Source organism: Desulfoprunum benzoelyticum (assembly GCF_014201505.1).
Taxonomy (GTDB): Bacteria; Desulfobacterota; Desulfobulbia; order Desulfobulbales; family Desulfocapsaceae; genus Desulfoprunum; species Desulfoprunum benzoelyticum.
Map to the genome: position 1 here is coordinate 287,451 of NZ_JACHEO010000001.1, position 229,397 is coordinate 516,847.

Genomic DNA, 229,397 nt, shown 5'->3' on the forward strand with positions numbered 1-229,397 from the left:
CACCAGGTCGGTCCCTTCCTTGACGACATCGGTCAGCATGAGCAGGACGGAGTGCCGTCCATCGGCCTTGACCTCGGCCATAGCCTTGAGGAGATCGTCACGGATAGCGGCGACCTGATCGAGGGTGGCAAGTTCGAGCTGACCAACGCCAACCTTGTTGCCCTTCATATCGAAATCCTTGTAATCACGGAACAGCAGGTCCTTGGCCGGAATGCCGGCCACGGAGGATTTGGCCTTCAGCATTTCCATGAACAGATCGTCGGTGTTGGCAACGCCGGCAACACCCTTGAGATCGGCGACAGCGGCCTTGTCCTCATCGGTGCAGGTCGGCGACTTGAAGTTGACGGTGTCGCTGAGGATCGCTGCCAGCATGCCGCAGGCGATATTTTTCGGGATGGCGACTCCGGCGTCCTTGAACATCTTGTTGAGAACGGTGCCGGTGCAGCCGACAGGCTCGGCGCGGAACAGGATCGGGTTGTTGGTGGTGACATCACCGATCTTGTGGTGGTCGACGATCATGACCACATTGGCGGAGGCCAGGTTGGCAGGACCCTGGGCGAGATCGCTGAAATCGACGAGCGCGATGTCCTTGCCGGCGGCGTCGTTCAGCAGTTCGGGGGCGGCGAGATCGAACTGGCCCAGCAACATCTTGGATTCCGGGTTCAGCGCATCGGCGGTGGTCTGCATGCAGGCTTTGGCATCCTTGCCCTGGGCTTTCAGCAGAGCGGCCAGAGCGATTGACGACATTACAGAATCGGTATCCGGGTTTGAATGTCCAACCACACAAATTGTCATCGTAAATCCTCCATTAAAAAAGTGTATGATGTAAAATGGTTAACTCCTGGAAAACCAGTTTGTCCCGCTCATCTTTTTCGTTCGAAAATTAACGAGGTAGCATAGTGTCTTCACTACTCCGCGTCAAGCAGAAAAAGCTGTTCTCCCTATCCGGCTCCGATCCCGGGGAATCGCGCCGTCTTCCTCCAAGGTACTTCAACCGTGACAATACGCTGACCCTGCGGTATATTTCGACAATCTACAGTTCGATCGATCTCCATCCGTGCCGCCGCCCTCATTTACCCCAAGGCAAAGACTATGGATTATAGCGAAAATGATCCCGCCCCCCGCCCTCGTCGCAGAAAGCGATCACCGTGGAAATTTTTCCTTCTCCTCCTCCTGATCCTTGCCCTCCTGGTCGGCGCCTTCGCCTTCGTGACCCGCAACGATCCGCGTTTTTCCCTTAATCGATTGATCGACAGATCAGACCGGCACACCGCATCGCCGACCGTTCAGCCGCCATCTGCCGATACAGCGAAAACCGTCGTCATGCCGGGACAGACGCCGCCGGCACAGGACGAGCCGGCCACCGCCGAACCTGGCACGGCACCAGGCGAGGACAACAAGCCGGCTGTCGCCGAAGCCGACGATGGCGCCGGCGAAGACAGCGGGTTGACCGAGGAAGAGCTGTGTTCCCGGGAAAGCGCGAAGCTCGAGGCCTTCTACACCCATCTCGATCAGCAGCCGTACATCAAATCATTCAAGCTCACGCAACCGAGCAGGGAGCATTTCTCCGGCCTGTTCCGGAAACTGGCCGCCCAACCGCCGATCGTCAGCCGCGAAACCGACGACCTGTATACGATCCTCAAGAACACCGCCCACTTCTTCAGAGTCATCGGCAAGGATAACATCCTCCTGATCAAGGGGATACTCGATCAGGAGAAGGAATCCTATGAGGACATTGTCGCCTCCCTCTATCGCCTGACAGGCCATCCGGACTGCCTGCAGAGCCGATTGGGCCTGCAGATTCCGGAGTCGGTCTATTACGATTATTCCGGGTTCTTTCTCAACACCATGGGAGGGAGGCTGTATCTCTTCCGGCGCGATTCGAAATCGCGGATGATCGTCAACTACTATGCCATTCTTGTTGTCGACCGTGCCAATCAAAACGGCACCAACAGCCATGGCATAGACATCAGGCCGGCCATATCGTCGTTGATCTCTGACATCGAGAGCGGCGGCGCCCAGCTCAAACTGCGGGAAACTTATCTGGACCAGCTGTATGCCCTGAAGGAAAAGTATCCGGAACCGGTTCAGTAAACCTCACTTCATCCATACGATTATAAGGGTATCCCTATGGACATCTGGTATGTGGCGATCAACGGCCAGCAGCAAGGTCCGTTTTCCCGGGAACATCTGCGGCAGTCACTGGCGGTCGGTTCCTGCTCGCCGGACACCCTGGTCTGGCGCCAGGGTTTTGATGCCTGGCGACCGATAGCCCAGGTCCCGGAGCTGCTCGCACCCGCGACATCACTCACACCACCGCTCCCTTACGCCGCCGGCGCCATGGCTCACGATATCGATTACCAGATCTTCGGCAATGAAATGCAGTTTGTCGAGATCGAACTTGACAGTCAGGAAAGTGCGGTGGCCGAGGCCGGTTCGATGATGTACATGTCGAACTTCATCAGAATGGAGACGATCTTCGGTGACGGCAGTTCCTCCGACGCGACGGGGGGATTGCTGGACAAGATGCTCGGGGCCGGCAAGCGCCTGATCACCGGGGAAAGCCTGTTCACGACTGTTTTTACCAACGTCGGCAGCGACAAAGGCAAGGTGGCCTTCGCCTCACCCTATCCCGGCAAGATCATCCCTCTCGACTTGAACCAGTGCGGCCGAAAACTCGTGTGTCAGAAAGATGCGTTCCTCTGCGCCGCCAAAGGGGTGGCCATCGGCGTTGAATTTCAGAAAAAGATCGGCGTTGCCCTGTTCGGCGGTGAAGGTTTCATCATGCAGAAACTCGAAGGCGCCGGGATGGTGTTCATCCATGCCGGAGGAACCATCGTCGAGAAAGAACTGCAGGCGGGAGAGACCCTGCGGGTCGACACCGGCTGCCTCGTCGCCCTGACCCAGACGGTGCACTACGACATCGAATTCGTCGGTGGGGTCAAGTCGGCGCTGTTCGGCGGCGAGGGTTTCTTTTTCGCCACCCTGCAGGGACCGGGGCACGTGTGGCTGCAGTCTCTGCCCTTCTCGAGACTCGCCGGGCGCATCCACGAAACGGCGCCGCAAAACAACGCCGGTTTTTCGACCAGCGGCGAGGGCTCGATTCTCGGGGGGCTGGGCAATCTTTTCGAGCGCTGATCGGAACCGATCATTTATTTTTTCGGGCAGCCGGGGCGACACGCCGAGGCTGGACATCCGCCGGGATCCAAATGTCCAACGATGCCGATTCTCGCGGTATTCCCGGGTTGCCGCCACTTGCCATCCTCAATCAACACACCTGATCCGATGAACGAAAACCTGCTGAACACTTCCCTGTTTCAATTCCTGGGCGCCGCAACCTCGTCGTACCATGCCGTCGCCGCAATCGCCGGCCTGCTGGAGAAGGCCGGGTTCATCAGGTTGCGGGAAGATCAGTACTGGTCCGTGGCGGCCGGTCATTCCTATTTTACGGTACGCGATGATGCCGGTCTGATCGCCTTCAGGCTTGGGGAAGGCAATACCCCCGAAGACGGTTTCAGAATGCTGGCGACCCACAGCGACAGTCCCGGCCTGCAGATCAAGCCGCGGGCCGACAGGCAGACCGGGAAATACCTGCAACTGGGGGTGGAGATTTATGGCGGCCCGCTCCTCAATCCCTGGTTCGACCGGGACCTGACGCTGGCCGGCCGGGCCTGCTGCACCATGACGGACGGCGGGCTCCAGACCCTGCTGGTGAATTTTGCCCGCCCGCTGCTGGTCATCCCCAGTCTGGCGCTGCATTTCGACCGGTCTGCCAACGACAACAGGAGCATCAACGCCCAGATGCACATGGCTCCGATCATCGCTCAGAGCCTGACCGATCAGCTCCCCGCCTTCCGCGACATCCTGCTCGACCAGCTCTGCCGCCAGCACCCCGACCTGCCGATCGCCGATGTTTCCGGCTTCGACCTGTTCTGCTGCGACACCCAGGGGCCGGCCTGTACCGGAGTGAAAGGCGAGTTCATCAGCGCCGGCCGGCTTGACAACCTCCTCAGCTGCCACGTGGCGACCATGGCCCTCACCGCCGCCGATCTTGCCCACAACAGCCTGCTGTTCTGCGCCAACCACGAGGAAAACGGCTCGGTCTCGTCATCCGGGGCACGGGGGGCGTTTCTCGATGCCACCCTGGAACGGCTCATTCCGAATCCGCAGTCCCGACGGATCGCCCTTGCCCGCTCGTTTTTGCTGTCGATCGACAACGCCCATGCGGTCCACCCCAATTTCAAGGACCTCTCTGAGCCGCAGCACGAGGTCGTGCTCAACGGCGGCCCGGTGATCAAGATCAACGCCAACCAGCGGTATGCCACGAACTGCGTCAGTGCCTCGATCCTCAAACGCTTTGCCGGCGAGGCCGGGGTCCCGCTGCAGGAATTCGTCATGCGCTCCGACCTGCCCTGCGGCTCGACCATCGGTCCCCTGACCGCCGCCAGGCTGGGTGTGCCGACCGTGGACATCGGCGCCGCCACCCTGGCGATGCACAGCATTCGCGAACTGGCCGGAAGCAGGGACCCGTATCTGCTCTATCGGATGATCCACCGGTTCCTGGTCTCAGCCACGGCGGTGACGGCGACCGGCTGAAGCGGCCGGCATCAACCCGGCGAAGATCCAGCGGGAACACGGTATGTCCGACCTCCCGCCCACGATATCATCAACCACAAGGATACTATGAGCACCGATGACAAGAAGATCATCTATTCGATGATCAGGGTGAGCAAATACTACGATACCAAACCGGTTCTGAAGGACATTTCCCTGTCGTACTTCTATGGCGCCAAGATCGGGGTGCTCGGCCTCAACGGCTCGGGCAAGAGCACGCTGCTGCGGATTCTGGCCGGAATCGACAAGGAGTTCAACGGTGAGACCATCCTGGCACCCGGCCTGACGATCGAATATCTTGACCAGGAACCACGGCTCGATCCCGAGAAGACCGTACGCCAGATCGTCGAGGAGGGGGTTCAGGAGACGGTCGATCTGCTCGCCGAATTCAACCGGATCAACGAGAGCTTTGCCGAACCGATGAGCGACGATGCGATGCAGAATCTGATCGATCGCCAGGCGGCGGTGCAGGACAAACTCGATCACCTGTCGGCCTGGGACCTCGACAGCCGACTGGAGATGGCGATGGATGCGCTGCGCTGCCCGCCGTCGGACACCAGATGCGGGATCCTCTCCGGTGGCGAGCAGCGCCGGGTCGCCCTCTGCCGGATCCTCCTCAAGCAGCCGGATATCCTGTTGCTCGACGAACCCACCAACCACCTCGACGCCGAATCCGTCGCCTGGCTCGAGCACCACCTGCAGGGCTATGCCGGGACGGTCATCGCCGTCACCCACGACCGCTACTTCCTCGACAACGTCGCCGGCTGGATCCTCGAACTCGACCGCGGCCTCGGCATCCCGTGGAAGGGCAACTATTCTTCGTGGCTGGAGCAGAAGGAAAAACGGCTGGCGACGGAGGAGAAAAAAGAGAGCGAGCGGCGCAAGACCCTGCAGCGCGAGCTCGAATGGATCAGGATGTCGCCCAAGGGGCGGCGCAGCAAATCGAAGGCCCGGATCAGCTCCTACGAGCAGCTGATGGCGCAGGAAACCGAGAATCTGGCCCGTGACCTCGAGATCTTCATCCCCCCCGGGCCCCGTCTCGGCAAGGTCGTCATCGAAGCCGACCAGGTCCGCAAATGCTTCGGCGATCGGATCCTGATCGACGACATGAGTTTCTCGCTTCCCCCCGGCGGCATCGTCGGCGTCATCGGCCCCAACGGCGCCGGTAAGACGACGCTGTTTAAGATGATCACCGGCCAGGAGCAGCCGGACAGCGGCACGATCCGCGTCGGCGAGACGGTCAAGCTCTGCTATGTCGACCAGAGCCGTGACGCCCTTGATCCGGAACAGACGATCTGGCAGGCGATTGCCGACAACCAGGAGACAATCTGGCTCGGCACCAGGGAAATCAACAGCCGGGCCTACGTCGGCAAGTTCAATTTTTCCGGTCAGGATCAGCAGAAAAAGGTCGGCCTGCTCTCCGGCGGCCAGCGCAACCGGGTTCACCTGGCGAAGATGCTGAAAGAAGGCGGCAACGTCCTGCTGCTCGACGAGCCGACCAACGATCTCGATGTCAACACCCTTCGGGCGCTGGAAGAGGCGCTGGAGAATTTCGGCGGCTGTGCCGTCGTCATCAGCCATGATCGCTGGTTCCTCGACCGGATCGCCACCCATATCCTCGCCTTCGAGGGTGATTCCCAGGTCGTGTGGTTCGAGGGCAATTATTCCGATTACGAAAAAGACCGCAAGGCCAGACTGGGAACGGACGCCGACCAGCCACACCGCATCCGCTACCGGCAGATGACCCGGGCCTGAAGGAACTCAGCCGGCGGCAGGATCGATATCGACGGCGCCGGAACGGATCTGGTGCAACACCCCGGCCCGTTCGCCGATGATGGTCGAGCATCGGCCGCCCGGGGTCGTGCCGCCATCGATGATCAAATCTATCGCCCCGCCGAGATGGGCCCGGACCTCGGCGGCGGTGCGAGCCGGCTGCTGTTCGGAGAGATTGGCGCTGGTCGCGGTGATCGCCCGGCCGAAGGCCTTGCCCAGCGCCTGGGCGATCGGATGGGGCGAGATCCTGACCCCGATGGTCCCGGTCCCCCCGGTCAGCAGGAGCGGCAGACCGGCACGGGCCGGAAAGATCAGGGTGAGGGGACCCGGCCAGTAGCGGGCGATGAGCGGCGCATAGACATCGGGTACGGCGGTAACGAGCGAATACAGCAGCGCCTGGGCATGGATCAGCAGCAGCACCGGTTTGTCGGCCGGTCGGTGCTTGACCGCAAACAACCGCTGCAGGGCCCGTTCGTTGTAGGGATCGACGGCCAGGCCGTAGCAGGTCTCGGTGGGAAAGGCGACGACGCCCCCCCCCTCAAGAACGGTGACGGCCCGGTCGATCACCGCGGCATCGATCAGGTTGTTGCCCTCAGCGAAGGATGCGGCTGGCCTTTTCTTCAACCTCTTGCACCATCTCCTGGCGGAAGGCGACCAGTCCGGCGGCCAGACCGCGATCGTTCAGGGCCAGAATCCGCACCGCCAGAACGGCGGCATTCTTCGATCCGGCCTTGCCGATGGCCATGGTCGCGACCGGGATCCCCGGCGGCATCTGGACGGTCGACAGCAGCGCATCCATCCCCTGCAGCGGCGAGGCATCGAGCGGCACGCCGATGACCGGCAGATCGGTATGGGCGGCGATCACCCCGGCCAGATGCGCCGCCATGCCAGCGCCGGCAATGATGATCCGCAACCCCCGCTCCTGAGCCGTTTTCGCCCACTGGGCCGCCCGCTCCGGGGTCCGGTGGGCCGAGGCGACGGTCATCTCCCAGGGGACCCCCATCGTATCGAGAAAATCGGCGGCGGCCTTCATGACCGGCAGATCCGAGTCGCTGCCCATGACGATCCCGACCATCGCCCGGCGGTCCGGAGCGGCCAAACGTTTGAGGGCCTTTCCGCCGATGTCCCGGCGGAAATAGCACCCGGGGAATTGAATTCTATCCACCCCGTGGTAGGCCCGCTCGATCGCCTCGGCCAAATCGGCGCCGATGGCGGTCACTCCCAGGACCCGACCGCCGCTGGTAACGACCCTGCCGCCAACGCGTCTGGTGCCGGCATGAAAGACCTCGACCCCCTCAATCTGCGACGCCTTCTTCAGTCCCTTGATGACCTTGCCGGTGGCGTAGGCGCCGGGGTAACCGGCCGAGGCCATCACCACGCAGACGGTCGGCCTCGGGTCGACCCGGATCTCGATCTGGTCGAGGGTGCCGTCGATACAGGCCTCGAAGACCTCGACGATGTCGGATTCAATCCGCATCAGCAGCGGCTGGGCCTCGGGATCGCCGAAGCGGCAGTTGAACTCGAGGACATTGATCTTATCGCCGTCGATCATCAGCCCGGCATAGAGAATCCCCTTGTACGGCCGACCTTCCGCCGCCATTCCCTCGACCGTCGGTTGCAATATGTTGTCGATGACAAAATCCGTCATTGCCGGAGTGACGACCGGGGCGGGAGAATAGGCCCCCATCCCCCCGGTGTTCGGCCCCTTGTCGCCATCGAAAATCGCCTTGTGGTCCTGAGATGTCGGAAGCGCCCTGATCGTCTTGCCATCGGTAAAGGCGAGAAACGAGGCCTCCTCGCCGACCAGACAGTCCTCGATGATGATGGTATCGCCGGCAACGCCAAAGGCATTGTCCTTCATGATGAGGTCAACCGCATCCATGGCCTCCTCAATCGTTGCGGCGACAATGACCCCCTTGCCCGCCGCCAGGCCATCGGCCTTGACGACCAGCGGCAGACTGCAGCTTTGAAGGTATTTTTTCGCCTCTTTTATTTTCCTGAAGGCCTTGAACGAGGCCGTCGGAATCCCGTATTTGGTCAGGAATTCCTTGGTGAACACCTTGCTTCCCTCGAGGATGGCCGCTCTTTGCGAGGGGCCGAAGATCCGCAGCTTCCTGGCTTCGAAGGCATCGACGATTCCCTCCACCAGAGACGATTCAGGCCCCACGACCGTCAGATCAATCTTCTCGGCCAGAGCGAAGGCCAGCAGACCATCGATATCGGTAGCCGAGATATCGACACATTCGGCGATTCCCTGCATGCCTGCATTTCCCGGGGCGCAAAAAATCTTTTCGACTTTTGCACTTCGGCCAATTTTCCAGACCAGTGCATGCTCCCGTCCTCCCGAACCGACAACGAGTATTTTCATTCTTCTTCTCCGGTAAATAAACGATTCGAAGTACTTCTCATTTTCTTCAAGGGAAAAAGGATACGGTAATTGATCACGTTATCCTGTTGACAATGTCAAAAAAGAACATACACTGTAACTGAATGAATGACCATTCATCGTATTATTTCACCCTTTCCCTTTTAAATTATTAGGTTTTTTTACCAACAAGATGAAAGATTTGAACAAACGTTCCAAGATTATTGCGGCGGCGACGAAGGTCTTTGCCAAAAAAGGATTTTTCACCGCAAGAATATCCGATATAGCCAAAGAAGCCAAGGTCGCTGATGGTACCATCTATCTTTACTTCAACAATAAATACGACATCCTGATCTCTGTTTTCGAGGAAGAGATAGGGAAAATCATCGAGCAGATCAAGAAGATACTGGCGACGGAGACAGATCCGAAGAGAATGCTGGAAATGTATGTCACCCGTCATCTCCAGACGATGAAAAAGAACCGCAACCTGGCCGAGGTCATTCAGATAGAGCTTCGGCAGACCAACAAATTGATCAAGGAATACCGCAACACCAAGTTCATTGAATATACGGACATGATGGCCGATATTGTTCGTCTCGGCCAGAGTCAGGGGGTATTTCGTGACGATATCGAACCGGATATCGCCAAACGTTTCTTTTTCGGAGCCCTCGACGAAGTGTCACGCATCTGGACCACCTCTGCCGAAGGCCGGTATTCGGTGGAGGAGATCGCCGGCCAGCTGCTGCAGATCATCCTCACCGGCATTTCGGCGCCAAACGGCAGGTTGGCCGATCCTGACGGCTGTTCTGCAACCTAGCCGGCCTGAAACAGAGGTCTTGCGGTCCGGAGATACACTTCATCCAGGCCTGGACCAGGGACCTGTCGTATTGCGCAGAAATACGGATCGTGACCGCGTCCCGCTTCCGGTTGAAGGTCAGGAAAATGTTGATGGCTGGATGTCGATGATCTCGAACTCTCGCGTCCCCCCCGGGGTCTTGGCCAGCACCTCTTCGCCAACCGCCTTGCCGAGCATGCTCCGGCCGAGGGGAGAAAGGACGGAGATCGAGCCTTTTTTGACATCGGCCTCCTCCGGACCAAGCAGTTGATAGGACACATGATCGTCGGTATCGAGATCGAGCAGCTTGACCACGGTGCCGAACACCGCTGACTTCGTCGAAACTTTCAGGCAATCGATAACTTCCGCACGCGCCAGTTTGTCCTTGAGTTCGAGAATCCGCCCTTCGATATGCCCCTGCCGCTCTTTGGCGGCGTGGTATTCGGCATTTTCCTTCAGGTCTCCATGCTCCCGGGCGGTCTCGATCGCCTTCACGACTTCGACTCTGTCCACCCGTTCCAGACGCGCCAATTCTTCTCTCAACTTCTGGTTGCCGGTCTTCGACATGGGAATACGTACGACCATCCTGTCCTCCGTAAAATAAAAAAAATTCCTGTCAGGATTTCTCGAAAACAGAATCCTGACAGGAAATGATGTTGAAAATTACCAGCGATACATCAGTGAAACGAGGGCACCCTTCTGTTCGTATTCATCTGAGGTCGCAAACGACAGATTACCTTTTAATAGAAAATGCGGACTCATTTCAAGTAAAATCTCGAATCCGATCTTATGGGTGAAGTTTTCTCCCGACTCGAAACCCATCGAATAATCGAGTGAGTAGTAGCTCGGCGTCCCCCGGGTGAGACTGAACTCCTTCAGCAGGTGCTGGAAGCTGATGGTGCCGAGATGCTCCCAATACTCGTCCGGACTCCAGTACAGCGGGGTTTCCGCAAACCCTTCGTCCGATACCGTGGGAAAAACGACAGAGCTTGCTTCACTGTTGTCAATAATCCGGTAATCATATTGAAACTTGAACGTCGTCGCCTCAGCGTAGATCGCATAGCCGGACCACAGGTGAAACTGGTTCTGTGAGTTGTCGTCACTGTAACGGCGACGGCGGTAGTCGGCACCGAGGGCGATTCCCTTCGGCGTTTCGACGATCAGTCCAGTTTCATAATCCTGGAGATATATCCCCTGTTGCAGAGCGGCCAGAGTGTCGTAAACCGCATTCTGATCGAAGAGGAGGTAGCCTTTGACATATTGATCAAACCGGCTGTTCAGCCGGGCTCCAGCGATGGCGGTCGTATCGAAGTCGTCAAGATCTTCTGCCCCGGCCCGCAGTTGCAGATCAAAATTGCCCGGGAGTTCCCGGGAATACAGCCCTTCCACCCGGTGGCCGCGAATCGTGTCGATATCCTTACTGTCCGTATAGCTGTTTCGCCGATATTCCAGAGAGATCTCCGAATCGAAATCCGGCATCATCCACAGCGTCCCTCCCTGGCTGGTCCGCAGGGTGTCGATATACCCGTTCCGTCCTTCTTTTTCGACGGTCTCCGCATCGGCGGAGAGTCGAGGTTTCCTCAGCACCTCGTTGCGCCTGATCGCCTCCTTCAGTTCCGGATACGCCGGACCATACCTCCGGATGACCTGGTACAGTTCCGCCTCCTTGCCATACTCGCCAAGCCGCCCATATATCCGCGCCAGATCGTACAGACCTTCTGCCGATACATCCTGCTCGAGAAGTTGTTTGTACTGACGTTCGGCTGCCAGGATATCCTTTCTCTTTTCGGCCTTTCGCGCCTGATATTCATTCTGGATTAACCGCTGCCAACGATATTTTTCATACATCCGGGCAGTTATGCTATCGACCGGTTGCCCGAAATGATGACTGACATACTCCGGCGCCATGTAATGGGCGAGTGGGTCGGTTTTCTGGGGCGAATCAAGGGAAAGCATCTGCCAGATGCTCTTCTTCAACGGCGGGTGGAATACCGCGATTTTTTCAGCCGCCATCGCCGATCGGAAATCCTGTTCCACCGGATCATCGAGAAGATGCTCATACACCTTTATAGCCTCATCCCATTGCCTGTCCGTCCACAATGCCCTCGCCAGCAGCAACCGCCGCCAGTAATCGGGAATCGGTCTCTTTCCGGGCGTACCATTCTCTTCCTTCTCCTGCGGCGCGACGTCCTCTTCAGATTCCTTCACGACCTTGTCGAGGTTGCCGAGCTTTAATTGCAGTTCGAGGATCCGGTTTCGGACCAGCTGCTGCTCCCCGACCTCGCCAACCAGAGCCTGATACCACTGCAGGGATTCGGCGAAATCTCCGTTCATCAGCAGCAATTCGGCCTTGAGGGCCCGGGCCCGCACCGAATGGGGAAGCATTTGCAGGATGAGATCGAGATGATGCAGGCCGGCCTCGAACTCCCCGTATTCTCTTTCGACCTCGACGGCCTCGAACAGTCGCACCGGAGACAACCTGCCGGCCTGTTTCAGCATCTGGTCGATTTCCCTGAAGGCCGTTGCTGATTTGCCTTTACGCTTGGTAATCTGGAACCAGAGTACCGCCGTTTCGATGGAGTCTTTCCGGTGCTCCCGCAACAGTCCGAGAATCTTAAGGCATGTATCATATTCGCCGAGTTGATACAGCGCCCGACACTCCTCGATCTCCATTTCCAGTTGAAAATCGGCAACTTCCTGATTGCCGGAGTTTCCCTGCAGCCGCACCCGCAGATTGTGGAGATCGGCGACGGCCTGTTCAAACCGGCCTTCCGCCAGCAAAATTGCGATATGCAATCGATACAGATTGCGTCCATGCCGATCTGCACAGGCCCGCCAGTCATTATTTTTCTGCCGTTTTTTGAGGACGGCGAACCACTCCCTGGCCGCTTTCGTATCCTTGACCTTGAGGGCCAGGTAGCCGAGTTGCAGAACAATCGTGTCCAAGGCCTCGTTTCTGACCAGCAGTTCCCTCAACACCTGCTCCGCCAGAAAATCCTGACGGGAGGCCAGCAAGGCCTCGGCCTTGTGCAGCAGGATTTTCCTTTCCAGCTCAGTTTTCTCTCCATGCAGCCGCAGCAACAGGTCGTAGAGGTCCCATGCCTCGTCAAAGAGCAGATTCTCTCGCAAGCCATGAAGGTAGCGCAGCGACAGGTCGAGGTCCATGGCGTCCGCACGATCTCCGCCACTCTGCAGGTACAGTTTTTTCAGGTCGTCGACCAGACCGAGCCGGCCCGCCAGCTGAACCGCCCTGGATCGTACCACCGCATCCCCGGGGGTCTTGTGAAGGATTGCCGAATAATGGTGCAGCGCCTCGATATCCCTGCCGAGTTTTTCCTCTGTTCTGGCTCTGAGAAGAAGATACTGGTAGCCGGCGGTCGGACCGCCTGTCATTTTCCGCTGGTAATCCAGAGACGCCTGATAATCCCCCAACCTGAAGTAGATTCTGGCGATCCTGAACATATTCTCCTGATCGAGGGGATGATTCTGATGGATAACCAGAAGGATCTTCAGAAGATCTTTCCATTTTTTCTTGTGCTCGAGTTTCTCGGCTATCTTGAGGTAAATCGCCTCACGGTTGGGGGTTATCTTGACGAGATCATCCCACAGCATCCGGACGCCATCGTTCTCGACTATGGATATGAAATCTTCGGCGAGCAGCGCTCTGATCTTCTGAATTTCAAAGCCCGTGGCGATATCCTCCGGATGTTTTTCAACATATTGTTCGAGGTACTGGAGCGCCTTGTCGGGTCTGGCCTGATCGTGAAGCAGAATCCTGCCTGCAACCAGCAGAAGCTCGTCGTCTTCCACGCCCTGCTCAATCATGTACAGGATGTGGGGAAGAGCTGACCCGGATTTACCGATCAGCATGTAATAATCAGCAATTTTCTTATGAAAAGGGATGTAGCCGGGCGACCTTTCAAGATATTTTTCCCAGATCGCCAGGGCATCCTTGTCGGCCCCCGACTTTTCAAACGCCGATGATGCCCGCATCAGGGTCGATTCATCGGTGGTGAACTGATTGACCAGGGCTGCATAGTAATCCTTGGCCTTCGGCAAATCCCCCAGGTCCTGGGCGGTTCCGGCCAATTTCTGCAGTAATTCCTTGTCGTTCGGCGTTCTCTGATACAGCCGTTCCATCAACGGGAACGCTGCGTTTTTTTTTCCCTGCCCCTCGAGTCCGTTTATCAGACCCTTGAGCGCACCGACTGACGAGGGTCCGGACGGATCATCATCATACACCCGGCCATAGTACTCGACCGCCCGCTTATACTCCTTGTTCTCGACGGCGATTCTTCCGGCCAGGAGCAGGTAGTCATGGCGGCTGTCATCGGTTTCCAGCAGATTTTCGATGAGCTCCGCGGCCGATAGCCAATCGTTCAGCTCGACCAGAACGTTGCAGTATTCCCAGCGGATCTCCATGACCTGAGGCTTCAGTTTGATCAGGTCGGCGTACGTTCTGGCGGCGAGAATGTAATCCCGGCGCTGGACGAATTCCCGCGCCTCATCCCACAGGGTCTTCCAGGCAGGGAGCGAAGGGGTGTCAAGGATGATGATGCTGTCGCGCGACGGAGCCGTCGCGGCACAGAGCGATGCGGTCGGAAAAGGAATCGTGCCGCAGAGCACCGCGCTCCATAAAAGGGCTCGCGCCGCCTGCCGGCACCATCTGCACAGGAACATGATCGAGCTATAATCAGCTGAGGTGGTAGGCAATGATGCCGTACGAGAGAAGGCGGCGGTATTGAGTTCGCACGCCTTCTCTCATTCAGGTGTTCATGCTACCTGTTCATATAGAATTGCGCAATGGTTGAGACGACGTATTCCTGCATCTCCACCGTCAATTCCGGATAAATGGGGAGGGCGAGAGTTTCGTCGGCAGCCTTTTCGGCGATGGGCAGGGAGATGTCGTCATAGCCAGTGCCCAGGCACTTCTGCCGGTGCAGGGCGACAGGGTAGTAGATCTCGCAGCCGATGTCCCTGGCAAGCAGCCAGTCCCGCAGATCATCACGACGATGAGCGCGAATGACATACTGGTTGTAGATGTGGTAGTTGTCGGCGCCGCTGTCACTGCCGCCGTCCCTGTAGACCGCGGTCGGGGTGACGACCGCTCCCTGCCCCACCAGCCCCGCCGCCTGGAACAGCGTGTTGTATACCCTGGCGTTGTCGCTCCGTTTTTTATGCCAGCCGTCGAGGTAGGGTAATTTTACCCGCAGGGCCGCCGCCTGGATCGGATCGAGGCGGAAATTCCCCCCGACCATGGAGTGGTAATATTTCGGGTAGGCCCCGTGATTCCGCAGCAGATTGACCTTGTCGGCAAACTCCTTGTTGTGGCTGACAACCATGCCGCCATCGCCGATACCGCCCAGATTTTTGCTGGGAAAAAAGGAAAAACAACCGCTTATTCCCATCGATCCGGCCCGCAGAATCCGGGTTCCCTGCGCCGTTGCCAGCGGATATTCCGCCCCGATCGCCTGGGCGGCATCCTCGATCACCGGCAGGCCGTAGCGCTCGGCGAGAGCCAGGATAGCCGCCATGTCGGCGCACTGGCCGTAGAGATGAACGGGGATGATCGCCTTGATCCGCCGCTCCTTGTCGGCGTCAAGGATCTCCTCCATCCGCCGCGGATCGATGTTGTAGCTGACCGGATCGATATCGGCGAAAACCGGCCGGGCGCCCAGCCGAAGCACGACTCCCATCGTCGCAAAGAACGAGTACGGCGTCGTCAGCACGAGGTCGCCGTGGCCGATGTCGAGGGCCATCAGAGAGACCAGCAGGGCGTCGGTGCCGGACGATACCCCGATGCCGTACGGGACGCCCGAGTATTCGGCCACCTCTTTTTCAAGGGCCTCGACCTCCGGTCCCTGGATATAGCGGGTTGAATCAAGGACCTTGAGAACCGCGGCCTGCAGCTCGTCCTTGAGATATGCCAGTTGCGCCTGCAGATCAAGCAAAGGTACGTTCATGATTTCCTGTATAGAGGGAATGAATTGAGACGGGACCGAGCGGCTGCGTGGTCGATCAGTCCCTGGAGTTGGAATGGACGGCGATTTTTTCGCCGTCGAAGAAGTCGACGATATCGGGCATCTCTTCCTCGAGATACTTCCGCATCTTCTTGAGCAGATTGACCTCGATCTGGCGGACCCTCTCCCGGGAGATGACGAACATGTCGGCGATATTCTGCAGCGTCATCGGTTCATCGGTCAGGAGTCTCTTCTCCAGAATCATCTTTTCCTTGTCATTGAGCTTGTCCTTCAGCTGTTCGAGCAATTCGTGCAGCCGCAGCCGCATCTCCTTGCCGGCGACCATCGACTCGATTCCCGGCCCGTTGCTGGGGATAAAGCTTTTCTGTTCGTCCTCTGAATCGGAGCGAACCGGACTCTCCAGCGACACATCCCAGTTGTCCATGCGCTGGCTCATCTCGATGACTTCCCGCTCCTTGACGTTGAGACGATCCGCAAGCAGCTTGGTTTCAGCGGCAAAACCCTGTGATTCGAGGAGCTTCCGTTCTTTATTGAGACTGAAGAAGAGCTTCCTCTGCGCCTGAGTCGTACCGATCTTCACCAGCCGCCAGTTGTCCATGATGAATTTGAGGACATAGGCGCGGATCCAGTAGGCGGCATAGTAGGAAAACTTGACGCCCCGGTACGGATCAAATTTCTTCGTGGCCTGGACGAGGCCGACATTTCCCTCCTGGATCAGGTCCATGAAATTCTGCATCCAGTATTTCTGGAAGTCCATCGCCACCTTGACCACCAGGCGCAGATTGGCTGACACCAGGCGGTAGGCAGCGTCCTGGTCGCCCGTTTCCCGGAAGCGGGTGGCCAGTTCGTCGGTTTCCTCTCTCGACAGGAGCTCGTACTGGCTGATCTCCTGGAGATATCTGTGCAGGGCTGGATTGCTGAGAACCGGCAGATTTTCATCTTCCGGTACGGCGATCAGGGGTTGATCCGGTATTTCCTCTTCGAAATACTCCTCCCCGAGATCGGTGTCCACATCGGTATCGTCCTTATTCATGCACTTCAGTCTCCCGGCTGAACGTTCGTTTCGATTCGAAAGATTAAAGATTTTACAGCACTTCAATGAAAGTGCAATCGCAAAGTGGTCCCACCAAAGTGGCATTTGCCCGTCATTGCACGACTATTCTATAATATCACAGTCTTCACCGGGTGGAAAATTGTATTTAATTTATCTTTGCTTTATGCTACATATCAGGGTTCTCCTACATCTCGCCGGCTCGAACCGGTTCCCTCTCGCCCGAATCTCAACATTCTCTCCTGAAAATGAAACATATACGTAATTTCAGCATCATAGCTCATATTGATCATGGGAAATCGACCCTTGCCGACCGGATGATCCAGAAATGCAAGCTCATCTCCGATCGCGAATTCAAGGATCAGCTTCTCGACAATATGGACATCGAGCGCGAGCGCGGCATCACCATCAAGAGCCAGACGATCTGCCTGCCGTACCAGGCCAGGGATGGCCAGACCTATGATCTTAATCTCGTCGACACCCCCGGCCACGTCGATTTCAGCTATGAAGTCTCGCGGGCCCTGACCTCCTGCGAGGGGGCCCTGCTGCTGATCGATGCCGCCCAGGGCGTTGAGGCCCAGACCCTGGCCAATCTCTACCTGGCGATGGAAAACGATCTCGAGATCATCCCGGTGATCAACAAGATCGATCTGCCCTCCGCCGAACCGGAAAAGGTCGCCCTGCAGATCGAGGAGGATCTCGGCCTTGACGGCAGCCTGATCCAGTACTGTTCGGCGAAAACCGGCAAGGGTGTCGAGGACATCCTCGAGGCCATCGTCAAGCATCTGCCGCCGCCCGAGGGCGACCCGGACAAGGAACTCCAGGCCCTGATCTTTGACGCCCATTACGATGCCTTCCGCGGCACGATCATCTCGGTGCGCATCATCAACGGCACGATCAAGGCCGGCGATGTCATCCGATTCATGTCGAACGGCACCGAATACCGGGTCGAGGAAGTCGGTCTTTTCAAGTTCCGCCGCGAGGCGGAGAAAAAGCTGTCCGCCGGCCAGATCGGCTATATCCTCGCCGGCGTCAAAACCGTCAGGGACACCAGGCCGGGCGACACCATCACCCTCAGGGACAGACCCTGTGCCAAGGCCCTGCCCGGCTTCAAGGAGGTCCAGCAGGTCGTCTTCTCCTCCCTCTACCCGATCAGCACCGACGATTACGAGGACCTCGCCGCCGCCCTCGAAAAACTGCAGCTCAACGACGCCGCCCTCAGCTTCCAGAAAGACTCGTCGGCCGCCCTCGGCTTCGGTTTCCGCTGCGGCTTTCTCGGCCTGCTCCACCTCGAAGTCGTACAGGAACGGCTGGAACGGGAGTTCGACGTCTCGCTGATCCTCACCGTCCCTTCCGTCAAATATAATTTTTATCTCTCCGACGGAACGAAAATTGAGGTCGACAACCCGGCCCATTTCCCCGACCCGGCCAAGATCCAGCGGGTCGAGGAGCCGTTTATCCGCGCCACCATCCTTATCCCCGAACGCTACATGGGGGCGGTAATGACCTTGTGCATGGAGCGCCGCGGCGAGAATACCAGCTACCATTACCCGATGCCGGGCCGGATCGAGTTCACCTGCGAACTGCCGCTGGCCGAGGTCATCTATGACTTCTACGACCGGCTCAAATCGATCACCCAGGGCTACGGCTCCTTCGACTACGAAATGCTCGACTACCGTCTCAGTGACCTGGTCAAACTCGACATCCTCGTCAACGGCGAGATCGTCGACGCCCTTTCGCAACTGGTGCATCGCAACAATTCCCGGGCCCGTGGCCTGCACGCCTGTGAGATGCTGAAAGAAGAAATTCCCCGCCAGATGTTCAAGATCGCGATCCAGGCGGCAATCGGCGGCAACATCATCGCCCGCACCAATGTCTCGGCGCTGCGCAAGGACGTCACCGCCAAATGCTACGGCGGCGATATCAGCCGTAAGCGGAAGCTGCTGGAAAAACAGAAGGAAGGGAAAAAACGGATGAAAACGGTCGGCAACGTCGATATCCCCCAGACCGCCTTCCTCGCGGTGCTGCGGTCCGAGCAGAAATAAGCCGACGCCTCGCCTCTGTCGATGAAGACCACGCGGACAGGAAACGACGACAAGATCGTCAGGTTGACCGATATTCCCAACATCGGCCCGGCGATGGCCCGCGATCTCAACCTCCTTGGGATAAAGCAGCCGGAACAGCTGCGCGGTCGCGATCCCTACCTGCTGTACGGGGATCTCTGCCGCATCACCGGCAAACACCAGGACCCCTGCGTCCTCGACGTGTTCATCGCCGCCGTCCGGTTTCTGGCCGGTGAACCGGCCAGGCCGTGGTATCATTACACCGCCGAGCGTAAGGCGACGCTGCGGCGGAAAAAAGCGGCGGACGGTTCCCGCTGATCGTCACCGCTGCGCCGGCGGCCAGCCCCACTGCCCCTTCCTCCCCAGCCCCCCTTCTCTGCCTCAAGACCGTAGTCCGCCGTCCTCCCGACCGCTCCTTCCCTGCAGCACCAGACCGATGACGATGAAGAGCAGGCCGATATAGGTCGCCGGCAGGATCTGTTCACCAACCAGGAAATGGATGAAGATCAGGGACAGGAACGGGCAGATGAAGATGAGGTTGGCGATCCGCGCGGTATCGGTCGACAGTTTCATCGCCTTGAGCCAGAAAACATAGGCGATCCCCATCTCGAACACGCCGATATAGGCGGCACCGAGCAGACCGGCGCTCTCCACCGGCCGCAATCCGTGCACCAGCACCACATAGCCGCCGGTCAGCGGCAGCGAACAGCAGAAATTCAGGAACAGCCCGACCACCGGTTCCCGGCGGTCCCGGGTCGAAAACACCCAGTACAGCGACCAGATGACGGTGGAAAACAGCGCCAGCCCGACCCCGGTCGGGCTGGCGAAATGCAGGGACCAGATCTTGCCCTGGGTCGAGATGATCAGGACGCCGAGGTAGCTGACGGCGATCGCCACGATCTGCCGGCCAGTGATCTTCTGCCGCAGCAACGGGATCGACAGCAGGGTCAGGGTGATCGCCCAGGTATGGTTGATGGGCTGGGCCTGCTGGGCCGGCAGCAGTTCATAGGCCTTGAACAGAACGAGATAGTAGAGAAAGGGGTTGAGGGCCCCGAACCCGAGCGAGGCCAGCCAGTCCTGCCGTTGCAGCCGCCGCAGTTCGCCCCCCTTCCCCTGCCACAGGATCACCGCCAGCAGGACGATGCAGGAAACGATGGAGGCATAGAACAGCAGCTCAGCCGGCTGCAGGTAGCGCAGCGACAGCTTGAAGGCGCTGGCGACAGTCGACCACAGGCCGACGGTCAGCAGGGCGAAGACGTAGGCGAGGCGCTGGTTCTTCGGCGCCGTCACCGTCGCCTGCCCTCCACCCGATCGGGAACGATCAGCAGCACCAGCGCCGAGAGGATCAGCACCAGCCCGAGCGACGAAACCACATTGATCCGCTCGCCGACGACGACGATGCCGAGAATCGCCGCCGTCAGGGGTTCGGCCAGCGACAGCGTCACCGCCGTCGAGGCGGCGACGGTCTTCAGACCACTGGCGAAGAACCAGTACGACAGGGCGGTGGCGACGAGCCCGAGGTGGAGCATCAGCAGCCAGCCGTTGACCTGCCCCAGCCAGGTCAGATCAGCCGTCACCAGCAGCGGCGACAGGAAGATCGCCCCGAGGCAGAAGATCACCGCCGTGACATCCTCGGGCGACCGGCCCGGCAGCAGCAGCTTGATCGCCAGAGCATAGGCGGCATAGGAGAAACCGGCGGCGAGGGCCAGGACAACCCCGCCGATGTCTATCCGGATGTCCCCGGACTGCAGCACCAGCAGCAGGCAGCCGAAAACGGCGACAGCGGTGGAGAAATACCAGCGCCGGCCTGGTCGACGCTGCCGGACGAGATATTCGAGGATGCCGGCGAACACCGGGGCCGAGCCGATGCCGACGATCGTCCCCACCGCCACTCCGGTCTTCAGCACCGCCGAAAAGAAGGTGACCTGATACAGGGCGACGAAGGCCCCGGCGGCTACCGTCAGCAGCGGCGGCCAGGAGCGGAGCCGCAACCCGCCGCGGAGCCAGGCCGAGAGGGCGAGGGCTGAACCGCCGAGCGCCAGCCGGAGGGCGCCGATGGCCTGGGGTGAGCTGCCCGCCGGGGCCAGGGCCTGCACCGTTCCCGTCGTCCCCCAGAGGATCGCTGCGGCCAGGACCAGCCAGACCCCCTTGTTCCCCAATATTTCCGTGCTGCCGCCTGATTCAGACATGATGTCGCATCGCCGATGTGCCGATTGAGATCGGCGTCAGATGTTCCGTGGATTCGATAACGAGTGAACAACGGTGAAAACGAGGGAGAATACCCTCTCCGCGCAAACTTTGCCAGCTGGAATACCGACCTGGTACAGCCCGGATCGGGGCCGTCGAGAAAGCGGGTGAATACCGTGGATTATTTCCGGGCCATCATCGCCAGCCGCAGGCCGAGACCGATAAAGAGAGCGGCGGCGGCGATCCGGCACAATCGGACCAGGACGGCGGATTGCCGGAAGCGATCGGCGAGATGCGAGGCGAGGAGGGCAAAGGCGACGTTGACGATCGTGCCGTTGAAATTGAACAGTGCACCAAGAAACAGGAAGGCGAGGGCCGGGTGGCTCGTTGCCGGAGACACGAACTGCGGCAGCAGGGCCAAGAAGAACAGTGCGACCTTGGGGTTGAGGGCGTTGATCAGCATCGCCTGACGAAAGATCCTGGCGGGGGTGAGAGGCGCTGGATCGTCGGGCGTCGCCCGCCGACCGGCGCCGATGGTCAGCAGCGATGCGATCCCAAGATAGACCAGGTAGAGGGCCCCGGCATATTTGACAGCGGTGAAGGCCAGAGCCGAGGTCGCCAGCACCACCGACAGGCCGAGGCCGGCACAGAGTATATGCAAAAGGCAGCCGGCCCCGATCCCCAGCGCCGCGATCATCCCGGCCCGTGGTCCCTGGGCGGCGCTGCGGCTGGCGATGAACAGCATGTCGGCGCCCGGGGTGACGTTGAGGAGCAACCCGGCAGCGACAAACACCCCGAGATTTTCCGTGCCCAGTATCGACATGTTCAGCTCCCGCTCCGCTTGACCTTCCAGCCCCGTCTCGTCAACTCCGTCAGCAGCAGGTCGCGATGGTCGCCCTGGATTTCCAGCCGGTCGCCCTTGACGGTACCGCCGGAACCGCAGCGTCGTTTCAGTTCTCTGGCAAGATCAACCAGGCCGGCCTGATGAAGGGGGATACCGGTGATGATCGTCACCCCCGCTCCCTTGCGCCCCTTTGTCTCCCGACTCACGCGCACAACCCCGTCCCCCGGCCCAGGCTGCTGTTGCCGGTGGCGGCAGCTGCATTCTTTCACCGGCCTGGCACAGGCAGGGCACATCTTGCCATGTTCGGTCGAGTAGACCGGTGATTGCGGCTGCAATTTGCGTAAAGCCATAGGTGTTGCAGGTCCTGGTGCCGGCCCCGCCGTCGGGATGCGGTCGGCGTTAAAGTTCGTGGTTGATCCGGCGGCTGAAACTCGACGCGTTGATATCGACGATCTGGACCGCTATGGTGGCCTGAAGTTCCTCCAGCATCCGCGGGAAATGACTGACCAGGATCTTCAGGCAACTCTCGGAGATGCTCTTCTTCAAGCCGTCGCTTCTCCCGGCGAGGATCTGGACGGTCAGCAGGACGAAGGCCTGGTCGGGATGACCGTTGCCGACGCAGTAATTCGTCAGCTTCACCGCCTTGCTCTTGATTTCGGCGCTGTGCCACTCGCCGGTGGCGATCAGGACCGCGTGAATCTCCCGGTACAGTTCATTCCAACTCGGCTCGTCTGCAATATTGTCGGTATATTCAAAATGGCATTGCGGCATGGACTGCTCCGGCGAACAGCGAATTAATCTTGAAAGCCCTTTCCTCCGGGCCGCATGATGACACAAAGCGGTTATCCCGGCAATCCCTTACCGATATTTTTTGATTTCTCCTCCGCGATACGGCCCCCGATTCCGGGACTGGCCGGCAGGCGCCAAGGCACTGCCTTGACTCCGGTCGCCGCCTTCCTCCCATGGCACTGGCGTCGACATTTGCAACCAGGGTGTTTCCCGACAGCGATTGGAGATTGTCATTTTCCGGTGAAATCGCGGTTCCATTATTTTCCCATGCACGTTAAAGTCGTCATTCAACCATTGTCTTACATTGTATGATGCATATGATTTTTCTGACAACTATGTCCATATCCGCTTTATGACCATCGGCTCGCCAGGATGCAGGGCCGCTTTTCCACTCCCCGACGACCACTACCCCCAGGAAAAACCATGCCACTCGATACTTCAGTGAAGCAAGCCGCCGTTGACCTTCCGTTCATCCGTGTCCCCGATCTGCCGCAATGGCCGGTGCTGTCACCGGCCGAACAGGAACGGCTGAAGCAGGATATCAAAACGATGCTGCGCCGGCAGAACGCCGTTCTGGTCGCCCATTACTACACCGACGGCGCCCTGCAGGACCTGGCGGAAGAGACCGGCGGCTGTGTCGCCGATTCGCTGGAGATGGCCCGGTTCGGCACCGAGCATCCGGCCACGACCCTGGTGGTCGCCGGCGTCCGGTTCATGGGGGAAACGTCGAAGATACTGAACAATGAGAAACGGGTCCTGATGCCGGATCTGGCGGCGACCTGCTCGCTCGACGAAGGCTGCCCTGCCGGTCTCTTTTCAGCCTACTGTGACGAGCACCCCGACTACACGGTCGTCGTCTACGCCAACACCAGCGCCGAGGTCAAGGCGCGTTCCGACTGGGTGGTGACCTCGGGAATCGCCCTTCCCATCATCCGCCACCTGGCCCGATCGGGTGAAAAGGTGCTGTGGGCCCCCGACCGCCATCTCGGCCAGTATGTGCAGAAACAGACCGGCGCCGAGATGATCTACTGGCCGGGATCGTGCATCGTCCATGAACGCTTCCGTGCCGAAGCGCTGGCCGAGATGCGTTCCCGCCATCCGCAGGCCGCGGTCCTGGTGCACCCGGAATCGCCGGAGGAGGTCGTTGCCCTGGCCGATGTCGTCGGCTCGACCACGGCGCTGATTCAGGCGGTCGTCACCCTCCCCAACCCGGAATTCATTGTCGCCACCGATGCCGGGATCATGCACAAGATGCAGCAACTGGCCCCCGGCAAAGTACTGATCGAGGCGCCGACGCTGGGCGAAGGGGCAACGTGTCAGAGTTGCGCCCGTTGCCCCTGGATGGGGATGAATTCCCTGCAGAACCTTGCCGAGGTGTTGAAAACCGGCAAAAACGAGATCGTCGTTTCGGCCGACCTGGCCCGCAAGGCGGCGATCCCGATCCGGAGAATGCTCGATTTCGCCCGCGATATGCGCAAATAACCCCGGAACACCGACACCTTCCCTGTCGGCCTTGGCACCGGTGAGGTGCAGGGCTGGCTGCGGCAACGGAAATTTACTTAAGCCATGCTCATACAGAACATAAGCAATTCTTAAGCATCGGATTTTTTCCGTTGTCGCCGCCCCTATTCCGCGGTACATTGCCAATAATTGTATTATGCATCCTCAAATCAAGACGATACAGTATTGGAGAGCGTATGTGGAAATCGAAAGATGTCTACTATATTTCCGGCAATACCGGCATTCTTGCCAAAGACATGGGCAAGGCGCTTCTCTGCCAGTTTCCCGAGATCAGCTTCAACGAGGAACTGATACCCTTCATCCGCAGTGAAAGTCAGGCGCGCAGAGCGCTCGACAAGATCCTTCAGCAATCGAACGGCCGCTATCCGCTGGTGTTCTCCACCCTCCTCAGCATCAAACTCAATCAGATCTTCGATACCCCCGAGGTTGAATTTCTCAATATCATAGATCACTTCCTGGTAACCCTGGAGGATCTACTGGAAGCCAAAGCAATCCGCGAGCCCGGGACATCGAGGCATCTCGACGACAACACCATGACCCGGCGAGTCAACGCCATCCACTATTCAATCGCCCATGACGACGGCACCGGGACCAAGGATTACGACGAGGCCGACCTGATCATTGTCGGCGTCTCCCGTTCCGGCAAGACCCCGGTCTCGGTGTTCATCGCCACCCAGATGGGGCTCAAGGCCGCCAACTATCCGCTCGTCCAGGATGACCTGACCTCGGCCCGCCTCCCCTCCGAGATCGTCCGCAACAAGAAGCGCGTCGTCGGTCTTTCCACCTCGCCGCAGATGCTGCACGCCTTCAGGGAAAAACGCTATCCCGGCAGCACCTACGCCAATCTCGAGACCTGTGAGCAGGAACTGCAGCAATCCGACCAGATCTTTCTCAAGTACCAGATTCCGGTGGTCTTTTCCAATGGCCGATCGATCGAGGAAACCGCAACCCAGGTTGCCCAGGAACTCGATCTCAAACGACAGCCGGGGTTCTGAGTGCCGGCCCACTGCCTCTCTCAGTCGCCACCGCTCTTGTCCCGGCGTTTGCCGAGCAAGTCGACAACCCGGTCCCAGATCATGTCGGCCGTCTGCTCTTTGCCGGTCATCGGCAGGAGGACGTCCCGTTCCCGATCGATCAGCAATATCTGATTGGTATCACACTCGAATCCGGTAGTATCAGAGTTGATATTGTTGACGGCGATCAGATCGAGATTCTTGGTCGCCAGTTTTTTGCGGCCTTCGGCCTGCAGGTTGGAGCTCTCGGCGGCAAAGCCGACCAGGACCTGCCCCTCTTTCCTGTTCCGGCCGAGTTCGTAGAGGATGTCCGGATTCCGGCTCAACTGCAGACTGAGTCCGGCCTTGTCCTTCTTGACCTTTTCCCTCTCCTCGACTGCCGGTCGGAAATCGGCGACCGCCGCCGCCTTGACAATGATCGAAGCCTTCTCGGCCAGTTGGAACACCGCCGCATGCATCTCCCTGGCGGTCTGGACGGAAACGCGCTCCACCCCGGGCGGACAGGGCAGCGCCACCGGGCCGCTGATCAGGTGCACCTCGGCGCCGCGGCGGTAGGCGGTGCGGGCCAGGGCATAGCCCATCTTGCCGGACGAGCGGTTGCTGAGAAAACGGGCGGGATCGAGCGGCTCCCGCGTCGGCCCGGCTGTGATCAGCACCCGCTCACCGGCGAGATCCTGCCCCGTCAGGGCCCTGAGAAAGATCTCCTGGACATCCTCCCACTCCGGCAGTCTGCCCGGGCCTTCCTCGCGGCAGGCCATCATCCCTGCCGGCGGGGTCAGGACCCGGTAGCCGAATTTTTTCAACCGTGCGATATTGTCCTGGGTGGCGGGATGGAGGTACATCCGGCTGTTCATCGCCGGACAGACGATCACCGGCGCCCGGGCGGCGAGGACCGTCGTCGTCAGCAGGTCATCGGCCTGGCCGCCGGCGAGCCGGGCAATGGTGTCGGCGGTCGCCGGCGCGACCACCACAAGGTCGGCCTCCCGGCCGAGGGCGATGTGATCCATCCGCTCGGCCCGGGCCGGATCGAACATCTCGCCATGGACCGGATTGCCGGACAGGGCGGCGAAGGTCAGCGGCGCAACGAATTCCCGTGCCGACCGGGTCATGATGACGGAGACCTGGGCCTCTTCCTTGGCCATCGTGCTGACCCAGCCCGCGACCTTGAAGGCGGCGATACTGCCGGTGACCCCGAGAACGATATTTTTCCCGGCAAATGACGATCTCATCTCCTCTCCCCTGCAGTCGTTCGCTGCTCCCAAATAGAAAAAGCACGCCCTGGAGGGCATGCTTTTCCGTTATCGGCCACGTGCTTCAAGACCCGATCAATCCCGACTGCCGCCAAAGAACCTGAGCAGCATCAGGAACAGGTTGATGAAATCGAGATAGAGTGCCAGGGCGCCGATGATCGAGCCCTTCTTGACCGCCGCCTCGCCCTGCTCCAGGATCCCCTCTTCGCCCATCGTTTTGATCTTCTGGACGTCATAGGCGGTGAGACCGGTGAAGATGAAGACGCCGAGCACGGAGATCATCCAGCCGAGGCCACTGTTACCCAGGAAGATGTTGACGACCGAGGCGATGATGATGCCGATCAGCCCCATGAACAGGAACGATCCGAGTCCGGACAGATCGCGTTTGGTCACCATGCCGTAGAGGGCCATCGCCCCGAACATCCCGGCCGTAATGAAAAAGGTGCCGGCAATGGAGGAACTGGTATAGGCAAGGAAGACCGCCGACAGGGTCACGCCGTTCATGACCGCATAGCCGATGAACAGGGCGGCGGCCGTCGATGCCTGGATCTTGGCGATCCGGGCCGAAAGATAGAAGACCAGACCGAGTTCGGCAAAGAGCAGGATCATGAACAGCGGACTGCCGACGATTGCCCGGGCCAGGCCGCTGCTCGCGGTCATATAGGCGATGACGCCGGTCAATCCGAGTCCCATGGCCATCCAGTTGAAGACCTTGGCAAGGAAGATGCTCGAGGCCTCCTGACGCGCCTGAGTAATGGTGATCTGCCTGGTGTTTTCGTACATTGCATGCTCCTGAAGTGGTGGTAATCGATACGGTTTGTGGTTGTTCAGGGCAAAGATTAATCATTGCCGCCGGGTATGCAAGCAAAACCGTGATCCCGCTGCCGAATCGGCTCAGTACGCGCCGTTGCCCCTGATCATCGACACGATCGTCTTGCCGATGATCTTGATGTCGTTCCATAACGAGTAGTTGAGGATGTACCAGTCGTCCATTTCGACCCGTTCGGTGTAATCATCGACGTCGGACCGCCGGCCGACCTGCCAGGGCCCGGTGATTCCCGGCTTCATCGAACAGTAGCGGCCGGCGCTCTCCTTGTAGAAATCCTTCAGTTCCCGGCCGACGATCGGTCTCGCCCCGACGACGCTCATATCTCCCTTGAGGACATTGAGAAACTGCGGAAACTCATCGAGGCTGGTGCGGCGGAGAAAACGGCCGATCCGGGTCACCCGGGGGTCGTTCTTCAGTTTGAAGTGGGCATCCCACTCCTTCTTCAGTTCCGGGTTCTCGGCCAGCAGGCGATGCAGCTCCTGGTCGGCGCCGACCCGCATCGTCCTGAACTTGAGGCAATCAAACTCCTTGCCGGTGGCGGTGATCCTCCTGTGGCGGTAGAAGATCGGGCCGCCGTCGTCGAGTTTCACCAGCAGGGCGACGAGGAGCGACAGGGGCAGGGTACAGATCAGGACACAGAGCGAGAAAATGATGTCAAAGCCCCTCTTCCACTCCGTATGGGGATTGAAATTGAGGATCAGAAGTTTGCCCAGGGACTGGATCTCGGCATGGTGCAGGCCGTAGACGTAGAGGTCGGGGATGAGGTATATCCGCGCCCCCAGTGACCGGCATTCCCGGAGGATGGTGAAGATCTTTTTCTCGGCCCGCATCGGCAGGGCGATATAGACGTAATCGATGTCGTTCTTGCTGAGATAGGGCTGGATACTGTTGATGTTGCCGAGAATCGGCTTGCCCATGACCTGATCGAGATTTTCCTCGTCGACCTTGTCATCGAAGAAACCGAGGATCTCGATCCCCGCCCAGGGCATCGACTCGATTTCCCGGACGACGTTCATCCCGAGGTCGCCGGCCCCGACGATGACGGCCCGCCGGACATTGCGGCCCCGCGCCCGGATGATGCTGAGCAGCCTGCGTGCGGCGACATGGACCGCAAACAGCAGCAGCGGCGTGGTCGTCGACCAGATCATGAAGACCACCCGGGAATAGGCATGGGAAATCTTGAAGATGAAGAAATAGAAGAGCAGCAGACCGACCACGGTTATCCAGGCCCGCAGGATATACAGGAACTCGATATAGAACCGCCACCCCCGCCACGACCGGTAGAGCTGAAACGACTGGAAGGCGACCAGACAGAGAACGAAGGTGATGATCTCCAGCCGGGTGTAGTACGGACTCCAGGGGACCCGGTACCAGACGACGAGCAGCCACAGGTAGCCAACGACCAGCAGACAGTCAAGGAGATGGAAACATCTGACGATAAAGGAACTCTGCTCACGCAGATTGGTAGAAAGCATTTTCCGGCCGATATTTGAAATGAGGCAGGCGGTTCAGGTGCCGGCGGGGGAGGATGGATCGGTTGCGGATCTTCCCTGCCACCAGGTCCTGTGCATGCTCAGAGAAGGAACGTACTGGGCGGGGATCTTCCTGAACGATCGCCCGAGGCGGTAACCGCAGTATTTCAGGACCGACCTGACAACCACGTCGGCCATCAGGGCCACCCGTCGCCGGCGGCCAAGTTCGGTCAACTGCCGGCGGACCATTGTGAGCCCGATTCCTTCGGCATGGCCATAGGTCTCCAGCAGCCAGTGTTCGGTGGCATGGAGGACACCGATATCGAACGAGCGCCGGAATTCTTCCGCCAGCGAGTAGTTATGGCTATGGTAGACCCTGGCCTCGCCGACATAGGCGATCCGGTAGCCCCGCTGCAGCAGTCGTCCTACAGTACAGGTATCCTCGCCAAAAATCAAACCGTTCTTGAAGTAGCCGACCTCGGCCAGGGCCTGCCTGCGGTAAGCGGCAAACGAGTTGGAGACGAAGATCGTTCGCAGACCATAGCGCTTGCGATCGTTGAAATCACGCAGACATGACTGCGGCGGATAGTTGAAGGCGCGCAGCGAGGCGGCGCTCCAGGTCGCGTCGCGGTGGGGCAGCTGCCGGCCGTAACTTACCGCGACCTCCGGGTGAGCGGCGAAGGGCCGGATCAGCTGCGCCAGCGCCTCCCTTGTCGCCGGAATCGCATCCTGGGTCAGAAAGAGCAGCAGCTCGCCCCGGGCCGTCCCGGCGAGCTGGGTCCGGGTGCCGCCGTGATCGAATGACTCCCGGGCAATGATCGTGACCTTCGCCCCGTAGTGCCGGGCGATTGCGACGGTCTCGTCCTCCGACGATGAATCGACGACCAGGATCTCATCCGGCTGGATCGTCTGGCGGGCCAGGACCGCCAGCAACTCACCCAGGGTCGCCGCCCCGTTGCAGGTAGGAATGATGACCGAGAGCGTCGGGGTTTGGCGCTGACCATCTTGCATGGGGGAGAAATCCTGTGCCTCAACCATCAGCAGTGACACCATCGCACCAGGAGATACTTGGCAAGCGCCCAGAGCATATAGGGCGAAGGATGCTTGCGGTACAGCAGCACCTCGCTTCTCGCCGCCGCCAGACGCAGGGCCGACGGCACCTCCCGGCGCCTGCCGCCCCAGCCGCGGCAATGGTAGGCCCGGACCTTCGGCTCGTACCTCAGCGTCCAGCCTTTTTTTCGCAGGCGCAATGACAGTTCGATATCCTCCTTGTAAAGGAAAAAATCCTCATCGAAAACCCGCCCGGTCGTCACTGCCGGCAAGGCCTCGAGACGGCAGGCCATCAACGCCCCACAGATCGCCGGCACCGACGCGGCGGCGCCGTACTGGCCGCTGTCCCGCTCCCCTTGGCCGCGATCGTACCAGCGCCCATACCAGGTGCGGAAGATCCCGGTGGAATCGAGCCGGCCGGTAGCCGTGCCGGCGACGGGATCATAGCCATAAAGCCGGCCGCCGACGACGGCGACGTCGGCGTGCTGTTCCAGCACAACGGCGGCCGTGGCCAGGGCGTCGGGGAACAGGAAGGCATCGGGATTGACAAAGACGACCATTGCCGCAGCGGTGGGCGGCAGGCTGCGCACGCCGATATTGTTGGCCCGGGAAAAGCCGATATTGTCGTGAATCAACAAGGTCGTATCTGTTCGTCCCGCCAGGGACTGAAGATAGGCGCGGTCGGTCGAGCCGCTGTCGACGATGACGAGCCGATCCGGACGGCGGGTCTGACCATCGAGGGCAGCAAGGCATTGCGGCAGCACCGGGGCCGAATCGTGGGTGACGACTATGACGAAGATCGGCCAGGCCATCGATGGGCTAGCGGAGAAAAAGCCGGCAGTAGAACCGGAGCAACCCATTGCCTTTGCCCTCGGCCCGGCGGCGGGCCATGATCGACTTCACGGCGTCCTGCTCCCCCCGGCGGAGGATGGCATCAAACTCGGCCATCGTGATCTGCGGGCCGACCACCGTCGCCCGCTTGGCCCGCATGCTCGAAAAACAGCGGCCGGCAGCGACGACCCCCTGGAGATAGGGGCGCAGCAGCCGCTTTTTGACGCAGAAACAGAACCAGGCCAGCTGGTAGATGGCGATGACCGGCAGATAGCGGAGCAGCAGCGCCGGGGGATAGTTTTTCACCAGGACATTGATGCTGTTGCGGGTCGAGAGGCGAATGGTCAGCGGGTTGAACTTCGACCCGGAGGTGGCGCTGCCGATATGGTAGACCCTGGCGCCGGCAAGGAAGCGGCAGCGACAGCCGAGCCGCCGTGCCCGCAGGTTGAGGTCGACGTCTTCGAGGTAGGCGAAGAAATCGCCGTCGAACAGGCCGACCCGGTGAAACAGCTCGCGCCGATAGAGGGCGGCGCCGGCGCAGGCCCCGAAGACCTCGCGATCCTGGTCGTAGGGGGGGCCGTCCGCCTCCATCGTTCCCAGGCGATAACCGGCCCCGCCCCGCAGGAAGCCGTCGCCGGCGCCGTCGATAAAGTTGCGCTGATGAAAGTTCATCATCTTCAGGGCGAAGAAATCGTAATCGCGGTCGCTGGCGATCGCCTGGTGCAGGGCGGCAAGGCAGTCGGCCTGCACCTCCATGTCGTTGTTGAGCAGGAGAATCCACGGCGCCGCCGACTGGGTGATCCCGGCATTGACCGCGGCACTGAAGCCCCGGTTGTCCGGCAGGGCGATACACCGCACCTGCGGATAGTTCCCGGCGATGAATGCAACGGAGCCGTCGGTCGACCCGTTATCGATGACGGTGACGACAAAATCGTCAACGGTTTGACGGTGCAGCGAATCGAGACAGTCTTTGAGCAGGTGCCTGCCGTTCCAGTTCGGGATCAGGATCTCGATAACCGGCTCATTGCGGGGCATCGTCACCCTTGGCTGGATCCTGGCCCCCGACCGGTTCCTTCCTGTACACCGATCGTACGTAGTAGACGGCCTTGTTCTGCGATTCGTGATAGGTGCGGGCCTGCAGTTCGGCGATCAGACCCAGCGACACGAACTGGAAACCGATAAAGATCAGCATGATGGCAAGAAACAGCAAGGGCCGGTCGGCCAACGGCACGCCGAAGAACTGGCGCTGCAGGGTCATGATCAGGGCAAGCAGGAAGCCGATGCCGCCGGAGACGACGCCCATCAGGCCGAACACCTGGATCGGCCGGGTCGAATAGCTGAGCAGAAACTTGACGGTCAGGAGATCGAGGATGACGCGGATCGTCCTCGATATCCCGTACTTGGATGAACCGAAGCGCCGGGGTCGATGGTTGACCTTGACCTCGGTGAAATCGATCCCCATACCGCTGGCGATGGCCGGGATGAAGCGGTGCATCTCGCCATAGAGCTTGACGTTCTTGATCACGTCGTGACGGAAGGCCTTGAGGGTGCAGCCGTAGTCATGGAGATTGACACCGGTGGTAAACGAGATCAGCTTGTTGGCGATGATCGACGGCAGGCGACGGTTGATGAAGGTGTCCTTGCGGTTGAAGCGCCAGCCGGTGACGACATCGTTGCCGGCGCGGATCTGGTCGAGCAGCAGCGGGATATCGTGCGGATCGTTCTGGAGATCGGCGTCCATCGTGATGATGACGTCGCCGCGGGCATAATCGAATCCCGCCGCCATCGCCGCCGTCTGGCCGAAGTTGCGGCGGAAGCTGACGACGACGACCTTGTCGTCGCTGCGCTGGAGCCCCTGCAGGATCGACAGGCTGCGGTCCTTGCTGCCGTCATCGATAAAGATGATCTCGTGGTCGTCCTCAAGAGTGATGAGGACGCCTTTGAGTTCATCGTAGAGGAAGCCGATATTTTCTTCTTCATTGAGAAGGGGAATAACTACGGATACTAGCAAGGGACGATCTCCGTTGGTTCAAATTACTTCTGGTGGACGCTGTTTTCGGGCAACCCGGCATGTTGTGGCCGCAGATTGACCGCCAGCCACAATCTTACTCTTTTGATATCCGCGTCAGGTACAGCCGGTCCATATCATGAAATTCGTGTACATAGTCATACAGATCGATCATGTTCCACCGTGCCTTGTCATAATAGGTCGTCCAATCCTGACCGGTATCCTGGTCTCGTACCTGGATGTAGCCATCCCTCTCGATGTGGCCGATGAATTTCTTGCCGTATTTCTGCGCCGAGGAAGTCGTGATCACCAGATTGGCGCCATCCTGCTCGACAGTCGCCGTCACGTCCTCCTTGAAGCCGCTGTCGACCAGAATCAGCCGGCCGTACCAGTTGTCGCCGGCGAGATTCGCCCCCACCGGGTTCTTCTTCGGTTCTTCCGGTACTTCCTCTTCCTCTGAACTCGATCCTCCACCCCCCGAACCGGCCGCCAGGGCCACCGCACCGACGACCGCGGCGGCGGCGATGCCGCCGTAGAGCAGGGTTTTGCCACCCGAACGAGTGACGACCGGCGGCGGCAACTCGGCCTTGGCCTGCCGGGTGATGTTTTCAGCCTGGTACTCCGCCGCCACGTCCTTGGCGCCTAGAGTCTCTTTGGTCTCCGGCTTCCCCGAGGCCGAAGCCTCCGGCCCTGCAGCCGCTATCGCCGTCAACCGGGGATTGAAAACGAGCATGCCGACAATCAGCAGCGCAATCCCTATTGAGTGTACATATCGCCGTAACATCCTTCTTCCCTCCTGTATCTCGGTACTATATTGTTCGCAAGGCCTTGATGGGATCAAGCCGGGCCGCCTGCAACGCAGGATAGAGGCCGAAAAAGACCCCGGTCATGACCGCTAGAGTAAACGGAATGAGCATCGCTCCGACCGTGATCCTGATCGACCAGCCGGTCAACAGCTCCATGGCCACCACGAAGACGAAACCACTGACAATGCCAAGGATCCCTCCGGTCACCGTCAGCAGAATCGACTCGGTCAGAAACTGGACGACGATGTCTCTGCGGGTGGCGCCGACCGCCCGCCGGATACCGATCTCCCGCTTGCGCTCCGACACCGTCGCAAGCATGATATTCATAATACCAATTCCCCCAACAAGCAAAGAAATTCCACCAATTACAGCAAGAACGATATTGAATATGCGTTGGGTCTGCAAAGACTGCTGGAGCAACTCGAGCGGGACGACAACCTGGTAATCCCGGACCGAATTGTGGCTGATGTCCATGATCCGGCCGATCAGCCGGGCAGCGGCGAACACATGCGCCTGAGAATCAATTTCAACAATGATCCTGGTTAGATGAGACCGCGTTATCTCCTCGGCGGCAAGGGTCTCGATACCGGTTTGGGAAAAAGGCAGGAAGATCATTTCGTTGAGATTGTCCCGCGAAACTTTGACCTTTTCCGCGCCGCCGAGGTCCTGCTCGGAAAGGATGCCCACCACCGTGTAGAGGGCGTCGCCGATCCGCAGGGTACTGCCGGTCCGCCCTTCTCTGCCGAGGGCCCGGGCGATCCGGGCGCCGAGCACACAGACCATCGCTCGGGCGGTCATGTCCCGATCGTGGAGGAACCGTCCCTCCGCCAGGGTCAGCCCCATGACCTTTGCATAGCTGGCGGTACAGAGGACGATCTTCGGCAGGATCGTCCGTCCGGTGCCGAGCGGCGTCGCCGTCACCTCCCGCAGAGCGGCGACCTCCTTGAAAAACAGGCCGCCCTCCCGCAACCGGCCGACGTCATGCCAGGACAGGCCATACGATCGTTTCTCCCGGGCCGATTGCAGCTGTTCCTTTGTCAGCGCCAACCGGTTGATGTAGATATTGGTGATCCCCATCTCCTCGATCTGCTGCAGCACCTCTTCCTTGGCCCCTTCACCGGTCGAGATCATCGACATGACGGCCATGACGCCGCAGACGACGCCGAGAACGCTGAGAAAGGACCGCAACTTATGGACGAAGAGCGACCGCCGGGCGACAGCGATGAGCAGCAGGATTTTCGTCATTTCAGGAGACCGACAGGAGGCCGTCCTCCATAATCATGATCTTTTTCGAGTACGAGGCAACCTGGTGATCATGGGTCACCATCACGATCGTGGTCCCGGTATCGTTGAGTTCCTTGAAAAGATGGAGTATTTCATTGCTGTTGCGGGTATCGAGATTGCCGGTCGGTTCATCGGCGAGGATCAGTTTGGGGGCGATGACCAGGGCCCGGGCGATGGCGACGCGCTGCATCTCGCCGCCGGACAGTTCCATCGGCCGATGCCGCTGGCGGTGGCCAAGGCCGACCCGGTCGATGGCCGCGTCGACCCGCCGCTCGCGATCATCCGGCAGGGCGTGGTGATACAGGAACGGCAGGGCGACATTGTCGCGGACATCGAGTTCGGCCAGCAGGTCGAAGGTCTGGAAGACGAAACCGACCCAATGGGCCCTGACCCACGACAACTCGTCGTCGGAAAGGGTCAGCATATCCTTGGCGCCAAGGAGATAGGAACCGCTGTCAGGTCGGGCCAGGCCGCCGAGGATATGGAGCAGGGTCGATTTCCCGGAACCGGAGGTCCCCATGATGGAGACGAAATCCCCAGCCGACACGTCGAGATCGATCCCGCGGACGACCTCGATCTCCCCTCCCCCGAGCACATAGTTCTTCCTGATCTTCCTGGCCTGCAGCAGCATCGTCTTCATCTTTTGCCGGTCCTGCGCGGTCAATCAGCCTGGGGCGGGACCAGGCTGACTCTTTCCCCCGGCTCGAGGCCGGCGACCACCTGCACGACATCCTCGTTGTGGGCCCCGGTCGTGATGCCCCTCTTCGCATAGGCGCCCCAGCCGGTGCGGACATAACAGAATTCGCCGCCCTCGCCGCTGAAGACCGCCGGCGTCGGAACTACCACCGCCTGCTTCACCGCCTGGGCGATGATCGATACCCGGCAGGTCATGCCGGGACGCAGCCGGGGGTCACCGCCGGCGACGGTGAAGATCACCTGGAAATATTTTTCCTGCCCCGAGCCCGGGGCCTCGGAGGTGGCGAGGGCGCCGATGAAGGTCAGGTCACCGTTGAAGGTCGTGTCGGGGTAGGCATCGACCCGCACCACCCCTTTCTGCCCCAGGGAGAGCTTGAACAGATCGACCTCGCGCACTCTGGTCTTGACGATCATTTTTGAAATATCGGGGAGATAGAGGATCGGCTGGCCCATGAACACCGAATCACCCTCCCGCGGCTTGCGCTTCTCGCCGTCGCGGAACGTCTCGTAATGGATGACGATCCCGTCGAGCGGCGCCTTGATCTCCGTTTTTTCCAGTTCGACCCTGGCCTGATCGAGACCGGCTTCCTTGGCCGCGACCTTGCCGGCGATCTGGCCCAGCGTCGCCTGGGCCTTGGCGACCTTGTGGACCCCGCCCTGGCGGGTCTGCTCGAGCATCAGCAGGGCGTTCTGCTTCTTCGCCCTGGCGCTCTCCAGCAGGGCCGGATAGACGTGCTTGCGGTAGCTCTCGAAACGGCTGTTCGCCTCCTTGTGCTGTTCCCGCAGCACCGCCACCTTTTCCTCGGCGGCCGAGATCTCCGATTTGTTGTCGAACCCCTCCTTCTTCAACTGCAGCAGATCGTTGTAGAAGGCCTCATAGCGCTGCAGTTCGAGTTTCGCCTTCTGCCGCTCTTCCTGGAGCATAGAGATCTTCAGCGGCCCATCCCCCTCCTCGAACTGCCTGAGCTCCAGGGTGGCGACATTGAGGTTGTATTCGGCATTGGCGATCTCCTGCTCGACCTGGTTCTCCTCGAAGGCCATCATCTGCCGCGCCGCCTCGACCGCCGCCTTCAGTTCCGCGACCTCGGCCTGCAGTCCTTCGACCTGTGTCTGGTACGGCAGCGGATCGAGCCTGACCAGGGTGTCGCCCTTCTTGACCCTGGTCCCGTCTTCGATCAGGTAGATGATCTTGCCGTCGGTACCCTGAATCTCGGACGAAAGCATGTGCGACTGGGCGGCGTCGAGTTCGCCGACGACGTTGATTTCGACCTGGAAATCTCGGCGCAGAACCTCGACATCGACGGGGGCATCGGGTCGTGCTTTGTCCCTCCCGTCGACATAGGCAACAACGAGGGCCAGGCAGACAAGGGCCAGGACAATGACTGCAGCTTTCTTCATCTCTTCGCCGTCGCCGGGCTTTTCAGGTCAATGAGCGTTCCCAGCGACGAACGCAGACGATAGGTGCCGACAATGTAATTGATGGTTTCCACCATATGGTCGGTCCGGGCCTGCTGCATCTCGGTCTGGGCCTCGAGCAGGTCGAAGTTGTTGGCCAGACTGTGCCGGAACTTGCTCTCGGCCAGGCGCAGTTTGCCCAGCGCCTGCCGGGCCTGCTCTTCGCGGATGCGGATCCGCTCCTCCAGTTTTTCCAGGCTGTTCAGCCGGAACCGGACATCCTGGATAATCCGCTCCTCCTCGCCCTCCTGATTGAGCTGGACCTGCTGCAGCTCAATCCTGCTCTGGGCATAGTCGTTGCGCTCGGCGGTGCGGAAGAGATCGGTATCGCTCGACAGGGCCACCGTCCAGCGCTCTTCGGACAGGGCGTCATAATCGTCCTCCCGGTAATTGTTGTAGCCCAGGCGCAGATCGAGCTCCGGCAGCAGCCGGTTCTTCGCCACCGCCACCCGTCTCTCCGTCTCCCGCACCTGCATGGCGCTCAGGACGAGCTCGATCCGGTTGGCGACGGCGACCTGCTGCGCCTCCTGAAGGTCGATCTCGACCGGGCTGTAGGCGACCGGAGCGGTGACGATGATCGGCTGCTGCTGCGACACGGCGAGCAGGTCTTTGACCTCGTCGGCGTTGTTGGCCAGCTGCTCCCGGGTCGATGTCAGTTCCTCCTCGACGCTCTGGATCCTGATTTCGGCCCGATACAGATCCATCGCGTCGATGATACCGCTCTTTTCCTTGATCCGGGCAAGCGACAGATGGCGGCTCAGGTCGGCCAGCTGCTTTTCGAGAAAGGTGATCTGCTGCTGGGTCTGGATGCAGCCGTAGACCGCCGCCACCGTTCTCAGGACCGTGTCGGTCTGCTGCTGGACGAAGGAGAGTTTCTCCCGCTTGTTCGCGTAGAGGCTGCTGTACAGGCCATCCAGGGCATAGGCGGAGCCGGCCCCCTGCAGCAGCGGTATCGTCAGCGCCACATCGACCTCGCTGTTGCCGCTCCCCCCGGATTCGCCGAACAGCGGGGTCACCGACAGTGTCGGCCCCGGGGACAGCTTTTTCGACACCGTGGCCCCGACCTGCCAGTAGCTGTCATCGGTGGAGGAATATCGGGTCGACCCCTGCGGGGTGATCTTGACATCGAACTCGGATTCCGTGGTCTGCAGCGACAGGTCGCTCGAGGTCACGGCAAGGGCTGCATTCCGCAGGGAACGGTTGTGCTCCAGGGCGATCTTGATCGCCTGCTCGAGGGAGATCGTCAACGGCGCCGGGGCAGGCTGCCCCCTCTTCCCGTCTTCAGCCGCTGCCGACAGACCGCCGGGCAGCATCCAGGACAGGGCGACGACACTCAGCAGGATCACCAGTATCCACCGGACGCCCACCGGCCGGCGCCGCGACAAGACACGCTCTTTGCGGACGAAGCACTCAGGCATGATAATCGATCAGGATCTTTTTCCTCAACGTGTTGACTCTATAGGCGACAACACCGAGAGGGGAAAACAGCAACTTCAGGACCAGGGTGCGGAAATACCGGTGCCTGATCCGTTGAAACAGCTTGAACCACCGGACCTGCCGCCTCTGCCTGGGCGACGGCACGGGGATCGCAAAGTGGTAGTCAGGATAGGATCTGCCGCCGGCCATCGCCGCGTGGAGACCGACATAGGCCCTGGTCTTTTTTCCCTGGGCCATCCGCAGAATCCTCTTCGAGTTGCGGGAGTGCGGCACGGTGTGGACGACGAATTCGCCGCACCGCTGCACCTCCTCCATCAGTTGGCGGCCGACCGCGGTGCGCTGGGAGATCAGGGTGCAGCGCTCGTGAATCGCCAGATCCTCGGCGAAATCGAAGGCCCAGAAATCGCCGAAACTGAGATCGGCATATTCCGCCAGGGCATCGACGCAGAGCAGGCAGCGCTGGGGTCCGTAGAGCCTGAACATGACATTCATCACGTCCTTGATCAAAATCTTTTGATGCAGAGGGACTTCGGTCCCATCCTTCTTGACGACAAAAAAACCTCCCGGCCAGCCGCCGCCGCGAAACTGGAAGGCAGCAACCTCCGCCAGCGGGATGCCGAAGGCCTCGATCGCCTCCTCGTGGCCGTTGACCTCCATCGTGCAGTGGCAGTAGAGTCCGAGGATGTATTTGATTTTGCCGGCCAGACCGCGATCGACCTGTTGCAGCTTGCGCAGGGCATGGACCTGGCACGGGAGGGCGACGACGGCATAGCGGCCCTGGAGCCGGCGGAGCTGCCGCAGCACCGCCAGCGAGGGGGTGACGCAGTATTTCGATTGGGAACAGGCCTGGATCTCGGGGCCGGTTGTCGCCAGCACGCCCCTGGTCTTGTACGGCAGCAGACTATCGGTGCCGACGACGACCGCGCCGTCGATCTCCCCTATGGCCAGGAGATGGTCGAGGATGCCGGTGACCATCCCGCCGCTGGCGCCGGCGTGACGGATCTGCCGATTCTTCGGGTGGGCGACATAGAGCTGCTCGACATGGCCCTGGAGATCGGCCGGATCGTAGGATTCATCGAAGACCTGGCGGGACAGCGCCGGGTAATCGACATCGAGGCCGGGGCAGCAAGCGGTGCAGAACCCGCAGCTGACGCATGTACCGGTGAGCACGGGATAGGCGGTGGCGGCGATATCAATGACCCCGGGCGGGCAGACGCCGACGCACATCCCGCAGCGGGTGCACATTCCCGGGCCGATGACGTTGTCGACCAGAAAGGCGAAGGGTTCTTTCCGAAGTTGCAGCTTTTCACTCATGGATACAGGGGTTGAGCGGCGGCCGACCGTCAACCTTCATTATTGTCGGGTAAAATTTTCAAGGCCGGCGAATTCTTCTTTCCGCTTGTGGGTGTAGAACAGATAGACAATATACCCTATAACCCCCATGGTCAGCATCTTCAATCGCAGCAGAATCCCCATGGCCAGGGTCTCCGCCCCGGGAATGCCGATCAGCAGGAAATAAAAGACGAAGACCGACTCGAAATAACCGAGGTTGCCGAGCAGGGTCACCGGCACATGGGCGGCGAAGAGGATAGCCGGCACCAGGGCGCAGACATGGAGAAAATCGGGGGTGACGCCAAAGGCGCGAAACGAGATATAGACGTTGACCCAGGTCAGAAAGTAGAACAGCACGGTCAACAGGACCACCCGCAGCAGATAGACCCGGTCCTGGCGGAAGGCGCTCATCGCGTTGTCCAGCTCGGTTCGAACCCGCTGCAGCTTCTGCAGAATGAAACCGCACCCCCCTTCCAGCACTCCGACCGCTTTGGCGACAAGGGCCGATCCCGTCCAGGTGCTGAAGGCGTGGAGCAGGGAAAAGGTCAGCTCGAGGAATTTTTTCGGCAAGGCCAGCGGGTCCCTGAGACGCAACAGGCACCAGGTGATGGCGAGGAGGACGAGCCCGGCGCCGGCCGGGACCAGGATATACGGGGTCCTGTACAGCTCCGGGGCCAGCAGGGGGGCGAAGGCGACCAGGAAAAACAGGAGCAGGATGCCGGTAAACCGCTCGACGAAGATGCTGACGGCGGCCAGGGCCTGATTGTTGAGGAGCCGCCCGGAATAGTAGGACCGGACCACATCGCCACCGACCGTCGACGGCAGGAGGTTGGAAAAGAAATAGCCGACCGCATAGATCCGCAGCAACTGGACGAAGGAGATATGGCGCCCCTTGTCGCCGAGGATGACCTTCCACTTCAGGCAGCTCGCCGACAGCATGACCGGGAGCAGCGCAAACGACAGGGTGAAGTACAGCCAGTCGATCCGCCGGAACATCGCCATCAGCTCCTTGCCCTGCACAAAGGAAAAGAGGACGATGAAAAAGGCGACGCTGATGACGACCTTGAGGGCCCTGACATACTGTTTGCGGGTGAATTTCATAGCTGAACGTTCCGGACTCCGATCCCTTCCCGGCAACCGTCTACAGCTGCCAACTCTTTGATTTTCCTGCCTGACCGTACTGCCAGGCGTGGAACAGGTCCTTGATGTTTTCCTTCATCTCCACCGGGCTGCGGTCGCCGAAGTTGATCCGGTACCAGATCTCGACGTTGATCAGCCCCCAGATCCGCGTGCCGTTGTTGAACTGCTGCGACGCGTGCTGGTGCAGCAGCGTCTGGATATAGTCCTGGCGGAACAGTCCGTCCTTCACCAGCTTCGAGTTGTGCAGCAGTCCTTCGGCCAGGCCCCGCAGATCGCCGCGCAGCCAGGTATTGATCGGCGAACCGAAGCCCTGCTTGGGCAGGCCGACAATCTTTGGCGGCAGGTATCGCTTCGCCAGCTGCTTGATCAGATGCTTGCGCCGCAGGTGCCGGATCTTGATGGAGGTGGGGATCGTCGCCGCAAACTCGACCAGCTTGTGGTCGAGGAACGGGCAGCGCGCCTCCAACCCGTGCATCATCGTGATCCGGTCGATCTTGATGTTCGAGTATTCCGGCACCCGGATCATCAGGTCGGAAAAGGTCATCTTGTTGACCGGGTCGTGGACGCGGTCATCGGCGAAGCGCGACAGGATGCCGTCAAGGGAGTTGTGGCCCCTGACCATCGCCTTGAAGGCGTCGGTATAGAGCAGTTCCTTGTCCTCGTTCTGGAAATGGAAGAAGCTGATGCCCCGGGCATAGCACTCGTTGTCCGGCAGCATCGACATGGTGTTGAACCAGCGCCATGACTGCCGCCAGCTCTTGCGTTCGGTCTTCTCCTTGAAGAGATTGAGAACGGCCGGCACGATCTTCTCCCGGATGAGACCGGGAAGCCAGGAGCGGTACTTCGCCAGCAGCAGATTGGCGATATAGCGATCATATCCGGCAAACGATTCGTCGCCGCCGTCGCCGGTCAGGACGACCTTGACGTGCTCGCGGGCCAGCTTGGCGACATAGTACATCGGCAGCGCCGGCACGTCGGCGTAGGGCCCGTCGAGATGCCAGATCAGATCGGGAAGGATCTTCACCGCATCGGGATGGACCACCAGTTCGTTGTGGTTGGTGCGGCACTGTTCGGCGATCAGCCGGGCGTTGGGCAGCTCGTTGTAGCCCTGGGTCTGGTCGCCGATCGAAAAGGTGTTGACCGGGTCGGGGGACATGCGGCTCATCAGGGCGACGATCATCCCCGAATCGAGGCCGCTGCTGAGGAAGGCGCCGATCGGGACATCGCTGATCATCCGCAGGCGGACGGACTCGCTCAGGATCTGTTCGGTGCCGGCGAGGGCCTCCTCCTCCGTCATGCTTGTGTTGGTGGCATACTGCAGCTGCCAGTAGCGCCGAATCGTGGCCTCGCCGTTGCGGTAGATCATGTACGAGGCGGGGGGCAGCTTATGGACCCCGGCGATCAGGTCGTCCTGGCGAGGGATGAACTTGAACGACAGAAAATCGTGGACGGCGAGCGGATTGAGGTGTCGGCCGAGACGGTCGTCGACGAGCAGCGACTTGACCTCCGAGGAAAAGATCAGTGACTGCGGCAGCTGTGCGTAAAACACCGGTTTCTTGCCAAGCCGGTCCCGGGCCAGCAGCAGGGTTTTTTCCTTCTCATCCCACAGGGCGATAGCGAACATCCCCCGCAGCCTGTTGAGGCAGTCAACCCCCTCCTCCTCATACAGGTGAACGATGACCTCGGTGTCGGAATTGGTCGAAAACCGATGCCCCGCCTGCAGCAGCTGCTCCCGCAGCGCCTGAAAATTGTAGATCTCGCCGTTGAGAACGACCCATATCGTCTGGTCCTCGTTGGCGATCGGCTGATGGCCGGTCGACAGGTCGATGATGCTCAGCCGCCGCTGTCCCAGGCCGACCATCTCGTGCACATGGTAGCCGTCATCATCGGGACCGCGATGCGACAGGGCATCGGTCATCCTGCCAATCAACGCCCTTTCGACCCGGTAACCGTAAGCCCTGCCGACTTCACCGCAAATACCGCACATAGTTCACTCTTTGAACGCAGAAGTACTTTTGCATAAAAATGCTGCCATTGCCGGCAGATGGTCCTCTATATACTCGAATTGTCGGCGCGATGCACCCTGTCATCTCGACATATTCGGTGTTGTCCCTACCTACTCCCAACCTGTCATCATAACAGATTTCCTGCCATCTCGACCTTCCCCCGCTGTCATCTCGACCGAAGATACAAAGGAGAGATCCTGTCTGAACAACAAGATTTCTCGCTTCGCGTCGAAATGACAACAGGGGCGGCTTCACATCCTTCGCCCTGCCGGGAACAACGAAATTTCTCGCTGGCGCGCTATATGACAGGCAAAGTCAACAGGAATTTATCCGATGGAGGCAAGTTGTGTCAGATCCGGAGCAGACGCGGGATTTCCAGCAGCCCGAGGCAGACAAAGGAATAACTGGAGAGCAGAAACATGCACAGTGTAAAGAAGGTCATGATCCTGGCGCTCAGATACTCCTTGCCCTGGACGCACAGCACTCCCAGCATCGGCAGGATCGGAATCAGATACCGCCCCTGCGGCTGGAAGTCCTTGGTCCACGAGTGGTACAGGGCGACCGCGATCAGCGCCGCCGCCAGCCCGACCGCCGCCAGGGTCTGCAGATTGACATAGATCCCGGCCCGGACAAGCAGGGAAACAAGGACCAGGGCAAGAAAGGTCAAACCGGTCCAGCGGACGAGATCGTAGTACACGAAGCCGGCCGAAATCGTCGAATAGCCATAGACGCCGAAGGCGCTGCGGAAGGTCTTTTCGAACCACCGGTCCTGATGGATGATCCGCGCCAGGGTGATCCCCCGCTCTTTCATGTAGAGATTGGCATGCTGCTTTTCCAGCGGCGTATGCCGGTTATAAAGAGGATGAGCCAGTTTGTCGCGCATCTCCAGAATCTTCTCCCGGCGGTCGAGTCCGTTGACTTGATAATCGGCCGCAATTTTCACCGCCAGCAAGGACAGGCCGACGAGACAGACGGCGACCATCCGCCGCACCCGGGCCAGCCGTTCTTCCTTGTCGGTCTGGCGCCAGATTGTCACCAGGATGACCCACAACAGGAAGACGGTATAGACGAGGAAATTCTTCTTCAACAGGAACAGCAGGCCGAAGACCACGGCGGCGACGAGCAGATACCCCCACCGCCGCGCTCCCTGCCGCATCAGCAGGAAGCGGTTGAGGGCACTGGTGCGGACGACGACCTGACAGCCGGCAAAAAATGCCACAGTCAGGGCGAAGGCGTCGGAATTGCAGTAACTGAACAGGTACCACACCTGGGGACTCAGCAGCAAAGGCAAGGCGACCAGACGGGAATCAGGCACCCGCAGGGTGAAGAGCAGGATCAGGCCGAGCAGCAGAAGGTTGAGGACCCGCGAGGCCAGGTGTTCGGGGAGCTGGAAGGGAGCGACGATCTTCGCGATCCTGCCGCAGAACAGATAGGAAATCTCGTTGGAGTTCAGCCGGGAAACCCCGTAGATGCTATAGGTCTCGACCACCGCCGGATCGCCGATCGCCGGCGGCAGCCAGTGCTCCTGATAATAACGCGCCGCGGCAATATGGACATACTCATCCGGGTGAACGTTGCGCTCGCTGATCAGCGCCATGGTGGCGGCGTACAGCAGTACCGCCATCAGCAGGACCGGGACATAGCGGAAGGCAAAACCGAGGTGGTGCGTGGCGCCGTAGACCAGGAGGATGATCGTGCCGATAAAGACCCAGCCGACGACGACACTGCCCCAGTCGAACGGTTCGGCGACGGCACGAACTTCGAGGGAGAAATTGGGATCCCTGCCGCTGGAAACGGTCACCAGCGTATCCTGGGCGGTCGAATGGCCCTCGATCTGATCAAGCGGTTTGAGGCGAGCGAAATCCTCGCTCGAGGTCAAAACGATGTCCTGAAGGCCATTCTGCTCGATCCGGATCTCCTCGATCGTGCTCCGGCCGACGTATTCCTGGGGATCGATGCGAAGCGAGGCAATATTCTTGAGATCGGTCAGGAAGAAACTGTATTTCTGGCGCTCGGGCTTGACCAGGACCTGGGCCATCTTCTTTTCGGAAAAATGTTCGCCGGCCTCGGCCCAGTAGATCTTGAAGGTCGTCCGTTTGTCGACGTTGATTATCAGGTCGACATGGGCCCTGTTGATGAAGAAGGCGTAGAAGGCGGCACAGGCGGCGAGACAGACGACGACAATGAACCAGTGCCGCCGGAATTGGCCGAAAAGGTTTCCCATTAACGTCTGTTTTTCAGTTTTTTCATAAACATATAGAGCGAATGCAGGCGGTGTTCGTAATGGATCAACAACCTGAAGATGGGCCGGCCGAGCAGATGGAGAATCGCCAGCACCACCAGACACCGCACCCCTCCCCCGCCGCCGAAATTGCCGATGGGGATGATCCGGTTGAGCATCAGCAGCCTCGCCACTCGGAGGCATTCAAACCCGCCAAGGTCGAAATTTCTCGACATCACCGGTGTGTCGTTATTCTTTGATGCGCTCACGCAGATGCCTCAGAAAGTATCGCAACCGTAGCAAAGGGTCGAGCGACAATCGCCACAGGGAGGAATCCCAGAGATGACGGCTCCCTTTGACATGTACCTTTTTTGGCACATGACGGCCATAGAAATCATCGAGGTGGTGCCGCTGCCGGATCCTCGTCACCTCCCGGCAACGCGGAAAGGCGAGTTTGCCGGCCAGCAGGCAGTTGAGCCAGGGCTTGTAATCCGGCAACGAGTAGCCGAGCAGGGCCGAGGCCGCGCCATAGCGGGCGGCGCCATCGAACACCCCCTGCTGCAGCGGCGAAAAATACCGGTCCTGCTGCAGTTCGGCCTGGCCGGTATTGTCGTCGGTGCCGCGAAACTGCAACTCATACCCTTCCGCGGTCAGCTTGTAGCCGTTGAGCGTCGGATGGGGGGCGCGGCAGGCCTCCTCGAACAGATCACGGGCGTAGAGGATGGTGCTGCCGGCCATGTCGAAGCGGTCGCGGTCGTAGATCACCCCCTCGACCGAGTTGCCCGCCGTGGTCGGATAGGGGATGCCGCGGGTGGCGGCGAAGAGGAAGCCATGGCAGACCGGGCAGTCGTCCCGATGCTGCACCGCCTCGTAGAGAAAGCGCTGGATGGTGCCGAGCCAGCCGATATCGACCAGCGCCACCCGGCGGTGGGCGAAGAAGCCGGCACCGGCCAGATAGCGGTGCAGGGCTTCCCCGGGTTCGGCGACCTGGCGCTTGATCTCGTCCTGGAAGGCCTGATCCTCCAGCAGTTCGTAGAACCGCACCTTGTCCCAGGGGACATAGCCCTCATGGAGGTGGCTGAGGCAGGTGTCGACCGCCAGCTCATGGCGCTGCAGATGCGGCGCCAGCGCGGCGACATCGAGGTTGAAGATCCGGCAGAGGTCGCGGAAATCGCGGTTGCCGGGGGGGAGGAAGGCGATGTCGGCATTGGCCCGGGTCAGACCCTGATGAGCGCAGCTGGCCCCGGCCAGGGCCATCCGGCTGACATAGAGATACTCGATCTCCGGCAATCGGCCGTCGGGGAAAAGATACGGTATCGATTGTTCCCAGAAACGCTTGAAGGTCCAGCCCTCGCGCGACAGGAAGAAGACCTTGCCGATGCCGCGGGCCCGGCACTGCTCGGCGATATGCTGGACAAAGCCGCCCAGCAGCGGGGCGAGAAAGTTGAACCCCTCGACATAGAGTTCGGACCGGTGCAGATTTTCCCCCTCGAGCGGCTGCATCAGCTGCTGCAGCGCCCGTCCCCGCCAGAACGGACGGCCGCCACTGTAATTGACATAGCGTTTGACGACCGCCTTGCGATGCTTTTCGGTGGCGTCATGGAGCACCAGGGCGGTGATCCCGGCCTCGGCCGGCCGGAGACCGTCGGAAACCGGATTGTCGCCGACATGCAGCCACTTCAGTCCGGCGAGGGCGAACCGGTCCCGAACCAGCGCGTAGCCCTTGCCCGAGGCCTTGGCGAGAAAGGTATCGGCAGAGGAGATCACCGCCTCGACCTGATCGAGGAATCCGGCATGGTCGACCAGGACCTCGAGATGGCTCGCCGGCAGGTAGATGTCGGAGAGGATGAAGATCCGCTTGCCCGCGGCGGCGAGATCCCGCAGCCAGGCGACCATCTCCCGGCGGGGGACGAGCATGCTGTTCTCCATCCGCAGCTCGTAATCCGTCACCTCCGGCAGCAGGGCGCCCCCCTTCTCGGCGCCGAAGATCTGCACCAGGGCTTCGAGCATGACCCGCGGGTAGCAGGCCTCGTGATCGACGAAGGTCTTCGCGGTCTCCCGGCGATGCTGCTTTTCGATGTCGTCGCGGAGCTTCTGGACCTTCTGCCACGGCCAGGGCTGCCCGGCCTCAACGGTCCGGGCAGCGATGAACCGGGCCACCGGGAGCTTGACCAGATCAGGATCATGGATCCGCCGCACCAGCAGGGTGTCGAAGAGATCGAAGGAGACGACGTCCATCCCGGCCGCCACCTCCCGTCCGCGTCTGATCAGCGCCTCAATGGCATGGAATTTCTCGAAGCTCATTGCATCCCGGCCTGCTGTTGGAGGTGGTCGGTGGACATCATCCCAGCTTCTTGCGCAGCCAGGCCTTCAGGCTGCGCTGGAGTTGCCGAACGGCCGGCCGCACCCCCTGTTCGCCAGCCGGCTGCAGGGCGGCCCGCACCGCCTGCAGTTCCTGCTCAAGCTCGACGAGCCGATCGGTCCCGGCCGCGACATAGCCGCGCTGCGCCGCCGGGATGACCTCCAGCAGGTATTTGCGGATCAGATCCTGATCCTGCAGTCGCCCGGCAATCGCCGCCTCGCCGAGGGTGTTGCCGGCATGAATGCGGTAATACAGCAACTTCTCGTCCTGAAGGTACCGCACCTGGCCCGGGTTGGCCAGCAGCATCCGGAAGATATAGTCGTAGTCGTGGAGGTAGCGGAGCGAGCAGAACTTCCCCACCGCCCGGACCGCCCGGGTGGTCATGAACAGGTTCGAGGTCGTAACCATGAAATTGCCCTTCAGGAAGGCGGTGTAGAGATCGCCGCACTGCCGGTAGAAGGCCCGGTTCTTCTGGTGCCACAGGTTCCAGCCGAAGGCCGGGTCGGTGAACTCCTCGCCCTCGTCGGAGATCGGGATGACATCGGTGAACAGGCACTCGGCGCCGGTCTCATTGCGGTATTCGACCAGGCGCTGGAGCCGGTCCAAGGCGTAGACGTCATCGGAATTGAGGATGGCGGTGTACTCGCCGCGGGCCAGGCCCAGCCCCCGATTGATGGTGTTGAAGGCATCCTGGTTTTCCTGGTGGTAATAGGACAGACGGAGGTCGGTGTAGCTCTGCACCACTTCGCCGGTGCGGTCGCGGGAGCCGTCATCGATGACGATCAGCTCGAGGTCGGCGCAGGTCTGGCCCAGGACACTCTCAACGGCGGCGCCGATGAACCGTTCGTGGTTGTAGGCCGGGATGATGACGGAAACAAGGGGTGTGGACATAATTCACAACTATCGCTCTGGCTGGGAAAAGGTCAACAAGGAGAAGGAACGCCCCTGAATCTGGGACACCTTCTCACAACGTCGGTGGAGGCATGGCTTGGAATGGATTCTTCGTAATGAAATCCAGCCGGAAAGTCAAGCTATTCTTGGGAGAACAGCCCAGGTTACGCCCCATCATACTGTCAGGAATCAGCCCCGGCGAACCAGCCCACAAACCTCCTCATGTCAATTCCGGCCTCTTGCACTCTTCCCCGATTGTAGTACGGGTCACCCTGCGCCAGTTCCGCCCGCCATTTGCCCTGGAAAATTTCCTGCTCCCTTTTCCACGACTCGGCCGTGCCCGTCGAAGCGTTGCGCCTGTCGCCGTGAAGACGCAGACGGCAATACGGGGTAGAGTAGGATTTGAAGCCGGCGGCCAGACACTTGAAACCAAGATCATGCATGGCGAAGAGATCGGGGAAACGGGCGGCGTCGAAGCCGTTGCAGGCATCGAACAGATCGCGGTTGACGGCACAGCAGTCCCAGGATGGGGCCCAGACATTCTGCGGACAGTGCAGGCCGTTAAGGAGGACGGAGGCCTGCTGGAGAAACCGGGCGTAATACCGGGGGGAATCGTTGTCGATGTCGGGGATCGGGGTGACCTCCGGGACATCGGCATCATCGCCGTCGACCCGCCCGGCGACGATCCCGGTATCCGGCCGCTGGCAGTATTCCACCAGGGCCGAGAGCCAATAGCCGTCGTTTATGGCGAGATCGTCACGGACAAAAACGACATAATCGCCGTCGCAATGCGCCAGGGCGTCATTGTAGTGGGCGGCAAGCCCACCCTGCCGGTCGGCGACAATCAGCCGCACCGGCTGGTCGAGGGTCAACAGCTGCTCTTCCAGCCCCGGATCGATGATGTCCTGGTCGACGACGAGGACCATCTCGTAGTTGGAGTACTCCGTTCGCCGTACCAGGTTGCCGATCCATTCCCTGAGCCCGTCCCGATCGCCGGTCCAGCGGACCACCAGCGACAGCAGCGGCAGCAGGTACAGCTCCCGTTTCACCCGATAATAGTATTTGAACTCGGTGGGCAGGACCTCTCCCTCGATCTCCCGCCGCTGCAGGGCGTCGACCACCGAGCGGCGACCGGCCTCGGCGGCGTACTCCTTCCGGCTGTGGTCGATGCTGGTGGAGGTCTCTGACGCCCGCCAGTGATACAGGATTTCGGGAAGGTGGACGATCTGCCGCGCCTTTTCGCTCAGGCGGAGAAAGAGATCGTAATCCTGGGCCCCGGACTTATCGTCGGCGCAGCCGCCGACCTCGTGCCACAGCTTTCTGGCGGTGGCAACAAAGTGGGTGACGTAGTTATGGCAAAGTAGCAATTCCGGGTTGTAGTCGGGCTTGTGGAAGACGCTGAAACGGCGGCCGTCGTCGCCGATCAGGTCCTCGTCGGTATAGAGCAGATCGGCGCCGGTGTCTGCTGCTGCCTGCACGATTCGGAACAGGCACTCGGGCGCAAGTTCGTCGTCGCTGCCGAGGAAACTCAGATAGTCGCCCTCGGCCAGCGCCGCAGCGGCATTGGTGGCGCCGGCAATGCCGCGATTGGTCTCCAGAAAGATTATCCTGATCCGTTGGTCCCGCGCCGCCCACTCCTCCAGCAACGGCCGGACATGGGCCTGGGTGCTGCCGTCGTCGGCGAGACAGAGCTGCCAGTGGGGATAGCTCTGGTGCAGGACGGAGCGGATGCAGTTGTTGAGATGATGGGCGGCAGCATTGCACACCGGAACGATCACCGAGATCGTCGGTTTCTGCGGCAGTTCGGCGATCTTCCGATTCGGGTACAGCCCCTGGCTCACCCCCTCAGCCAGATAATGTCCCAATGAAGAGACCGACCCGTCGCCAAGGTAGCGTTCCCGATAGTAGACGGGATCGAACCAGGGGCAGGGCCGCCGCCCCTCCTTCTCTCCGCTCCGAAGATAATGGGCGAGCGGGTCCTCCGCTTCACCGATCTCCCCCTCCAGACTGGCCCGGTAAAACAGCGGATCGAACACCGGGATCGGGCTCTTGCCTTCACGAATACCGTATTCGTCGTAATGAAGAAGGATGTCTTCAGCCGAGTCGGCCAGGACCGGGGTCCTGTCGATATACCATGCCGGATCAAAATACAGCGATGTCCGCCGTGATTCCCCCCTGCCGATCTGGAGGTAATGGCTCAGAGGATCCAGGCCGCCGGCTGCGACATCTTGATACTGCTGGAGATAATACAGGGGATCGAAGTAGGGACGCGGTTGCCGCCCCTCTCGCCAGCCTTTGCTGATGAAATGCGAGAGAGGATCAATCCCGGTGAAATCGAGGTCGCCGTTTTCCCTGGCGTAGAAGAGAGGATCGAACAAGGGGTTGGGCTTTTTCCCCCTTCGCCATCCTTTGGAGATAAAATGCTGTACCGGCTCGGAGGCGCCGGCCTCCTCCTCTGTCGGTTGACCATTGTAATATCCGATGTCGAACAATGGCCCCGGGCACCGCCCTTCCCGCCAGCCGCCCCGAATATAGTGCACCAGCGGATCTCCCCCCTGGGAGGCCACATCAGGATTGGTCAGGAGGTAAAATTTTTCATCAAAGATACCGGAACTTTTCAGTTTCCGATAACCAGGACTGACACATGCGAAGAGTGCGGAATAACCTTTGCGAAAAATGTTGTTGCTCATCGATGAATGTGCCTGAAGGATGTGCCCTGTGACGGGAGTACGCGCCGACACCTGAGACGAATGGAACCCGAACGGGACTTTAGTTGCCTAACAGCAACAGGTTGATTGCGGGACAGGCTGGGCAGGAAGCCCTGGTTGTGAAGTTCCAACATGAACTCCACGGCCCCCATAAACCGACGCTGTTTTGCCCCCTAACCTGCCAATAGTACATGTTGTCTGGTTCAAAATCGGTCAGTGCGTACTGCAGTGACGGAGTCTGATACAACGTCCCTGTGGTGCAGGAACTGCCCAATTGTACCTGGTAATTCACGGCATAGGCGGCAGCATTCCATTGCAGCACCGTTTCCCGGGAATCGGTGACGGCCCCTATCGGCGGCGAAACCAACGTCGGGGCAGGAGGTATGGGGTGAGGGTCGGACCGGGTTATATCGACGACGTTGAGTTTTTTGTAGTAGGGCGGGTCGATGAAATCCATGATCTGGATGCGTGTCGATGTGGCATTCACCCAATACGTTGTCCACAACTCGTCATCACAGTAGTCGTAAATATGGATAAATCCAGATGTATCCATATCCCCTTTGCCATAATAATCCCGGCCCGGGCACTTCCCGGTTGAAATCGCGATGCTTACGCCACCGTTTCCGTCATGATAGACAGTCGCCGTCAACGGACTTTTACCACTGAGAAGATTGCCATTATTATCGACGACATAAAAATACCCGGACCAGTCGGAGCCATTGATATCCGGATAGGTTGCCAGCACGACTTCCTGCTCGAGCAGGACCTGGACCTCGGATGATACGACGGCGACAAAAGACTGGTATCCCAGGGTCGGAGAGAGATACTGGGCGTTCAGGCCCAATACCAATCCACCAAACAACCCATAACGATACCCGGGCTCCTGGGTCGAATCATAAATCCCGGCCCGGGCTCCATACTGTTTGTTCGCAGCCACGATCGAATACACCGGCTGGTCGGTTTGCGCAAAAGCGGTTGCGGTTTGGTATGAGATCGGGAACTCGGATTTCACAGGCACTATCCCCTGCTGCATCACCACGGGAGGTGTGGCGGAAACCTTTGGTAGCCCCGTTATCGAAGCATAAAAGACTCGCGACCGCACGGTCTGCGAGAACGAATCCACCGCCACGAAGACATACTCGACACGATCGACATGGCTCGCAGGAACCGGCAGCCAGCACTCGAATCCCTGTTCCGTTTGTTTCATTTTGACAAACAGATAGGGATTTGCCGCTTCGTATTTGAAATAGCATCGCACCTCGGTCAATCTTTCCGAACCGGCAATACGGGCATCGAGGTGGATCCGCTGGCCCTGCGATACTGTCGCCGGCGGTGTGTGCTCTATTCTAACATCGGGAATAAACTTCGAGTTCGCAGTGCCGAGCGAGAAAAGAATAATGAAGACAGGAAATAACCAGATAATATAAGTATACTTCGCGGGTAAGAGAAAAAATAAACGCATTCAACATATTCCTTTTGCATTGTGTTCTTGATGCGAAACTTCATCGTACAATTGCCAAGACCACCTAACGAGAAATGAAAATAAATCAATGATACCGGTCGACAATGGCGGCCCCGTAAGCACAGACGCGATCGGCTGTCAGGATTTAACCCCAAGCGTCAAACCGGGCAAAGTTTACCTAGCAACCGCATTTGTAGAGTTGTGAATTGGTGCAGTTTGAGGAGATTTTACAGGATCGACTAATTAAAGTCTGACAAATTCAGGCTCAAATCGACTATTTGATGCTGCTTATGAAACTCATTGTTATTTTTTATTGGAACAAATCCCTCCCTTGATGTCTGAAAGCGCTCATCACCTATAACAATCAATCGATTCGCTGAGCATTTTTCGAACATAGAGCACCCAATCATCATGTTTGAGAAATTTTTTATTCCAAGAAAATCCAAGAGTGTGGGCATAAATGCTATTGAAGTTGCACCTTCAGCATCAAAAATATTGTGTTTTATCCCATTCCCATATATCAAAAACGGTATTTTATCTACAAAAAAATGCGGCATTCGCGGGTCGGCGCTTCTGGCATGACGATCTGGGAAAGTTGAGTGATCTGAGGTGAAGATCAAAACTGTATTTTCCGATAACCTGCTTTTTTTAAATTCCTGTAAAAAGTCACCAAATATAGAATCAAATTTTTTTAATCTATTAAGCACTTCGTTGTTTAAACCACGATATGAAATCTCAGCATTTAAATTATTATGGGTATCGAAGTTATAAAGCGCCGCAAAAAATTTCTCACCTTTTTCATTTTTTTCGATAAGAGATTTTAGCATTGATTCAAACAACTGTTTGTCGGTCAAAACTTTAGAGTCAATCTTACCATCTAGATATAGTTCAGAGAGTTTAGTGCGTCCATACACCTCATCAAATTTTAATGTTTCCAACATCTTATTTAAAACATTTTCCTGAGAAAGGTAAAAATACGATTTATATCCTTCATCTTTAAGTGCTTCTACAGGATAAGTCCAGTTAAACTTCGATTTTATCGAATCTTGTCGCTGCATTAATCCTGTTTTTTCGACATTAGAACCACCAATTCTTTGGAAGGATGAGAGCAATTGACCTCGCAGACCTCTGAAAGTTGCAGCTGTGTGGTTATAATAATTATCAATAACGAAAGATTCACCATATAGTTTGTTTAAATTAGGAGTGAGATCGCTATAAATTCCACCGTAGGGAGCGATCCATCTCGAAGAAATCCCCTCAGAAAATATGACCACAATATTTTTATCAGAAACATTAATATATTTATTTCGATATTCGTATACTTGTCGTTTTCTCAAAGAACCTATTTGTAGAAAATTAATGTCTGATTTTTTATTTGGGTTAAAATACGCTGCATAGGCGGAGAGGGCGAATGACCGAATAGGGGACTCCAGTACATTAACACTAAAGTTATTAGCCAATGGAGCAATTGGAATCGACAAAAGATACAGCGGAACAATTATAGCAGCAGTTGTGTTCTTATTCTGCTTCTGTGGCCTTACCATCTCAACTAAATATACTAAAGCAAATATTAACAATACCCATATTAAAAGCGTATATTTAATATCTGTAGTATATGCAGTTTGAGCATTTTGAATTGCTAATGGAGAGAGATACCCACCTACCGCATACACGCTATATAGTTGTACTATATATATAATTCCAAGAACTAGAGGCACCACCGCTAATAATTTATTACTCCAATTCTTAGTGACCTTAAAAATTAAATATATTACATAAACATCTACGATGCAGCCTATATAAATCAGAAAAAAATTCTGATTTAAGGTGAAAAAAACTCCAGCCAGTAGCAGAAGGTAGATAAATATCAGCATTGAAACTAGATCTGTTGAGTGATTTGCGCCAAATCGGCTTAAAACTATTTTTTTACAAACGGGGTGGTATCCATTTAACTTAAGCGACCCATAGATGTTGTTTTGTCGAGTAACGATCCAGCGATACAACGACGGAGCGGTCATTACGATTTGTTCAGTAAGTATCCACCGGCAAAGCCGGTGGATACTTACTGAAATCAATTACTCTGTGTATAAACTTGACGCAAGGTACTCCATTCGCTCATGCCAGGCACTTTCGGTACCAAAAGCAATTTCATCCCAGCAACTTGCGCAGTAAGTGCGGTTGCCAACATCGCGTTACCATTTGACGGGTCACTACTATCAAAAAAAAACCACCTTGGTATATTAGGTGGCCATGTACCACAATCGGTTCTAGTATGAATACCTAACATTACCTTTGCGTCCGTATGAGCTCCAGCACTAATGACCTTGACTCCAGAACAATAAGCGCCATCAGCTTCAGCAAAAGATATACTCACACAACTCAACAATAATGTGCTCACCAATAGCATTTCTTTCATCGATTTTTTACAAAGCATTAAAAAACCCTCCATCAATTGGAATTGATCAAGACAATTCTCATCATAAAACTAGTTTTAGTTTGTATTTATTTTTTTTAATTCTTCATAAGTTTTTTGTTCGAATTTTCTTAATGTTTCCATCTCCATTAAAGTCATTCCAGTTACAGGATCAATTGAATTTGGGTTACTCGCCCATTCTTCATACGCCTTCTGTTCCGAGTGTTTGATCGATTCCATTTTTCCTAACGTCATTCCAGTTATGGGGTCATATGAAGCCGGGTTATTAGCCCATTTTTCATACAGCATCTGCTCATATTTTCGACGTTCATTCATCTCTTCGATCTCTAGATCCGTGAGCGGATGAGTTATCGCTGATCTATGCATGTCTTCTTTATGATGTATTTTATTATCCACTTCACTTATCGATAAGTTAGCATAATCACCATTGCCATTATTAATAGATAGGCCATATGCGCAAACTTTAATTACTTTTATTTTGTAATCATACAATATTGCAATATTTTTTTCATTTAGGATCTTTTTGAAAAATGTTCTGAGCGGCTCATCTATATATTTTCCAGAAAAATTTTTTGATTTCAACCTATCACTTAATACCACATCCCATCCATATTTTTCTTTTATATATTCAATTGCTTTATAAATTTTAATATTTTCAGCATTAATACTAACAGTGAATTCATCACTATTAGAGTTTTTAGCAAAACTTACATCACTAAAAAATATCAAAAAAAATAAAGATAAAATTATTTTTAATAGAAATTGAGCCGCTTTTTTTATCATTTTATCATTAAAAATAGATAGATATCTAAAAAATTTTTTTTATTGCTTAAAAGTAATTTTATTTCATCACTGATGATATCTAAAAATATATGCAGGTCGAATCAATTAAAAGATTTTTTTTCATCCTCTTGCGGCAGAAGAATTGAAACCGAAACTGGTTCAATCAAGGTCGCATCTTTCAAAATCGATAACCAGCGTTCCCAGGATAATCGTTCCATTGATCTCAGTTCTCTGATTCTCTTTCCTTTTCCCGCTTCTTCCAGACAGCTGTCAGCAAACAGTTGTCTTAGCGCGGCCAACCATTGTTCACCAGTGTTTTCCACGACCCTACCTGTACGCAGGTCTGTTTCGCGATAGGCCCGAATGGCGCTGTATACCCCGGCAATGCCCTGCCCGCCAAATTCAGCCATTCTGTTATCCGTGAGGAGGAAGGAAGGGTTATCACTCTCCTCCTCGATACGCACCGGAGCAATGCCGATAAGCGGCCCTCGCTCCTGCAGGAGGGAATGAAGAGTATCATCACCTGAACAGGGCAGCAAAACATGGTTTTTCAACTTCCCAAGCAGTTTTCCATTCAACTCTCCTTCACAATACACCGGCAGCTGATGCTGCATCGAAAATTCATTCACCACCTGGAGCAGTTCATCTATGTTAGAGGGTAAGATATTGACGCTGTCAAGTCTCCAGAATATCCCACACGGTCTTTTAGATACGGCCGATGTTGCAGGACAGGCCATCCCGTCCGGAATGGTCTGACCGCAAAACATCAGATCAAGTTGCGCGGTGAGTTCTAGCCAACGCAGGAGTTCCGCACTGTTTACAGAAATCGCAGTTGCATGCACCAGAGACTGGTAGCTATCTTCCGTCAATTTTCCCCCTCCCGGCAACGTACCAGACGGCGGGACCACCCAGTCGACAAGGTAGGGGAGCCGTGCTCGCACGTTGCGTTGAAACCAAGGGAAATCTGAGGCATCCCCATCCACGCAAATACAGTTGATCCACCCCGGTGCACCCGGTGAACTCTGAACCACCCCGTGTTGATCTGCAGCGATATACGATCCAAGCAGATCCTGATGCAGCAGGGATTCAGCAATGGCCAGCAGCCGGTGGGGCCGTGCCTGACTTTTTCGGTCCACGGCTACCAGTACGTGCAATTTTTCATCGGCCGGCGGCCGAACCAATGACTTTGGCAAGGCCTGAGGCTGACAACGTGCGACAAGAGTCAATCGCGGCCGCCGCGCTAATGAAAAATCAATTTTATCTAAGGTCAGATTCGGATTATACGCAGGATCATGAAAATAGCTATTGGGCCAGCGTTTTTTAATTATCGATTGTTCACTCCAAAAACGATACTTCTTTTCCGGTGTATCTTCAATCCCTCGGGAAATCGATTCATGGTGAAGCAATTCAGCAAAGGGAGTCCAGACATTCCAGTATCCCTGCTTTCGTAGTTTGAGGCAGAAATCAACATCATTGTATCCGACCTTCAGCCCATCTTCATCAAGCCCACCAACCTCTTCAAAGACCGTTTTTCGTACAGCCATACATGCAGCTGTAACCGCCGTATACATCTGCAGCAGATGTGCCCGACCAAAATACCCACCGGATTTTTTTGAAAATCTCGTATGCGCATGGGACGCACATCCCCCTACACCCATGACGACACCTGCATGTTGTAAGGTTTGGTCAGGGTAAAGAAGTTTGGCGCCAACCGCGCCGATTTTCGGTAACACGGTGATAGAAACCATTTCGGCCAGCCATTCCGGCGAGATCACTTCTGTATCGTTATTCAGCAACACCAGAACATCGCCCTTGGCTTCCCGTGCAGCTTTATTGTTCAACCGGGAAAAATTGAACGGTCCATCGTCTCGCAGCACCCGGGCCTTCCCCTTGCTTGAAAGATCGGCAAAAAAGGCCAGCGCGGCAGGATCGTCGGATCCATTATCCACAAGAATGATCTCGTAGTTTGGATAGGAGGTCTTCGCAAAGATGCTTTCGATGCACTGCCGTACCAGATTTTCACCGTTGCGTGTCGGGATAATGATGGAGACCAGGGGAGGATCTGCCGGCAAATCAACGATTACCCGGTGCATAGCCCCAAGTGCCCTGTTCATTTCCACCCTGCCAGGAATATTCATTCGTTGCAGGTGCTCGTTGATCGCCTTCTCGCTGGCGATCTGGGCATAAGGTTTTTCTCCGATACCGGCAGAGGTGCTTCCCGGCAGAATCCGCCAGTGATACAGTACCCTGGGAATATGGACAATCTGCTGAAGTTCCAGCCTCTCAACAATCCGAGCGGCGAGATCATAATCCTGCGATCCCTCATATCCGACCCGGAACCCCCCTGCCTCCCTGACCAGCATAGTCCTATACACCCCGAGGTGACTGATCATGTTGTGTCCCAGGAAGAGAAACGGATTCCAGTCACTCTTGAAATAGGGATCCATCCGGTTCCCCTGCACGTCAATCTTATCCTCATCGGAATAGATCAATCCGGCATCCACCTGCCGTTGCAGAGCCTCAACCACCCAAAACAACGCATCCTCCGAAAGAAGATCATCATGATCGAGCAAGGCGACAAATTCACCAGTAGCCAGTTCCAAGGCAGAATTCGAGGATTTTGAAATATGACCGTTTTCGCTTCGGTAGACGACTTTTATCCGTCCATCGGAATTCATATGTTTATGAATGATTCGCACGATTTCAGGATCCGTCGAAGCATCATCGGCAATGCACAATTCCCAGTGCGGATACAACTGATTCTTGACAGAGAGGATAGCCTCATCAAGAAATTGCGGCGGCGGATTATACACCGGCATCAGTACGGAAATGATCGGTTTATATTTGAAATCATGAATATGGCCTGCAATTAAATTCCGGTCCTCATCCTCGAGGGTGTGAAATTTTCTAAGCCACTTGCAGTAATCACTCTGGTAGGTCCAAGTGTCGTAGTCCGGATGAGGTTGCCTGTTCTCCTTCATTCCCACCTGAAGATAATGTTGAAAAGGACTCATCCCACTTTCGAGGATATCCGGATTCTGGAGCAGATACCAGCGGGTGTCGAAATAAGGGTTGGGATCATGCCCCTCTTTCACCCCATGCCTGATGAAATGCAACAGGGGATCGCCGCCGCTCTCGCCGACATCGGGATATTGCTGCAAATACCAGAGGGTATCGAAGTGCGGGCTAGGGTTTCGCTTTTCGCGAACACCATAGAGAATATAATGCAACAGGGGGTCCAACCCATTGGTGGCAATGTCCGGATAATTTCGCAGATACCATCCTGTGTCAAAATAGGGATTGGGGTTCGTCTCCCCCACTGGCCCATGTTGCAGATAATGAACAAAGGGGTGAATACCGCTTTCAGCGATCTCGGGATATTGTCGTAGATACCAAAGGGTATCGAAGTAGGGATTGGGGTTTCTGCCTTCTTGAACCCCATTTTGGATATAATGAAGCAGGGGATTTATGCCACAACGAGCTACATCTGGATACTCGTCCAGATACCATTCCGTGTGAAAATGGGGATTGGGATTTTTTCCCTCATGGACGCCGCACGCCAGATAGTGGACAAGAGGCTCCATACCTTTTTGCGCGACCTCCGGATAACGCTCAAGATACCAACGAGTATGAAAAAACGGATTCGGATTTCTCCCCTCCGCTGCACCAAATTTGATATAGTGCAGCAATGGATTGATCCCGCTTTTTGCAACATCAGGATATTCATTCAGATACCAGCGGATGTCAAAGTAAGGAGATGGATTTCTAGCTTCCGCAACCCCATGTTTCATATAATGGAGAAGCGGATTCCTTCCGCTTTCAGCCACATCAGGATACTGATTCAAATACCAGCGAGTATCAAAGTAGGGGTTAGGATCCCTCCCCTCCTCAACTCCAAAATAATAATAATGACGAAGGGGAAAATCTTTGGATGTTTCCACATCAGGATATCGAGTTAAATACCATTCCGAATCAAATAAAGGCTGTGCCTCTATTTCTTTTTTCAATCTCAGATACTCACTCCATCTTCGAAAACTGAATTTATTCAATACAGAACCGAACTTAAAAATTGGGTTATTAACAATATCATGATGTATTAGTAAAATTTTATTATCTTGCTCTTTCTGAAAATTTTTATATATCTCAAACCGCTCGTCACAAACATTAAGCACATCATTAAGATCGTTGATCTTCTCTCTTTTCCCTGCTATCTCCAAGTTATTATTTTTAAATTGTGACGCAATTTCCGTCTCTCGTGCTTCAACCGTTTTCTCGAGATTGGAACTATGTTGTTTGAGAAGGGCTAGCTCAGAATCTCGTGCTTCAACCACTTGCTCGAGATTGGAACTATGTTGTTTGAGAAGGGCTAGCTCAGAATCTCGTGCTTCAACCACTTGCTCGAGATTGGAACTATGTTGTTCCAGCGCGGTGCTATGTCGTCTCAATTCAGTTAAATCATAAACTTGAAGCTGTCGATTACCTAGCGAAGCAAAATATTTTACAATCTTATGACTTTCAGTTGAGCATTGACTTAACCATTCCAATCTCTTGTCATCTGGCGCGTCGTTCAACTGCAGGACTCCAAGACCATGTGAATGGAGAAATTCGAGATAACAAGGATATTCAATTTTCAATTCTTCCCAGAGTTTCCAAACGCCAAAATCCCTCTCGCGGACATTGATGTCGTGAAACATAACAACCGCTCCGGGAGAAAGTTTAGGCAACCATGATTCGAAATCATGAAGAACTGCCTCGTAGGTATGCAACCCATCAATATGCAAAAGACCTATGGATTTATTTGAAAAATAATTTACCGCATCGTCGAAGGTTGTGCGCAGTAACTGGGAAAATCCACCAAAATGTTCTTGATTATACACATTCACATTTTTAAATATATCATCACTATATCGTCCGGCATGTTCGTCTCCTTGCCAGGTATCAACAGCATAACATTTGGTAGCAATGCCGGACTCTGCTACTGACTGGCAAAATGCAAAATAGGAATTCCCGGAATGGGTTCCGAGCTCGACAAACATTTTTGGTCGCACCTCTTGGATCACCCAGGCAGCGAATGGTATATGACCCACCCAACCACCAGGAAATTGTAGCGATCCGGGAGTAAATGAAGCTATTTCAAGAAGACTGATATTGTTCATATTCTGCTCAAATTAATTTTTTGCATGGGGACTCCGATCAACCCAGTGCTGACACTGCTACTATGCGATTTAAACAAGAGCGCATCATACAGCCAATGATGTTGAATGTGATCTTGCTGGGTCCCTTCTGCTAAGGCAACTGTAACTGAATAGTCACCTGTAGGTAGAATCGGCATTACAAATTCGAAAACAGCTTTAAATTTAGTTTTAGAAAAAACTACTAATGGATCATTTATTGAAAAGTTGTAAGTATTATCACCAAATAAATTTTGCCCTAACTTATCATTCACAAAAAAACCAATAATCGGACTGAACAAATCAACATGAGCTTGGCATACTATCGCCAGCCTAATTGTTTCTCCACCCACAATCCAGGAAATCGGACTATCATTTGTGTCAAGAAACTGGACGGAGATAATACTTCCACCGCCTTTACCGAATCCATCAGCGTCAGGGACAAACTTAAACAACTCGATATCATTTCGACAATTGGTTGAATTTATATAATCAAGCCTCATATCCCTAATATGAGCTTCGACATTCTGTTTTTCCCAGTCGCAATTTTCATCAACAACCAAAGAGCTTTCACCTTGGTCGGACTCATACAGTTTTTTCAAATACAGTTGAGCAATTTCCTTGGGTTCTCCCTGACATTTGGCATACCCTTGCTCCAACCAGATGGCACTCTTGCAGAGGTTGATGACCGCCCCGGTATCATGACTGACAAAAAGAACCGTCCCATCTTCCATAAATCTTCGCAGAAAGCGCATACATTTCTGTGTAAAAAACGCATCCCCCACAGACAGGGCTTCGTCAATTACCAGAATATCGGCATCGACATGGGCGATGACTGCAAAGGCCAAACGCACATACATACCCGAAGAATATGTCTTTACCGGTTGCTCAATGAAATCACCGATATCGGCGAACGCTGCAATTTTATCAAAACGTGCATCAATTTCTTCACGATTCAATCCCAGTACAGAAGCATTCATATATACGTTTTCACGCCCTGTGAACTCAGGGTTGAACCCGGAACCAAGCTCCAACAGAGCTGCCACACGCCCTTTTGTTTCAACGGCACCACTGGTCGGGTTGAGGGTGTTGCAGATCATCTGTAGCAGAGTGGACTTGCCGCTGCCGTTCCGACCGATAATACCAACTGTTTCCCCCCGCTTGACTTCGAAAGAAACGTCTCTCAGCGCCCAGAACTCTCGATAGTACTGGCGATGGCCACGAAACAGCATCTGCAGCAAACGGTCCCGCGGCTTGTCATAGATCTGATAGCATTTACTCAGATGCTCGACTTTTATCGCAATATCAGAGGACATCGGCAAATCCTTTTCGCGTCTTTTGGAACCAGGCGAAACCCAGGTAGGCGACAACCATCGAAACAGCATAGCACACAGCGAGTACAGGCAAATCGGGAAGTTTGTTCCAGAACAAAATATTCCTGGTTTGCTCAATGATCGGAGTCAATGGGTTGAGATTCATGAAGACCTGAAACTTCTCGGGAAGACTGGCGATTGAGTAAAAAATCGGGGAGAGGAACATGAGCGCGGTGGTAACGATATTGATGACTTGCGATACATCACGCAGATACACGCCGATAGAAGCCAGCCACCAGGAGATGCCGGCGGTGAACAGGATGAGCGGCAGAAGTATTACCGGAAACAGCAGAATGGTGAGGTGTGGCGTGCCGAATAGGAACAAAAAAGCCAGGAGCCACACAACAAAACTGATACAAAGATGAAAAAGCGCTCCGCCGATATTGACCAGGGGAAGAATTTCCAGCGGAAAGACCACCTTCTTGACATAACTGGTATTAGCGAGAATAAGACCCGGCGCCCTGTTGACGCATTCCGCAAAAACATTGAACACCATCAATCCGGCAAAGAGAATAAGGGCAAACTGTGTTTTTGAATCGCTGCCGGCATGCCAACGAGCCTTAAAAACCACGCTGAAAACGAAAGTATAAACTGCCAGCATGAATATTGGATTGAAGAATGACCACAGGATGCCCATGAAAGAGCCGCGATATCGGCCGACGACTTCCCGCTGGATCGAGGTCTTGATCAGATAGCGGTTACGCCAAAGGCTGGCAACCATTTCACTCGGGGCCATAGAAAATTGCTGCATCAGGACATCTCCTCCTGCGATTGGCCATCCACCGTAACGACATTGATTGCCCCAGATACTTCGCAAAGATGACCGAAAATTTCTAAAACCAATTTTTTCATAACAGAATTTTGTCACTCTTTCGCTAAGTGACGGGTATCACTTCGAAGTCATGGGCTCGATGGGATAGTCCTTGCTCTATTGAGAGCATGGGATATTCGCGTTACCTGCCGGGCGTTGAGGATTACATCATAAGGACATATTTTACAACCGCATGAGCATGATTTTCGCTGAGACATCGAAAATCATTATTCAACCGATGCCATGACACCACAATAGTCACCCCTCCTCGATCCGCTTCACCGTCTTCAGCAGTTCCTTGCATTCCTTCTTCACCTCCGGCGGCGTCGCCCCGTCCCTGAGCGCATCACCAAAGCTCTTGCGGGCCAGTTCCAGCTTGCCGTCGTAGAGGTAGTGCTTGCCGAGGTAGGCGGCAGCGACGCCGTTTTTCCTCTGGTTGGCGGCGATCTGGCCCAGTTCGAAGTAGACCTGGGGGTATTCCGGCTGCTCGACCACCAGTTCCTGCAGGTACCGTTCCGCCTCCTGCTGCTGCCCCTGCTGCAGCAGGGCCTTGGCCATGGTGAAGACGGCATACATATTCGACCGATCCCGCTTCAGCACCGTCTCGAGGGTCCGTTGCGCCTGTCCCGCCTGTCCGGCAGCCAGTTCGATCACCGCCTTGTCCACCAGCAATTGCGGGTGCTGCGGCATGGCGGCGATGACCTCATCGATCAGGCTCAGGCTGCTGTCGAAGTTGTTTTCCAGCCGGTCGACCTGGGACAGCCCGTACTTGGCCATGTTGATCGCAAACGCCGTCGACCGCGGGTTGGTGATGACACTCGTCAGGTGGGTTCGGAACGATGCCTGGTCCTTGGTCTGGGCCATCACCCGGTACTTGAAGCGGAAAAACTCGAACTCGTCGAGCGGCGTCGCCGTCGTCTCCCCTCGCTCGTTTTCGAGCAGCGACTGGACATAGCTGAGTCGGGCCTCGGAATCGGGATGGGTCAGCAGGTACTGGGGCAGCCTCTCGCTGCGGTAGCGGGCGACCCGACGCATCGTCTGCAGCATCTTCTCCTGACCCTCGGGGTTGCGCCCCATCTTCTTCAGCCAGCCATAGGCGAGCAGGTCGGCCTCCTCCTCGTCCTGGCGGCTGAAATGGAGGGAGGCGCTCTGGCCGGCGGCCAGCGACCCCATCATCAAGGTCGGCGCCGCCGTGCCGCTGCCGAAGGCCAGGGCCGCCAGGGCCATGCCGATCGAGGCCATGCCGACGATCTTGCCCTTCTCCATCCGCGAGGCCAGATGCCGCTTCGAGATATGGCCGATCTCGTGGGCCATGACCGACAGCAGCTCGTCCTCCGAGTTCATCATCGAGATCAGCCCGGCATAGAAGAAGATCAACCCCGACGGGGCGGCAAAGGCATTGAACTCGTTGTCGTTGATGACGAAAAAGCGGTAGTCGAAGAACTGGATGCCGGTGACCTTGAGGGCCTGGCGGCCGAGCTCGTTGATGTACTGGGTCACATCCGGGTCGTCCACCAGATCGAAGGCCGAGCGGACGGTATAGAGGAGCTTCTCCCCCACCTCCCGCTCCTCGCCGATGGTGAAGGCGGCGGCTCGCGGCACCGGCGCCAGGCCGACCAGGGTGACGATGATCACCAGGGCGATGATGCGCTCAAGATATCTTTTCATGGGCCTGTATCCAGGAGACGAGATGGTCGAGCCCCGCCGCCGTCGAGACGATCGGGGCGTAACCAAGATCTTTTTTTGCCTGCTCGATCGAAAAATAATGCGATTTGGCCAATTGTTCAGCAAGAAAACGGGTCATCCGCGGTTCCACCGCCGGCCGCACCAGCTTGTGCAGGATCTCGAGGCCGGCGCCGACGGCGTAGGCCAGCGGCAACGGCACCGATGCGGTCACCTTGGCAATGCCGAGTCGGGCGAACAGCGAGTTTATCCACTGCCAAAGCACCACCGGCTCGCCCTGGCTGATGAAATAGGCCCGGCCGGCGGCCGAGCCCTCCCCTTCCAGGTTGGCCGCCGCCAGCAGGTGGGCGTGGGCGACGTTGTCGACATAGGAGATATCGACCAGGTTGGCGCCGTCACCGACCCGCTTCAGCAGCCCCTGCCGGCCGCTGGCGACCAGCCGCGGGATCAGGTGCGGGTCGCCGGGGCCCCAGATCAGGTGCGGCCGCAGGGCGCAGGTCGTAAGCGTCGCGCCGTTGGCCGCCAGCACCAGCCGCTCCGCCGTTGCCTTGGTTCGGGCATAGTGGCAGAGGAACCGGGTCGCATAGGGCAGGGCCTCGGTGCCGCCGGCGATGTCACGGCGAGCGAACACCACCGACGGGGTCGAGGTGTAGACCAGCCGGGGCACACCGTGGTCGCGGCAGGCCTGGACGACGTTGAGGGTGCCATCGACGTTGATCGAGTGGTACTCCTCCTCCCGGCCCCAGATCCCGGCCAGGGAGGCGGTGTGGAACACCGTGTCGACATCGCGGAAGGCGGAGCCCAACTTCTCGCGGTCGCGGATGTCGCAGGGGATTGATTCGGCCCCCAGCGCCTCGACCTCGGGGTAGCGGTGGCGGCCGACGACCCGGCATGCTATCCCCCGCTGCGTCAGCATCCGGACGATGACCTGGCCGACAAATCCGCCGCCGCCGGTAACCAGGGCCCTGTTCATGCCGTCTTCACCCGGGTGGCGGCCCAGACCGCCAGTTTTTCCCTGAAGATCTTGGCATTATGGCGGATATCGACCGGAAAGTCACGGTGGATCAGAAAATGGCGGATATCCCGGGTCAGCGGGTGCCGCCCGGCCAGTTCGCGGACCTCGGCCAGGAGCTCGGCCTCGGGGCGGGATGTCTCGTGCGGCTGAACGATCAGCACTGCCTCCTGTACCGCCGGCTCGGCGGCGCTGGGGATGCCGACCAGGGCGGAGCGATAGACATCCGGGTGCTCGTTGACGATTGCCTCACAGGGGATGGTGTACAGCGTCTCCTGCAAGGTCACGACCCGGTGGGCCTTGCGGCCGCAGAACCACAGCCGGCCCTCGGCATCGCGGTAGCCGGTATCGCCCATCCGGTGCCACAGAGTCTCGCCGTCACGGATCTTGGCCAGCCGCGTCTCCGCCTCGTTATGGTCGTAGGCCCGGGTGACGACGTCGCCGCGGACGATGATCTCGCCGATCTTCCCCGGCGGCAGCTCTTCGACCCCACTGATATCGGCGATGACCCCGTCGACCAGGCGGATGACCTTGATCTCGATCCCCGGCAGCGCCCGGCCGACGCAGGTCCCCCGGCCCTGGCGGCTCAGCGGCCAGGTGGCGGTCAGGATCTCGTCGCCTGTCATCGACACGATCGGCAGGCTCTCCGTCGCCCCGTAGGGCGTGTGGATGACCGCTCCGGCCGGCAGGATGGCCCGGACCCGCTCCAGCAGCTCCCCCGGCACCGGCGCCCCGGCCATCAGGACCTTGTGCAGCGACGGCAGGACGATCTTGTTGTGCAGGCAGTAGCGGCTGACGACGTTCCACAGCGCCGGCGAACCGAACGAATAGGTGACCTGATGGCGGTTGATCGAGGCGATGAATCGGGCCGGGTTCACCTGGACCGGCCGGGTCGGGTCCATGTCGGGGATGATCGCCCGGGCCCCGAGGGCGGTGGAGAACAGGGCGAACAGCGGAAACGCCGGTTGATCGACGTCGGCGGCGGTAATCCCGTAATATTCGCGGATCAGCCGCAGCTGGGCGGCAAAGATCGCATGCTCGAACCGCACCCCTTTCGGCGGCCCGGTCGAGCCGGTGGTGAAGATGATCGCCGCCAGGTCGTCCGCCGCCGGGACGTGACAGGGAAAATCACCCTCGTCGCGCGCGATCGCCCGGCTGATATCCGGCCCGAAAATTCCGCCCGAGAAGCCGCAGCAGAAGGAATGGCGGACGGTGGCGAAGGCTTTTCTGAACAGCCGGGCGAAGACCAGGGCCTGGGGGATGCCGATCAGGACCCAGGGGCTGACCCCGGCGATGCAGCGCCGCAGGTTGGCATAGCCCATCCCCGGATCGATCAGGATGACCGGGGCGCCGAGCTTGAACAGGGCGAAGGTCAGGCAGATGAAGTCGGCCGAGGGCCGCACCATCAGCATGGTGCGGTCGCCGGGACGCACCCCCCGCTGCTGGAGATAGCGGGCGTAGGCCGAGGAGCGCCGGCTCAGCTCGGCAAAGCTCACCTCCCGGCCGCTCCGGACTTCGACCAGGCCGATGGCCGGGCCGTGATCGCGGGCCACCGCATCGAGGGTCTCGGCGATATTGGTCGTCATCGTCGCCCCTCCGCCCCGGCCGTGGCCTCGCCGGCGAAAAACTGCCGCAGCAACGGAGCGATGGCGGTGAACTTGTCCTCGAGGACATAGTGGCCGCCATCGGTGAAAAAATATTTCTGCGCTTCGGGAAACCGCTCGCACCACTCCTGATAAAAGACGCCGTCGAAGCAGAAATCCCGCCCGCCCCACAGCAGCAGCAGCGGCACCTGCAGCCGCCGCAGGACCGCGAGGCCGTTTTCGACCTCCACCAGGGTGGAATAACTGCGATCGCCCGGGCCGAGCGGGATGTCGCGGACGAATTCATGGACCGCGACCCGGTTGCGCCAGGAGTTGTAGGGGGCGAGATAGGCCCGGGCCACGTCGTCCGGCAGTCTGGTCGCCACCGCCATCGTCGGCGCCGCCCCGGCGAAGCCGTTCAGCCCCCGGACGAGCAATCGGCCGACGATCGGCCAGCGGCAGACCCGGATCCGCAATGGGATCCGGGTCGAGCGGAAGGCGGCGGTATTCATCATCACCAGGCGCTCGATCCGCTCGGGATGACGGCCGGCGCAGCCCATGGCGATCGCCCCGCCCCAGTCGTGGCCGACCAGCGAATAGCGGTTTATCCGCAGATGATCGAGGAGCTGCTGGAGATTGGCGATATGCTGCGCCAGGGTGTAGCTGTAGTCCTGCGGTTTGTCCGACAGGCCGCAACCGATGTGATCGAGGGCGATGACCCGGTGGTCCGGGGCCAGCAGGCTGATGACCTTGCGGTAATAGTAGGACCAGGTCGGGTTGCCGTGGACCAGCACGACGACCGGCCCCTCCCCTTCGTCGACATAATGGAGACGGTGCCCCGAGATCTGAAGAAACCGGGAAGTGAAGGGATAGTCTGGATACACTGCGACGTTCTCGCCAGGGGATTGGAGCCGGTCTCTCGCCGGCCTGCAGATGGTCATGTTTTTTTAAAGCAGCTCCAAATGATACCCGGAATGCACCGGCTGTCAATCCTTTTGCCCCGTCCCCGGCGATCATTGGCTGCCGGGATTGGCCGGCACAGCGAATTCAGGCCGCTTCTCCAAATCGAAGACCTGAAGAAATATGTTGCTTTTCCCCCAATAAATGATAATTTTAAGCGTTGCTGTCGTGTTTCAGGGCTGGCGGATATTTTCAGTAAACAGCGCCGGCACCGCACCTGTTCGAATTTCCGATAGTGCAATCGCAGACGCGACAAGCTGAAATCCGGCCGTCCAAAGCCGGGAAACATCATACGGTTCCAGTTGGGAACTGAGTTCAAAAGGAGTAGTAGCATGGCTGAAGGTACTGTAAAGTGGTTTAATGACGCGAAAGGTTTTGGCTTTATCGAGCAGGATGGCGGACAGGATGTGTTCGTCCATTACTCCGCCATCAAAACTGAAGGCTTCAAGTCCCTTGAAGAAGGGGCTCGGGTAAGCTTCCAGATTGTCGATGGCCCGAAGGGACCTGCTGCCGATAATGTCGTCAAGATATGATCATTGAGTAATCAGCAGCACCAAAGGACCCTGCTCCGGCAGGGTCCTTTTTTTTTTATCTTTTTTTGCCACCGACCATGGAAGACTGGCAGAAGCTCCTGCATGCGAGCGCCACCACCGGTTCCGCCCTGCAGGCCCATTTCCCCATCGATACGACGGTGCTCGAACGGGTGACGGCGGTCTACCCGATGCGGATCAACCCCTATTACCTCGGCCTGATCCGGGACCAGGACGATCCCCTGGGAAAACAGGCGATCCCCGATATCCGGGAACTGACCGACACGGTCTGCGTTGCCGATCCGCTCGCCGAGGAACGCCTCAGCCCGACCCCCCTGATCGTCCACAAATATCCCGACCGTGTCCTCTTTCTGGTCTCGAACCAGTGCGCGATGTACTGCCGCTTCTGCACCCGCAAGCGCCTGGTCGGCACGGCGGCGATGCGCATCACCGACGACCTGCTCCACCAGGGCCTCGACTACATCCGCCGCCACCCGACGATCCGCGAGGTCCTCGTCTCCGGCGGCGACCCGCTGCTGCTGCCGGACGACCGGATCGACGCCCTGCTCGCCGCGCTGCGGGCAATCCCGACGGTGGAGATCATCCGCATCGGCAGCCGGGTCCCCTGCACCCTGCCGATGCGCATCACCGACCGCCTGGCCGCGATCCTGAAAAAATACCATCCCCTCTACCTCAACACCCATTTCAACCATCCCGCCGAAATCACCGCCGAGGCCGCGGCGGCCTGCACCCGCCTCGCCGACGCCGGCATCCCGCTCGGCTCGCAGACCGTGCTGCTGCGCGGGGTGAACGACGACCTTGCCACGATCCGGACCCTGATGCGGGCCCTGCTGCGGATCCGGGTCAAGCCCTACTACCTCTTCCAGGCCGACCTGACCCGCGGCACCGATCATTTCCGCACCCCGGTGCGCGCCGGGATCGCGATCATGCGCGGCCTGTACGGCCATCTCTCGGGGATGGCGGTGCCGACCTTCGCCCTCGACGCCCCCGGCGGCAAGGGCAAGATCCCCCTGACGCCGCAGTACATCCTTCAGCACGGCGACGGCCTCGTCTTTGCCAACTATCGCGGCGAAACCTGCACCTACCCCGAGTCCGGCGACCCCTGCTGACAGCTATTGCCGTCGCCCCGCTTGCCTGCCTGCCGGCCTTGCCGCTATAATGGCGCAACACCTTTGTTTTCCCGCTCGAAGGGGAAGGCGCTGCAGAGACCACAACCGCCCAAGGATCCGCGTATGCAACGGCTGGACAAGACCTTTAGCTACAATTTCCTGTTCCCGGACGGGGGGCAGAAGCTCTTTCGCATCACCCTCGACGCCGGCGCCCATTACCGCAACAGCAGCCGGGAGCCCCGGCCGGAATGGACGCGGCTGCCGCATCACCAGTGCCCGCACTGCCTGCTGACGCCGGCCGACACCAGCCATTGCCCGATAGCCGTCAACCTCGCCGAGCTCGTCGCCGCCTTCCAGGACACCGCTTCCTACCGCGACTGCACCGTTTCCTGTATCGGCGCCGGGCGGACGGTGACGAAAAAGACCTACGTCCAGGACGGGCTGAGTTCGATCATGGGGATCATCATGGCCACCAGCGGCTGCCCCACCCTCGATCTGCTGCGGCCGATGGCCTGGTTTCACCTCCCCTTCGCCGCTGTCGACGAAGCGCTGTTCCGCTCCGCCTCGACCTATCTGCTGCGCCAGTATTTCGAGGTGCAGCAGGGGGACCAGCCCGATTTTTCCCTGGACCGGATCAAGGCGCACTACGCCAATATCGAACGGGTCAACCACGGCATCCTGGAGCGGATCCGCCACGCCACCGTGCTCGATGCCGACCGCAACGCCATCGTCATCCTCAACAGCCTCGCCCAGATCCTCGGTCTCGAGGTCGACGACAGCCTCGAGTCCCTGCGGCCGCTGTTCCGCTAGCCTGCTGCCTCGCGAGCGGGAGACTACATCATGTTTTCGGGATCGACATCGATGAGCAGCCGGCAGCTCGCGGCCACCAGCTCCGGCCGGTGCTCCCGTACCTGTCGGCACAGCATGTGCAATTGGTCGAGATCGGCGGCCTTGAGCAGGAGCTGCCAGCGGTAGTTGCGGTTGATCCGCTCGAGCGGCGCCGGCGCCGGGCCGAGGATCTCCACCCCCGCCTGCAGCCGTTTCTTCTCGTCGCGGCAGAATCCGGCCAGGCGCTGCGCTCCCTGCCGCACCTCCTCCTCCTTCTCCCCCTGGATATGGAAGGCCACCAGGCGGACAAAGGGCGGAAAGGCCGGGTTGCGCCGCAGCTCCAGCTCCTGCCGGTACAGTTCCTCGTACTGGTGCTGCTGGGCCAGGCGGATCGAATAGTGGTCGGGGCGCATGGTCTGGATGATGACCCGGCCCGGTGATTCGCCCCGGCCGGCCCGGCCGGTGACCTGGGTGATGAGCTGGAAGGTCTTCTCCGCCGCCCGGAAATCGGGCATGTTGAGACCGCCGTCGGCCCACACCACCCCGACCAGGGTGACATGGGGGAAGTGGTGGCCCTTGGCGATCATCTGGGTGCCGACCAGGACATCGATCTCGCGGTCGTGCATCGCCCGTAAGAGCTTCAGGAAGACCTTGCGGTCGGCGGCGGTATCGGAGTCGAGGCGGGCGATCCGGGCCGCCGGCAGCAGCAGCCGCGCCTCCTCCTCGACCCGCTCGGTGCCGAACCCGACCGGCACCATCGCCCCGGTCGACCGGCAGTGACTGCAGATCACCCGCTGGTCGAGGCTGTAGCCGCAGTAGTGGCAGACCAGGCGCCCCTGGGCCCTGTGCAGCGTCAGGGCGACATGGCAGTGCAGGCATTCGACCGGGGCGCCGCAGTCCTGGCACAGCAGGACCGGGGCAAAGCCGCGACGGTTGAGCAGCAGCAGACTCTGCTGGCCCGCCGCAAGATTGTCCAGCAGCGCCTGGCGCAGCTCCCGGCGGAACAGACCCTTTTCCCCACCCCGGCCTTTCCGGCTGAGATCGACGACCGTCACCGCCGGCAGGCTTCTGTCCCCCACCCGTTCCTTCATCTGCAGCAGCGTATATTTGCCGCTGCCGGCATGGTAATAGCTCGTCACCGACGGCGTCGCCGAGCCGAGCAGGACCACGGCGTCGTGGCAGCGGCCGCGCAGCACCGCCAGATCGCGGCCGTTGTAACGGAAGGCGTCATCCTGCTTGAAGCCGCTGTCATGCTCCTCGTCGACGACGATCAGGCCGGGGTCGGCCAGCGGTGCAAACAGCGCCGAGCGGGCGCCGATGACAACTTTGGCCCGGCCGCTCAGCGCCAGATGCCACTGGTCGAACCGCTCCGCCCCGGTCAGCCCGGAATGGAGCAGCACCACGGTCTCGCCGAAACGGGCCAGGAACTGGGCCTCGATCTGGGTGGCGAGGGCGATCTCCGGCACCAGGACCAGGACATCCCGGCCCAGGGCCAGGGTTGTCTCCGCCGCCCGCAGATAGACCTCGGTCTTGCCGCAGCCGGTGATCCCATGGAGCAGGAAGGTCCGGTACGACCGGGCCGCCAGCGCCGGTTCGATCTGCGCCAGGACCTGCTGCTGCCCCGGCGTCAGCGCCTCCGGCCGCGGCGTCGGCGGCAGCGGCTCGCCGAAGGGGGTGCGATAGACCCGGCACGTCTGCTGTTCGATCAGTCCCTTCGCCACCAGCGCGATGGTTGCCTTGCGGGCGCCGCCATAGCGCCCGAACAGCTCCCGCGCCGGGACCTTCGCCGCCCCGGATGCGGCCATCAATGCGGTCAGGGCCGCCAGGGTCTGGCGTTCGCTGCGTTTGAGATCGCCCGGAAGTACCTGGCTCCAGCCGGCATCATCCGGCCCCGTTTCCGTTCCATGATGCTCAAGACCCGCCCGGAGCCCCGGCGCCAGCGTGAACAGGGTCTCGATCTTTTCCCGGACCGCATCCGCCTCGACGATGTCCTGCAGTTGCAGCACGCCCTGCTCGACCAGCGCCTCGATCTGCGGCCGCGTCGCCTTCGCCCCCAACAGCTTGCGGCTGGCCGCCGCCGGCAGCCGCCGACTCGTCAGCAGTTCACCCACCCAAGGTGGCGGTTCAGCTCCAAAAAAACCACGCAACTCCTGGTCCCGGCCTGGGACCAGGGCGATCGCCCGCGCCGAGCGCGGGGCCATCCCGGCCGGCAGGGCCGCCTTGATCACCAGCCCCAGCGGGTAATGGTAGTAGGATGATGCCCAGCGGAAAAAGGGCAGCATATTGGCAGGGAAGAGAGGACTGCGATCGAGGACCTTTGTGACCCGCCGGACGGTATAGGCCACGTCCTCCATCGCCACGACCGCCAGGACGTAGCCGGTGACGCCGCGGCCGCCGAGCGGCACCAGCACCCGCAGGCCGACCGGATCGCCGGCGGTTCCGGGGGGCGCCGGCAGCAGCGCGTCCTCGAGGTCATAGGTCAGGGGCTGGTCAAGGGGGGCGGCAACGGCGACTTCGACACGGATCATGGTACTGGCATTTCCTGCTGCGTTGACTTCAATCTTTCAACTATAATGCCGCCAATCCGTGCTTTGGCGGTGGCGGCAGGGATCCGGATGTGGTATGACATGCCGGTCCCGGCCTCACCACAGATACCACAAATCCACGACCACAGCCATTCTTTCCATGCAGATCCACTACCCGGAAAATCTTCCGGTCACCGCCCATCGTCAGGAGATCATCAACCTGCTGGCCGCGCACCAGGTCATCATCGTCGAAGGCGACACCGGCAGCGGCAAGACGACCCAGATCCCCAAATTCTGCCTTGAATTTGCCGGGCCTAAAGGGCGGCTGATCGGCTGCACCCAGCCGCGCCGGATCGCCGCGATCACCGTCGCCGCCCGGGTGAGTGAGGAGCTCGGCAGCCACGGCCGCCTCGTCGGCTACAAGATCCGTTTCCATGACGAGACCAGCCGCGACACCCGGATCAAGTTCATGACCGACGGCGTCCTGCTCGCCGAATCGCGCACCGACCCGCAGCTGCGCCGCTACCAGACGATCATCATCGACGAGGCCCACGAGCGCAGCCTCAACATCGATTTTCTCCTTGGCTACGTCAAGCAGCTGCTGCCGTCGCGTCCCGACCTCCGGGTCATCGTCACCTCGGCGACGATCGATGCCGCCGCCTTCTCCCGCCATTTCGACGGGGCGCCGATCGTCCGCATCGCCGGCCGCACCTACCCGGTGACCGTACGCTACCAGCCGCCCGAGGACGACCTGAGCGAGGACAAGGACGGCTACATCGAACAGGCGGTGCGGGCGATCACCGACCTCCACCACAGCGAGGGTCCGGGCGACATCCTCGCCTTCCTGCCGACCGAAAAGGACATCCGCCTGTGCTGCGGCCTCCTCGGCGAACAGCTGCGGCAGGCGGTCGTGCTGCCGATCTTCGGCCGCCTCCAGGCCGCCGACCAGAAAAAGATCTTCCAGAACTTTCCGCAGCGCAAGATCGTCGTCGCCACCAATGTCGCCGAGACCTCCATCACCGTCCCCGGCATCCGCTTCGTCGTCGACACCGGCCTCGCCCGGATCGCCACCTACAACCCCCGGGCCAAGACCATCGGCCTGCCGGTCAGCAGGATTTCGAAGGCGGCCTGCGACCAGCGCAAGGGCCGCTGCGGCCGGATCGGACCCGGGGTCTGTGTCCGCCTCTACGCCGAGGACGACTATCTCGGCCGGCCGGAATACACCCTGCCCGAGATCCAGCGCTCCAACCTCGCCGAGGTCATCCTGCAGATGATTGCCCTGGGGCTGGGCGACCCGGCGACCTTTCCCTTCATCGACCCGCCGCACCGGAGCGCCATCCGCGACGGCTACGCCCTGCTGCGGGAACTGGGGGCGATCAGCGACCGCCACCACCTCACCGCCCACGGCCGGATCATGGCCGACCTGCCGATCGATCCCTGCATCTCGCGGATCATCCTCGAGGCCAGGGACAACAACTGCCTGCGCGAGATCAAGGTCATCGCCACCGCCCTGGCGATCCAGGACCCGCGGATCCGCCCGGCGGAGAAGGAAAAGGACGCCGATGCGGCGCACAAGCTGTTTGCCCACCCCCACTCCGATTTCCTCGCCCTGCTCAATATCTGGAACCTCTTCCACCAGGTCCAGGACCAGGTCAAATCCTGGTCGCGGCTGAAGAAATTCTGCGCCGCCCATTATCTCTCGTTCCAGCGGATGCGGGAATGGCTCGATCTGCACGAGCAGCTCAGCCGCATCCTGCACCAGCACGGCGGTTTTGTCGACAACCAGGACGAGGCTGCCTACGACAGCATCCATCGCTCGATCGTCGCCGGTTTCCTCCGCAACATCGCGATGAAGAAACAGGAGCGGCTGTACCAGGGGGCCGGCAACCGCGAGCTGATGATCTTCCCCGGCTCGCACCAGTTCCTCAAGGGCGGGGCGTGGATCGTCGCCGCCTCGTTCCTCGAGACCGGCCGCCTCTACGCCCTGACCGTCGCCACCATCGAACCGCAATGGCTGGAGGCCATCGCCGGCCCGCTCTGCACCTATTCCTGGAGCAACCCCCACTGGCAGAAGCGCAGCGGCCGGGTCATGGCCGAGGAGCGGGTGTCGCTGTTCGGCCTGCCGATCCTGGCCGGCCGCCGGGTCGATTTTGGCCGCCGCAGCCCGAAGAACCAGGCCGAGGCCCAGGCGATCTTCATCGAGGCCGCCCTGCTGACCGGCGAGATCATCGGCAACTACCCCTTTCTCCATCACAACCTGGAGATGATACAGGACTGGCGCGACGCCGAGGACCGCCTGCGCCGCCGCGACCTTCTCTGCGACGAGACGACGCTGCGGCAGTTCTACGCGGCGCGACTGCCGGCCGATGTCTTCGACCGCAGTTCGCTGAACCGGCTGCTGCAAGCGCGCCGCGATCAGGGCTTTCTGATGATGACGGAGGAGGACATCGTCCGCCGCCGCCCGGAGGACCGGGAACTCGCCGATTTCCCGCCGACCCTGACGGTCGGCTCGTACACGCTGCCGCTGGCCTACCATTTCGAACCCGGGGCCGACTGCGACGGCATGACAATCTCCGTGCCGGTCGATCTCGCCGCCGGCATCCCCCTCCAGACCTTCGACTGGCTGGTGCCGGGACTGCTGAAGGAGAAGACCGCCTTCCTCCTCAAGGGCCTGCCGAAAAACCTGCGCAAACGCCTGGTGCCGCTCAACACCGCCATCGACGCGATCCTCGACGACCTTTCCCGGCGGCAGGGGCCCTATCTCCCGGCCCTCGAATCCTCGATCCTCAAGCTTTTCCGCTTCACCGTCCGCCGCTCGGACTGGCCGTCACCGCTGCCCATCCATCTTCAGCCCCGGTTCTCGATCGTCGACGCGAGCGGCCGCGAGATCGCCGCCGGCCGCGATTTCGCGGCCCTGCTCGCCGCCCCTCCCGCCGATGCCGGCAGCCGTTCCGCTCCCCCCGCCCTGGCGCCGGCCGCTCGGGAGCTCATGGACCGCTGGCAGCAGAAGACATGCACGGTCTGGGATTTTGACGGCCTCCCGGAATCGCTGACCCTGCAGACCCCGGGGCATATGGTTGCCGGCCACCTCTACCCCGCCCTCGTGCCCGCCGGCAACGCTGCGGTCACCATCACCTTCGAGGCCAATGCGGCGCAGGTCAGGCAGCTCAACGACACGGGCATCCTCCTTCTCTACCGCCTGCAGTTCGCCGATCACTACCGGTCGTTGAAGAGCGCCTGCACGTCGACCCTGTCAGGACCTTCGGCCCTGTGGCTGCTCGCGAGCTACACGACTCGCAAGGAGGCGGTCGACGGCCTGCTGACCTTCATCCTCCGACAGATCTTCGGCCCCCTGAACGGCACGATCCCGAACCGGGAACAGTTCGCCGCGGTCATCGCCCGGGTCAGGCAGGAGGGGCTGTACGCCCGCGGCCAGGAGCTGTGCGACCGGATCATGGCCCTGTTGCGGCGGCGACGGGAGGTCCAGGAACAGCTGCAGCGTCTGATCGCCCTCGACAAGGGCCGGGCGATCTTCACCCCGGAGAAGCGGAATGAGTTGGAGGGGATGCTGGCCTCGATCCTGCCCGCCGATTTTCTCCGCACCATGGAGGTCCGGCAGCTCGATGACTGCGACCGCTACCTGCGAAGCCTGACGGTCCGGCTTCAACGGCTGCATGCCAACCCGGCCAAGGACGAGGCCAAGGCGGCGCAGATCCGGCCACACCTCCATAACCTGGCCGAACTGGCCCAACGGCTGCCGGACCCGCTGCCGGACGAACTGCGGCCGTTGGTCGCGACCTATCGGACGATGCTGCAGGAATTCAGGATCTCGCTGTTTTCCCCCGAGATCAAGACGAAGACCGTGGTGTCGGCGAAAAAACTGCAGCAGCAGTGGCAGGCCATCCGCCAGCTGTGCTGAACGGCGGCCGCGGCGCCCCGCCTCCGCTCAGCGGCACCGTTGCTGGAGGCCGGGCCGGGATTGGCCCGACTCCCCGGCGAACACCGCCTCGCGGAAAAAGGCGATGATGTTCTTCCGCCTCCCGACCATCTTCTGCTGCTCCGGGATCAGGTCGGACTGGCGGATCTTCATGATCGTCATCTTGTACTCGATATGGCTGGCGAGGCGGTTGTCGAGGTACCAGGCATACATCAGGCCCATGAACAGACCGGGGGGAGTGAAGCCCTCGCGGCCGTTGATGAGGCGGGTGAAATGGCAGGGGTCGGCGGTGGCCTCCATCCGGGCCAGGGCCAGGTAGCGGCGCAGGTCTTCGGGGCTGAACAGGCAGGTGCGCTCACCCTCCGGCCGCAGGCGGAGATGGTAAACCTTGCCCAGCCGCAAGCCGTCGCTGACCACATCCTCGACCCGTTTCTCGGCGGCGTAATCGCCGAGGAGCGATTCGCCGAGGGCGATCAGGAAGGCGACCTCCAAACGCCTGGGATCGGCGAACTGGTCACGGCGGATCATGATCGTCCGGCTGGGCGGGTCGAAAAACGAATAGACATTGTCCCAGCGCTGATCCCGACGCCATTCCTCTTCATGAACACAGCGGACCGCGGCGAAGAAGCGGAGATGCTGCAGGGGGATGTCACAGTGCCGCCAGATGATGTCGCCGATCGCGGCCCTGATCTTCAGCGGGTCGAGCTCGCAATCGCAGATCCCGTAACGCTGAACTTCAATCTTCTCGAGTATGTCGTTGATCATGCGATATTTTACGCATGGGACAAGCGGCTCGCGGCCATAGCTGAAATTCTCGGCCTGGTCTTCTTCCCTCGGCCTGGGGTTGCCGTTTTCCCTCTCCCCGACAAAGGTCCGCGCCAGATGCACGGTCTTGATCGCCTGGGCCAGGATGGCCGGATCGTGCTGGATGACGCCATGCTCGATCAGGGCCTCCTTCGAGAACAGGCCGCACTCCAGCGGCACGAATCCCTGCTCCTTGACGACCCGGCGGTCGAGATAGATCGGGACCTTGCCCTCGACCGCATAGCGCTGCAGCACCGAGGCCGGGACATCGCGCAGCGACAGGCACAGGACCTCGTGGAACAGACCGGCGATGCCGCCGGGGATGTTGCGCTCATAGGCCCGGATCATATCCGAGACGTGGAACTTCCGCTCGGGATCGGCAATGCTGAAATCGGTCTCGCCGGCCTGGACCCAGAGGTTCGACACCAGGACCTTCAACGCCCGGCGGTTGTCGCGGACGCAGTCGGCCAGGCCGGGGACGCTGAAGATCGGGATGATCGAACTGTAGAGGCTGCCGGGGGCCAGGACCACAATATCGGCCTCAGAAATCGCATCAAGTATTTCGTTATAGGTCCTTGGTTCACCGTGAAAATCGACAAACACCCGGTCGACCGGCACGCCCCTTCTGGCGAGGCTCGATTTATTCTCGCCCCGGATCTCAACCCCGTTGGTATAGATCAGCCGGAGCTGGGCCGGCGTCGAGGTGCAGGGCAGAACCGCCTGGTCGGCGGCCCCGAGATGCGATGACAGAGACTGCAGTCCGGCAAGCAGGGCCTGATGCAGCAGGTCCGGGCGGGCGCTCAGCTGAACGTTGTCGAAAGACGGATCGATCTGTCGATAGACCGCCGCGGCGAGCAGCAGGTTGCCGAGACAGTGGGGCCGCTCGAGGACCCGATTGAAACGGCGGTCCACGAACAGATGATTGACCAGTTCCTGGACAAAAAAACCGAGCGGCGGCGGCAGGCGCGACAAGGCGTCTCCGCATCCGCCCAGCAGTTCGACGGCATCGGCGGGACGGGCGGCGAAACGGTAATTGAAGATCGCGGCCAGGGCCATGGCGGTCGCACAGGCGGCTTGCCCGGACAGCGCATACAGCCGTTGCAGCCGTTCGAGCTGGATCGACGAGAGGAGGACATGGCGGAGGTCGCCGAGGGCGACCAGGGGCAGATCCTTCATCAGCTCGCCGGTCGAACCGCCGTCATCGGTAACGCAGACGACCGAGCGGGTCAACGGAAAAATCTCTTTCAGGCCGCTGAACGGTCGCCGCGTCCAGGTATCGCGGCGGCTGTCGCCGCCGATGAGATTCGACAGGCCGGTGCCGCCGCCGAAGACGACGACCTTCGTCTCGTCGACCGAATGCTCGACGAGTGATTTCCGCAGCTGACTGAACAGGGCCGCGGTCTGCTGGTCGCAGCCCGGCGGCTGGCCGTTGAGAACGAGGTCGACCAGCTTTTCACGCAGGTCCTCATGGGGCAGCAGCTCGAGGGGGGAGATCCGCCGCATCGAGAGATCGGTCAGGTTCCGGTCCAGGTCCCCGCCCTCGCCTGCCGCTGTGGTTCTGTGCATTGCCATCGTCGCCCGTCAGTCCGGAAGCCGGGCCTTCAGCCGTTACCGCCGGCCAGGTAGGCCTCGACCCGGCGCAGATCGTCGGGGGTATCGACCTCGATCGAATCATGCTCCGTCAGCACGACCCTGATCCGGTAGCCGTATTCGAGGGCGCGCAGCTGTTCGAGCTTCTCGAAGCGCTCCCACTCGCCTTCCGGCAGGGCGACGAAGGTCAGCAGGAAGCCCTTGCGGTAGGCGTAGAAGCCGAGGTGCTTGTAGTAGGTCGGGGTGATGCCCTCCTCAGGGTTGCGCTGGAAAGGGATCGGCGACCGGGAAAAATAAAGGGCGTTGCGATTGCGGTCGAACACCGTCTTGACGTGATTGGGGTCGTTGATCTCCTCCGGCCGGACGATCTTGTAGATCAGGGTCGACATCGGCAGCGACGGGTCGTCGAGCAGCGGCCGGGCCACCTGTTCCACGACCTCCGCCGCGAACAGCGGCTGATCGCCCTGGATGTTGACGACGACATCGTGCTCGGAGATCCCCAGCAGTTCCGCCGCCTCCGCCAGGCGGTCCGATCCCGAGACATGGTCGTTGCGGGTCAGCACATATTCGCCGCCGAAGGATTGAACGCAGTCGCCGATTCGTTTATCATCAGTGGCGACGATGACCCGGGACAGCAGCGCGACCCGCTGCGCCCGCTCGACGACGTGCTGGATCATCGGTTTGCCGGCGATGGGGGCCAGCGGCTTGCCTCGGAACCGGTTCGATTCATAACGCGCCGGAATAATGGCGATGACTTCGGTTTTCTGATTGTCCATACCCCAGATCCATTGATAGAAATTGACGCAGCCCGGCATCCTCCCGGTCCATACCCCCGATAGCTGCAGGCGCCCATGGCACACGCACCGACCCTTCCGCTCTCATGTACCGCAAGCTCCCCCGCTTTGCACCAAAAAGCCGAGATCCTGGCCAAAAAGCTGGGTCTCCCCTGCACCCCGGGACCGGCGGCAGCGCCGCAGCTGGTCTACACCGAACGGGGACTGGAACTGCGGCTGCGGCTGGGCGGCCCCGATACGGTCGGGGCCAGCGTCCTCCATATCGATTTCAGCGGCGGCCGCTCCGGCTACCGCCACGCCCGCAACTGCACGATCAAGCAGCCGTTGGCCCGGGCGATCGGCATCAGGCCGGGGGTGCGGCCGACCGTGTTCGACGCTACCGCCGGGATGGGCGCCGACGCCTTCGTCCTCGCCTGCCTCGGCTGCCGCGTCACCATGAACGAGCGATCGCCGGTGGTCGGCGCCCTGCTGGCCGACGCCATCGAACGGGCGATGCAGGCCCCGGAGATCGCGGCGATCTTTTGCGACCGGATCGACCTGATCGTCGGCGACGCCCGCTCGACACTGCAGACGCTGAGCGATCCGCCCGAGACGATCTATCTCGACCCGATGTACCCCCACGGCCCCAACTCCGCCCTCAACAGCAAGGAGATGCGGATGATCCGGGCCATCGTCGGCGATGACGTCGACGGCCCGGAACTGCTGGCCCAGGCCCTGCTGACGGCAGCGCAGCGGGTCGTCGTCAAACGCCCCAAGGGGGCGCCGCTGCTTCATCAGCGGCCGCCCAGCCACCAGGTGCTGATGAAGAACAGCCGCTTCGACGTCTACCTCCGCCGTCACTTGTGATATTTTTCCCCGGCCTTGATGGTGTAGGCGCGGTACAGCTGCTCGAGCAGGAGCAGCCGCACCATGTCGTGGGTGAAGGTCATCGGCGACAGCGACAGCCGCAGATCGGCCCGCCCCAGGACTTCGCCCGAGTGGCCGCAGGGGCCGCCGATCAGGTAGCAGACCTGCCTGATCCCCCGCTGTTCCCAGCCGCTGATGAGGGCGGCAAATTGCTCCGAGGTGTACTGGCCGCCGCCGGCATCGAGGGCGACGACGAAGGCGCCGGGAGGGACGGTCTTCAGCAGCAGCCGGCCTTCGCTCTCCATCAGGTCTTCCGCCCGGCCCCGGGTTTTGCCCGGGTCCTTCAACACCCGCACCGACAGGGTGGTGTAGTGACGCAGCCGCCGGCAGTAGTCGTCGATCCCCGCCCCCAGCGCGGCGTCCTTGGTCCTGCCGAGCAGCGGCAACTCATGAATCATGCGGTCTTCTCCGGACGATGTGATCGGCGTCGACGCCGGCCGCCGGCTGTCGCCAGGCCGGCGGATACCGGCATATATCCGCGGCCATAGCGGGAAATATCACTTTGGAATTGCACCCGAGTGGTGTATTACTAGTCGCGAATTTGCGCGCCCGCTCCCGGCCCCCGGCGGCCGACCAATTTTAGCATCAAAGTCCCACATGACAAACAAGGAAATTCTGCTCAGGATCTATGCGGTCATCCGCCCCTACCAGTCACGGCTCTTCATCGCCATGGCCGGGATGATCTTCGTCGCCGCCCTGACCGGGGCCCAGGCCTACCTGGTGAAGGATCTGCTCGACAAGATCTTCATGGAAAAGAACGTCTTCTTCCTCAACGTCCTGCCGCTGGTCATCGTCCTGATCTTCTTCCTCAAAAGCGTCTGCTACTATCTCTACTACTTTCTCCTCGAGAAGGTCGGCCAGTCGGTGATCCGCGACCTGCGGGTCCAGGTCTTCGAGCACATCCACAGCCAGCCGCTGTCGTTCTTCCACCACATGCCGACCGGGACCCTGATCTCGCGCATCATCTCCGACATCACCCTGATGCAGCAGGCGGTCTCCAACGCCCTGGTCGGCACCCTGCGCGACTTCTTCCAGGTCATCATCCTCCTCGGGGTCGTCTTCTACATGAACTGGAAGCTGGCGATGTTCTCCTTCATCATCCTGCCGATCGCCGCCTACCCGATCGTCAAGTTCGGCCGGATCTTCCGCAGGCTGAGCACCAGGACCCAGGAGGAGACCGCCCACGTCACCAACATCCTCTACGAGACCATCACCGGCAACCGCATCGTCAAGGCCTTCGGCCGCGAACAGTACGAGGGCCGGCGTTTCCGCGACCAGATCGGCACCCTCTTCGCGGTCATCATCCAGGACGCCCGCTTCCGCAGCATGCAGCACCCGCTGATGGAGTTCATCGGCGGCGTCGCCATCGCCATGATCATCTGGTTCGGCGGCAACGAGGTCATCCACGGCGACGCCACCCCCGGCACCTTCTTCGCCTTTCTCACCGCCCTGATCTCCGCCTACGAGCCGGTCAAGGGGGTGAGCCGGATCAACTCCACGATCCAGCAGGGGATGGCGGCCGCCACCCGGGTCTTCACCCTGCTCGACATAGTCCCGGAAATCGCCGACCGGGCCGGGGCGACGGTCCTGCCGCCGTTCCGCAAGACCATCGAGTTCCGGGACGTCACTTTCAGCTACGACGACGAGCAGCCGGTCCTCACCGATATCAACCTGGCCGTTCCGGCCGGCCAGGCCCTGGCCATCGTCGGCCCGAGCGGCGGCGGCAAGACGACCCTGACCAACCTGATCCCCCGCTTCCTCGACCTGAAACACGGGGCGATCCTGATCGACGGCGTCGACATCCGCGATGTCACCCTGCAGTCGCTGCGGGGCCAGATCGCGATGGTGACCCAGCAGACGATCCTCTTCAACGACACCGTCCGCAACAATATCGCCTACGGCGATCTTCACTGCAGCGAGGAGGAGCTGATCCAGGCGGCGACGGCGGCCCATGCCCTCGATTTCATCACCAGCCTGCCGCAGGGCTTCGACACGATCATCGGCGAAGGCGGGGCCCGCCTCTCCGGCGGCGAGCGCCAGCGGGTGTCGATTGCCCGGGCCATCCTCAAAAACGCCCCGATCCTGATCCTCGACGAGGCAACCTCGGCCCTCGACACCGAATCGGAGCGGGAGGTGCAGAAGGCCCTCGAGAACCTGATGAAGGACAGAACCACCTTCGTCATCGCCCATCGCCTGTCGACGATCATCAACGCCGACCGGATCATCGTCATCAAGGACGGGGCGATCGTCGAGGAGGGCACCCATGACGAGTTGCTGGCCCTCGGCCGCGAATACGAGCAGCTCTACAACATGCAGTACCGCTAGCACAGCGAAGGAACGCCTGGAGATGACCACCAATCGGAGACAGGCCGCATGCCTCAGGTGGGGCGGATTCGCCGTCATCGCCACCTGCTTCTGCATCCCGCTCTCGACCTCACTGATGGAACTCGGTTCGGCCCTGGTCATCCTGTTCTGGCTCGGCTCGGGCCGGGCGACGATCCTTGGCCGGCTGCTGCGCCGGCAACCGGCGGCGGCGCTCGCCGCCCTGCTCTTCCTCTATTTCCTCGTCGCCGTCAGCTACTCCCCGGCCGATTGGGGCGCGGCCGTCGCGATCCTGATGAAATACCGCGAACTGCTGCTGCTGCCGCTGGTGCTGTCGCTCGCCCTCGGCGATCAGGCGCTGATCCGGCGGGCGGAGAACGGCTTCGTCGCCGGGGCAATGGTCCTGATGCTGATCTCCTACGCGATGGGCCTTGGCCTCATCCCGTCTGCCAAGTACGGCAACTCACTGCTGTTTCACATCACACACAGCTTCTTCATGGCCCTGCTGGCCTACTGGACCCTGCAACGGGCGATCGACCGGCCCCGGCACCGCCTCCCCTGGGCGTCCGCCTTTCTTCTCGCCACCGCCAACCTCATCTTCATCACCCCGGGGCGGACCGGGATGTTCACCTTTGCGGTGCTGCTGGGATTCGCGGCGCTGCAACGCCTCAACCTGAAAAAGCGGCTCGCCGGCTGCCTGGTCCTGATCCTGCTGATCCCGGCCGGATTCATGCTCTCGACCAACGTCTCGTCGCGGGTGCAGCAGGCGCTGCAGGACATCATCCATTACGAGCCGGGGACCTCCCGATCGTCGCTGGGAATGCGGCTGGACTGGTGGGGCAACAGCATCGAGCTGATCAAGGAACGGCCGCTGTTCGGCCACGGCACCGGCGCCTTCGCCGTCCGGCAGCAGGAGCTGATCGCCGGCGGCGCCACGATGCCGAGCGACAACCCCCACAACGAGTACCTGTTCATCGGCGTCCAGCTCGGGCTGACCGGGCTGGCCCTGTTCCTCGCCCTGCTCGCCAGTCAGTGGGTCGCCGCTGCCGGCCTGGAGCGCCACCGCCGCTTCCTCCTGCAGGGCATCGTCCTGACGATGGCGACCGGCTGCCTGATGAACTCCTTTCTCTTCGATTCCCACCAGGGCCATTTCTACGCCTTCCTTTCGGCCCTGCTGCTGGCCGCCCCGCCAGAGCGCCCGACGACGTCAGTACCGGCTGACTGACAGGATATGGCGGTAGTAGCCGCAGTAGAGTTCAACGATCCGCGCCAGGGAGAAATCGTCGCGCCGCTCGGCGGCCACCGCCGCGAAGATCTGCCGGTAGCGCTCGTAATCGCCATGGACCGCGGCGATTTTGGCCGCCAGCCGGTCGTGATCGACCTGCAACAGCGCCGGCAGGACCTCCGGCACCGCCCCGACCGGGGTGGCGATCAACAGGTCGGCATGGAACAGCGCTTCGATCATTACCTTCGGCCCGCCCTCCTGGTGCGAGGAGACCACCACGAGGTGGGCCCGCTGCATCCAACAGGGAATGTCGTCATGGAAACCCTCGAGGCTGACCTTGCCGGCCAGGCCCCGGGCCTCGATCCGCTGCTCCAGCCGCCGGCGCTCCGGGCCCTCGCCGACGATCCGCAGCCGGAAATCGAAGGGGAGGCAGGCCACCTGATCGATCAGGACGTCGAAGCCCTTGATCCGGTCGAGGCGGCCGACCGCGAGGATGGTGAAGACCGGCTCCTTCGCCACCGGGCCGCAGGGCGCGACGGTGACCCCGTTGGGGATGACCCGGACCTCCGCCCCCCGCCTCGGCAGGACCGAGGCCGCGGCCTTCGCCGATACCGCGCTGACCCAACGCAGACCGTTGAAGATCCGGCCCTTGCGGTCATTGTGCTTGGTGCCGAGGTGGCAATAGCGCAGCAGGCGGTTGACCCGGGCGACCAGGGTCGTCGCCTTGGCCGCATGGGTGTGGACAATGTCGGGGGCGATGGCCTTCAGCCGCGAATACAGCTCGATGTGGAGAAAGGGGTTGTTGCTCGTCGGGTGCGAACGCAGCACGACCTGGCGCACGAGAGGGGAAAACCGGTCCTGGATGACGGCATCACGCAGCAGCAGGACGACCACCTCGTGCCGCTGGGCCAGGGCGTTGGAAAGCTCGATCAGCACCTGCTCGGCCCCGCCGTAGCCTCCCGAGGCCATGAACTGGACGATCCGCAGCCTCTGCCGGTCGCCGGTCCCGCCCGATCCAGCCCTCATTCCGGGGTCCTGCCGCCGCCTCATCCCTGCCAGGCCGGCAGCGCCACGACCACCGTCGTTCCCTGGCCGGGGGTGCTGCTGATCTCGATCCGGCCGCCGTGCTCCTCGATGATCTTGACCGACATCGCCAGGCCGAGACCGGTGCCGCCGCTCTTCGTCGTCACATAGGGATCGAAGATCTTCGGCAGCAGGTCGGCCTCGATGCCGCAACCGCTGTCCTGTATCCGGCACAGCAGCTGGGCCGGTTCCCGAACGGTGGCGACCTGCAGGCTGCCGCCGCTCTTCATCGCCTGGATGGCGTTGAGCAGCAGATTGAGAAAGACCTGGCTGAGCTTGTCCTGATCGGCATGGACCAGATCCGGCGGCTGACAGTACTTCGTCTCGATCTGTATCCCGGCCGCATCGGCGTCGACCCGAAGCAGCGTCAGCGCCTTGTCCACAATCTCGTTGAGCGAGACCCTGGCCTTCTCCAGGCGATCGGGCCGGGCGTAATCGAGCAGCTCGCTGATGCTGCGATTGAGCCTCTCGACCTCACGCACGAGGATATCGGCGGCCTCGCCGTCGGCGGAGTTGGCGGTGAATTTCGATTTCAGCAGCAGCGCCAGGCCCTTGATCGAGCTCAGCGGATTCCGCAGTTCATGGGCGACGCCGGCAGCCATCTCGCCGAGCGCCGCCAGCCGCTCGTTGCGCTTCAGTTCCTCCTCGAGCTGCTTGACCTCGCTGACATCCTGCATCAGCAGCATCGTCCCGACGTGGCGCTGCTCGCCGTCGATGACCGCCAGGGCGGCGAGGAGCAGCGCCCGGGACCGCCCCTCCCCTCTCTCCAGCAGCAGGTCGCGGCGCTGCGGCCGGTCCGGTCCAGCCTCCGATTGACTTATCAGGAGCGCCAGCGGCGGCGGCAGGACATCGCCGGGCCGTTTGCCGACCAGCTGTTTCTCGGTCTTTTCGATGAGCTCCTCCGCCGTCCGGTTGCAGAGCTGGATCTTGCCCTCGGTATCGGTGGCGACAAGACCGATCGGCAGCGACGAGACCAGGAGATCGTTGAAGGCGCGCATCCGCCGGAGACTGAGCTGGCTTCCCTTGTACCCCTGCAGGGTGAACAGCGACAACCCGCCGCCGGCGCCGACCAGCAGCAGGACGACGGAGAGGATGACGATCTGCAGCAGCTGCCGCTTGACGGCGGCGTTGTACTGGTCGATCTCCAGTTCGACCAGCAGGACGTAGCCCGCCGCCTGCACCTGCTCCGCCATCTGCTGCCACTGCCTGAACCCCTGCTGCATCTGCAGCATGTGCTCCCGCATCCCGCCGTTGCCGCGCCCCATCCGCATCATCGGCGGATGGCCGTCGCCGGCCGGCCCGCGCGGCCCGAGCGGGGCATAGTAGGCGGCAATCTGAAACACCTCGCTGTCCCCTCTGGCCTCGCGACCGATCCGGTAGATGGCGTTGCCGGCCTCCTGCTGCGGCAGCGTCTTGAAGAACGCCTCGGTCTCCTGCTCGATCCTGCCGCCGATCTTTTCCCGGTTCGAACTGACCAGGACCTCGCCGTCCCTGCCGACCAGCATCGCCAGATGGATGTCCGGCTGTTCGGTGGCATGGTCGAGAGTCTGCTGCACCTGCTCCAGCCACTGCAGCTCCCAGCCGGCCGGGCTTTCGACAGCGGTGCGGAAACGGGTGCGCGGACCGGCGTTGATGAAACGGATGATGGTGATACCCTTCTGCATCAGGACCTCCATCATCAGCTGTTTTTCGCGATGGTAATTGTTGACGGCAAAGACGGCGATGATGACGGCGAGGAGGGAGCAGGCCGCAGCCAGAATCCACGGCGACACGTTGACCAGTCGGAACTTCATCGCAATCGGCCTACTCCTGGTAATTGAGGATCTTGTGGAGGATGACCTTGGTGATCATGTAGGTCGGGACGATCCCCTCCTCCCCCATCGGTCCGGAGGCCAGCGTCTGGCCGCTCTGCAGCGGATTGTCGGAGGCGTAGTAGGCATACCGGGTCTTCATGTCCATCGGGATATGGCCCTGGATGATCGCGGCACTGATCGCCCGCTGGTAGTGGCCGCCCTCCATCTCCAACCCGACCGCCTTCCAGCTCGACGAATGGAAGCGTTCGAGGACGTCGCGGTTCTGCAGCGAGGTGCCGAGGACGGTCACCATCGGCCCGCAGTAGACATTGACGCCGGGATCGAAATCACCGACAGACAGATCGTTGTTGACGATGTAGTTGTGCGGCGTGCCCTCCATCACATGGGCCGTCGCCAGCATGATGTCGCCCTTCTTGCCTGGGAGTATCCCGGCCTTGCCCATGACCGAGATCGATTCGATGCTGAAGGAAATGACCTTGTCCTGGATCTGGCACGGGCACAGCAGTTCGTCCATCAGCTCGAAGGCCTGGGTGCCGAAGGCGTAGTCCATCACCACCAGCACCGGCTGCTGCGCCTTGATCAGCTCGAGGTTGAAGTGCAGGGAGGGGTGGAGGGTGGCGGTATCGATTCTGATCGTGTCGATGATGTTGACGTCGATATTCGAGCCCGAGGAATCCTTGTGGAAGGTATAGCCGAATTTCTCGGCGTATTCGCTGATCTTGCGGCCCTGGCTGCGCAGCTGCCCGACCATCGCGTACAGGTCGTCGGGAACGGGTTCGCCGTTTGCCAGCAGCATGCCTGAGCCGTAGATGATGTTGCGGACGGAATGCATGTTGGCGCTGATAACGTGCAACGGCCGGTCCTGGAAGCCCAGATCGTACAGCTTCTCCTTGATCGAACTGGCCCACAGCGAGGCGTACTTGTGATGGCCGATCATCTCCTGCAGGGACGGGGTGAAGTAGATCGTCAGTTCTTCCCTGGCCAGGGTCTGCTCCTCGATCATCCGCTTGCCGAGGGCGTGGACGATGTTGAACAGGCCGCTGTTGGAATTGTGCAAGCGCCGGTTTCCATCAAGATAGTCGTAGGTGTTGCGGGTCTCCTTGTACGTCCGACCGAGGATGATGGACAGGTTCCACAGGGCCTGGTCGAGTTCGTCATCCTTGATCTCCGCTTCGCGGTCGATGGTCCGTTCGAGCTCGATCCACTCGGTACTGGTGCCGTCGACCCGGTTGCTGATCTGCTGAAAAATCTTCTGCGACTCGATCGTGAGAAAGGTGATATGGGTCAGGATATCATAGATCTCGCTCTGCCCATGGGTGATGACGAAGCACATCTCCTTTTCCGAAACGGCATACGAAACCCGGCGCCGTTTCAGGGGAATGATCTCCTCGAACGAGGTGTCCTGGAAATCCTCCTGGGCGGTGAGGATGATCCGGTTGCATTTCTCTATCCCCCGGGGCATCCGGTCGATGACATACTCCAGCCCTTTGAGCTCGACGATCCGCGGGTCGGCCATCGAGCCGTAGATCTCGGGGCTGAACATCTTCAGGGACTCGGCCAGTTTCTCGCCGGTTTTGCCCGACGGCTTGTAGGCGCCCTGCAGGGTGAGGGCGTCGGCTAGAATTTTAAAGGTGCGAATGGCGTTTCTCGCCTTCTGCGATTTCGATAATTCCTGCATGGTCGTTTCTGCTGACTGGTCATGAAGAATGAAGGGCAGTTGCCGCCATGGTCCGGCACCATAACCACGTGTTCAGAGGATATGGCGGGCTACGGGGCAATAGCGGTGATGTTTGCGGCTGTATTGTACCAGTTCACTGGAATTTTACTCAAAATATTTTTTCGAGGGGAACACCGGATCGCGGCGGCAGGGAGAGCATTGGCGAACAAGGCTGGCGAGCGTGCCGCGAGGACGGCGACCGGGCAGAGAAGGTCATGCGTCCCCGGACCGCACCCGCACGTCGTGGATGGCGATGATGGATGAAAGGGGAATAGCAGGGGCCTGATGGGCGCAGTCCCGCAACTGCGGTTACCCGCCGACAGCGCGACCGATCCGGCGAATCCTGGAGCCCGGGGCTATTTCAGGGTTTCAACGGAACAGCCCAACCCCTTGCGGGACAGGATTTCGACGATTTCCGCCGATGTCAGGCGGGAATCCCTGTTTTTCGCCACATAGACCAGACAGTCCCTGCAGATATTGAAAGCGCAGGGGTCATGGGAACCGATGATGTCCCAGCACTCCGCCGCCGGGGTTTCCTTTGCAGGGCACCGGACATCCGGGTCGCACTGCATGATCTGCCAGCATCGCCACTCTGCAATAAGCGTCATTGTCGCCCTTTACAGTTATCCCCTGTGAACGGGGAACCATTGAAAAACTTTGTTGCGGGACTGTCATCGGATCCTCAACCTTTTTGCCGTACATCAAGAAAAGCCGCCATTGCCCGTAGCAGCTCTTCCCGCCCCTGACCGGTCTTGGATGAAAACAGTACCCTGCTCCCAGCCTGAATATCATGTCCGCCGTCGAGCAACCGGGCGTTGAGAACGCGTTCGTTGCCGGACAGCTTGTCCGTTTTGGTATATACCGGCAGATACGGTATCCCCTTGAGCTTCAGCCAGGAGAGCAGCTGGGTGTCCTGGGTCTTGGGGGCGTGCCGGATATCAATGATCACCACGACACATCGCAACGTTTCCCGGGTCTCGAGGTAGGAGGTCACGAGCTCCTGCCATCCTTCCTGCAGCGTTTTGGAGACCCGGGCAAAGCCATAACCGGGTAGATCGACGAAGTAGAGGCCGTCGCCGACCTGAAAATAATTCAAGCCCTGCGTCTTGCCGGGGCGGCCACTGACCTTGACCAGCGCCTTTCTTCCAATCAGGCAGTTGATAAGGCTTGACTTTCCCACATTCGAACGCCCGGCGAAGGCGATCTCCGGCAGACCCGTATCGGGAAGCTGCTTCAGAGAGTGAGCGCTTAGAATAAACTGTACCTCGGAAAAATTCATCGCCTTTTTCAGCCGGAGCAGAAGGGAGCGGCCGTCAGGGGCATCAGCAGCCGCAGAAAGTGAGGAAATTCAGACCGGAACATGGCCCGGTCCGGTTCAGATGACCTTGTTGAGCGAGTACTCGATGATCCCTTCCGCCCCGCTCTTGCGCAGTTTCGGGATCAGGTCGCGGACGACGTCCTCGGAGATGACGGTCTCCACCGAATACCACTCCTGATTGTACAGCCCGGCGATCGTCGGGGCATTGAGGCTCGGCAGCAGATTGACGACGTCGTCGAGATCGGCCTTGGCGACATTCATCTTCAGTCCGACGATGCGATCGGCCCGCAGGGCGCCCTGGAGCATCATGGCGATGTTTTCGATCTTCTCCCGCTTCCACGGATCATTCCACGACTCCCGATTGGCGATGAACTGGGTGTTCGAGGTCATCAGCTCATGGATGATGCGCAGCCCGTGGGCCCGGATCGTGCTCTCGGTCTCGGTGACCTCGACGATCGCATCGACGAGGCCGGAGACGACCTTGGCCTCCGTCGCCCCCCAGGAAAACTCGATCTCGACGTTGATCTTCTGCTCTTCGAAAAAGCGGCGGGTCACATTCACCAGTTCCGTCGAGATCTTCTTGCCCTCGAGATCCTTGATCGTCCTGATTTCGGAGTTGCCGGCGACGGCGATGATCCAGCGGGTCGGCCGACGGCTGACCTTGGAATAGACCAGGTCGCAGACGAGGACGGTGTCGGACATGTTTTCCATCGTCCAGTCCTTGCCGGTAATCCCGGCGTCGAGCATGCCGCTCTCGACGTAGCGCGACATCTCCTGCGGCCGGCAGATGGAACAGGCCAGTTCGGGGTCGTCGATCTCGGGGAAATAGTTGCGGGCGGCCGGCTTGATCAACCATCCCGCCTTCTCGAACAGGCTGATGGTCGCATTTTCGAGGCTGCCCTTCGGCAGTCCGAGCTTCAGTTGATTCATCGTGTAATCTCCATCAAATTTCTCCGCCGCGGGATGCCGGCAGTATTTTTCCTTTACTTCGCTTTGCCGTAGACCAGGGCCGGATCGAAGATCTTTTCCCCCTCGACCTGCAGGGTGTCGCCGACCAGCCGCCGGTAGAAGCAGCTCTTGTGGCCGGTGTGGCATGCCGCCCCCCCAAGCTGCTCGACCTGGAAGATGACGGTATCGTCGTCGCAATCGACCAGGATTTGGCGGATGAGCTGGACGTGGCCGGACGATTCCCCCTTGAGCCACAGCGCTTTCCTCGACCGACTCCAGTAATGGGCCTTCCCGGTCTGCAGTGTCTTTTCCCACGACAACCTGTTGATATAGGCCAGCATCAGAACCTGGCCGGTTGCATACTCCTGGACGATCGCCGGAATGAGACCATCCGCTGATTTTTCAAAGTTGAGCTGTACCATGTCCTCCGGCCTGCAGAATTGGTCAAACGGTAGCGACAGAGGGAACCGGCAGGTCCGGAGGAACTGTCACCGGCCTGCATTCCGCCCCTTTGCCTGTTCATCAATCAAAAAAGTCCATATACTATGCCCGCAATCCCGGTTTGTCAAGAAATGGTGCCTTCCACCCGCGGGATTGCCCCATAAGCCTTGCCAATTCGCGCTGAATCAAGGTACAATTGCCGTCTTTTGCAGACAATCGAAAGGCATCCTCCTGCCGGCGGCAGCGCCCAGGATAAAATTTCTCCGACCTTCACCCAACAAGGAGCCACACACCGCATGATCCAGCCGAATGATACAGTCACTCTCTCCTTTACCGGCAAACTCGACAACGGCGAGGCCTTTATAATTGTCAGCCCGGACGAACCGCTCACGGTGACGCTCGGCAACCTCGAGTTGCCGCCGAGCGTTGAACAGGCCCTTCTCGGCATGGACGTCGGTGAAACCAAAAAGATCAGGATCGCACCCGATGAAGGCTTCGGCCCGCGGCAGAAGGAGCTGGTCCAGATCATCACCAACCAGGAGATGATCGACAAGCTCAAGCCGCAGCCAGGGATGATTCTCTCCCTGAAAACGGAGAAGGACGGCCAGGAAATCATGGTGCCGGCGACCGTCGTCAGGGCGACCGACTCCGAGTTGGAGGTGGACTACAATCATCCTCTGGCCGGCCACCATCTCACCTACACCGTCACCATCATCGGCATACAGCGATAATCACGACCGCAGACCGATATCGGCGAGGGTCAACCGGGTGCGGTCGACCCGGTCAGAGTCTGCACTGGTACTGGGCCCCGAGGACCAGGCCGAGATCGAAGGCCCGCTGGTTCATGGCAAGGAAGTCGGGCGGGATGCGCTCCTTGAGGATCGCGAGCACCGACTCCGGACGCACGATATCGGTGATCCCGATCAAGGCCCCCAGCATGGTGATGTTGTAGACGATGGGTTTGCCGATCCGTTCCATGACCGTGTCGTACAGCGGCAGCCCGATATGTTTGGCGTCGGTCTTCTTGGCCGTCGTCACCGAGCGGGAATCGGTCAGCAGCAGGCCGCCCGGACGGATGACGGCGGCGTACTGGTTGTACGCCTCCTGGGTGAGGCAGACGAGGATATTGGGACTGGTGACCCCGGGGAAGTTAATCTCCTCCTCGGAGATGATGATATCGGTCCGGGTGGCCCCGCCGCGGGCGGCGGCGCCGTAGCTCTGGGACTGGGTGGCGTTCAGCCCTTCGATGATGACGGCCGCCTCGGCCAGGATGATGGCGGCGGTGATGACACCCTGGCCGCCGGAACCGGAGAATACAAGTCGCACGCGTTTCATGATGCTTTCCTCTTCGTTGCCCGCTCGATAATCTTGCCGTACTCCTCGCAGTATTCCGGTTTCTCGATATCGACGAAGATGCCCCTGGGGATCAGCCCCGGATTCTCGTCGAGGGCCTTGGAGCCGATTCTGGCGGTGGTGTCGCGCTGGATCTCCAGCATGGCGGCGGCGTCCCCCTCCTTGTTCTTGCGACCGTAATGGGTCGGACACTGGGACAGGATCTCGACGACTGAAAATCCCTTGTGGAGGATGGCCTGCTTGAGGTAACCGGTGGCCTCCTGGCAGTGATAGGCGGTGCTCCTGGCGACAAAGGTCGCGCCGGCCGCCTTCGCCAGTTCGACGACATCGAACTCGTTGTCGATCGTCATGTACGGGGCCGTGGTCGCCTTCTTGCCCGGTCCGGACAGCGGCGAGAACTGGCCGCCGGTCATCCCGTAAATCCGGTTGTTCATGACGATCGCGGTGATGTCGATATTGCGTCGGGCCGCATGGATGAAGTGGTTGCCGCCGATCGCCAGGGCGTCGCCGTCGCCCATCGGGACGATGACGGTCAGCTCCGGTTTGGACAGCTTCACCCCGGTGGCGAAGGCCAGCGCCCGGCCATGCAGGGTATGGAGCGAATGAAAATCGACGTAGCCGGAGATCCGCGCCGAACAGCCGATGCCGGAGGTCATGACGATATTCGATTTGCTCAGCCCCAGATCCTCGATCGCCCGCAGCAGCGAGTTCAAAATCGTCCCGTGGCCGCAGCCCGGACACCACATGTGGGGAAAGAATCTTTCCCGTAAATAGTCCTTGATAGCCATTGTCACACCCCTTTTCCCTGGATGACCCGAAGAAGTCCCTTGATGTCGGACGGTGTTATCAGTTTGCCGTCGATGCGGTTGGCGAGGAACACCCGGTTCGGGTGGTCGACCGCCGCCTTGACCTGGGTCAGGACCTGGCCCATGTTCATCTCGACCACGACGACGGCCTTGGCGTCGGCGCATCGGGCCCGCACCAGCTCCGCCGGGAACGGCCAGATCGACTGCAGTTCGAGGACGCCGAGCCGCTCGCCCTTCTGCCGCCGGTTCTTCGCCAGATGGATCGCCGAGCGGGCCGACGAACCGTAGGAGACGAGGATATACTCGGCATCGTCGAGGTAGTGCTCCTTGTAACGGGTGATGACGTCGACGTTGGTGTCGATCTTGTCGACCAGATGGCGGAGCAGTTCCTGGACCACGCTCGGGTTGTTGGAGGGGAAGCCCCACATGTCGTGGAACAGGCCGGTGACGTTGTAGCGGTGGTGGCCGCCGAAATCCGACATCGGCAGGCGGCCGTCTTCCCGCGGCAGGTAGGGATGGTAATCGACGTCCTTGGGCACCGAGGTCCGCAGCCGGTCGACGATCGGCAGCGCCCCCGGCTCCGGCACGACCAGGCGCTCGCGCATGTGGCCGATGACCTCGTCGAACAGCAGGACGACCGGGGTGCGGTAGGTCTCGGCCAGGTTGAAGGCATCGACGGTGATCCGGAAGACGTCCTGGTGGTTGGAGGCGGTCAGGGCGATGATGCCGTGATCGCCGTGCGTCCCCCACCGGGCCTGGTTGATGTCGCCCTGGCTGACGTGGGTCGGGTTGCCGGTCGACGGGCCGCCGCGCTGGACGTCGACGATGACGCAGGGGATCTCCGCCATGCAGGCATAGCCGATCGCCTCCTGCTTCAGCGAGAAACCGGGGCCGCTGGTCGCCGTCATGACCTTGTGGCCGGTCAGCGAGGCGCCGATGATCGCGCACATCGAGGCGATCTCGTCCTCCATCTGGATGAACTTGCCGCCCTTTTCCGGCAGTTTCGCCGCCAGCAGTTCGGCAATCTCGGTCGACGGGGTGATCGGGTAGCCGGCGAAGAAGTCGACCCCGGCATAGAGCGCCCCCTGGACACAGGCCTCGTTCCCTTGGACAAACATCAGTTTTTCACTCATCGTTTTCATCCTCAACAACTATTTCGATTGCCAGATCGGGGCAGCGCAATTCGCACAGCCGGCAGCAGATACAATCCTCGGGCCGCACCGCCACCGCCTTTTCCATGGTGTCCAGTTCCAACACCTTTTTGGGGCAGAACCGCACGCAGATGCCGCAGCCCTTGCACCATTCACGATTGATCAGGTGTTCCTTCAGTTTTTTTCTCGCCATAATCCTTTCCTTGTCCCCGTGGACGGGAAAATTGAGGTTCGTACGGGCCATCAGCGCCAGCAGCTCGTCGCTGATCTGGTCGGGTGACTTGCCGCTTGTCTTGATCTTCACGAACCGCTGGTAGCCCCGCTTTCGCTCCTCCAGCAGGTCGACGATCTGCTTGCCCGGGTCGGCGACCTCCAGCAACGGCCGGCAATGGGCCGTGTCCCGGGAGATTCGCGCCAGAATTTCCTGCGGGGTGGCGACCAGGCAGAAGACCCGGCCGCTGCGGCTCAAGGCCTTGACATTGTCGGGATCGAGCATGAACCGGCCGCCGGTCGAGATCACCAGTCCCTGCCGCTGTCCCAGTTCCTGCGCCAGCTCCGCTTCCAGCCGGCGAAAGGCCGGTTCCCCCAGCTCGCTGAATATCTGCGGGATGGTCCGCCCCTGGCGCTGTTCGATCAGGCTGTCGGTGTCGACGAACTCGCGCTCCAGCCGGGCCGCCAGGATCTTCCCGACGGTCGTCTTGCCGGTGCCCATGAACCCGGTCAGGATGATATTTTCGCTGTTGTTGTGTCGAGTATCCATACCCAACCGGAGTGTGGAATTTCAGGCCGCCCGGGCGGCGTTTGTCGGCGGCGGCGAGGCGTCATGCACCCTGGCGGTTGCCGAACAGTACGGCCATCCCGCTTCGCAATTGTGCGATCGGGATCTGACCGGGAGCGGAGGCCGCCGTGCCGACCGCGAAGGTGATGTCCGAACCGAACAGGCCGCCCGCCACCCGGCTGACGGCGCCCTGCTCCCCCATCGATATCGTCACCAGCGGGCTGTCGATGACGCTGTTTCTCGCCCTGTCGGTCGCGCTCAGCAGGACCAGGACATCGCGGTATTCCCTCGGCATCACCGCCAGCTTCGGAATATCGGCGCCGGCCTGCCAGGCGGCCAGCAGCGTGTTGTAGATGAACGTTTCGTCCGGCGTTTCCTTGAAGTTGTGGTAGGAGAGAATCAGGGCGACGCGGTTCGCCCGGGTATGTTGCCTGACGGCGTCGATGAACTCCCGACCGTTGCCCAGCTCGATATCGACGAGATCGACGGCGCCGGATGCGATCGCCGCGACGATGATCTCCAGCCGTTTCGCCGGCGCCAGGGTCCGCATTCCGCCCTCCCGGTCAATCCGGCAGGTGAAGATCAGCGGCATCTCGCCGATGGTGCGGCGCAGTTCGTCCAGGGCCGACAGGCAGGCGGCGACATCCTCGACCGCGCCGAAACCGTCGGCCCGCCATTCCACCAGATCCGGCTGCAAGGCCGCCAGTCCCTGGGCCTGAGCGATCAGCTCGGCCCGGGTTGCCGCCACCAGGGGGAGACAGATCAGCGGCAGTGGCCCGCCGATGACGACGTTGCGAATCCGAATCTGTTTTCGGCTCTGTTGTCTCATGCTCTCCACACCGTTGCCGGTCTGCTCTGAGGCCGACTGCTCCCGGGCCCTCTCCGTCAACCGCCGGCTGGACCGGGAGGTTGTGCGGTTCTCAGCGGCGCTCCGAGGACTCCGCAAAAGGTCGGTCAATTCTCTAAAGGCGATTCGCTCAGACCGATCGCATCGGTGAAGATCGCGTCATCGGTCAGGGCCTGTGCCAGGTTCGCTCCGGACAGGTCGGCGCCGGTCAGATCCGCCCGGTACAGATCGGTGGCCTGCATGCTGGCCTGGTTGAGTCTGGCGCGGCGCAGTCTGGCCCCCTTGAGATTGGCGCCATCGAGATTGGCCCCGGCAAGGTTGCAGTCGGACAGATCGGCCCCCTCGAGATCGGCCTTTCCAAGGCGCATATCGGAAAGATCAAGTCCCGACAGGTCGCACTCGAAACACCGTTTTGTTTTCAGTAAGCGGGCAAGCCGATCCAGTTTTTCCTTGTCGGCCGGGATCGTCACTGTGTCCGCGGCCGCCGCCGGTTGCCCGGCCACCTCTTCCCCCGCGACCGCGATGTCCCCGGCAGGAGCTTCCTCCGTCAGGACAACCTGATCGATCGGGGCGACGACCTTTCCCTGTTGCTCTGCGACGACCGGCTCCTCCTGGCGTGGCGCCACAGGGGCGGCAACGGTCTCCGGTTGCGGCGCCGGGGCATCGATCTCAATTGCCGCCATCGGCGAGGCGATCTTCACCGGCGGGGCCTTGGCGGCGGGAACCGGAACGACCGCATCATCGCCCCCGGCCGTTGCCTCGGCGACTGTCCCGGTTGCAGCGGCGACTTCCTGCCCCTGGACGTTTTCTTCTTCCCCGACCGGTGTCATCGGTGCGGCCCCGGTCGCGGCCGTCGCGCTCTCGGCGAAGCCCCGGTGACTCGGTTCCACCGCTTCCTGGGCCGACGGCGCTGCGACTGGTGCAGCTTTCGGGGCCGGGACAGGCTCAGCCTTCGGTTCTGCAACTGCCGGCGGAGCGGCAGCTGCGGCAGGAGATGCCGGTTTACCGGCTGCAGCCGCTTCCGCCGCAGGCCCGATCGAATCGCCTCCACCCTGGCCCAGGGCCGCGGCTATCGCCGGGTCGAAGGCCGCTCCCGCATAGTAGGCGCCGCTCAGGGCCGCAATCTCGACGTCCGCCCCCCTGAGGTCGGCATTGGCGAGATCGGCGCCGCCGAACTTCGCCCCTCGCAGTTTGGCATTCTGCAGGTTGGCCCCGGCAAGATTGGCGAGGAGAAATCTGGTGTCGGTCAGGTCGGCGCCCTGGAGGTCGGCCCCGGCAAGTTCGGCCCGGTTGAGGTTCGCCCCGGAAAGATTGCAGGAGGGACAGCTTCTCGTTTTGAGGAGCTGGCTCCGGTTCTCCTCCACCGTCCCCGCAGTCGTCGGAACAGAAGCGCCGAAGACGATCACGCCCGCCAGCAGGGCACATACGAAACTGTTGTTGTTCATCTCTACTCCTTGCTCTGGGTTGTCTCCGAACGACGAAGGGAGCAGGTCCTGTCTTCGCCGACCGTCGACGATCTCGACGACAACGTGCGCACATCTCCATGGCACCGTGCGGGAAGATGATACCGCATCTCTCACCGATTTTCCATCACTCCGGCCGGGGTCTTCCGGAGCGCTGCCGCCCCTTCCATTCCCACGGGGCGACAGGGGAGTCGTCCCGCCACAGGCCGATCCGCCTCACCCTCGCCTCCTGCTCGAGATCGTTCCAGGTCTGGCAGACCTCTTCATCGCAATAGCGGTCATAGACCCAGGCCGCCCCCCGCCTGACCAGTTCTTCGTTCAGCAGCATCCCGTCAACCCAGACCAGGGCGACGACCCGGTTGTATTTGTCGAGGTATTTCGGCTGCAGGACGATCTTTTTGCCCGCAACGATCCGCCGGCATTGGGATCTGGCCTCAGCCGCATACCTCTGGCCATGTTCGGGGGTATCGATTCCCCACAACCTGATCTGAAAAGACCGGTTGTGCTGACGCACCTTGAGCGAATCGCCGTCGACGACCCGGGAGATCACCGCAGATTCCTCGCCGCAGGCATCGCCGCCGCCCAGGACCACTAAGACCACGCCAACGAGGGCGAGAATCCGCCTCGTCGCCTGTATCCGGATCATCGGCATCGACCGGGCCCTATTTCTTCACCCCTTCATTCTTCAGCGCCGCCAGGGCGGCAAGATCGATGCCCTTCATCGCCTCCTTCAGCACCTCGATATCGACGGCCGGCCCACTGATCTTGACGATGAACCGCTCGCCGGCGACCGTTCCGTACTCGCCGCTGCCGCTGCCGCTGTCCCACTGTTCATGAAAAAAATTCTTGCCCTGGCGATAGGTCTTCTCAAAGCCGGTATCGGTCGTTTTCTCCTGCTCGACCCCGAACCAGCCGGCGAAGGCCATCACGCCCCTGGCAAGGCCCATGTCGGTGATCTCGAGGTCGAGGGTGTTGCCGCTGCCGTTCTCGTACGAAGCCGTCGCCGTCGAGATCTGAAACCCCATGGCGGCGGTGCGTTCGGCCGATATCGAGGACCGGGTGTAGCCGGACAGCATTTCCGGCAGGAAGGCCCTGATCCGCTCGGGGGCCAGGGTCTCAATCTGACCGTCGTTGCCGAGGGCGGTCGCCATCATCTTGCCCATCGCCTCGCTCTGCTGCCGGGCATCACCTGATTGCTGGGCCTGCTCCACTTCCCTGGTCGCTGACTCCATCTTTCTGGTCCACTCCTCCACCCTGCCGCCGGGGCTGTCCTTGTCGAAACTGCCCTGGCCCGGTCCGTTCATCTGTCCGCCCGGCATCATCCCCATGCCGCCGAACAGGCCGCCGACCACGACCGAGACCATGAAGCTGATGACCATTGCGGCGACCATCGTCACCGCGGTATATCCCATCGCCTTGTGCGACGGGCACTTCATCAGCACCGGCAGGCCGAGATAGAGGAGGTAGATACTGTAGATCGACCCGGCCAGGGCGATCAGCATGCCGATCCAGGGCAGGATCTGCGCGGCCCCGGCCACCCAGGCAGCGGTATAGGAGTAGGCGACGACCTTCAGGGCCTGCAGGTCGTTTTTCTCGCCACCGAAGGTCGGGGCCAGAAAGTTGACGACCATGCCGACCAGATAGATCGCGGCCAGGCTCAGGCCATAGCTGAACAGCATATTGCCGACACCGGCGCCGAAACCCATCCGGTAGGTGCCCATCATCGGCACCCCGACCCCGAAAACGCTCAGCTTCAGAAAGGCGGCGACCGGGCTGATCGCCGCCAGCAGGAGGATATAGCCGATGTAGAGTTCCCTGACGGTCGTCGGTTCACCGGCGATCACCGGCCATGTCGCTTTCGGGTTTTTAAGAATGGCCTGCACCCGCGTCATGATCCTGTTGAAATCCATGGTCCACTCCTTGTCGTTGCAATGTCGCATCTCCGCCTGTATGGCCCTGCCCCGAACTCCGTCACTTCCCCTCACCGCAGAGGAGAAGTCTCTACCAAAATAGAAGTGTAATAATTCTCCGTACTCCCGTGATTCTGCCTTTTTGTATCAGGCAATGCGGAAAACTGCAAGGATGTTGCGGTATGTCCCAGGGATAGGCAGAGTCGGGACCGGCCGCCGATCCCCGGGCCTCGGGTAGCGGATCAGATCGGCGGCGCAATCGTCACGACCAGGCGCATGTCGCTTGCCGCCCGGACGCCATGCGGCTCCCTGATCTCGGAGATCAGGATATCGCCGGTCTTGGCGGCGATCTCGGTCCCTTCCGCCCCGAGAAAGAACCCGTCGCCCTGAAGCACCTGGATCGAGAGCTGGCCGTCGAGATCGTGGGAATGAACCGGGAAGGTCGCGCCGGCGGCGAGGTTGAAGTTGATGATCTTGAAAAAGGGCGAATCCTCGACGAGGAAGAAGCGTTTCATCCCGCCCTCGGTAAACTCACGTGTTTTGTCCAATTCGATAACCTTCATGCCGTTTCTCCTCTGTTTGATGTCTGTCTGCCGGCGGCGGCGCCTGCTCATCGGATCGCTCCAACCGCCCTTGATATCTCCACTATAGACATGATCGCCGGTGGAATCCTTGATCTTTGTCAAATGTCCGGGATTTTTTCGTCATCGCCCGCCCCAATGCACCGCCCGGCCATCGATGCGGCGCCGGCAGAAAGAACAATTTCTCGCAAAAATGATCGAATTGCCGTAATACAGAACAGTTCACGGGGATGGCCGACCCGGTTATCCCCGACGAGAGGCGTCTCTGTCAGCCGAGACGAATTGGCCTTCTTCCCCGCGGCAGAGACGCCGGTCCTTCCAGCCATCCACCCGGAATCCACGACATGGCAAAAAACGACAGCAACGACACAGCGCCTTCGGGACCGGCGGTATCCGAAGAAAATCTGCTCAAGCTCAGCAAGGAGGTCGCGGTGAAGTTCATCGAGGTCGGCCGGATAACCCCGGCCTCCTTTCCTGAGGACTTCAAGCGCATCCACGCCGCCATCAGGGCGGGCATCGAAAAGGACAAGGCATGATCGACCCAGAGCTCAACCACGCCCCGGACCATATCGGCCACATCCACCTCATGGGGATCTGCGGCACGGCGATGGCGGCGCTGGCCGGCATGCTGCTGCAGTCGGGATATCGCATCACCGGCAGCGACCGCGAGGTGTATCCGCCGATGTCCGATTTCCTGGCCCGGCTGGGGATCGAGGCCTGCAGCGGCTACCGGGCGGAGAATCTCACCCCTCGCCCCGACCTGGTGGTCGTCGGCAACGTCATCACGAAGGTCAACCCGGAGGCGGAGGCCCTGGCGAAGGCGGGGATTCCCTACCTGTCGCTGCCCCAGGCCCTGGCCCACTTCTTTATCGGCAGCCGGACCTCGCTGGTGGTGGCGGGAACCCACGGCAAGACCACGACCGCGTCGCTGCTCGCCTCGTCGCTGTTCCGAGCCGGGCTCGACCCGACCTTCATGATCGGCGGCATCGTCCGCGAATTCGATGGCAATTTCCGCCTCGGTCACGGCCCGTACTTCGTCGCCGAGGGCGACGAGTACGATACCGCCTTCTTCGACAAGGGCTCGAAATTCCTCCACTATCAACCGAAAATCGCGATCCTCACCTCGATCGAGTTCGACCATGCCGACATCTTTGCCGATCTTCAGGCGATCAAGGCGACATTCCGCCGCTTCGTCCGCCTGATCCCGGCCGACGGCCTGCTCGTCGCCTGCCTCGACGACCCCAACGTCGCCGCGATCGCCGCCGAGGCCCGCTGTCCGGTCGAAGGCTACGGTCTTGACCGCAGCCTTCCCTGGTCACTCGCCGATGTCCGGGTCGAGGAGGGGCTGACCCGCTTTGCCGCCTATCGCCACGACCGCCGATGGGCCGAGCTGACCGTGCGTCTGCCCGGCCGCCACAACTGCCTCAACGGGCTGGCGGTCGCTGCGGTACTGCACCATCTCGGCCTCGATCAGGCCGCCATCGAGGCCGGACTTGCGACCTTCGGCGGGGTCAAGCGCCGCCAGGAGGTGCGGGGGGTCGAGGCCGGGGTCACCGTCATCGATGATTTCGCCCATCACCCGACGGCGGTGCGCGAAACACTTGCGGCCTTGCAGGCGGCCTACAGCGGCCGGAGGCTGGTGGCGGTCTTCGAACCGCGGACCAACTCGTCGCGGCGGGCGATCTTCCAGCAGGACTATGTCAGGGCCTTCGACGCCGCTGATGCCGTCCTGCTGCGGGAACCGCTGCCGCTGGCCAACGTCGCGCCCGGGGATCTGTTCTCTTCAGCCCAGCTGGCCGCAGATCTGCGCCGCAACGGCCGGCAGGAGGCCAGAGCCTTTGCGGACACCGACTCCCTGCTCGCTCACCTCGGAGCTGTTCTGGTGGCCGGCGATGTCGTCGCGGTCCTGTCAAACGGCGGCTTCGACAATATCCATGTCAGGCTGTTGGAACTCCTGCGGCAGAGAAACCACCCGGTATGAACACGACAGGGAAAACGCCGTTGGGGGCGGGAGTTGGAGGAATGCAGGTGGGAAGAAGACGGGTTGACGCCGGGTGCGCCTAGCCGAGCAACGGCTCAATCCGGCTCCGCAGGTTGGCGACGAGGGCCTTGTAATCGACACTGCGGTCCCCGCCTTTGCCCATTTTCTCGATGGCGAAGGCCAGTTCGGCATAATCGGCAAGACCGAGATTGAGAAGGGCCCCCTTGATCGTATGACCGGCCTTGCCGATGGTCTGCGGATCGCCGGACGCGAGGCTCCGCTCCAGATTGGCCATGTGAACCGACAGTGTGGCGATGAAATTCGGCATCATTGCCGTCACCTGATCGGGTGTGAGCTGGAACTGCTCGCAGAGAAAGACCCGGATCCGGATGGTGAGCTGCTGCGCGGTCATGGGTTGATTCTCTCTATTCTCAGAAGCTGGAGCCATAGACCGGTTCACCAATCAACTGCATAGAGCGGAGATGCGACAGCAGCCTTTCACTGTCGATCGGCTTGGTCAGACAGGCGTCGTACTCTCGATGAAGGAACGCCTTCATAATTTCCCCCCGGAAAGTCAACGTGCTGCAGAAAACCATATCACAAGTCATCGTCAGGAACAAGCTTCTCAAAGAGAATGACAGCGTCGTTGTCGGCGTCTCCGGCGGCCCCGATTCGACCGCGCTCCTGCTCCTCCTCGCCGAAACCGACCTCAACCTGCAGTGCATCGCCGCCTACATCGATCATGGCCTGCGTCCCGGCGAAACCGGGGCGGAACAGGACACGGTCGCCCAGCTCGCAGCGACGACCGGGACCAGATTCTGCAGCCGTGCCGTCCCGGCCCGCGACTACGCCGCGGCCCTCGGCCTCTCCCTCGAAGAGGCGGCCCGCATCCTCCGTTACCAGGCCCTCGAGGCCATCCGCCTGGAGTACGATGCCGCCGCCATCGCCGTCGCCCACACCGCCGACGATCAGGTCGAGGAATTCCTGCTGCGGCTGGTGCGCGGCAGCGGCAGAAAAGGCCTGGCCGGCATGGACTACCGCCACGGTCGGGTCATCCGCCCCCTGCTGAACCTGAACAAGCAGACCCTGCTGCATTTCCTCGCCGCCAGGAACATCCCCTATTGCGTCGATTCGTCGAATCTGGATCGGCGTTTCCTCCGCAACCGGGTGCGTCTCGACCTCCTGCCGCTCCTCGAGGATCAGTTCAATCCCTCGATCCGACGAACGATCCTCCAGACCATGGAGATCCTGGGCCGCGAAGAGGAACTGCTCGCCGACTTGACGAAGCAGGCCCTGCCGCTGATTGAAGAAAAGGGCCCCGATCGTCTGGCGGTCCCGCTCCCTCCCCTCGACGCCATCCATCCGGCGATCAGGCGGCGGATCATCGAGCGCTGCTGCTGGACCCTCGGCGCCAGGCCGACCTTCCGCCAGATCGACCGGATCCTGGCACTGACCGACGGCGACGGGCCCGGCCGCGAGGTTCACCTGGGCGGGGGACTGCGAATGAGGAGAACTGCGGACAGCCTCGAATTCCGCTACCCCTTGGGCAGAACGGCCTTTCGCGGCAGCGGCAGGGCCGCGATCGCCATCGACACACCGATCCCGGCCCCCGGGGTCTACCCGATCGCCGCAATCGGCGCCGTGCTGGAACTGCGTCTGGAGGAGGTCCCGGTCGAGCCGGCCGGCCGACTCTGCGTCGACGCCGCCCGGATCTCCTTCCCCCTCCGCCTGCGCTCGGTCGTTGCCGGACAGCGTTTCCGCCCCCCCGGCCGCGGCGGCAGCCGCAAGGTCAACCGATTTCTCAGTGATCACGGTATCTCATCAGAAATGCGTGATTGTTATCCGGTGCTGATGATGCAGGAGCAGATCGTTGCCCTGCCGGGGCTGGAGATCGACGAGTCTTTCCGCCTGACCGCCGCCAGCCGGACCGCCCTGGTCATACGCTGGCGACCTGCGGAGACGGGAGAGAGGGGCGGTCGTTAGTTCCTGCGGCCGGCCCTCAGGCCTTCTTCCGCAGGATGCGTTTGTCGCCGATCCGGATCGTCAGCTTGATGCGGTCGAGGTATTCGAGGATCGGGATGGAGAACTTCCTGGTCAGGCCGGTGAGGTTCTTGAAGCCGGGGGCGTCGATCTCTCCCTCCTTTTTGATGAAGGCCTCGACCGAGGACATCAGCTGCTCGATCGTCTGCCTGGAGTAGTACAGCGATTCGCTGATCTTCACCAGCTTGCCTTCCCGGAGCTGGAGATCGATGACCTCCTTGACCTGGTTCTCGGGATAGACGGCGAACCGCTCCATGGTCTCCTTGAAGGTCGGGGTGAACAGGCCCTTGTCATGGTACCACTGGATGATCTCCCGCTGCAGCTTTTCCTCATCGGCCTTCAGGGCGACCTGATGGGTGGCCAGCCGCACCAGCGATTCCTCCTGAACCACGATCTCCTTGCGCAGCAGATCGCCGAGGCAGAAACTGTAGACCTTCTGATCGACCTTGCGGCCGAGCCCGGAACGCAGTTCCTCCTTCGACAGCCCGAGTTGCAGCGGGTTGTCACGATGATAGGCGGTGAGGTTGTCGACCAGGGTCTGGCGGATGGCATCGGCGATATCGGCGGCGAGATAGCGCTGAGTCGTCGAATCGACAACGACGATCTTGCGGGTTGACAGCGGCGGATCGATGATCTTTCTGAGGTGCTTGCCGAACAGACCGAAGCGGATCGCCAGGTCGTCGAAGGTCAGCCCCCGGGCCCCGCTCTCCCGCAGATACAGCAGGGCCTTGTCCTCGGGACTGCCATCGCGGAGGATCGCAAAGACCTCACGGTTGTACTGCCGGTCCGCCTCACCGAGCCGCTTGCGTTTGCGCGGCGAAACATTGCCGAGGATCGCCCCGCCGCCGATCGTCGTCACCGGCGAATAGCTGCGGATGACATAACGGTCGCCCGGCCACACCGCCACCGGCTGTTCGAGCAGGATTTGAACCCCCGTTTCCGCCCCGGGCTCGAGTTCGTCGCGATCAAGCAGCGACACCCGGCCGATGATCTCGGCGGTGCCGGCATGGAACCGGATCCGGGTGCGGTGCTTGAGGTTTTTGGCATTCGAGCCGAGGTAGAGCAAGCCGCAATCGAGCATGTAATTGGGCTGCAGCGAACCGGGAGGAGCGAGCACCATCCCCCGCTCGACCTGGGCGATATCGACCCCCTGCATGTTGATGGCGGTGCGGTGGCCGGCCTCGACCTCCTCGACCGCCTGGGAGTGGACCTGGATGCCGCGCACCTTGGCGACCAGCTCACTTGGATAGAACCGCAACTCCTCGCCCAGGGAAGTCCGCCCGGAAATCGAGGTGCCGGTGACGACCGCGCCGAAGCCCTTCATCGCGAAGATCCGGTCCACCGGCAGGCGGAAAGGACCGAAGACCTCCTGGAAATGATGCTGGCGGACAAAACCGTCGATGATCTCGATGACCTTGTCGATCCCCTCGCCGGTGATCGACGAGACGAAGACCAGCGGCGCATCCTCGAGAAAGCTGCCGACGCAGAACTGGCGGATCTCGTCCTCGACCATCTCCAGCCAATCCTCTTCCACCAGATCCTTCTTGGTGACGATGATCATCCCCTGCTTGACCCCGAGCAGCCGGCAGATCTCGAAATGCTCCTTCGTCTGGGGCATGATCCCCTCGTCGGCGGCGATGATGAAGGCGAGCAGATCCATGCCGGTGACCCCGGCCACCATGTTCTTGACAAACCGCTCATGGCCGGGGACATCGACGATGCCGATCCGGTGACCGCAGGGCAGGTCGAGGAAGGCGAAACCTAGTTCGATGGTGATCCCCCGCTTCTTCTCCTCTTTCAGACGGTCGGTTTCAATGCCTGTCAAGGCTCTGACGAGGCTGGTCTTGCCATGATCGACATGGCCGGCGGTGCCGAGGACGATTTCACGCATAATAGGCTGATGGGGGAAAAATCATGGGATCAGAGAAAGGGGTTGGTCTGCAGCTCTTCGGCGAGGGTCGAGCGGCTGCCGCCGTAGCCGTGGCCGGGCCAGACGATTGTGTCGCCCGGCAATGTCATCAGCCGGTCCTTGATCGAGTTCATCAGCTGCTGGTGCGAACCGCCGGGAAAATCGGTGCGGCCGATGCCGCCGACAAAGAGGGTATCGCCGGTCAGCAGGTCCTGACCGCACAGCAGGCAGATCCCGCCCGGAGTATGACCGGGGGTGTGGATGACCTGCAGCTGCTCGTTGCCCAGCTCTATGATGTCCCCGTCTTCGACCAGACGGTCGGGGAGAGGAGAAGGCTCGAGTCCCAGCATCGAAAAATAGTTTTGGGTGTCCGGTTGCCAGAAAAATGCCGCGTCGGCGCGGTGCATTATGATCTCGGCGCCGGTCGCCTCCTTGATCCTGCGGATGCCGCAGACATGGTCAGGATGTCCATGGGTGGCGATGATGTACCGGACATCGAGCCCTGCCCTTTTGACCTCTGCGAGAATCCGCTCCTCGTCGCCGCCGGGATCGACGATCGCGGCCTGGCGGGTTTGCGGACAACTGACAATGTAGCAGCACACCGCCATCGTCCCTACCGACATCTGTCTGATTTCCATCCCTGCTCAACCTCTTTGATCTGTAAGGTAAGGCAGGGGAAGAGGCGGCGCCCTCCCCCTGCCATGATAAACCCGCCTCCGGGAAGGAGGCGGCCGATCTCAGTTGGAACCACCGCAGCCGCAGCCACATCCCCCAGCAATATTCAGGGAGACCGGGGTCTTGACCGGCGGCAGCCGGTTCTCGATGGCCTGCAGCACCCCGGCAAAGGCCTTGGTCGCCGGACTTTCCTCGCTCGATGACAGGTAGGGCGTGCCGTCATCACCGGCAACGACGATCCGTGGGTCCATCGGGATGCGGCCGAGGAACGGCAGATCGAACTCCCGCGCCACCTCTTCGCCGCCGCCGGTCTTGAAGATATCGACCGTCTGGTTGCAGTGCGGACAGACAAAACCGGACATGTTCTCGATGACGCCGGTGATCTCGACATTGACCGTTTTGCAGAAATTGATCGATTTGCGGACATCGGCCAGCGCCACCTTCTGCGGCGTGGTAACCACGATGGCCTTGACATTGGGGATGGTCTGGGCGACCGACAACGGCTCGTCGCCGGTACCGGGAGGGGCATCGATGATCAGGTAGTCGAGTTCACCCCAGTCCATGTCGGCGACAAACTGACGGATCGCCTGGATCTTCAGCGGACCCCGCCAGATGATGGCCTGATCGCGGTCTTTGAGCATGTACTCGAGCGACACGACCTTCAGATTGTCGTTATAGTACAGCGGCGGGACCAGGCCGCCCGCTGTCGCCGACGGTTCGAGGGAGCCCTTCATGTTCAGCATGCGGACGACGTCCGGACCGTGTATATCGACATCCATCAGACCGACCATGTACCCCCTCTGGGCCAGGCCCAGAGCGAGGCTGACGGAGACGGTCGACTTGCCGACGCCGCCCTTACCGCTCATAACGAGGATTTTATTCTTAATCTTTCCCAGTGATCGGGTTATCGCGTTTTCCTGCTGGGCCAGAGCCGCATCCTGCGCCTCCCTGGTGGTACCGCAATTGCTCGTCTTGGCGCTTGAGCAGGAACTTCCACAAGAATCTGCCATCGTACTTCCTCCTGTTTCGACAAAAAACAAAATGCCCTGAAGGGCACAAAGATAGTGGCTGTTTCCCGGTATCACCGACCTTCCGGGCAACTCCAGACACAGTAATGCCGATGTCGGGAAATGCAAACCATTTCCATTCGGGCAGGCGGCAATCGTCGCGGTTCAGCCGAAAAACCACGGCATGCCGGACCGTCGCCACTATCCTCTTTTTGTTGATTTCTTCCGAGCCAATTCGTACTATGATAAATTCGCACGGCGACCGATGCTGCTTTGCGCCTGCCATCCTCACTATTCCATTCTGCTTAAGGATATCCCATGCTGGGCTGGTTCAAGAAAAAGTTCTCGAAGAAGGGTGAGACTCCCGCAGCGACACCGGATACACAGCTCCCTGCCGCAGCGCCGGAGGCAACATCCCCGGATCCTGCGGTGACGGTCGTTGAGGAGGCCGTCACGACGGTCGAAGCGGCGGTCGAAGCGACGGTCGAAGCAACGGTCGAAGCGGAGACGGCGGCCGCCACAGCGCCCGAGATCCCCGTCGCCACCGAACCGGTGGCAGAATCGCCAGCAGAACCGGTGCCGGAGGCGGCAACTGCGGTCGAACCCAGAGCCGACACCGAAGAAGAGGAGGAGCCGGAGGCGGAAGAGGCGGGAGCGGCCAGATCCCGGCCCTCGTTTCTGCGACGACTCGCCGAGAAGCTGTCGAAGACCCGCGAGGCCTTCACGTACCAGCTCGACCGCCTGTTCCTCGGCAGGAAGGAAATCGATGCCGAACTGTTCGACGATCTCGAGGAACTGCTGATCACCGCCGATCTCGGCGTCACCACCACCAGGGAACTGCTCGACCACGCCCGGCGCAAGGTCCACCGCAAGGAACTGTCGGATCCAGAATCGCTCAAACTCGCCCTCAAGGACAAGATCAAGTCCTTCATCATCGATTACCAGCGCGACGCCGAGCTGGTGATGCCGGAAAGCGGCCCCTTCGTCATCATGGTGGTCGGCGTCAACGGCGTCGGCAAGACCACCACCATCGGCAAGATCGCCCACAAGTTCGTCAAGGCCGGCCGCTCGGTGATGCTCGTCGCCGGCGACACCTTCCGCGCCGCCGCCGTCTCCCAGCTGCAGATCTGGGGCGAACGCAACGGCGTCCACGTCGTCGCCCGCGCCGATCGCGCCGACCCGTCGTCGGTGGTCTATGACGCCATGGATATCGCCAAAGCGAAGAACTACGACGTCGTCCTGGTCGACACCGCCGGCCGGCTTCACACCCAGACCAATTTGATGGAGGAACTGAAGAAGATCAAACGGGTCATGGGCAAGCGTCTCGAGGGGGCGCCGCACGAGGTCATGCTGGTGATCGACGCCACCACCGGTCAGAACGGCATCTCCCAGGCCAAACTGTTCCACGAGGCGGTCGGCATCACCGGCATCACCCTGACCAAGCTCGACGGGACCGCCAAGGGCGGCATCGTCGCCAATATATGCCGGGAAATGAAGACCCCGATCAGGTTCATCGGCGTCGGCGAGAAGATGGAAGACCTGCGCGATTTCGATCCCGACGAATTCATCGAGGCCCTTTTCGAGAGCCGGCTCCCCTGAGCGATACCGGACGGATAACGACAACTCCCCATGAATTATCAACGACGCGAGCAACCCGGATGCGGCGGCTGTCTGCTGATCCTGATGCTCATCATCCTGGTCACCGGCGGGGCCCCGGCCCTGCTGAACTTCCTCGGCGCCCTGATCTTTTCCGGCTTTGCCGGGGTGCTGCTGTTCATCGCCCTGTTCTGGGGATTTTCCTACTGGGTGCAAAAGCGGGTCGCCACCTACGAACAGTCACAGACTGAAAGCCACAACCGCTTCGTCTCGCTGCTCGTCCAGATCCTGATCCGGATCGCCAGGATCGACGGCGAGATCACCCGTGACGAAGTCCAGACCATCCAGCGCTTCTTCCAGTATAACCTGCGCTACTCCCAGACCCAGATGATGTGGGTCAAGGAGTTGATCAAGGAGGCGACCTCCTCGCCCCAGAGCCTCGACAGCCTGTTGCAGGAGTTCAAGGCGACCTTCGCCTACGAACCGCGCCTGATCCTGCTCGAGCTGATCTACCAGATTCTCTCGACCAAGGGCGTGATCCCCCCACCGGAACTTGAAATTGCCCGTAATATCGGAATATTTCTTGAGATCTCGGAATATGAGCGGCGGACGATCGAGGCCAAGTACACCCGCCGCCGGGAAACGGGGACCGCAGCGCCCCGGGAGATGGCGGCGCACCACTACGCCGTCCTCGGCCTCGAGTCCGGCGCCGATATGGAGGCGATCAAGAAAGCCTACCGGACCCTCAGCATGCAGTACCACCCGGACAAGGTCAGTCACCTGGGCGAGGAATTCAGGGCCGTGGCCGAGGAAAAGATGAAGGAAATCAACCAGGCTTACGATTATTTCAAGAAAACGATGTAATGCCGCGCCGGCAGTCCCGCCAGGGCGGTCCGGCGGCAGGCATATCCCGCGAGGGAAAGGAGTGTGACAATGGCTATTTCCGAAAAAATGCAGCTGTTCGGCCGCAAATCCTCATGGATCCGCAAGATGTTCGAGGAAGGGGCAAGGATGAAGGCCGAATTCGGGGCGGACAATGTCTGCGATTTCAGTCTCGGCAACCCGGATCTGCCGCCGCCGCCGCAATTCACCGAGGTCATCCGCCGGATCACCGCCGACGAACGCCCGGGCGTCCACGGCTACATGCCGAACGGCGGCTACCCCTGGGTGAAAGAGGCCCTGGCGGCAAAGATGTCGACCGAGCAGGGGGTGACCATCGCCGGGAGTGACATGCTGATGACCTGCGGCGCCGCCGGCGGTCTGAACGTCGTCTTCAAGGCCCTGCTCAACCCCGGTGAGGAGGTCATCCTGCTCGCCCCCTACTTCGTCGAGTACAATTTCTACCTCGACAACCACGGCGGGGTCGGCCGGACCGTCAACACCGACGGCGAGTTCAACCTCGACCTGGGAGCGATCGAAGCGGCGATCTCGGCGAACACCAAGGCAATCGTCATCAACTCGCCCAACAACCCGACCGGCCAGATCTACGACGCCGAGTCGCTGGCCGCCCTCGGGAAGTTGCTGGAGACCGCCGGACGGCGCTTCGGCACGGTGATCTACCTGATCGCCGACGAGCCCTATCGCAAGATCGTCTTCGACGGCGGCTCGGTGCCGGGGGTCATGGCCGCCTGCCGCAACAGCATCGTCGTCTCTTCCTATTCCAAGGACCTGTCGCTGCCCGGCGAGCGCATCGGCTATCTCGCCGTCCATCCGGAGATCGACGCCAAGGCCGAACTGATCGATGCGCTGACCCTGGCCAACCGCATCCTCGGCTTTGTCAACGCCCCGGCCCTGATGCAGCGCGTCGTCGCCGAGTTGCAGGGGGTCACCGTCGATACCGCAGTCTATGCCCGGCGCCGCGAGAGCTTCTGTTCGATCCTGCGTGAGGCCGGCTACACGTTCACCGCCCCCAAGGGCGCCTTCTACATCTTCCCGCAATCGCCGCTGGCCGACGACGTGGCCTTCATCGCCCTGCTCCAGGAACAGCGGATCCTTGCCGTCCCCGGCGTCGGCTTCGGCGCCGCCGGCCATTTCCGCCTCGCCTTCTGCGTCGAGGACGAGGTCATCCGCCGCTCGGCCGAGGGTTTCCAGAAGGCGATGGCCAAGGCCAAGGAGGGGAACGTTTAAGCGATCAAGCGTTCAAGCGTTCAAGCGTTCAAGCGTTCAAGCGTTCAAGCGTTCAAGCGTTCAAGCGTTCAAGCGTTCAAGCGTTCAAGCGTTTAAGCGTTTAAGCGTTTAAGCGTTTAAGCGTTTAAGCGTTTAAGCGTTTAAGCGTTTGATCGTTTAATCGCTTGATCGTTTGATCGCTTAATCACTCCTTCTCCCGCTGTTCCGTCTTGTCGCGGAAGAAGATCCGGATCGGGACCTTGTCCAGCCCCAGGCCCTGGCGGAAGCGGTTGACCAGGTAGCGCTCGTAGGAAAAGTGGACGCCCTTCGAGCTGTTGGTCATGATGACGAATTTCGGCGGACAGGTGCCGATCTGGGAGGTGTAGTAGAACTTCAGCCGCTTGTTCTTGTAGATCGGCGGGCTATGCTCCTCGACCGCCTCCCGGAGCAGGCGGTTGAGGGCGGCGGTGGTGAACTTGGCCTTGAACTGGCGGTAGACCGAACCGATCACCGGGAACAGCCGTTTGATGCCGTAACCGGTCAGGGCGGACACGGTCAGCAGCGGCGCGAAACCGAGGAACGGCAGGGCCTGCCCGACCGCGGCCAGGACCTCCTCCTGCCGCTTCTTGTCGCCGGCGACCAGGTCCCACTTGTTGACCAGGACGATCAGACCGCGACCCTGCTCGAGGGCATAGCCGATGATCCGGGTGTCCTGCTCGGTCATTCCCTCGCCGGCATCGATCAGCACGACCGCCACATCACAGCGCTCGAGCGCCGCCAACGACTTCAAGATACTGAATTTTTCCAGTTTCTCCGTGGTCTTGCCCTTGCGACGGATACCGGCCGTGTCGATCAGCAGATAGCTGTAACGGCCCCGTACCAGCAGGGTGTCGACCGAATCCCGGGTGGTGCCGGAGATCTCCGAGACCACCATCCGCTCCTCGCCGACAATCTGATTGATCATCGACGACTTGCCGACATTGGGACGGCCGAGGAAGGCGACCTTGACGGTGTCCTCCGGCAGATCGATGACAATCTCGTCGACGGTGCGTTCGGCCAGGACCGTGCCGAGAGCGTCCATCAGGGTGCGGAAACCGTAGATGTGCTCGGCCGACAGCGCCCACAGCCGCTCGATCCCCAGCTCGTAGAACGGCGCCAGCAGCTCCTGCTCGTGCTCCGGCCCATCGATCTTGTTGACGACGTGAAAGATCGGCTTGTCGGTGCGGCGAAGGATATCGACCACCGCGTGATCGGCCGGCGTCAGGCCGGTCCGGCCGTCCATCAGGAAGAGGATGATGTCGGCCTCGTCGATCGCCGCCAGGGCCTGCTCGCGGATATGGGAGACGAGGGCGTCATCGGGGTTGTCGTCGATGCCGCCGGTGTCGACCAGGATGAAGGGGTGGTCTTCCCACACCACCCGGTCGTAATGCCGGTCCCTGGTGACCCCGGGGGTGGGATCGACCAGGGCCTTGCGGGAGCGGGTGATGCGGTTGAAGAGCGTCGACTTGCCGACGTTCGGACGACCGACCAGGGCGACGATGGGACATGAAGAAGTGGGCATGATTCTTTCCTTTGGTGGAGATACAGGCTGTATGTACCCGATCAGGACCGAATGTGCACGGTATTCGACGGCCGGGCGGAGAAGCGACGAGGCCCCGGACGCCCTCCCTACCCCAGCCGCTCGACCGCCCTCTCCGCCATCGCCCGCAGAATCGGTTGCCCGGCAAAGATCGGCTCCTGCAGGCGCAGTTGGAGTTTCCCGATTGCAGGCCGGATATAGTCGGCGAAAAAGAGCTTGCCGCGGACGTGTGCGAGAAAGGCGAAGGCGCCGATGATCTGGAGGTTGCGCTGCAGCGCCAGAAGGGAGTAGTGGCGGCGGAATTGCCGGCGATCGATGGTGATCCTTTCGCCCAGCCGCTCCAGATACCAGTCGAACAGCTGGTCGCTGAACGCCGGCGGCAGATCGGCATAGGGATCGATCAGCAGCGACGCCAGGTCGTAGCCGAGCGGGCCGAAGCGGCCGCCCTGGTAATCGATGATCCGGATGGCCCCATCCTTGACCATGATATTGCGGCTCTGGAAATCGCGGTGGAGAAAGAACCCGGCGGGGGCCTCGGCCGCCATGTCGGCAATGGCGGCAAATTCATCATCGATGCCGGCAGGAACGGGAAGAGCGAGCAGGTCCTGCCAGAAGGCGCGGAGAAAGTAGCCGGATTCCCGCTCCAGCATCAGCTGCCGGTCGTAGCGGGGGGTGTCCCAGCACCACCGGCCATCCAGGCCGGGAGCGCCGTCGATCTGCATCGCCACGAGGCGGTCGATGACCTGGCGGTACAACTCCAGCAGGCGGTTGCGGGCCGCGAAATCGTCGAAATCGGTGGCCTGAACCAGATCGTGGAGCCGGGTATCGCCGAGATCCTCGAACAGGACCAGGCCGCGGCGCTCGTCCCAGCCGTACAGCTCCGGCACCGGTATCCCCTGGCGCTGGAGATGGCGGCCGATCCGCCAGGCGGCGACGGCCTCGGCCAGCATCCGGCCCTCGGCGACCTCGGGGAAGATCGCTAGAGCCAGCGCCCGGCCGTGCCGGCTGATCCGGACGAAGCGCCGGGTCGAACCGTCGGCGGCAAGCATGGCGACCGCCAGACCCGATTCCTCGCCGCGGCCGATCAGGCCGACATCCCGCAGCAGCGGCAGCAGTTCTTCAAGCAGATGGGTTTCGCTGGTCATCTCCCGTCACCTCCATCATCGCCTCCCTGCCGCCTCACGCCGACAGCAGCACGTCCGCCAGCCGGCAGCCGCTGGCGATCCGCACCCCATCCCAGGCGACGACCCGGGCCAGATGCACCCCGGCGCCGATGTCGACATCACCGAGACAGCACCAGTCCTCCCACTCCGGCCTGGCCTCCATCCTCGTCCCCGGCCCGCACAGAAACGCAGCGCCCTCCTCCCCTCCGATCTCCGACCAGCGGGGGATGGCGCCGGTCAGCAGGCCGCCGTGGAGGGCGAGATAATCGGCCGGCGTCCCCATGTCGGTCCAGTATCCATGCATCCTGACGGCGGCAATCTCCTCCCCCAATGCCAGCAGCTGCCGATAACGGTGAAGGATGCAGGAATAGCGGCCGGGGGCGATGTCCTCGAGGACCTCGGGATCGATGACGTGGAGACCGGTGAAGGCCAGGCAGCCCTCGCCGCTCGTGCCGATGGCGGTGATCCCCCGACCCGCCTCGACCCGGACATTGTTGAAACGGGGATAATCATGGACCGCCAGCGACACCCGCCGGCCCTCCTGCCGATGTCCGGCATAGAGCCGCGCGAAGTCGAAGTCGTGGTAGATGTCGCCGTTGGTTATCAGCAGCGGCGCATCGTGGAGATGGGGCAAGGCGCCGCGCAGCCCGCCGCCGGTGCCGAGGATGGTGTCCTCGAGCAGCACCGTGACCCCGGCCATGCCCTGAAGCAGGTCGACGATCTGCTCCCCGAGATGATGGCAGTTGACGATGATACGACTGAAACCGGCATTCTGCAAGCGTTCGACCGTCAGCAGCAGCAGCGGCCGGTTGAGGATCGGAAACAGCGGTTTCGGCCGCAGCAGGGTGTGGGGAAGGAGACGGGTGCCGAAACCGGCGGCCAGGATCATCGCCTGCATCGGTTCAGAAGTCCAGCGTGCCGTCTTCCCGCTCGGTGACGCCGACGACGACGATGCCGGCGGCATCGGCCTCACGGATCATCGCCTCGGGATCGAAGAGCAGAGACTGGCCGGCCTCGACCGCCAGCACCGCCGCGCCGACGCTGCGCAGGGTCGTGATCGTGGCCAGGCCCGTGGCGGGCAGGTCGAAGCGAAAATCCTGGCCCGGCTTGCGCACCTTGACCACGACCGCCTTCTCCTTGGCCAGCAGCCCGCCGCGGCGGATCGTCGCGTCGGTCCCGTCGATCGCCTCGACCGCCAGCACCGTCCGGTTGCGGACGACGACGCACTGGCCGATGTCGAGGGCGCCGATGGCACGGGCGTTGCGCCAGCCGAATTCGATATCCTGGCGCTGTTCTTTGGTCGGTTTGCGCCGGGAGAGGAGCCCCGCCGGGAACAGCAGGTGGCGGAGATAAAGCGTCGATTCCCGCACGGAGATCCCCTCCTGCTCCAGGGCCCCGGCGACGGCCCGGAGGATGGCGTCGTCCTGCTTGCGGTCGATCTTGTTCCACAACGTCAGGCCCTTGAGATCGGGGAGGACATCGCGAAAGATCTGGGTCTTGGTGATCGAGCCGAGAAACACCGCCTCGGACACCCGGTTGGCCTTGAAAAACGAGATGACCTTGCCGAGCTGGCCGAGCTTGACCCAGCACACCGCATCGGCGGCGGCGGCGACCTCCGGAGCCGTCTCACCCTTGTGGGCGATCACCACGACCGTCCGCCCGGCCCGCCGCGCCGCCTCAAGAAAGAGCAGCGGAAACTGGCCGCCGCCGGCGATGATGCCGATATTCCCCGGGTCGTTCCCCATCACTCGTCAGTCTTCCACCGTCCGCTTGACGACGCCGCGTTTCGATTGCTCGAAGAACCTGATCAGATACTGGACCTCCGGACAGTTGGGGAATTCGCTCCGCGCCTGTTCGAGGGCGTCCTTCATCAGCAGTTCCGGGGTGCGGAAGATGATGCGGAAGGCGTTGTCGAGATTGTTGATGGTCTCGCGGGCGAAACCGTTGCGCTTGAGACCGATCTTGTTGACCCCCGAGATCCGGGTACGGTTGCGGGTGCCGGCCAGGATCACATAGGGCGGGACGTCGAGGCTGATCCCCGAGACGCCGCCGATGTAGCTGAATTTGCCGATGCGGCAGAACTGGTGGACGGCGACCAGGCCGCCGATCGAGGCCCGGTCGCCGACCTCGACATGACCGGCCAGGGTCGCGACATTGGCCATGATGACATGGTTGCCGATCCGGCAGTCGTGGGCGACATGGGTGTAGGCCATCAGCAGGTTATGGTCGCCGATGATCGTCTTGCCCTCGTCATGGGTCGTCCCCCGGTGGATGGAGGCGTACTCGCGAATCTGGTTGTCGTCGCCGATAATCAGTTCGGTCGGCTCCCCCTTGTAGCTGAGGTCCTGGGGGGCGCCGCCGACCGTGGCGAACGAGCTGATCAGGTTGCGTCTGCCGATGGTCGTCGGCCCGTTGACGACGGCATGGGCCTCGACCCGGCTGTCGGCGTCGATGCGGACCCCGGCCTCGATGACCGCATAGGGGCCGACGGTGACGGAGGAGTCAAGTTCGGCCTTTTTATCAATGACTGCTGTGGGGTGGATTGGCATATGATCTCTACTCTTCTTCAGGGGATCGAGGGGGGGGTACGGCCAGGGGACAAGGAGGTCTTCCTTACCGTCTTCTCACCATCGGTGCAAGGTGTTTTTGTTCGGGGTGCGGCTCCCGATCGCCGTTATCGGCCGGTATCAGGAAAACGAGGCCATCAGTTCGGCCTCGGCCACCAACTGGTCGTCGACATACGTCTGGCCGTGCATGATCATGATCGACCGCTTGTGTTTCACCAGTTCCAGTTTCATCACCAGCTGATCGCCCGGGGTCACCAGGCGGCGAAAGCGGGCCTTGTCGATGCCGGCAAAATAAATCAGCTTCGTGCCGATCGATTCGGGAAAGGCGTAGTAGGCGAGGACCCCGCCGGTCTGGGCCATCCCCTCGAGGATCAGCACCCCGGGGTAGACCGGCCGGCCGGGGAAATGCCCTTGGAAGAACGGTTCGTTGATCGTCACGTTCTTGATCCCGACAATCTCCTTGCCGGGGTCGATCGACACGATCCGGTCGACCAGCAGGAAGGGGTAGCGATGCGGGAGAAACCTCATGATCTCGACAACATCAATATTCTGTGGCACAATCGTTTCCGTCATCTCCCATCTCCTTCACTGATCCTCTTTGTTCCGGCCCAGCAGCTGGGCCAGTTCCTTTTTCAACTCCCTGACCTCGGCGTAGAGCGCGGGCAGCTTGACAAAGAGCGCCGCCGACTTGGTCCATTTGCGGATCGGGATCGCCGGATAGCCGCCGATCATCGTCCCCGCCGGCTGGTTGTCGTGGACCCCGCTGCCGGCCGCGACCATCACCCGGTCGTCGAGATGGATATGGCCCTTGACCCCGGCCTTGCCGCCCAACACGACATTGCGGCCGAGAGTCGTCGAGCCGGCGATCCCCGCCTGGGCGACGAGGATCGAGTTCTCGCCGACAACGACATTATGGCCGATCTGCACCAGATTGTCGATCTTGACCCCGGACTTGATCCAGGTGACGCCGTAGGCGGCCCGGTCGACGCAGGTGTTGGCGCCGATCTCGACATCGTCGTCGATCCGGACGATGCCGACCTGGGGCCGCTTGACATGGCAGCCGCGCTCATCGGTGGCGAAACCGAAACCGTCGGACCCGACTACGACGCCGGGGTGGATGATGACCCTGGAGCCGATCAGCGATCCCGTGGAGACCACGGCATTGGCCTTGATGATCGTTCCCTCGCCGATTGTCACATCATCGCCGATCACGACTCCGGCCTCGATCCGGACCCGGGGGCCGATCCTGACCCGGTCGCCGATCACCGCCAGCGGGGCGATGCTGACCGCAGCATCGATCCGGCAGTCGCGACCGACATGGGCCCGGGGATGGATGCCGTCGGCCTGAAACGGCGTCGCCAGGAAGGCGCTGTGGATGATCGCCCCGGCCAGGTTCGGGTCCTTGACCCGGATCACGGTGACCCCGGGCAGATCGCCGACATTCAGCGGCACCAGAAAGGCCGCGGCCCGGCTCGCCTTCAGGGAATCGACCTTCGCCTTGTTGACCAGAAACGAGATCTCGTTCGGGCCGGCGGCCTCGAGCGGGGCGAAACCGCTGACCTCCAACTCGGCCTCGCCGGCCACGGTCCCTTCGACCAGCCGGGCCAGCTCTTCTATTTTCATCGCTTGGATACTCATGTTGTCACCGATCAGGAAGAGTACAGGGTGCTCCTCATGCACGCTCAGTAATAGAGAAAATACTGCCGCCGCAACTGCTCGAACGCCTCGAGTTCCCGGCTCCAGCCCTCTTCAAGCGCCAGGACCGGCGTCCCGGCCTCGAGTTGCCGGCGGACCTCCGCGTCTCCCAGAATCAGATCCATCGGCAGGCGTTCGAATTCATATTCATAGGGAGGCTGTTTATAGTGAAACTCGTCGGGATACAACTGGAAAACGGCCTGCAGCAGGGCCAGACTCGTCCGGTACGGCCTGAAGGCCTCGGCATCGGTCACGTGGAACTGAAAACCGGCACAGGCCTGCTGCGCCCATTTGCCCGAGGTCGGCTCGAACACCAGGGGGCGGAGGCAACAGCCGGGCAGCGGGGTCGCCTCCAGGGCGGCGAGGATCCGCCGGCAATCCCAGTACGGGGCGCCGACCAGTTCGAAGGGCAGGGTCGTCCCCCGCCCCTCCGAGACGTTGGTCCCCTCCCAGACCACCTGGCCGGGGTAGACCAGGGCCGTCTCCGGGGTCGGCATATTGGGCGAGGGGAAGACCCAGGGAAAACCGGTGTCGCGGAACCGCATCGACCGTTGCCATCCCCGCATCGGCACGACCTCGAGATCGCAGCCGAGCCCCGCCTCGCCGTTGACCAGCAGCGCCAGCTCGCCGAAGGTCAGACCATGGCGCATCGGCAGCGGATAGAGGCCGACGAAGGAGGCGCATTCCGGGCGCAGGATATTGCCTTCGACCGCCGCCCCTCCCGTCGGGTTGGGCCGGTCGAGGACGACGACCCGGATGCCGCGGCGGGCGGCCTCCTCCAGGCAGTAGGCCATGGTGTAGAGGAAGGTATAGACCCGGGTGCCGACATCGACCAGATCGATCAGCAGGACGTCGATCCTCTCGAACATCTCTGGCGTCGGTCGGCGGCTGTCGCCGTAAAGGCTGAAGAGCGGCAGCCCGGTCTCATCATCGACGGCATGATCCGACTCGACCATGTTGTCCTGCTTCTCCGCGAAAAAACCGTGCTGCGGCGAAAAGAGGCAGGTCAACCCCCGGCCGAAACGCTGCTGCAGCAGCAGCCGGGCGTGACGGAGGCGCCGGTCGGTCGAGGCCTGGTTGGACAGCAGGCCCAGCCGCCGACCGGCGAGAGATCGGTCGCCTCCGGCCAGTAAGTGTTCAAGTCCGATATCGATCATGATTGATGCTTAACGAATGAGGGAGAGCCACAAAGTTCGCAGAAGACTGCCATAGTAGCTGGCACCGGGGAAAAAGTCAAAAGCCGGGTTGAGCGAAGGCTGCCTCCGACCTCTCAGGGATCAGGGGTCAGCGGTGAATCCTGATGATCGCCGAAGAGGTAGCGGACGGTCTCGGGAATATTCCCCTTCGGGGCCATGGTATTGGTTTCAGGGACGATTTCGAAGATGCCGAACCACTCTTCCGGATCCTGGCGCTCATGGCGGGTGGCATCGGTCGGGTCCTCGCCGCTCTTCCACCACTCGTCGTGGAGCTGGAAAAAGACCAGACCGGCGAATTTCTCCCGCCCCCAGGCGGTGCGGAGATCGTTCCACACTGCCCGGTAGGTGTCCGGCACATCCTCGACCCGGTGGCCGCCGAAGCCGGGGACCCAGGCTTTGGGCTCGAAGGGTGAGGTCGACAGGCCGACCTGGGTGATCAGGATCGGTTTTCCGGCATTGGCCGCCAGGTCTTCGAGATAGCCCTGGTATGTCGACCCGGTGATCGAACCGGGGGGCGAGGTCCGGACCCCGCGGGCATAGGTGTAGACGTTGAGGCAGATGAGGTCGCCGATATCGGGGGTGATCATATGCTCCCGGGGAACCTCGAGGTCGGGGCGGTCGCCGATCGGACCGATATGGGTCCAGCTGGTGTGGCAGTAGAGATGGCGGCGGCCGTAGCGTTGCAGTTCGTACTCCATCGCCCCGTCGATCAGGCGGGCCAGGGCGATCTCGGTCGGGGTGCGGTTGCGGACGACGACATGGCGGCCGGTGAAGTCCCGGACATCGGGGTGGCGGCTATTGGTCCGCATCACCGCATCGGCCTGGAGCTCGTCGCCGACCGAGAAGAACACCAGGCGGTCGGGGCGGCCGACGGCATAGGTGTGATCGATGACTTCGTAGATCTGGGTCAGGGTCTTGTTGAGGAACTGCTCGTCGAGGAAGTCCTCCTCGTAGGCCCAGACCCAGATATCCTGGCCGTACAGCAGGTCGGTCCTGTCCAGCTCCTCGAAAAATCTGGCCGGCAGCTTCAGCGGAAAGACATGGATGTAATTGAGCCCGAGGTCGCGCATCAGCGGCACATGCTCGGCATAGCGGTGATCGTTGCCGGGGGCGGCCCCATAGATCGGGGTCTCTCCCGGCAGATAGGGGGAGTAGCCGATCCCCTTGAGAAAGACCGGGGCCTTGCCGCGCGCAAGGTCGATAATCGACGTGCCCTTGACGACAAACCGTTGCGGCGCCGGAGTGTCGGCCGTCAGCGCCGAGGTCTTGACCGTGGCGGAGCCGTCGGCTGCCGCCCGCAGCGGCACGAGGAGAAAAAACAGGGCCAGAAGCAGAAATAAGTTCGGATGCATGCGGAGAACCTGTCGGATCCCGGCCACTGACCGTGCGCAGTTGCCGGATTGGTTAGAGGATGGCAGATAGTATCAGGAAATTTCGAGAGCGTCCACCACGATGACCGGCAACCGCCTGGATTCTTCGTCCTTATCGCTTTTTTTCCTTGATAAGGTTATAATAATCGGTTTTTACCGACCAATTGGCTTTAGAACGAGGACCAAGGTTGTGAACAACAAGATTTTCCTTATCATTCCGGCAATTCCAAGCTTTCTCCCATTCTTCTGGCGGCTGTTCCGGCACGGCCTGGGGGAACCGGCCGGACTGCTGTCCGACAGCGCCATCGGCCTCGCCGTCTACCTGCTCGCCATCTCCAGCCCCCGCCTTCTGCGCCTCGTCCTGCTCCTGCTCTGGGCCCTGTTCCAGGCCGGATCGCAGGAACTGTATGCGGCGATGCAGCGGCTGCCGTCGTGGCAGGACCTGCAGTACCTCACCGATCCCAACTTCATCGGCAACAGCGCCGCCGGGCTGCACCTGACCTATCCGGTTTTCACGGCGCTGCTGGTCGTTGCCGCGATCGTCGCCAGCTTGGTCCGAGTCCGCCGCCCGCGCCTTTCCGTTCTGCTGCCGGGAGCGGTCTTCGTGGTCCTGCTCCTCGTCGCCCAGGGTTATCTCAGCCGGCAACTCAACGACAGGAGCATCGCCGCCCGCTTCAACCCGCTGCACTGGTTCATCAGCGACGCCGCCGCAACCTCGTTCTTGCCGAAGCCGGCGGAGCTGACGGCCGCCGACCTGCCCCCTTCCCTCCGCCGCCTCGATCTCTCCGGCACCCCTCTGCTGGCCGGCAAGGGCAAGGCCAGAAACGTCCTGATCATCGCCCTCGAGGGGCTGCCCGGCCTGTACCTGCCGGAGATCCGCAAGGCCTTCGCCATCCCGGAGGGGCCGTACCAGATGGAAGACCTGGCGGCCGCCACCGCCGACGCCACCCTCGTTCCGGACTTCGTCGCCCACAGCCACCAGACCATCCGCGGCCTCTACTCGATGCTGTGCGGCGATTTCAGCAAATTTTCCTACGACATGTCGAAGGCCTTCGAGCTCCAGTTCAATCCGCAGCAGGCCCGGCAATGCCTGCCGGCCCAGCTGGCCGCCAACGGCTGGGACACCCACTACCTCCAGGCGGCGGGGCTGTCGTTCATGGGCAAGGACCAGGTCATGCCCAACGTCGGCTTCCAGCAGGTCCACGGCAACGAGTGGTTCACCGAACCGGACCCCTACCCCTTCATGTGGGGCAAGACCGACCCGGTCTTCTTCCGCGGCGCCCGGCAGTACATCGCCGAGCTGCGGGCCGCGGACAAGCCCTGGCTCCTCACCCTGCTGACGGTCGGCACCCACCAGCCGTACGCGGTGCCGGAGGATGTCGCCGCCCGCTACCCCAACCGGATGATCGCCACCGTCGCCATCCTCGACCAGGCGGTGGCCGATTTTCTCCAGGGAATCCGGGCCGACGGGGTCCTCGACGATACCCTGGTGCTCATCACCTCCGACGAATCGCACGGCGACACTATCGGTGAGTGGGCGAGCAGCTGGGGAATGATGGCGATCCTGGCCCCGGAAGGCCCGACTCTGCCCCGGATCAAGGCGGGCGGCTACGGCCTGGTCGACATCGAGGCCTCGGTCCTCGACTACCTCGGTCTGCCGGCGCCGGAGGCGGTCATCGGCCGCAGCATGTTCCGCGACTATCGACAGCCGCGGGAGATGGTGTCCTACACCAACAGCAAGCTGCGCTGGCAGACGAGTGACGGCAGAAGGTTCGAGTGTTCCCGCAGCGGCGGCTGCACCGTCGGCGCCGCGACCAGCCTCATCGGCCCGCCGCCGCAGGATTTCAGCCACGACGACGGCAACAACGGCCCGCGGCTGTTCGCCCTCGCCGCCGTCCTCGACCACAAGCTCGCCAGCCGGGAGAAGTCGCAGCTGCTGCGCTTCGCCAACGGCGAAATCCGCCGCTTGCCGGAAAAAATCGTCAACGAGTGGACCGACAATCTTGCCGGGGCCCAGTATCTCGATTTTCCGGCCGGGTCGAAGGTCCACGTGTCGATCCGGGTCAAGGCCCTCAAGGCCTCGGCAAAGGGGATCCGGCTCCAGCTGTTCCTGCGCCAGTTCGAAAAACTGGTCGGCGGCATCGATTACCCCCCTTTCCCGGTGCTCCAGGCCGGCGACGAGGGCAGGATCGAATTCGACATCGACAACCCCACGGCCAGACAGTCGTTCTCCTTCCATCTCGTCGGCGAGGGCGAGGATGCCGAGATCCGGCTGGAGGAATTCGACGTGACGATCAATCGCGGCACTGCAACCGAGGCCATCCTGTAAAATCAGGTGCCGCGACCGGCGGTCCTGTGCTACAATGGTCGGCAACCCGGTTTTTCCACTCTTGCAAGGACCACAGATGAACATCCTCACCTTTCTCGCTGAACAGAAGATCCTCCAGGCCATGGAGGAGCGCGATCTCAGTGACACCAGTTTCAAGTACAAGCCGCTGCCGCTGGAGGATGACAGCTTCGTCCCGGCCGAGCTGAAAATCGCCTACAAGATCCTCAAGAACGGCGGCTTCCTGCCGCCGGAGGTGGAAGAGCGCAAGGAGGTCAAACGCCTCGAGGACCTGATCACCTCCACCGAGGACGAGCACGAACGCCTGCGGCAGATGAAGAAGCTCGAGATCCTGATGATGAAGATCGACGCGAAACGGTCCTTTACCACCTCGATCAACAGTCAGCACGAATATTATCGCAATGTCGTCGAGCGGATCTCGGTCAAGAGCAAGACGCCGCCGGACAAGTCATCGACGGGCGACAAGGAATGACCTCGGTCCCGCTCCGACGCCCCTTGTGCCGACAGACCCTGCACCGGGCACCTCCCTGATCTGATTGCACAACCGATCCTGCCCCCGGTAGCTCGATAAAAGCGGCTACGCAATTATTGACCTCCGTTATCACTGCAGTTCGATCTTGACCTTTCTCGACTCATGTCCCATCATATTGCAACTACAGGCAAAAATTTATTCTGACAACACGTATCCACAGGAGACACGATATGAAAACAGTGGCATTCAACGGCAGTCCCAACAAGAACGGCAACACCTTCCATGCCCTGCAGATGGTGACGAAGGAACTGGAGGAGGCCGGAATCGAGACCGAGATCGTCCATGTCGGCAACAAGGCGATCAGGGGCTGCCTGGCCTGCGGCCAGTGCATCAAAAACAAGAACGAGCGCTGCATCCAGGACGACGAGGTCAACGAGTGGATCCAGAAGATGAAGGCGGCCGACGGCATCCTCCTCGGCTCCCCGGTCCATTTCTCGGCCATCGGCGGGACGATGAAATCGTTCCTCGACCGGGCCTTCTACGTCAACGGGGTCAACGGCAACCTGCTGCGGCACAAGGTCGGCGCGGCGGTCGTCGCGGTCCGGCGGTCCGGCGGCCTGCCGGCCTTCAACCAGCTCAACAATTTCCTGTGCTACGCCGAGATGCTGCTGCCGACCTCCAACTACTGGAACGTCATCCACGGCGCCCGACCGGGCGAGGCGACGAAGGACGAGGAAGGACGGCAGATCATGCAGGTCCTTGGCCGCAACATGGCCTGGCTGATGCAGCTGGTGGCACACGGCCGCGATGCGGTTCCGGCCCCGGCGCGGGAAAACAAGATCTATATGAACTTTATCCGCTGAGCCCGGGCGCGGCCGCGAACACCGCGGCTACTTCACGACCTCGAACACCGCGGTAAGATCATCATCCCCCAGTCCGGCGGCGCCGGCGCGTTTGAAGGTCTCGTTGGCGATCGCGCCGCCGGGCAGCGGCTGCCGCAGCTCATCGCCGAGCAGCAGGGCCAGGCGCAGGTCCTTCTGCATGTACTTGAGCGGAAAACTGACCGGGTACTCTTCCTGCAGCAGCATCGGCCCCTTGACCCGGAACATCGGGTTGGCCAGCGCCCCCTCGTCGAGGACCTCGAGGATCCGCTCACCGGCGAGACCGGCCTTGCGGCCGAGGGCCAGGCCCTCGCAGAAGGCCGTCATCATCCCGCCCATGATCATGTTGACGACGAGCTTCATCCGCGCCCCCTGGCCGACGGCCCCGAGATAGTGGCTCTTCTTGCCCATGACCGCAAGCGCCGGGAGGGCCTCGTCAAACAGACTTTGATCGCCGCCGGCAAGGAAGATCAGGGTCCCGTCCTCGGCCGGTTTTCTGGTCCCCGACACCGGGGCCTCGAGAAACCGGCCGCCGCGCTCGCCCACCGCCGCGGCGATCCGCCGGGCGGTGTGGTCGTCGACCGTCGACACATCGATGTAACCGCGACCGCCGCCGATCCCCGCCAGCACCCCCTCGACGCCGAAGCAGACCTCCATCGAGGCGATCGGATCGGAGAGCATGGCGAAGGTGATGTCGCAGGCGGCGGCGACCGCCGCCGGATTCTGCCCCTGCCGGGCCCCCAGTGCCACCAATGAGGCGCAGCGCTCGGGGTTGCGGTTCCAGACCGTCACCTCGAACCCCGCCCGCAGCAGATTGGCGGCCATGGGCCCGCCCATGATGCCGAGGCCCAGAAAACCGTATTTTGCCATGGAGAACCTCCTTGTATTCAATAATGGTTGCCGGGCACGTCCACTCTACAGCGCCCGGAGATACGATAATCACGGACCGGCGTGGCGCCCGTGACAAGTTTTCCTATCACCCCTTCCCCTTCCGCCGCCGCCGGCATCCCGATCATTCCAAACTTGCGCTGACGCTCCAAGTTATGTAGTTTCTCGTAGAAAACCGCTATGGCAAACCCATCAACCTCAAATTCCAGCAGAGACAGAGGACCATGAACGAACGCAACTACCTTCACCTGACCGACCAGCTGTTCGACCAGATCAAACGCGGGGCCTTTCTCACCGTCAGGGCCGGCGACGCCGTCAACACCATGACCATCGGCTGGGCCACGATCGGCTGGATCTGGCAGAAACCGATCCTGATGGTGGCAGTCCGCGATTCCCGCCACACCTTCACCCTGCTCGAAACGATCGACAATTTCACCGTCACAATACCGACAGGGGGCGGATGTGCCAAGGCCCTGACGCTCTGCGGCACGAAATCGGGTCGGGACATGGACAAGCTCGCCGCCAGCGGCCTGCAGCTGAAGCAGGCCCGCACCACCGAATCGCCGGTTATCGATGTCGCCGGGGTCCATTACGAGTGCCGTATCGTCTACAAATCGGCGATGGACAGCGCCTTCCTCCACCCGGAGCTCGACAAGCTCTATCCGCAGCAGGATTTCCACACCCTCTACTTCGGCGAAATCCTCAACTGTTACGAAACAGAGTAAATATATCCAATTGATTTTCCGTTATATTCAGCCGCAGACCGGCAGCTGCCGACCGCCGGCAAGAGATCATCATCGGTGCAGATATGAAACGACTGTTTTTCCTTGTCCTGACCCTCCTCGCCGCGATCCCGGTCGCAGCCGCCGAACCGCTGAGACTCGGCCTGCTGCAGATCGAGGATTCGGCGCCCTTCTATGTCGCCGAGCAGCAACAACTCTATACCCGTGAGGGCCTGGAGGTCGAGCTGATTCCCTTTCTCAGTGCCATCGAACGAGACAGCGCCCTGGCGGCGGGGGCGATCGACGGAGCGATCGCCGACCCGATCGGCGCCATCCTCTTCGACCGGGGGCAGGGCCGGCTGAAGATCACCGCCCTCTGCCTCGGCGACCAGCCGGCCGAGGGGGTCTTCGCCATCCTCGCCGCCCCCGGCTCCGGCCTGCAGACCGTCGCCGATCTGAAGGGGGTCGAGATCGCCGTCTCCAACTCGACGATCATCGAATACGTCACCGACCGGATGCTGGAGCAGCAGGGATTCGCACCCGCCGAGATCAAGAAGATCGAGGTGGCGAAGATGCCGATCCGGATGCAGATGCTGCTGTCCGCTGCGGTCAAGGCCGCCACCCTGCCGGAGCCGCTGGCCTCGATCGCCGCCGGCAAGGGGGCGAAGGTGCTGCTGACCGATGCCGACGGCACAGAGAGCCTGTCGCAGACGGTCATCGTTTTCCGTCCCGAGGTCCTGACCAAACGACGGGCCGAGGTCGCCGCCTTCTTCCGGGCCTATGCCGGGGCGGTGACCGCGATCAACGCCGCGCCGGAGACATATCGGGCGCTGGTGGTCGACAAGGGTCGTATCCCACCGGACCTCGCCCCGACCTACCCTATCCCCCGCTATCCCGAGCCGGCCCCGTTCAGCCCGGCGCTCTACGCCCCGATCGTGAACTGGCTGGCCGCCAAAGGGTTGACGACACCGATCCCGTATGCGGACATGGTCGCCACCGATTTCATGGACCGGAAGAACTGAAGATGATCAGGGTCGACTCGGTCAACCTCTCCTTCTCCCATGAGGGGGAGGTCAACCAGGTACTGCAGGGGATCTCCTTCGCGGTGAAGGCCGAGGGGAGCTGCGCCATCATCGGTCCCTCCGGTTGCGGCAAGACCTCGCTGCTGTTCCTGCTCGCCGGACTGCTGCAGCCGGACGCCGGCACGATCACGATTACGGGCAGTCCCCGCACCGGCACGATCCTGCAGCATTACGGCCTCTTCCCCTGGAAGACGGTGGTCGAGAACATCGGCCTCGGTCTCCAGCTCAAGGGTGAGGCGAAGGACCGCATCGGCGCCAGGGTCGAGGGTCTGCTCGCCGAGATGGGGCTCACCGGCTTCGGCCGCCACTACCCGGCCCAGCTCTCCGGCGGCATGCAGCAGCGGGTGGCGATGGCCCGGGCCCTGGCGATCGAGCCGCAGATCCTGTTCATGGACGAACCGCTGTCGTCGCTCGATGCCCTGAGCCGGGAGCGGCTGCAGAACCTGATCCTTCAGGTCTGGCGCGACAAACGCATCACCACGATCCTCGTCACCCACTCGATCGAGGAGGCGGTCTATCTCGGCCGCCAAATCATCGTCCTCAGCCAACGTCCCGGCCGGATCCTGCAGATCGTCGACAACCCCGGGGCCGGCTCCCGGGAATACCGGCAGACAGAGCAATTTTTTCACAACTGCAACCAGTTGCGACGGATACTGAAGGAAGAAGATCATGGGCCGGAAGCGTGATATCCTGATCGCCGCCCTGATCCTGGTCGGGCTGTGGCAGGTCTCGGCCCTGCTGCTCGACTCGATGGCCCTGCCCGAGCCCTGGATCGTGCTGGTCGATACGGCGTCCAAGATCGCCGACGGCAGCCTTCTCGACGACCTCGCCATCAGCACCTTCCGGGCCCTGAGCGGCATCATCCTCGCCCTGGCCGCCGCGGTGCCGCTCGGTCTCGCCGTCGGGGCCGAGGATTCCCTGCGCCGGCGGCTGTCGCCCTTCATCTACCTGCTCTACCCGATCCCGCACGTCGTGCTGCTGCCGCTGATCATCATCCTCTTCGGGATCGGCAACTTCTCCAAGATCTTCCTCATCGCCCTGATCGTCTTTTTCCAGATCCTGGTGACGACCCGCGATGCCGCCCGCAACATCCACCGCAACTACTTCCATTCGATGCAGACGCTGGGGGCGACCCGGTTGCAGATCTACCGCCACGTCATCCTCCCCGCCTCGCTGCCGAAGATCCTGACGGCGATGCGGATATCGATCGGCACGGCGGTGGCCATCCTCTTCTTCGTCGAGTCCTTCGCCACCACCACGGGCCTCGGCTATATCATCATGGACTCCTGGGGCCGGGCCGACTATGTCGCCCTCTACACCGGGATCTCCTGCATGGCCCTGCTCGGCTTCGCCCTCTACCTCCTCCTCGACCGCCTCGAACGCCGGATCTGCGCCTGGACCCGGACGGACTGAGAAAAGCCCCGACCCGGCGCTGGATGAATGGCTGTTGACATCATCACCTCAGCGGTGACGCCCTCTCTATCAGAAATACGGCCTAGAACAGCAGTCGATGCCGGAACTCCTTCGGGGCGTGCGAACCGATCGAGGCAAGGATAAAGGCCAGCAATACCGCGCCCTGGGCCGGCAGCAATCCGTGGAAGGCCGCCCCTAGTATCACGAGTTTGACGAAGGTGACTACCCCCGCCAATTCGCGATGGACCTGGCGGTGGCGCAACCACTCGCTCGCCAGGAGGACAACGCCCGTCACGAAGCCCAGCACCATATACCTGACAGGCGGTTGCGGTTGGAGATCAAGCAGAATGGCGGCGAGAAAGATTGCCGCCCCCACCTGATGCAGCGCCCTGACCAGTATGGAGAGACTGAAGATCCAATAGGGACGATCGCCGATCCGCCCCATTTTGGCGCCATTCTTACAGTTCTTTTCACTCCTCTCGAGCATTACGCCCCCTATTCTTGCAAACACACTGTGTTGACAGCAACCGGATCGCACATCCTGAACCAGGTGCAACGATAGCGCAAGGTTGGATTCTTGAAAACCCGGCATCGGTTCAATGCCTGCATTTCCATTCCGCCATCATTTCAGAAACAGGTCGTTGTCCAGAACCAGTGCGCTCAAGGTCACCATGCCGATCAGTTGCCCGTTTTCTTCCACCGGCGCCCGCCGCATCCCCACCCGGTGCAGCAGCCTGGCGATATAACGGATGTCCATATCCGCCGGGACCGACATGATCGGTTTGGTCATGATCTCGTAGACATTGACCTCTTCCGCCCTCTTGCCCGGGATCAGTACGCCGTTGATGATGTCCTGAACCGAGACGATGCCCCAGGCATCATCGGCGTGCCGCTTTGTGACCAGGAGGCTGTGCACCCTTTTTTCACGCATTGCGGCCGCAGCCTCTCTGGCGGTGGCCATGCCGTCGATGAAGATGATGTTGGTGCTCATCACATCCTTGCCGCGAACTATGCGGTCCGAAGAATCTGCCATGGTGTTGTTCCTTGTGTTGAAGATGAGTCGGACGACGAAGGGGTTGCGGTCCAGGAGACGCCCATCCGACTAAAAATACTGGTCCTTGACCTCCTGTTTGAACCTCTCCAGCTGGCTTTCCAGGCCGACGACGGACTCCACCGGGAGAACAAAGGCGATCCCCGTTCCCGGCTTGTCGAATTTTCCGGCCGTGGAGATCGCGGTCAGCACGGGACGGGCGATGTGCTCCTCCAAAAGAAACATGATGATGTCCGTCGGCTCCTCCAGGGACAGACCGAAAAAGGTTTTTGCCTCCCGCATCCCGGTACCGCGGGCCGCAATAATGGTCGCGCCCGTCGCCCCGGCGGCTTTGGCGGCATCAACGACGGTGTCGGTGATGTTGGTCTTGACCGAGGCAAGAATAACCTTAAATTTCATTGCGTTTCTCCTTGTTTTTTTTCTGTGCCCGGGAAATCGACCACTGCGCATATTGCCCATACCCCAGCACCGCGATGATCGGAAAAAGGCTGGCAAAGGCGATCAGGCCAAAACCGTCAATGGCAGGATTACGGCCGGGAACCGAAGCCGACAGCCCGAGGCCGAGGGCGGCGACGATGGGAACGGTGACTGTCGAGGTCGTCACCCCACCGGAATCGTACGCCAGCGCCATGATGGTCTTCGGGGCGAAGCACGTCTGAATCACGACGATGATATACCCGCCAAGGATGAAAAGGTAAAGCGGGGTGCCGGAGACAATCCTGAAAGTTCCCAGGCTGATGCCGAAGGCAACGCCGCAAGCGACGGTGATTCGGAGCCCCCAGGTGTTGATGGCGCCGCCCGACACCTCGCGGGCCTTATAGGCCACGGCGATGAGCGAAGGTTCGGCGATGGTGGTGGAAAAACCTATCAAGGCGGCGAAGAGATAGACCCACCCGTAATTGGTCCAGTCGGTCAGGTCGATGCCGGCCCGGCTTCCCTGGAGAAAAGCGGGATCTGCAAGTTGGCTGGCCATGACCTTGCCCAGGGGGAACAGTGCCTTTTCCAGCCCGACCAGAAACAGGGTCAGGCCGACGATGACGTAGACGCTGCCGACCAGTATGCTGCGCAGATTGACAATGGGTTGCCGGAGGACCACCAGTTGAAAAAAACCGAAGAGGAGGAAGATCGGCAGGACATCACGGCAGGTCAGGAGAAAATCTTTCCCGAATTCAGCAAAAAAATGCATGCATCGCTCCCCAATGACTAAAAGACCACCAGCCCGTACCCCATGACGAAGATCATGGGCAGGAGCGAGGCAAAGGCGATCAGGCCGAAACCGTCGATCAAAGGATTTCTGCCCTTGATGATGGTCGCCAGACCGACGCCGAGGGCCGTAACCAGCGGTACGGTGATCGTGGAAGTGGTTACGCCGCCGGCATCGTAGGCGATGCCGATAATTTCCTGGGGCGCGAACAGGGTCATCAGCATGACGATGCAGTAGCCGCCGATGATCAGGTAATGGAGCGGCCAGTTGCGGAGGATCCGCAGCACCCCGAGCAGTATCGAAAACCCCACCGAAAAGGCGACCGTCAACCGCAGGCCGAGGCTGTAGGAATTCCTTGCCCTGTCGCTGTTCTCGAGCAGCCCGCCATCGATGGCAATGTTCGCCGCCTCGTTGGAGACGGCGATGAGCGCCGGTTCGGCCACGGTGGTCGAAAAACCGAGGGCGAAACTGAAGATCAGGAGCCAGAACAGGCTGCCTTTACGGGTCAGAGAATAGGCCATCTCCTCCCCTATCGGAAAGAGCGCCCTTTCCAGCCCCTCGATAAACATGCTCAAACCGACAACCACCAGCCCCGTACCCAACAGAATCTCGCCCACGTCAGGCAGGGGCTTGCGAATGATGACAAATTGAAAAAAAGCGATGACAACGACGATGGGCAGCAGGTCGGCACACGCCGACCATATCTTTTTCAATACATAGGCAACGGCATAAACGGAGAGAGCGCTTTTTTTCATTGCACAGCAACGGTGGCGGCAAAGTTGAGGCTGCTATACGGCTCAGTCGATCCATCTCGTCGGTACTGTCGTGATACAGGACTCTTATAGAGATGATACAGTATATCACAGTTGTCTCATAGTCGTTCCCACAAAAAAAACTGTGAAGATATAGAGGGTTGACAAGGCACGTCTCGAAAGGTGCCGGCACCGCACCAGGATCTTGCACCATACGCAGAATCCAGAATTTGTAAGTTCTTTTATTTCCGATGATATTCAGAAAAAGCAATGTCAGGCACAGCAATTTTTCAAGATTATTCAGCAAAATATTGATACATTACGAAGATTTCCGGCCTGGAAAAGCAAAAGGTCTGAGTGTGTCGGTACAGAAAAATATCCACCACTCCCATACGAGCAGGGATGATAATACGGATCAGCGGAATTACCTGTTATGGGTAACAGACAACGGAGATCACCGATGAACAGACTGTTCGAAGAAAGTTCAATCAATACAATGCCCCTGAAGAATAGATTTGTGCGGGCGGCTACGTGGGAGGGACTGGCAACCGCAAAAGGTGAAGCCACCCCTGAATTGATTGCAATGATGGCATCGCTCGCCAAGGGCGGTGTCGGTCTGATTGTAACAAGTCATGCTTATGTTTCGCAGGAAGGGCAGGGAACCCCCTGGCAACTTGGGGTGTATGATGACAAACTCATTGCAAAGCTTGAAGCGATGGCTTCAGCCGTTCATCAACACAACGGCAGAATCATCATGCAGCTTGCCCATGCCGGCCTGTATGCCGAGGTGGAGATAACCGGCCAACCGGCATTAGCCTTATCAGATCTTGATGGATTTCCACAAGAAAACGTAAGAACGATAACGTCAGGAGATATTCAGCGCCTTGTTGCATCGTTCGCCCAAGCGGCAAAAAGAGCCAAGGTGGCCGGTTTTGACGGAATTGAAATCCACTCCGGCCATGGCTATTTACTGAGCCAGTTTCTCTCCCCTGCCTGCAATAAGCGACAGGACGAATACGGCGGGGCGATTGAAAACAGGGCCAGAATTCATCTCCGGATGTATAAGGCCATACGGGAAGTTGTCGGGCCGGATTATCCCCTGCTGATAAAGATGAACTGTGCCGACTTTATCGACAACGGCCTGACCAGAGAAGATTCGTTGCAGGCCGCCAGACTCTTTGCCGCTGCAGGTTTCGATGCCATTGAGGTCAGTGGCGGCATCATCAGGACCGGTAGGCTTTCGCCGAGCAGACCCGGTATCACGACAGAGGACCAGGAAGCCTATTTCAAGGAATACGCAGAAGACTTCAAAAGAAATATACAGACACCATTGATCCTCGTTGGCGGCTTGCGCTCCTTCACGGTCGCCGACAGAATAGTTGCCGAAAGGATTGCCGATTACATTGCCATGAGCAGGCCGTTTATTCGCGAGCCTGACTTGATCAACCGTTGGAAAAACGGAGATCTCGGGAAAGCCGAATGTACATCCGATAATTTATGCTTCAATCCCGGATTTAAAGGCCACGGAGTGTACTGCGTCACAAAGGAACGGGAAAACAGTCATTGAGGGATGGAAAAATTCTCCTCAAACGCTATGGATTGAATATTATTTTAGTATTCACTCGAACCAATACAACGTACAGATTTTGTATACAACGATAGAAAGATGATTATCAGAATCGAAAAACCATCAGACAGTGAAGCAATCACCGAAGTCACAAAGGCAGCTTTCGAGGACCATTCATTCAGCCAGCAAACAGAGCATTTCATCATTCGTGATCTCCGCACTGCTGGGGCACTGACCATATCGCTTGTGGCTGAAGTTGACGGGCGGATCATTGGACACCTCGCCTTTTCTCCCGTTACGATTTCAGATGGAACGACAAACTGGCATGCCCTCGGTCCGGTGTCTGTGCTGCCTGATTATCAGGGACGCCGGATAGGCACGGCAATGATCAACCATGGGTTGGCACTGCTGAAATCGATGGAGGGTGAAGGCTGTGTGATTGTGGGGTTGCCGACATATTTCCGTCGATTCGGCTTTAAAAACCACCCTCTGCTTCTCCATGAGGAAGTACCACAGGAAGTCTTTTCAGCGAAGTCGTTTGTCAGACGGATGCCTTTTGGAAAGGTCGAGTTCCATCAGGCGTTCAAACAGTTGTCGTTAATTGAAAAAGATGCCATTACCGATGTCATTATCGACTATGCCATTGCCGGTATAAAGCTTGACCTTGCGAACCCTGCGGTTGAAAGTCTGATAAGCAAAAAGATTTTGACTCAAATGCCGGATGGCAAGTTTGTCATGCGGCCTTCTGCACTGGCAGAGTATGACTCCTACTTTGCCAAGGTCAGCCAGTTCGTTGTTGCAGAAATGAGCCGTGTGCACAAAAATCCTCTATTGGCAGCGGTTTCGCATTGAACGGATGCATAGCCGTCAATGGCCTCCGGTTCACTGCCGAAGATGGGTGAAGGCTGTCGAAGATCAGGGATGCGGATCAAGGTGGACGATCGGGGGACAAGGCGGGATCATCGCCTGCGGATCTAGAAATTGTCAATGTAATAACAGACTGATACGTTTGCAGGTGGATGCTTTTTGACGCACCCTGAAATTTGCACTTGACTTGCATATTTGGTCGTTTTACCATACGTGAAACAAAGGAGGTCCGCATGAACGCAAAAGAAAAGGCGCTTATTGAGGCCAAGGCCAACATCCTCAAGGCCCTGGGGCATCCGACCCGCCTGTGGATGGCCGAACAGCTGGCAGGCGGAGAAAAGTGCGTACGTGAACTGGCCAAAAACATCGATGCCGATTTTTCCACCATCTCCAAGCACCTGTCGATCCTCAAGCAGGCCGGCGTGGTCGATGTCGACAAACGCGGCAAGCAGGTCTATTACCGGCTGAAAGTCCCCTGCATCCTCAATTTCATGCCGTGCGTCGAAGCTGTTTTGCAGGCAACGGCCCAGAGCCATATTGAACTGATGCAACACAAACAGGTTGTCAGCGAGATTGAAGCGTTATGACAACCTCAGCAAGGGTGGAGTGAAATGAACTGGAAAAACGAGTGGAAGATCCTGTTGCTCATTGTCGCCGTCTTTCTCGGCTGTTATTACCTGCCGGTCGGCTCGGCCCGCTTTGACAATGCGATTCTCGAGGCCTTCCACCTCGTCAAGTGGTACGCCCAGGAGCATGTCCTGCTCTGCCTGGTGCCGGCCTTTTTCATTGCCGGGGCCATCGGCGTGTTCATCAGCCAGGCGGCGGTCATGCGGTATCTCGGTCCGAAGGCCGACAAGGCCATGGCCTATGGCGTGGCCTCGGTCTCGGGGACGATTCTTGCCGTCTGCTCCTGCACCATCCTGCCGCTTTTTGCCGGCATCTACAAGATGGGCGCCGGCCTCGGCCCGGCTACGGCCTTCCTCTATTCCGGACCGGCGATCAACGTCCTGGCGATCGTCCTGACGGCGCGGATCCTGGGACCGGAAATGGGTACGGCCCGGGCCGTCGGCGCGGTGGTGCTGAGCATCATTATCGGCGCCGCGATGGCCTTCATCTACCGCAAGGAGGAACAGGCCAAGCTGGCGATCCAGATGGCGATGCCGGAGGAGGAGGTCAAGCGGCCGCTGTGGCAGACCACGCTCTACTTCGCGACGATGATCGGGGTTCTGGTCTTCGCCAACTGGGGCCGACCGCAGGAAACGACCGGTCTGTGGGCGGCGATCTTCGCCGCAAAATGGCAGATCACCTCAACCTTTGCCGCCGCCCTCGGCCTGATCCTGATCATGTGGTTCGGCATGCGGGCCTGGAAGGTCGGATCGATCGCGGTGCCGGTCGTCGCCCTGGCCCTGCTCTTCCCCGACCAGCCGATCATCGCCTTCACCGCCGGTTTCATCGGCCTGTCGATCTTCACCAGTACCGACAAGGGTGAAAACGGCGCCTGGTTCGCCTCGTCGTGGACCTTCGCCAAGCAGATCCTGCCGCTGCTGCTCTTCGGCGTCCTCGTCGCCGGCGCCCTGCTCGGCCGGGTCGGCCATGAAGGTCTGATCCCGTCCGAGTGGGTCGCGCTGGCGGTCGGCGGCAATTCCCTCGGCGCCAACTTCTTTGCCGCCGTCGCCGGGGCCTTCATGTACTTCGCCACCCTGACCGAGGTGCCGATCCTGCAGGGACTGATCGGCAGCGGCATGGGCAAGGGGCCGGCACTGACCCTGCTGCTGGCCGGCCCGGCCCTGAGCCTGCCGAGCATGCTGGTGATCAACACCGTGCTCGGCCTGAAGAAAACCGCCACCTTCGTGGCTCTGACCATCGTGTTCTCAGCGTTCTGCGGCATGTTGTATGGAATGTTCTTTGGCTAACAACTATGGAGGAAAAAATGAAAATTCATATTCTCGGACCGGGGTGCGCCAAATGCGCCCAGCTTGGTGAAACCGTCACTGCCGCGACCAAGGAGCTCGGCATCGATTGCGAAATCGAAAAGGTCACCGACTTCAACAAGATCATGTCGTTCGGAGTCATGATGACCCCCGGCCTGGTGGTCAACGGTGAGGTCAAGGCAGTGGGCCGGGTCCCCTCCCTCGAAGAGATCAAGTCCATGCTGAAATGATCTTCGGCAGGGACCAACAGGTTTTTTTTTATCTAACCAGGAGAAATACGTGAACACTTCTTTTGCTGTCAGAACCATCAAGATGCTGATCGCCACCGCCTGCCTGTTGCTGCTGCCGGCGACAGAGATTTTCGCCGCCGGCAACGGAGGGATTCAGGAGATCCCCGTTCCCGGCAAGGTGACCCTGGCCGAACTGGGATCGACCAGATGCATCCCCTGCAAGTTGATGATGCCGATCATGGAGGAGCTGAAACAGGAATACAACGGCCGGCTGGCCGTCGTCTTCGTCGATATCATGGAACATCCCGGGACCGGGCAGAAATTCAACATCATGTCGATCCCGACCCAGATCTTCTTTGACGCCGACGGCAAGGAGGTCCTCCGACACGTCGGTTTCATGGAGAAGGCGGCAATCGTCGCCGAACTGGAGAAACTCGGGCTCAAGTAACCCATGGACCAGGCCTTTCTCACCATCAACTCCTGGATGGGCCAGGGCCTCCTGCTCGGGGGCCTCGGCTGCTTTCTCTGGGGCATGGTCAGCGTCCTGTTCAGTCCCTGTCACATCGCCTCCATTCCGCTGATCATCGGCTATGTCGCCGGCCAGAATCACCTGGTGGCAGGTCGCAAGGCGACACTCTACGCGGTGGTCTTCACCACCGGCCTGTTCATCACCATCGCGGTGATCGGCATGATCTGTTCCCTGCTCGGGAGGATGCTCGGCGATGTCGGCCCCTACTGGACCATCGCCATCGGCCTGCTGCTGGTGTGGCTCGCCCTCGACATGCTGGGGGTGGCGAAATGCTCCATGCCGGGAGGATTGATGGCCCGCCTGACCGTCAAGGGCCTGACCGGCGCCTTCGTCCTCGGCCTGGCCTACGGAGTGCTGTCCGGCTCCTGCACCTTCGGCTTCATCGCCCCGATCCTGGCCATCATCTCGGTCCAGGAACAGCTGGCGATCGGCTTGTTCTTCATCGTGCTCTTCGGACTCGGTCACTGCCTGCCCATCGCCGTGGCCGGCAGTTCGACGGCGCTGGTCAAAAAGCTGCTGATCAGCTCCTCCTGGCAACAAGGCGGCCGGGTCTTCCGTCGGCTGGCCGGGACGATGATCGCCCTGCTCGGCATCTATTTTATCGTCCAGCCGTTTCTCAACATCTGACACCCCCTTCGATACCACTGATGAACCCCAGACTGAACATCCTCTTTCTCTGCACCGGCAACTCCTGCCGCAGCCAGATGGCCGAAGGCTGGACCCGGGCCCTCAAGGGCGATCTTATCGAGGCGTATTCCGCCGGGGTCGAGACCCACGGTCTCAATCCCATCACCGTCGAGGTCATGGCCGAGGCCGGGGTCGATATCTCCGGCCACCGCTCGAAGCACCTTGACGAACTGGGCGATATTGCCTTCGACATGGTGATCACCGTCTGCGACCATGCCCGCGAGGCCTGCCCCTTCTTTCCCGGGGCCAAAAAGATGCTCCATGCCGGTTTTGCCGATCCGCCGGCGATGGCCAGAGACCTGGCCGCACAAGGGGCCGGGGTGGAGGCACAGCGCGAGTGCTACCGCAGGGTGCGCGACGAGATCCGGGCCTATGTCGAGACCCTGCCGGGAGCCCTGAATCTCGATGTCCACGAAGATCACACCTGCTGAGGCGAAGATGGACACCCTGCTGCTCTACCTCATCGCCGCGACCTGTCTGACCTGGTCCTACCTGAAGAACAGGGAGAAAACCAGAACCGCGATGAAAAAGGCCTTCAAGGCCTTCGAAAACATCCTGCCCCAGTTCCTCGTCGTCCTGATCCTGGTGGCGATGGCCATGGCGGTCCTCGATACCGCGACGATCTCGCTCGTTCTCGGCCGGGACTCCGGGGTCTGGGGGGTCTTGGCCGCCTCCCTGGTGGGCGCGGTCACGCTGATTCCCGGATTCGTCGCCTTCCCCGCGGCCGCCGCCCTGCTGCAGGGGGGAGCGGGGGCGACCCAGATCGCCGCCTTCGTTTCCAGCCTGATGATGGTCGGGATCGTCACCCTGCCGCTGGAGATCCAGTTTTTCGGCAAGCGGGCGGCATTTCTCCGCAATCTCCTGGCCTATGGCTTTTCCCTGATTGCCGCGATCTTCGTCGGCTGGACGGTGAGCCTGTGAAACCGGTCCTGCGCCGCTATAGGGCCGTCATCGCGGCCGCCGCCGTCTTCATCGTCTTTCTTCTCCTGTTGCCGCTGTACCGGGTCAAGGCGGTCGATATCGTCGGCATCATCCTGATCGCTGCGGCCATGAAGGCGCTGGTGCCGCCGGCGGAGGTCCGGCGGCTCTATGCCGAGGCGGAAAAGTTCGATTAGTCCAGCAACTGAGCTCAATATCGTCTGGATTGCTGTCGGGAAGTTCCGTGGCAGCTGTCAACGGGCGGGGCGAGGAAACTTACTCGAAGCGGAATTGCGAGAGATAGGCGGCCAGCGCCTCCCTTTTCTCTCCCTGCAGGGCCGGACAGTTGGTGTGATCCTTGGCCCCTTCGATCACCCGGACGGCAAAGACCATGCAGGTCGGCTGGCCGCATTCCCGGCAGTTGGTCTGCGGCAGCAGTTTCAGGATCTCCAGCAGGGACGGCTGCCTGGCCCCCTGTTCGCTGGGCTCGATGTCGGCCCGGTTGTCCCAGGCGCTGTTGATCTCGCGCTGCAGCCAGGCGACGACCTTCTCCGCCTGTTCTTCATCCTGCAGGGCGTTGACCGCGATCTTGCGGGGATGGATGGTGATCAGCTTGCCGGAGGTCTTCAGGGTCAGCGAGGGAGGCTCCTTCGTATAGGCAAAGCCGCCGAGGACGGTGTTGAGATACGGCAGCGCTGCCCCGACGTCATCGTGCAGATGGGCGAAACAGTGCAGGGTCCGGGCGCCGGCGTTGCACTTCGAGCGAAAGATCTCCAGGGTATAACCTGTCAGCAACATAGTTATGCTACCCTCTCGTCCTGATGCGTTGGGTGTCAGGGAACCAGGAGGTGGTGCGATTGGCAATTTTTACCAGGATAAGCATCACCGGGACCTCTACCAAAACACCGACAATAGTCGCCAGAACTGCCGGTGACGAGGCACCGAACAGGGTGATGGCAACGGCGACCGCCAGTTCAAAAAAATTGGAGGCGCCGATCATTCCGGCCGGCGCAGCGATATCATGCGAAAGTTTCAGCTTTTTACTGCTCAGATAGGCAATGAAGAAAATTAAAAAAGTCTGAATAATCAACGGCACTGCTATCAAAACGATATGCAGCGGATTCCCGAGAATGATCGTTCCCTGGAAAGAAAAAATAAGGACGAGAGTCAATAACAATCCGCCAATCGTGACATTATTGAATCTGGGAATGAAAGATGTGTTAAAATATTCTTCCCCTTTATTCTTAATCACCGTGTGGCGTGTCAGCACCCCACCAGCCAGCGGAATCACGACAAAAAGAACGACCGACAGCAGCAAGGTGTTCCATGGGATTGATATTCCGCCCACACCAAGCAACAATGCCACAGTCGGCGTAAAGGCAACGAGGATGATCAGGTCATTGGTTGCCACCTGGACAACGGTGTAAGCCGGATTTCCTTTGGTCAAATGGCTCCATACAAAAACCATCGCCGTGCAGGGAGCGGCACCGAGAAGAATGGCGCCGGCAAGATAATCCCTGGCCAGATCATGCGGAATCAAGGACTTGAATGCCACATGGAAAAAAAATGCGGCAATACCGAACATGGTAAAAGGTTTGATCAGCCAATTGACAATCCAGGTGACAAAAAGCCCCCCTGGATTTTTGCCGACGTTTTTAATGCTGGCAAAATCAACTTTCATCATCATCGGAAAGATCATCAGCCAGATCAACACCGCAATGGGGATGGAAACCTTGGCGTATTCAAATCTGGCCAGCGCAGCGGGAATGGCGGGAAGGTATTTCCCCAGTACAACACCCGTCGCCATACAGAGAATGACCCACAACGTCAGGTTCCGTTCAAAGAAACTTATACCTTCCAGGTTGCTTTTTTTCATTCAAGACTTCCTCCTTATCTTCCCTACACGCTGAATTGAAGATTATTTTCGCTCTGTTCTTCACTCACGCGCACGACATTTTTTTCGTTTTTTCTGCTGCCGGCAGAGATCATCCGGATCACAGGCAAGTATGGTCTCCAATCTCCTCCTGTCGGCCTGAATTTGCGTCACGTCATCAAGTGATCCGGTGAGCCACTGGCGGAGCAGGTCGGGGAACACGGCGGTCAGACGGTAAAAAACCCACCGCCCCTCCTTGCGGCTCTGCACCAGCCGGGCATTGTGAAGGATGGTCATGTGGCGCGACACGGTGGCGGGGGCGAGTTGGAGCATCTCGGTGATCTGGCACACGCACAGTTCCTCCCGGGACATCAGGGCGGCGATCACCCGCATCCGACTGCCGTCCGCCAGGGCCTTGGCGATGTTCAGCGTCTGTTCCACGTGCATTTCCTCTATTGTATGTTTCGCTAATTGACGAAATAATGGTAAATGAAGTACCCGTCCCTGTCAAAGGTTTTCATCCGGTAGATCCTGGAGGTATACTGTCCGTGTTGAGTGCGTATTCGCGGCAATATTCCAATGAAATGAATGGCTGCACCGCTTGCTTCGACCGGATCTTCTTCCGCCGTCGCTTCTGCGTACAGGCCTGTCTTCGCTGAGATGTCAGCAAAACCCGGCCGGATCACTTGACAATCGTCGATTGTGCTACATTTTTGTCCATGACCTGTGCACGACGCAGCGGTCTCCCGCCCGAGACGTCTCCGCCCTCCTCCCGCTGGAGAGAGGGGGCCTCTTTCCCGCCAAACCTGTATGGAGCTGACACATGTTCGAATGGATTCTGATGCCGGAGGCGTGGATCGCCCTGGCAACACTGCTGGCGCTCGAGATCGTTCTCGGCATCGACAACATCATTTTCATCACCATCCTGGTGGGCCGGTTGCCGGAAGAACAGCGGGACAAGGCCAGGACCCTGGGAATCGGCTTCGCGATGCTCTCCCGCCTCGCCCTGCTGTTCAGCCTCGCCTGGATCATCGGCCTGGTCGAACCCTGGTTCACCGTCCTCGGCCAGGAGATCTCCGGCCGGGATCTGGTCCTGGCCGGCGGCGGCCTCTTCCTCCTCGCCAAGGCGACCCATGAAATCCACAACAGCCTCGAGGACGGCAGCGAGGGCGATCGCCCGAAGCAGGGGTACGGATTCGCCGCCACCATCGTCCAGATCGCCCTGCTCGACATCGTCTTCTCTCTCGACTCGGTCATCACCGCGGTAGGGCTGGCCAAGCACCTCGCGGTCATGGTCATCGCCATCGTCGGGGCGGTGGTCGTCATGCTGTTCGCCTCGAAACCGATCGGCACCTTTGTCGACGCCCATCCGACCATCAAGATGCTCGCCCTCTCCTTCCTGATGATGATCGGCTTCACCCTGGTCGCCGAAGGTTTCGATATCCACGTCCCCAAGGGCTACATCTACTTCGCCATGGCCTTCTCGATCGCGGTCGAAATGCTGAATATCAAGGTCCGCCGCCGCCATACGCCTTCGCATGTCCGGCTGAACAAGAAGATCGAGGAATGAGGATTTTGCCCGGCGGCCGCCGGCTTCGGCCGTAATGGAGAGCGGGGCCGCGGATCACTCCGGTACCGACCGGGAAACCGCGACGATGAGGAATGGCCGGCACACCTGGTGCCGGATGAGCAAATGCGGCGATTGCAGTGATCCAGGGACGATTGTCGGACACTCTCTGATCGCGGCTGAATAGTCGACTCGTACGAATAACGACAACACCTTCAAGCTACTGAAAAAATAGCGGTTTGGTCCGATGAGTGCCACATGTCCCGTGCATCAAGTGAATGCATTCTGTGGGTGTTTCTGGAGAAGACGGCGAGCGCTGATCGTTGGTGTGGCATCTTTCTCAAGAACACATACAATCACGCCTGTGGCAGAGACAAATCAGTATTATTCCGGCCGCTTTCCGGATAATATCTCAGATAGCGTGCTACACGGACATACATAGTCACTTGTTGGACACTTCAAAAACAAGACAGAGATTACATAATGACTGAATCAAATATCATTATCGCGCTAACCATATTCATTGCGCGTGTGTGCGACGTAGGTCTTGGAACGATTCGCCATGCGCTGATTATTCGTGGGCGCAAGAGCTACGTCTTCATTATCGCCTTTTTTGAAGCGATTATATGGGTTTATGCAGTATCTCGCGTCCTGTCATCAATCCAGGATCCTCTCACTTCGATTGCTTTTGCAACAGGTTTTGCGACCGGTACATTTGTTGGCATGACCATCGAAAACCTCCTTAAAATTGGCGAACAAGTTATCAGGATATTCTCAAGATCCGGACACCTTGTTGCGCAGCGATTTCGAGAAAAGGATTACCGTGTGACTGTCTTTGATGGAAACGGTCGCGATGGTGTTGTCCAATTGCTCTTCGTACAGGTAAAACGAAGAGAAGTTTCACGCGCTATGGGTATCGCCAGACATGCAGACCCACACTGCCTCATCATAATTGACGACATTCGTTCTGTGCATATGGCAAAGTCTTCTGGTGAAAGCGGGACGGATTTACTGTCTGTGCCCCCTCTTGTTTCTCCTGACAATAAATAGACAGGAGTTCGTCCAACCATGCAGCATTCTTTCACTATCGCCGTTGTCGATTTTCTTTCGCGCCCTGACAACAAAGCACCAGTCAAACAGATAGCATTGTGATAATTCAACGCTCCTCAGATGTGATCAACAACCGTCAGATGCAATCCGTTCAGAATGGTTGTCCGCCATCCGGTCCCGAAGAAATCTGCCGAGGGGCCGATCCTCCCTGGCGATGTGCTGCAGCAGCCAATCCCTGATCAGCTTGACCATGAACAGTTTCCCCTGCTGCGCCAGTTGTTCGCCGAAATCGGCTATTTCCACCAGCAGGTAGTCATGGGAGGCGTTGTGGGTGGCCCGATCCGGATAGTCAAACCGCTCCATCAGCTCCCGCTCGGTATTGAAATGGGAGGTGGTGTACTCGACCAGCTCGTTGAGCAGACGAGAACTCCGATCGTCTCCGGCATCGGTACGGACGGCATCGATGAGCAGGTTGACCAACTCCGTCATCCTCCGATGCTGTTCGTCCAGTACCGTGATTCCGAGCAGATACGTCTCGCCGAGAACGATCCGGCCGTCCTCCCCCGCTTCTGCAAACGGCGCGCGGTCGGAGAACAGGTAGCGATTTTTGCCTGATCTTTTGCACTGGTACATCGCAGTGTCGGCCGCCTCGAGCAGTTCGTCCATCTCCCTGCCGTTGTCCGGATAGATGCTGATGCCGATGCTGGCGCCGACTCGGCCTGTCCGGCCCTCGGTCAGAGCGATCGGAGATTCGAGCGAGGCCAGCAGCTTGCCGGCGACAGGTCCCACATGCGCGGTTTTGGTGATATCGGCGAGGACGACGACGAATTCATCTCCCCCGATCCGGGCCACCGTATCCGACGCCCGCACCGCCGATTGAAAGCGTTCGGCCACGGTCTTGAGGACGATATCGCCGCTTTCATGACCGCTGCTATCGTTAACCTCCTTGAAACCGTCCAGATCGATGAACAGGATAGCCACCCGGGTGTTGTTGCGACCGGCGGCCGACAGCGAATGGGAAAGCCTGCCGAACAGCAGCGACCTGTTGGCCAGCCCCGTCAGACGGTCATGATAGGCCATGTGCTTCAACCGCAGTTCCATCTCCTTGTGTTCGGTAACGTCACGGGCGGAGGCGAAGATCAGGTCGTCTCGGACCGCCGAGCGCCATTCAATATAGTGGTAAGAGCCATCCCGGCGCCGAAACCGATTGACAAACCCGATCACGTCCCTCCCCGCCGCCAGGGCTGACAGCGCCTCCAGTGTCGGCTCGACATCCTCCGGGTGGAGATAGCGGGGCAGGGGCGTCCCTTCCATCTCGGCAAGCGGATAGCCGAGGAGCTTCTCCCAGGAGGGGTTGAGCTTGCGGAAGCGGCCGTCAAGATCGGCGATGCACAGCAGGTCGGGGGCGATGGCAAAGAAATTTTCGACGGTCGCGCGGGCCTCGCCCGATCCCGCCGCCGCTGTTTCGACACACTGCCGCCGCCTGTGCATAACAAAGAGGCCGCAACCGCCGATGGCGACGACCAGCAGATACAGGGCGCCATGCACCAGCGTGTCGAGCCTCCATTCCGTGAAAACCGCATGCAGATCGCGGCTCACGGCAACAGTCAGGCTTTGATCCATCTTCAGCCCTGCCGGCTCAATACTGCGAATCCCGACCAGATGCCGCCGTCCGGGGGGATCGGCGGTCGTCTTGAAGACCTCGACCCCGGCCCCGGTTTTCTCCGTCCAGGCGCCGATGTCAGCGACGCCGGGCATGCCGCTGCGGTCAGGCCCTCCCCCTGCTGCGATCACGAGCAGACCCCCATCCTCGTGCACCAGGGCGGACCAGGCGTCAGGGGCGGACAGCACGGCATTCAAAACGACTTTGAAGGTCGCCGGATCAAGGGAGGCGGTGACGACGCCGGCAAAGTGCCCCCGGTCATCGATAATCGCCCGGGACAGGTTGATGGTCCACGCCCCGAGGGAAGTTCTGTACGGAGAACCGACATAGAGGGTGTCGGGCTGCGGATCTTTGCGCACCGTCTGAAAAAAATTCCGCTGCGGAAAAGATTTGCCGACGAGCTCCTTCAGGTTTGAAGTCACCACCAGCCCGGCAGCGTCGAGGATGGCGATCGTGCCCAGACTGGTGGTGGCCTTCACCAGACCTTCGAGCCGCCCTCCGGTTGCCACGATCAAACCCTCGTCACGGCGCCATTCCGGCCCCAGATCCTGCCGGACCTGCGCCAGCGTGCCGCCGATCGCTTCCAGCTGCAGAGCGATCAGGTTCTCGATGACCCTGGCCTGGGTTGCCAGGCGCTGCCGCTCCCGAGACTCTATGTGCTGATAGTCGTACCAGGTGAAGTAGCCGTGCCAGAGCCCGAGGATTATCATGCTCAGGCTGAAAATCAGCCATTCCCGGGAAAAACGGGCCTGATGCCGCGCGCTCGAGTTCATACCGTATCCGTTTCCATCCGTCCCTCGCCCCCCGCGCCGCCAGCCGCCGGCAGACCATGGCGCCCCTCATCCCACTCTGATGGCATCCATGCACTGCCACCAGACCCAATTCCACAGCGCAGGCCAATGCCGATCATACCCGGTACCAGGTCGATTGCTCGCCTGATGCCAAATTCTCGAGACAGTATGCGAATTGAAGGGAGAAGTCAAACAGCCGTCGCAACCTCTGACCGGAAAACCTGCCGGTCCAGCCGATGTAGACCGGTAAAAATTACCGTCTCCAGCCGTCAGGACGGATACTTTTTACCCACATTCCCACCTTGACCGCGACACCACCGATATGAGATAATGCACACAACGTGAGCCGGCACCCAGTTTCAGAACCATACCTTTTTCTGGCATCATCATTGCAATAACATCATTCCAAACCACGCCGGTCTCCGACGCCTTCTTCCCGGGAGCATGCCATGTCTCTGATCACCGCAAAACACCTCGAAAAGACCTATCCCGGCGATATTCCGGTCAAGGCCATCCGCGGGATCGACTTCACCATCGAACCCGCGTCCTTCGTCTCCTTTGTCGGTCCTTCCGGCAGCGGCAAGAGCACCCTGCTGAACATGCTCGGCTGCCTCGACCCGCCGACCGGCGGCCACCTGACGGTCTCCGGCCAGGATGTCTCCGCCCTCAGGGGACGGGCCGCCGCCGAATTCCGCGGCCGGCACATCGGATTCATCTTCCAGGACTTCAACCTCATCCCGGTTCTCTCCGTCTTCGAAAACATCGAATACCCGCTGCAGATGGTGCAGACCTGGCCGCAGGACGAACGGCGGCAGCGGGTCGAAACGATGCTTGCCGCCGTCGGCATGGCCGACCAGGGGCACAAGTACCCGCACCAGATCTCCGGCGGCCAGAAGCAGCGGGTGGCGGTGGCCCGGGCCCTGGTCACCCGCGCCGAACTGATCCTCGCCGACGAGCCGACCGCCAACCTCGACCGGGTGACCGCCCTGCACATCATCAGCCTGATGAAGGCGATGCGGGACGAGTTCGGCACGACCTTTATTTTCTCGACCCATGACCCGAAAATCGTCAGCAGCGCCGAAACGATCTTCACCATCGAAGACGGTCGTCTCGCCGTTGGCGACATTGACGGAGGTTCCCATGCGTAACACGATCAAGATCGCCGCCCGCAATCTGCGCCGCTATCGGCGCCGGACCCTGCTGACCTCCTCGCTCATCACCCTCGGCGTGGTCGCGGTGCTGCTGTTCATCTCGGTTTCCGGTTCGTTCAAGAGCATGATGATCGCCCAGATCACCGACTCGATGCTCGGTCACCTGCAGATCCATCAGAAAGGCTACCTGGCCTCGATCGACACGCTGCCGCTGAACCGCAACATGAAGGAGGGGCAGGTCAAAAAGGTCACGGAGATCCTGGAGGAACATCCCGCCATCGCCGCCTACTCGCCGCGGATCAGACTCGGAGCGATGTTCAGCAACTATACCGAAACCACCAACATCCGCCTCAACGCGGTCATCCCCGAACGGGAGATGGAGACCGTGCCGCTGCTGCGGGAGCGCGTCATCGACGGCGGCGGGGAGGGCCTGGTGCGGCAGGGCGAGATCCTGGTGCCCGAGCTGATCGCCAAGGGGATGAACGTCAAGGTCGGCGACGGCATCGTCCTGGTGGCGACCAACGACGACGGGTCGGTCAACGGCCAGCCCTTCACCGTCGGCGGCATCGTCGAGGGGGTCACCGGCCCCGGCGGCCGCGACGGCTACATCCACCTCGATGACGCCCGGACCCTGCTGCGCCTGGAGGAAAAGGAGATCAGCGAGATCGCCGTCCGCATCAAGGATCTCGACAAGCTCGACTCGACCTATGCCGCCATCAACGATACCCTCGCACCGATGATCAACCAGGCTGGAAAACCGGCCTTCGAGGCCCATACCTGGGAGAGCCTGTCCCCGTTTTTCAACATTGCCAAGATGATCGACCTGATGACCATGTCGATCAAGGTCATGCTGGTGGCGATCGTCCTCGTCAGCATCATGAACGTCATGATCATGGCCGTCTACGAACGGATCAACGAGATCGGCACGATCGCGGCGATGGGGACCGTCCCGACCCGGATCCTCGCCCTCTTCCTCACCGAAGGCTTCCTGCTCGGCATCCTCGGGGCGGCGATCGGCATCGTCGTCAGCCTGGCGGCGATCGCGGTCCTGCGGGCGGCGGAGTTGACCTTCAATTTCGGCCAGCAGCAGGGCCTGGTCCTCATTCCCTTTATAAAGACCGGAGATGTGATCTCCATCGCCCTGATCGTCATCGGTATCGCCGTTCTCGGCAGCCTGCAGCCGGCCTGGAAAGCCGCCCGCATGGACCCCATCACCGCCCTGCGCCACGTATAGGAGATATGCCATGAAAAGAGTTGTGCTCGCCTGCGTCCTCATGCTCCTGCCCCTCGTCTGGGCGCCACCCGCCCCCGCCCTCGACGGCACGGCGATCCTGCTGCAGGTCGACCGCAAGATGCAGCCTGAATCCTACGAGATGTACCGCAAGCTGATCAATGTCGAACCGGACGGCAAGACCAAGGAATATGTGCTCTATACAGTCAAGAAGGGGCAGGACAAGATGGTCGCCCTCTTTCTCTCCCCGGCGAGCGAAAAAGGCCGCGCCACCCTGCGCCTCGGCGACAACATGTGGCTCTACATCCCCAATGTCGGCAAACCGATCCGCATCACCAGCCTGCAGTCGGTCATCGGCGGGGTCTTCAACAACTCGGACATCCTCAATCTCGATTACAGCGTCGAATACACCGTCCAGAACATCAAGGAGGATGGCGATCGCTACCATCTCGAGCTCAAGGCCCGCAACGCCACGGTGGCCTACGACAGCCTGAAGATGGAGGTGGACAGCAAGACCATGCTGCCGCTGACCATCGAATGCCACGCCGCCAGCGGCATGCTGATCAAAACCCTGCGCTACAGCAAGATCGAGGACTTCGGCGACGGCATTGTCCGGCCTTCGATGCTCGAGACCGACAGTCCCCTGCACAAGGGGTACAAATCGGTCATGATCTTCGCCAGGCTCGCGTCCAAGGAATTCGCCGATGAGATTTTCACGCTCAACTACCTGCCCAGGGTCGAGGAACTCCGCTGATTTGCCGGCGGCCGGCGGCAGGACAATCGTTCTCGGCCTGCTGCTGGGCCTCGTCGCCGCTGCGCCGGTTCACGGGGCTGACGACTTCACTTTCGAACTTCATGAACTGACAAAGAAAACCCATGAAATCGGGGGATTTGTCGAAATCGACGGCGAACACATGGAGATCAGGGAGGATGGCGCCGCCTCCCTGCTCAACTTCCGTGACGATCCCGTCTCGACCCTCGACCGGATGACCGTCGGCCTGCAGCTGCATGGTTCGTCGACCTGGCAGTCGGCAAGCATCAACTGGCTGGGCAAAGGGATCGCCGCCCAGGACGACCTCGGCTGGTCGGACTCCCTCGACCTCTACGAGGGGTACGCCACGCTGCGCCCTTCGGCGGAAATCAACGCCGCCATCGGCAAGAAATCGTACAAATGGGGCAAGGGATATGCCTGGAACCCCGTCGGTTTCATCAACCGCACCAAGGATCCGAACAATCCGGAGGAGGCGCTCGAAGGGTATGTCGCCGCCGAGGCGGAGTGGATCAAGAGCCGGCCGGGGGATCTGCAGAACATCGCCCTGACGGCGGCGATCGTGCCGGTGTGGAACGATGTCAACGAGGACTTCGGCAACGAGGACCATCTCAATCTGGCGGCGAAACTCTATCTCCTTTACCTCGACACCGACATCGACATCCTCGCCTTCACCGGCGACAGCCGGACCACCCGATTCGGCGTCGATCTGTCCCGCAACATCAGCAGCAATTTCGAAATCCATGGCGAAGTCGCCTGGTTCGCCGATATGCCCCGGACCATCCTGAGGAGCGACGGCGGCCTGCGCCGCGAAACCGGCGACCGCACCTCGCTGCTGGCCGGCATCCGTTACCTCACCAGCTTCGATCTGACGACGATCATCGAATACTACCATAACGGCATCGGTTACAGCGAAGCGGAGATGGAGCGGTTTTTTCATCTTGTCGACGAGGCCCGAGACCTCTATCTGACGAGTGGCGCCGCCAGTCTCTACGACCTGGCCGGGCAGATGAGCACTCAGGGATACGGCAGACCCTATGCGGGCAGGGACTACCTCTATGCCCGTTTGTCGTTGAAGGAACCCTTCGACATCCTGTACTTCACGCCGGCCCTGACAACGATCATCAACCTTCATGACAGGAGCTTTTCGATCACCCCCGAGATGGCCTACACCGGGTTCACCAACTGGGAACTGCTGCTGCGCCTCGCCCTGCTGAACGGTCCCGATTCCAGCGATTACGGCGAAAAGCAGAACAGCGGCAGACTGGAGTTGCGGGTCAGGTATTTTTTCTGAGATCGCCGGCCGGCAGTCTGCCAAAGCGGCCAGAGGCCGGCGCCCGCTCCTTTTTCCTTCCGTTTCGATTGACGGCAAGCGCCGGAGACATTACAAAAGGGTGAGGCGAGCCGACCTCCAAGGCGGTAGACACCTGGCCGCCCGGGGCGCAACCACGTGCTCTGCTCCCCCGAAGACCACCCCTTGCGATTCAACAGAAGAAACCCGGCCGCAGCGCCGGCTGGAAAGGATAATATCATGAGCTTACACGGTCGGATCGCGCTCATCCCGGGGGCCTCGCGTCCGGTCGGGCGGGCCATCGCCCGGCGCTTCGGCGAAGAGGGGGCCACCCTGATCCTCCCCGTCCACGACTGGCCGGAATCGACCCGGGAGATGACGGAGGAATTTGAGGGGCGGGGCTTTGCCTATGTGACCTTGGCGGTCGACCTGCGCGTCGGCGAGGCGGTGGCGGCCCTGGCGGCAACCGTTGAGGAAAGGTTCGGACGGCTCGACTTTCTGATCAACAATATCGAGCGCGGCGGCATGCCGGTGGTCCATGGCAGTTACGATCAGCCCCACAACCGCGGCCAGTGGGAGCTCGAACTGGCGACGACGCTGACCGCCAAGTGGCTGCTCTACCGCCATTGCCTGCCGCTGATGCAAAAAACCGGCGGGGCGGCGCTCGTCAACGTCACCTCGATCGCCGCGATGACCGGCCGCAGCGGCCCGGCCGCCCTGGTCTTCAACGACGGCTACAGCGCCGCCAACCGGGCGGTGTCGTCGTTGACCGAGACCTGGGCGCGGGAGGCCGGCCCGACGGTACGGGTCAACGAGATCATGCTCGGCCTGATCGATGGCCGCCACGGCGACCGGACCCGCGGCTGGGGGGCGCTGTCGCAGGAGCAGCGGGACGAACTGGTGCGGCACACCCTTCTTCACCGCACCGGTCTGCCGGAGGAGGTCGCGACGGCGGTGCTGTTCGTCGCCGTCGACGCCGCCTATATGACCGGGGCAGTGCTGCGACTCGATGGCGGTTTCGTCCTCGGCGGCGACCGGGTGCCGGCGATGCCGCCGGGTATCCTCTGAGCGGCGGGATTTAGCGGATGACCTTCATCCCGGCGGTCAGGTCAAGGAGCCTGGCCCGCTCGGCCTTCGTGAAGGCATCGAGACAACAGACGGCGTCGACGCAACCGAGGGCGGCCAGCAGGCGCTGATTGGGTTCGCCCTGTGCCCCTGCCGAGACGGCGACGAGCAGAAAATCCCCTTGCCGCCGCGCCTCCTCGAGGGCCTGGAGCATCGCCGTGTTCACCGGTTCGACGACCTCGCAGCACACCAACCGCTGCCTCACCCCCTGCCTCACCGCCAGCAGATCGAGACAGGCTGCCGCCGACGGCAGGATCTTGCTGACGTCCCGGAACGGGTACGAAGAAACGGCGAAAGAGCTGAAATGGGAGCGATAGTCCTCCCGTCGCCGCCACTTGACCGGGACCACGACCGCCTGCGGACCGTCAGCAGCGTCGGCCAGAATCCGGCCCCGGGGGTCGATGACCATCGAACTTCCGCCCAGGTTCATCCCCTCGACCTCGCCCCAGCCGTTGCAGGCGACGACAAAGGTCTGGTTCTCGACCGCGCGGACCTTGAGCATCGCCCGCCAGTGCTTGATCCGCGCCTGCGGCCACTCCGCCGAACAGAGCAACAGGTCGGCGCCCTGCTGGCATTGCCGCCGCGCCAGGTCCGGAAAGCGCAGGTCGTAGCAGACCAGGCAGCCGAGCCGCCCCAGCGGCGTCGCTACCGGGTAGGGCTCGATGCCGCAGATGAAGGCCTGATCCTCACCGCCGAAGGCGAACACCTGCTGTTTCCGATAGCACCCCAGGACACCGGCGGCGCCGCTGACATACAGCGTGTTGTAGAACATCTCGCCTTTGTCCTCTTCCGCCCGTTCCGGCAGCGAGCCGGCAAAGATGCAGTTGTAGCGGCCGGCGAGGATTGCCAGCTCCGCCAGCATCGTCGGGGTCTGGTCGGCCATCGCCTCGAACCGGCCATAGGCAAAGCCCGAGGCCCACAGCTCCGGCAGGACGACGAGGCTGCGATGAAGACCTTCGACCGACTCCAGGGCGGCAGCGACCTGTTGAAGATTGCGCTCCGGTTCGCCCGGTTGTATCCGGTACTGGACAAAACCGAGGCCGGCAAAGAGGTCATTTGCGCGTATCATCATAATCACACGTTTGATCCGGGACCGGCTGACATCGGTCCCACCGATTGCGTTGTCGGCGGGGGGCTATTGTTCTCCATGCCACCCCTGGCGAAGAAGGTCGGCGACGGTGCAGAGGAGGAAACCATCGCCGGTGTAAAACTTGAAGCGGTGCCGATCCTGCCGCAGGAAATCATAGTCCTTCCCCTCCAGCCGATCGCCGAGCAGCAGGAGACAGCGAACGGCCAGCCCCCGGACATCCCCATCCGGCGACTGGAGATACTGCCGGAGATCAGCGGCTATTCCCATCGCCGCCAGGGTCGACCGATAGCGGGGAACAAGCCTGCCGATCCCCCACAGCAGTCCCCGCTGCAGCATCGGCAATTCGATGAAGTTACCGTCCTGGAAGGCCTCCGGACCATCCTCGCGCATGTAGGAGACCAGCATGTGCAGGTACTCTTCGGCAAGGGGCCGGGACAGGAACATGATCTCGGCCATCGCCTCCGGCGCCCCCCAGCCGATCCCGCCCGATTCGTCGTTGAGGCTCCAGAGGAAGCGCCGCATGACGATGCGGGCCGATTCCATGTCCTGTCCGGCGATGCGATTGACGGTGGCGCCGAAGACGCTGACGGCATGCCAGCGGACCAGCTCGTCCCGATGGCAGAGGGCGGAGAACAGGGGCGCGATCAGGTCGCGGGGGGCCAGGGAGGCGGTTGTCTCGAGGATAGCGGCCAGATCTGGCCGGCCAAGCAGCGACAGAATTTCATTCTTTCTTTCCCGCCGTCCCATCGTCCACCCCTCCCTCATTCATCAAACCGGACGACCTCAATCCGAGCGACCGAAGAACAGGTAGATCACGAACCCGAGGACGACCGCTCCGCCAAAGGCGACCGGCAGGATTTTTGAGATCTGCAGTTCACCATCGACAATCAGGGAATTCATGTATTCGGTGCCGGACACCCACCACACCGCAAGCAGAATGGTGATGATGACCAGGTCCTTCCAGCTCTGGCGGTAGATCAGATAGGCGATCAGGATGCAGAACGGCACCAGGAACCAGGGATTGGTAAACAGACCGACGTAGTCGACCTCGATGATCTGTTGAACAAGGTGGGTCGAATCAAACCACTCCACAATCGTATTCCACATTTCGCTCACACGGGAAAATGAATATAATTTTTTTGCCTTCCGTTGCTGCCACCATCAACTCCTCCGGACATGGCCTCCACCGGCAAGGTCCCTGTCATGCGAACAGATGCGTGGCCCGCAACGCCCACCCCGACCTGAGGAAGTTGGGCTGCAAGCCCTCCTCTTCCCGGCCGTGATCAATCCTTGTCGCCATTCCGACTCCTCGGCTCCATGGAGACAATTCCGAAATGATACACTGCTGGAATGAAAGAGCAATTTTTTTCTCATCCCCTTTCCGGAAAAGAGGAGAAGGCGATCCACACCCGTCGGTTTTCGGAATCGTCAAAAATTCCGGATGGAAAAATCCTGTTGCCAAATAGCCCCGGCGGTTTACACTTTATTACATATTCAATCCGAGCCTCAACAGGAACGAGCATCAACACTCATGGACCGTCGAAAATCAAATATCGTGCTGATCGGCATGCCGGGATCGGGAAAGAGTACGGTCGGTATCATCCTTGCCAAAATGACGGCCAAGAACTACGTCGATACCGATGTCCTGATCCAACTTGCCGAGAACAGGACGCTGCAGGATATCGTCAACCGCGACGGCCACATGGCATTGCGTGATATCGAAGAGCGGGTGCTGCTGGGCGTTGTCTGCCGCAACCATGTCATCGCCACCGGCGGCAGCGCCGCCTACAGTGCCCGGGCGATGACCCACCTGAAACAGGAGGGTCTGTGCATCTTTCTGCATGTCGATCTGCCGACGCTCAAGACCCGGATCAGGAACTACGAAACCCGCGGCCTCGCCAAACGGCCGGAGCAGAGCTTTCAGGACCTCTTTGACGAGCGTCTGGGACTGTACCGCCGCTACGCCGATATCACCATTGCCGCCTCCGAGCTGAGCCAGGAAGCAGTCTGCGAGGAGATTATCGACGCGTTGAAAAATCGCACGGACACCATGGACGGAGGTCAGCGATAAGATGAAAGACAGTCTGCCGCCCCGCCTGGCGAGAGAGCTTGCGACCGTCTCGGCGATGATCGCCATCTACTGCCGCGACCACCATCAGCCGGCAGCGGGGCAACTTTGCCCGCAATGCCGCGAACTGGCGGCCTATGCCGCCAGAAGACTGGCGAAATGCCCGTTTCAGCAGAAAAAACCAACCTGCGGCAACTGCACCGTGCATTGTTACGCCCCGCGGTACCGTATCGAGGTCCGCAGCGTCATGCGCTATGCCGGCCCGAGGATGGTATGGGCCCATCCGCTGATGGCCCTCAGGCATCTGATCGACAGTCGCCGCCGGGCGCCGGTTCCCGGCCAGCGGCACCACAGCAGTCTTTCAACCCGGAACAAGCACAGGACAAAATCATGAAAATACTTCTTACCGGCGCTTCCGGACTTGTCGGCAGCGCCCTGGCCGAATCACTGTTCCAGCAAGGTCACAGCATCCGGCCGCTGCGCCGGCACAAGGACAAGAACCGGGATCGGTTGTGGGATACCGAAGCGCTTGACGCCGACGCCGATCAAACCCCCTTCGACGTCGTGATCAATCTGGCAGGGGAAAACGTCGCCAACAAGCGCTGGAATGCGCAACAAAAGGAGAAAATCCTGCGCAGTCGGGTGGACGGCACCGGGGAACTGGTGGACTATATCAGCCAGCCCGGCAAACGGCCGAAACTGTTGATCTGCGCCTCGGCGACCGGCTATTACGGCAACCGCGGCGACGCCATCGTCGACGAGCGGTCGCCGGTCGGATCCGGGTTTCTCGCCGAGGTGTGTCGTCAGTGGGAAGAAACGGCAATGAAGGCGGAGCTGGCGGGAATCAGGGTGGTGATCCTCCGCTTCGGCATGGTCCTGAGCCCGCGCGGCGGGGCGCTGCACAAGATGCTGCCGGCATTCAAGGCGGGGGTCGGCGGGGTTATCGGCGACGGCAACCAGTATATCGGCTGGATCAGCATCAACGACCTCGCCGGGATCGTCAATTTCGTGATCAACAACGAAGCGGCGACCGGCGCGTTCAACGCCGTCACCTCCACCCCGGTGACCAACAGGGTCTTTGTCAAGACCCTCGGCGAGGTCCTCAGGAGGCCGACGATCATGCCGGCCCCGGCCTTTCTGGTCCGGTTGCTGTTCGGAGAGATGGCTGACGAGATGGTGCTCAGCAGTTGCCGGGTCATCCCGACCCGGCTGCTCGAGGCCGGTTACCGGTTCAAGGAGGAGGATCTGCGCCAGGTCCTGCTCTCCTGCACCGGCAATTAACAGAGATAGGTCCTATTCCCCGGTAATCCGCTGCAGCGCTTCGAGGTAGCGGGACCGAGTCTTGTCGACGATCTCCGCCGGCAGCGGCGGTGGCGGCGGGGTCTTGTCCCAGGTCAGCGATGACAGGTAATCACGCAGGAACTGCTTGTCGTAGCTCGGCTGCCCCTGCCCCGGCGCATAGCGGTCGAGCGGCCAGAACCGCGACGAATCGGGAGTCAGGACCTCATCGATCAGGATGAGTTTGTCGTCTTTCACGCCCAGTTCGAATTTGGTGTCGGCGATGATGATTCCCTTCTGCAGGGCGTAATCGGCAGCCCGCTGGTAGAGGCGGGTGCTGATCGTCGCGATCTCCCGGGCCCGGTCGGCGCCGACGATCTTCTCCATCGCCGCCAGCGAGATATTTTCATCATGGGTGCCCAGCTCGGCCTTGGTCGAGGGGGTGAACAGCGGCTCGGCGAACTTGTCCGATTCCCGCATCCCCGGCGGCAGGACGAAGCCGCAGACGGTGGTATCCTGCTTGTAGGCGCTCCAGAACGACCCCGAAATATAGCCGCGGACGATGCACTCGATCGGCAGCGGCCGGGTCTTCCACACCAGCATGGACCTCCCCCGCAGCTCGTCGGCGTAGGGACGGCAGACCGCCGGATAGTCATCAACATCGGCGGTGATCAGATGATTGTCGACGATATCCGCCAGCAGTTCGAACCAGAACAGCGAGAGCCGGGTCAGGATCTCGCCCTTGCCGGGGATGACATCGTCCATCACCACGTCATAGGCCGAGATCCGATCGGTCGCCACCATCAGCAGCAGGTCGTCGAAGCCCGGCAGGGCGTACATATCCCGGACCTTGCCGCGGTGCACAAGGATCAAGTCGGCAAAATCGGTCGTCTTCACGATCGTCATAGAGATTCCTTCAGTTGGTATGTTCTTCATTGGTTCCGCCGGACACTCGGTCGGCGGCCGCCACCGGCTTCTCAGCCTTCTTCCCCTTGCCCGGAACCGCCCCGTGGTACTGCGGGCAGCGGGTATTGTAATAGCTGACCAGGTCCAGGGTCAAGGAACCGATCACCAGTTTTGAATTGATCCGCACCGGCACCCGGCACTGATCGTCGGTATACCAGATGACCGTATCCCCACTCTTGTCGTACAGCCCCTTGAACTCGAGGATCGGCGTCACCTGCATGGTTTCGACCGTTCCCAGGACTGTCCCCTCCAGGGTTTCCCGGGCCAGGACCTTGACCTGGACCTCGTTGCGCCGTTTATCGGCAAAGGTCGGAACCAGAAAGGCCTGGCCGACCGTAAACGGCATGACCCGACTGCCGAGAAAGGCCGAAAACTCGTTATGGATCGGCGCCTCCACCATGTAGGTGGTCGAAGGGTCGTCGTTCTTCTTGTACCAGATCCTGCCGGTCTGCTGATTGTACCTCGTCAGGCGATAGGCCTCGTAATTGAACCCTTCCTTCTGTTTGACTTCGTACCGCGACGGCAGGCGGTCCCGGCCGAGCACCGTCGTCACATGCACGTCCCGGACCGGGTAGATCCCGTGGATGGCGCCGTTCTCGGTGGTGATGACCGTCTTGACCAGGTGCGTCGCCGTCTTCATCCCCTTGATCCGCTTGATCTCCAGGCTCAACTCGCCGATCTTCACCCCGCCGGTCCAGAAGACCTCGTACAGCATCTTTTCACCGTCGACATAGGCCGTCTCCAGCAGTTCCTGGTCAATCACGCCATAGGGGAGAGCGCCGGCGGCAGACGTCTCCTCGGCAGCGGCGGCAGCGGCAGGCAGTACCAGGCCGAGCAGCAGGACAATGGTCCGGAAATATCGTCTCATCTCCTCAGTTCTCCATGGTCAGCAGGGACAGCAGGGTGGCGATGAAAATGGTCAGACTGATGAAACCGTTCATCGAAAAGAACGAGGCCTTGATCCGCGACAGATCGCGCGGGGTCACGATCAGATGCTGGTAGAACAGGGCCCCGGCGGTCAGCGCCAGGCCGAGATAGTACCAGTGGTTGAGACCCATCACCACCCCGGTGGCGGTGAACAGCAGAAAGGCGAGGACGTGGAAGAAAACGGCAAGGCGGAAGGCCCTTTGCCGCCCGAGCCGCGACGGCAGCGAAAAGAGATCGCTGTCCTTGTCGAAGTCGGCATCGAGGCAGGCATAGATGGTGTCGAAACCGGCCACCCAGAACAGCACCCCGGCGGAGAGGACGAAGGGGTAGCCGGCCAGACTCCCCGTCACCGCGACCCAGCCGCCCAGCGGAGAAATGGCCAGGGCCAGACCGAGGACGATGTGGCAGAGGCTGGTGAAACGCTTGGTGTAGGAGTAGAACAGCGTCAGGGCCAGGGCGAAGGGGGAGATCTGCAGGGTCAGGGGGTTGAGCCGGGCGCAGGCGAAAAAGAACAGCAGGGCCGAGAGCACCACCATCGCCCAGGCCTCGGCCATCTTGACCTCGCCGCTGGGGATGGCCCGGTTGGCGGTGCGGGGATTGGCCTGGTCGAAACGCCAGTCGACGATCCGGTTGAACCCCATGGCGGCGGTCCGCGCCCCGACCATCGCCACAGCCACCCACACGATGACGGTCGCTCCCGGCACCCCGCCGGCCGCCAGGCAGGCGCCGGTAAAGGCAAAGGGCATCGCGAAGATCGTCAGCTCGAACTTGATCATCTCGGCCAGGATGGCGATTTTCTTCAGCACAGGGGCTCGTCCCCCCACCGTTTACGATTCGCGACCTGTATTCCCAGCTGATCGGCGAGCCGCCAGGCACAGGTCTGGGCCGCCTCTTCCAGCGTTGCCGGCCGGAGATAATGGCCGGGCAGCGGCGGACAGATGATTGCACCGGCGTCATGGGCGGTCAGCATGTTCTGGAGATGGGTGCGGTTGAAGGGGGTTTCCCGGACCGCCAGGACCAGGGTTCGCCTCTCCTTCAGCATGACATCGGCGGCACGGTGGATCAGGTTGATAGAGAGGCCCGAGGCGATCGCCGCCAGGGTCCCCATCGAACAGGGGAGGACGATCATGCCCCCGTAGCGGCTCGATCCCGAGGCCGGCGGGGCGGCGAAATCGTCATGTTCAAACCAGCGGGCGATGGCGGGGAGAGCCGCCGGGTCGATCCCCTCCTCCATCTCCAGGACCTTGCGCCCGGAGGGGGAACAGATCCCATGGACCTCGATGCCGCTGGCGGCGATGACTCTGAGAAAGGCTCGGAGATAGAGCATGCCGCTGGCGCCGGTGACGGCGACAAGCAGTCTGTGGGGGGCTCCAGTTTGCATGGTTGATCCGCCGGCGGTAGTGGTTCTTTCCCGTCTGTCAGGCGGCAGCGGGCAGTCTGTGGATCTTCAGCGGCAGGGCCGCGGCCGAGGCCTCGCCCCTGGCTATCAGATAGCCGAAATACTTCTCCAGGGCGAGCTGTTTTTCCGCCCCGAGATCGTGCTCGATCGCCCGCAGATAAGCGTAGCAATCCTCGCAATCCATCGGAATGCGCGGGGCGACCCGGGAGCAGATCAGATACATCTCCTCCCGTCCCCGGGCCCGGCAGCGCAGGAACTCCCGGTGGATCTCGGCCAATTCCCCGGCATGGCTGCGGCAGTACTCCTCCCGCACCGCAAAAACGGCGAAGACAAAGGGCAGTCCGGTTTCCCGCTTCCAGATCTCGCCCAGATCATAGCGATAGCGGAAGCGGTCTTCCCGGGCCAGCCGCAGGGCATCATCGCCGATCGCCAGCACCGCCGTGACCTGAGCGGCAACGGTCCGGGTGTCGCCAGTGGCGTAGACCGGTCTGACGCCGACAAATTCCTCGAGGATCACCCGCACCAGGGCCGCCGAGGTCTTCGACTGGCTGGTGAGCAGCACCGACCGGCCGTCAAGCCCTTCCAGCGGTTCGCGGGAGAACAGAAACACCGATCCCACCGGCCCGTTGGCGCTGATCGACAGGTCTTCCATGATGCGGTAGTTCTCCGGCCGCTCACTGTATTCAAATGAGGACACGACGCCGATGTCGAGCTCGCCGGCGGCCAGCATCCGGCACAACGCCGCCGGCGCATCCTCGTGCACCAGCCAGTCCTGCCGTCGAACGGTCTCCTTCCAGACCTCGTAGATCGGAGCGGTATTGATATAGTTGACCATACCGATCCGGCATCCGGATCTTCGATCTGTATTGTTCATGAAGTTCATACCAGGAGGACCGATTGACACCTCAGACAAGGGAATAATCCATGCGCCGCTGCCGCGGGGTGAAGCCGGCGTCTTCCACCAGCCGGCAGATCTCCTCTTTTGTCAGCCGGAAGCTGATGCCGGCGGCGGCGACGACGTTTTCCTCTATCATCGTGCTGCCGAAATCATTGGCGCCGAAGAACAGGGACAGCTGGGCGATTTTCGGCCCCTGAGTGACCCACGAGGCCTGGACATTGGCAAAGTTGTCGAGATAGAGGCGCGACAGGGCGAGGGTCCGCAGGTAGCCCGTAGCGGTCGTCTTCTCGATTCCGGCCAGCACCGTGTTGTCCGGCTGGAACGGCCAGGGGATGAAGGCGGTGAAGCCGCCGGTACGATCCTGCAACCCGCGCAGGCGGCGGAGATGCTCGAGCCGCTCGGCCATGATCTCGATGTGACCGAACATCATCGTCGCCGTCGTCCGCAGGCCCTGATGGTGCGCCTCTTCCATCACTTCCAGCCACTGGTCGGCACTGCACTTGCGCGGCGCCGCCGCCTGACGGACCCGATCGCAGAGGATCTCGGCCCCGCCGCCGGGGATCGAATCGAGGCCGGCGGCGACCAGCCGCTGCAGCACCTGCCGCACCGGCAGACCGGACAGCTGCGCGAAATGCCAGACCTCCGGCGGCGAGAAGCCGTGGGTGTGGATGCCGCGAGTCTTGATGAAGCGCAGCATCTCCTCGTAATATTCCAGAGGCAGATCGGGATGCAAGCCGCCCTGGAGCAGGATCTGGGTGCCGCCGAGGGCCTTGGTCTCGTCGATCTTGTGCCCGAGCTCGTCAAAGGACAGCAGGTAGCCGCCCCGATCCTCCGGCGTCTTGAAGAAGGCACAGAACTTGCAGGCCGAGATGCAGATGTCGGTGTAGTTGATGTTACGGTCGATGACGTAGGTGACGATCCGCTCGGGATGGAGGCGACGGCGCACGGCATCGGCGAGAAAGGCGAGGTCGTAGAGACCGGCCCGCTCCGCCAGGAGAAGGAAATCGTCGTCGCCAAGCCGCCCGCCGTCGCTCAGGCGGGCCTGAATGTCCGCAATCCGCCGGTCCGTCATCGCCGCCCCTCAGCCCTCGGTCCCATGGACCCGGAGGACATTGTACAGGGTATCGCGTTCGACCGGCACCCGCCCGGCCTCCCGGATCAACCGCACCAGGGTGGTGCTGCCGATGGCCTGGTCGGTGTCGGCGCCGGCCATGTGGGTGATGACCTCCTCCTTGACCGTGCCGTCCATGTCGTCGGCGCCGAACGACAGCGCGATCTGGGCCAGCTTCGGCCCGATCATCACCCAGTAGGCCTTGATGTGCGGGAAGTTGTCGAGGAACAGCCGGGCGACGGCGATGTTCTTCAGGTCGTCGATGCCGGTGGTTTTCGACAGCCCGGCCAGCGCCGTATTCTGGGGATGGAAGGCCAGCGGGATGAAGGCGAGGAAGCCGCCGGTCTCATCCTGGGCCTGGCGCAGGGCGGCGAGATGCTCCAGCCGTTCCTCGATCGTCTCGACATGGCCGTAGAGCATCGTCGCGTTGGTGCGGAGACCGTGGCGGTGGGCGGTCTTGGCGATCTCGAGCCAGTCGTCGCCGGACAGCTTTTTCTCGCAGGTCAGCCGGCGGATGCGGGGGCTGAAGACCTCGGCGCCGCCGCCCGGCATCGAGCCGAGCCCGGCCTCCTTCAGGACCTCGAGGGTGTCGCCGACCGATTTGCCGGCCAGTCCGGCCAGATGGGCGATTTCGACGCAGGTGAAGGCCTGGATGTGGACCTCCGGCCGCTCCGCCCTGATCCCGCGCAGCATCTCGAGGTAGTAAGAGAAGGGCAGATCGGGATGGATGCCGCCGACGACGTGGATCTCGGTGATCGGCTCGTCGAGCCGCTCCCGGACCTTGCGCCTGACCTCGTCGACCGACATCTCGTAGGCCTTGTCGGCCCCCTTCTCCTTACCGAAGGCGCAGAATTTGCACAGGTTGGTGCAGATGTTGGAGTAGTTGATGTGCTGGTTGTAGATGAAGTAGGCGCGGTCGCCGTTGAGCCGGGTACGGACGATATCGGCCAGATAGCCGAGGGCGAGGATGTCGTGGCTGCGATAGAGCTGCAGGCCCTCATCGTGGGTCAGACGTCGACCCGTTTCAACCTTGTCAAGAATCGCGCCGAAACCGGCCTGTTCAATGTATTTTTTCACGGCAATAAAAAAGCCGGGCGATGCACCCGGCTTGTCCTTGAGATAATGGGTGAGTGTCAATCGATGAAGAACTTCAGCTTCTCCCGCCGGCTCGAGTGCCGCAAGCGGTTGAGCGCCTTCTTCTCGATCTGGCGGATACGCTCGCGGGAGACATTGAAGCGCTTGCCGATCTCCTCGAGGGTGTATTCCGCCTTCTCACCGATGCCGAAGCGCAGGCGGATGATCTTTTCCTCGCGCTCGCTGAGGGTGGAGAGGATCTCGGTCACCCGGCCGGCCAGTTCCCGGGTCTGGACCGCATCGTAGGGAGACTGCGATTCCTGGTTTTCGAGGAAATCGCCAAGGGTCGAGTCATCGTCGCCGACCGGGGTCTCGAGTGAGATCGGTTCCCGCGATGCCTCGAGGATCGACAGGATCTTGTCCATCGGCAGGTTGGTCGCCTTCGAGATCTCGAGCGGCGTCGGTTCCCGCCCCAGTTCTTTGAACAGGGCGTAGAATGCCTTGAAGAACTGGCTGCGCAGCTCGAGAAAGTGCACCGGCAGCCTGATGGTCCTGGTCTTGTCGAGGATGGCCCTGGTGATCGCCTGGCGGATCCACCAGCTGGCGTAGGTCGAAAACTTGTTGCCCTTGGTGTAGTCGAAGCGGAACACCGCCCGCATCAGCCCGAGGTTGCCTTCCTGGATCAGATCGGCCAGGGTCAGGCCCTGGTGCATGTAGCGCTTGGCGATCGACACCACCAGGCGGAGATTGGCCCGGATCATCGTGTCCTTGGCGATCTCGATCGACCGGCTGTAGGCCTCGAGCTTGGCCTGCAGCTCGAACAATTCACGGATATCCGGATATTTTTTCGATGCACTGGCCACCGAATAGCGCATGAAATTCAACTGCTGCTTCTTCGGTTTGAGGGTCGGGTCGCGTTTTTCCCAGAGATCGATGCGCTCGGTCAGGAGACGCATCTCCTTGACGCCGGATCCATCCTCCCGGATCGCCTGGATGATCGACTCGAATCCCTGGCGGATGGTCTTGCTGTACTTCGCCTCTTCCTCAGGGGTCAGGAGATCGAAGCGCCCCATCTCCCGCAGGTAGGTGGTGGTGGTCTCCTCGGCTTCGTGGACGTCGTCCTCGCCGCTGCTGCCGATCATCTCGTCCTTGAGTTCATCAATATCCAGCGATGCCTCATCCTTCTTCTCCCAGATCTCTCCGGAAAGGGTCCGTTTTTCTCCAGACTCCTCGATGGTGACAATCTCGATGTCGTGGGCACCAAGAAAATTGAAAATACTCTCTATTGCACTCGGATCCTTGATATCTTCAGGCAACAGTTCATTCAGGTCGCTGAAACTGATACACCCTTCCGATTTTCCGGCCTTGAGAAGATTTTCTTTAAGTTCTGACAGCACTGAAATACCACTCCATTGCTTGGATTTATAAGATTACCGGGTGCGCAGGTTGCAGTTGATCGATAATCTATCTGATATGATAGAGATTGCCTCTGTAGAAATCCTTGTTTGAAAATTCACCGGCAGAATCCCTTCTCAACGAACCGCGGCATGGCTGCAAAACATTCAATGTTAATTCATCATCAACAAAAAAGCAATTTGTTAAAATTGGACACAGGGCCATCAACAATGTGCTGGTAAAAACGCCGTTATCCATGGCAAGATACACGGGTACAAAGGGGAAGGAAGGCTGCGGTAATCACTGTCTCATATTATATCATTCTTCAACCGAGATACAAGCCCGCGCCCCGTGCTTTTCCGCCATGAGGCCGCCTGCTGCTCCCATCATACCGAATTAACATATTTTTTCATACAGCGAGACCAAAACTATGCATTCCACCCAAGCCTCAAGACGGGCAAGCGGCATCCTGGCCCATATCAGCTCCCTCCCCTCGCCGTATGGCATCGGCGACATCGGCCCCTCGAGCTACGCCTTTCTTGATTTCCTTCTCGCCGCCGGACAGAGTTGCTGGCAGTTCCTGCCGACCGTCCCCACCAACTCCCTGTTTGACAATTCGCCGTATATGAGTTCCTCCGCCTTCGCCGGATCCCCCCTGCTTATCTCGCCTGAACTCCTCTACGCCGAAGGCTTGATTTCCGACCACAGCCTCCGCCATCACCCCGACTTCTCCCCCTACAGCACCGACTACGCCGCCGTCACCGACTACAAGGAGGAGCTGCTGACGGAGGCCTGCGAGCGGTTTTCCGGATTCGACGACAACGCCTTCCACCATTTTACGACATCATCGCCGTGGCTCGACGACTACGCCCTGTTCATGACGCTCAAGGAGAAGTTCGGCAACGCCGGCTGGTTCGACTGGCCTTCGGAACTGGCGAGGCGGGATTCGGCGGCGCTTGCTGCCTTCAAACATGAAAACATGTCGCGTTTCCAGTATTTCCGCTTCGAGCAGTACGAATTTTTCCGTCAGTGGCGCCTTCTCCGCCAGGCCGCGGAAAAGACGGGGGTCCGGCTGTTCGGCGATCTTCCGGTCTATGTCGGCCTCGACAGTGTCGACGTCTGGACCCATCAGTCGATCTTCGCCCTCGATGAGCGGACGCTGCTGCCGACCCACGTCGCCGGCGTCCCCCCTGATTATTTCAGCGCCACCGGTCAGCGCTGGGGCAACCCCCTCTACCGCTGGCACACCGACGATGCGGCGACCAGGAAACTCCTGGCCGACTGGTGGACGAGCCGGATCGCGGCAATATTCAGCATGGTCGACATGGCGAGAATCGATCACTTCCGCGGCTTCGAATCGTACTGGTCGATCCCGGCCGCATGCGACACCGCCGTCGAAGGCCAATGGCAACGCGGCCCCGGCAAGGTCTTTTTCGACGGCATCTTCGAGCGGCTGGGCAGGCTCGACATCATCGCCGAGGATCTCGGGATCATCACCCCCGAAGTCCTGACGTTGCGCGACAGCCTTGGATTTCCCGGGATGAAGGTCCTCCAGTTCGCCTTCGACGGCAACCCCGCCAACAGCTTTCTGCCATACAACTATACTACCCCCAACTGTGTCGTCTACACCGGCACCCACGACAACGACACCACCGTCGGCTGGTTCCTCAGCGACCGGGTCGACGACGGGATGCGCCGGGAGATCAAGGGGCATGCCAATCGCCGGCTGGACGACGGCAGTGGCATCCATGAGGACCTGATCTACATGGCAATGGCATCGATCGGTCGATTGACGATCCTGCCGCTGCAGGATCTTCTCGGTTTCGGCAGCGACTGCCGGATGAACACCCCCGGTCTGGCCAACGGCAACTGGCGCTGGCGCTGTGCTCCGGAATACCTGACCCCGGAGCGGGCAGCGTTCCTCAATGAACTGACGGTGCGCTTTGGCCGGGAACGAGCCCGATGATGGCTGAACCCTTGCAATCAAGCGGTATTTTCCCCGCGAATGAAAAACGGATCGACGAGAACAAAGCCTTGACAAGCCCCAGACAGTCTTGTAAAAGAGTCAGCACATCTGGCCCCATCGTCTAGTGGCCTAGGACACTGGCCTCTCACGCCGGTAACAGGGGTTCGAGTCCCCTTGGGGTCACCACTCAACAAAACAAGGACTTACAGTTCATTCTGTAGGTCCTTTTTTGTTTCCTGAAAATCTTATCCAACCTTTTCCCCTCTCCGCCGGCGGACTCTTCACAATCGGATCGTCACCCTGCCGGTCAGCTTCCCCGCCAGGCACCTTGCTGCAATCTCAGACAGCCATGACCTTTGGCTGCCCCTTGGTCATCGAGACCAGCGACGACAGCCTCAGTCTGGAGGACGCCGCATTTGGGGTTTATTTCATCAGCAAAATGTGATAGGTATTAGGTAACAAGGTATCGAAGATAATGATACCTGACCCAAGGGAGAGAGATGTCCTCCCTTTGACAGGCGCATCGGCTTGCAGTTCATGCCAGAGGCTTTTCTGTCCCATCTTCCATCGATCGGGAAGAGGCTGTGACTGTGCTTTGCACGTCCTCCACCGCCGTTCCAATCCGTCTTTTGCGTCAGTATCACTCTGTCTGGACAATAGTTGTTTAGACGATACCTGCCTGCTGCCTGGACAAGAGTTGTTTGGACACATTGGCCTGATTTCGCGCTGTTAACCGTACTTCGGGTTGTTTTGGCCTGCAGAAGGCGAAACGATCTCGTCATGCATACACCCTAATGGAGAAAAACCATGGAGGAGACAATGAAGCGGCTGCAGCATCTGCTCAAGGAAGGAAAAATGGATCGCCGCCAGCTTTTACAGGCTGCGGCGGCGCTCGGCATCACCGCATCACTCGATACAACCTGGCTTTCCGGTATTGCCCGCGCCGGTGAGGCTCCGAAACGTGGCGGCCGCCTTCGGATCGGCATCTCGGGCGGCTCGACCACCGATGCTCTCGACCCGGCGAACACCACCGACATGATGATGCAGGTGTTTATCTATGGGGCACTCGGCAACAACCTGGTGGAGATTGACGCCACGGGCAAGCCGGTGCCGGAACTGGCGGAGAGCTGGGAGTCCAGTCCGGATGCCAAGACCTGGACCTTCACCCTGAAAAAGGGGGTGGAATTCCATAACGGCAAAACCATGGACAGCGACGACGTCATCTACTCCATCAACCATCATCGCGGCGCTAACAGCAAATCGGGGGCCAAGACGATCGTCAAAGCGATCACCGATATCAAGAAGGACGGCAAGAACAAGGTCATCTTCGAACTGGAGAACGGCAACGCCGACTTGCCGTTTATCATGACCGATTACCATCTGGTTATCGGCCCCAAAGATGTCGACTTCAACACCGGCATATTCACCGGCGGCTACAAGGTGGAAAATTTTGAACCGGGAGTCCGCGCCTATGCCAGACGTCATCCCAACTATTTCAAAAGCGACCGGGCCTGGTTTGACGAGATCGAACTCCTGGGCATAAGCGACGTCAATGCCCGGACCAACGCCCTGAAGACCGGGCAGATCGACGTCATGAACCGCTGCGAACTGAAGGCCGTCCACCTGCTGAAGCGCAGCAAGGGGTTGCAGGTCATGCAGCAGAACGGCTACAAGCACTTCACCTTTGCAATGCGCTGCGATACGGCCCCGTTCGGCAATAACGATGTGCGCCTGGCCCTGAAATACGCCATCGATCGCGAACAGATGGTCAAGACCATCCTGCGCGGCTATGGCGTTGTGGGCAACGACCACCCGATCGCCCCGAGCAACCGCTACTTCGCCTCGGAACTGCCCCAGCGCACCTATGATCCGGACAAGGCCAAATTCCACCTCAAAAAGGCCGGCATGGCCAATAGCGCCACGTTTACCCTGCACACCGCCGAGGCGGCATTTGTCGGAGCGGTCGACGCCGGCGTGCTCTACAGGGAACAGGCGGCCAAGGCCGGCATCACCATCGATGTGTCCCGCGAACCAAACGACGGCTACTGGAACAATGTCTGGATGAAGAAACCCTGGTGCGCCGTCTTCTGGGCCGGCCGACCCACCGAAGATTTGATGTTCTCCACCGCCTACGCCAAGGGGGGCGCATGGAACGACACCTTCTGGGACAACGCCCGCTTCAACGAATTGCTGGTGCAGGCGAGAAGCGAGTTAGATGAGACCAAGCGGCGCAGTATGTACGTGGAGATGCAGCGGCTGGTCCACGACGACGGCGGCGCGGTCGTACCGATGTTCAGCTCCGATCTGTCCGCCGCAAGCGAAAAGGTCGGACATGGCGACCTGGCGGTCAACGCGGAACTCGATGGTTTCAAGGCGCCTGAGCGCTGGTGGTTTAAAGGATAAGGGACTGTCACTTTATGCAACAATGGCATTTCCATCCCGTCGTCAGACTCCTGGCGCAGCGTATCGGCCTTGGGCTGCTGACCCTGTGGGTTATCTCCCTGCTCATCTTTGTGGGTATCCAGCTGTTGCCCGGCGACCTGGCCGACGCTGTTCTCGGCCAGAGTGCCACTCCGGAGACCGTGGCCGCCTTCCGTCACGAGCTGAAACTCGACCTGCCGCCGCATATTCGCTATTTGCACTGGCTGTCCGGCGCTGTCGAAGGCGATTTCGGCCGATCCCTGGCCAATCAGCGGCCCGTCGCCGAGTTGATCGGCTGGCGGTTCGGCAACAGCCTTTTCCTGGCCGGGGTAACAGCGCTCATCGCCGTTCCCCTCGCCGTCGTGCTGGGACTTATGGCCGCGCTGTACCGCAATACGCTGTTCGACAAGCTGATATCGACCTCGACCTTGAGCGTCATCTCCTTCCCGGAGTTTTTTGTGGCGTATATCCTGATCGCCCTGTTTTCGGTGCAGCTGCCTTTTTTCCCGTCCATTGCCAGCATTACACCGGACATGGGCCTGGGGCAGAAACTCTATGCCGTCTTCCTCCCCTGTCTCACCCTGGCGCTGGTGGTCACCGCCCACATGATGCGGCAGACCCGGGCGGCGATCATCAACATTCTCGCCAGCGCCTATATTGAAATGGCCAACCTCAAGGGCTTGAAACGGATGAGGATCGTGGTACTCCACGCCTTTCCCAACGCCCTGTCGCCGGTGATCAACGTCATCGCCCTGAACCTCGCCTACCTGGTGGTCGGCGTGGTGATTGTCGAGGTTGTCTTTGTCTATCCCGGCCTCGGCCAACTGCTGGTGGATTCGGTGGCCAAACGTGATATCCCCGTGGTGCAGGCCAGTGGCCTGATCTTTGCGACCACGTACGTATTGCTCAATCTCCTTGCCGACATCCTCTCCATCCTCTGCAACCCCCGGCTGCGCAGCCCGCGATGAGGCCCGGGTATTCCGCAGAGGCCAACGAAGAACGCCTATGACATCTGGATTGAACCTGCTCCTCTCCGCCCCCCTGAGCGCCCGCCTGGGCATGCTCATGGTCCTGCTCGTCCTGCTGGCAGCGATTTTCGCGCCAGTCATCGCCCCGTACGGCGAGACCCAGATTGCCGGCGATGTCTGGCTTTCCGGCAGCGCGCAGCACCTGCTCGGCACCGACAACCTGGGCCGCGACCTCTTTACCCGGCTCCTTTTCGGCGCGCGCAACACCATCGCTATCGCCTTTCTCATAACCGCCCTCTCGTTTCTCATGGGCACCCTTCTGGGTTTTTTGGCCGCAACAGTGAGCGGCTGGACTGATCAGCTGTTGAGCCGTATAATCGATATTTTGATGGCCTTTCCCACCCTGATCTTTGCCCTGATGATCCTCTCGGTGGTGGGAACATCAATTCCAGCGCTGGTCGTTGTCATCGCCCTGCTCGACTCGACACGAGTATTCCGACTGTCGCGGGCGGTGGCCATGGACATCGAAGTGATGGAATTTGTCGAAGCGGCCCGGCTACGGGGGGAAGGCCTCTGGTGGCTGATGCGCCATGAGATTCTGCCCAATGCCATGCCGCCGCTGGTGGCGGAGTTTGGCTTGCGTTTCTGCTTTGTCTTTCTCTTTATCGCCGCCCTCAGCTTCCTCGGCCTTGGTATCCAGCCGCCCACCGCCGACTGGGGCTCCATGGTGCGGGAAAACGCCGGCGCCATCACCTTTGGCATCTACACGCCGTTGTGGCCGGCAACCGCCATCGCCTTTCTGACCGTGGGCGTCAACCTGGTCGTCGACTGGTTCCTCCACCTCGCCAGCGGCCTGGAAGACTGATACCGGTGCAGACGTGCTCATACCAACACTCCTTGCAGGAAACAAATCATTATGCCCCCCTTGCTGAAGATACGAAACATCGTCATTGAAGGACAGACCGGTGAAAACTGGGAACCCATTGTCAAAGGCCTTGACCTCACGTTGCATAAAGGTGAAATCCTCGGCCTGATCGGCGAGTCCGGCGCCGGCAAGTCGACACTCGGCCTGGCCGCGATGTGCTACACCCGGCCGGGATGCCGCATCGCGTCGGGTTCCATTGTTTTCGACGGCCAGGAACTGTTCGGCATGCCGGAATCGCAGCTGCGGAATCTGCGCGGGGCCAGGATCGCCTATGTGGCCCAGAGCGCCGCTGCCAATTTCAACCCGGCCCACCGGCTCATCCGCCAATACGCCGAAGGCCCGGTCCAACATGGCCTGATGACCACCGTGGAGGCCGAAGCCAATGCGGTGGCCATCTACGAGCAGCTGCTGCTGCCCGACCCGGAAAACATCGGCTACCGTTTTCCCCACCAGGTTTCAGGCGGCCAGTTGCAGCGGGCCATGGTGGCGATGGCAATGAGTTGCCGTCCCGATATCATCATATTCGACGAGCCCACCACCGCCTTGGACGTCACCACCCAAATCGAGGTGCTGGCAGCCATACGGGAGATCACTGCCCGTTATGACACCGCCGCCATTTACATCACCCATGACCTGGCAGTGGTCGCCCAGATCGCCGACAGGATCATGGTCCTGCGCAATGGCGACCTGGTAGAGGAAAACGATGCCCGCAAAATGCTGGCCCATCCACAGCAATCCTACACCAGGGATCTGCTGGCGGTCCGTTCCTTTGCCAAGAAGGCCCTTGACGCCGACAGCGAGGTGATCCTTGACGTCGCCGACGTGACCGCCAGCTACAACGGCCAGGACAACGTTCTCGAAGATATCAGCCTGCAGGTGCGCCGTGGCCGGACCGTGGCGCTGGTGGGAGAATCAGGCAGCGGCAAATCGACCCTGGCGAGGGTGATTACCGGCCTGCTTCCGCCATCATCGGGCAGCATTGTCTTCCAGGGCGAAGAGCTGCCGCCGGCCATGAAATCACGGCGGCGCGAAGAACTGCGCCGGCTGCAGATGATTTACCAGATGCCCGATACTGCACTGAATCCCCGGCAGAAAATCCGCATGATCATTGGCCGCCCCCTGCAGTTCTACTTCGGGCTCAGCGCCCAGGAACAAGAGCAACGCACCCTGGAGCTGCTCGCCCAGATCGAACTGCCCGAAGAGTATATCGACCGCTATCCCACCGAACTTTCCGGCGGCGAAAAACAGCGGGTCTGCATCGCCCGGGCCTTGGCGGCACGTCCGGCACTGATCATCTGCGACGAGGTGACCTCGGCGCTCGACCAGCTGGTGGCGGAAGGCATCCTCAGGCTGCTGCTCGATCTGCAGCGAAAACTCGATGTTTCCTACCTGTTCATCACCCACGACCTGGCCACGGTCAAGGCCATTGCCGACGAGATCGTGGTCATGCGCGACGGCCGTATCGTCGAACAGGGTCCGCGCAACGAAATTCTCACCCCGCCGCATCACGATTACACCGATCTGCTGCTCAGTTCCGTACCACAGATGGACCCGGACTGGCTGGACAACCTGCTTGCAGAACGCGAAGCCGCGTAAAACGACCAGCAGTATCCACATCTATGCAACCTTACGGGTCGATACCCCTTGAACATACATCTCGGCCATGGCCGAAACCTGGGCCTTTCCGCTGTGCTGGTACCGTGCTGCAAACGCCTCGGTCGATTTCAGCTCCAAAGGAGCTCATAAACGGCCTGGCGCAAGAGTTGTTGCAAAAATTGGCGATGTTCATGCAAAAGACCTTTCACTTCGCCCGGAGTAACGATAAAGTTCTCTTTCACCATGGCTTCCTCCTCAAAGATATGGAGTCCGGCTAGACACCACAGGCCATGGTCTTTTCGTTTTTGTAGAGCTTATTGCACACTGCCACAATCGATACACTTTCTTTGATGGACGTGGCCGACAGGTCCTTTCAAATGTCTTCAATCATCATTCCCTTCATTGCTCTTTACCTGGCGGTCTTTTTACTGATGGCGGGAGTAGGCCTCCTTGGTACCTATTTGCCGCTGCGACTGACAGTTGATGGCATATCGACACAATCTATCGGCTATATAACGTCCCTCTATTTCTTTGGCATGTGCGTAGGGGCATTATACTGTTATCGGCTGATAAAAAGCGTTGGACATATCCGGTCTTTCGCGGCATTTGCGGCGCTGACGACTGCCTTCGTCATGCTGCATGGTTTGTTCTCTTCGCCGGTTATATGGGGGATATTGCGATTTTTTGCAGGGTTGTCGACGATCGGACTGTATACCGTTATCGAGAGTTGGCTGAACGAATGCTCCGCTCCGACATCCAGGGGTCGAGTCATGTCTGTCTACATGATAGTGTGCTATTTCGGCATGAGCAGCGGCCAGTTCTTCCTCAACATCGGCAAAGTCCAAAACTCGGAAATCTTTATGATCATCAGCCTGTTGCTGGTGCTGTGCATTGTTCCGGTTGTCGTTACACGATCTCTTCACCCTGAACTTCCTGAATTTGGTCGGCCTGATGTTTTCCACATGGTTCGCAAAGCGCCGGTCGGGACTCTCGGTTCTTTCCTTGCAGGCCTCCTGAATGGAGCGTTCTATGCGATCGTCCCGGTCTTTTGCCACAAGATCGGCCTTCCGGCGACAAGCCTGGCAACGGTAATGAGTGCAACCATTTTGGGCGGACTGGTACTTCAGTGGCCTGTGGGGGCACTGTCCGACCGGTTTGATCGAGTCTATATACTCGGCTTTATTTGTCTGGCAGTTGCCTTGACAGGTGCTCTCGTTGTTTTCGCCACGAAGCAGGAATTCATATTTTTCCTTCTCAGCATGATCATGTTTGGCGGCTTTATCTTTACGGTGTATCCAGTATCGGTTGCCAGGGCACATGATCTGTTTGAAGCTGCCGATATTGTCCCAGCCAGTTCGTTTCTGCTGCTCTGTTATTGCCTAGGTGCAACCGCAGGGCCAATCCTGGCCTCAACGACCATGATGGCACTGGGCACAGCTTATGGTTTTTTCGTTTACTGCTCTTTCGTCTCCCTTTTCTCGGCAATCGTTATATTCTACTTGCGCAGGAAAGAGTTCATCACGATTGTTCCGGCCCAGGAAAGCAGCACCTTCGTGGTTATGAAAGGTACATCCCCGGCCTCTATTTTACTTGACCCACGCGCCGACATGTATGACGATCAGGGACCCGGCGACCGGCAACACCCCCCTGAGCAGGAACTCTGAGCGGAGAAATTTCCATACAACGTACTGAGACAAGAATGAGTGACGACGAAGAAAACCCGACGATTTCGAGTGCATCATGAGCCAGTCGAGTACACAGAACACAATCCGTCCTCCCCATTCCGGACAGGACCAATCCGCCCGCCACGAACCCGCCGACGGCTTTCCGCCGCCCCCCGGCCACTCACCGATCATGGAAGCGGTCGGGTCTGCCCCGGATATGGCAGCACAAACCACACGGCCCATCTATCGCTTCGTTGAGAAAAACTCCGGCGCCGAGTTTCCCCTGCAGCAGGTCCGCTATGAGGGATTGGAGTTGAAAATCGGCGACGTGATCGAGATTGCTGCACCGAACAGCAAGCCGGCCTGGTACACCGTCGAGGCGATGGTGGACGGAGAAATTGTCACCGTCCATCTTTTCCGGGCCCGCAGCCAGCTGTGGAAGACCCTCATGGTGTATAATCAACCAGTTATCGAGGCCTCTCACGCCGGTAACAGGGGTTCGAGTCCCCTTGGGGTCACCAAACAATTCAGCCACTTAGGAGATCATCCTAAGTGGCTTTTTTGTTTTGAAGGACTTCTCATCCGTCAGATTTCATCTTTTGGCTATTGACGCGTGATGTCACTTGTCGTGCGCTGTCGCTCTGCTCAATTCATGCAAACACAGAGAGACGAAAAAGCTCCTCTGCGCCCTCGTTGTCATGCGAACAAACCAATGCCGCCCGTTCCGCCTCGGTGTACCCATCATGTCGGCGGCGGACGAACCAGCGGCATGAAAGGACGCCGATCATCGACTGAAAAATCTTGAAACTTGTGCACATCCGGGAAACCACCTGTCCTGCATTATCCCACTCTCTCCGAATATTTCTTGACAGTGACAGCATCACACTCTATTCTTGGATAAGAATAATTCTTAATAACATGATGAATATGACCAACGCCGAACTCAACGATCAGGATCTTGATCAGATAAGACGAATATGTGAAGAGGCTGGAATCAAGCTCACTCACCAGCGCCTTGAAATATTCAAAGAGTTGATGACCGCCAGGGATCATCCATCGGCAGAAGATATTCACAGGCATTTACAGAAGAGGATGCCGACTGTCGCCATAGACACGGTGTACAGGACACTGGCTACATTCGATGAACTGGGAATAGCCAGGAGACTGCACCTGGCCAACAACCGTAATCTCTTTGACACTAACCTTGCCCCCCACCACCACTTTATCTGTGATGCCTGCCGTAAAGTCGAGGATGTATATTGGCCCGATTTTGACAGCACGGCCTTGCCTGAAGAGATCAGCGCAATCGGCCAGGTGCGATCCAGGCATTTGGAACTGCACGGCCTGTGCACAGCCTGTCTGGAGCAGAGCGGGGAGTAGGCTTTTTTTGCCCGGTAATTAAGAAAGAATCTTAAATAATTGCCGGTTGCAGTATTCGTTACGTGTCGTACGAGCATCGTGGTGTGTCGAGTTGAACAGTCAGACCGTTCAGGATGACAATCACGGGTTGCAGCAGTTAACCCGGCAGGGAGAGCAAATGCCGGCGGGACTAGACGACAGTGTAGATCTGGCTGGAGCGACGGGCGTTGTGACGTCCCGTTCAACTGAAAAATACAGAACAGAGAGGCTAACATGGCAGAACAGGAGGAGGTCGGCTGTGCCCGGCCGACCGGCGGACCAGTGGGTGAAGAACCAAGCACTGAAAACAGTCAACAACAGAGCGTGCAGAAGGAGGAAAGAAAAATGATCATGGTTGGGCAGAAGGCGCCGGATTTCGTCGCGCCCGGATATCAGAACGGGAAATTTGTCAACGTCAGGCTTTCGGATTACCTGGGAAAGTGGGTGCTGCTCTGCTTCTACCCGGGAGACTTCACCTTCGTCTGAGCTACCGAGATTTCGGCGGTCGCCGAAAAATATCCCGAGTTTCAGAAACTTGGCGCCGAGGTGCTGTCCATGTCGATCGACTCCATGTTCGTGCACAAGATGTGGGATGATGACGAACTGAAGAAAATGGTAAGCGGCGGCGTTCCCTTCCCGATGCTCTCCGACGCCGGCGGCAGGGTCGGCAAGATCTTCGGGATCTTCGATGAAAGTGCCGGCGTCGAAACCCGCGGACGTTTCATCATCGATCCGGACGGTGTCGTCCAGGGCTTCGAGGTCCTGTCCCCGCCGGTAGGCCGCAATGTCAGCGAGACCCTCCGCCAGCTCCAGGCCTTCCAGCTGGTCCGCGAGACCAAGGGCGCCGAGGCCACCCCGTCAGGCTGGAGACCAGGCAAACAGACCCTGAAACCGGGGATCGGCCTGGTCGGCAAAGTCTGGGAGGTATGGAAAACCAATCAGGCTTTTGATTAATCTCGGAAAATGACGGTTGATCCGACAGCAGCACCTCAGTGGTGGTTGTGCTTCTGTCGGATCTTCGACACAACAACATCAAGATAAAGGGAATATATATGAGCGACGTCAGCAAGTGTCCGGTCACGGGCAAATCCGCCGACCACGCAGCCCGCAGCGGCACCAGGAACAAGGACTGGTGGCCGAACCAGCTGAACCTCGGCATGCTGCACCAGCATTCATCCAAATCCAACCCGATGGGAGAGGATTTCAACTACACCGAGGAATTCAAGAAACTTGATCTGGCGGCGGTAAAACAGGACCTCTACGCGCTGATGACGGATTCTCAGGACTGGTGGCCGGCTGACTGGGGCCATTACGGCGGACTCTTCATCCGCATGGCCTGGCACAGCGCCGGGACCTACCGGCTGGGTGACGGTCGCGGCGGCGCCGGCTCCGGGTCGCAGCGCTTCGCCCCGCTCAACAGCTGGCCGGACAACGTCAACCTCGACAAGGCGCGCCGTCTGCTGTGGCCGATCAAGAAAAAATATGGGAGAAAGCTCTCCTGGGCCGACCTGTTGATCCTCACCGGCAACTGCGCCCTTGAATCGATGGGGTTCAAGACCTTCGGTTTCGCCGGCGGACGCGAGGACGTCTGGGAGCCGGAAGAGGACATCTACTGGGGTTCCGAAGAAGAATGGCTGGCGACGAGCGACAAGCCGAAGAGCCGTTACTCCGGCGAGCGCGATCTCGAAAACCCGCTGGCCGCCGTGCAGATGGGCCTGATCTACGTCAACCCGGAGGGCCCGGACGGCAACCCGGATCCGGTGCTCTCCGGCCGTGACGTACGCGAGACCTTTGCCCGGATGGCCATGAACGACGAGGAGACCGTTGCCCTGGTCGCCGGCGGCCACACCTTCGGCAAATGCCACGGCGCCGGGCCGGCCTCGCATGTCGGTCCGGAACCGGAAGCCGCCCCCCTCGAGGAGATGGGACTGGGATGGAAGAGCAGCTTCGGCAGCGGCGCCGGCGGCGATACCATCAGCAGCGGCATCGAGGGCGCCTGGAAGCCGAACCCGACGACCTGGGACATGGGCTATCTGAAGGTGCTGTTCAAATACGAGTGGGAACTGGTCAAGAGCCCGGCCGGAGCCAACCAGTGGCTGGCCAAGGACGTGGACGAAGAGGATATGGTCGTCGACGCCCACGATCCGGCGAAGAAACGCCGGCCGATGATGACGACGGCCGACCTGTCGCTGCGCTTCGATCCGATCTACGAGCCGATCGCCCGGCGCTATCTCGCCAATCCCGAAGAGTTCGCCGACGCCTTCGCCCGGGCCTGGTTCAAGCTGACCCACCGGGACATGGGCCCTCGCTCGCGCTATCTCGGCCCGGAGGTCCCGGCCGAGGAACTGATCTGGCAGGACCCGGTGCCGGCCGTCGATCACCAGCTGATCGACGCCCGGGATATCGCCTCTCTCAAGGCCGGAATCCTGGCCGCCGGCCTGTCGGTCTCCCAGCTGGTCGTGACCGCCTGGGCGTCGGCAGCCACTTTCCGCGGCTCCGACAAGCGCGGCGGCGCCAATGGGGCGCGTATCCGCCTCGCCCCGCAGAAGGACTGGGAAGTCAACCAGCCGGCGCAGCTGCAGATCGTGCTGCAGGCCCTCGAAGGCGTCCGCAAGGCATTCAACGACGCCCAATCAGACGGTAAACGTGTTTCGCTCGCCGATATGATCGTTCTCGGCGGCTGTGCCGGGGTCGAGCAGGCGGCGAAGAATGCCGGTTACGACGTGACCGTCCCGTTCTCGCCCGGCCGTACCGATGCCTCGCCGGAGCAGACCGATGCGGCATCGTTTGCGGTTCTCGAACCTGTCGCCGACGGTTTCCGCAATTATCTGAAAGGCAAGTACAGTGTATCGGCGGAGGAGCTGCTGATCGACAAGGCGCAGCTGCTGACCCTGACCGCTCCGGAAATGACGGTGCTGGTCGGCGGGATGCGCGTTCTCAACGCCAACTTCGGCCAATCCCGACATGGGGTGTTCACCAGGCGCCCGGAGACGCTGACCAACGATTTCTTCGTCAACCTGCTCGATATGGGCACCGTGTGGAAGGCAACCGCGGAAGACGGCAACGTCTTCGAAGGCCGCGATCGTGCCGGCGGGGAACTGAAGTGGACCGGCACCCGTGTCGATCTTATCTTCGGTTCCAATTCCCAGCTCCGCGCCCTGGCGGAAGTCTACGGCTGTGAAGACGCACAGGAGAAGTTCCTGGGTGACTTTGTCGCTGTCTGGAACAAGGTCATGAACCTCGACCGTTTCGACCTCGCCTGACAAAAACCTGGTCGTCTGCGACGGCGCCTGCAAGGGCAACGACGACATCCGGGCAACAACCGGTTCAGCGGCTGCGCCCTGCAGACCGCTGGACCGGACGGCGCCGGCTCAATCCCCGACGAGATCCTTAATTTTTTCCCCGTTGAGTCCGGCCATGTACCCCAGGCCGAGCGCCGATCGGCTCTCGTCATCGTCAGCGGCCAGACGCTGGAACTGCTCGTGCTCCCCGGGGTAGCCGAAGGTCTCCCCATGATAATGCCGCTGCAGACCGCGCAGGTATCCTTTGATGAACAAGGCCTTGTTCCCTTGCAGAGAGAGCGATTGCGCCGTCTCCAGATTATGGAGGAATTCTTTTTCGTTCATTGTTTCTCCATTGACTGCTCACTCAAAATTGATAGACGATAGCAGAGACTTCTGCCGGGCAGGCTCAGTGGTACTTTACATTACAGTGGAAATTCAAACAGATATATGGTTAATACCATCCATGATCACAGATCGGAACAAGCCTCCGAAGTAAGAGACACACTATCTGCTGAGGGATGACATGGTAAATCTGTTCACAAAAACCGCCATCTACCTGTTGATACTGCTTGGGATCGCCTACGGCTATCACTATCTGACCGGCAGAAGCATCGTGACCCTGCCGCGTGATATCGTCGCCCGACTGCAGGAAAAAAGCGCCCCCTCCGAATCGACAAACCCCAGATACTACAAAACGCCGGATGAAAATCTGCTGAAGAACTGAGGTTTCACTGAAATCAGGTCTTCGCGGGATCTCCGGGCAGCACCGGATCTGGGTGACCCTTCCGCGCATACATCAGCAGGAAGAGCGGCAGGAGGACGAAGATACCGATATGGAGGACGAGCGGCAGAAAGGAGATCAGCAGTTGGCTTTGGGCGTTCACCCGGGCGACATCGATCTCTCAACTCAACGATTTTGAACAAGAAACCAACATGGCGGCGGCAGTGGCAGTCCACGGCAATCCCATGTCCCATCCCCCGACGCATATGGCCAGACTGGAACGATTCGACAACCACACTGACGCTGCCAACGACCTGGTTCAGAGGAAGAAGCGTCTGATATCGCGGATACTCCTGATCTTTGCCGTCGCCATTCTGGCGCTCATCACCGGAACAGGCCTGTACTCTTTCCGGCATCCCATCCACGACGCCGCCGTCCACGTCGCGGCAACGGTCCGGCACGGGGTCAGTACCCATTTTGCCGACGGGGTCGACAGTCAGGCCATCGTCCCCTTTCTCAAGGATATCTTCTCGGGTCAGTATAGATCCGCGGCATCACCCCAGGAAATCACTGCGGTCGGGGCGGACACCGCCGCCGCCTTCCTCTATACTGTTGAATTGACCGATGGCGGCCGGATCGAAGGCAAAAACATCAGCGTCGACAGGGAGACCGTCACGATCGCCGATGATTCCGGCGTCAAGATCCAGGTTGACCGCAACCGGGTGGTACGGATCACCAAAATGCCGCTGTAGCCCCCTCGCCGTCATCTGCCGCCATTGCCTACACGGCGGAAGTCGCCGCCTCCTTTTTCGCCTTGATCCAACCCAGCCTGATGTAATACTGCTGCCCGCAGTCACGCCAGGATGGACAGCTGTCTTCGTTCCGTTTAATCGGGTAGATGTCCATTTTTTCAACCCGGCAGACACCGGAAGCGATATCGTCAAGCCGGTAATGTTTGCAGTGCAGACAGTCTTTCTTCATAGCCCATCGTCCCTCTTCATTCAAACCTCAATTCCGTGCCGTCCACCAACCGCGTGGTCAATATGGGGCAACGGCAGACATCGGGATTCCGCCACCACACGAAAACAGCCGCACATCGACCTGTCCGGCTCTCAATCGCTGCGGCAACAGGATCACGCCAATTTTTCCAGACAGCCGGCCAGCGCTTCGGGGGTATCGAACTGCAGGGCAGTGACCTTGACCCCGGACGGGACGATCTTGCGCATCATCCCCTTGAGCACGGTCTTCGGCCCGACCTCGATAAAGGTGTCGATCCCGTCGGCAATCATCGCGCTGATGATCTCACACCAGCGAACCTTCGCCGCAATCTGTTGCGCCATCAGCGTCCGGATGACCGCCGTATCCGTTTCTTTCCTGGCCGAGACGTTGAAATAGACGGGGATGCGCGGGGTATTGAAGGCAATGTCTTCGATGAATCCGGTAAAATCGGGCACGGCGTCAGCCACCAGAGGGCTGTGGTTGGCAACACTGACGTTGAGGGCGACGACCTTCGCGCCTCTGGCCTCGGCCTGCGCCCCGACGGCATCCATCGCCTCCATCGTTCCGGAGATGACGACCTGCTGCGGGGTATTGTGGTTGGCGGCGGTCACGACCCCGCCGCCGCTGTAGCCCTCGATCAGGGTCTCGATTTCGCCGATGTCGAGGCCGATGACCGCCCGCATCCCGCCGGGATGTTTCACCCCCTCCCGCTCCATCAGCTCACCGCGCTTGGCTACCATCCGCAGAGTATCTTCCAGGCCTGTCGCCCCGGAGGCGCAGAGCGCCGAGTATTCGCCAAGGCTGTGGCCGGCGAAACAGCGAACCGGCAGCCGGTCGCCGAGGGCGTTGTGCAGGGCCTTCCAGCAGATGAGATTGGTGACGGTGATGGCCGGCTGCAGATAAACGGCCCGCGTCAGTTCCTCCAGCGGCCCTTCCATCATGAGCCGTCGCAACGGGAAATCGCAGACCGCCTCCGCCGATGCCAAGATCTCGGCGCAGTCCCTGTCGGTGTCGATGAACTCACGGCCCATGCCGATGAACTGGGAGCCCTGGCCGGGAAAAAGTACTGCTATGTTCATGGGTTATTCCTTACTGTCTTTTTGTTCTGTGACAAAACTGATGATGAGGAAGAGCACCGCTCCGACACAGATGGCCGAATCGGCGACATTGAAGGCCGGCCAGTGGCGGCCGGCCAGGTGAAAATCAAGGAAGTCGACGACCGACCCGAGACGCAGGCGGTCGATCAGATTGCCGAGGGCGCCGCCGACGACCAGGCCGAGGGCGACGGCATAGGCCCGGTGGGCGGCCCGCAGCCGGTAATAGTAGATTGTCAGGCCGATCGTGGCGAGCAGGCCGATGCCGAGGAAGAAATAGTGCCGCCACGGCGAGTCGACATCGGCGAGGATGCTGAAGGCCGCCCCGGTATTGGTGACATAGACCAGATTGAACAGGCCGGGAATGATCTCCCGCGACTCGTAGAGCTCGAAGGTGCGGAGGATCCACAGCTTGGTCAGCTGATCGAGGACCACCGCCCCGAACACAACCAGGGTATAGATCACGCCTGCCCTTCCCGGCTGGGGTCCGACGATCCAACCACCGCCGCGCAACGGTCGCATATCTGCGGATGGCCGGGATCGTCGCCGACCGTTGTCGACCTGGTCCAGCAGCGCTCGCATTTCCTGCCCGGGGCCTGCACGACCTTGATCGCCAGCCCCTCGATCTCTTCACTCAGGAAGGCGCCATCGCCCAGGTCTTCCCGCAGGCTCAGATCCGAGACGATCGCGATTTCCCTGATCGTCTGCCATTCCTGGTTGATGAACTCGGCCAGTTCGCCCGTCACCCGCAGTTGGACCTCGGCCTCGAGCGGATGACCGATGATCTTGTCCCGGCGGGCGATCTCGAGCGCCTTGGTGATCTCGGCCCGCAGCCGGATCAATCGGGCCCAGCGATTCTCCATCCCCTGGTCCGCCGCCTCGGGGTTGAGCGCCGGAAATTCGGCGAAGAACACGCTCTCCGTCAGCGGCGACCGCTCGCTCAGACCATGCAGGGCCTCCCAGGCCTCGGCGGCGGTAAAGCTGAGAATCGGCGACATCAGCCTGAGCATGCCGTGCAGGATCTCGTACAGGACGGTCTGGGCGGCCCGCCGCGGCTGTGAATCAGTGCCGGAGGCATACAGCCGATCCTTGATGATGTCGAGGTAGAAGGCGCTCATCGTCATGCCGCAGAAATAGTTCAACGCCTGATAGACGGTGTGGAACTCGAAGCGCTCATAGGCCCTGACGATCCGGGCGGCCAGTTCATCGTAGCGGGCCAGGGCCCAGCGATCGAGTTCGGGCAACTGCCGGCGGGGCAGGCGGTCGCGGTCCGGCTGGAAATCGGTGAGATTACCGAGCATGTAGCGGATCGTGTTGCGGATCTTGCGATAGGCGTCGGCGACCTGGCGCAGGATCTCGTCGGAGACCTTGACGTCGTCGCGGTAATCCTCGCTGGCAACCCACAGCCGCAGGATCTCGGCGCCGAATTTCTCGATGACCTCGCCCGGGGCGACGACGTTGCCGACCGATTTCGACATCTTCCGGCCCTGGCCGTCGACGACGTAGCCGTGGGTCAGGACGCCGTGATACGGGGCCCGGCCGCGGGTGCCGACCGAAGTCAGCAAAGCGCTGTGGAACCAGCCCCGGTGCTGATCGCTGCCCTCGAGGTAGAGATCGGCCGGCGAGCGCAGTTCCTCCCGTTCCTCGCAGACCGCGGCATGGCTGACCCCGGAATCGAACCAGACGTCGAGGATGTCCTCCTCCTTGGTGAACGATTTCGAGCCGCACTTGCCGCAGGTCGTGCCCGGATCGAGGAAATCCTCTATGCCGTGACGGAACCAGGCATCGGCGCCTTCGCCGGTGAACAGCTGATCGATCTTTTGCACCAGGGCCTCGCTCTTGACGATCTCGCCGCAGTCGGCGCAGCTGACGATGGTGATCGGCACCCCCCAGCTGCGCTGGCGGGAGAGGCACCAGTCGGGCCGACCCTCGATCATCGAATAGATCCGCTGCATCCCCCAGGACGGGGTCCACGTCACCTGTTTGATGCAGGCGAGGGACTTGGCCCGCAGGTCGTTGATCTCCATCGCGATGAACCACTGCGGCGTGGCCCGGTACATCACCGGCTTCTTGCAGCGCCAGCAGTGGGGGTAGCTGTGGTTGATCTCGCTCTGGTGAATGAGCAGGCCGAGGTTGTGCAGATCCTGGTTGATGACCTTGTTGACGGCCGGGACCCGCTGCCCGGCATAGGGGCCGGCCTCGGCGGTGAACACGCCTTCGTTGTCGACCGGCGACAAGATCTCGAGCCCGTAGCGCAGCCCGGTCTGATAGTCGTCGACGCCATGCCCGGGGGCAGTATGGACACAGCCGGTGCCGGCGTCGATGGTGACATAGTCGGCCAGCACCAGCAGCGAATCGCGGTCGAGGAAGGGGTGACGACAGTGACGCTTCTCCAGCCCCCTGGCGGAAAAGGTCCCGGTAATGGAGTATTTTTCAATGCCGACCTCGGCCATGAAGGGCGCGACCCGATCCTGGGCCAGGATCCAGGTTTCCCCCGCCACCGCCACCGCGGCATAGGTGAAATCGGGGTGAAACGCCACCGCCAGGTTGGCCGGCAGGGTCCAGGGGGTCGTCGTCCAGATGACGACCGAAACGTCCGTTTTTGCCAGGGCCGGGCAGATGTCGGAAAAATCCTCAGAGACCGGGAACTTGACGTAGATCGAGGGCGACCGGTGATCGTGGTATTCGACCTCGGCCTCGGCCAGAGCGGTCGTGCAGGTGGCGCACCAGTAGACCGGTTTTTTATTCCTGATGACCGCCCCAGAGAGCAGGAAACGATTGAATTCCCGGGCGATGCTCGCCTCATAGGCATGATCCATCGTCAGATACGGCTTGTCCCAGTCCCCCAGGACCCCCAGGCGCTTGAACTCCGCCTTCTGGGTCTTGATCCACTTTTCCGCATACTTACGGCAGGCGCCCCGCTTCGACAGCTTCGGAATGGAGTTTTTCTTGTCGCCGAGCTCGAGATCGACGTTGTGCTCGATCGGCAGGCCGTGGCAGTCCCACCCCGGAATATAGGGGGCATTGAATCCCGCCATCCGCCTGGATTTGAGGATGATATCCTTGAGAATCTTGTTGAATGCGGTACCAAGATGGATATGGCCGTTGGCATACGGCGGCCCGTCATGGAGGACATAGAGCGGCTTGCCGGACGCCTTCTCCTGGATCTGGCCGTAGAGATCTTCCTTGTCCCAGCGCTTGAGGAAAAGCGGCTCGCGCTGGGTCAGGTTGGCCTTCATATTGAATGATGTCTGGGGCAGATTGAGTGTCGCCCGGTAGTCCATGTGGTTCTCCTTTATCGTCACGCAACGGCGGCGGTCGCCGGTTTGGAAGAGCGCTGTTGCGGCAGACATGCCTCCCCTCCCTCGAGGGTAAGAAAGGTCAGCCGACCATGATGAAACTGCTTAGTTTACCAATTGAACATCAAGATGCAAGGCAAAATCGGGGAATAACCGCCGTTCCAGGGTAAACAAATATTTTTCTCAGGAAATTCGACCGATATCAAAAGCGGTGGACCTAAACCCTTTGAAATTGACATAAATTCCCGATCTTATTAAAGTGTATCGATAATCGCGGTCAGACGGCCGTCCTCCGCCACGTTCAACAGGCACAGGAATGCATGATATTACAGCAGCCCGAAACGGATACAATGATCGAGATGATCAAGGTCTCGAAGATCTACCCGCCCGACGTCACGGCACTCTCGGATGTTTCGGTGACGATCGGACGAGGTGAGATGTTTTTCGTTATCGGGATGAGCGGCGCCGGCAAGACGACCCTGCTCAAACTTCTCTGCAGCATGGAAACACCGACCAACGGCCTGATCGAGGTCGCCGGCAAACCGATCCACAAGATGAAGGGGTCGGCCCTGGCCCGCCTGCGCCAGAAGATCGGCGTCGCCTACCAGGACTTCAAGCTCCTCGATGACCGGACGACGGCCGAAAACATCGCCATCTCGATGGAGGTGTCCTATAAAAAGCCGGACATCATTCGCAAGCGGGTCATCGACCTTCTTGAACAGCTCAACCTCTCCGACAAGCACGACACCATCACCGGCGAACTGTCACGCGGGGAACAGCAACGGGTCGCCCTCGCCAGGGCGGTCGCCAATTCCCCGACCCTCATCCTCGTCGACGAACCTACCGGCAACCTGGACGCCATCACCACCGAACGGGTCATGAAACTGCTCAACAAGTGCAACACTTCCGGGGCGACGGTGATCATCGCCACCCATGACGGCTCGATCTACCGCAACACGCCGCATCGGGTCATGGAATTGAGCAGGGGAAGGATGCACGCCATGCACGGGGGGGAAAGCGTATGAATTTCTGGTTCACCGTCTTCCGACAGGTCGGCAGAAATCTTCGTCAAACCTGGCCGTCGCAGCTGATGACACTGCTGACCGTCACCCTTTCGGTGCTGATCTTTGCGTTCTTCTACCTCGTCTATACCAATATGCTGACCATCGGCGACAAGCTCGGCGACGATCTCCGCCTCATCGTCTACCTCGAGGAAGAGCCGGGACCGGAGATGCAGCAGCAGCTGCTACGCAAGATCACCAGTTTCGACGAAGTCGAGGCGATCCATTTCATCTCCAGGACACAGGCCTACGATCGATTCTCGCAACAGATGTCACGGAACCGGGACGTGCTCGAAGACATGCCCAGGGACTTTCTTCCGGCCTCCATCGAGGTCGTGCCGCTCAAGACCCTGCGGGGGTTGAAGCAGATCAAACTGTTCTCCGAGTACCTGGCCAAGCTGCCGGGCACCATCAAGGTGCAGTACGGCAAGGACTGGATCGAACGTTTTTATTCCTTCACCAATCTCCTGTCCATCGTCGTCTTTCTCTCCGGCAGCCTGCTGATCCTGACCGCCGTGTTCATGGTGGCCTACACGATCAGGCTGACGATCATGGGCCGGCAGGCGGAACTGGAACTGTTGAAACTTGTCGGGGCCACCAACAACTACATCCGCACCCCGTTCCTGCTCGAGGGGCTGGTGCAGGGACTCCTCGGTTCGGCCCTCGGCCTGCTGGCGCTGTATCTCCTCTTCGACTGGATCAAGGACCGCTTCTCGGGACCGGGACTCTTCAATCTCTTTGAGTTCACATTCCTGCCGGTACAAACCTTTCTGGCAATCGTCCTCGTCTCCATTCTGCTCTGCACCGTCGGCAGCTTCACCTCGATCCAGAAATACCTGAGGATATGAAGGCCAGGGGCATCATCGCCGGAATCCGCCATCTGCCGCGCTCCGGCGCCGGTCCCGGCAGCGCCCCGGCCCCTCTCCGGCCGACTGGTTTGAAATCGGTTTGCCTTCTCCTCTGCAGTTGCATCGTCCTCTTTGCACTCTCCGGGGCTGTCGCGCGGGAGGCGGGTCGGGCGCCGAAAGAGGGGGTCGAGACGTTCCGTATCAATATCCAGAGGCTTCAGGAGGGCATCGCCACCCAGCAGGAACAGTATCTCGAGGCAACGAACCAGGAAAAAACCCTGCTGCAGGAACTCGAAGAGCTCGACCACCGTCTGGCCGAGCAGGTCGCCAGACTGGAAACCCTCGAAGGCAAGCTGAGCGCGCAGCAGGCCCTGATCACCGTACAAGAACTGGAGATGGCCGCAGTCAGGGCCGAGAAGGACAAGGTCCAGCGCCATCTCGCCAGACGGATCAGCGCCTACTATAAGATGGGCAACATCGGGCTGCTCAACGCCATCTTTTCGGCCCAGACCCTGCCCGAACTGCTGCGGTTTCAAGATGCATTCCACACCCTCATTCAATACGACCAGAACGTCGTTGTCTCCTACCGTAAGAGCATCGCCAACCTTGAACGGGTCACCCGCAGTCTGGTCCTGGAAAAAAACATCCTTTCCGACTTCATCGCCCAGACCGTGACCGAGAAGGAAAATATCGACGCGACAAAAGAAAAGAAGGAACAGCTGCTGCAGCACATCCGCACCCAATCGAAACTGCACCGGCAGGCGATCACGGAAATGGAGCAGGCAGCGACCGATCTCACCGCTTCACTGCTCGCCCTGAAAAAGAAAAAAGAGGCCGGCGAACAGGGTTTCCGGCGGCGAAAAGGGGCCCTGCCCCCACCGGTTCCGGGCACGGTCATCACCGGTTTCAACCAGATGACGACCAACGCCCTCGGCATAAAGAAAAAATCCGAGGGAATCGCCATCGAATCGCCGAGCGGCACCCCGGTCAAGGCCATTTTTCCCGGCACGGTGATCCATGCCGGATATTTGCGCGGCTACGGCAATACAATTATTGTGCATCATGGATTTCAGTATTATTCTATCTGCTCGAGGGTTGAAAAAATCCTGGCAGCCAAGGGAGATGAGGTCAACGCCGGCACCGTCATCGGTGAACTCGGTGAAACTGCCACCCTGATCGACAAGGGAATGTACTTCGAAATCCGGCACCGCTCCGACTCGCTCGATCCGATGCTGTGGCTCGACACCCGAAGGCTGCAATCTCCAGGACGAAACCCTGGCTGACCGTTACGATTCATGCTGACACACGTCGCACGCCAAGTGCGTTAAGGATGTACATGGCATCACCTACCCGTTCGGGATGGACAATCATCGTCCTCTGCTCCCTGCTCTTTGTCTTCGCCGGAACCGTGTCTGCCGACATTTCCCAGGAACAGCGGGAAAAGACCTACAGGCAGCTGGAAATCTTCTCCAATGTCCTGAGCATCCTGCAGGAAAATTACGTCGAGGAAATCGATACCCAGAAGGCGGTCGGCGGCGCCATCCAGGGTCTGCTCCTGACCCTCGATCCCCACAGCTCCTACCTCAAGCCGGAAGAGCTCAAGGACCTGCAGGAAGAAACCAGCGGCTCATTCAGCGGCATCGGCATCGAGATCACGATCAAGGACGGCATTCTCACGGTCGTCAGCCCGATCGAAGGCACACCGGCCGATAAGGCCGGCGTCAAGGCCAACGACCTGATAGTCGAAATCGATGGCCGGAAGACGAAGGACATGACCTCGGACGAGGCGATCAAGCGGTTGCGCGGCACCAGGGGATCGAAGGTCACGATCACCATCCAGCGCGAGGGCGAGAACCAGTTGCGGCCGTTGGCCCTGGTCAGGGATGTCATCCCGATCCATTCCGTCAAGGCTTCGTTCCTGACCCCCGGTTTCGCCTATTTCCGTATCACCAACTTTCAGAGCCACACGACCAGGGATTTCAAGCGGGAACTGATCAACCTCCACAAACAACAGACCATCCGGGGCCTGATCCTCGATCTTCGCAACAACCCGGGAGGCCTGCTGAATCAGGCCGTCAGCATCAGCGACATCTTCCTGCAGAAGGGCACGATCGTCTCAACGAAGGGGAGGACGGAGGACCAGAATATGGTGTTCCAGGCCCACAGCACCGCCGACGATGCCGGGATGCCGATCGTCGTCCTCATCAACGAAGGCTCGGCCAGCGCCTCGGAGATTGTCGCCGGGGCCATTCAGGACCATAAACGCGGGGTCATCGTCGGCGCCAGGAGCTTCGGCAAGGGGTCGGTGCAGACGATCATCCCGCTGCCGGACGGCTCCGGGCTGCGAATGACGACGGCCAGATACTACACCCCCGCCAACCGCTCGATCCAGGCCCTGGGCATCAATCCGGACGTGGAAGTCTCGGCCCAGGAACCGGCCACGGAAAACGAGGCCGCCGGCGGAGAGACGCTCCGGGAAACCGAGTTCGACAACCACATCGATGATCGGAAAAAGCCGACACCGCCGACGATGGCGATCGATCCGGAGCTCAAGGAGAAGCTCAAAAACGATCCCCAGCTCAACACGGCGCTCAACATCCTCAAAAGTCTCGATCTGTTCTCATCCTACCGCCAACTGCAGGCCAGACGATAAGCCAGCCGCCGGCGCCGTCCGCAGGGGATGAGCCGCGGCCTCAGAAACCCAGCTCCTTGAGGAAGCGCTCATCCTGCGACCAGTTCTTCCGGACCTTGACCCAGAGCTTGAGCATGACCTTGCTGCCGACCATCTCCTCGATCTCCCGACGGGCGGCCGTGCCGATGCTCTGCAGTTTTTTGCCGCCTTTGCCGATGACAATCCCTTTCTGCGAGTCCTTCTCAACGACGATGGCGGCATGGATCGTCACCAGCTTCCTTGCCTCGTCCTCCTTGAACGATTCGATCAGCACGGCGGTCGAATAGGGGATCTCCTGCCCCGTCTTCAGAAAGACCTTTTCACGAATGATCTCGGCGGCAAGAAACCGTTCGCTGGCGTCCGTCGGCATGTCATCGGGAAAATACCGGGGGCCGAAAGGCAACAGGTTCAGGATCTCCGCCACCAGGTCCCCACAGCCATCGCCGTTCAGCGCCGAAACGGGGACGATGGCCTTGAACGGGTAGAGCGCGGCATAGCTGTCGATGAGCGGCAGCAGTTCCTTGCGGTCGATGAGATCGATCTTGTTGAGAACCATGATCGCCGGCGAGACGATCTTTTCGAACCAGGCCGAAAACTCCTTCTCCCGCTCCGGTCTCGTCCTTTCCGGTACCGGCAGCGAGACGTCGACCAGGAAGAGGACGGCGTCGACCTCGATCAGGCTGTCCATCGCGATCCGCACCATCTCCCGGTTCAACGGCTCCCGGGCGATATGCAGTCCCGGGGTGTCGAGCAGGACGACCTGATAGTCGCTGTGGCTGACGACTCCCAGAATACGATTGCGGGTCGTCTGGGGTTTAGGGGTAACGATGGAGATTTTCTGACCGAGGAGGGTGTTGAGGAGGGTCGATTTCCCGGCGTTGGGCGGCCCGACGATGGCGACCATTCCCGATCTGATCTGTGCTGTAGAGTCCATGAGAGACAATTTTGAGTATCGATAAAATTTTATTATAGTGTAGCTAAAACCTGATTTCACACTATACTGAATCGGTTTTTGACTTCCTCCGCCAATGGCAAAACCGCGAAAGTATACCCTTCCTGCCGTCACTGCACACCCTTTTTCGCTGGTGTGCGGCACAGCCGGACATCCATGACCACACAGGACCGATCGATCGACTTTATGACGTACTCCGGCAGACTCATCGAATATCTTGATGGAGGCAGATTCATCTGCGGCATGGTCATCGAGAACCAGTCGAAACGGGTGCACCTTATCAATCAGAACGGTCGTGAAGTCAACCTCCCGGTCTCCCGGATCATTCATTGCTCCGAACACAGCTACGGCAACATCGGCGATCGCGAGTCGCTGGTGGGTGAGCTGAAGGAGGCCCACGAACGGCGCAATTCTCTGATGCGGGAAATCAACCTGGAAGAACTGTGGGAGCTGGTCTCCGAGGAGGAGGGCGCCGCGTTCGAACCCGCCTTCCTCGCCGAGCTGTCCCTCGGCGAAGCGGCCTCCGACGACAAGGTGGCGGCCTTTCTCCGCTGCATCTTCGCCGACCGGCTCTTCTTCAAGTTCCGCGAAGGCGTGATCAGGACCCACACCTCGGAACAGGTGCAGCAGATCCGCCAGCAGCTCGAGAAGGAACGCCAGGAGGCGGAGCTGATCAGGAACGGGGCCAGGGCCATCGCCGAGATCATGGGTCACCCGGCGGCGGGGTACCAGGCCGATCCCTGGCTCCAGGAATGCCTCGGCATCATCCGCGACTATTATCTGTTCGGCACCGAGGCGAGTCAGGCCGACCTGGCCCGGCGCATCCTCAAGGAGGCCCAGCTCGGCGGCCCTCACGACCCGTTCCATCTCCTCGTCAACGCCGGGGTCTGGGGCAGAAACGAAAACCTGCCGCTGCTGCGTCACGACATCCCGGTCAGTTTCTCGCTTCCCGCCCGCCAGCAGGCGGAGGCGATCCTGCAGAGCAATCCCCGGGAGCTGTTCGACGATCCCGGCCGGGTCGATCTGACCCACCTGGCGCCGCTGACGATCGACGGCGCCACCACCCTTGATTTCGACGACGCCTTGACGGTCCAGGAAGAGGACGGCAACTATCTGATCGGCATCCATATCTCCGACGTCGCCCACTATGTCCGTCCCGGCGACGCCCTGTTCAAGGAGGCGATGCAGCGCGGCACCTCGATCTATTTCCCGGAGGGGCAGATCCCGATGCTCCCCCGCCATCTGTCGCAGGGAGTCTGCAGTCTGATCCAGGACGAGATCAGGGCCGCCTTCAGCTTCATGATCCTGCTGTCGCCGACGGCCGAGGTCCTGCGGGTGCGGATCATGCCGTCGGTCATCCGGGTCGCCCGCCGCCTCACCTATGAAGAGGCCGACCGGATCATCGACCGTGACCCGGAACTGCAGATCCTCGATCAGTTACGGCAACGGCTGCGGCGACGACGCCTGGACAACGGCGCCCTGCTGCTCCCCTTCCCCGACGTCAACATCTTCATCGACAACAACGGCAAGGTCCACGTCAGTCTCGTCAGGTCGGACACCCCATCGCGGACGCTGATCTCCGAAATGATGATCCTGGCCAACACCGAGGCGGCCCGCTATATCTCCGACCGGATGGTGCCGGGGCTGTTCCGGACCCAGGGTCCGCTGAAGAACCGCATCGTTCACGGCGAAGACGACGACCTGTTCCAGAACACCCGGCAGCGCAAGCAGCTCCCCCGCGGCGAATTGCTGACCGCAGCCGGCATGCACAGCGGCCTCGGGGTCAATCACTACACGACCGTGACCTCGCCGATCCGCCGCCTGCTCGACCTCGTGATGCAGCACCAGCTCAACTCCATTGTCCGCCGCCGTCAACCCTGCTTTTCCGCCGACATGTGCAAGGATTTCACTTCGGTCATCAATCGCACGGTTACGACCGCCAACAATGTCCGCCAGCTGCGCCACCGCTACTGGCTGCTGAAGTACCTGGAAGACCGCAAGGGCCAGCTGTTCGACGCCCTGGTGATCGAATCCGGACCGAAACGGACCTTCCTCCTCCTGACCGACATCCTGATGGATGTGGATCTCCCCTGCCCCTCCGGCAGCAAACCGACCCCCGGCACCACCGTCAGGATCAGGCTGCTCAAAGCCGATGCCCTTGACAACCTGATCCGGTTCGACTGGTGAGTCCCCCCTGTGATGAAGATCTCTCCTTGCCGATACGGCAGCATCCATCCCGTTGTGATTAATCGCTTTGATGCCGCATTCGAACTTGGTATATTCGCTGCGGGGGGAGAAAATTCATCTCTGATATCAATGACGATGCTATGACAGAAGAAATGCTGCCCGGCGGCATCATGATGGTGAAAATCGACGGGAGCAAGGTCAGGCGTCTGCGCGAGCAGAAGGGCCTGACCCAGCTCTATGTCGCTACGGCCGTGCAGGTGACGACCGACACGATCTCTCGCTGGGAAAATAAGCGCTACCCTTCGGTGAAAAAGGAAAACTGCCTGAAACTGGCCGAGGCCCTCGGCGTTTCCCTCGATGAATTGCTGGAGCATCAGGACGATGAGGAACCGGAAGCAGTCGCCGACGAGCCCTCACAGGAACCCGGAGAACCGGCTCTCCCCAGACCGAGCAGAAAAATGCTGTTCATCGCCGTCGGTCTGTTTCTCGTTCTGATCGCCGCCGCCTTCGGCGGCTGGTATTATTTCCTCCGACCGGCGGAGGCGATCGTTACCGCCCGACGGATTCTCCCCAGACACTGCATGCCCGGTCAGCCGTTCCCGGTCATCATCGAGATCGCCGCCACCCCTGACCAACCGGTCACCCTGATCCTGAGGGAAATCCTGCCGGCCAAGGCAGTTCTGCAGAAGACCTCGCCCTCTCTCTCGGCAGCGGCCGGGAAGGACCGGGAATTGAAATGGCTGGAAAAGATAGACGGTCCGACCCGTTTCTTCTACACCGCCACCATTACAGGCGAGCCGGGGGAGGTCTTCCGGTTTTCCGGCGATATCGCCGTCAGTCAGGATTCGGAAAAAGCCCATTCTGTAACCGGCAACGACACCATCAGGACCGGCGCCCACCACTGGGCCGATGCCAATACCGACGGCATCCTCAGCGACAAGGAAATGCTGACCGTTCATGACGAGTACAGCGGGGCCGATAAGCTGGGGATCGATATCACGAAGATCGAGAAGATCTGGCAGGGTTCAGGCTACCGTTGGAACGAGAAAAAATCAACCTACGAGATACTGCCATGACCCAGGTATCTCTGCCGGCACAGGCTGCCGGAACCACGGAACAATCGATGGCGGGGATGGGGCCCGGCGCCGCAGCGGCGCCGCACCTCCACCGCTTCATTTTTTTCCTTTTTATCCTGGCATATGGGATCTCTTCATCCCCGGCCATGGCGGTCGAACCCGTCTCCGGCCACTACCTCTCTTCGTACGGCAAGACCATACGTCTCGAGTACCGCGTTCTCTATCCGCCGCCGGTCAGCCTGATCATCGAACAGTATTTCCCGTCGGGGCTGGAGATCATCAGCGCCTTCCCGATGCCGCAGATATACAACCGCAGCGCCGGTAAGATGAAGTGGATCTTCAAACATCTGCAGCCGGGGACGTATGCCATCACGGTCGAATTCAACCAGCCGATCCTGTCTGCCGACATTCAGGCCACATTGCGTTATCGCCATCCGGGCAGCGGCCTTTTCACCGAGAGCACGGTCCTTCCCTGACGCGGCCACCACCGATCCGTAACCCGTCATGATGCCGGCCGGCGTTCGACCTCCTCAGTTCCACACCGAGAGCGGCAGCAGCCGGGCAGCGACCATCCACATCGTCACGCCGACAAAGAGATCGAGCCATCGCCAGGCTCCGGGGCGGGCAAAGACCGGCGCCAGCATCACCCCGCCCAGGCTGAGCGAAAAAAACCACAGCACCGATGCCGAGCAGGCGCCCAAGGCGAAGGCCAGACGGGCTTCGGCAGGGAATTGACTGGAGATGGCCCCGAGCAGGACGACGGTGTCGAGATAGACGTGGGGGTTGAGGAGGGTGACGGCAAGAGTCGTCAAAACCACCTCTTTCACCGAGCCCGGCCGCCTCTCATCCGCCTGGAGGGAATTGTTCGCCATCGCCCGCCGCAGCGCTCTCGCCCCATAGGCAAAAAGAAACAGCGCCCCGCCCCAGGCTGCCGCTGTCTGCAGCGGCGGAGCGGCGGCCACCGCCGCGCCGACGCCAGCGACACCGATTGCAATCAAAACGGCATCACAGGAGCAGCAGATCGCTGCTACCAGCCAGTGATGGTGCCGGCGGATACCCTGGGAAAGAACGAAGGCATTCTGGGCGCCGATGGCGATAATCAGCCCCGCCCCGACCGCCATTCCCTGAATATATGCAGGAATCACGACATCTCAGCGCCCCCGCCGCGTCGCCATGAATATCCCCGAGGCGATCAGAATGATGCCGCCGGCGTGGTACCATCGCAGGACCTCGCCGAGAAAGACGATCGCCATGACACTGCCGAAAACCGGCAGGAGATGGATGAACATCCCGGCCCTGTTCGCCCCCACCAGTTCCACCCCCCGATTGAAACAGAGATACGAAACAATCGACGGAAAAACGGAAACGTAGCCAACCGCCATGACTGTCGCGGCGTCGATATGGAGGCGGTGGCCGGCCATGAACTCCCAGATGTAGAACGGCAGCAGCAGCAGATCGCCGACGATGAAGGTCGCGGTGACAAAACTGAGCGGATGCACGGCCGGGCGCTTGCGCAGGCCGATTGAATACCCGGCATAGCCGACAACGGCGATGAACACGAGGACGTCGCCGCGATTGATCGACAGTGAGAGGAGCGCATCGAGGCTGCCCTGACCGATGATCACCACGGCGCCGGCCAGGGACACGACCACCCCGCCTGCCTGCACGGCACTGATCCGTTCGCGAAAATACAGAAAAGACAGCGCGACGATCAGCACCGGCATCAACGACTGCATCAGCAGGGCATTGACCGCGATGGTGTATTGAAGACCGATGTAGAGCAGGGTGTTGAACGACGCGATCCCGGCGATCGACAGCAGCACGACGGCGAGCCAGCCGCGGCGCAGTAGCGCCATATCACCGGGGAGATGGCGCCAGGCCGGAATCGTCACCAGGATCGAGGCGATGAACCAGCGCCAGAAGGCCAGGGCGACCGGCGGGACATCGGCCCGTACCGCCCGGCCGACGATGAAGTTGCCGGCCCAGAAAAACACGGCCAGGATCAGGAGGAGATACGGGGAGTTTGCCAGTCCGAAGAGGCGTCGGGAGTTCATCGTTGGTTGACGGATGCAGCCGCATCAGGGCTGCGTAAACGAGGTTGTCGGCCGGGACGGACCTGCTCGGATCCGTCGGTACCCCGGACAGGAAGGGAGGCGCTGACCACGATCACCGCCGGAATCCACCTTGATGTCGAGAGTAACCACGATCTTGACCATCTAAAATTCACCGCCCGGGTCGTGAATGCCCTCCGGGCAGTACAACCTAGAACTGCCGGTCGAACAAGGCAACAAAAATTGATCGATCGGGGCGGTAAAAACCGCCGCCGGCAATCGAAAACAGCTGCCGGCGCCCGTCGTCCGCTCATTGCCGGCAACTCACCGCAAATATCATCAATATTTACATCTCGCTGTTTTTATTTGTATTCACAACAAGACATCGACCCGACATGGCCTTGATATATGGCCATCTGCGTCCCGATTTACCCTGATGTCCTCTATTTTTCTTTTTCACTCAAATCTATAAAGGAGGCAAAGGCAGCACTCGCATGACTATTTCAACCAAGGAGGATCACACCATGAAAAGACTGAAGATGGCGGTCGCGGCAGCAGTTCTTGCAGGAACGGTGGTAACGGGGAATGCGATGGCCGGCAGCAACGGCATCGACGGCCTGCTGCTGGGTGCAGGAGGCGGCGCGCTCGTCGGCCAGGCGATCGGTCGCGATACCGAGGGCACCCTCATCGGCACGGCCGTCGGCGGCATGCTCGGCTATATCGCCGGCAACGAAAGGGACAAGGGCTACGGCGGCCACTACCCGCCGCCGCAGCCTGTCGTCTACGGCCCCCCGCCACCGCCTCCCCGTCCCGTCGTCTACGCTCCGCCGCCGCCGGTACACGTCGTCTATGACCCGCCGCCGCCGCGGCATGTCGTCTTCGCCCCGCCCCCGCCGCCGCGGCGTCATCACTACCGGCCGGTCGAAGTCTGTCGGGAGACGGTCGTCGTCAGCGAGCGCCGTGGCCGCTATCGGGAAGAAACGACGACCGTCTGCAGAGACCGTGGAGGCTGGCGGGACCGCGGGGGTTGGAGGGATGACGGTTACCGCTACGACCGGCGTGATCGCCATGTCAGGTGGTAAAGATCGTTTTGTCCCGGAGATGTGACTTCTCCGCGTGAAATCGGGGAGGGATCCCGGCGCGACGGCAGTTCAAGCCGACAGGATCCCTTCCCCCTGTCGATCATCACGATGATCGCAGCGGGCTGCCCGGCAATCCTCCATGATATCGGCGTTTTTTCGTATATCAAAGTGTTGCATGTGTGTTATCATCCTGGCAAGAACAACTCGCTGCCTGTCAGGCTGTTACCAGGGATGAAGACACTTCAGGAAAAAACCTTCATACGCAGATGCATCACCGATACTCTCTCCGGCACCCGGGAAGGACTCTCCCGTTTTTCCGGCCAGAGCAGGGTGGCCGTCATCTACTGTCTTGCCCCCGACCACGAGCTTTTCATCCTCGATCCCCAGAACCTGCTGCTTGGCTACGAACCGAAACTGAAGGAGATCTATCTCAGCAACAGTGAATGGCGGTGCCAGGGCAATTTCATCTTCAATCGCAATTCCTTCAACCTCATCGATCCGGTACCGAGCCTGCATCTCGACGGGCGCATCTCCTGCGGCGGCACATCCGGTTCGGTATTCTACCAGATGTGGTTCACCGAACATCACCCGGACATGTGTTCGATCGGACCGACCGAACGGTGGCTCGAGCATGCCGTCCTCCGCTTCTCTCACGACGTTGCCGACGAACGGATCCTCTATACCGGGATCTCCGGCAGCTTTCTCCGGGAATACGCCACCCATGCCGTGCACGATTATATCGTCGACATGATCAACCTCAACCTGGGGCTGGACACCAGGATCGATGTCTACCACATCCTCGATTCGGTGCTCGGGGTCTCGAAAACCCATGAGGAAAGTGTCAGACCGCACGGGAAAATCCTGTTCGTCGAACCGCGCGTCCTCGGCGGCATTGAATTTCTCGCCCGCTTCCGGGTCGATGAACGACCCAGGGTCAACCACTTCAAGCATGTCACGAAGCTGCTGCAGACAGTCGAATTTTCGGACCGGAAACTGATTTCGGATGGCGTCAGCATCATCGGTATTTCGGAGGGCATCCCGTCTGAGTTTCACCTCACCGCCGAATTCCAGGGGAAGATAGGCTTCCTTTCCCTCAACCGGGAAAAAATCTGCAGTTTCAGCGACGGCAGTTACTCATCCAACACCCATCGCGCCAAACTGTTCGAGGTCGAGGAGGCGCTGCTCGATTACGATCTCGACACCGGCACCCGGAATACGCTCTTCCAGGCTATCGTCTCAATCGTGCACAGCGCCCAGAACAAGATGTTCGGCTGCACCCTCGTCATCGATCTCGCAGAAGAAAAATCGGTAATTTCCGGCCAGGACATCATTTCCCCCATCGATCTGCGGCTGCCGAACCAGTTGGATCTGGCCTGCGCCCTGTCGAAGGTCGATGGCGCCCTCCATCTCAGGGCGGATCTGCAGCTCCACGCCTTCGCCTGCCTCCTCGACGGCCACAGCATACCCGGCGAAGACCGGGCACGGGGGGCGCGCTACAATTCGGCCCTGCGGTTTTCGGCCGAACACCCCCTCACCATCATCGTCGTCGTCTCCGCCGATCGCCCGGTTTCGGTCATCCAGCATGGAAAAGAGATACGCCAGCGCAACAGTCTCGATCCCACTTCCCATTGCGCCATCTTCCCCGAACCGCTGGAGCAGCGGCTGACCTCCCGTTGACACCGGAGGAGAACTCCTGCCGCGAAGGGGTGCTCAATTGAGGGGAATGAGGACAGATTCGCCGGACGAAAGCACGTTGCCGAGCAACCGGAGGGGTGGGATCGAAATCGACGGCGGGACAGAGGCGGAAACCGCCCCGGAACGCCCCGACCGCCGGTGACAGAGGAGGGAAAAATCAGATATCCAAGGCCCAGTCAGGGATATGGTTGAGAATGTAGTTCTGTACGGATTCCTTCAACTGATCTTTCGGCACCGGCCCGACCGCCGCGATCAGTTCGTCGTAATCGAACCAGCAAACCTCCCGGTCGTCGTGGTTATAGACGGTGAGGACCCGTTTATCGGGATTGTTGATATCTTCCTCTTCTTGAATGGCGGCGACGATTTTCATCGCCTGATCACAAGTGAGAAATTTGATCGGCTCTTCGCTCATTTGAATTTTCTCCAAAGAAAAAGGCGAGTTGGAATCTCCCACTCGCCTTCATTACGGTTGCACAGCCACTATCGATCATGCCGGTTTGATGATGGCCCCCGATCGAAGACACCGGGTGCAGATCTTGACCCGCTGGGTGCCGCCATTTACCATGACCGCCCGAACCCGCTTCAGGTTCGGCAGCCAACGGCGCCTGGTCTTGTTGTGTGCGTGTGAGACATTGTTGCCGGTTTCCGGCCCTTTTCCACAAATCTGACATACCTTAGCCATTTTCACTCTCCTTCTATCTCATCCCGCCTTGCCGCAAACCATATACGTGACAGAGAGACGATTATTAACAGCATTCAGGAACAACCGTTTCAAAATCAGTTCTTTTACTTTCTTTTTCATAGAATAGCAATATATTTTGATGATTCCACCATGTCAGGATACCCCGGCGCCAGCGCTATTCGTTGTCCCCGGGCGGATTTTTTCACCGGCTGCGCCGCCGAAAACGGTTGCCGCCGTCATTTTCATCTCTCGGATCCGTCTCCATCGTGACTTTTGAACATCCTAGCATCCGTCCCGCGAACGAATGGCGCAACGATCGTGGAAATTGAGATTGTCAATTGCCGGATCGAACGGGTAATTTATGATCGTCACTTTTTTCAGCACAATGACGGATCGTGCTTATACTGGACCGATGACAGTTCGGTTCAGTTCCGGCAAGCCCCTCAAAGAGCGAAATGGCCGACTTCTCTCCTTTTTTCGATTGCAATCTGTTATCATGCATGGTAGCAGATTGCTCTCACATACAAGAATTATTCCTATAAACAGCACGGATCCATGAAACTTACCAATGAAATCTGGGGATTTTTCGCCTCTGTCAGGCTGGCAATTTTCACCCTCTGTTCCCTGGCGTTGACCTCGATCATCGGCACCGTCATCCCCCAGAACAAACCCGACTCCTGGTACGTCGAGACCTACGGCCCGGCAACGGCCCAGTTTTTTCAGGTGCTCGACATCCCTGACATGTATGGTTCGTGGTGGTTCCTCATCCTCCTGGGGCTGCTGTGCGCCAACCTGATCATCTGCAGCATCGACCGCTTTCCCACGACCTGGCGGCTCATGACCATTAACCAGCTGGCGGTCCATCCCGACCGCCTCCAGGGCATGGATTTACGTCAGGAATGGTCGCTGCCGTCACCGGTCGGCGAGAGTGCCGGCCAACTCAGCGCCGCACTGGCAAAGGCGGGATGGAAGCCGGCATCCCGGGAAATCGAGACCGGCACCCTTCTCTTTGCCGGCAAGGGCGGATGGTCGCGGATCGGCGTCTACGTTGTCCACATCTCGATACTGGTGATTTTCGTCGGAGCGATCATCGGCAACATTCTCGGTTTCAAGGGTACCGTCATGCTACCGGAAGGGGAGAGCACGACACGAATCTTCGCTTTCAACTCCTCGGAACCGATCGATCTCGGGTTCGAGATACTCTGCGACTCGTTCACGGTCGACTATTACCCCAACGGGATGCCTAAGGAATACGCTTCGGTTCTGACTGTCCGGGAAAACGGCAAGGAAATACTGAAACAAACCATCGAGGTCAACCAGCCGCTGACCTACAGAGGCATCACCTTTTATCAGTCGAGCTACCAGGCCTACAAGGATTTCATCGTCTCCATCGTCATCGCCCCTGAAAAGATCGGCAAGGTTTTCACCATACCCTATCAGCAGGAAATGGAATGGCCCGAACAAAACATCCGTTTCGGCGTCGTCAATGCCGAGGGAATGGGTGACAGGGTCACGCGGATCAAGATCTGGATGAAACATGGGGAGCAGCCGGCATCGACGTTCTGGGTCGAAAACGGCAAGGACGCAGCCATACCCTCCGCCGACAAGACGATCGCCGTTTCGGCCAAACAGATGTTCGCGACCGGGCTGCAGGTGGCGAAGGATCCCGGGGTGTGGCTGGTGTACCTCGGTTGCTGCCTGATGCTCATCGGCCTCTATGTCTCGTTCTTCGTTTCCCATCAACGCCTCTGGCTCCTCCTCCGCCCAGACAAGGGCGGAACCGGGACCAGCATCCTGCTCGCCGGCGCCAGCAACAAGAACCAGACCGGTTTTGCCCGTTCCTTTACCAGACTGGCGGATCGACTGCGAGGTTAACATCAATGGTTTCGATCCATGCAGGGCAACTCATCCATAACACCTTCACCGGCTTGCCGGAATTGACCTCACCTCGCTGGCGTTCGCGGAACACACGGAGAAACTCATGACAAGCTCACTACTTCTCGGAATCACAACGTTCACCTATCTTTTGGCGACACTGTGTTTTGTCTATATCTTTGTCTTCAAGGCATACCGTGCCTATTTTTTCGCCATCACCGTCACCATCCTCGCCCTGGTCATCCAGACGACCGGCATCGGTCTGCGCTGGTACGAATCGTACGCGATGGGGATCGGCCATGCACCGCTGACCAACATGTACGAATCCGTCGTCTTCTTCTCCTGGACCATCGCCCTGCTCTACCTGCTGATGGAGTGGAAATTCAGGACCCGGATTCTCGGCCTGTTCGCTCTGCCCTTCGCCTTTCTGGCCATGGCCTATGCCTCGTTTTCAACCGGCATCTCGAAAGAAATCTCGCCGTTGATTCCGGCGCTGCAATCGAACTGGCTGATCGCCCACGTCATCACCTGTTTCGTCGGCTATGCCGCCTTCACCGTGGCAGCCGGCCTCGGTCTGATGTTTCTCCTCAAGATCTCGAAGGGCGGTGAAAAGAAAAAAGGCGGAAGTCAGCTGCTCGCCGCCATCCCAGAGCCCGACATCATCGAGGATCTGATCTACAAATCGATGCTCTTCGGCTTCATCTGGCTCACCGCCGGCATCATCACCGGGGCGGTATGGGCCAATTCGGCATGGGGAACCTACTGGAGCTGGGACCCGAAGGAGACGTGGTCGCTGATCACCTGGTTCATCTACGCTATCACCCTCCACTCCCGCTATACCAGGGGCTGGACGGGGAAACCACTGGCCTGGCTGGCGATTCTGGGTTTTTTTTCCGTCATCTTCACCTACTATGGAGTCAACTTTTTCCTGTCCGGCCTGCACAGTTACGGATCGGGTTGAGATCCGCCCCAGCGTGCGGATCACCAGCGGTAAAACCGCACAGGGCATTTGACAAACAGCAGGAAAAAAAGTACAAATAGGCGAGTGGCAATGTAGTGTTGCCGGAATTTTTTTCCATATCAACGGAAGGGGTGAATCATATGATCAGAAAGGCATTGGCATGCGGAACAGCTCTGGCATTTCTCTTGTGCGGTCTGGCGTTTACCAGTCTGGCCGCGGACAACGGTCCGGAGACAATCACGATGACGGCGACCGGCAGCGACAAACCGAAACCGGCGACCTTCCCCCACAAGAAACATCAGGAACTCCTTAAGTGCGCCGACTGCCATCACGGCATGCAGGACGGCAAGCAGGTTGCCTATACCGAGGGGATGAAGATCGAAAAATGTGAGGCCTGCCACAACCCGGAAAAACTTGCCGGCAAGACCAAGGGCGCACTGAAGCTCGACACACTGAAAGGCGCCGGTCACGGCAACTGTCTCGAGTGCCACAAGGAAATGGTCAAGAAAGATCCGGCCCTGAAGGAGAAAAAACTCGACAAGTGTACGACCTGCCACACGAAGTGATCCAACCGGCAACCGGTCGCTGGAACGCGAAAAGGCCTCCCGGGGAACACCCCGGGAGGCCTTTTTTGTTGCATCTCAACAGCAAGATTTCTCGCTTCGCTTCGAAATGACAGCGGGGGACGGCATCATGGCCTCCGCCCTACCGGGAAAAACCAGCTGTTCTCGTTGTCACGCCACCGCAGGACTCAACCTTCCTGCATCTTCGAGATATCGCCGATCCGCAGGATCAACTCGCCGATGGCGGTCAGCAGATTCAGCCGGTTGCGGCGGATATCGAGATCATCGGTCATGACCATGACGTCATCGAAGAACCGGTCGACCGGCTGTTTCAGCTGCAGCAGGTCTTTCAGGGCGCCGAGGTAGTCGCGCTCGGCGAGTCTGGTCTCGACCTTCTCCCTGACCTGCAGATAGGCGACGTGCAGTTCCTTCTCGGCCTCGGCCTGCAGCAGCGAGGACTCGACCCGGGTATCACCGTTGTCTTTGACGATATTGCGGATGCGCTTGTAGGCGGCGGCGAGGACAGCGAAGGCGTCCTCGGAGCGGATCCGGCGGAAGGCCTCGATCCGCTCCAGGCTGTCGATGACATCGTCGAAACCGACCGAAACCACCGCCTCGACGGCCTCGACATCCATCCCCTTGGCGGCGCAGTCGTTGACGAACCGGCCCTCGATGAAGGCCATCACCGCCTTCACGGTCGCCGCCCCGGCATCGACCTTGTCGCCGTACAGGGCCAGCGCCTTGTGCACGACCTCCGACAGCGACAGCCTGTAGCCCTTGCCGGCAATGAGATTGAGAACCGCCAGGGACAGGCGCCGCAGACCGAAGGGATCGGCGGTTCCGGTCGGCACCTGGCCGATCCCGAAGCAGCCGGCAATGGTGTCGATCCGGTCGGCCAGGCCGAGGATCGCCCCGACGTCCGAGGCCGGCAGCTCGGCCCCGGCCCGTTTCGGCATGTAGTGTTCCTGGATCGCCATCGCCACCGCCTCCGGTTCGCCGTCACGCTGGGCATAGGCCCGTCCCATGACCCCTTGGAGGGACGGGAATTCCCCAACCATGCTGGTCAACAGGTCGGCCTTGCAGAGGCTGGCGGCACGGCAGGCGGAGATCGTCAGTTCGGGGCGGAGGATTTCGCACAGCATCCGGGTCAGTTTGACCACCCTCTCGGTCTTTTCCCGCATCGTCCCCAGTCTGGCCTGGAAGACGATGCCGCCGAGCTGGTCCCGGCGCGCTTCCAGGGTGGTTTCCCGGTCGGTGTTGAAGAAGAACAGGGCGTCGGACAGCCGCGCCCGCAGTACCCGCTGGTGCCCCTTGCGGCTGACATCGGGGTTGTCGACCCGGGTATTGTTGACGGCGACGAAACCGGGCAGCAGCCGCCCCGCACCATCGACGACCGGGAAGTATTTCTGGTGCTCGCGCATCGAGGTGATCAGCACCTCGGCCGGCACCTGGAGAAACTTGTCCTCGAAGGTGCCGCAGATCCCGAACGGATATTCGACCAGGTTGGTGACCGTATCGACCAGTTCCTCGTCGACGGCGACCCGGGCGTCACCCGCCCCGGCGAAGGTCTGCACCGCCTTCTCAATCTCCTGCACCACCGCCTGCCGGCGTTCGAACGGATCGACCAGGACATGGTGATCGCGCAACTGCTCCACATAGGTGGCAGCCCCGGTCACCGTGAAGGGCACATGGGCCATGAAGCGATGACCGCGGCTCTGGGCCGAGGAGACGATCCCTTCGTGCTGAACGGTGATGACCTCGCTGCCGAACAGCGCGGTCAGCCACTGGATCGGCCGGGCGAAGGGGTGGATATTGCTGCCCCAGCGCATCGACTTGGCGAAGGTCATCTCGATGATCAGCTGCAGCAGCAGTTCAGGCAGCAGTTCCGCCGTCGGCCTGCCGGCAACTTCCCGTACAAGCATCAGATACTCGCCCTTCGCCGTCTCCACGACCTGCAGGTCGTTGACCGTCACCCCTTTCGAGCGGGCGAAGCCTTCGACGGCCCGCGTCGGTCGGCCGTCCCGGTCGAAGGCGGCGGCCTTCGACGGACCGAGCAGTTCCTCGCGGCTGTCCTGTTGCCGCTCGACCAGGCCAAGGACGATCAGGGCCAGCCGTCGCGGGGTGCCCTTGACCAGGACCTCGCCGTGGGCCAGGTTGAGGGCCTGAGCCTTCCTGACAAAATTGTCGCGCAGTTGGGTCAGGGCCGGCTCGATGAACCCCGCCGGCAGTTCCTCGGTACCAATTTCAAACAGTAAATCGCGCATAAGTCGTCGTTATCAGGGTAAAGGTATCTGTTGGCACGCGCATGGCATGAGATTACACGGTTGACTCGAGGGTGGCGAAGGTCGAATACTCGTTGCCCAGATTCTCGACCCGCAGGGAAAACCAGCCGACACCGGCCAACTGCGACAGACATTCGGCGATCCGGCGGGTCAGGGTCTCGACTGACAGCATCTCCTGGCCATTGCCGGCGGCTTGCCGGGGTTCGTCGCCGATTGCGCGCTCGATATGGAGGATGAGGTCTTCGATCCAGATGAAGCTGTTGAGCCTGACCGTCACCTCGGCCCGGCCCCACTGTCCCATCGAGCGGGGAAGCCCGCTGGTTTTCTGCCTGATCAGCGGCAGGACCACCGGTATCTCGACTTTCAGCTGCAGATCCGGCTCCTGTTCGAAAGAGCCGATGAACGAACAGCGATAATGACAGAGGTTGAGCGAATCAGGCTTCCGTTCCTTGGCCAGAAAATAGAGGAAGGTCATCTCGAGGTGCGAGGCCTCGGCATCGAGGCGTTCCTTCATCCTCGCCATGATCTGATGGAAACTCTTCATGCCGATCTCCCCATGAAACTGGTTGAGGATCTCGACGAAACGGCTCATGTGCGTGCCCTTGAACCGGTGCGGCAGGTTCACGTACATGTTGACGGTGGCTATCGTGTTCTGGCGGGTCTTCGCCTTGTCGAGCACGGTCACCGGATAGGAGATGGTCTTGACGCCGACCTTCTTGATATTGATCCGACGATGGTCAGTCTGATTCTGGATATCCTTCATCCGAGATTCCTGCGTGTGCACCCTGGTTCAAGCACCAGGCAACCGCTGTGAACCCTGTCATCGCTCATTATTTGAGACCTCCATCCTTCATTCGCCGAGGTATTTCCGTACCACCTTGAGCAGGTCGCCGATATCGGGCGACTTGACCACATACTCATCGGAGGCCCATGCCCCCAGGTCCTGCTTGTATTCGTGATACGCACTGTTGAGGATGATCGGGACAGCGGCGTTCTCCATTTTCAACTGCCGCAAAACCTCGATGCCGTTCAGACCCGGCATCTGGATGTCGAGGACCACCAGATCCGGCCTGTCGCTCTTGAATTTTTCGATGGCCTCGTCGCCATTGTAGGCACAGACCACCTCGTATCCTGCGTCCACGAACTCTTCACGGTACAGAAGCTGGATGCTCGTATCGTCATCGACCAGCAGTATCTTTTTCACATCCTTCTCCTTTCGATTTAGGAGCCGTTACGAAATATCATGGACATTTTTTTTATTTCGTTACGGCTCCTTATGCCGAACCTGAAAATTGATTCGGCCAGGCTGTTTTCTGACATCGGCTTAGAGGGCCTCACGCAAATACTCGGCCGCCTCCTCAGGGGGCAGGGGATTGATGTAAAACCCGGAGCCCCATTCAAACCCGGCGATGGATGTCAATTTCGGGACGATCTCAAAATGCCAGTGGAAATGCTCGACACCGCCGAACCGGAGGGGTTCGGTGTGCAATACAAAGTTATAGGGGACATTGGGAATGCAGGCATTCAGCCGCCGCAGGGTCTCGGAGAACTGCGACGAGAGGGAGAGGAGGTGGAAATCATCGAGCTTGCAATAGGTTGAGGAATGCTGTTTCGGCAGGACCCACATCTCGAACGGGGTCCGGGGGGCGAAGGGGGTGATGGTGATGAAATGCTCGTTCTGGCACACCACCCTCACATCCTGCTGCATCTCCTGCCTGATGATATCGCAGAACACACAGCGTTCCTTGTACTGGAAGTAGGAGAGCGAGCCCGCCAGCTCCGAAACGATCATCCGCGGCAGTATCGGCAGGGCGATCAACTGCGAGTGCGAATGTTCCAGCGAGGCCCCGGCAGCGCGGCCGTAATTCTTGAAGACCATGACATAGCGGAAGCGCGGGTCCTTCTCCAGGTCGGCAATCCGCTCCTTGAAGGCCTTGAAGACGAAAAAAATCTTCTCCGGCGGCATCTGGGTCAGGCTTTCGTCATGATTCGGACTTTCAACGATGACCTCGTGGGCGCCGATGCCGTTCATCCGGTCATACAGCCCTTCCCCTTCCTTGCCGAGATCGCCCTCGATGACCAGGGCCGGATATTTATTGGGTACGACCCTGACCTGCCAGCCGGGCTTGTTCGGGCCCCGGTCTCCCCCAAGCCTGTAGGCCAGGACCTCCGGCGGCGTCGTATTCTCGTTGCCGGGACAGAGCGGGCAGAAACCACCGAGAGAGGTATGGGTCTCGATCGTAAAATCACTCGGCCGCTTTCTCCGCTCCTTGGAAATGATGATCCAACGGCCGAGGACAGGGTCCCTGCGCAGCTCAGGCATATCTCAACCCTGCCCCTGTGCCTTTTCTTTCGTTTCCTGCAATGTTTTGCAGTCAATGCAGAGCGTCGTCACCGGACGGGCCTCGAGCCGTTTGAGACCGATCTCCTCCCCGCATCCTTCGCAAATGCCGTATTTATCGTCTTCGATCCTGCCCAGAGCCTCGTCGATCTTGGAGAGCAGGCGTCGTTCCCGATCACGGATGCGCAGCTCAAAACTCCTGCCGGACTCGACAGTGGCACGATCATTGGGATCGGGGATATTTGTCGTCTGGTCGGTCATTTCCGACAGCGTCTTACCGGCTTCGTCAAGGATCTCATCACGTTTCTGCAAAAGCTGGAGCCTGAATTTTTCGAGCTGCTCTTTCTCCATCAACTTCTCCTTCGTTACATATAATGGTGCGAAACTACCCGCGCTGTTCCCCGCGAAGGTATGTTCCGCTCTTGCCACCGGTTTTCTTCACCAGACAGATATCGCTGATGACCATCGACTTGTCGACGGCCTTGCACATATCGTATATCGTCAAAGCCGCAACCGACACGGCTGTCAGGGCCTCCATCTCGACGCCCGTCTTGCCGCAGATCCCGATTGTAGCTCTGATATGTATCAAATTTTGATCATCTTGGAAAGCAAAGTCAACATTGCTGCTGGTTATGAGCAGGGGGTGGGTGAGGGGGATCAGCTCGTGGACCTTTTTGGCCGCCAGGATGCCGGCGATCCGGGCCACCCCGAGTACATCCCCCTTGGCCATCGCTCCCGATTTGACGAGGGCATAGGCCTCCCGGCTCATCCTGATGGCGCCGGTGGCCTCGGCTACCCGCAAGGTTTCCGTCTTGCCGCTGACATCGACCATCCGGGCATTGCCCTGGGCATCGAAGTGCGTGAATTCAGGTTCTTTTCGTTGTGCCATACCTTCTCCGCCCCCGTTATTTTCCCAGGACCTCGTTAAACAGCCGGGTAAAAAACCCTTCCCGCTCCTTGTGCTGGCCATGCTTCTCGCACAGCGTGTCGAACTTGCGCAGGGCCTCTTTCTGCTCTTCGCAGAGGTTGGTCGGCGTCTGGACCTGCAGTTCGACGATCATGTCCCCCCGACCGTGCCCGCGCAGACTCGGAACCCCTTCCTTGCGCAGGGTAAAGATGTCTCCCGACTGGCTGCCGGCCGGGATATCGAGCTTTTTCTTGCCATGGACGGTCGGCACCTCGACGGTCGTCCCCAGGGCGGCATGTATCATCGATACCGGTAGGCGGCAGTAGATGGTATCGCCGTCGCGTTTGAAGAACTCGTGGTCCTGGACGTGAATGATGACGTAGAGATCCCCCGCCTGGCCACCGCGACGCCCGCCTTCGCCCTCGGCGCGCAGACGCATCCGGGCCCCGGTGTCGACGCCGGCCGGGATCTTGATGATGACCTTCTTTGTCTGCTCGACCAGGCCGACGCCGTCGCAATCGCCGCACGGGTCGGTTATCAGCTGGCCCTCGCCCCGACATGTCGGACAGGTCGTGCTGACCTGGAAAAATCCCTGCGACCGGATAACCTGGCCCCGGCCGTTGCAGGTCGGGCAGGTGGTCTTCGGATGTCCCGGCCTGGCTCCGGTGCCGTCGCAGGTCCAGCAGGTATCGCGGCGGGTCAGTTCGACCTCCTTCGATGCCCCGTGCACCGCCTCCATAAAGGTCACCGACAGGTCATAGCGCAGGTCGTTGCCCTGAATGGGGCCGTCGCGGCGGGCCTGTCCCCGCCCCCCGCCAAAGCCGAACAGATCACCGAAGATATCGCCGAAACTGGAGAACACATCCTCGAAATTTCCAGGCCCGCGGTAGCCGCTGTTTTTCAGCCCGTCATGACCGTAGGTGTCATAGATCTGCCGTTTCTTTTCGTCGCTGAGGACTTCATAGGCCTCGGTGCATTCCTTGAACCGAGCCTCGGCCTCCTTATCGTCGGGGTTACGATCGGGATGGTATTTCATCGCCAGTTTGCGATAGGCCTTCTTGATCTCGGCGACGCCGGCGTTGCGACTGACTGAAAGAATCTCGTAATAATCGGTGCTCATATCAACTCAAGGACAGGATGGTCTTCATTACTCGACAGCGCTGCGCTCTGTATCTTCTGCAGGCTTCGGCTGTTCCTTGACGGAGGTGTCGGGCAGATTGTCGACATTGCCCATCGTCACCCTGCCGGCGGCGATCTCCCGCAAGGTCATGACAATCTCCTTGTTCTTCCCGGCGACCAGAAAGGGTTCCCCCTGACGGTGCTGCTTGATCCGTTTGACTGCCAGGTGGATCAGATTGAATCGGTTGTCGTCACCGACCTGCGCAAGACAATCTTCCACTGTGATTCTCGCCATATGCTTCTATCCTTGTCTGATTTGTAACAATCGAAAACTGCGGTTGTGAAACGCACTTCTGTCTGCCGGTGCTAACACTTTTCGAATGGGTTTTTGAGCAGCAGCGTCTCGCTGCGATCGGGACCGACGGACACGATGACCGCCGGTGTCCCGGTAAAATCCTCTATGCGGCGGATGTAGTCTTTCGCCGCGCCGGGCAGGTCTTCGAACTGGCGGATGCCGGTGATATCCTTCTGCCAGCCGGGCATCTCCTCGTAGCGCGGAACGACCCTCTCCACCTGGCGGATATTCGAGGGCATGGTCGCCAGGGTTTTCCCCTCGAGGTCGTAGGCGTTGGCGATTTTCAGGACCGGTTGCCCGCTCAGCACGTCGAGCTTGGTCACGGCGAGGCCGGTCAGGCCGTTGAGACGGACCGCGTCGTTGACGACGATCCCGTCGAGCCAGCCGCAGCGGCGCGGCCGGCCGGTCGTCGCCCCGAATTCATGGCCCTTGGCCTGCAGCTCACGGCCGACCTCATCGTTCAGCTCGGTCGGGAAAGGCCCTTCCCCGACCCGCGTCGTATAGGCCTTCATGATGCCGACGACCGCATCGATGTGGGCCGGACCGTAGCCCGAACCGTTGCAGGCATTGCCGGCGACGGTGTTCGACGAGGTGACGAACGGATAGGTGCCGTGATCGATATCGAGCTGGGTCCCCTGCGCCCCTTCGAACAGGATATTGCGCCCGGCCTTGCGCGCCCGATCGAGCTCGACCGAGATATTGCCGACAAACGGGTTCAGCCGCTCGCCGAAACGCATATAGTCGTCATAGATCGCCTCAAAGCTGACCGGCTCTCCCCCGTAGCGCTGGGTGATCATAAAATTCTTTTCCTCGATGGCGGCCTGCAGCTTGTCGCGAAACAGGTCCGGATCGAGCAGGTCGCCGGCCTTGATGCCGATCCTGCCGACCTTGTCCATATAGCAGGGGCCGATGCCGCGGCCGGTGGTGCCGATCTTTCTGGCCATCGAGGCCTCCCTGGCCTGGTCGAGCCGGCCGTGATACGGCATGATCAGATGGGCGTTCTCGCTGATCATCAGGCGTTGCGGGGAAACGGCCAGCCCCTGCTGCTGCAGGCTGTCGATCTCGCCCAGCAGCACCCCGGGATCGACAATGACGCCGTTGCCGATCATGCAGATCTTGTCCTCATAGAGGATACCCGACGGGATAAGGTGGAAGATGAATTGCCGCCCGTCAACGACAAGGGTATGGCCGGCGTTGTTGCCCCCTTGAAAACGGACGATAAAATCGGCATACCGGGTCAGCAGGTCGACTATCTTCCCCTTGCCCTCATCACCCCACTGCGTTCCTACCACCACCACACTGGCCATCTCACACTCCTCGGACCTTCCATGTATTTGTAGAAATAAAAAGACTCGGCCTTCTATATCAAGTCAAATCCACACGAGACAAACTCGTAAATATAGCCAAATCAATCGATAAAGTCAATTGCTCAAAACTATCCCTGCTTATCCAGACAACTACTTGTTTTTAAAGATTATTCCTTTGCACAGTGGTCACTCGCGGCCGATCCTCGCCGCCGGCGTCCGCCTCCGCCGTTGACACTGCCAGGCAAATACCGTACATTTCCACCGATGCCGGGAGCATGATCAGATCCAGGCCCCATCGGTTCCACCGAAGTCAGCCCGTCCCGGGATTCACCCCGGCTTTTCGGTCACTACCCCGCGTCATCGCTGTCCTGAAGAGTGTTCGCAGACTCCTGCAGAAAAGAGGTTCTGGTATGTTTGGCATCGGCCTGCCCGAGATGATCCTGATTCTGGCCCTCGCCCTGATTGTCGTCGGTCCGGACAAGCTGCCCGATCTCGCCCGCTCGGTCGCCAAAGGTCTGCTCGAACTGAAGAAGACCGTCGAAGGCCTGAAGCAGAGCTTCAAGGAGGAGGGCAACCCGCTCAACGAGATCCGCTCCGATCTCGACGATGCCGCCCGGTCGCTGAAAACCGGGCTCCTCGAGCACCCGCAATCGGGCTGGGACCAGGACACCCCCTTCCCCGGCGTCAACCCGCCCGCCTCGCCGCCACCATCGACCCAACAACCGGCGGTCGACGCCGAGTACAGCGAAGCTCCAGATGACACGGCGGCAGAACCGGCGCCGGCGCTGGAACCGGGTTCCGCCCGGCCCGACCAGACCCCGGCGGCCCCGGCAGACGATCATGGCCGGCAATAGCCATCTTCAGGTCACCCTGCCGATCATCGAGCGGAGCCTGGCCTTTTTCCGGCCGCATCATCTCGAACTGCGCCGGCGGCTGATCACCTCGTTCCTGTCGATCCTGATCCTGTCGGTCGTCGCCTATGTCTTCGTCGAACCGATCGCGGCCTTTCTGATCGCCCCGCTCAAACATGCGAGCCCGCTGGTCGACAAACTGGTCTACACCAACCTGCCGGAGGCCTTTCTCTCCTATATCAAGCTGGCCTTCATGATCGGCCTGGGCGCTAGTTTCCCGGTAATTCTCTACCAGCTCTGGCGCTTCGCCGCCCCGGGCCTGCGCCGGGAAGAGAAAAAGCTCGCGATCATCGTCGTGTTCTGGGCGACGCTGCTGTTTGCCGGCGGGGCCTGTTTCGCCCTGTTCGCCGTCCTGCCGCGGATGCTGATCTACTTCATGAGCTACGCCACGCCGGCGCTGACGCCGCTGCCGAAGCTCGGCCTGTACCTGACCTTCGTCATCCGGACGATGATCACCTTCGGCCTCTCCTTCCAGATCCCGTTCCTGATGGTCATGGCCGGCAAGGCCGATCTTGTCAAGGCCGGATATTTCCGCAAGAAACGGTACTATTTCTACGCCGTGATCGTGGTCCTCGCCTTCATGCTGACCGCCGGCGATTTCATGGCCACGGCCCTGCTGGCCATCCCGCTCTTCGGCCTGTACGAGGCCGGAATCTTTCTGACCGCCCTGTTCGCCCGCCGCAAAAAGGCGGACAGCCCCGCCTGAGCGCCTCGCCGAGCATCTAGCCGATCTCCTGTTTCAGCAGGCAGCACGAGATCTTGTGGCTCGGCCGCCCCTTTTCGTCGTAATCGATCGTATCCGGCTGCAGCAGCTTGTTCATCACGCAGCCCTCGGGGATATCGAGGGTGAACAGCCGGTCCTCGCACAGGCCCTCGTTTTTGACCAGATCATCGTCCTCGATGCGCCAGGCGTTGATCGGATAATCCTCGCACAGCGGGCACTGGTAGACCCGGCCGTTGGGGAAGATGAAGTAGTTCTCGGCCACCCTGCCGGCGCATTCGAACTTCTCATCCTGGTCGATGAAGACCTTGGGATAGGTCACCTGGATGCCCTGCGCCGCCGCCCTCGCCGCAACTCCGGGAACCACCGCCAGCCACCTGTCGCGACTGACCTGGAAGACGTGGTCGCCGGCCGCCGGACCGGCCGACCGGCCGCGCAGGCCGATAACCTGGATAAAGAATTTTTTGACCCCGAGTTCGACCAGCAACGGCACCATCCGCTCGAGATGGAGGAGATTGCGGCTGCTGACGGTATAGATCAGGCTGGTGCGGAACCCCAGCGCCACCGCCCTTTTGATATTGGCGACGCAGGTGGCGAAGACGCCGCTGCCCCGCAGCGGGTCGTTGACCTCGGGGTCGGGACCGTCGAGGCTGAAACTGAGATAATCGAGGAGGTCCGGATCGGTGCGGTGGAGAAAGTCGTGGAACAGGTAGCCGTTCGAATCGACGGTGACGCCGAAGCCGAGACCCTTGGCATGGGCGACGGCGGCGGCAAGATCCGGGTGCAGGGTCGGCTCGCCGCCGAGAAAGATGACGTTGCCGGTTTTGCCCGGGGCGACGAACAGTTCGAGCCAGCGCTGGATCGTTTCCAGGGCCAGGGTCTCGCTGCCGTGCTGGGCCGGGTTGATGTAGCAGTGGCGGCAGGAAAGATTGCAGGCGGTGAGGATATGGAAAAAGATATTGCGCTCGCCCGGCTTGAAGGCGACGGTCCTGGCAACGTGGGTCATGGCTGCTCCCTGGGGGTTGAAAAAATGGTGTCGTACAGCGGGGTCGGGTTTACTGGTCGAGGGTGTAGCGGGCGAGGAGGCTGTCGTGGAGATAGCCGTTGGCCCCGCTGCGGAAAAATCGCTGGAACAGCTCCAGGCACTGCGGCCGCAGGACCCGGGACACGATCGTGATCCGCCGGTCGGCGTACAGCGGCGCCAGCGACGGCAGAACCAGGCTCGTGCCGCCGCCCATGACGTCCTCGTAGCCGTAGACGACCGTGCCGACGTTGTTGACGACCATCGTCGCATAGCACATCAGGCAGGGCTCCATCGTCGAGTACACCGTCACCGCCGTGAGGTCGAGCTCCGGGGCGGTGTCGAACAGGGTCCGGAGGGCGACGAGTTCGGCGTGGTCGAGCTCGTTGACCCTGCCGCTGCTGTGCTGCCGGGCCCCGGTGGCGACGACCTCGCCGGCATGGACGACGACGCAGCCGACCGGAAACTCGTTGCGGTCCAGGGCCTGCCGGGCCTCGGCCAGGGCCAGGGCCATAAACTTTTCATGTTCCGCCTGCGGTTCCGCCCTCACCATCCGTCCCTCCCCCACTGACGCCAGTTCACAGTTTTCTGCCGAATCGCAGCGCCGCCGCGGCAATGACGACGCCGGTCTGCCGCTGGATCAGGTCATGACCGGCATCCGCAAACGGCAGGTACACCAAGGTGGTCGCGGCCGCCTGCAGGTCAAGGGCGGGGAGCAGCGGGAAGAGCCGCTTCCGCGCCAGCGTCGCCGCGGCCAGCACAGATTTCAACGCCTGCACCGCCTCCCGCCGCGGCAGGTTGACCGGATAGGCGATCGGTAGCGATCCTGGTTCACCATCAACCAGCCGCTTCTGGGCCACCGTCAGATAGTGGGCGGTCTGGAGAAAGGCGGCCGGCTGCAGCTTGAAGGCCGGGGTCCAGAATACCAGCGGCCGGGCATCGTCCTCGGCCCGGATCACCACCGGTTGCCCGGTCAGGCGGAGGAAATCGGCGTAGGTCTGCAGCCCCCCGTCGCCATCCTGGCGGATCGCGATCTTCCAGAACGGCAGCGCCCGGTCGGCAGCCGCCGCCCCCGGGACCCGGCCCCAGGCGACGGCGGCAAAACGGCCGTCCGCCTCCTCCCACATCGTCTCGCAGTTGCGGCACTGCAGCACCAGGGCGTCGGCCTCGCCGTGCAGCGGCGCCCCGCAGCGCGGGCACAGCGTCGACAGGAACCTCGGCTCCCAGTCCCGGCGGAAGGGCACGGCGGCGGCGACGAGCTTCTGCCATTCCAGCCCCTGCTCCATGATTGGGAGGTCGGTCACGGCATCGACCACCATCTCGTCCTTCTCGAAGGCCGGCAGATAGACCCGGCTGATCGTCTCGCCGATAAAGGCCCGATGCCGGACCTGACCGTTCGCCTCCCGCTTGAACAGGGCGGTCAGTCGCAGCGCCTGGGCAAAAACGCTCTCCGATTTGACCTGCTGCGGGACGAAGCGACCGGCGATCGCCGCGGTTCCCTGGACCAGCTGCATCGCCTGCGGCCGCAGCCCGAGTGACATGGGGAGCCGATCATGGGCGACGGCGATCCGGGTCGTGTCGATCATCGCGTGCCGGACCTCGACCCCCTGGCACTGGTAGATGCAGCCCTTGAAACGGAGGTAGGGCAGGTATAGAAGATCCTCGGGGCCAATCCCGGCCGGACATCCGGCGCGGAGCAGAAACCGCAGGCCGCCTCCCCCCACCATGTAGTTGTTGACGTCGCAATAGGGACAACTCACCAGCCGATCGGTCTCATGCAGGACAATGGGGGCGCCGCAGGAGGGACAGTTCTGCTCGACGACCAGCTCCATGGCCGCCTACAAGCGCCGACCGCAATGGTTGCAGAACAGGGCGTCCGGCAGGTTTTCGCCCCGGCATTCGGGACAGTGCGACACGGCGACCGCCTGGTCCGTCGGCCGGCCGCACTGCGAGCAGAAACGGGCCTTGGGGGAGAGATTCTTGCCGCAATGACGGCACTGGCTGAGAATGACCTGCTGGTGGCCGCAGATCGGGCAGAACCGCGCCTCTTCGGGGATGGCGTTGCGGCAGTCGGGACAGATCGATTTCAGCGCCGTCTCGGCCGGAACCGGGGTCGTGGCGGTGAGATTTCTGGCGAACATCGCCGGCAGCATCAATCCCATCCCCATGCCGATGCCGGCGCCGGCCTCGCCCTGGCCGGCGGCCGCCTTTTCCATCGCCATGCCCGCCTTCATCCGCACGAATTTGTCCATGTCCTTGATGGCATTGATCCGCCCCTGGTCGTCGATCGCCTGCTGGACCTCCGCCGGCGGGGTGATCGAGGTGATGTAGAGGTGGCTCAGCCGGAGGCCGAAGTGGGCGAAATCCTCCACCAGCCGTTGCTGCAGATCGACCGAAAAGGCCTCGAACTGGCCGGGCAGGTTGAAGATGGTATCGAGCCTTTCCCCTAGATAATCGTTGAACCGCGAGACGATGACCTTCTTCAGGTAGGCGGCGATGTCATCGGTGGCAAAACTGCCCATCGTCCCGACGAGGGCGTTGATGAACAGCACCGGCTGGACGATCTGCAGGCTGTAGACCCCGTGGGCGCGGAGCCGGATCAGGCCGAGTTCGCTGTCCCGGAAGGCGACCGGGTCCATCGTCCCCCACTTGAGATCGGTGAAATACTTGAGGTTGACCATGTAGACCTCGGCCCGCAGCGGACTGTCGCCGCGCCAGGGGATGGAGAGGATCTTGGTCAGGATCGGCAGGTTGGCGGTCTTCAGGGTGTGGCGGCCGGGGCCGAAGGCATCGCAGGCCTTGCCCTGGTAGAACAGGACCGCCGCCTGGCTGTCGCGCACCGTCAGCTGGGCCCCGTACTTGATCTCGCCCGAGCCTGCCTCCGGCAGCCGATGGACCAGCTCCTTGCCGCTGTCGTCGAACCACTCGATATTTTCCAGAAACAGCCCGCCGTCGAACCTGTTCATATCGTTTCCGCCATAGATGAGTTGAATAGTGAAACCGGATGCCGATTTATTGCAACCGGTACTATGCAGTGCCCCACAAAGACACTATAGTATCACCACCGTAACCTGAAATACAACAACGCCTTTGGAGAGTGACGCATGAAATTCAAAGAACAATGGAACCTCGAAACCGCCCTGAAAATACTGCGGCACCAGACGGTCGACTCGCAGGTCTGGGCCGAAGCGGTCGAATGGCTGATGCTGTTCGGACCGCCGGAGATCAAGGAGATCCTGCTCAAGGCCTCGGGCATCGCCTCCGAAACCTATTTTCCCGAGTTGCAGCCGATCTACCGCGGCCCCGACGGCGAACCGTACTACGACGTCGCCGTACTCGCCCGCGCTTTAGGCATCAGTGAAGAAATAGCGCAGGATATCATCCGCCGCAAAGAAAACGAGCACGAGATGCAGCACCTGTTCACCGGCGGTTCGGACACGGTCCACTGAACTCCGGGGCGGCCGGCTCTCGTTGCGTCAATCGCCGCATCAGGGACCGGCTGCCCGCTTTCAAGATGATCTTCAGCAAGGATGGAGATCGTACAGCTTTTCGTCCCGCCCCGGCCGCCTGCCCCCGACGGCGGCCTTCTTCTTCAAGGTTTCGAAGGAGATATCGTCGTCCCCGAGCACATCCCCCATCTCCTGTTCAATCTGCTCCGGATCCTCGCCCGCCTCCATGCGCGACAGGGCCTCTTCCATATTGCCGCCGAGGTTGATCCCGGTCTCGTGGCTGAAGCGGCGCATCAGCGACGCCATCTGCCGCGGGTCCTCCTCGTTCATTCCCTCCGCCTCCTGCATCAGGCGGCCGAAGGCCTGCTCCATCTTCGACTCGTCGAGGCCGCTCAGCGGATCCTCGCCCTCGCCGCCGGCGGCCTTGCCGATCGTGGCGAAGGTCGACATCTGCCGGGCCAGCTTTTCCTTGCCGCAGCGGGGGCAGGAAGGGGCGGTGGTGGTGTCGATCCGGCGGGAAAAAAAGTTGAAGATCACATTGCAGCGGTCACAGAAAAATTCGTAAATCGGCATCTCGTCACCATCCTGGTTCAGCGCATTGTGCAGCGATTTGCAGCCGGCCGCCGTCACCGCCCGGCTCGGCCGGATCAGAGGACCTGATCGAGCTGGCGTTCGGAGACCGCATCGGTAATAGAGGTGGCGCCAATGGCGGTCGGCAGGATGTAGAAGACCTTGCCGGCCACGGCTTTCTTGTCTGTTTTCAGATAGGTCCTGATCCGCTCCCTGTCAAGGTCGGCCGGGATGGCGACCGGCAGGCCGTAGGCGGCAATCAGCGCCGTTATCCGCTGCTCCGCCGCCACCGCCAGCATCCCCTTGGCAACGGCGAGCCGGGCCGCGGCCACCATCCCGATCGCCACCGCATGGCCATGGCTGATCGCAAACCCCGAGGCGGCCTCGACGGCGTGGCCGATGGTGTGGCCGAAATTGAGGATCCGCCGCATCCCGCCCTCGCGCTCGTCCTGCTCAACGACCTCGGCCTTGATCCGGCAGCAGGTCAGGATCGTCTCCTCAATCGCCGCGGTTTCAAGGGCCAGGATCTCCTCCCGTTTCCGCTCAAGATAGGCGAAGAAGTCAGGGTCGCGGATGACCCCGTACTTGATGACCTCCGCCAGCCCCCCGAGCAGTTCGGCAGGCTCCAGGGTCGCCAGGACCTCCGGGTCGATGTAGACGGCCTGCGGCTGGTAAAAGGCGCCGATCAGATTTTTCCCTTCCGGGATATCGACGCCGGTCTTGCCGCCGACCGAACTGTCGACCTGGGCCAGCAGCGTCGTCGGCGCCTGGACGAAGGGAATGCCGCGCATGTAGATCGCGGCGAGAAAACCGGTGATGTCGCCGACGACCCCGCCGCCGAAGGCGATCAGGCCATCGCGACGGTCAAACCCGGCAGCGGCAAGGCGACTGGCGAGGGCGCCGATCGTCGCCAGGTGCTTGCTGACCTCGCCGTGGGGGAAGGCGAACAGCTCGGCCTGGACCCCGGCAGCGGCGAGGTGTCGCACCAGCTGTTGGCCATACAGGCCCTCCACCCGGTCATCGGTGATGACACCATAGCGCTTGGCGAATCTACGCCGTGCCAGGTCTTCGCCGACCCGGGCCAGACAGCCCTGTTCAATACGGATCGGATAGCTCCGCTCACCAAGCCCAACCTGAATTTCGGCCATAACGACCCTCGCCCACAACCATTGCGATCAATGGAAAAAAAAGGAGATACTTCCAAACCAGGAAGTATCTCCTTGCAAACCTGCTTCAGTGGATCAATTACATCTTGGAACCGGAAGCAGCACCCTGCATCTTGACCTCGACCTTCTCGGTCAGACCCTCATAGTAGGCACGGAGGTGGGTAAGAACCTCGTCGCGACCGAAGTGGTCGACAACCTCGGCGCCCTCGGACAGCGCCTTGCGGAGCTTGGTTCCGGAGAGGATGACGCGGTCTTCCTTGCCATGGTTACAGGTACGGAGCGAAGCCATGCCGTCGCACTTGTAGCAATAGAAGGTCCAGTCGATCTTCATCGGCTTGCACAGCAGATCCTTGCCGGGATCGCCGGTTACCGGGACGCGGTCGAAGATGTCCTGAGCCTCGAACAGGCCGTAGAAATCGCCGACACCGGCGTGATCGCGGCCGATCAGCATGGCGTTGACGCCGTAGTTCTGACGGAAGGTGGCATGGAGCAGGCCTTCGCGCGGTCCGGCATAACGCATGTCGAGCGGATAACCGGCGCTGATGACGTTCTCTTTGACGAAGTAGTTGTTGATCAGGATGTCGATCGCCTTGATACGGACCGGAGCCGGAATGTCGCCCGGTTTCAGGTTGCCGATCAGGGAGTGGATCAGAACGCCGTCACAGACTTCGACTGCGATCTTGGCCAGATACTCATGGGAGCGATGCATCGGGTTACGCAGCTGCAGGGCGGCGACGTTGGCCCAGCCACGCTCGTCGAACATGGCGCGGGTCTGGGCCGGGGTCAGGTAGACGCCCGGATACTCGGCCGGATACTCGCCTTCGGACAGAACCTTGACCGGACCGGCGATATTGAATTCCTTCTGAGCCATAACCATCTGGACACCGGGATGATCTTCCATCGCGACCTTCCAGAACTTGTCATCGGCAGAGTCGTCGCCGAGGCCCTTGAAGACCTTCTCGCACTCGAACTTCTTGTCGGCCTCGGTCATCTCATACTTCTCGGTGACCTTCATGGTGGCAAACGTCTCGCCCTTGCGGACGAGGGCGATCTCGTCGCCTTCCTTGATTGCTGCGGCATCGGCGGCGGAGACATCGAGGGTGATCGGAACCGGCCAGAAGGTGCCGTCGGCCATCTGGAATTTCTCGCAGACGCCCTTCCAGTCAGCCTTGGTCATGAAACCGGACAGCGGGCTGAAACCGCCGATGCCCATCATGATCAAGTCGCCTTTGGCGCGAGCCGAGATTTCGATCTGCTTCAGGCCAGCGGCCTTCTTCAACTCTGCATCACGTTCGCTGCCGGAAAGCAAAGCACATACCAAGCCTTTTCCACCGTGAGGTGCAACCAATTTTGACATAGATTTCCTCTTTCTTGTAATGGTTAAATCATACGCCGGACACAGCCTTCCGCGCCCGACAACATAATGAATCGACATTCAGTCACAACGTACCACTTATAAAAAAAACGAGGGAAAAGTCAAGGGAAAACGTCAAAAGCGGTACACCGCCGCCGTTATTCCCTCATCCCCGAAAGAACCTGAGACGCAGGGCGTTGCTGACGACGGTGACCGAGCTCAGCGCCATCGCCGCCCCGGCCAGCATCGGGTTGAGGGCCGGGCCGCCGAACGGCACCAGGACCCCGGCCGCCACCGGAATGCCGATGACGTTGAAGGCGAAGGCCCAGAACAGGTTCTGGCGGATATTGCGCATGACCGTCCGCGACAGGCGCAGGGCGGTGATGATCCCTTTCAGCCTGCCGTGCATCAGCACGACATCGCCGGATTCCATCGCGATGTCGACCCCGGTGCCCATGGCGATCCCGAGGTCGGCCCGGGCCAGGGCCGGGGCGTCGTTGATGCCGTCGCCGACCATCGCCACAATCCGTCCCTGCTGCTGCAGCGCCGCCACCCGTTCGGCCTTGTTCTCGGGCAGGACCCGGGCGTGGACCTCGTCCACCCCGGCCTGGGCGGCGATGCTCTCGGCGGTCAGCGGGTGATCGCCGGTCAGCATGATGACCCGCCGCCCCATGGTCCGCAGCGATGCGACGACCGCCCCGGCCTCCGGCTTCAGGGCGTCGGCAATGGCGACAATGGCGGCAAAACGACCGTCGACGGCACAGTAGAGGACGGTCTTGCCGGCCCCGGCCAGCGCCAGCGCCCGCTCCTCCGCCGGCTGCAGGGCAATCCCGCGCGATTCCAGCAGCTCGCGGTTGCCGAAACACAGTTGCCGGCCGTCAATCTTCGCCTCGACGCCGAGGCCGGTCAGCGAGGCGAACCTTTCTGGGCGGACGAGGGCAAGGTTGCGCTCCTGGGCCTGGCGGACGATCGCCTCGGCCAGGGGGTGGGCCGAGGACTGCTCCATCGAGGCCACCAGCCGCAGGATCTCGTCTTCGGTCAGCTCATCGCCAAAGAGGACGATATCGGTCACCGCCGGCCGGCCGACGGTCAGGGTGCCGGTCTTGTCGAAGATCACGGTATCGACCTTGGCCGCGGTCTCGAGGGCGGCGCCGTTCTTGACCAGGACCCCGAGCTGGGCGCCGCGGCCGGTGCCGACCATGATCGAGGTCGGAGTCGCCAGCCCCATCGCGCACGGGCAGGCGATGACGAGCACGGCGATGAAGTAGCGGAGACTGGCGGTAAAGGGGGCGTCACCGATCAGGAACCATACCAGGCCGGTGGCGATCGCCAGGACGATGACCGCCGGGACGAAGTAGAGGCTGATGGTGTCGGCGAGGTTGGCGATCGGCGCCTTCGAGCCCTGGGCCTCTTGCACCATCCGCACGATCCGGGCCAGGACCGTGTCCTCCCCGGTCTGTTGGGCGCGGACATGGAGCTCGCCCTGGCTGTTGACCGTGCCGCCGAAGACCTTGTCCCCCGCCTTCTTGTCGACCGGCATGCTCTCGCCGCTGAGCATCGCCTCGTCGACCGCCGAGGCGCCGTATTCGATCACGCCGTCGGTCGGAATCCGGTCGCCGGGCCGGACCAGCAGCAGGTCACCGGCCTCGATCTCGGCCGTCGGCATCGTCGTCTGGGCGCCATCCCGCAGGACAATGGCGGTATCGGGGGTCAGGGCCATGAGTTTGATGATGGCGTCGGAGGTGTGCGACTTGGCCCGGGCCTCCAGGTACTTGCCGAGCGACACGAGGGCCAGCAGGACCCCGGTCGACTCGAAGTACAGATCCATCGCCCGGGCGTGGGGATCGATGCCGAGGGCGATCTCGATCAGGCTCCACAGCGAATAGACGAAAGCGGCGCCGGTGCCGACGGCGATCAGCGAATCCATGTTCGGGCTGCGCCGTGCCAGGGCCGGAAAGCCGATAAGATAGAAACTGCGCCCCAGCCACATCACCGGCAGGACGAGGAGCAGCTGCATCAGGGCAAAGGCCAGGGGGTTCTGATGCGGGCTGAGCAGGGCCGGCAGCGGCAGCCCCGCCATTTCCCCCATCGCCACGTAGAGCAGCGGGATCGTGAAACAGAAGGCCAGCACCAGACGGCGTTGCATCGCCGCCAATTCCTCCTTCTTCTCCTGCTGCCGGAGTTCGAAATCGCTGGCGCGGATGACGACCGCACTGGCCTCGAAACCGAGGGCGGCGATCGTCTCGCGGATCTTCCGCGGCGAACTTTCCGATCTGCGGTAGACGATCCTGGCCGTCTCCGTCGCCAGATTGACCTCGGCGGCGACGACGCCGGGCAGATCGCCGACAACCTTTTCGATCCGGGCCGAACAGGAGGCACAGTGCATGCCGCTGATCGCCAGGGTCTGGGTGATCTCTTCATCGGCGGCCGGGGCGATCAACTCGAACCCGAGATCCTTGACCCGGGCGGCAACGTCAGCAAACGGCACCTTCGCCTCATCCCACTCCAGCTCCATGGTCTCCGCCGCCAAGTTGACGGCAACCCCGGCTACCCCGTCCATACCACCGACGACCTTTTCGATCCGGGCCGAGCAGGCGGCACAGTGCATGCCCCTGACCACGATATTTTTAATTTTTTTTTGATCCGCCATATCCGTCATTCCTTTGCCCGCCTTACTCCTGTCATTCCGAGCCTACCACTGCCCTATCAACCCTACCTCCGCCCTATCAACCCTACCTCTGCCCTTTCGACCTTCCCCCGCTGTCATTTCGAAGCGCAGCGAGAAATCTCATCCTCCCCGGTAGGGCCAAGGCCACGCACCCGCCCCCACTGCCCTTTCGCCACCCCCACCGTCGTTCCGAGCCCTTTTTTTGTCATTCCGAGCAAAGCGAGGAATCTCACCCTTCCCGATAGGGCCAAGGCCAAGCCCCCACCCCCGCTGTCATTTCGAAGCGCAGCGAGGAATCTCATCCTTCCCGATAGGGCCAAGACCACGCCCCCGCCCCCGCTGTCATTCCGAGCGCAGCGAGGAATCTTGCTTTTCCCGCCATCACCCCCCCCACCAACCACCTTGATTTCCATTCCGCCAACATCTATTATCTACCCTAGGCATTTAAGAATTTAATTCAACACTGGGAGATCAACAATGGCGACAATCAAAATAAAGGGAATGAGCTGCCAGCATTGCGTTGCCTCAGTCACGAAAGCGTTGTCGGAATTACCCGGCATTTCCAATGTGAAAGTGGATTTGGCGAAGAACGAAGCGAACTATGATGGGGAAGTCGCCGTAGAGGCGGTGAAGACGGCGATCAGCAGGATTGGGTTTGAGGTGGTTGGGTAGGACGCCACGACGTCCCTGGAAAGCTTTCAAATAAAAAAACCGAACAACATCCGATGCGGATGATGCCCGGTTTTTTTATTACCGATTCAACAGATTACTGATCTTACCGTTCAAATTCCTTCCATCTCTGGCGCCCGGTTTTGTAGTTTTCAATCGGCAGGTTAACCTGCTTGATTTCAACTATCTCACCAGTGCTGGTCTGAACGAATACCTTAGCCCCCTTCTCGCCATCACCGGTGAAGAGGTTTGGTGTCGTGGTCAAGCCACGGCCAAGCTCCAGTTTGTTTTTGACATACATCTCATCATCGAGTCCATAGTCCCCAAATATATTTTTATGCCATGAAGTTCCAGTCTTATAATATACCGCATAAAGATACGAGTCCCCTTCAGGTTTACAGATATCTCCGAATGGCTGGTACGTGGTAAAAGTCACCAGTCCTCCGAGTATAGTAGCCTGCCCAAGATTTCGTTCCCGATTATTATAAGGGAAGAAATTCTTGTACCATCCATCAACACAGTTATCTATGACCGAAGAAGGATCCTTGTCCGAGGCAGTACAGTTACCTGTTCCGGCAATATACTTCTCCAATTGGCTAAATTTGCTGATGCCAGATGGCAAGCAATAACCAGGATCAGGCTCCACTGCATTTTGCCTGCAAGACAGATCAGCATCATTGTTTTCACTTTGTTTGACCAGTATTTGATCAACCTGCAACAGGCCTTTACCACCAGGTGCGTTTACGGTTTTGTCCAACTCTACTTTTTCCCAGGTAAGCGTGTTACCTATAGACGATCTCGGCTCTTTGATACCGTAAAAACTCTGCTGTGTAGAATCAGTTTTATCATCCTTGTCAAAGAAACGGCCAGTACCGAAATAGATCCAATAATTATAGCCATCCGTACTTACTGAAGGAGCAGCGGTTATCGGTTGAATCGGGTTCCCTGGCACAGTACTGACAAACTTCGTTACTGATGGATCTGATGGGACAGTTGGTGGGACAGTTATAAATTTACCACTCAGGTCGAGCAGAGGTTTGATCTCCCAATCGTAAGGAGTCTTATCGCCGTCTTTTCCCACCTCATGCCCCAATGGTTCCATGACCAATCGATACAGATGCCCTCCTCCCTGCCAGTAAGGCAGAGTAGCATTTGGATCAAAATTGCCTTCGACCGTGCCGAAATAGACAGCATCTGATATATAACTACCATTAGGAATCGGATTGATGTCAAAATCGATTGTAATAGGATCGGAAACATACCCTTTATAGGTCGGTTCTTCTTCTTCACCAGCGGGAAGGAAAAATGTTCCGCTGTTATTATCTTCCGTCGGTTCATCGTTTGAAATGCGTAAGACTGGTGTTGCGGTGCTATTAACGAGTTTGTTGAGAGGTATAACACTTACTTTGGCCTGCTGATCACTCACTCCCTTGAGACCGTCGTCACCATGGGGGCCACTTCCAAGCACCAGATACCATTCGCTCGTCGTTCCATTTTTTTTGACAACCATAGTTGGGATAACAGTCGAGTATCCGAGATCAACCCATTTGTTTGTCATATCAGTATTTAGCTCCTGCGTCAATTCCCCCAGAAGTACAGGCGGTTTTTCAGGATTAGTGATATCGAGGATAAAATATGACGAAACAAACGGTTGTTTTTTGGAAGTTGTACCGTCCATATACGGGACCGTGACCGGCGTACCTCCGAGGCGCAAACCACCCACCAGAATCGTACCCCAGCCTTCAGGATGATCGGTATCAATGGGAAAAATCTGAACGTCGAATACCCTCGGTTTCAAATCCACATAGTATTTATGGGTATAATCAGGGTCAGTCAGACATTTAAGATGAGGGTGCAGATTGTACGGCAGGTAGGCCCACAATTCTTCACCCAAGGCAGGGGCATCGACTCCTGCATCCTCTTCCTCGACACTACTCTGACATCTTCCGATATCAAGAGTGTCTTGGGTTTCGTCTAGAGTTAATTTGCTCTCAGTTTTTTCAAGACAGAACCTTTTTTCTTTTTCACTGTAGAAACCGGCGTTGACCGCATGCAGCATGCCGTCATTACCACCGAAATACACCACATGACGACGGGTTTTGTAGTGGCTATAAAATTTGGCGTACGACATATCATTATAGATAAGATGATATCCTTCGGCGGGAGCGGTCACCGTTTGCGGAGTCGAGTTGATGATATCGCCCAGTCTCCATGTGAACGGACCTTCAGAAGTGTCTATCGTTCTGCTGCGCATTGCCTGTCTAGGGAAAGGTCCATCGGTTGGATCTTTGTCAAATGGAATTGGATCACTATCTCCTACCATATCCCGTATATTGTCATCATTGAGGTCTTCGTCAACGGTCCAGTCATCACCCCGCAACCAGCTGATGAGGTTATTCAATTCATAGCCATATTGTTTTTCGTCTGTATATGAATCATCAGGAAAGAACTCTTTGGCGAAGGTAATCCACTCAGGAGTTTCTGGAATAGGTGATTTTTCCAATCCAATGACTTCAGATGAATCAACATATCCGTTGTGGTTTAGATCATTCCAAGTGAATATATATCTTTTCTTACCTTTATATTTGCCAAAGTCGAATTCTCCAGTACTCGCACTCACTTCTCTATTCTTCTGAACATCAGACAGATCATAGAGCCTGTCATTTGCCGACCAAAGATATTTGACTACCTCAAGCTCAACTGAATTTGTGCATGTAACCCCTCCATTTATGACAGTAGTTTCCCCATAACAGACCTTTGACCTTTTATCTGAATCGTCGTAATAAACGACAACACGTCTGTCATTTATTCCATCTTCCCTATCCAGATCAAGTGTTCGATTAGGATTAGTGTCTTCATAAATATAGCCTTTATCATCCGTAAACAACCCGTGTACGTCTCCGACCCAGTTGATAATGTATTTTTTATTGTTATAGAAACTCTCCTTTTCCGGCCAAAAAATTGACTGGTAGATGGCTCCTTCACCGCTTCGCGCTGAAGAAACAACGGAGGCGGATGAACCGGAAGAAACACGAGACAGTATGTCTGCTAAGGCATCCCTTAGACTCTTCTCAAGCGCCTCCGGATTCTCTCCGAACAACAATTTTGTACCACCATTTTCAGCTGCGTTCTTCATCAAAGTAGCCGGAACGCACTCATCCGTCGGATCACCAACGGCATTACTTGTACTGATTATATATGTTTTAATATTCTGCTTATTCTCCGGAACGTTATTATCACTCAGCATTACCGGGTCTTTGTATATACCAGCTCCAATGGCATGTTGTCCGAAGTAAGTGAGGTCATCAAGATACGTTGAACCGTACAAATAATGCTGCTCGCCGGTCTTTACTATTTTTTTACATTCACCTTCAGCCCCTGGAGCAACAGTAGTATCTTTCACTGGTTCATCTAGCTCTGCCAATTCAGTTATCTTATTTTTCACGCTCACATTGATATCGGCCGTCGAAGCGCCTTCCGTAATAACAAGGATATTGTTTGATTGACACCAGGCCTTAACTGGATCGTCTGTAACGAGATTATTTTGAAAATCTTCAGGATTAATCCTCCAGTTTTCATTTTGCCCATAATAGCCAAGTCCATTATAAATGGCTTCTGCAATAGGAGTCCACGACGTAGCTGGTATCCGATTAATTTCTTGCGTTAGGTTGGCCAGATGAGTTTTGCCATCTATAGTTGCGTCACTGTTTCTAATCGGAACGATAACTGTTGCCCCGTCAAGGTACGTTGAAACGCAAAAAGGATCCAAAAACGGACTACTTTTGTCTTCAAGAGCTATAGGACATTCTGTTCCGGCTCCATTAACGTTGAAAGCCATAGCACCCATACGCAGATCATCTTTAACCTCATGTATCACACCCTGGGGTATGACCGGACTATCCTCAACCTCAGGAAGTCCTACATGTCCTTTCATGACAGCTAAAGGACGATCCGTGCCAAAGGCGACAATAATCCCGGAATCGATCAGGGTGGCCGGGGCGTTCCAGAAATCTGAAGTGGTGGAAGCCACGTCAGAAGGATCGATAACCTCTGGCACTCTCATCGTGTTGCAATAATCAATTGATGCTTGGAGGATACAATGGGTAGTGTCATCAAGTTCCGGACTAATAGGTGGATCAGGTGGCACCCATTTGTCATCTAAATTTTGATCTGTTGATACACCACAAGTCGGTTCATCGAATGTGGAAATGGTATTCGTATGTAAAAGAATAAAATAATCATCTTTTTTGCAAGTTTTAAAACCATCTTTTGTTGTTTGGATTTGGTTATCCGGGCAAGCCTTATTATACACATTGCCATCTTCCAGAATATTTCTAAACAACGTATAACCTGGCAATGTTGTCTCGTCAGAATATTCACAAAAAGTAGCACCTGGAGCCAACTTGCAATTTTCTGTTGCCAGTTTCGGTGCGCATGGTAACTCGCTTGTCTCACCACCAGCAGATGGATCCCAACAGCGTCCTATATACCCAGATCGCGAAGCATGAGGTTTACGATAATCGTAGATTCCATAGCACACGTATCCCCCGTAATACGGATTGATTTCAGAAGGAAAATAAGCATTTTTCGTGGGGGCGTTACCTTCATAAATATCTTCACATTTTCCTATTATTGCGTTAAGGTTTCTCTCTCTATCATTTATAAGGTCTTGACAAAACTGTAGCGCAAGGTTAAGAGCAGGCCGTTGATCGGTCAATTCCTCATTTTCTGCATCTCGAAATGATTCTAAACATTTATCGATATTTCCAGAAACGCCATTGAGATTAGCTCCAGACATTATTTCGTTGATTGCCAGTTGACATTCCTCGGGGAGAGCGGAGTCTTGATCTTCGGCCACGGACGTTAAGCCGAGTATCTCTATCCTGGTCGTGTTATCCGAAGTTCCTATCTTGTCATTTTCATATTCGAGAGGATTCCCAGACACAGGACCTCTGACCTTAAAGGAAAGAACCTTGTTTCCTTTTGTCTCGTTTGACACCTTGATTTCCTTCAGAAAACCTGACCCAGCGCAACCGCGATTTTCCGAGATGAGTATGTTGGCCTCAGCATTGTATTTGCCTCCAGTCAAAATCTTTTTCTGGATGTCGAACTTGGAAGCAGACAGCCAGTTCAGAAATTTTCCTGTGGCAGCAAACTTGACCACTTTCTGGGGAATTAAGGACTCATTAATGATGATGCAGACATCATCGTTAGAGTAAGCTGTTTCGCTGGCCTTGCCGACGCATCCCGAGGCGCTTACAGCAAAAAAACCTTCATCAACAGGGGTAGTGCCTTGAAAAAGTTTCCCATCAACGAAAGTAAAACCTTCAGGGAGTGTACCATTTTCACTAATTACCGGTTCCCACCCGTCGTCTTCCCTCGGTTCTCCAACGCATGAGCCAGATTTGCACTGGTAAAGTATTCCATTATCATAAACGAGTGGTTTTTCAGTTTCAGGCTCCCAATAGGAAACACCTGAGTCATCCCAGCTGTACCAACTTTCCTGATCAAAATACCCTGTGTAGGGTCGAACCGGATCGTTATATGTCGAATCTGAACAATAACTTGCCGTATCAGGACCATCTTTGATAGGGCCAGTTCCGTCTGTATCCGCATCCAGGTCCTTATCTGTATATGCCATATCTAGCATGCTGCCTGAGTTATCTAGGACCAGCAGCAAATTGGGATCCACCCCGGAGGTGAGAAAGGGCGGCTTCCCGGTGCCGGTACTGCAAACATCAGCGCCAAATACATTACCAGTCATAGTGTTGCATGCCAATACGACGGAAAATATCTTGATCAATCGGAAAAAAATATTCTTTTGCATATAGCTCACCTTAAAAGTAAAACTGGAAATCACTCAACAATCTCCTGAATACACTGTTTTCTGTCTATAATTAGATTTTAAAAAAATAAATATTCCAGAAAAACCATTTAATATTCGCCACAAGTTCCTTCAGATCCAATCATGTGCCGCCAATTGACAACAATGATGGACTCGCTGTTTTTCGGGCCAAGAAACTGCGAATAGATATCGTAGATTTTGGCAACGCCGCCTTGCGCGGCTGATTTTCCTTTTCCCTCGTAGCCAGCAGCCATCTGCAAGGCCCCGCCCTCTAACATTTTGGTTTCACCACCGAAATAAAGATAACCAACATCATAGTCAGGAGGAAAATCGTCAATATTATGTGGATAAGCCGCATCGTATTTTACTTTTGGTTCGTCAAATAGGCTGATTCCTGTTGTTACAGAGTCAGATTCTCCAGGAATTTCAGGGGAAGTGGCAGGGTAAGGGTCAAATGGAGAATTAAAATATAATGATTTCGATTTTACGTGAATATCTTCAACGATATCGCCGCTGAATCCAGGAGCGCATGCAATATTCAGTTCGAGCAATTCAATACCTCGCGAGATCCCTCCATCCGCCTTGTAAAAGGTTCTTTTGGCGTTCCAATCGTTGCCGGCGACCTGCATTTCAAATGTCGATGT

At 59.8% G+C, this 229,397-nt stretch carries 205 protein-coding genes and 2 tRNA genes (2 of these 207 cut by a window edge); 79 read left to right on the plus strand and 128 right to left on the minus strand.

What is annotated here, in order from left to right; translation table 11 throughout:
* On the minus strand, nucleotides 1-795 hold the 5' portion of the coding sequence (locus HNQ81_RS01280; RefSeq protein WP_183347493.1) for a manganese-dependent inorganic pyrophosphatase. Its footprint begins 135 nt before the window's first position; the window shows 795 of its 930 coding nt (coding positions 1-795); it begins with the start codon at nucleotides 793-795; its stop codon lies beyond the left edge, outside the window.
* A 297-nt stretch (nucleotides 796-1,092) separates the two neighbouring features.
* On the opposite strand from HNQ81_RS01280, the gene HNQ81_RS01285 reads away from it, so the two are divergent.
* From HNQ81_RS01285 to ettA, 4 genes are all read left to right on the plus strand, one after another.
* Nucleotides 1,093-2,094, plus strand: a complete 1,002-nt coding sequence (locus HNQ81_RS01285; protein ID WP_183347494.1) for a hypothetical protein — start codon at nucleotides 1,093-1,095, stop codon at nucleotides 2,092-2,094.
* Between the two features lie 36 nt (nucleotides 2,095-2,130).
* Entirely contained in the window at nucleotides 2,131-3,138 is a 1,008-nt protein-coding gene (locus HNQ81_RS01290; protein WP_183347495.1) for a TIGR00266 family protein, read from the plus strand.
* Nucleotides 3,139-3,285: 147 nt separating this feature from the next.
* On the plus strand, nucleotides 3,286-4,596 hold the full coding sequence (locus tag HNQ81_RS01295) for a M18 family aminopeptidase (protein ID WP_183347497.1): 1,311 nt from the start codon (nucleotides 3,286-3,288) through the stop codon (nucleotides 4,594-4,596).
* Between the two features lie 87 nt (nucleotides 4,597-4,683).
* Nucleotides 4,684-6,369: an energy-dependent translational throttle protein EttA gene (gene ettA, locus HNQ81_RS01300; RefSeq protein ID WP_183347499.1), complete on the plus strand. Its 1,686-nt coding sequence runs from the start codon at nucleotides 4,684-4,686 to the stop codon at nucleotides 6,367-6,369.
* Nucleotides 6,370-6,375: 6 nt separating this feature from the next.
* Here ettA and HNQ81_RS01305 read toward each other — a convergent pair whose 3' ends face one another.
* A complete protein-coding gene (locus tag HNQ81_RS01305; RefSeq protein WP_205240132.1) occupies nucleotides 6,376-7,011 on the minus strand; it encodes an L-threonylcarbamoyladenylate synthase in 636 nt (211 codons plus the stop codon).
* Nucleotides 6,980-8,755, minus strand: a complete 1,776-nt coding sequence (gene purD / locus HNQ81_RS01310) for a phosphoribosylamine--glycine ligase (RefSeq protein WP_183347501.1) — start codon at nucleotides 8,753-8,755, stop codon at nucleotides 6,980-6,982. The genes HNQ81_RS01305 and purD overlap by 32 nt, the downstream gene beginning before the upstream one ends.
* A 190-nt stretch (nucleotides 8,756-8,945) precedes the next feature.
* Here purD and HNQ81_RS01315 point away from each other — a divergent pair, with 190 nt between their 5' ends.
* Entirely contained in the window at nucleotides 8,946-9,569 is a 624-nt protein-coding gene (locus HNQ81_RS01315) for a TetR/AcrR family transcriptional regulator (protein ID WP_183347503.1), read from the plus strand.
* Nucleotides 9,570-9,686: 117 nt separating this feature from the next.
* Here the strand turns inward: HNQ81_RS01315 and greA are convergent, their stop codons facing one another.
* From greA to HNQ81_RS01335, 4 genes are all read right to left on the minus strand, one after another.
* The gene (gene greA / locus HNQ81_RS01320; RefSeq protein WP_183347505.1) at nucleotides 9,687-10,172 is read right to left on the minus strand and encodes a transcription elongation factor GreA; all 486 of its coding nucleotides are present in this window, start codon (nucleotides 10,170-10,172) and stop codon (nucleotides 9,687-9,689) included.
* A 78-nt stretch (nucleotides 10,173-10,250) separates the two neighbouring features.
* Entirely contained in the window at nucleotides 10,251-14,267 is a 4,017-nt protein-coding gene (locus HNQ81_RS01325) for a tetratricopeptide repeat protein (protein ID WP_183347507.1), read from the minus strand.
* A 98-nt stretch (nucleotides 14,268-14,365) separates the two neighbouring features.
* Entirely contained in the window at nucleotides 14,366-15,550 is a 1,185-nt protein-coding gene (locus HNQ81_RS01330) for a DegT/DnrJ/EryC1/StrS family aminotransferase (RefSeq protein ID WP_183347509.1), read from the minus strand.
* Nucleotides 15,551-15,605: 55 nt separating this feature from the next.
* Nucleotides 15,606-16,601: a sigma-70 family RNA polymerase sigma factor gene (locus tag HNQ81_RS01335; RefSeq protein ID WP_183347512.1), complete on the minus strand. Its 996-nt coding sequence runs from the start codon at nucleotides 16,599-16,601 to the stop codon at nucleotides 15,606-15,608.
* Nucleotides 16,602-16,867: 266 nt separating this feature from the next.
* Between HNQ81_RS01335 and lepA the strand changes: the two genes are divergently transcribed.
* Nucleotides 16,868-18,664 (plus strand): translation elongation factor 4, encoded by a 1,797-nt coding sequence (gene lepA / locus HNQ81_RS01340; RefSeq protein ID WP_183347513.1) that lies wholly within the window; start codon nucleotides 16,868-16,870, stop codon nucleotides 18,662-18,664.
* A 21-nt stretch (nucleotides 18,665-18,685) separates the two neighbouring features.
* Nucleotides 18,686-19,000 carry a helix-hairpin-helix domain-containing protein gene (locus HNQ81_RS01345; protein WP_183347516.1) on the plus strand — a complete coding sequence of 105 codons (315 nt, stop codon included), beginning with the start codon at nucleotides 18,686-18,688 and terminating at the stop codon, nucleotides 18,998-19,000.
* Between the two features lie 63 nt (nucleotides 19,001-19,063).
* On the opposite strand, the gene HNQ81_RS17900 is transcribed toward HNQ81_RS01345, so the two are convergent.
* The 5 genes from HNQ81_RS17900 to HNQ81_RS01370 all read right to left on the minus strand — a co-directional run bounded on the left by HNQ81_RS17900 (nucleotide 19,064) and on the right by HNQ81_RS01370 (nucleotide 22,484).
* Complete coding sequence (locus HNQ81_RS17900; RefSeq protein ID WP_183347518.1) at nucleotides 19,064-19,972, minus strand: EamA family transporter; 909 nt, start codon at nucleotides 19,970-19,972, stop codon at nucleotides 19,064-19,066.
* Complete coding sequence (locus HNQ81_RS01355) at nucleotides 19,969-20,871, minus strand: DMT family transporter (RefSeq protein ID WP_183347520.1); 903 nt, start codon at nucleotides 20,869-20,871, stop codon at nucleotides 19,969-19,971. Before HNQ81_RS01355 ends, HNQ81_RS17900 begins: the two co-directional genes overlap by 4 nt.
* A gap of 179 nt (nucleotides 20,872-21,050) precedes the next feature.
* Complete coding sequence (locus HNQ81_RS01360) at nucleotides 21,051-21,692, minus strand: LysE family translocator (protein WP_205240131.1); 642 nt, start codon at nucleotides 21,690-21,692, stop codon at nucleotides 21,051-21,053.
* A gap of 2 nt (nucleotides 21,693-21,694) precedes the next feature.
* Nucleotides 21,695-22,063, minus strand: coding sequence for a translation initiation factor Sui1 (locus HNQ81_RS01365; RefSeq protein WP_183347522.1), 369 nt, complete (start codon nucleotides 22,061-22,063; stop codon nucleotides 21,695-21,697).
* A gap of 49 nt (nucleotides 22,064-22,112) precedes the next feature.
* Complete coding sequence (locus tag HNQ81_RS01370; protein WP_183347523.1) at nucleotides 22,113-22,484, minus strand: 5-carboxymethyl-2-hydroxymuconate Delta-isomerase; 372 nt, start codon at nucleotides 22,482-22,484, stop codon at nucleotides 22,113-22,115.
* A 441-nt stretch (nucleotides 22,485-22,925) separates the two neighbouring features.
* On the opposite strand from HNQ81_RS01370, the gene nadA reads away from it, so the two are divergent.
* Together nadA and HNQ81_RS01380 are read left to right on the plus strand one after the other, a co-directional pair.
* Nucleotides 22,926-23,984 carry a quinolinate synthase NadA gene (nadA, locus tag HNQ81_RS01375; RefSeq protein ID WP_183347524.1) on the plus strand — a complete coding sequence of 353 codons (1,059 nt, stop codon included), beginning with the start codon at nucleotides 22,926-22,928 and terminating at the stop codon, nucleotides 23,982-23,984.
* A 215-nt stretch (nucleotides 23,985-24,199) separates the two neighbouring features.
* Entirely contained in the window at nucleotides 24,200-25,018 is an 819-nt protein-coding gene (locus HNQ81_RS01380; RefSeq protein WP_183347525.1) for a pyruvate, water dikinase regulatory protein, read from the plus strand.
* Between the two features lie 20 nt (nucleotides 25,019-25,038).
* Here the strand turns inward: HNQ81_RS01380 and coaBC are convergent, their stop codons facing one another.
* The 31 genes from coaBC to HNQ81_RS01535 all read right to left on the minus strand — a co-directional run bounded on the left by coaBC (nucleotide 25,039) and on the right by HNQ81_RS01535 (nucleotide 68,067).
* Entirely contained in the window at nucleotides 25,039-26,265 is a 1,227-nt protein-coding gene (coaBC, locus tag HNQ81_RS01385) for a bifunctional phosphopantothenoylcysteine decarboxylase/phosphopantothenate--cysteine ligase CoaBC (protein ID WP_183347526.1), read from the minus strand.
* A 96-nt stretch (nucleotides 26,266-26,361) separates the two neighbouring features.
* Entirely contained in the window at nucleotides 26,362-27,069 is a 708-nt protein-coding gene (locus tag HNQ81_RS01390; RefSeq protein WP_183347527.1) for a Bax inhibitor-1/YccA family protein, read from the minus strand.
* Nucleotides 27,070-27,180: 111 nt separating this feature from the next.
* Nucleotides 27,181-28,590, minus strand: a complete 1,410-nt coding sequence (locus tag HNQ81_RS01395; RefSeq protein ID WP_183347528.1) for a sugar transferase — start codon at nucleotides 28,588-28,590, stop codon at nucleotides 27,181-27,183.
* A 33-nt stretch (nucleotides 28,591-28,623) separates the two neighbouring features.
* Entirely contained in the window at nucleotides 28,624-29,598 is a 975-nt protein-coding gene (locus HNQ81_RS01400; RefSeq protein ID WP_183347530.1) for a glycosyltransferase family 2 protein, read from the minus strand.
* A 26-nt stretch (nucleotides 29,599-29,624) separates the two neighbouring features.
* Entirely contained in the window at nucleotides 29,625-30,449 is an 825-nt protein-coding gene (locus HNQ81_RS01405; RefSeq protein ID WP_183347531.1) for a glycosyltransferase, read from the minus strand.
* A 7-nt stretch (nucleotides 30,450-30,456) separates the two neighbouring features.
* Complete coding sequence (locus tag HNQ81_RS01410) at nucleotides 30,457-31,503, minus strand: glycosyltransferase family 2 protein (protein ID WP_183347532.1); 1,047 nt, start codon at nucleotides 31,501-31,503, stop codon at nucleotides 30,457-30,459.
* Nucleotides 31,490-32,479, minus strand: a complete 990-nt coding sequence (locus HNQ81_RS01415) for a glycosyltransferase family 2 protein (RefSeq protein ID WP_183347533.1) — start codon at nucleotides 32,477-32,479, stop codon at nucleotides 31,490-31,492. The genes HNQ81_RS01410 and HNQ81_RS01415 overlap by 14 nt, the downstream gene beginning before the upstream one ends.
* Before the next feature lie 94 nt (nucleotides 32,480-32,573).
* Nucleotides 32,574-33,260, minus strand: a complete 687-nt coding sequence (locus HNQ81_RS01420) for a hypothetical protein (protein WP_183347534.1) — start codon at nucleotides 33,258-33,260, stop codon at nucleotides 32,574-32,576.
* A gap of 25 nt (nucleotides 33,261-33,285) precedes the next feature.
* Nucleotides 33,286-34,527: an ABC transporter permease gene (locus HNQ81_RS01425; RefSeq protein ID WP_183347535.1), complete on the minus strand. Its 1,242-nt coding sequence runs from the start codon at nucleotides 34,525-34,527 to the stop codon at nucleotides 33,286-33,288.
* Between the two features lies 1 nt (nucleotide 34,528).
* Nucleotides 34,529-35,206 (minus strand): ABC transporter ATP-binding protein, encoded by a 678-nt coding sequence (locus tag HNQ81_RS01430; RefSeq protein WP_240191576.1) that lies wholly within the window; start codon nucleotides 35,204-35,206, stop codon nucleotides 34,529-34,531.
* Nucleotides 35,207-35,226: 20 nt separating this feature from the next.
* Entirely contained in the window at nucleotides 35,227-36,660 is a 1,434-nt protein-coding gene (locus HNQ81_RS01435) for an efflux RND transporter periplasmic adaptor subunit (RefSeq protein WP_183347536.1), read from the minus strand.
* A complete protein-coding gene (locus tag HNQ81_RS01440) occupies nucleotides 36,657-38,135 on the minus strand; it encodes a TolC family protein (RefSeq protein WP_183347537.1) in 1,479 nt (492 codons plus the stop codon). Before HNQ81_RS01440 ends, HNQ81_RS01435 begins: the two co-directional genes overlap by 4 nt.
* Complete coding sequence (locus tag HNQ81_RS01445; RefSeq protein WP_183347539.1) at nucleotides 38,128-39,468, minus strand: Coenzyme F420 hydrogenase/dehydrogenase, beta subunit C-terminal domain; 1,341 nt, start codon at nucleotides 39,466-39,468, stop codon at nucleotides 38,128-38,130. The genes HNQ81_RS01440 and HNQ81_RS01445 overlap by 8 nt, the downstream gene beginning before the upstream one ends.
* A gap of 39 nt (nucleotides 39,469-39,507) precedes the next feature.
* Nucleotides 39,508-40,587, minus strand: a complete 1,080-nt coding sequence (locus HNQ81_RS01450; RefSeq protein WP_183347541.1) for a lysylphosphatidylglycerol synthase transmembrane domain-containing protein — start codon at nucleotides 40,585-40,587, stop codon at nucleotides 39,508-39,510.
* A gap of 40 nt (nucleotides 40,588-40,627) precedes the next feature.
* Entirely contained in the window at nucleotides 40,628-42,613 is a 1,986-nt protein-coding gene (gene asnB / locus HNQ81_RS01455) for an asparagine synthase (glutamine-hydrolyzing) (RefSeq protein WP_183347543.1), read from the minus strand.
* Between the two features lie 368 nt (nucleotides 42,614-42,981).
* Nucleotides 42,982-44,856: a DUF2142 domain-containing protein gene (locus tag HNQ81_RS01460; RefSeq protein WP_183347544.1), complete on the minus strand. Its 1,875-nt coding sequence runs from the start codon at nucleotides 44,854-44,856 to the stop codon at nucleotides 42,982-42,984.
* On the minus strand, nucleotides 44,856-45,122 hold the full coding sequence (locus HNQ81_RS01465) for a hypothetical protein (protein WP_183347545.1): 267 nt from the start codon (nucleotides 45,120-45,122) through the stop codon (nucleotides 44,856-44,858). The genes HNQ81_RS01460 and HNQ81_RS01465 overlap by 1 nt, the downstream gene beginning before the upstream one ends.
* A complete protein-coding gene (locus HNQ81_RS01470; protein WP_183347546.1) occupies nucleotides 45,103-47,157 on the minus strand; it encodes an HAD family hydrolase in 2,055 nt (684 codons plus the stop codon). Before HNQ81_RS01470 ends, HNQ81_RS01465 begins: the two co-directional genes overlap by 20 nt.
* A gap of 37 nt (nucleotides 47,158-47,194) precedes the next feature.
* Complete coding sequence (locus tag HNQ81_RS01475) at nucleotides 47,195-48,106, minus strand: glycosyltransferase family 2 protein (RefSeq protein WP_183347547.1); 912 nt, start codon at nucleotides 48,104-48,106, stop codon at nucleotides 47,195-47,197.
* 182 nt (nucleotides 48,107-48,288) lie between these two features.
* On the minus strand, nucleotides 48,289-50,646 hold the full coding sequence (locus HNQ81_RS01480; protein ID WP_183347548.1) for a glycosyltransferase: 2,358 nt from the start codon (nucleotides 50,644-50,646) through the stop codon (nucleotides 48,289-48,291).
* 229 nt (nucleotides 50,647-50,875) lie between these two features.
* Nucleotides 50,876-52,276, minus strand: a complete 1,401-nt coding sequence (locus HNQ81_RS01485) for a hypothetical protein (protein ID WP_183347549.1) — start codon at nucleotides 52,274-52,276, stop codon at nucleotides 50,876-50,878.
* A 239-nt stretch (nucleotides 52,277-52,515) separates the two neighbouring features.
* The gene (locus HNQ81_RS01490; protein WP_221270803.1) at nucleotides 52,516-54,294 is read right to left on the minus strand and encodes an LTA synthase family protein; all 1,779 of its coding nucleotides are present in this window, start codon (nucleotides 54,292-54,294) and stop codon (nucleotides 52,516-52,518) included.
* A 53-nt stretch (nucleotides 54,295-54,347) separates the two neighbouring features.
* The gene (locus HNQ81_RS01495) at nucleotides 54,348-54,710 is read right to left on the minus strand and encodes a hypothetical protein (RefSeq protein WP_183347552.1); all 363 of its coding nucleotides are present in this window, start codon (nucleotides 54,708-54,710) and stop codon (nucleotides 54,348-54,350) included.
* A 57-nt stretch (nucleotides 54,711-54,767) separates the two neighbouring features.
* Complete coding sequence (locus HNQ81_RS01500) at nucleotides 54,768-55,493, minus strand: hypothetical protein (RefSeq protein WP_183347554.1); 726 nt, start codon at nucleotides 55,491-55,493, stop codon at nucleotides 54,768-54,770.
* Nucleotides 55,494-55,594: 101 nt separating this feature from the next.
* The gene (locus HNQ81_RS01505; RefSeq protein ID WP_183347556.1) at nucleotides 55,595-60,649 is read right to left on the minus strand and encodes a glycosyltransferase family 2 protein; all 5,055 of its coding nucleotides are present in this window, start codon (nucleotides 60,647-60,649) and stop codon (nucleotides 55,595-55,597) included.
* The gene (locus HNQ81_RS01510) at nucleotides 60,646-61,980 is read right to left on the minus strand and encodes an ABC transporter ATP-binding protein (protein ID WP_183347558.1); all 1,335 of its coding nucleotides are present in this window, start codon (nucleotides 61,978-61,980) and stop codon (nucleotides 60,646-60,648) included. The genes HNQ81_RS01505 and HNQ81_RS01510 overlap by 4 nt, the downstream gene beginning before the upstream one ends.
* Nucleotides 61,970-62,788: an ABC transporter permease gene (locus tag HNQ81_RS01515; protein WP_183347560.1), complete on the minus strand. Its 819-nt coding sequence runs from the start codon at nucleotides 62,786-62,788 to the stop codon at nucleotides 61,970-61,972. Before HNQ81_RS01515 ends, HNQ81_RS01510 begins: the two co-directional genes overlap by 11 nt.
* 318 nt (nucleotides 62,789-63,106) lie before the next feature.
* Entirely contained in the window at nucleotides 63,107-64,516 is a 1,410-nt protein-coding gene (locus HNQ81_RS01520) for a beta-barrel assembly-enhancing protease (RefSeq protein ID WP_183347562.1), read from the minus strand.
* Entirely contained in the window at nucleotides 64,500-65,504 is a 1,005-nt protein-coding gene (locus HNQ81_RS01525) for an NAD-dependent epimerase/dehydratase family protein (protein WP_183347563.1), read from the minus strand. Before HNQ81_RS01525 ends, HNQ81_RS01520 begins: the two co-directional genes overlap by 17 nt.
* Nucleotides 65,501-67,129, minus strand: a complete 1,629-nt coding sequence (locus tag HNQ81_RS01530) for a fatty acid CoA ligase family protein (protein WP_183347565.1) — start codon at nucleotides 67,127-67,129, stop codon at nucleotides 65,501-65,503. The genes HNQ81_RS01525 and HNQ81_RS01530 overlap by 4 nt, the downstream gene beginning before the upstream one ends.
* Nucleotides 67,126-68,067, minus strand: coding sequence for an alpha/beta fold hydrolase (locus HNQ81_RS01535; protein WP_183347568.1), 942 nt, complete (start codon nucleotides 68,065-68,067; stop codon nucleotides 67,126-67,128). The genes HNQ81_RS01530 and HNQ81_RS01535 overlap by 4 nt, the downstream gene beginning before the upstream one ends.
* A 351-nt stretch (nucleotides 68,068-68,418) precedes the next feature.
* Here HNQ81_RS01535 and HNQ81_RS01540 point away from each other — a divergent pair, with 351 nt between their 5' ends.
* From HNQ81_RS01540 to HNQ81_RS01550, 3 genes are all read left to right on the plus strand, one after another.
* Nucleotides 68,419-68,619, plus strand: coding sequence for a cold-shock protein (locus HNQ81_RS01540; protein WP_035230307.1), 201 nt, complete (start codon nucleotides 68,419-68,421; stop codon nucleotides 68,617-68,619).
* 77 nt (nucleotides 68,620-68,696) lie between these two features.
* Nucleotides 68,697-69,746 carry a KamA family radical SAM protein gene (locus HNQ81_RS01545; protein ID WP_183347570.1) on the plus strand — a complete coding sequence of 350 codons (1,050 nt, stop codon included), beginning with the start codon at nucleotides 68,697-68,699 and terminating at the stop codon, nucleotides 69,744-69,746.
* 123 nt (nucleotides 69,747-69,869) lie between these two features.
* Nucleotides 69,870-70,556 carry a DUF6901 family protein gene (locus HNQ81_RS01550; RefSeq protein WP_183347572.1) on the plus strand — a complete coding sequence of 229 codons (687 nt, stop codon included), beginning with the start codon at nucleotides 69,870-69,872 and terminating at the stop codon, nucleotides 70,554-70,556.
* Between the two features lie 23 nt (nucleotides 70,557-70,579).
* Here HNQ81_RS01550 and priA read toward each other — a convergent pair whose 3' ends face one another.
* Complete coding sequence (priA, locus tag HNQ81_RS01555; RefSeq protein WP_183347574.1) at nucleotides 70,580-73,102, minus strand: replication restart helicase PriA; 2,523 nt, start codon at nucleotides 73,100-73,102, stop codon at nucleotides 70,580-70,582.
* A 157-nt stretch (nucleotides 73,103-73,259) separates the two neighbouring features.
* On the opposite strand from priA, the gene hrpA reads away from it, so the two are divergent.
* The gene (gene hrpA, locus HNQ81_RS01560) at nucleotides 73,260-77,018 is read left to right on the plus strand and encodes an ATP-dependent RNA helicase HrpA (protein WP_183347576.1); all 3,759 of its coding nucleotides are present in this window, start codon (nucleotides 73,260-73,262) and stop codon (nucleotides 77,016-77,018) included.
* Nucleotides 77,019-77,045: 27 nt separating this feature from the next.
* Here hrpA and HNQ81_RS01565 read toward each other — a convergent pair whose 3' ends face one another.
* On the minus strand, nucleotides 77,046-79,406 hold the full coding sequence (locus HNQ81_RS01565; protein ID WP_205240143.1) for a gluconeogenesis factor YvcK family protein: 2,361 nt from the start codon (nucleotides 79,404-79,406) through the stop codon (nucleotides 77,046-77,048).
* A 35-nt stretch (nucleotides 79,407-79,441) separates the two neighbouring features.
* Complete coding sequence (gene kdsB / locus HNQ81_RS01570) at nucleotides 79,442-80,206, minus strand: 3-deoxy-manno-octulosonate cytidylyltransferase (protein ID WP_183347579.1); 765 nt, start codon at nucleotides 80,204-80,206, stop codon at nucleotides 79,442-79,444.
* Between the two features lie 126 nt (nucleotides 80,207-80,332).
* Between kdsB and HNQ81_RS01575 the strand changes: the two genes are divergently transcribed.
* Nucleotides 80,333-81,070: a class I SAM-dependent methyltransferase gene (locus HNQ81_RS01575; protein ID WP_205240142.1), complete on the plus strand. Its 738-nt coding sequence runs from the start codon at nucleotides 80,333-80,335 to the stop codon at nucleotides 81,068-81,070.
* Here HNQ81_RS01575 and HNQ81_RS01580 read toward each other — a convergent pair.
* A complete protein-coding gene (locus HNQ81_RS01580) occupies nucleotides 81,061-81,528 on the minus strand; it encodes a 23S rRNA (pseudouridine(1915)-N(3))-methyltransferase RlmH (RefSeq protein WP_183347584.1) in 468 nt (155 codons plus the stop codon). The two genes, HNQ81_RS01575 and HNQ81_RS01580, sit on opposite strands and share 10 nt — an antisense overlap.
* Before the next feature lie 199 nt (nucleotides 81,529-81,727).
* On the opposite strand from HNQ81_RS01580, the gene msbA reads away from it, so the two are divergent.
* Complete coding sequence (gene msbA, locus HNQ81_RS01585) at nucleotides 81,728-83,455, plus strand: lipid A export permease/ATP-binding protein MsbA (RefSeq protein ID WP_183347586.1); 1,728 nt, start codon at nucleotides 81,728-81,730, stop codon at nucleotides 83,453-83,455.
* A 22-nt stretch (nucleotides 83,456-83,477) separates the two neighbouring features.
* Nucleotides 83,478-84,677, plus strand: a complete 1,200-nt coding sequence (locus tag HNQ81_RS01590; protein ID WP_183347588.1) for an O-antigen ligase family protein — start codon at nucleotides 83,478-83,480, stop codon at nucleotides 84,675-84,677.
* Here HNQ81_RS01590 and HNQ81_RS01595 read toward each other — a convergent pair.
* The 7 genes from HNQ81_RS01595 to hisI all read right to left on the minus strand — a co-directional run bounded on the left by HNQ81_RS01595 (nucleotide 84,660) and on the right by hisI (nucleotide 91,979).
* On the minus strand, nucleotides 84,660-85,703 hold the full coding sequence (locus HNQ81_RS01595; protein ID WP_183347590.1) for a glycosyltransferase: 1,044 nt from the start codon (nucleotides 85,701-85,703) through the stop codon (nucleotides 84,660-84,662). The two genes, HNQ81_RS01590 and HNQ81_RS01595, sit on opposite strands and share 18 nt — an antisense overlap.
* Before the next feature lie 20 nt (nucleotides 85,704-85,723).
* On the minus strand, nucleotides 85,724-87,553 hold the full coding sequence (locus tag HNQ81_RS01600) for a two-component system sensor histidine kinase NtrB (protein ID WP_183347599.1): 1,830 nt from the start codon (nucleotides 87,551-87,553) through the stop codon (nucleotides 85,724-85,726).
* A 10-nt stretch (nucleotides 87,554-87,563) separates the two neighbouring features.
* Nucleotides 87,564-89,252 (minus strand): DUF6909 family protein, encoded by a 1,689-nt coding sequence (locus HNQ81_RS01605; RefSeq protein ID WP_183347601.1) that lies wholly within the window; start codon nucleotides 89,250-89,252, stop codon nucleotides 87,564-87,566.
* A 395-nt stretch (nucleotides 89,253-89,647) separates the two neighbouring features.
* Complete coding sequence (locus HNQ81_RS01610) at nucleotides 89,648-89,899, minus strand: hypothetical protein (RefSeq protein WP_183347602.1); 252 nt, start codon at nucleotides 89,897-89,899, stop codon at nucleotides 89,648-89,650.
* 74 nt (nucleotides 89,900-89,973) lie between these two features.
* The gene (gene yihA / locus HNQ81_RS01615) at nucleotides 89,974-90,570 is read right to left on the minus strand and encodes a ribosome biogenesis GTP-binding protein YihA/YsxC (RefSeq protein ID WP_183347604.1); all 597 of its coding nucleotides are present in this window, start codon (nucleotides 90,568-90,570) and stop codon (nucleotides 89,974-89,976) included.
* Nucleotides 90,571-90,666: 96 nt separating this feature from the next.
* On the minus strand, nucleotides 90,667-91,539 hold the full coding sequence (gene hisG / locus HNQ81_RS01620; protein WP_183347606.1) for an ATP phosphoribosyltransferase: 873 nt from the start codon (nucleotides 91,537-91,539) through the stop codon (nucleotides 90,667-90,669).
* Nucleotides 91,540-91,592: 53 nt separating this feature from the next.
* A complete protein-coding gene (gene hisI / locus HNQ81_RS01625; protein WP_183347609.1) occupies nucleotides 91,593-91,979 on the minus strand; it encodes a phosphoribosyl-AMP cyclohydrolase in 387 nt (128 codons plus the stop codon).
* A gap of 315 nt (nucleotides 91,980-92,294) precedes the next feature.
* On the opposite strand from hisI, the gene HNQ81_RS01630 reads away from it, so the two are divergent.
* A complete protein-coding gene (locus tag HNQ81_RS01630) occupies nucleotides 92,295-92,729 on the plus strand; it encodes an FKBP-type peptidyl-prolyl cis-trans isomerase (protein ID WP_183347611.1) in 435 nt (144 codons plus the stop codon).
* A gap of 52 nt (nucleotides 92,730-92,781) precedes the next feature.
* Here HNQ81_RS01630 and HNQ81_RS01635 read toward each other — a convergent pair whose 3' ends face one another.
* The 9 genes from HNQ81_RS01635 to HNQ81_RS01675 form a co-directional block, all read right to left on the minus strand.
* Nucleotides 92,782-93,333: a 2-oxoacid:acceptor oxidoreductase family protein gene (locus tag HNQ81_RS01635; RefSeq protein ID WP_183347613.1), complete on the minus strand. Its 552-nt coding sequence runs from the start codon at nucleotides 93,331-93,333 to the stop codon at nucleotides 92,782-92,784.
* Entirely contained in the window at nucleotides 93,330-94,139 is an 810-nt protein-coding gene (locus HNQ81_RS01640) for a 2-oxoacid:ferredoxin oxidoreductase subunit beta (RefSeq protein ID WP_183347615.1), read from the minus strand. The genes HNQ81_RS01635 and HNQ81_RS01640 overlap by 4 nt, the downstream gene beginning before the upstream one ends.
* 2 nt (nucleotides 94,140-94,141) lie before the next feature.
* Nucleotides 94,142-95,290, minus strand: coding sequence for a 2-oxoacid:acceptor oxidoreductase subunit alpha (locus HNQ81_RS01645; RefSeq protein WP_183347617.1), 1,149 nt, complete (start codon nucleotides 95,288-95,290; stop codon nucleotides 94,142-94,144).
* A complete protein-coding gene (locus HNQ81_RS17740) occupies nucleotides 95,283-96,068 on the minus strand; it encodes a shikimate kinase (protein WP_183347619.1) in 786 nt (261 codons plus the stop codon). Before HNQ81_RS17740 ends, HNQ81_RS01645 begins: the two co-directional genes overlap by 8 nt.
* A gap of 61 nt (nucleotides 96,069-96,129) precedes the next feature.
* Nucleotides 96,130-96,915: a type I 3-dehydroquinate dehydratase gene (aroD, locus tag HNQ81_RS01655; RefSeq protein ID WP_183347620.1), complete on the minus strand. Its 786-nt coding sequence runs from the start codon at nucleotides 96,913-96,915 to the stop codon at nucleotides 96,130-96,132.
* A gap of 125 nt (nucleotides 96,916-97,040) precedes the next feature.
* A complete protein-coding gene (locus tag HNQ81_RS01660) occupies nucleotides 97,041-98,378 on the minus strand; it encodes a pentapeptide repeat-containing protein (protein ID WP_183347622.1) in 1,338 nt (445 codons plus the stop codon).
* A 145-nt stretch (nucleotides 98,379-98,523) separates the two neighbouring features.
* On the minus strand, nucleotides 98,524-99,042 hold the full coding sequence (locus HNQ81_RS01665) for a thermonuclease family protein (protein ID WP_183347624.1): 519 nt from the start codon (nucleotides 99,040-99,042) through the stop codon (nucleotides 98,524-98,526).
* A 16-nt stretch (nucleotides 99,043-99,058) separates the two neighbouring features.
* Nucleotides 99,059-100,306: a Yip1 family protein gene (locus HNQ81_RS01670; RefSeq protein WP_183347627.1), complete on the minus strand. Its 1,248-nt coding sequence runs from the start codon at nucleotides 100,304-100,306 to the stop codon at nucleotides 99,059-99,061.
* A 242-nt stretch (nucleotides 100,307-100,548) separates the two neighbouring features.
* Nucleotides 100,549-100,869 carry a cupin domain-containing protein gene (locus HNQ81_RS01675; protein WP_183347629.1) on the minus strand — a complete coding sequence of 107 codons (321 nt, stop codon included), beginning with the start codon at nucleotides 100,867-100,869 and terminating at the stop codon, nucleotides 100,549-100,551.
* 362 nt (nucleotides 100,870-101,231) lie between these two features.
* On the opposite strand from HNQ81_RS01675, the gene HNQ81_RS01680 reads away from it, so the two are divergent.
* On the plus strand, nucleotides 101,232-101,423 hold the full coding sequence (locus HNQ81_RS01680) for a hypothetical protein (RefSeq protein WP_183347631.1): 192 nt from the start codon (nucleotides 101,232-101,234) through the stop codon (nucleotides 101,421-101,423).
* Nucleotides 101,420-102,868, plus strand: a complete 1,449-nt coding sequence (mpl, locus tag HNQ81_RS01685) for a UDP-N-acetylmuramate:L-alanyl-gamma-D-glutamyl-meso-diaminopimelate ligase (protein ID WP_183347633.1) — start codon at nucleotides 101,420-101,422, stop codon at nucleotides 102,866-102,868. Before HNQ81_RS01680 ends, mpl begins: the two co-directional genes overlap by 4 nt.
* A gap of 79 nt (nucleotides 102,869-102,947) precedes the next feature.
* Here mpl and HNQ81_RS01690 read toward each other — a convergent pair whose 3' ends face one another.
* Both HNQ81_RS01690 and HNQ81_RS17745 read right to left on the minus strand, forming a co-directional pair.
* Entirely contained in the window at nucleotides 102,948-103,280 is a 333-nt protein-coding gene (locus tag HNQ81_RS01690) for an Hpt domain-containing protein (RefSeq protein ID WP_183347635.1), read from the minus strand.
* Nucleotides 103,281-103,299: 19 nt separating this feature from the next.
* Entirely contained in the window at nucleotides 103,300-103,425 is a 126-nt protein-coding gene (locus HNQ81_RS17745) for a hypothetical protein (protein WP_275888784.1), read from the minus strand.
* Nucleotides 103,426-103,447: 22 nt separating this feature from the next.
* Between HNQ81_RS17745 and tilS the strand changes: the two genes are divergently transcribed.
* Nucleotides 103,448-104,851 carry a tRNA lysidine(34) synthetase TilS gene (gene tilS, locus HNQ81_RS01695; protein WP_183347643.1) on the plus strand — a complete coding sequence of 468 codons (1,404 nt, stop codon included), beginning with the start codon at nucleotides 103,448-103,450 and terminating at the stop codon, nucleotides 104,849-104,851.
* A gap of 16 nt (nucleotides 104,852-104,867) precedes the next feature.
* Here tilS and selB read toward each other — a convergent pair whose 3' ends face one another.
* The 3 genes from selB to HNQ81_RS01710 all read right to left on the minus strand — a co-directional run bounded on the left by selB (nucleotide 104,868) and on the right by HNQ81_RS01710 (nucleotide 108,502).
* The gene (gene selB / locus HNQ81_RS01700) at nucleotides 104,868-106,799 is read right to left on the minus strand and encodes a selenocysteine-specific translation elongation factor (protein ID WP_183347645.1); all 1,932 of its coding nucleotides are present in this window, start codon (nucleotides 106,797-106,799) and stop codon (nucleotides 104,868-104,870) included.
* Nucleotides 106,800-106,828: 29 nt separating this feature from the next.
* Complete coding sequence (locus HNQ81_RS01705; RefSeq protein WP_183347647.1) at nucleotides 106,829-107,455, minus strand: MBL fold metallo-hydrolase; 627 nt, start codon at nucleotides 107,453-107,455, stop codon at nucleotides 106,829-106,831.
* 99 nt (nucleotides 107,456-107,554) lie between these two features.
* Nucleotides 107,555-108,502, minus strand: a complete 948-nt coding sequence (locus HNQ81_RS01710) for an Mrp/NBP35 family ATP-binding protein (protein ID WP_183347649.1) — start codon at nucleotides 108,500-108,502, stop codon at nucleotides 107,555-107,557.
* Nucleotides 108,503-108,817: 315 nt separating this feature from the next.
* On the opposite strand from HNQ81_RS01710, the gene ftsY reads away from it, so the two are divergent.
* The 3 genes from ftsY to HNQ81_RS01725 all read left to right on the plus strand — a co-directional run bounded on the left by ftsY (nucleotide 108,818) and on the right by HNQ81_RS01725 (nucleotide 112,222).
* Nucleotides 108,818-110,098 carry a signal recognition particle-docking protein FtsY gene (gene ftsY / locus HNQ81_RS01715; protein WP_183347651.1) on the plus strand — a complete coding sequence of 427 codons (1,281 nt, stop codon included), beginning with the start codon at nucleotides 108,818-108,820 and terminating at the stop codon, nucleotides 110,096-110,098.
* Nucleotides 110,099-110,128: 30 nt separating this feature from the next.
* Nucleotides 110,129-110,959 (plus strand): J domain-containing protein, encoded by an 831-nt coding sequence (locus tag HNQ81_RS01720; protein WP_183347660.1) that lies wholly within the window; start codon nucleotides 110,129-110,131, stop codon nucleotides 110,957-110,959.
* A 69-nt stretch (nucleotides 110,960-111,028) separates the two neighbouring features.
* Entirely contained in the window at nucleotides 111,029-112,222 is a 1,194-nt protein-coding gene (locus HNQ81_RS01725; RefSeq protein ID WP_183347662.1) for a pyridoxal phosphate-dependent aminotransferase, read from the plus strand.
* A gap of 184 nt (nucleotides 112,223-112,406) precedes the next feature.
* On the opposite strand, the gene der is transcribed toward HNQ81_RS01725, so the two are convergent.
* The 9 genes from der to HNQ81_RS01770 all read right to left on the minus strand — a co-directional run bounded on the left by der (nucleotide 112,407) and on the right by HNQ81_RS01770 (nucleotide 121,753).
* On the minus strand, nucleotides 112,407-113,762 hold the full coding sequence (der, locus tag HNQ81_RS01730) for a ribosome biogenesis GTPase Der (protein ID WP_183347664.1): 1,356 nt from the start codon (nucleotides 113,760-113,762) through the stop codon (nucleotides 112,407-112,409).
* Between the two features lie 107 nt (nucleotides 113,763-113,869).
* A complete protein-coding gene (locus HNQ81_RS01735) occupies nucleotides 113,870-114,925 on the minus strand; it encodes an aminoglycoside phosphotransferase family protein (RefSeq protein WP_183347666.1) in 1,056 nt (351 codons plus the stop codon).
* A 34-nt stretch (nucleotides 114,926-114,959) separates the two neighbouring features.
* On the minus strand, nucleotides 114,960-115,841 hold the full coding sequence (locus HNQ81_RS01740; protein WP_183347668.1) for a nucleotidyltransferase family protein: 882 nt from the start codon (nucleotides 115,839-115,841) through the stop codon (nucleotides 114,960-114,962).
* Between the two features lie 4 nt (nucleotides 115,842-115,845).
* Nucleotides 115,846-116,688 carry an LpxI family protein gene (locus tag HNQ81_RS01745; protein ID WP_183347670.1) on the minus strand — a complete coding sequence of 281 codons (843 nt, stop codon included), beginning with the start codon at nucleotides 116,686-116,688 and terminating at the stop codon, nucleotides 115,846-115,848.
* A 6-nt stretch (nucleotides 116,689-116,694) separates the two neighbouring features.
* Nucleotides 116,695-117,492: an acyl-ACP--UDP-N-acetylglucosamine O-acyltransferase gene (gene lpxA / locus HNQ81_RS01750; protein WP_183347673.1), complete on the minus strand. Its 798-nt coding sequence runs from the start codon at nucleotides 117,490-117,492 to the stop codon at nucleotides 116,695-116,697.
* A gap of 138 nt (nucleotides 117,493-117,630) precedes the next feature.
* A complete protein-coding gene (gene fabZ / locus HNQ81_RS01755; RefSeq protein WP_183347675.1) occupies nucleotides 117,631-118,083 on the minus strand; it encodes a 3-hydroxyacyl-ACP dehydratase FabZ in 453 nt (150 codons plus the stop codon).
* Between the two features lie 12 nt (nucleotides 118,084-118,095).
* Nucleotides 118,096-119,148 carry a UDP-3-O-(3-hydroxymyristoyl)glucosamine N-acyltransferase gene (lpxD, locus tag HNQ81_RS01760; RefSeq protein WP_183347677.1) on the minus strand — a complete coding sequence of 351 codons (1,053 nt, stop codon included), beginning with the start codon at nucleotides 119,146-119,148 and terminating at the stop codon, nucleotides 118,096-118,098.
* A 44-nt stretch (nucleotides 119,149-119,192) separates the two neighbouring features.
* Nucleotides 119,193-120,362 (minus strand): exo-beta-N-acetylmuramidase NamZ family protein, encoded by a 1,170-nt coding sequence (locus HNQ81_RS01765; protein WP_183347679.1) that lies wholly within the window; start codon nucleotides 120,360-120,362, stop codon nucleotides 119,193-119,195.
* A 113-nt stretch (nucleotides 120,363-120,475) separates the two neighbouring features.
* Nucleotides 120,476-121,753: a hypothetical protein gene (locus HNQ81_RS01770; protein ID WP_183347681.1), complete on the minus strand. Its 1,278-nt coding sequence runs from the start codon at nucleotides 121,751-121,753 to the stop codon at nucleotides 120,476-120,478.
* Between the two features lie 208 nt (nucleotides 121,754-121,961).
* Here HNQ81_RS01770 and HNQ81_RS01775 point away from each other — a divergent pair, with 208 nt between their 5' ends.
* From HNQ81_RS01775 to HNQ81_RS01785, 3 genes are all read left to right on the plus strand, one after another.
* Complete coding sequence (locus HNQ81_RS01775; protein WP_337833407.1) at nucleotides 121,962-124,100, plus strand: LTA synthase family protein; 2,139 nt, start codon at nucleotides 121,962-121,964, stop codon at nucleotides 124,098-124,100.
* 76 nt (nucleotides 124,101-124,176) lie between these two features.
* Nucleotides 124,177-124,590, plus strand: a complete 414-nt coding sequence (locus HNQ81_RS01780; protein ID WP_183347685.1) for a DnaJ family domain-containing protein — start codon at nucleotides 124,177-124,179, stop codon at nucleotides 124,588-124,590.
* A 230-nt stretch (nucleotides 124,591-124,820) separates the two neighbouring features.
* A complete protein-coding gene (locus HNQ81_RS01785) occupies nucleotides 124,821-125,453 on the plus strand; it encodes a flavodoxin family protein (protein ID WP_183347687.1) in 633 nt (210 codons plus the stop codon).
* Nucleotides 125,454-125,480: 27 nt separating this feature from the next.
* Here HNQ81_RS01785 and HNQ81_RS01790 read toward each other — a convergent pair whose 3' ends face one another.
* Nucleotides 125,481-126,341 carry an NAD(P)-dependent oxidoreductase gene (locus HNQ81_RS01790; protein ID WP_183347688.1) on the minus strand — a complete coding sequence of 287 codons (861 nt, stop codon included), beginning with the start codon at nucleotides 126,339-126,341 and terminating at the stop codon, nucleotides 125,481-125,483.
* Nucleotides 126,342-126,583: 242 nt separating this feature from the next.
* Here HNQ81_RS01790 and HNQ81_RS01795 point away from each other — a divergent pair, with 242 nt between their 5' ends.
* The 4 genes from HNQ81_RS01795 to HNQ81_RS01810 all read left to right on the plus strand — a co-directional run bounded on the left by HNQ81_RS01795 (nucleotide 126,584) and on the right by HNQ81_RS01810 (nucleotide 129,576).
* Nucleotides 126,584-127,084, plus strand: coding sequence for a flavin reductase family protein (locus HNQ81_RS01795; protein WP_183347689.1), 501 nt, complete (start codon nucleotides 126,584-126,586; stop codon nucleotides 127,082-127,084).
* Between the two features lie 83 nt (nucleotides 127,085-127,167).
* Entirely contained in the window at nucleotides 127,168-128,103 is a 936-nt protein-coding gene (locus tag HNQ81_RS01800; RefSeq protein ID WP_183347690.1) for a MetQ/NlpA family ABC transporter substrate-binding protein, read from the plus strand.
* Nucleotides 128,104-128,105: 2 nt separating this feature from the next.
* Nucleotides 128,106-128,849 carry an ABC transporter ATP-binding protein gene (locus tag HNQ81_RS01805; RefSeq protein WP_183347691.1) on the plus strand — a complete coding sequence of 248 codons (744 nt, stop codon included), beginning with the start codon at nucleotides 128,106-128,108 and terminating at the stop codon, nucleotides 128,847-128,849.
* Nucleotides 128,833-129,576, plus strand: coding sequence for an ABC transporter permease (locus tag HNQ81_RS01810; RefSeq protein ID WP_183347692.1), 744 nt, complete (start codon nucleotides 128,833-128,835; stop codon nucleotides 129,574-129,576). The genes HNQ81_RS01805 and HNQ81_RS01810 overlap by 17 nt, the downstream gene beginning before the upstream one ends.
* An 82-nt stretch (nucleotides 129,577-129,658) precedes the next feature.
* On the opposite strand, the gene HNQ81_RS01815 is transcribed toward HNQ81_RS01810, so the two are convergent.
* The 5 genes from HNQ81_RS01815 to HNQ81_RS01835 form a co-directional block, all read right to left on the minus strand.
* Nucleotides 129,659-130,063 carry a hypothetical protein gene (locus HNQ81_RS01815; protein ID WP_183347693.1) on the minus strand — a complete coding sequence of 135 codons (405 nt, stop codon included), beginning with the start codon at nucleotides 130,061-130,063 and terminating at the stop codon, nucleotides 129,659-129,661.
* Nucleotides 130,064-130,198: 135 nt separating this feature from the next.
* Entirely contained in the window at nucleotides 130,199-130,609 is a 411-nt protein-coding gene (locus tag HNQ81_RS01820) for a CBS domain-containing protein (RefSeq protein WP_183347702.1), read from the minus strand.
* A 69-nt stretch (nucleotides 130,610-130,678) separates the two neighbouring features.
* On the minus strand, nucleotides 130,679-131,026 hold the full coding sequence (locus HNQ81_RS01825; protein ID WP_183347704.1) for a P-II family nitrogen regulator: 348 nt from the start codon (nucleotides 131,024-131,026) through the stop codon (nucleotides 130,679-130,681).
* Nucleotides 131,016-131,813: a DUF1538 domain-containing protein gene (locus HNQ81_RS01830; RefSeq protein WP_183347706.1), complete on the minus strand. Its 798-nt coding sequence runs from the start codon at nucleotides 131,811-131,813 to the stop codon at nucleotides 131,016-131,018. The genes HNQ81_RS01825 and HNQ81_RS01830 overlap by 11 nt, the downstream gene beginning before the upstream one ends.
* 17 nt (nucleotides 131,814-131,830) lie before the next feature.
* Nucleotides 131,831-132,586 (minus strand): DUF1538 domain-containing protein, encoded by a 756-nt coding sequence (locus HNQ81_RS01835; RefSeq protein ID WP_183347709.1) that lies wholly within the window; start codon nucleotides 132,584-132,586, stop codon nucleotides 131,831-131,833.
* A gap of 457 nt (nucleotides 132,587-133,043) precedes the next feature.
* On the opposite strand from HNQ81_RS01835, the gene HNQ81_RS01840 reads away from it, so the two are divergent.
* From HNQ81_RS01840 to HNQ81_RS01885, 10 genes are all read left to right on the plus strand, one after another.
* On the plus strand, nucleotides 133,044-134,150 hold the full coding sequence (locus HNQ81_RS01840) for an NADH:flavin oxidoreductase (protein ID WP_183347711.1): 1,107 nt from the start codon (nucleotides 133,044-133,046) through the stop codon (nucleotides 134,148-134,150).
* A 99-nt stretch (nucleotides 134,151-134,249) separates the two neighbouring features.
* Nucleotides 134,250-135,002: a GNAT family N-acetyltransferase gene (locus HNQ81_RS01845; protein ID WP_183347713.1), complete on the plus strand. Its 753-nt coding sequence runs from the start codon at nucleotides 134,250-134,252 to the stop codon at nucleotides 135,000-135,002.
* A 248-nt stretch (nucleotides 135,003-135,250) separates the two neighbouring features.
* Nucleotides 135,251-135,604 carry an ArsR/SmtB family transcription factor gene (locus HNQ81_RS01850; protein ID WP_183347715.1) on the plus strand — a complete coding sequence of 118 codons (354 nt, stop codon included), beginning with the start codon at nucleotides 135,251-135,253 and terminating at the stop codon, nucleotides 135,602-135,604.
* A 24-nt stretch (nucleotides 135,605-135,628) separates the two neighbouring features.
* On the plus strand, nucleotides 135,629-136,930 hold the full coding sequence (locus tag HNQ81_RS01855) for a permease (protein ID WP_183347717.1): 1,302 nt from the start codon (nucleotides 135,629-135,631) through the stop codon (nucleotides 136,928-136,930).
* 17 nt (nucleotides 136,931-136,947) lie between these two features.
* A complete protein-coding gene (locus tag HNQ81_RS01860) occupies nucleotides 136,948-137,178 on the plus strand; it encodes a thioredoxin family protein (protein ID WP_183347719.1) in 231 nt (76 codons plus the stop codon).
* A 49-nt stretch (nucleotides 137,179-137,227) separates the two neighbouring features.
* Nucleotides 137,228-137,626, plus strand: a complete 399-nt coding sequence (locus HNQ81_RS01865) for a thioredoxin family protein (protein WP_337833408.1) — start codon at nucleotides 137,228-137,230, stop codon at nucleotides 137,624-137,626.
* 3 nt (nucleotides 137,627-137,629) lie between these two features.
* Nucleotides 137,630-138,334, plus strand: coding sequence for a cytochrome c biogenesis CcdA family protein (locus tag HNQ81_RS01870; RefSeq protein ID WP_183347721.1), 705 nt, complete (start codon nucleotides 137,630-137,632; stop codon nucleotides 138,332-138,334).
* A 20-nt stretch (nucleotides 138,335-138,354) separates the two neighbouring features.
* Nucleotides 138,355-138,825, plus strand: a complete 471-nt coding sequence (locus HNQ81_RS01875) for an arsenate reductase ArsC (RefSeq protein ID WP_183347723.1) — start codon at nucleotides 138,355-138,357, stop codon at nucleotides 138,823-138,825.
* Nucleotides 138,800-139,315 carry a hypothetical protein gene (locus HNQ81_RS01880; RefSeq protein ID WP_205240141.1) on the plus strand — a complete coding sequence of 172 codons (516 nt, stop codon included), beginning with the start codon at nucleotides 138,800-138,802 and terminating at the stop codon, nucleotides 139,313-139,315. The genes HNQ81_RS01875 and HNQ81_RS01880 overlap by 26 nt, the downstream gene beginning before the upstream one ends.
* A complete protein-coding gene (locus HNQ81_RS01885; protein ID WP_183347726.1) occupies nucleotides 139,312-139,509 on the plus strand; it encodes a hypothetical protein in 198 nt (65 codons plus the stop codon). The genes HNQ81_RS01880 and HNQ81_RS01885 overlap by 4 nt, the downstream gene beginning before the upstream one ends.
* 79 nt (nucleotides 139,510-139,588) lie before the next feature.
* Here the strand turns inward: HNQ81_RS01885 and HNQ81_RS01890 are convergent, their stop codons facing one another.
* From HNQ81_RS01890 to HNQ81_RS01900, 3 genes are read right to left on the minus strand one after another with little or no spacing between them, the layout of a single operon-like run.
* Complete coding sequence (locus tag HNQ81_RS01890) at nucleotides 139,589-140,110, minus strand: (Fe-S)-binding protein (RefSeq protein ID WP_183347728.1); 522 nt, start codon at nucleotides 140,108-140,110, stop codon at nucleotides 139,589-139,591.
* A 7-nt stretch (nucleotides 140,111-140,117) separates the two neighbouring features.
* Nucleotides 140,118-141,188, minus strand: coding sequence for an ACR3 family arsenite efflux transporter (gene arsB / locus HNQ81_RS01895; protein ID WP_183347730.1), 1,071 nt, complete (start codon nucleotides 141,186-141,188; stop codon nucleotides 140,118-140,120).
* Nucleotides 141,189-141,248: 60 nt separating this feature from the next.
* The gene (locus tag HNQ81_RS01900; protein ID WP_205240140.1) at nucleotides 141,249-141,626 is read right to left on the minus strand and encodes a metalloregulator ArsR/SmtB family transcription factor; all 378 of its coding nucleotides are present in this window, start codon (nucleotides 141,624-141,626) and stop codon (nucleotides 141,249-141,251) included.
* A 382-nt stretch (nucleotides 141,627-142,008) separates the two neighbouring features.
* Here HNQ81_RS01900 and HNQ81_RS01905 point away from each other — a divergent pair, with 382 nt between their 5' ends.
* Complete coding sequence (locus HNQ81_RS01905) at nucleotides 142,009-142,755, plus strand: TerC family protein (RefSeq protein WP_183347734.1); 747 nt, start codon at nucleotides 142,009-142,011, stop codon at nucleotides 142,753-142,755.
* 480 nt (nucleotides 142,756-143,235) lie between these two features.
* Nucleotides 143,236-143,802, plus strand: coding sequence for a DUF2179 domain-containing protein (locus tag HNQ81_RS01910; RefSeq protein ID WP_205240139.1), 567 nt, complete (start codon nucleotides 143,236-143,238; stop codon nucleotides 143,800-143,802).
* Between the two features lie 126 nt (nucleotides 143,803-143,928).
* On the opposite strand, the gene HNQ81_RS01915 is transcribed toward HNQ81_RS01910, so the two are convergent.
* Entirely contained in the window at nucleotides 143,929-146,238 is a 2,310-nt protein-coding gene (locus HNQ81_RS01915) for a bacteriohemerythrin (protein ID WP_183347736.1), read from the minus strand.
* 467 nt (nucleotides 146,239-146,705) lie between these two features.
* Between HNQ81_RS01915 and HNQ81_RS01920 the strand changes: the two genes are divergently transcribed.
* From HNQ81_RS01920 to HNQ81_RS01940, 5 genes are all read left to right on the plus strand, one after another.
* The gene (locus HNQ81_RS01920; RefSeq protein WP_183347738.1) at nucleotides 146,706-147,404 is read left to right on the plus strand and encodes an ABC transporter ATP-binding protein; all 699 of its coding nucleotides are present in this window, start codon (nucleotides 146,706-146,708) and stop codon (nucleotides 147,402-147,404) included.
* Nucleotides 147,397-148,641: an ABC transporter permease gene (locus HNQ81_RS01925; RefSeq protein WP_183347740.1), complete on the plus strand. Its 1,245-nt coding sequence runs from the start codon at nucleotides 147,397-147,399 to the stop codon at nucleotides 148,639-148,641. Before HNQ81_RS01920 ends, HNQ81_RS01925 begins: the two co-directional genes overlap by 8 nt.
* A gap of 10 nt (nucleotides 148,642-148,651) precedes the next feature.
* Nucleotides 148,652-149,392 carry an outer membrane lipoprotein-sorting protein gene (locus HNQ81_RS01930; protein WP_183347742.1) on the plus strand — a complete coding sequence of 247 codons (741 nt, stop codon included), beginning with the start codon at nucleotides 148,652-148,654 and terminating at the stop codon, nucleotides 149,390-149,392.
* Nucleotide 149,393: 1 nt separating this feature from the next.
* The gene (locus HNQ81_RS01935) at nucleotides 149,394-150,701 is read left to right on the plus strand and encodes a hypothetical protein (protein ID WP_183347744.1); all 1,308 of its coding nucleotides are present in this window, start codon (nucleotides 149,394-149,396) and stop codon (nucleotides 150,699-150,701) included.
* A gap of 237 nt (nucleotides 150,702-150,938) precedes the next feature.
* A complete protein-coding gene (locus HNQ81_RS01940) occupies nucleotides 150,939-151,766 on the plus strand; it encodes an SDR family NAD(P)-dependent oxidoreductase (protein ID WP_183347746.1) in 828 nt (275 codons plus the stop codon).
* A gap of 10 nt (nucleotides 151,767-151,776) precedes the next feature.
* On the opposite strand, the gene HNQ81_RS01945 is transcribed toward HNQ81_RS01940, so the two are convergent.
* The 3 genes from HNQ81_RS01945 to HNQ81_RS01955 all read right to left on the minus strand — a co-directional run bounded on the left by HNQ81_RS01945 (nucleotide 151,777) and on the right by HNQ81_RS01955 (nucleotide 154,020).
* A complete protein-coding gene (locus HNQ81_RS01945) occupies nucleotides 151,777-152,895 on the minus strand; it encodes a nitrilase-related carbon-nitrogen hydrolase (RefSeq protein WP_183347748.1) in 1,119 nt (372 codons plus the stop codon).
* A gap of 63 nt (nucleotides 152,896-152,958) precedes the next feature.
* A complete protein-coding gene (locus HNQ81_RS01950; RefSeq protein ID WP_183347750.1) occupies nucleotides 152,959-153,660 on the minus strand; it encodes a DVU0298 family protein in 702 nt (233 codons plus the stop codon).
* A gap of 36 nt (nucleotides 153,661-153,696) precedes the next feature.
* Entirely contained in the window at nucleotides 153,697-154,020 is a 324-nt protein-coding gene (locus tag HNQ81_RS01955) for a hypothetical protein (protein WP_183347752.1), read from the minus strand.
* A gap of 424 nt (nucleotides 154,021-154,444) precedes the next feature.
* On the opposite strand from HNQ81_RS01955, the gene HNQ81_RS01960 reads away from it, so the two are divergent.
* The 3 genes from HNQ81_RS01960 to HNQ81_RS01970 are packed head-to-tail and all read left to right on the plus strand — an operon-like array spanning nucleotide 154,445 to nucleotide 156,262.
* Nucleotides 154,445-154,984: a shikimate kinase gene (locus HNQ81_RS01960; RefSeq protein ID WP_183347754.1), complete on the plus strand. Its 540-nt coding sequence runs from the start codon at nucleotides 154,445-154,447 to the stop codon at nucleotides 154,982-154,984.
* 1 nt (nucleotide 154,985) lies between these two features.
* A complete protein-coding gene (locus tag HNQ81_RS01965) occupies nucleotides 154,986-155,375 on the plus strand; it encodes a nitrous oxide-stimulated promoter family protein (protein WP_183347756.1) in 390 nt (129 codons plus the stop codon).
* Nucleotides 155,372-156,262: a TIGR01777 family oxidoreductase gene (locus HNQ81_RS01970; RefSeq protein ID WP_183347758.1), complete on the plus strand. Its 891-nt coding sequence runs from the start codon at nucleotides 155,372-155,374 to the stop codon at nucleotides 156,260-156,262. Before HNQ81_RS01965 ends, HNQ81_RS01970 begins: the two co-directional genes overlap by 4 nt.
* Nucleotides 156,263-156,274: 12 nt before the next feature.
* On the opposite strand, the gene HNQ81_RS01975 is transcribed toward HNQ81_RS01970, so the two are convergent.
* The 8 genes from HNQ81_RS01975 to HNQ81_RS02010 are packed head-to-tail and all read right to left on the minus strand — an operon-like array spanning nucleotide 156,275 to nucleotide 164,031.
* Nucleotides 156,275-157,165, minus strand: coding sequence for a phosphoribosylaminoimidazolesuccinocarboxamide synthase (locus tag HNQ81_RS01975; protein WP_183347760.1), 891 nt, complete (start codon nucleotides 157,163-157,165; stop codon nucleotides 156,275-156,277).
* A gap of 10 nt (nucleotides 157,166-157,175) precedes the next feature.
* Nucleotides 157,176-158,093: a DUF3108 domain-containing protein gene (locus tag HNQ81_RS01980; protein WP_183347762.1), complete on the minus strand. Its 918-nt coding sequence runs from the start codon at nucleotides 158,091-158,093 to the stop codon at nucleotides 157,176-157,178.
* Between the two features lie 4 nt (nucleotides 158,094-158,097).
* Entirely contained in the window at nucleotides 158,098-158,958 is an 861-nt protein-coding gene (locus HNQ81_RS01985) for a UbiA-like polyprenyltransferase (RefSeq protein ID WP_183347764.1), read from the minus strand.
* Nucleotides 158,952-159,533 (minus strand): UbiX family flavin prenyltransferase, encoded by a 582-nt coding sequence (locus HNQ81_RS01990; RefSeq protein WP_183347766.1) that lies wholly within the window; start codon nucleotides 159,531-159,533, stop codon nucleotides 158,952-158,954. The genes HNQ81_RS01985 and HNQ81_RS01990 overlap by 7 nt, the downstream gene beginning before the upstream one ends.
* A 37-nt stretch (nucleotides 159,534-159,570) precedes the next feature.
* Nucleotides 159,571-160,425: a menaquinone biosynthetic enzyme MqnA/MqnD family protein gene (locus HNQ81_RS01995; protein ID WP_183347768.1), complete on the minus strand. Its 855-nt coding sequence runs from the start codon at nucleotides 160,423-160,425 to the stop codon at nucleotides 159,571-159,573.
* 31 nt (nucleotides 160,426-160,456) lie between these two features.
* On the minus strand, nucleotides 160,457-161,521 hold the full coding sequence (mqnC, locus tag HNQ81_RS02000; protein WP_183347770.1) for a cyclic dehypoxanthinyl futalosine synthase: 1,065 nt from the start codon (nucleotides 161,519-161,521) through the stop codon (nucleotides 160,457-160,459).
* Between the two features lie 9 nt (nucleotides 161,522-161,530).
* Nucleotides 161,531-162,637: an aminofutalosine synthase MqnE gene (gene mqnE / locus HNQ81_RS02005; protein WP_183347772.1), complete on the minus strand. Its 1,107-nt coding sequence runs from the start codon at nucleotides 162,635-162,637 to the stop codon at nucleotides 161,531-161,533.
* Nucleotides 162,638-162,693: 56 nt separating this feature from the next.
* On the minus strand, nucleotides 162,694-164,031 hold the full coding sequence (locus HNQ81_RS02010) for a sigma-70 family RNA polymerase sigma factor (protein ID WP_183347774.1): 1,338 nt from the start codon (nucleotides 164,029-164,031) through the stop codon (nucleotides 162,694-162,696).
* Nucleotides 164,032-164,459: 428 nt separating this feature from the next.
* Here HNQ81_RS02010 and malQ point away from each other — a divergent pair, with 428 nt between their 5' ends.
* From malQ to katG, 11 genes are all read left to right on the plus strand, one after another.
* Nucleotides 164,460-165,995, plus strand: a complete 1,536-nt coding sequence (gene malQ, locus HNQ81_RS02015) for a 4-alpha-glucanotransferase (RefSeq protein WP_183347776.1) — start codon at nucleotides 164,460-164,462, stop codon at nucleotides 165,993-165,995.
* A 110-nt stretch (nucleotides 165,996-166,105) separates the two neighbouring features.
* A tRNA-Glu gene (locus HNQ81_RS02020) sits at nucleotides 166,106-166,181 on the plus strand.
* A gap of 621 nt (nucleotides 166,182-166,802) precedes the next feature.
* Nucleotides 166,803-168,398, plus strand: a complete 1,596-nt coding sequence (locus HNQ81_RS02025; RefSeq protein ID WP_183347778.1) for an ABC transporter substrate-binding protein — start codon at nucleotides 166,803-166,805, stop codon at nucleotides 168,396-168,398.
* Between the two features lie 14 nt (nucleotides 168,399-168,412).
* On the plus strand, nucleotides 168,413-169,384 hold the full coding sequence (locus HNQ81_RS02030; protein ID WP_183347780.1) for an ABC transporter permease: 972 nt from the start codon (nucleotides 168,413-168,415) through the stop codon (nucleotides 169,382-169,384).
* A 37-nt stretch (nucleotides 169,385-169,421) separates the two neighbouring features.
* Nucleotides 169,422-170,249, plus strand: a complete 828-nt coding sequence (locus HNQ81_RS02035; protein ID WP_183347782.1) for an ABC transporter permease — start codon at nucleotides 169,422-169,424, stop codon at nucleotides 170,247-170,249.
* Between the two features lie 51 nt (nucleotides 170,250-170,300).
* Nucleotides 170,301-171,905, plus strand: coding sequence for an ABC transporter ATP-binding protein (locus tag HNQ81_RS02040; protein ID WP_183347784.1), 1,605 nt, complete (start codon nucleotides 170,301-170,303; stop codon nucleotides 171,903-171,905).
* A 377-nt stretch (nucleotides 171,906-172,282) separates the two neighbouring features.
* A complete protein-coding gene (locus HNQ81_RS02050) occupies nucleotides 172,283-173,569 on the plus strand; it encodes an MFS transporter (RefSeq protein WP_183347786.1) in 1,287 nt (428 codons plus the stop codon).
* Nucleotides 173,570-174,010: 441 nt separating this feature from the next.
* Nucleotides 174,011-174,090 (plus strand) — tRNA-Glu (locus HNQ81_RS02055).
* 406 nt (nucleotides 174,091-174,496) lie between these two features.
* Entirely contained in the window at nucleotides 174,497-174,949 is a 453-nt protein-coding gene (locus HNQ81_RS02060; RefSeq protein ID WP_183347788.1) for a Fur family transcriptional regulator, read from the plus strand.
* A gap of 252 nt (nucleotides 174,950-175,201) precedes the next feature.
* Nucleotides 175,202-175,921, plus strand: coding sequence for a thioredoxin-dependent peroxiredoxin (prxU, locus tag HNQ81_RS17460; protein ID WP_205240138.1), 720 nt, complete (start codon nucleotides 175,202-175,204; stop codon nucleotides 175,919-175,921).
* Between the two features lie 98 nt (nucleotides 175,922-176,019).
* Nucleotides 176,020-178,230 carry a catalase/peroxidase HPI gene (gene katG / locus HNQ81_RS02075; RefSeq protein ID WP_183347794.1) on the plus strand — a complete coding sequence of 737 codons (2,211 nt, stop codon included), beginning with the start codon at nucleotides 176,020-176,022 and terminating at the stop codon, nucleotides 178,228-178,230.
* Nucleotides 178,231-178,338: 108 nt separating this feature from the next.
* On the opposite strand, the gene HNQ81_RS02080 is transcribed toward katG, so the two are convergent.
* Entirely contained in the window at nucleotides 178,339-178,593 is a 255-nt protein-coding gene (locus HNQ81_RS02080; protein WP_183347796.1) for a hypothetical protein, read from the minus strand.
* Nucleotides 178,594-178,774: 181 nt separating this feature from the next.
* Between HNQ81_RS02080 and HNQ81_RS02085 the strand changes: the two genes are divergently transcribed.
* Nucleotides 178,775-178,975, plus strand: a complete 201-nt coding sequence (locus tag HNQ81_RS02085; RefSeq protein WP_183347798.1) for a hypothetical protein — start codon at nucleotides 178,775-178,777, stop codon at nucleotides 178,973-178,975.
* A 13-nt stretch (nucleotides 178,976-178,988) separates the two neighbouring features.
* Here HNQ81_RS02085 and HNQ81_RS02090 read toward each other — a convergent pair whose 3' ends face one another.
* A complete protein-coding gene (locus HNQ81_RS02090) occupies nucleotides 178,989-179,135 on the minus strand; it encodes a hypothetical protein (RefSeq protein WP_183347800.1) in 147 nt (48 codons plus the stop codon).
* Between the two features lie 49 nt (nucleotides 179,136-179,184).
* On the opposite strand from HNQ81_RS02090, the gene HNQ81_RS02095 reads away from it, so the two are divergent.
* Nucleotides 179,185-179,724 (plus strand): hypothetical protein, encoded by a 540-nt coding sequence (locus tag HNQ81_RS02095; protein ID WP_183347802.1) that lies wholly within the window; start codon nucleotides 179,185-179,187, stop codon nucleotides 179,722-179,724.
* A gap of 28 nt (nucleotides 179,725-179,752) precedes the next feature.
* Here the strand turns inward: HNQ81_RS02095 and HNQ81_RS02100 are convergent, their stop codons facing one another.
* From HNQ81_RS02100 to ileS, 4 genes are all read right to left on the minus strand, one after another.
* Complete coding sequence (locus HNQ81_RS02100) at nucleotides 179,753-179,953, minus strand: hypothetical protein (RefSeq protein WP_183347804.1); 201 nt, start codon at nucleotides 179,951-179,953, stop codon at nucleotides 179,753-179,755.
* A gap of 152 nt (nucleotides 179,954-180,105) precedes the next feature.
* Nucleotides 180,106-181,050, minus strand: coding sequence for an ACP S-malonyltransferase (locus HNQ81_RS02105; RefSeq protein WP_183347806.1), 945 nt, complete (start codon nucleotides 181,048-181,050; stop codon nucleotides 180,106-180,108).
* Between the two features lie 3 nt (nucleotides 181,051-181,053).
* A complete protein-coding gene (gene lspA / locus HNQ81_RS02110) occupies nucleotides 181,054-181,587 on the minus strand; it encodes a signal peptidase II (protein ID WP_183347809.1) in 534 nt (177 codons plus the stop codon).
* A complete protein-coding gene (ileS, locus tag HNQ81_RS02115; protein WP_183347974.1) occupies nucleotides 181,527-184,349 on the minus strand; it encodes an isoleucine--tRNA ligase in 2,823 nt (940 codons plus the stop codon). The genes lspA and ileS overlap by 61 nt, the downstream gene beginning before the upstream one ends.
* 365 nt (nucleotides 184,350-184,714) lie before the next feature.
* On the opposite strand from ileS, the gene ftsE reads away from it, so the two are divergent.
* From ftsE to HNQ81_RS02135, 4 genes are read left to right on the plus strand one after another with little or no spacing between them, the layout of a single operon-like run.
* A complete protein-coding gene (gene ftsE / locus HNQ81_RS02120) occupies nucleotides 184,715-185,389 on the plus strand; it encodes a cell division ATP-binding protein FtsE (protein ID WP_183347811.1) in 675 nt (224 codons plus the stop codon).
* On the plus strand, nucleotides 185,386-186,273 hold the full coding sequence (ftsX, locus tag HNQ81_RS02125; RefSeq protein WP_183347813.1) for a permease-like cell division protein FtsX: 888 nt from the start codon (nucleotides 185,386-185,388) through the stop codon (nucleotides 186,271-186,273). The genes ftsE and ftsX overlap by 4 nt, the downstream gene beginning before the upstream one ends.
* A complete protein-coding gene (locus HNQ81_RS02130; RefSeq protein WP_183347815.1) occupies nucleotides 186,270-187,556 on the plus strand; it encodes a murein hydrolase activator EnvC family protein in 1,287 nt (428 codons plus the stop codon). The genes ftsX and HNQ81_RS02130 overlap by 4 nt, the downstream gene beginning before the upstream one ends.
* A gap of 53 nt (nucleotides 187,557-187,609) precedes the next feature.
* Nucleotides 187,610-188,926: a S41 family peptidase gene (locus tag HNQ81_RS02135; RefSeq protein WP_183347817.1), complete on the plus strand. Its 1,317-nt coding sequence runs from the start codon at nucleotides 187,610-187,612 to the stop codon at nucleotides 188,924-188,926.
* 40 nt (nucleotides 188,927-188,966) lie between these two features.
* Here the strand turns inward: HNQ81_RS02135 and era are convergent, their stop codons facing one another.
* Nucleotides 188,967-189,878 carry a GTPase Era gene (era, locus tag HNQ81_RS02140; protein ID WP_183347819.1) on the minus strand — a complete coding sequence of 304 codons (912 nt, stop codon included), beginning with the start codon at nucleotides 189,876-189,878 and terminating at the stop codon, nucleotides 188,967-188,969.
* Nucleotides 189,879-190,052: 174 nt separating this feature from the next.
* On the opposite strand from era, the gene HNQ81_RS02145 reads away from it, so the two are divergent.
* The 3 genes from HNQ81_RS02145 (at nucleotide 190,053) to HNQ81_RS02155 (ending at nucleotide 193,635) form a co-directional block, all read left to right on the plus strand.
* The gene (locus HNQ81_RS02145; RefSeq protein ID WP_240191588.1) at nucleotides 190,053-192,083 is read left to right on the plus strand and encodes an RNB domain-containing ribonuclease; all 2,031 of its coding nucleotides are present in this window, start codon (nucleotides 190,053-190,055) and stop codon (nucleotides 192,081-192,083) included.
* 140 nt (nucleotides 192,084-192,223) lie between these two features.
* Nucleotides 192,224-193,159 (plus strand): helix-turn-helix domain-containing protein, encoded by a 936-nt coding sequence (locus HNQ81_RS02150; protein ID WP_183347821.1) that lies wholly within the window; start codon nucleotides 192,224-192,226, stop codon nucleotides 193,157-193,159.
* A complete protein-coding gene (locus tag HNQ81_RS02155) occupies nucleotides 193,156-193,635 on the plus strand; it encodes a hypothetical protein (protein WP_183347824.1) in 480 nt (159 codons plus the stop codon). The genes HNQ81_RS02150 and HNQ81_RS02155 overlap by 4 nt, the downstream gene beginning before the upstream one ends.
* 54 nt (nucleotides 193,636-193,689) lie before the next feature.
* Here the strand turns inward: HNQ81_RS02155 and HNQ81_RS02160 are convergent, their stop codons facing one another.
* Nucleotides 193,690-194,304 (minus strand): LysE/ArgO family amino acid transporter, encoded by a 615-nt coding sequence (locus HNQ81_RS02160; RefSeq protein WP_337833410.1) that lies wholly within the window; start codon nucleotides 194,302-194,304, stop codon nucleotides 193,690-193,692.
* Between the two features lie 6 nt (nucleotides 194,305-194,310).
* Nucleotides 194,311-195,213: a DMT family transporter gene (locus tag HNQ81_RS02165; protein ID WP_183347825.1), complete on the minus strand. Its 903-nt coding sequence runs from the start codon at nucleotides 195,211-195,213 to the stop codon at nucleotides 194,311-194,313.
* A 521-nt stretch (nucleotides 195,214-195,734) separates the two neighbouring features.
* On the opposite strand from HNQ81_RS02165, the gene HNQ81_RS02170 reads away from it, so the two are divergent.
* Together HNQ81_RS02170 and HNQ81_RS02175 are read left to right on the plus strand one after the other, a co-directional pair.
* Nucleotides 195,735-196,292 (plus strand): YMGG-like glycine zipper-containing protein, encoded by a 558-nt coding sequence (locus HNQ81_RS02170; protein ID WP_240191587.1) that lies wholly within the window; start codon nucleotides 195,735-195,737, stop codon nucleotides 196,290-196,292.
* Nucleotides 196,293-196,523: 231 nt separating this feature from the next.
* Entirely contained in the window at nucleotides 196,524-197,969 is a 1,446-nt protein-coding gene (locus HNQ81_RS02175; protein ID WP_183347826.1) for a DNA integrity scanning protein DisA nucleotide-binding domain protein, read from the plus strand.
* Between the two features lie 175 nt (nucleotides 197,970-198,144).
* Here the strand turns inward: HNQ81_RS02175 and HNQ81_RS02180 are convergent, their stop codons facing one another.
* Nucleotides 198,145-198,399, minus strand: a complete 255-nt coding sequence (locus HNQ81_RS02180; protein ID WP_183347827.1) for a hypothetical protein — start codon at nucleotides 198,397-198,399, stop codon at nucleotides 198,145-198,147.
* Nucleotides 198,400-198,474: 75 nt separating this feature from the next.
* Nucleotides 198,475-198,669 carry a 50S ribosomal protein L28 gene (gene rpmB, locus HNQ81_RS02185; RefSeq protein ID WP_183347828.1) on the minus strand — a complete coding sequence of 65 codons (195 nt, stop codon included), beginning with the start codon at nucleotides 198,667-198,669 and terminating at the stop codon, nucleotides 198,475-198,477.
* 555 nt (nucleotides 198,670-199,224) lie between these two features.
* Here rpmB and resB point away from each other — a divergent pair.
* From resB to HNQ81_RS02200, 3 genes are all read left to right on the plus strand, one after another.
* Nucleotides 199,225-200,544, plus strand: a complete 1,320-nt coding sequence (gene resB / locus HNQ81_RS02190) for a cytochrome c biogenesis protein ResB (RefSeq protein WP_183347829.1) — start codon at nucleotides 199,225-199,227, stop codon at nucleotides 200,542-200,544.
* A 106-nt stretch (nucleotides 200,545-200,650) separates the two neighbouring features.
* On the plus strand, nucleotides 200,651-201,505 hold the full coding sequence (gene ccsB / locus HNQ81_RS02195; protein WP_183347830.1) for a c-type cytochrome biogenesis protein CcsB: 855 nt from the start codon (nucleotides 200,651-200,653) through the stop codon (nucleotides 201,503-201,505).
* Between the two features lie 140 nt (nucleotides 201,506-201,645).
* Nucleotides 201,646-202,071 carry a cytochrome c3 family protein gene (locus HNQ81_RS02200; RefSeq protein WP_183347832.1) on the plus strand — a complete coding sequence of 142 codons (426 nt, stop codon included), beginning with the start codon at nucleotides 201,646-201,648 and terminating at the stop codon, nucleotides 202,069-202,071.
* A 185-nt stretch (nucleotides 202,072-202,256) separates the two neighbouring features.
* Here the strand turns inward: HNQ81_RS02200 and glyS are convergent, their stop codons facing one another.
* The 9 genes from glyS to HNQ81_RS02245 all read right to left on the minus strand — a co-directional run bounded on the left by glyS (nucleotide 202,257) and on the right by HNQ81_RS02245 (nucleotide 210,379).
* Nucleotides 202,257-204,332 carry a glycine--tRNA ligase subunit beta gene (gene glyS / locus HNQ81_RS02205; RefSeq protein ID WP_183347834.1) on the minus strand — a complete coding sequence of 692 codons (2,076 nt, stop codon included), beginning with the start codon at nucleotides 204,330-204,332 and terminating at the stop codon, nucleotides 202,257-202,259.
* A gap of 52 nt (nucleotides 204,333-204,384) precedes the next feature.
* Nucleotides 204,385-205,113, minus strand: coding sequence for a GTP cyclohydrolase, FolE2/MptA family (locus HNQ81_RS02210; RefSeq protein ID WP_183347836.1), 729 nt, complete (start codon nucleotides 205,111-205,113; stop codon nucleotides 204,385-204,387).
* Between the two features lie 87 nt (nucleotides 205,114-205,200).
* Nucleotides 205,201-205,554 (minus strand): response regulator, encoded by a 354-nt coding sequence (locus HNQ81_RS02215; protein WP_183347838.1) that lies wholly within the window; start codon nucleotides 205,552-205,554, stop codon nucleotides 205,201-205,203.
* A 120-nt stretch (nucleotides 205,555-205,674) separates the two neighbouring features.
* Nucleotides 205,675-206,673: a galactose-1-phosphate uridylyltransferase gene (gene galT / locus HNQ81_RS02220; RefSeq protein WP_183347839.1), complete on the minus strand. Its 999-nt coding sequence runs from the start codon at nucleotides 206,671-206,673 to the stop codon at nucleotides 205,675-205,677.
* 3 nt (nucleotides 206,674-206,676) lie between these two features.
* On the minus strand, nucleotides 206,677-207,042 hold the full coding sequence (gene dksA / locus HNQ81_RS02225; protein ID WP_183347840.1) for an RNA polymerase-binding protein DksA: 366 nt from the start codon (nucleotides 207,040-207,042) through the stop codon (nucleotides 206,677-206,679).
* 34 nt (nucleotides 207,043-207,076) lie between these two features.
* Nucleotides 207,077-207,580 carry a cyclic pyranopterin monophosphate synthase MoaC gene (moaC, locus tag HNQ81_RS02230; RefSeq protein WP_183347842.1) on the minus strand — a complete coding sequence of 168 codons (504 nt, stop codon included), beginning with the start codon at nucleotides 207,578-207,580 and terminating at the stop codon, nucleotides 207,077-207,079.
* A 16-nt stretch (nucleotides 207,581-207,596) separates the two neighbouring features.
* Nucleotides 207,597-208,718 carry a molecular chaperone DnaJ gene (gene dnaJ, locus HNQ81_RS02235; protein ID WP_183347844.1) on the minus strand — a complete coding sequence of 374 codons (1,122 nt, stop codon included), beginning with the start codon at nucleotides 208,716-208,718 and terminating at the stop codon, nucleotides 207,597-207,599.
* Nucleotides 208,719-208,745: 27 nt separating this feature from the next.
* A complete protein-coding gene (rpoZ, locus tag HNQ81_RS02240; protein ID WP_183347846.1) occupies nucleotides 208,746-209,012 on the minus strand; it encodes a DNA-directed RNA polymerase subunit omega in 267 nt (88 codons plus the stop codon).
* Between the two features lie 71 nt (nucleotides 209,013-209,083).
* Nucleotides 209,084-210,379, minus strand: coding sequence for an adenylosuccinate synthase (locus HNQ81_RS02245; RefSeq protein ID WP_183347848.1), 1,296 nt, complete (start codon nucleotides 210,377-210,379; stop codon nucleotides 209,084-209,086).
* A 410-nt stretch (nucleotides 210,380-210,789) separates the two neighbouring features.
* On the opposite strand from HNQ81_RS02245, the gene HNQ81_RS02250 reads away from it, so the two are divergent.
* Both HNQ81_RS02250 and tatC read left to right on the plus strand, forming a co-directional pair.
* Complete coding sequence (locus HNQ81_RS02250) at nucleotides 210,790-211,233, plus strand: twin-arginine translocase TatA/TatE family subunit (protein ID WP_183347850.1); 444 nt, start codon at nucleotides 210,790-210,792, stop codon at nucleotides 211,231-211,233.
* Entirely contained in the window at nucleotides 211,220-211,996 is a 777-nt protein-coding gene (gene tatC / locus HNQ81_RS02255; protein WP_240191586.1) for a twin-arginine translocase subunit TatC, read from the plus strand. The genes HNQ81_RS02250 and tatC overlap by 14 nt, the downstream gene beginning before the upstream one ends.
* Before the next feature lie 16 nt (nucleotides 211,997-212,012).
* Here tatC and HNQ81_RS02260 read toward each other — a convergent pair whose 3' ends face one another.
* The 4 genes from HNQ81_RS02260 to HNQ81_RS02275 are packed head-to-tail and all read right to left on the minus strand — an operon-like array spanning nucleotide 212,013 to nucleotide 215,998.
* Nucleotides 212,013-213,017: a radical SAM protein gene (locus tag HNQ81_RS02260; RefSeq protein ID WP_183347853.1), complete on the minus strand. Its 1,005-nt coding sequence runs from the start codon at nucleotides 213,015-213,017 to the stop codon at nucleotides 212,013-212,015.
* 49 nt (nucleotides 213,018-213,066) lie between these two features.
* Nucleotides 213,067-213,585, minus strand: coding sequence for a nucleoside deaminase (locus HNQ81_RS02265; RefSeq protein WP_183347855.1), 519 nt, complete (start codon nucleotides 213,583-213,585; stop codon nucleotides 213,067-213,069).
* A 25-nt stretch (nucleotides 213,586-213,610) separates the two neighbouring features.
* Nucleotides 213,611-214,864 carry a TFIIB-type zinc ribbon-containing protein gene (locus tag HNQ81_RS02270; RefSeq protein WP_183347857.1) on the minus strand — a complete coding sequence of 418 codons (1,254 nt, stop codon included), beginning with the start codon at nucleotides 214,862-214,864 and terminating at the stop codon, nucleotides 213,611-213,613.
* Nucleotides 214,865-214,870: 6 nt separating this feature from the next.
* Complete coding sequence (locus tag HNQ81_RS02275; RefSeq protein ID WP_183347859.1) at nucleotides 214,871-215,998, minus strand: SPFH domain-containing protein; 1,128 nt, start codon at nucleotides 215,996-215,998, stop codon at nucleotides 214,871-214,873.
* 138 nt (nucleotides 215,999-216,136) lie between these two features.
* Between HNQ81_RS02275 and HNQ81_RS02280 the strand changes: the two genes are divergently transcribed.
* Entirely contained in the window at nucleotides 216,137-216,481 is a 345-nt protein-coding gene (locus tag HNQ81_RS02280) for a hypothetical protein (protein WP_183347861.1), read from the plus strand.
* Nucleotides 216,482-216,553: 72 nt separating this feature from the next.
* Here the strand turns inward: HNQ81_RS02280 and HNQ81_RS02285 are convergent, their stop codons facing one another.
* The 4 genes from HNQ81_RS02285 to HNQ81_RS02300 all read right to left on the minus strand — a co-directional run bounded on the left by HNQ81_RS02285 (nucleotide 216,554) and on the right by HNQ81_RS02300 (nucleotide 222,221).
* The gene (locus HNQ81_RS02285) at nucleotides 216,554-217,054 is read right to left on the minus strand and encodes an FmdB family zinc ribbon protein (RefSeq protein ID WP_183347863.1); all 501 of its coding nucleotides are present in this window, start codon (nucleotides 217,052-217,054) and stop codon (nucleotides 216,554-216,556) included.
* A gap of 74 nt (nucleotides 217,055-217,128) precedes the next feature.
* Nucleotides 217,129-218,199, minus strand: a complete 1,071-nt coding sequence (gene aroB / locus HNQ81_RS02290) for a 3-dehydroquinate synthase (RefSeq protein WP_183347865.1) — start codon at nucleotides 218,197-218,199, stop codon at nucleotides 217,129-217,131.
* Nucleotides 218,200-218,296: 97 nt separating this feature from the next.
* Complete coding sequence (gene sat / locus HNQ81_RS02295; RefSeq protein WP_183347867.1) at nucleotides 218,297-219,574, minus strand: sulfate adenylyltransferase; 1,278 nt, start codon at nucleotides 219,572-219,574, stop codon at nucleotides 218,297-218,299.
* Nucleotides 219,575-219,737: 163 nt separating this feature from the next.
* Nucleotides 219,738-222,221, minus strand: coding sequence for a heavy metal translocating P-type ATPase (locus tag HNQ81_RS02300; protein ID WP_183347869.1), 2,484 nt, complete (start codon nucleotides 222,219-222,221; stop codon nucleotides 219,738-219,740).
* A gap of 495 nt (nucleotides 222,222-222,716) precedes the next feature.
* Here HNQ81_RS02300 and HNQ81_RS02305 point away from each other — a divergent pair, with 495 nt between their 5' ends.
* Entirely contained in the window at nucleotides 222,717-222,911 is a 195-nt protein-coding gene (locus HNQ81_RS02305) for a heavy-metal-associated domain-containing protein (protein WP_183347870.1), read from the plus strand.
* 103 nt (nucleotides 222,912-223,014) lie between these two features.
* Here the strand turns inward: HNQ81_RS02305 and HNQ81_RS02310 are convergent, their stop codons facing one another.
* Entirely contained in the window at nucleotides 223,015-228,735 is a 5,721-nt protein-coding gene (locus HNQ81_RS02310) for a pilus assembly protein (protein ID WP_183347873.1), read from the minus strand.
* Nucleotides 228,736-228,842: 107 nt separating this feature from the next.
* Nucleotides 228,843-229,397, minus strand: partial view of a pilus assembly PilX family protein gene (locus HNQ81_RS02315; protein WP_183347875.1) — the 3' portion only. 105 nt of this gene lie beyond the right edge of the window; 555 of the gene's 660 nt are visible here — the last part of the coding sequence; the start codon falls outside the window, past its right edge — the gene reads right to left on this strand; its stop codon occupies nucleotides 228,843-228,845.

What these genes read in the sequence shown, in the direction of transcription:
- HNQ81_RS01285 (WP_183347494.1), top strand. Translation starts at nt 1,093, where the DNA reads ATGGATTATAGCGAAAATGATCCCGCCCCCCGCCCTCGTCGCAGAAAG.
- HNQ81_RS01290 (WP_183347495.1), top strand. Translation starts at nt 2,131, where the DNA reads ATGGACATCTGGTATGTGGCGATCAACGGCCAGCAGCAAGGTCCGTTT.
- HNQ81_RS01295 (WP_183347497.1), top strand. Translation starts at nt 3,286, where the DNA reads ATGAACGAAAACCTGCTGAACACTTCCCTGTTTCAATTCCTGGGCGCC.
- ettA (WP_183347499.1), top strand. Translation starts at nt 4,684, where the DNA reads ATGAGCACCGATGACAAGAAGATCATCTATTCGATGATCAGGGTGAGC.
- purD (WP_183347501.1), bottom strand. Translation starts at nt 8,755, where the DNA reads ATGAAAATACTCGTTGTCGGTTCGGGAGGACGGGAGCATGCACTGGTC.
- HNQ81_RS01315 (WP_183347503.1), top strand. Translation starts at nt 8,946, where the DNA reads ATGAAAGATTTGAACAAACGTTCCAAGATTATTGCGGCGGCGACGAAG.
- greA (WP_183347505.1), bottom strand. Translation starts at nt 10,172, where the DNA reads ATGGTCGTACGTATTCCCATGTCGAAGACCGGCAACCAGAAGTTGAGA.
- HNQ81_RS01325 (WP_183347507.1), bottom strand. Translation starts at nt 14,267, where the DNA reads ATGTTCCTGTGCAGATGGTGCCGGCAGGCGGCGCGAGCCCTTTTATGG.
- HNQ81_RS01330 (WP_183347509.1), bottom strand. Translation starts at nt 15,550, where the DNA reads ATGAACGTACCTTTGCTTGATCTGCAGGCGCAACTGGCATATCTCAAG.
- HNQ81_RS01335 (WP_183347512.1), bottom strand. Translation starts at nt 16,601, where the DNA reads ATGAATAAGGACGATACCGATGTGGACACCGATCTCGGGGAGGAGTAT.
- lepA (WP_183347513.1), top strand. Translation starts at nt 16,868, where the DNA reads ATGAAACATATACGTAATTTCAGCATCATAGCTCATATTGATCATGGG.
- HNQ81_RS01345 (WP_183347516.1), top strand. Translation starts at nt 18,686, where the DNA reads ATGAAGACCACGCGGACAGGAAACGACGACAAGATCGTCAGGTTGACC.
- HNQ81_RS01355 (WP_183347520.1), bottom strand. Translation starts at nt 20,871, where the DNA reads ATGTCTGAATCAGGCGGCAGCACGGAAATATTGGGGAACAAGGGGGTC.
- HNQ81_RS01360 (WP_205240131.1), bottom strand. Translation starts at nt 21,692, where the DNA reads ATGTCGATACTGGGCACGGAAAATCTCGGGGTGTTTGTCGCTGCCGGG.
- HNQ81_RS01365 (WP_183347522.1), bottom strand. Translation starts at nt 22,063, where the DNA reads ATGGCTTTACGCAAATTGCAGCCGCAATCACCGGTCTACTCGACCGAA.
- HNQ81_RS01370 (WP_183347523.1), bottom strand. Translation starts at nt 22,484, where the DNA reads ATGCCGCAATGCCATTTTGAATATACCGACAATATTGCAGACGAGCCG.
- nadA (WP_183347524.1), top strand. Translation starts at nt 22,926, where the DNA reads ATGCCACTCGATACTTCAGTGAAGCAAGCCGCCGTTGACCTTCCGTTC.
- HNQ81_RS01380 (WP_183347525.1), top strand. Translation starts at nt 24,200, where the DNA reads ATGTGGAAATCGAAAGATGTCTACTATATTTCCGGCAATACCGGCATT.
- coaBC (WP_183347526.1), bottom strand. Translation starts at nt 26,265, where the DNA reads ATGAGATCGTCATTTGCCGGGAAAAATATCGTTCTCGGGGTCACCGGC.
- HNQ81_RS01390 (WP_183347527.1), bottom strand. Translation starts at nt 27,069, where the DNA reads ATGTACGAAAACACCAGGCAGATCACCATTACTCAGGCGCGTCAGGAG.
- HNQ81_RS01395 (WP_183347528.1), bottom strand. Translation starts at nt 28,590, where the DNA reads ATGCTTTCTACCAATCTGCGTGAGCAGAGTTCCTTTATCGTCAGATGT.
- HNQ81_RS01400 (WP_183347530.1), bottom strand. Translation starts at nt 29,598, where the DNA reads ATGCAAGATGGTCAGCGCCAAACCCCGACGCTCTCGGTCATCATTCCT.
- HNQ81_RS01405 (WP_183347531.1), bottom strand. Translation starts at nt 30,449, where the DNA reads ATGGCCTGGCCGATCTTCGTCATAGTCGTCACCCACGATTCGGCCCCG.
- HNQ81_RS01410 (WP_183347532.1), bottom strand. Translation starts at nt 31,503, where the DNA reads ATGCCCCGCAATGAGCCGGTTATCGAGATCCTGATCCCGAACTGGAAC.
- HNQ81_RS01420 (WP_183347534.1), bottom strand. Translation starts at nt 33,260, where the DNA reads ATGTTACGGCGATATGTACACTCAATAGGGATTGCGCTGCTGATTGTC.
- HNQ81_RS01425 (WP_183347535.1), bottom strand. Translation starts at nt 34,527, where the DNA reads ATGACGAAAATCCTGCTGCTCATCGCTGTCGCCCGGCGGTCGCTCTTC.
- HNQ81_RS01430 (WP_240191576.1), bottom strand. Translation starts at nt 35,206, where the DNA reads ATGAAGACGATGCTGCTGCAGGCCAGGAAGATCAGGAAGAACTATGTG.
- HNQ81_RS01435 (WP_183347536.1), bottom strand. Translation starts at nt 36,660, where the DNA reads ATGAAGAAAGCTGCAGTCATTGTCCTGGCCCTTGTCTGCCTGGCCCTC.
- HNQ81_RS01440 (WP_183347537.1), bottom strand. Translation starts at nt 38,135, where the DNA reads ATGCCTGAGTGCTTCGTCCGCAAAGAGCGTGTCTTGTCGCGGCGCCGG.
- HNQ81_RS01445 (WP_183347539.1), bottom strand. Translation starts at nt 39,468, where the DNA reads ATGAGTGAAAAGCTGCAACTTCGGAAAGAACCCTTCGCCTTTCTGGTC.
- HNQ81_RS01450 (WP_183347541.1), bottom strand. Translation starts at nt 40,587, where the DNA reads ATGAAATTCACCCGCAAACAGTATGTCAGGGCCCTCAAGGTCGTCATC.
- asnB (WP_183347543.1), bottom strand. Translation starts at nt 42,613, where the DNA reads ATGTGCGGTATTTGCGGTGAAGTCGGCAGGGCTTACGGTTACCGGGTC.
- HNQ81_RS01460 (WP_183347544.1), bottom strand. Translation starts at nt 44,856, where the DNA reads ATGGGAAACCTTTTCGGCCAATTCCGGCGGCACTGGTTCATTGTCGTC.
- HNQ81_RS01470 (WP_183347546.1), bottom strand. Translation starts at nt 47,157, where the DNA reads ATGAGCTTCGAGAAATTCCATGCCATTGAGGCGCTGATCAGACGCGGA.
- HNQ81_RS01475 (WP_183347547.1), bottom strand. Translation starts at nt 48,106, where the DNA reads ATGTCCACACCCCTTGTTTCCGTCATCATCCCGGCCTACAACCACGAA.
- HNQ81_RS01485 (WP_183347549.1), bottom strand. Translation starts at nt 52,276, where the DNA reads ATGCGTTTATTTTTTCTCTTACCCGCGAAGTATACTTATATTATCTGG.
- HNQ81_RS01490 (WP_221270803.1), bottom strand. Translation starts at nt 54,294, where the DNA reads ATGACCGCTCCGTCGTTGTATCGCTGGATCGTTACTCGACAAAACAAC.
- HNQ81_RS01495 (WP_183347552.1), bottom strand. Translation starts at nt 54,710, where the DNA reads ATGCTTTGTAAAAAATCGATGAAAGAAATGCTATTGGTGAGCACATTA.
- HNQ81_RS01500 (WP_183347554.1), bottom strand. Translation starts at nt 55,493, where the DNA reads ATGATAAAAAAAGCGGCTCAATTTCTATTAAAAATAATTTTATCTTTA.
- HNQ81_RS01505 (WP_183347556.1), bottom strand. Translation starts at nt 60,649, where the DNA reads ATGAACAATATCAGTCTTCTTGAAATAGCTTCATTTACTCCCGGATCG.
- HNQ81_RS01510 (WP_183347558.1), bottom strand. Translation starts at nt 61,980, where the DNA reads ATGTCCTCTGATATTGCGATAAAAGTCGAGCATCTGAGTAAATGCTAT.
- HNQ81_RS01515 (WP_183347560.1), bottom strand. Translation starts at nt 62,788, where the DNA reads ATGCAGCAATTTTCTATGGCCCCGAGTGAAATGGTTGCCAGCCTTTGG.
- HNQ81_RS01520 (WP_183347562.1), bottom strand. Translation starts at nt 64,516, where the DNA reads ATGAAAAGATATCTTGAGCGCATCATCGCCCTGGTGATCATCGTCACC.
- HNQ81_RS01525 (WP_183347563.1), bottom strand. Translation starts at nt 65,504, where the DNA reads ATGAACAGGGCCCTGGTTACCGGCGGCGGCGGATTTGTCGGCCAGGTC.
- HNQ81_RS01530 (WP_183347565.1), bottom strand. Translation starts at nt 67,129, where the DNA reads ATGACGACCAATATCGCCGAGACCCTCGATGCGGTGGCCCGCGATCAC.
- HNQ81_RS01535 (WP_183347568.1), bottom strand. Translation starts at nt 68,067, where the DNA reads ATGACCATCTGCAGGCCGGCGAGAGACCGGCTCCAATCCCCTGGCGAG.
- HNQ81_RS01540 (WP_035230307.1), top strand. Translation starts at nt 68,419, where the DNA reads ATGGCTGAAGGTACTGTAAAGTGGTTTAATGACGCGAAAGGTTTTGGC.
- HNQ81_RS01545 (WP_183347570.1), top strand. Translation starts at nt 68,697, where the DNA reads ATGGAAGACTGGCAGAAGCTCCTGCATGCGAGCGCCACCACCGGTTCC.
- HNQ81_RS01550 (WP_183347572.1), top strand. Translation starts at nt 69,870, where the DNA reads ATGCAACGGCTGGACAAGACCTTTAGCTACAATTTCCTGTTCCCGGAC.
- priA (WP_183347574.1), bottom strand. Translation starts at nt 73,102, where the DNA reads ATGATCCGTGTCGAAGTCGCCGTTGCCGCCCCCCTTGACCAGCCCCTG.
- hrpA (WP_183347576.1), top strand. Translation starts at nt 73,260, where the DNA reads ATGCAGATCCACTACCCGGAAAATCTTCCGGTCACCGCCCATCGTCAG.
- HNQ81_RS01565 (WP_205240143.1), bottom strand. Translation starts at nt 79,406, where the DNA reads ATGCACAGAACCACAGCGGCAGGCGAGGGCGGGGACCTGGACCGGAAC.
- kdsB (WP_183347579.1), bottom strand. Translation starts at nt 80,206, where the DNA reads ATGGACAATCAGAAAACCGAAGTCATCGCCATTATTCCGGCGCGTTAT.
- HNQ81_RS01580 (WP_183347584.1), bottom strand. Translation starts at nt 81,528, where the DNA reads ATGATTCATGAGTTGCCGCTGCTCGGCAGGACCAAGGACGCCGCGCTG.
- msbA (WP_183347586.1), top strand. Translation starts at nt 81,728, where the DNA reads ATGACAAACAAGGAAATTCTGCTCAGGATCTATGCGGTCATCCGCCCC.
- HNQ81_RS01590 (WP_183347588.1), top strand. Translation starts at nt 83,478, where the DNA reads ATGACCACCAATCGGAGACAGGCCGCATGCCTCAGGTGGGGCGGATTC.
- HNQ81_RS01595 (WP_183347590.1), bottom strand. Translation starts at nt 85,703, where the DNA reads ATGAGGGCTGGATCGGGCGGGACCGGCGACCGGCAGAGGCTGCGGATC.
- HNQ81_RS01600 (WP_183347599.1), bottom strand. Translation starts at nt 87,553, where the DNA reads ATGAAGTTCCGACTGGTCAACGTGTCGCCGTGGATTCTGGCTGCGGCC.
- HNQ81_RS01605 (WP_183347601.1), bottom strand. Translation starts at nt 89,252, where the DNA reads ATGCAGGAATTATCGAAATCGCAGAAGGCGAGAAACGCCATTCGCACC.
- HNQ81_RS01610 (WP_183347602.1), bottom strand. Translation starts at nt 89,899, where the DNA reads ATGACGCTTATTGCAGAGTGGCGATGCTGGCAGATCATGCAGTGCGAC.
- yihA (WP_183347604.1), bottom strand. Translation starts at nt 90,570, where the DNA reads ATGAATTTTTCCGAGGTACAGTTTATTCTAAGCGCTCACTCTCTGAAG.
- hisG (WP_183347606.1), bottom strand. Translation starts at nt 91,539, where the DNA reads ATGAATCAACTGAAGCTCGGACTGCCGAAGGGCAGCCTCGAAAATGCG.
- hisI (WP_183347609.1), bottom strand. Translation starts at nt 91,979, where the DNA reads ATGGTACAGCTCAACTTTGAAAAATCAGCGGATGGTCTCATTCCGGCG.
- HNQ81_RS01630 (WP_183347611.1), top strand. Translation starts at nt 92,295, where the DNA reads ATGATCCAGCCGAATGATACAGTCACTCTCTCCTTTACCGGCAAACTC.
- HNQ81_RS01635 (WP_183347613.1), bottom strand. Translation starts at nt 93,333, where the DNA reads ATGAAACGCGTGCGACTTGTATTCTCCGGTTCCGGCGGCCAGGGTGTC.
- HNQ81_RS01640 (WP_183347615.1), bottom strand. Translation starts at nt 94,139, where the DNA reads ATGGCTATCAAGGACTATTTACGGGAAAGATTCTTTCCCCACATGTGG.
- HNQ81_RS01645 (WP_183347617.1), bottom strand. Translation starts at nt 95,290, where the DNA reads ATGAGTGAAAAACTGATGTTTGTCCAAGGGAACGAGGCCTGTGTCCAG.
- HNQ81_RS17740 (WP_183347619.1), bottom strand. Translation starts at nt 96,068, where the DNA reads ATGGATACTCGACACAACAACAGCGAAAATATCATCCTGACCGGGTTC.
- aroD (WP_183347620.1), bottom strand. Translation starts at nt 96,915, where the DNA reads ATGAGACAACAGAGCCGAAAACAGATTCGGATTCGCAACGTCGTCATC.
- HNQ81_RS01660 (WP_183347622.1), bottom strand. Translation starts at nt 98,378, where the DNA reads ATGAACAACAACAGTTTCGTATGTGCCCTGCTGGCGGGCGTGATCGTC.
- HNQ81_RS01665 (WP_183347624.1), bottom strand. Translation starts at nt 99,042, where the DNA reads ATGATCCGGATACAGGCGACGAGGCGGATTCTCGCCCTCGTTGGCGTG.
- HNQ81_RS01670 (WP_183347627.1), bottom strand. Translation starts at nt 100,306, where the DNA reads ATGGATTTCAACAGGATCATGACGCGGGTGCAGGCCATTCTTAAAAAC.
- HNQ81_RS01675 (WP_183347629.1), bottom strand. Translation starts at nt 100,869, where the DNA reads ATGAAGGTTATCGAATTGGACAAAACACGTGAGTTTACCGAGGGCGGG.
- HNQ81_RS01680 (WP_183347631.1), top strand. Translation starts at nt 101,232, where the DNA reads ATGGCAAAAAACGACAGCAACGACACAGCGCCTTCGGGACCGGCGGTA.
- mpl (WP_183347633.1), top strand. Translation starts at nt 101,420, where the DNA reads ATGATCGACCCAGAGCTCAACCACGCCCCGGACCATATCGGCCACATC.
- HNQ81_RS01690 (WP_183347635.1), bottom strand. Translation starts at nt 103,280, where the DNA reads ATGACCGCGCAGCAGCTCACCATCCGGATCCGGGTCTTTCTCTGCGAG.
- HNQ81_RS17745 (WP_275888784.1), bottom strand. Translation starts at nt 103,425, where the DNA reads ATGAAGGCGTTCCTTCATCGAGAGTACGACGCCTGTCTGACCAAGCCG.
- selB (WP_183347645.1), bottom strand. Translation starts at nt 106,799, where the DNA reads ATGCGTGAAATCGTCCTCGGCACCGCCGGCCATGTCGATCATGGCAAG.
- HNQ81_RS01705 (WP_183347647.1), bottom strand. Translation starts at nt 107,455, where the DNA reads ATGGAAATCAGACAGATGTCGGTAGGGACGATGGCGGTGTGCTGCTAC.
- HNQ81_RS01710 (WP_183347649.1), bottom strand. Translation starts at nt 108,502, where the DNA reads ATGGCAGATTCTTGTGGAAGTTCCTGCTCAAGCGCCAAGACGAGCAAT.
- ftsY (WP_183347651.1), top strand. Translation starts at nt 108,818, where the DNA reads ATGCTGGGCTGGTTCAAGAAAAAGTTCTCGAAGAAGGGTGAGACTCCC.
- HNQ81_RS01720 (WP_183347660.1), top strand. Translation starts at nt 110,129, where the DNA reads ATGAATTATCAACGACGCGAGCAACCCGGATGCGGCGGCTGTCTGCTG.
- HNQ81_RS01725 (WP_183347662.1), top strand. Translation starts at nt 111,029, where the DNA reads ATGGCTATTTCCGAAAAAATGCAGCTGTTCGGCCGCAAATCCTCATGG.
- der (WP_183347664.1), bottom strand. Translation starts at nt 113,762, where the DNA reads ATGCCCACTTCTTCATGTCCCATCGTCGCCCTGGTCGGTCGTCCGAAC.
- HNQ81_RS01735 (WP_183347666.1), bottom strand. Translation starts at nt 114,925, where the DNA reads ATGACCAGCGAAACCCATCTGCTTGAAGAACTGCTGCCGCTGCTGCGG.
- HNQ81_RS01740 (WP_183347668.1), bottom strand. Translation starts at nt 115,841, where the DNA reads ATGCAGGCGATGATCCTGGCCGCCGGTTTCGGCACCCGTCTCCTTCCC.
- HNQ81_RS01745 (WP_183347670.1), bottom strand. Translation starts at nt 116,688, where the DNA reads ATGGGGAACGACCCGGGGAATATCGGCATCATCGCCGGCGGCGGCCAG.
- lpxA (WP_183347673.1), bottom strand. Translation starts at nt 117,492, where the DNA reads ATGCCAATCCACCCCACAGCAGTCATTGATAAAAAGGCCGAACTTGAC.
- fabZ (WP_183347675.1), bottom strand. Translation starts at nt 118,083, where the DNA reads ATGACGGAAACGATTGTGCCACAGAATATTGATGTTGTCGAGATCATG.
- lpxD (WP_183347677.1), bottom strand. Translation starts at nt 119,148, where the DNA reads ATGAGTATCCAAGCGATGAAAATAGAAGAGCTGGCCCGGCTGGTCGAA.
- HNQ81_RS01765 (WP_183347679.1), bottom strand. Translation starts at nt 120,362, where the DNA reads ATGATCGATATCGGACTTGAACACTTACTGGCCGGAGGCGACCGATCT.
- HNQ81_RS01770 (WP_183347681.1), bottom strand. Translation starts at nt 121,753, where the DNA reads ATGCATCCGAACTTATTTCTGCTTCTGGCCCTGTTTTTTCTCCTCGTG.
- HNQ81_RS01780 (WP_183347685.1), top strand. Translation starts at nt 124,177, where the DNA reads ATGAACATCCTCACCTTTCTCGCTGAACAGAAGATCCTCCAGGCCATG.
- HNQ81_RS01785 (WP_183347687.1), top strand. Translation starts at nt 124,821, where the DNA reads ATGAAAACAGTGGCATTCAACGGCAGTCCCAACAAGAACGGCAACACC.
- HNQ81_RS01790 (WP_183347688.1), bottom strand. Translation starts at nt 126,341, where the DNA reads ATGGCAAAATACGGTTTTCTGGGCCTCGGCATCATGGGCGGGCCCATG.
- HNQ81_RS01795 (WP_183347689.1), top strand. Translation starts at nt 126,584, where the DNA reads ATGAACGAACGCAACTACCTTCACCTGACCGACCAGCTGTTCGACCAG.
- HNQ81_RS01800 (WP_183347690.1), top strand. Translation starts at nt 127,168, where the DNA reads ATGAAACGACTGTTTTTCCTTGTCCTGACCCTCCTCGCCGCGATCCCG.
- HNQ81_RS01805 (WP_183347691.1), top strand. Translation starts at nt 128,106, where the DNA reads ATGATCAGGGTCGACTCGGTCAACCTCTCCTTCTCCCATGAGGGGGAG.
- HNQ81_RS01810 (WP_183347692.1), top strand. Translation starts at nt 128,833, where the DNA reads ATGGGCCGGAAGCGTGATATCCTGATCGCCGCCCTGATCCTGGTCGGG.
- HNQ81_RS01815 (WP_183347693.1), bottom strand. Translation starts at nt 130,063, where the DNA reads ATGCTCGAGAGGAGTGAAAAGAACTGTAAGAATGGCGCCAAAATGGGG.
- HNQ81_RS01820 (WP_183347702.1), bottom strand. Translation starts at nt 130,609, where the DNA reads ATGGCAGATTCTTCGGACCGCATAGTTCGCGGCAAGGATGTGATGAGC.
- HNQ81_RS01825 (WP_183347704.1), bottom strand. Translation starts at nt 131,026, where the DNA reads ATGAAATTTAAGGTTATTCTTGCCTCGGTCAAGACCAACATCACCGAC.
- HNQ81_RS01830 (WP_183347706.1), bottom strand. Translation starts at nt 131,813, where the DNA reads ATGCATTTTTTTGCTGAATTCGGGAAAGATTTTCTCCTGACCTGCCGT.
- HNQ81_RS01835 (WP_183347709.1), bottom strand. Translation starts at nt 132,586, where the DNA reads ATGAAAAAAAGCGCTCTCTCCGTTTATGCCGTTGCCTATGTATTGAAA.
- HNQ81_RS01840 (WP_183347711.1), top strand. Translation starts at nt 133,044, where the DNA reads ATGAACAGACTGTTCGAAGAAAGTTCAATCAATACAATGCCCCTGAAG.
- HNQ81_RS01845 (WP_183347713.1), top strand. Translation starts at nt 134,250, where the DNA reads ATGATTATCAGAATCGAAAAACCATCAGACAGTGAAGCAATCACCGAA.
- HNQ81_RS01850 (WP_183347715.1), top strand. Translation starts at nt 135,251, where the DNA reads ATGAACGCAAAAGAAAAGGCGCTTATTGAGGCCAAGGCCAACATCCTC.
- HNQ81_RS01855 (WP_183347717.1), top strand. Translation starts at nt 135,629, where the DNA reads ATGAACTGGAAAAACGAGTGGAAGATCCTGTTGCTCATTGTCGCCGTC.
- HNQ81_RS01860 (WP_183347719.1), top strand. Translation starts at nt 136,948, where the DNA reads ATGAAAATTCATATTCTCGGACCGGGGTGCGCCAAATGCGCCCAGCTT.
- HNQ81_RS01870 (WP_183347721.1), top strand. Translation starts at nt 137,630, where the DNA reads ATGGACCAGGCCTTTCTCACCATCAACTCCTGGATGGGCCAGGGCCTC.
- HNQ81_RS01875 (WP_183347723.1), top strand. Translation starts at nt 138,355, where the DNA reads ATGAACCCCAGACTGAACATCCTCTTTCTCTGCACCGGCAACTCCTGC.
- HNQ81_RS01880 (WP_205240141.1), top strand. Translation starts at nt 138,800, where the DNA reads ATGTCCACGAAGATCACACCTGCTGAGGCGAAGATGGACACCCTGCTG.
- HNQ81_RS01890 (WP_183347728.1), bottom strand. Translation starts at nt 140,110, where the DNA reads ATGTTGCTGACAGGTTATACCCTGGAGATCTTTCGCTCGAAGTGCAAC.
- arsB (WP_183347730.1), bottom strand. Translation starts at nt 141,188, where the DNA reads ATGAAAAAAAGCAACCTGGAAGGTATAAGTTTCTTTGAACGGAACCTG.
- HNQ81_RS01905 (WP_183347734.1), top strand. Translation starts at nt 142,009, where the DNA reads ATGTTCGAATGGATTCTGATGCCGGAGGCGTGGATCGCCCTGGCAACA.
- HNQ81_RS01910 (WP_205240139.1), top strand. Translation starts at nt 143,236, where the DNA reads ATGACTGAATCAAATATCATTATCGCGCTAACCATATTCATTGCGCGT.
- HNQ81_RS01915 (WP_183347736.1), bottom strand. Translation starts at nt 146,238, where the DNA reads ATGAACTCGAGCGCGCGGCATCAGGCCCGTTTTTCCCGGGAATGGCTG.
- HNQ81_RS01920 (WP_183347738.1), top strand. Translation starts at nt 146,706, where the DNA reads ATGTCTCTGATCACCGCAAAACACCTCGAAAAGACCTATCCCGGCGAT.
- HNQ81_RS01925 (WP_183347740.1), top strand. Translation starts at nt 147,397, where the DNA reads ATGCGTAACACGATCAAGATCGCCGCCCGCAATCTGCGCCGCTATCGG.
- HNQ81_RS01930 (WP_183347742.1), top strand. Translation starts at nt 148,652, where the DNA reads ATGAAAAGAGTTGTGCTCGCCTGCGTCCTCATGCTCCTGCCCCTCGTC.
- HNQ81_RS01940 (WP_183347746.1), top strand. Translation starts at nt 150,939, where the DNA reads ATGAGCTTACACGGTCGGATCGCGCTCATCCCGGGGGCCTCGCGTCCG.
- HNQ81_RS01945 (WP_183347748.1), bottom strand. Translation starts at nt 152,895, where the DNA reads ATGATGATACGCGCAAATGACCTCTTTGCCGGCCTCGGTTTTGTCCAG.
- HNQ81_RS01950 (WP_183347750.1), bottom strand. Translation starts at nt 153,660, where the DNA reads ATGGGACGGCGGGAAAGAAAGAATGAAATTCTGTCGCTGCTTGGCCGG.
- HNQ81_RS01955 (WP_183347752.1), bottom strand. Translation starts at nt 154,020, where the DNA reads ATGTGGAATACGATTGTGGAGTGGTTTGATTCGACCCACCTTGTTCAA.
- HNQ81_RS01960 (WP_183347754.1), top strand. Translation starts at nt 154,445, where the DNA reads ATGGACCGTCGAAAATCAAATATCGTGCTGATCGGCATGCCGGGATCG.
- HNQ81_RS01965 (WP_183347756.1), top strand. Translation starts at nt 154,986, where the DNA reads ATGAAAGACAGTCTGCCGCCCCGCCTGGCGAGAGAGCTTGCGACCGTC.
- HNQ81_RS01970 (WP_183347758.1), top strand. Translation starts at nt 155,372, where the DNA reads ATGAAAATACTTCTTACCGGCGCTTCCGGACTTGTCGGCAGCGCCCTG.
- HNQ81_RS01975 (WP_183347760.1), bottom strand. Translation starts at nt 157,165, where the DNA reads ATGACGATCGTGAAGACGACCGATTTTGCCGACTTGATCCTTGTGCAC.
- HNQ81_RS01980 (WP_183347762.1), bottom strand. Translation starts at nt 158,093, where the DNA reads ATGAGACGATATTTCCGGACCATTGTCCTGCTGCTCGGCCTGGTACTG.
- HNQ81_RS01990 (WP_183347766.1), bottom strand. Translation starts at nt 159,533, where the DNA reads ATGCAAACTGGAGCCCCCCACAGACTGCTTGTCGCCGTCACCGGCGCC.
- HNQ81_RS01995 (WP_183347768.1), bottom strand. Translation starts at nt 160,425, where the DNA reads ATGAACAATACAGATCGAAGATCCGGATGCCGGATCGGTATGGTCAAC.
- mqnC (WP_183347770.1), bottom strand. Translation starts at nt 161,521, where the DNA reads ATGACGGACCGGCGGATTGCGGACATTCAGGCCCGCCTGAGCGACGGC.
- malQ (WP_183347776.1), top strand. Translation starts at nt 164,460, where the DNA reads ATGCATTCCACCCAAGCCTCAAGACGGGCAAGCGGCATCCTGGCCCAT.
- HNQ81_RS02025 (WP_183347778.1), top strand. Translation starts at nt 166,803, where the DNA reads ATGGAGGAGACAATGAAGCGGCTGCAGCATCTGCTCAAGGAAGGAAAA.
- HNQ81_RS02030 (WP_183347780.1), top strand. Translation starts at nt 168,413, where the DNA reads ATGCAACAATGGCATTTCCATCCCGTCGTCAGACTCCTGGCGCAGCGT.
- HNQ81_RS02035 (WP_183347782.1), top strand. Translation starts at nt 169,422, where the DNA reads ATGACATCTGGATTGAACCTGCTCCTCTCCGCCCCCCTGAGCGCCCGC.
- HNQ81_RS02040 (WP_183347784.1), top strand. Translation starts at nt 170,301, where the DNA reads ATGCCCCCCTTGCTGAAGATACGAAACATCGTCATTGAAGGACAGACC.
- HNQ81_RS02050 (WP_183347786.1), top strand. Translation starts at nt 172,283, where the DNA reads ATGTCTTCAATCATCATTCCCTTCATTGCTCTTTACCTGGCGGTCTTT.
- HNQ81_RS02060 (WP_183347788.1), top strand. Translation starts at nt 174,497, where the DNA reads ATGACCAACGCCGAACTCAACGATCAGGATCTTGATCAGATAAGACGA.
- katG (WP_183347794.1), top strand. Translation starts at nt 176,020, where the DNA reads ATGAGCGACGTCAGCAAGTGTCCGGTCACGGGCAAATCCGCCGACCAC.
- HNQ81_RS02080 (WP_183347796.1), bottom strand. Translation starts at nt 178,593, where the DNA reads ATGAACGAAAAAGAATTCCTCCATAATCTGGAGACGGCGCAATCGCTC.
- HNQ81_RS02085 (WP_183347798.1), top strand. Translation starts at nt 178,775, where the DNA reads ATGGTAAATCTGTTCACAAAAACCGCCATCTACCTGTTGATACTGCTT.
- HNQ81_RS02095 (WP_183347802.1), top strand. Translation starts at nt 179,185, where the DNA reads ATGGCGGCGGCAGTGGCAGTCCACGGCAATCCCATGTCCCATCCCCCG.
- HNQ81_RS02100 (WP_183347804.1), bottom strand. Translation starts at nt 179,953, where the DNA reads ATGAAGAAAGACTGTCTGCACTGCAAACATTACCGGCTTGACGATATC.
- HNQ81_RS02105 (WP_183347806.1), bottom strand. Translation starts at nt 181,050, where the DNA reads ATGAACATAGCAGTACTTTTTCCCGGCCAGGGCTCCCAGTTCATCGGC.
- lspA (WP_183347809.1), bottom strand. Translation starts at nt 181,587, where the DNA reads ATGCGACCGTTGCGCGGCGGTGGTTGGATCGTCGGACCCCAGCCGGGA.
- ileS (WP_183347974.1), bottom strand. Translation starts at nt 184,349, where the DNA reads ATGGACTACCGGGCGACACTCAATCTGCCCCAGACATCATTCAATATG.
- ftsE (WP_183347811.1), top strand. Translation starts at nt 184,715, where the DNA reads ATGATCGAGATGATCAAGGTCTCGAAGATCTACCCGCCCGACGTCACG.
- ftsX (WP_183347813.1), top strand. Translation starts at nt 185,386, where the DNA reads ATGAATTTCTGGTTCACCGTCTTCCGACAGGTCGGCAGAAATCTTCGT.
- HNQ81_RS02130 (WP_183347815.1), top strand. Translation starts at nt 186,270, where the DNA reads ATGAAGGCCAGGGGCATCATCGCCGGAATCCGCCATCTGCCGCGCTCC.
- HNQ81_RS02135 (WP_183347817.1), top strand. Translation starts at nt 187,610, where the DNA reads ATGGCATCACCTACCCGTTCGGGATGGACAATCATCGTCCTCTGCTCC.
- era (WP_183347819.1), bottom strand. Translation starts at nt 189,878, where the DNA reads ATGGACTCTACAGCACAGATCAGATCGGGAATGGTCGCCATCGTCGGG.
- HNQ81_RS02145 (WP_240191588.1), top strand. Translation starts at nt 190,053, where the DNA reads ATGACCACACAGGACCGATCGATCGACTTTATGACGTACTCCGGCAGA.
- HNQ81_RS02150 (WP_183347821.1), top strand. Translation starts at nt 192,224, where the DNA reads ATGACAGAAGAAATGCTGCCCGGCGGCATCATGATGGTGAAAATCGAC.
- HNQ81_RS02155 (WP_183347824.1), top strand. Translation starts at nt 193,156, where the DNA reads ATGACCCAGGTATCTCTGCCGGCACAGGCTGCCGGAACCACGGAACAA.
- HNQ81_RS02165 (WP_183347825.1), bottom strand. Translation starts at nt 195,213, where the DNA reads ATGAACTCCCGACGCCTCTTCGGACTGGCAAACTCCCCGTATCTCCTC.
- HNQ81_RS02170 (WP_240191587.1), top strand. Translation starts at nt 195,735, where the DNA reads ATGAAAAGACTGAAGATGGCGGTCGCGGCAGCAGTTCTTGCAGGAACG.
- HNQ81_RS02175 (WP_183347826.1), top strand. Translation starts at nt 196,524, where the DNA reads ATGAAGACACTTCAGGAAAAAACCTTCATACGCAGATGCATCACCGAT.
- HNQ81_RS02180 (WP_183347827.1), bottom strand. Translation starts at nt 198,399, where the DNA reads ATGAGCGAAGAGCCGATCAAATTTCTCACTTGTGATCAGGCGATGAAA.
- rpmB (WP_183347828.1), bottom strand. Translation starts at nt 198,669, where the DNA reads ATGGCTAAGGTATGTCAGATTTGTGGAAAAGGGCCGGAAACCGGCAAC.
- resB (WP_183347829.1), top strand. Translation starts at nt 199,225, where the DNA reads ATGAAACTTACCAATGAAATCTGGGGATTTTTCGCCTCTGTCAGGCTG.
- ccsB (WP_183347830.1), top strand. Translation starts at nt 200,651, where the DNA reads ATGACAAGCTCACTACTTCTCGGAATCACAACGTTCACCTATCTTTTG.
- HNQ81_RS02200 (WP_183347832.1), top strand. Translation starts at nt 201,646, where the DNA reads ATGATCAGAAAGGCATTGGCATGCGGAACAGCTCTGGCATTTCTCTTG.
- glyS (WP_183347834.1), bottom strand. Translation starts at nt 204,332, where the DNA reads ATGCGCGATTTACTGTTTGAAATTGGTACCGAGGAACTGCCGGCGGGG.
- HNQ81_RS02210 (WP_183347836.1), bottom strand. Translation starts at nt 205,113, where the DNA reads ATGAAGGATATCCAGAATCAGACTGACCATCGTCGGATCAATATCAAG.
- galT (WP_183347839.1), bottom strand. Translation starts at nt 206,673, where the DNA reads ATGCCTGAGCTGCGCAGGGACCCTGTCCTCGGCCGTTGGATCATCATT.
- dksA (WP_183347840.1), bottom strand. Translation starts at nt 207,042, where the DNA reads ATGGAGAAAGAGCAGCTCGAAAAATTCAGGCTCCAGCTTTTGCAGAAA.
- moaC (WP_183347842.1), bottom strand. Translation starts at nt 207,580, where the DNA reads ATGGCACAACGAAAAGAACCTGAATTCACGCACTTCGATGCCCAGGGC.
- dnaJ (WP_183347844.1), bottom strand. Translation starts at nt 208,718, where the DNA reads ATGAGCACCGATTATTACGAGATTCTTTCAGTCAGTCGCAACGCCGGC.
- rpoZ (WP_183347846.1), bottom strand. Translation starts at nt 209,012, where the DNA reads ATGGCGAGAATCACAGTGGAAGATTGTCTTGCGCAGGTCGGTGACGAC.
- HNQ81_RS02245 (WP_183347848.1), bottom strand. Translation starts at nt 210,379, where the DNA reads ATGGCCAGTGTGGTGGTGGTAGGAACGCAGTGGGGTGATGAGGGCAAG.
- HNQ81_RS02250 (WP_183347850.1), top strand. Translation starts at nt 210,790, where the DNA reads ATGTTTGGCATCGGCCTGCCCGAGATGATCCTGATTCTGGCCCTCGCC.
- tatC (WP_240191586.1), top strand. Translation starts at nt 211,220, where the DNA reads ATGGCCGGCAATAGCCATCTTCAGGTCACCCTGCCGATCATCGAGCGG.
- HNQ81_RS02260 (WP_183347853.1), bottom strand. Translation starts at nt 213,017, where the DNA reads ATGACCCACGTTGCCAGGACCGTCGCCTTCAAGCCGGGCGAGCGCAAT.
- HNQ81_RS02265 (WP_183347855.1), bottom strand. Translation starts at nt 213,585, where the DNA reads ATGGTGAGGGCGGAACCGCAGGCGGAACATGAAAAGTTTATGGCCCTG.
- HNQ81_RS02270 (WP_183347857.1), bottom strand. Translation starts at nt 214,864, where the DNA reads ATGGAGCTGGTCGTCGAGCAGAACTGTCCCTCCTGCGGCGCCCCCATT.
- HNQ81_RS02275 (WP_183347859.1), bottom strand. Translation starts at nt 215,998, where the DNA reads ATGAACAGGTTCGACGGCGGGCTGTTTCTGGAAAATATCGAGTGGTTC.
- HNQ81_RS02280 (WP_183347861.1), top strand. Translation starts at nt 216,137, where the DNA reads ATGAAATTCAAAGAACAATGGAACCTCGAAACCGCCCTGAAAATACTG.
- HNQ81_RS02285 (WP_183347863.1), bottom strand. Translation starts at nt 217,054, where the DNA reads ATGCCGATTTACGAATTTTTCTGTGACCGCTGCAATGTGATCTTCAAC.
- aroB (WP_183347865.1), bottom strand. Translation starts at nt 218,199, where the DNA reads ATGGCCGAAATTCAGGTTGGGCTTGGTGAGCGGAGCTATCCGATCCGT.
- sat (WP_183347867.1), bottom strand. Translation starts at nt 219,574, where the DNA reads ATGTCAAAATTGGTTGCACCTCACGGTGGAAAAGGCTTGGTATGTGCT.
- HNQ81_RS02300 (WP_183347869.1), bottom strand. Translation starts at nt 222,221, where the DNA reads ATGGCGGATCAAAAAAAAATTAAAAATATCGTGGTCAGGGGCATGCAC.
- HNQ81_RS02305 (WP_183347870.1), top strand. Translation starts at nt 222,717, where the DNA reads ATGGCGACAATCAAAATAAAGGGAATGAGCTGCCAGCATTGCGTTGCC.
- HNQ81_RS02310 (WP_183347873.1), bottom strand. Translation starts at nt 228,735, where the DNA reads ATGCAAAAGAATATTTTTTTCCGATTGATCAAGATATTTTCCGTCGTA.